Genomic DNA, 229,536 nt, shown 5'->3' on the forward strand with positions numbered 1-229,536 from the left:
ACACACCACAGGGGCGGCACGCCACGGCACTTTCAACCAATAAAAAATTGGTATCAACAAACTTGGCACACTATTGAGTTCTCAAACAACAGGAGCAAACGAATACTTTTCAGAAAGAATTTCTTCCGAGATTCTCTTTGTTTTTCTTCGTTGCGATGTTTCTACTTTATTCCATCCCTTTTCTTTCTGTCAAATCCGCGTTTCCGCTTCATTTACCTAAAGAAAAGGCACGAACCCATCACAAAAAACCAGCTAATTTGCCTGCGCACTCGGGCGCATGACAGTCGCTGTCATTTTATCGAAGGGGCTTGCCGCGTTTCCTGCCGGCTGTTTCACAACCAGCGGCGGCGACTCAGAAAACATTACACGGCACCGGCGCGGCCCGCAAATCGCCGGTGGGTGACACCCGCCACTGATGCCGAAGGGCCCGCGGCCTCCCTTTAACACGGGAGACTGCGGGCCCTTCGACGTGGCCGGGGCTGACGTTTCGAACGCCGGCGAAATCAGGCAGACACTTCGACCATGGCGAGCGTTCGCTTCCCGCGGCGCATCAACAGGTATTTGCCGTGCAGGAGCTGTTCACTCCCGACCGCGGCGTCCGGATCGGTAATTTTTTGGTTATTGACATAGGCGCCGCCCTCGGCGACGGTCCGTCGCGCCGCGGAATTGCTGGCGGCCAGACCCGACCGGACCAACAGGTCGATGATGCCGGTGGTATCGGCACCGGTGACTGCGCTGGGCAGCTCGGCAGTGGCAGCGATAAGAGTCGCTTCGTCCAGCTCGGCCAGGTCGCCCTGCCCGAACAGGGCCGAAGAAGCGGCGATAACCTTGTCGGTGGCTGCGGGGCCGTGCACAATCGATGTCACGTCATAGGCCAAGGCACGCTGTGCCTCGCGGGCATGCGGCCGTTCGGCCACGGCGCGCTCAAGCTCTTCGATTTCTTCGCGGGAGCGAAAGGTAAAGACCTTGAGCCGCTGGACGACGTCCGCGTCGGCCGTATTGAGCCAGAACTGGTACATGGCGTACGGGCTGCACATGTCAGCATCCAGCCAGATGGCATTGCCCTCGCTCTTGCCGAACTTGGTTCCGTCCGAGTTCGTGATCAGCGGCGTGCCGATGGCGTGAACGGACTGGCCTTCCACCTTGCGGATCAGCTCGATACCGCTGGTGAGGTTTCCCCACTGATCCGACCCGCCGGTCTGCAGGATGCAGCCGTACTGCCGGTACAGCTCCAGGTAGTCCATGCCCTGCAGGATCTGGTAGCTGAATTCCGCGTAGCTGATCCCCTCCTCTGAGTTCAACCGGGACGCGACGATGTCCTTCTTGACCATCGTCCCGACGCGGAAGTGCTTTCCGATGTCGCGCAGGAAGTCCAGCACACTCATCGGGGCTGTCCAGTCCAGATTGTTGACCATGCGCGCGGGGTTCGCACCGTCGAAGTCCAGGAAACGCTGCACCTGTCCCTTCAGGCGGTCCACCCACTCGGCGACGGTTTCCTTGGTGTTCATGGTGCGCTCGGCGGTGGGCCGAGGATCGCCGACCAGCCCGGTGGAACCGCCAACAAGGCCCAGCGGCTTGTGCCCCGCCAGCTGCAGCCGCCGCATGGTCAGCAGCTGGACCAGATTGCCCAGGTGGAGGCTTGGAGCGGTGGGGTCGAAGCCGCAGTAGTACGTGATCGGGTCCCCCGCCAGCAGCTTCTCCAGTTCGGCTTCGTCGGTCGAAACATGGATAAGGCCGCGCCACTTCAGTTCCTGCCAAACGTTGGCAAAACCAGGGTCGTTGCGTTGGGAAGCGAGAAACGTATTAGTCACGGTTACCAAATTATCAGCCTTCAATGCCCTCGGGGACGTCGCCTTCGGCCAGCAGCCGGAGCCGCTGGGTCGGACGGGTCATGGCGACATAGAGATCCCCGACGCGGCCGCCGACACGGTGCAAAAGCTCGGCCGGCTCAAGCACTACGACGGAATCGAACTCCAGGCCTTTCGCCTCCTGCGGACCGAGCACGCTGATGTCCTGTTCCATCCCACCGGCACCCCCGCCCACGCGTGCCCCGTAGGCTGCGGTCAGCGCATCCCGGACCTCCGGCAGGCGGTGGTCGGAGGCAATGACAGCCAACAGACCGCCGTCGGCAGCAGCAAGCTCCTCGGGCATGACCTCCAGAAGCCGTTCGACCATGCGGCCCTCCGGCACCCGGTCCACTACCGGTGACCAGCGGCCGTCCCGCACCGCCTTCGGGGCCGACACGACCAGGCCCGCAGCGTTGGCCATCCGGACGGCCGCCTGCGCAATCTGGGAAGGCGTGCGGTAGTTCACCGTCAGTTCTTCAAGCTGCCAACGGTCGCCGGCGAACGGCTCGAGTGCCTGTTGCCACGATTCCGCGCCGGCAGCCGAACTCGTCTGGGCGATATCGCCGACGACGGTGAACGACTTGAGCGGACAGCGGCGCATCAGCAGTCGCCACTGCATGGCCGACAACTCCTGCGCCTCGTCAACCACGATGTGGCCGAAGGCCCAGGTGCGGTCGACGGCGGCCCGTTCGGCAGCCGTGAAGCGGGTCTGCTGCGCCTGGTTGTAACCGGCCAGGTCCTCGGCGCTGACCACGCCGTCGATCCCGATGTCACGCAGCATCTGGTCGACGTTCCGCAGCGACTGTTCGGCATTGGCGACGTCGCGGGCCCGCTCCGCATCCCGCTGGGCCTTGTCACGCCCGCCCGAGGCGTCCATGTCGCCAAGCAGCTCCGCGGCTTCATCGAGCAGCGGCACGTCGGCTTCCGTCCACGGCGCGTCCGCGGGGCGCAGCAGCAGATTGCGTTCGGCTTCCGTCAGGTCGGGGGCGGCTGCCGCGAGGTGGGCCGGCTTGCTGAGCAGTTCTCCGATGAGCTTTTCCGGAGTCAGCGGCATCCACGCCAGGTTCAGTGCCACCCTCACATCGCGTGAAGTGCGCACGTCTTCGACAAGGTAGGCGCGGTCGGCGTTGTTGCCCGGTCCGGACGATTTCTCCAGTGCCTCACCCAACTGGTCCGCCAGTTCGCGCAGCAGGATCTTCACGAACGTGACCCGGGCGGCGTTGTGTGGTTTGCCGGTCGCCCGTGCCCGGTCGCGTGCCCGTGCCACTTGGCGCGGTGTCAGGGTCAGCATGGTCCCTTCGACGTTGAGCTTGCGCGGTTCCGCCGGGAGTCTCTGGCGGTTGGCTACTGCGTTGGCGACGACGTCGGCCATGGCCAGGCGGCCCTTGATCTCGGCCACGGCGGGGTTGCTCTCGGACACGGCCCGGATCCCGGGCATGAGGCCGCCCAGGGTGGACATAACCACGCCGGTCTCGCCCAGCGAGGGAAGCACACGCTCGATGTACTTCATGAAAGAGTTCGACGGTCCCACCAGCAGCACGCCGGCGGACTTCAGCCGTTCGCGGTGCGAATACAGCAGGTACGCCGCCCGGTGCAGGGCGACGGCGGTCTTGCCCGTTCCGGGACCGCCCTGAACCACGAGGATCCCCGACATCGGGGCCCTGATGATGCGGTCCTGTTCGGCCTGAATGGTGCCGACAATGTCGGACATGGCACCGGTCCGCTTCGAATTCAGCGCCGCCAACAGGGCGCCTTCGCCCTGCAGGGTGCCGCCCTCGGCGAGCATGGTCGAATCCAGCACGTCGTCTTCGATGCCCTTGACCTGGTGCCCCTGTAAAATCAGATGGCGGCGCCGTCGAACACCCAGCCGTTCAAAGGCCGTCGCCTGGTAGAACGCCCCGGCTTCCGGCGCCCGCCAGTCGACCATCAACTGCTGCAGATCTGCTGTGCTGAGTCCGATTCGTCCGATGTAGCGACGGTCGCCGTCGTCCAGATCGAGTCGGCCGAACACCAACCGGTCATCCACGGCGTTCAGCTGCGCCAGCCGGTCCTCGTACATCGTCGCGAACGCGTCACGCTCGGAAATGTTCTGCATGCTTCCCACCGCACCGCTGCTGCGGACGCGGGCCAACTGTTCCTGTTTTTCGGCGCGCAATTCTTCCAGCCGGCGGTACAGCCCGGCCACGTAGGCGCGCTCAATTTCAAGCTCGGCATGGGCCGAAGGCGATTCAGGCATACGTGTTTTCCCTCCCCAAAAGGCAGACCGTCCATTCTACTACCGGCGCGGTAAATTTTCTTCCGCCAGGACGGCCCTGGGCGGGCGGGCGCGGGCCCTTTCGCCAAGGGCGCATAAGGGGGTGGCTATTCACGCACCAACGAGCGGATGCGGTGCCCGGTCAGGGCAGACCTGCCCCGCAGGGCCGAGAGTTCGAGGACCACGCCGAATCCGGCAACTTGCACTCCGGCCCGTTCGAAAAGACGGCAGGCCGCACCGAGGGTCCCGCCGGTGGCCAGCACATCGTCCAGAATCAGCACGCGCGAACCCGGCACCAGTTCGTCGGCATGGATTTCGAGCGTGGCCGTGCCGTACTCCAGTGCATAATCTTCCGAGATCGTCCTGCGCGGCAGTTTGCCTTTCTTGCGCACGGTGATGACCCCTGTGCCGGAGGCGTACGCGGCCGCGGCCGACAGCAGGAATCCGCGCGCCTCGACGCCGGCGACGGCGTCGAACTGGCCCTCGAACGGGTCGATCAAGGCGTGCACCAAGGCGTGCAGCGCCTCGCCGTCGGCAAATACAGGAGTCAGGTCCCGGAAGATGATCCCTGGCTTCGGATAGTCCCGAACCGTTTCCGAAAGACGGTTGACCATGGCTTCAACTGATTCGCGGGGGCGTTCATTCACCCGTCTACCCTACCCGCTGCCGGCGCGCCGCCGCGGCTTCGCGGCCCGGTACTGCGAGACCGTCGGGTCCCCTTCGAGCCAGAAACGCCACGGGTAGGCGGCGGTGCCGCCCTCGCCGCTGACGCCCACCCGCGGCCCGGTCCGCACATGCTGATGGGATGCCCGGACCGCCGGTCGTGCCAGTTCCAGTTCCCCCTCGGTGAAGGCCCGGCCGTTGTCCTCCAACGTAAGCCCCAGCGCAGTGGCCAGCCGGGCCGGCCCCCGTGCCAATTCCGCGTCGTTCTTGGCCGAGGCGCGCCGGCTTCTGGCAAGGTCAAGGCCTTGCGTGATCTCACCGGCGCGGAGCAAGGCACCGGTGGCCTGGCCCTCATGGCCGCACACGATATTCACGCAATGGTGCATGCCGTAGGTGAAGTAGACATAGATGTGGCCGGGCGGGCCGAACATCGCCTTGTTGCGGTTCGTCGGACCGCGGAAGCCATGCGATCCCGGGTCGTGCTCGCCCATGTAGGCCTCTACCTCGGTAAGCCGCACGGCTACCGTTCCCTCGGACGTGGTGTGTGTCAGCCGGGCGCCGAGCAGCCCCGGAGCAACATCCACGGCGGACCGGCCGAGCCAGTGAAGTAAGGCTGCGTCCACTAGGCTGGCTGCGCCCGCTGGTAGAAGCGGGTTAAGGCTTCGAGCCGGTGGGCCGAATCATGCACATGACCGCCGGCAAGCACCGTGGCGAGGGCATCCAGCCGCGCATGCCAGCGGGCCATCAGGCTTTCCGGCGAAATCTCCCGCCCAACGTTGTGCACCAGCAGCAAACGGGTCTTGCCGTCGGCCGGTTCCAGCATCCAGTGCACGGTCCCGGTGCCCTCCGGAGCCGTCCAGGTGTAGTCGAGCCGGCTGTCGGCGAGCACATACTCCACGTCCCCGTTAACCGTGCGTTCCGGCAGGTTGAATTCGACGGCACCGCCAACCTGCAGCTCCACGCGACCGGGACCCAGCCACCTGCCGAGCAGATCCGGCTCCGTCAGGGCCGCCCAGACCTGGGTTTGGGCGGCATCAAGCAACCGATCGAAGCGCAGGCTGGTGCGTCCCGAATCCCTTTCGGCGGTGCCCATCGAATGCGATAGCTGGTACTGGCGGGAATAGGCTTCCCGCAGCCGCGTCCATCGGTCGGGCTCCAGATCCGGCGGCCGCCCGGCCGCGACAGCGCCGAGCGCGTCCAGGATTGTTTGCCAGCCCGCGCTGCCTTCGGTGAGGAAGTCCGGCCCCTCGGCGCGGGATCGGAACTGCAGCAGGGTCCCGCCGTCGCTCTCCAGCACCCGCCATTCGATGACCGCCTCCTGCCCCAGCTCGTCCTCCCAGCTGATCTGCAGGCTGAGCGGCGGATTCAGCTGCAAGACCGTGCCGCTGGTGACGCCACCGCCCAGATCCAGCTCGTAGGTATGGCCCAGCTGCCAGTCGGCGTCAAGCGTGCCCAGCCATTTGGCGACCTTGTCCTTTTCCGCCAGCAGGCTCCAGATGTAGCTGCGCGGGTAATCGAGCTGTCGGTCGAAGGCCAGGACGTAGTCTCCGTCAACCCGCTCGATCCGTCCCTCCGGCACCAGCTTTTCCTCGTCCTGGCTCAGCGTCGACATGCCTGCTCCCTCGGCTCAGTGGCTCTTGACCCGTCGCTTCACAAACTACCGCAGCACCATTTGCTACCGGCTGGTAACTTACCCCGCGCCGGCCGTCGGCCGGTTCAGGGGCGGCCGCCGGAGGCGTAGCGCCGCGCGCTTTCCAGCCCTGTTTCAAGCGCCGCGATCTGGGCGGCCACGGCGGCCGGCGCGGTGCCGCCCTGCGAGCTGCGGCTGGCCAGCGAACCTTCAACCGTGAGCACTTCGCGCACCTGCGGAGTCAAGTGCGGGGAGATGGCGGCGAATTCCTCGTCCGTCAGGTCCCAGAGTTCCACTCCGCGGCTTTCGGCCTGTTTGACGGCGGCGCCGGAAAGTTCGTGTGCCTCCCGGAACGGAATGCCTTGCCGGACCAGCCATTCGGCGATGTCGGTGGCCAGCGCGAAACCCTGCGGGGCCAGCGCTTCCAGCCGCTCGGTATTGAAGCCCAGGGTTTCGATCATGCCGGCGACCGCGGGCAGCAGTAGCTCCAGGGTGTCGGCCGCGTCAAAGACCGGTTCCTTGTCTTCCTGCAGATCACGGTTGTAGGCCAGCGGCAGGCCCTTGAGGGTGGCCAAGAGCCCGGTCAGGTCGCCGATCAGCCGGCCGGCCTTTCCGCGGGCCAATTCCGCGACGTCCGGGTTCTTCTTCTGCGGCATGATCGAGGAGCCCGTGGAGTAGGCGTCGTCCAGGGTCACGAAGGAGAATTCCTTGGTGGCCCACAGGATGACTTCTTCCGATATCCGGGACAGGTCCACGCCGATCATGGCTGCCACCCAGCTGAATTCGGCAAAGACGTCCCGCGAGGCAGTCCCGTCGATCGAGTTCCAGGCCGCGGATTCAAAGCCGAGGTCCGCCGCGACGGCGTTGGGGTCCAGGCCGAGCGAGGAACCGGCCAGGGCCCCGGAGCCGTAGGGAGAGACGGCCGCCCGCTTGTCCCAGTCCGCCAGCCGCTGGACGTCCCGCAGCAGCGCCCAGGCGTGGGCCAGCAAATGATGGGACAGCAGCACCGGCTGCGCGTGCTGGAGGTGCGTGCGGCCGGGCATGGCGACATCCGGATGCCGGCGGGCCTGGCTGAGCAGCGCGTCAATGGTTGCCAGCACGCCCCCCGCAATGATCCGCGCATGGTCGCGCAGGTACATGCGGCCCAAGGTGGCAATCTGGTCGTTGCGGGACCGCCCGGCACGAAGCTTGCCGCCCAGCTGCGCGCCCGCCCGTTCGATCAGCCCGCGCTCGAGGGAGCCGTGCACGTCTTCGTCCGACTCGGCCGCCACATACGCGCCCGACCGCACGTCGTCGTCGAGCTGGTCCAGGGCTGCGAGCATGCCTTGCAGTTCGGCGTCGTCCAACAATCCGGCCTTGTGCAGCACCCTGGCGTGGGCGCGGGAACCTGCGATGTCGTACTGTGCCAGGCGCCAGTCGAAATGCGTGGACTTGCTCAGCGCGGCCAGGGCATCGGCCGGGCCACCGGCGAAGCGGCCGCCCCACAGGGCGCCCTCGTTGGTGTGCCCTGCCCCCGTGCTCTTCGGTTCCTGCGTCACGTTATGTCTTCCCTTTCCGCCAGGTTGCCCTGGTGACGGTTCCGCACCCTGCCGTGCCGGCCGCGGAGATGGCTGGTTGCGCCGGCTTCCGCGCCGGCTGCCGCAGTTGCTGCTGCGACTAGGTTATTGGGTCAGGCGTTGCGCGAGGATTCGTCGGCAAACTGCAGGAACCGCGCGGCGAGCGCCGCTCCGCCGGCCGGGTCCCGTGTCACCAGCAGGACGGTGTCGTCGCCCGCGATCGTGCCCAGAACCGACGGCATGACCGAGTGATCGATGGCCAGCGCCAGGAAGTTGGCGGCCCCCGGCGGTGTCCGCAGGACCACCAGGTTTGCGGAGGCCTCGGCGGTGACCAGCAGGTCGGCACAGAGCCGGGCCAGCCGGGCGTCCAGGATCTCCTGGGTCACGCCGCTCTGCGGTGCGCGCTCCCCGCCCTCGCTGGGCACCGCATAGATCAGCCCGCCGTCCTGGCCGCGCACCCGTACCGCGCCCAGTTCCACCAGGTCCCGCGAGAGCGTGGCCTGGGTGACCTGGACCCCCTCGTCCGCCAGCCGTGCGGCCAGTTCCGCCTGCGAGCGCACCGACTCGCCGGTGAGGATCGCGGTGATCTTGGCCTGGCGGGCGGTCTTGGTGGCCGGCATCGTGTTCATCGCCGTCAGCTCCCGGCCAGGGGAGCCAGCGACGACTTGTCCATCAGCCATGCCATGAGCGCCTTCTGGGCGTGCAGCCGGTTCTCCGCCTCGTCCCACACCACCGACTGGGGGCCGTCGATCACCTCGGCGGCGATCTCGTAGCCCCGGTAGGCGGGGAGGCAGTGGAGCACGACGGCGTCGTCAGCCGCCAGTTTCAGGGCCGCCCGGTCCACGGCGTAATCCTTGAACAGTTCCTGCCGCTCCGCCTTCTCGTCTTCCTGCCCCATCGAGACCCACGTGTCCGTGGCGACGACGTCGGCCTCCGCCAGCGCCTGCGCGGGATCCGTAGTGATCTGTACCGATCCGCCGGTTTCGGCGGCGCGTGCTTCGGCTTCGGCCACGACCGATGCGTCCGGGAGGTGTCCGGCGGGTCCGGCGATCCGCACGTGCATCCCCGCCGTCGCGCCCGCGAGCAGGTACGAGTTGGCCATGTTGTTGGCGGCATCGCCCAGGTAGGCCATGGTGAGGCCGGCCAGCTTGCCTTTGTGTTCCTGGACCGTCAGCAGGTCAGCCAGCAGCTGGCAGGGGTGATAGTCGTCGGAAAGCGAGTTGATGACCGGCACACGGGAGATCGCCGCCATCTCCTCCAGCCCGGCATGGGCGTAGGTCCGCCAGACCACCGTAGAGACCATTCGTTCCATTACCTTGATGGTGTCGGAGACGGACTCTTTGTGTCCCAGCTGTGATTCGCCGGGGTTGATGACCAGCGGCACGCCGCCCAGGTCCGCGATCCCGGCGGCGAAGGACACCCGGGTGCGCGTGGAGGTCTTGTCGAAGATCACGGCAACGGTCTGACGGCCGGCCCCGTCTCCGGCGTACGGCTGGTAGCGGTAGGGAAACTGCTTCATCTCAGCGGCCAGCTGCAGCACTTCCGCCTGCTCGGCCGGGCTGAGGTCGGTGTCCTTCAGGAAGTGGCGGGTCATGTTGCGTCCTTGCTGGTTGCGGCGGCCCGGGCAGCCGCGGTGGTCAGGATGTCCGGCAGCGCGGCGGTGAACCGGGCGGCCTCTTCGGCGGTCAGGATCAGCGGCGGAGCCAGCCGCAGCGTGCGCGGACCGGGGTTGTTGATGATGAAGCCGGCCTCCAGCGCGGCAGCCACCGCGGCGGCGGCGATGTCGGCATCCAGGTCGATGCCGATCAGCAGGCCCTCGCCGCGGACCTCGACGACGTGTTCCGTGCCGGCCAGGTCCGCGCGCAGCCGCTCCCCGAGCCCGGTCACATGAGCCAGCAGCCCGCGCGACTCGATGGCGTGCAGCGTCGCCAGGCCGGCCGCCGTCGCCACCGGGTTGCCGCCGAACGTGGTGCCGTGCTGGCCCGCCGTCAGGAGCTGCGAGGTTGCTGCGCCGAAGGTGATCAACGCGCCGACCGGCAGCCCGCTGCCCAGGCCCTTGGCCAGGGTGATGGCGTCCGGGAGGATCTGCTCGCCGCCGGCCACTGCGCCCTGGAACGCGAACCAGTTGCCGGTGCGGCCGACGCCGGTCTGCACCTCGTCCAGGATCAGCAGCGCGCCCGCGGCCTCGGTAAGTTCGCGGGCCGCCTTCAGATAGCCCTGGGGCAGCGGCCGGACGCCCACCTCCCCCTGGATTGGTTCCAGCACCACGGCGGCCACGGACTCGTCGACGGCGGCGCGGAGGGCGTCCTCGTCACCGAAGGGCAGGTGGACCACACCGCCGGGCAGCGGTTCGAACGGTTCGCGGTAGGACTGCTTGGCCGTCAGCGCCAGGGCCCCCATGGTCCGGCCGTGGAACGCCCCCTCGAGGGCAAGGATTTTGGTCCGGGTGGGACTGGAGTTGCGCCGGGCCAGCTTGAACGCCGCTTCGTTGGCTTCGGTGCCGGAGTTGGCAAAGAACACCTTGGAACCGGCCGGAGCGGCGGCGAGCTGCAGCAACCGCTCCGCCAGCGCAATCTGTGCCGGGCTGGTGAAGAAGTTCGAGACATGGCCGAGGGTGGACAGCTGGGCGGCCACGACCCCGGTCAGGAACTCGTCCGCATGGCCCAGGGCGTTCACGGCAATTCCGCCGAGCAGGTCGAGGTATTCCCCGCCGTCCGCGTCCCAGACGGTGCAGCCCTTGCCACGGACCAGGACGCGCTGCGGGGTTCCGAAGACCCCCATCAGCGACTGGCGGTACTTCTCCAACAGCTGCTCATTGTCCAGGCCTTCCAGTCCTTCCAGCCCGGCGAGGCCGGCAGCCGGGGAAACGGTATGTGTGGTGTTCATGCTGCGTCTCCGTCCGGAACGACCTGGGTGCCGATGCCGGCTGCGGTAAAGATTTCCAGCAGGATCGAGTGCGGCATCCTGCCATCGACGACGGCGGCCCGCTCCACTCCCCCGTCGACCGCCTTCAAACAGGCTTCCATCTTGGGAATCATGCCGGACTGCAGCCGCGGCAGCAGCTCGCGCAGCTCCCCCGCCGTCAGCGAAGAAATCAAGGAGGACTTGTCCGGCCAGTTGGCGTACAACCCCTCGACGTCGGTGAGGATGACCAGCCGCGAGGCGTGCAAAGCGTCCGCGACAGCAGCGGCCGCGGTATCGGCGTTGACGTTGAGCACTTGGTTGGTGCCTTCGCCGTCGCCGCCGATTTCCGGTGCCACGGTGGAGATCACCGGGATGCGCCCGGCGTCGAGCAAATCCAGGATGGCGGACGGATTGACGCCCACCACTTCGCCGACCAGGCCCAGGTCGACGTCTTCGCCGTCCACCACGGTGCCGGTGCGCACTGCCTGCAGCAGCCCGCCGTCTTCACCGGAGAGGCCCACGGCGTACGGCCCGTGCGAATTGATCAGGCCCACCAGTTCCCGGCCGACCTGTCCGGTGAGCACCATGCGCACCACGTCCATGGCTTCGGGCGTGGTGACCCGCAAGCCGCCCTTGAACTCTGACTCGATGCCCAGCCGGGAGAGCATGGCGTTGATTTGCGGGCCGCCGCCGTGGACGACCACCGGCTTGATGCCGGCGTGGTGGAGGAAGACGATGTCTTCGGCGAACGCCTGCCGCAGTTCGTCGTTGACCATGGCGTTGCCGCCGTACTTGATCACCATGGTGGTTCCGGCGAACCGCTGGATCCACGGCAGGGCCTCGATCAGCGTGGCCGCCTTGTCCTGGGCCATCAGCATTGTGTTCATCGTCGGTCCTCAGCTGGAGTAGGCGGAGTTCTCATGCACGTACTCGTGCGTGAGGTCATTGGTCCAGATGGTTGCGGTTTCGCTGCCGGCGTTCAAGTCGATCACCACGGCCACGTCGCGGCCGTTCAGGTCCACCAGGTCGCGCGGTTCGCCCACACCGCCGTTTCGGCAGACCTGCACGCCGTTCATGCTAACGTTGAGCTGGTCCGGCTCGAAGGCGGCGTCGGTCGTGCCCACCGCGGACAGCACGCGGCCCCAGTTCGGATCCTTGCCGAAAATGGCGGTCTTGAACAAATTGGAGCGGGCCACGGCGCGGCTCACGGTTTCCGCATCCCGCTCGGAAGCCGCGTTTATGGTCGTGACCGCGATGTCGTGGCTGGCGCCCTCGGCATCGGTGATCAGCTGCCGGGCCAGATCCGCGCAGACGCCGGTCAGCGCAGCCGTGAAGTCTTCCAGTGCGGGAAGTGTCCCGGAGGCGCCCGAAGCCAGCAGCACCACGGTGTCGTTGGTGGACATGCAGCCGTCGGAATCGGTCCGGTCGAAGGTCAACCGCGTGGCCTCGCGCAGCGCCGCCTGGAGCGCCGGCGGCGCCAGTTCGGCATCCGTGGTCATGACCACCAGCATGGTGGCCAGGCCCGGGGCCAGCATGCCGGCGCCCTTGGCCATGCCGCCGATGCTGTACCCGCCGCCGGTGAACAGGGCCTGCTTGGACACGGAATCGGTGGTCATGATGGCTTCGGCCGCGTCGGCGCCGCCGTCGTCGGACAAGGCCGCTGCCGCCGCTTCGACTCCCGGCAGCAGCTTGTCCATCGGCAGCTGCTCGCCGATCAGCCCGGTGGAGCACACCACCACGTCGCCCGATGAAATTCCGAGCAGGTCTGCCGTTTTCTCGGCGGTGGCATGGGTGTTCTGGAAGCCCTCGGCCCCGGTGCAGGCGTTGGCGCCGCCGGAGTTGAGCACGACCGCGTCCGCCCGGCCATCGCCGACGACCTGCCGTGACCAGTGCACCGGTGCGGCCGCCACGCGGTTGGACGTGAAGACGGCCGCCGCCGCGCGCTGCGGTCCGTCGTTGACCACCAGGGCGACATCGGGCTTGCCGGAGGCTTTCAGGCCGGCGGTGGCACCGGCGGCGCGGAATCCCTTGGGTGCGGTAACGCTCACGGTGCAATCCCCTGGTGGGTCAGGCCGGCGGTCTCGTCGAGGCCGAGGGCGATGTTCATGGACTGGATGGCGCCGCCGCCGGTTCCCTTGGTGAGGTTGTCGATGGCGCAGGTGACGACGGCGCGGCCCGCGTGCTCGTCGAAGGCCAACTGCAGCACGGCGTGGTTGCTGCCCTGCACTGACTTGGTATTCGGCCACTGGCCCTCGGGCAGCAGGTGCACAAAGGGCTCGTCCGCGTAGGCGGATTCCCAGGCGCTCCGCAATGCCTGGGCATCCGTACCGGGCTTGACGCGGGCGGTGGCCGTGGTCAGGATGCCGCGGCTCATCGGCGCGAGGGTCGGGGTGAACGAGATCGTGACCGCCTCGCCGGCGGCGGCCGAGAGCCCCTGCTCGATTTCCGGAGTGTGCCGGTGGCCTCCGCCAACCCCGTACGGGCTCATGCCGCCCATGACTTCCGAACCGATCAGGTGCACCTTGGCGGACTTGCCGGCCCCGGAGGTGCCGGAGGCAGCGACAATCACCACGTCGCCGGGCTCCAGCAGCCCGGCCGCAAAGCCCGGAGTCAGCGCCAGCAGCGAACTGGTCGGATAGCAGCCCGGGACGGCGATCCGGCGGGCGCCCCGCAGCTTCTCCCGGTGGCCGGGAAGTTCGGGAAGGCCATAGGGCCAACTGCCGGCGTGGGCGGTGCCGTAGAACTTCTCCCAGGACACCGGGTCGACCAGCCGGTGGTCCGCGCCGGCATCCACCACCAGCGTGTCTGCCGGCAGCGCGGCGGCGATGTCCGCGCTGGCACCGTGCGGCAGCGCCAGGAACACCACGTCGTGCCCGGCCAGGTTCGCGGCGGTTGTGTCGACCAGGATTTTGTCCGCCAGCGAATGCAGGTGCGGCTGCAGTTCCCCCAACCGCGAGCCGGCATTGCTGTGCGCGGTAATGGCTCCGATGGAGACCTCGGGATGGTTCGCCAGCAGGCGGAGGACCTCGCCGCCCGCGTAACCGCTGGCACCGGAGACTGCAACCTTGATTGTCATGGCATCCAGCATACAGCAAAATTATGCAGCAGACAGGATATTTATGCAGGAGCGGCGCCGACGGAGCGGGCTAGCGGGACGCGGCACGGCAGCGCCTACGATGGTTTCAGAGCCGGCCGGCCCGCCGTGGCCGATTCCTGCCGGCACCGACAGCCCCGAGCACGTTTAAGGAGACCCTACATGGCCAAGGCAATCGTGGCCGCCGCTCCCGGCGGTCCGGAAGTACTGCAACTGCGCGAGGTCGACACGCCGCAGCCTGGCCCGGGCCAGCTGCTGGTGAAAGTGGCCGCGGCAGGTGTGAACTTCGTCGAGACCTATGAGCGCAGCGGCGTCTACAACGTCCCATTCCCCTACACACCCGGCTCCGAAGCGGCCGGCACGGTCGAAGCCGTCGGCGCCGGCGTCGACGGCTTCGCCCCCGGCGACCGCGTCGCCTTCGCCGAAGGCGACCGCACCTACGCGGAGTACACCGTGGTCTCCGCAGAGGCCGCGCTCCCGGTGCCGGAGGGCGTCGCCGACGATGTTGCGGCCGCCATCCCGCTGCAGGGCATGACGGCGCATTACCTCATCAACTCCAGCTTCAGGGTCCAGCCCGGCCAGACGGTGCTCACCCATGCGGGTGCCGGCGGCGTAGGCCTGATCCTGACACAGTTGCTCAAAGCCAAGGGCGCCCGGGTGATCACCACGGTTTCCACCGACGAGAAGGAAGAACTGGCCCGCAGCGCGGGGGCGGATGAAGTCCTCCGCTACGACGATTTTGCCCGGAAGGTGCACCAACTGACCGCCGGGACGGGCGTGGACGTGGTCTACGACGGTGTCGGCAAGGACACCTTCGACGGTTCAATGGCCAGCCTGCGTACCCGCGGCATGCTCGTGCTGTTCGGCGGCGCGTCGGGCCAGGTGCCGCCGTTCGACCTGCAGCGGCTCAACCACGCCGGATCGCTGTTCGTCACCCGCCCCAAGCTGGCCGACCATCTGCTGACGCCACAGGAACGGCGCTGGCGTTCCAGCGAATTGTTCGACGCCGTCCTGTCCGGCCGCCTGGACATCCGGATCGGCCGAACATATTCCCTCGCCGAAGCAGCGCAGGCACACGAGGACCTGCAGGCCCGCCGCACCACAGGCAAGCTGCTGCTGGCCCCGTAGCCCCCAGGTGCCGGCAACGCCCGCGGCTCGTCGGCTGCGCGGGCGTTCCCGGCGCTGGTGGGTGTGCGGATACCGCGGCGGGCGGGAGGACGGGCCGAGCGGCTGCCGCCCTGGCCGTTCAGCCGTGGACTGCCACGGTTTCCCGGTAGGTGATTTTCGGGTCGGCCGACCCGCCCACCGCCAGCGCCGCGGCGAGACCGGGGGGCACGTCCCCGCCGGCATCCGCCAGCGTGAGGTCCAGCAGTTGCAGCCCGGGACGGTCCCCTGCTTCCCCGGGCCAGCCGGACAGCTCGGGTTCACCGTCGGCACCGGCGACGCCGATCGTATCCGGTGAGAGCCGCAGGCCATGGCCGGTCGACTTCAGCACGGCCTCTTTCCTGGTCCACAGCCGGGCCCGCAGCAGGCGGGGGTCGGCTGCCCGTTCCACCAGGGTCCGCTCCGATTCGGTGAGCATGACGGCATCGATGTTGTCCTCCGGCCGGAAAGCGTCCGCCCAGGCGTCTTCGATGTCGACTCCGAGCAGCACGGGCCGGAAGGACAGCGCGGCCAGCAGCCAGCGGCCCGAGCGGGCGTAGCTCAGGCGGGCGGGCGCCGGAGCACCGTCCAGCAGCAGCTGCGGCTGGCCATGCCGGCCATCATTGCCCCGCGGGCATTGGCGGCAGTCGAAGGCGAGCCGCATCCGGTCGGCGTCGACGTTCAGTTCCTGCGCCGCCAGCAGGCGGACGGCTTCACGGGTGCGCGCGCGGATGCTGGGACGCCGGTCCGGCTCGCTGGCGGCCGGGAACCCGTTTTGCAGCTGCACCAACTGCAGTATCACCTGGGCCTTCATGCGTTCCTTTTCCCTTTCCCCCACGACGGCGGGGCCCACCTGCGTCGGTGGGCCCCGCCGTCGTCATTCATGGCAGTAACCGGTTACCGCTGAACGGCACCGCAGCGGGCTGCGGCCAGTTCCACGGCCTGCGCCCGTGCCGCGGAGGCCTCGTCGGCGGTCAGCGTGCGGTCATCCGCCCGGAACCTCAGCCCGAACGCCAGCGATTTCTTTCCGTGCTCGATCCCGGTGCCCGAATAAACGTCGAACAGGGCTACATCTTCCAGCAGTTCGCCGGCGCCTTCCCGCAGCGCCTCGCGGACCGCCTCGGCCGGGATCGACGAATCGACGACCAGCGCTACGTCCTGGGTGGACACGGGGTAGGTGGACAGGTGCTTGGCCACGATCACGTCCGCGGCGGCCTCAAACAGCGCCTCCCCGTCCAGTTCCATGACGGCGGTGCGCGCCGGCAGGTCCCAATCCTGGAGCAGCTTCGGATGCAGCTCGCCGGCGTAGCCGACCACCTCGCCGGTGCGCAGCGACAACTGCGCGGTGCGGCCCGGGTGGAAGGCCTGGTGCTGTCCCTGGGCGACGACCAGTTCAACGCCGAGGACGTCGCCGACAGCCAGTGCGGCGTCCAGAGCGTCCGACCATTCCCAGTGGCGGGGTGTGAACCCTGCGCCCGGTGCCGCCTCGTGCCCGATCAGGACCGCGGCCACGTGCCAGGGCTGGTCAGGGATCCCGGCCTGCAGTTCCTCGAGCACCTCGTCCGATGGCTTGGCGCCCAGCGGAGGCAGGATCGAGGACCCGGTCTTGTCGCCGGGCAGGAACACCAGGCCGCCTTCGTACAACGCCAGGTCGCGGAAGCCGCGGGAATGGTTACGGCGTGCGGTCTCCAGCAGGCCCGGCAGCAGGCTGGTGCGCAAGTACCCGAATTCGGCGGAGATCGGATTCGCCAGCTTGACGGCGGCGACCCCGGACCCGGCCTCGGGAGTTCCGAAGGTTTCGTTCTGCCCGGTGGAAACGAACGGGTAGCTGAGCACCTCGGTCAGGCCGGCGTCGGCCAGCGACTGCAGCACGCGGCGGCGCTGCTGCTGGCCACGGGTCAGGCCACGGCCGGGCGGTGCCACCGGCAGGGTGGCCGGAATACGGTCGTAGCCCACCAGCCGGGCGATTTCCTCGACCAGGTCCTCCTTGATGGCCAGGTCGGGACGCCAGCTGGGCGCCGTGACGCGCAGGCCGCCGTCGTACGCTTCGATGGAAGCGCCGACGCCGGTGAGGGCGGATTCAATCTGCCCCGCGGTGTACTCGAAGCCGATGAGGCGGGAGGCGAACCCGTCGGGCAGGTCGATCTCGACCGGCGCCGGACGCGCCCCGGCATCCGTGGCGGTGGTGTCGGCGGTGCCGCCGGCGAGTTCGACCAGCAGGTCCACGGCACGCTGAGCTGCCTCATCCGCGATTTCCCAGTCCACTCCGCGCTCGTTGCGCCGGGAGGCCTCCGACGGCAGCTTGTGCCGGCGGCGGGTGCGGCCCATGGAGACGTCGTCGAAGTGGGCGGACTCAATCAGCACATTGGCGGTTCCGTCCCCGACCTCGGTTTCGGCACCGCCCATCACGCCGGCCAGGCCGATGGCGCCGCGGTCATCGGTGATCAGCAGGTCCTCGGTGGAGAGCCGGCGCTCCTTGCCGTCCAGGGTCACCAGGGTCTCGCCCGGATTGGCCCGGCGCACCACGATGGGGCCCTGAAGCTTGTCCGCATCGTAGAAATGCAGCGGCTGGCCCAGTTCCAGCATCACGTAGTTGGAGATGTCCACGACCAGCGAGATGGAGCGCATGCCGGCCAGGCGCAGCCGGGAGGCCATCCACTGGGGCGTAGGCCGCGACGGGTCGACGCCGCGGACCGTGCGCGCCACGAAGCGGTCGCAGCCGGGCTTGCCGTAGACCGGAGCCTGGTCTACGAGCCGGACGGGGTGGCCCTCGCCGGTTGCTTCGGCGACATCGACCCGGCTGGCCGGATCGATGAATTCGGTGCCGGTGGCGAGCGCGTATTCGCGGGCCACGCCACGAATGGAGAAGCAGTAGCCGCGGTCCGGCGTCACGTTGATCTCGGCCGCCTCGTCGGTCAGGCCGAGCAGTTCCATCGCGTCGGTGCCGATTTCGGGGTCGAGGCCCAGCCTGGAGAGCACGATGATGCCGTCGTGGTCGTCGCCGATGCCGAGTTCCCGGGCGGAGGCGATCATGCCGGCGGAAGTGTGCCCGTAGGTTTTGCGCGGAGTGATCCGGAAATCCCCCGGCAGCACGGCGCCGGGCAGCGTCACCACGACCTTGTCGCCAACCTCGAAATTGTGGGCCCCGCAGACGATGCCCTGCACGCCGGACGGGTCGATGCCGTCGCCGGCGAGCGGCTGTCCGGCGCCTTCGGGCGCTACACGGACGTGGCACCAGTTGATGGTCTTGCCGTTTGACTGCGGCTCCTTGACCAGGTCGAGGACCTGGCCCACCACGATCGGCCCGGAGATCGAATCGGACGGACGGTGGACGTCCTCTTCTTCGAGCCCGACCTTGACGAGGTCGGCCATGACGTCCTCGGCGGTGGCGTCTGCGGGAACCTGCGCGTACTCGCGCAGCCAGGAAAGGGGAATACGCATAGTTCTAGATCTCCATCCCGAAGTGCTGGCTGAAGCGGATGTCGCCTTCGATCATGTCGTGCATGTCCGGGACGTCATTGCGGAACATGAGGGTGCGTTCGATCCCCATGCCGAAGGCGAAACCGGAGTAGACCTCCGGATCGATGCCGGCAGCGCGCAGCACATTGGGGTTGACCATGCCGCAGCCGCCCCACTCGATCCAGCGGGGGCCGCCCTTGGCACCCGGGTGCCAAACGTCCATCTCGGCGGAGGGCTCGGTGAACGGGAAGTAGGCCGGGCGCAGGCGGATCTTGGCCTCGGCACCGAACATCTGGCGCGAGAAGTGCTCCAACGTGCCGCGCAAGTCGGCCATCGTGAGCCCCTTGTCCACGGCCAGGCCTTCAAACTGGTGGAAAACAGGCGTATGTGTCGCGTCCAGCTCATCGGTGCGGAATGTCCGGCCCGGGCACAGCACGTACACGGGCAGGTCCCGTTCCAGCATGGAGCGGACCTGCACCGGCGATGTGTGGGTCCGCAGCACCAGATGGGCTTCCGGTGGCTCCACGAAGAAGGTGTCCTGCATCTCCCGTGCGGGGTGGTCCGGCTTGAAGTTCAAGGCGTCGAAGTTGAACCACTCGGATTCCACCTCGGGCCCCTCGGCGACCTCCCAGCCCATGCCAACGAAGATGTCGCTGACCCGTTCCTGCAGCGTGGAGAGCGGGTGCCGGGCACCGGGACGGCGGCGGCGCGGAGCCGCGGTAACGTCCACGGCCTCCTCGACGAGGATCTGCGCCTCCCGTTCGGCTTCCAGTTCGGCGGTGCGGGCGGCCAGCGCCTGGTTAATGCGCCCGCGGGCCGGACCCACGATCTTGCCGGCGGCCGCTTTGTCCTCTTTGGCCAGCTTGCCGATTTCGCGGTTGGCCAGGCTGAGCGGGGATTTCTCGCCGGTGTGGGCGAGCCGGGCAGTCTTGAGCCCGTCCAGGTCGGAGGCAGCCTTAAAAGCCATCACTGCCTGCTCGACGGCGGCGGCAACCGCGGCTTCGTCGAGGGGGCTCGGCACGGGCGGCTCCTGGGCTGGGGGTGTCACGTCAGACATGTGCTGTGGGGACCTCGGATTAGGTTAAAGGGTTTCTGCCCGCGCACGGGCAACCAGTCCAGTCTAGTTCACGGGCAGGCACCGACCCGAAACGCCTACGATAAGCCCATGACGCCGTCCGAGAAGCTGCGTGCCGCTTGGAACATGCTCAACGGCTCCACCCTGGTGGGGCTGGCCATCGCCGCCGCGGTCCGCTGCAGCCTGCACCCTGGCCCGCACGGCCTGATCCTGGCGCACGGCTTCCGGCCCGGGCTGCCGAAGGCCGCTGCCTTTACCGTGGGCAACGTGGTGCTGTTCCGCGACGCCGCGGCCGGGCTGGCCGGCAATCCGGTGCTGTTGGGCCACGAGTCCCGCCACAGCAGCCAATATGCTTGGTGCCTCGGCCTGCCGTTCCTGCCGTTGTACGCTTGCGCCGTTGCGTGGTCGTGGTGGCGGACCGGCGACCCGGCGTCCCGGAACATCTTCGAGCGGTTGGCCGGGCTGCAGTCGGGCGGCTACGCCGAGCGGCCGGTGCGGCGGGGACCGGGACGGCGCGCTTCGCGGCCCGAACGGGCGGCGGGCTGAGTTTCCTTCCGGCCCCCGGGCCTCGGCTGGATTTCCTGCCGCACTCCCTCGGGCCCTGTCGCCCAGTTCGAAGATGTGTTCTACTTAAAGCATGAGGTGGTCCTCCCAGCAAGCGGAACCCGGCGCCCTGCTTCCGTTGTCCGGACTGGTCCGGAGCATCCAGACCCCCGGTTTCGCCGGCATTACGTTCCATGAGGTCATGGCCAAGTCTGCGCTGAACCGGGTGGGCGCAGGGTCGCGGATGCCGTTCGAATGGACCATCAACCCCTACCGTGGCTGCAGCCATGCCTGCGTGTATTGCTTCGCCCGCAAGACGCACAGCTACCTTGACTTGGACACCGGGCTTGATTTTGACAGCCAGTTGGTCGTCAAGGTGAACGTGGGCGAGGTCCTCCGCCGCGAGCTTGCCAGGCCGTCCTGGAAGCGCGAACACGTGGCCATGGGCACCAACACCGATCCCTACCAGCGGGCCGAGGGGCGCTACAAGCTGATGCCGGAAATCATCAAGGCCCTGGCCGGGTCAGGAACGCCGTTTTCGATCTTGACCAAGGGCACCTTGCTGGCCCGTGACCTGCCGCTGCTGCGCGAGGCGGCCAGGGACGTTGACGTCGGCATGGGGATTTCGCTCGCCATGACCGATGCCGGATTGGCGCGCCGCGTGGAGCCGGGAACACCGGCCCCGCGGGCCCGGCTGGAGCTGATCGCCAAGCTGAGCGACGCCGGCCTGCCCTGTTCGGTGATGGCCATGCCGATCCTGCCCTGGCTGACGGACTCGGAGGACGCGCTCGACGAGCTCTGCGCGGCCGTGGCTGCCGCCGGGGCCACCAGCATGACGGCGGGAGCGCTGCACCTGCGTCCCGGCGCCAGGGAATGGTACCTGCAGTGGCTTGCCAAGGAATACCCGCAACTGGTCGGCAGGTACCGCCGCCTCTACGACGGCGGCACGTATGCCGCCAAGGATTATCGACGTTGGCTGGCCGCCCGGGTCGGGGAAGCCAAGCGCCGGCACGGTTTGGAAAACACAGCCCGGCTGCGCGACGTAGCGGTTCGGCCACCGGCGGATCGCCCGGCGGCGCCGGCCGGCGTGCCGGCCGCAGCGGGACAGGCAACCTTGTTCTGAGTGCCCGCAATGTTTGGCCCGCAGGGGGTCCGGCGGGAGCCGTCAGGCGGGACGGTTGGCGGTGTCGCCTGCAGCGGTGAGCACAGCTTCGAGGATCGGGAAATCGGCGGGGATCCAAGGCAAGGCCGCGGCTTCTGCCGCCTCCAGCCGGACCCAGCGCAATTCGTCGTGGTCTTGCAGCGGCCTCGGCAGCCCGTCGGTGATGTAGGCACACCATACCCGCATGGCCGCCGCTTCATTCAGCGGCCACCCCTGCGGGAGCGGACCGGAGACTTCGGTTCCCAGCTCTATGCCGACCCCCAGTTCTTCGCGGATTTCGCGGCGCAGGGCGTCCTCGCAGCTCTCCCCCGGCTCCACTTTGCCGCCGGGGAACTCCCATAGGCCGGCCAGAGCCTCTGGCGCGGAGCGCCGGGCGGCCAGTAATCTGCTCGGGGCTTCGCGGGCATCGAAGATGGCTGCCCCCACAATCTGTTTCAGGCTCAGTTGCACGCGGATCAGTCTACGGTGCCGGTCGCGCCGACCGCCCGGCCCGAAGTATGCCGCAGCCCACAGCCACACGGGTCCGGAATGGGATGCCGCGCGGTCGCGTTGCCGTACAGTGACAGCCGGTGCCCGCAACTGCCGCCCGTGGCGTATGGCTTGGCACGTCAACCCTTGCGCCGGCGCCCACTTGACCGTTCGACCGAAAGCCGATCATGAAATCCCCCACACTCGCCGCCGCCCGGAGTCAGACCGAAAACCGCCGGACGGCGTGGGCCATCGTTGCGCTGGCCATGGGCGGCTTCGGCATCGGCACCACGGAATTTGCCATCATGGGCCTGCTGCAGAACGTGGCGGCCGGCCTGAACGTCTCCATCCCGGAGAGCGGGCACTTGATTTCCGCCTACGCCCTGGGCGTGGTGGTCGGTGCACCGCTGCTCGCCGCCCTCGGAGCCAAGCTTCCGCACAAGCACATGGTTTTGGGGCTGATGGTCCTGTTCACGCTCGGGAACCTTTCGTCGGTGTTCGCGCCCGACTACGCCACGATGCTGGTCACCCGGTTCATTTCCGGCCTGCCGCACGGCGCCTACTTCGGCGTGGCCGCCGTCTTGGCCGCCTCGCTGGTCTCCCCCACCCGCCGCGCGCAGGCGGTCGCCATGGTCATGCTGGGGCTCTCCGTGGCCAACGTCGTCGGCGTGCCGTTGGTGACGTGGCTGGGCCAGCAATACGGCTGGCGGCTGATGTTCGTGGCCGTGGGCATCGTGGGCGCGGTGACCGTACTGATGATCCAGCGTCTGGTCCCCTTCAGCCCCGCGCATGCAGAGGCCGGCATCCGCCGGGAACTCGGCGCCCTGAAACGGATCCAGGTCTGGCTGGCGCTGTTGATTGGCGTAGTCGGTTTCGGCGGATTCTTCGCCGTATATTCCTACATCAGCCCCACCATGACCGAAGTGACGGGCCTGGCCCCGGCCGCCCTGCCGCTGATTGTCGGTCTCTACGGGCTGGGTATGGTCGTCGGCACCTTCATTGGCGGCCGGTTGGCGGACCACTCCGTGATGGGAACCATCTACCAGGTCATGACGGCGATCATCGTGATCCTGGTGTTCTTCTGGGCGGCCTCGTCCGTTGCTGCCCTGGCGATTCCACTCGTTTTCCTCCTCGGTGCCGCAGGATCGAGCCTGATCCCGGCGTTGCAGACCCGCCTCATGGATGCCTCCCCCAACGCCCAGACGCTGGCCGCCTCGCTGAACCATTCGGCGCTGAACATGGCCAATGCCCTCGGTGCTTTCCTGGGCGGTCTCGTGATCTCCTGGGGCTGGGGTTATGCCGCGCCGGCGTTGGTCGGCGCCGGGCTGGCATCCTTGGGACTGGTCATCGCTGGTCTTAGCGGGGCGCTTGAGAAACGGCGCAGCCCACCTGAGGATCATGCCCCGGCCTGAAGTCCTGGCCTCGCCTGATCCGCAGTGTCAGGATCGTTCGCATGCTGCGTACGGCACGTTCCCGCTTGGGCCGATCTGGAGCAGCTATCCTGCAGGTCCGCGCCGCCGCTGGGACCTTGCGGAGGCATACAGGCAGACCGTGGCGGCCGTGCCGACGTTCAAGCTTTCGGCCTGGCCGTAAACCGGCACGGCCACCCGATGGTCCGCGGCAGCGAGCTCTTCGGACGACAACCCTTGGGCTTCGTTCCCAAAGAACCAGGCGGTAGGCGCCGCCAGATCCGGAAGGCCGGCCCCGCCCTCGTCCCCGGCTGCGGGAGCTTCTCCCAGCCGGGCCAGCGCACTGCGGTCCTGCAAGTCGTCCAGATCGATGGTGCCGTAGCCGTCAGCTGCCAGCACGGTTGCGCCGGCGGCGCGTACGGCGGCGGCCACGTCGCCGAAATCGTGCCCGTTAACCACAGGCAGGTGGAAGAGCGATCCGGCCGTGGAACGCACGGCCTTGGGATTGTAGATGTCCACGCTGAAGTTGGTCAGGATCACCGCATCGGCGCCGGCGGAATCGGCCGCCCGCAGGATGGTGCCGGCGTTGCCCGGGTCCTGCACCCGGACCATGACCGCCAGCAGCAGGGGTTTGCTTTGCAGGACCTCGTTCAGCGGCCGGTCCAGGTAGTGGCAGACGGCCACGATCCCCTGCGGGTTGACGGTGTCTGCCATTGCCGCCAGAACCGCATCGGTGGCCAGACGCAACGGCACGCCGTCGGCGAGGTACGCCAGTTCAGGCGAGCGGTCCAGGCAGGCTTCGGTGGCGAAGACCTCGGACACGATGCCGCTGTTTCCGGCGCCAAGATGCGCGCGGTGGGCGGACAGGGCCTCGCGGACAGCCTGCGGACCTTCGGCCAGGAATTGGCGGCGCTTTAAACGCACCGAGCGCCCGGCAAGCTTTGCCACATCCCTGACCCGATCGGCTCGGGGGTTGGACATGACGGCTTGCGGGCGCCCGGTAGTGCTCATACAGCGACTATAACGTCGCCACATGGGCGTTTATGCATCGGTGCTTATTCGGCAACCTTCTGGCGGGCCTCGCCGCCGGCGGGCTCGAAACCGGCAGCCTTGGCGGCTTCCACGGACTCGAACCAGTACACGGGCGTGGTGTTCTCGTACCAGGTGGAGCCCGGGACGTGGTACTTCTTGGACTGGTTGCCCTTGATGCTGTAGCCGGCGGGAGCGTCCTCGCCGTCAACGGCCTTCACGGCGCCAGCAACTTCGCCGGCTTCAGCGGCAGGCGCGGCGGCCTTGGCGGCCGGAGCGGCCTTGGCGGCGGCAGGCTTGGCGGCGGCGGGCTGACGCTCTGCGGGAGCGGAAGTGTCGGCCGGCAGGGCGTCCTTGGCTACCTGTACCAGCGCGGCGAAGGCGCCGGCGTCGGACACGGCCAGCTCGGCCAGCATGCGGCGGTCGACCTGGACCTCGGCGGCCTTCAGGCCCTGGATGAGGCGGTTGTAGGTCAGGCCGTTGGCGCGGGATGCAGCGTTGATGCGCTGGATCCACAGGCGGCGGAAATCACCCTTGCGCTTGCGGCGGTCGCCGTAGCTGTACACGAACGAGTGCAGCAGCTGTTCCTTGGCCTTGCGGTACAGGCGGGACCGCTGTCCGCGGTATCCGGCAGCCCGGTCCAGGATGACCCGGCGCTTCTTGTGGGCGTTAACCGCCCGCTTCACACGTGCCACGTGCGTACTCCTTTTGATGATTGGTGCCCGGTGTTCGGCCGCCGCAATCGGCGGCCGGGGGCAAAACTAGCTGGATGGTCCTTGCGGCGTCACCGCGCGGACCGGAGGGGAGAAAATCAGATGCCGAGCATCTTCTTGATGTTGCGCACGTCGGCCGGAGCAACGATCTTGTCACTGGCAAGGCGGCGGGTCAGCGTGGAAGGCTTGTGCTCCAGGTAATGGCGGCGGTTGGCCTGCTGGCGCTTGAGCTTGCCGCTGCCGGTGAGCTTGAAGCGCTTCTTGGCGCCGCTGTGGGTCTTCTGCTTCGGCATGGCTGCCGTTCTCCTTACGTCTCCTCGGGTCGCTGCCGACCGTCGGCTCGTGCGGTGCCGCAAACGGGCACCGGCGGTTTACTTGTTTACCGGCGCCGGGCACGGAACCGTGCCCGGCCGGATGCCGGATGCTCTCTGTACGGTCTTAGTTCTTGGAACCGGACCGGCCAGCAGGTTTGGGTGCTGCAGGCCGCGCTGCCGGCTTGGGCCGGGCGGCGGGCTTGGGTGCTGCGGGCTTGGCCTCGGCCGCGGGGGCTGCGGGCTTCGCCGGAACTGCCGGCTTGGCCTCGGCTGCCGGCTTTGCCTGAGCGGCCGGCTTAGCCCCTGCTTCCGGCTTGGCCTGAGCGGCCGGCTTAGCCTCTGCTTCCGGCTCGGCCGCAGGCTCGGCCTCGGCCTCAACCTCGGGCTCCGCCTCGGCTGCAATCGCGGCCTCGGCTTCAGGCTGCTCCGCGGCCTCGACCTCAACTGCGGGCTCAACCTCAACCGCAGGCTCAGCATCAGTCTGCGCAGGTGCTTCGGCGGTTTCCTCCGGCTGGCTTGCCATCGCGGCAAGGCCTTCCGGCATCAAGTCGCCCAGGCTCTGAGTCAGCGGATCCTGGTCGGCGGAGGTGTCCACCTGCTGCTTCTTGGCATCGTTCGTTGCCTTGGCGTCGGCCTTCTGGGCGGCCCGCCGGGCCTCTGCCTTGGCTTCAGCCTTGTTCTTGGTCGGGCCGATCACCATGACCATGTTGCGGCCGTCAATGCGCGGAGTCGATTCGATCACGCCGACCTCGGCGACGTCCTCGGCGAACTTCTGCAGAAGGCGAATGCCCATTTCCGGGCGCTGCTGTTCGCGGCCGCGGAACTGGATCATGGCCTTGACCTTGTCGCCGGCCGCGAGGAACCGCAGCGCGTGGCCGCGCTTGGTCTCGTAGTCGTGCTTGTCGATCTTCAGGCGGAACCGGATTTCCTTGAGCACAGTGTTCGTCTGGTTCTTGCGCGCCTCACGGGCCTTGACCGCAGCCTCATACTTGTACTTGCCAAAATCCATAAGCTTGCACACCGGAGGCTTGGCCTGCGGTGCGACCTCAACCAGGTCAAGATCCGATTCCGTGGCCAGGCGCAGGGCATCCTCAATACGGACGATCCCCACCTGTTCGCCGTTCGGTCCGACTAACCGCACCTCGGGAACGCGGATACGATCATTGATTCTTGGCTCGCTAATGTGTGGCTCCTGTCACTGAAAATCGGCTGCCGCCTGCAATGAAAGAAGGCCTCCCATTGCAAGCGCAATCGAAGGCCTCAAAGTGGCGGCAGGCGGAAACAGCAGACGTTCCACCGGCTGGCCCGGGCGCCCTCAAGTGAAGGTTTCCGGCCTCAGCCTGCCGACCTGGACCCGGCAGCTCTGGCTAGCCATACCGACGGGTGGGAGAGGTCTCCGCTTGCAGATTGAATCCTGCTCCGCACGTGCTTTGAGGCACATAAGTAACGGGATCCAATTGGTCTGTGACAAGCTTACCAGTATGAGCAGCCCAGATAACAATCCGCAGACCGACGGCCACCGCCACAGCTTCGCGCCTGACGCCGGTCCTGCCTCCACCCAGGAACAGGAAGTCCTGGGCCAGATGCGCGACATCGCCGAAGTGCCCGCCGTGGAAGTCATTACTACCGCGGCCGTCCACCTGATGAGCGCCGCCGCCGTTAAATGCGGCCTGGCCGCCGGCGACGATGCGGAAGAGCTCAAGGACCTGGATGAAGCCCGCAAGCTGATCACCGCGCTGGCCGGCTTCGTCACCGCTGCCGCGCCGGAGATCGGCAGCCAGCATGCCGGACCGTTGCGTGATGGCCTCCGCTCCCTGCAACTCGCCTTCCGCGAAGCATCGGTGATCCAGGACGACCCGGGCAAGGGCCCGGGTGAGAAGTTCACGGGTCCGGTCAACTGACCAGGCTTCCAGTACTGACAAGGACGACGCCGGTGCCCCGCACCGGCGTCGTCCTTTTTCTTTGCGCTTCCGGATCAGGCTGCCAGCCGGCCGAACTCAGCGCGTGAACTTCAGCTCCAGCGAATCCACCCGCTCGGCAAACTCCTGCCTGGCTTGGAGCCGCCGTTGGATCCGTCCCGCCAAGGCGCCCAACTCCTCGCGCCCCAGCCCGTCTTGCACCTGCAGGACCAAGCGCAGTTCCGGTCCGTGGCCACCGCCGGCCACTACCGATCCGTCTGCCGCCCGGACCGCGATGCCGGTTCCGGGTTCCACGGACGCGGCCAGGACGGCCTCCTCGCCGCCCGTGGCTTCGGCCACCCATTCCAACAGCGCCGGATCCCGGTACGAGGGCACCCATTCGTGCTGTTTGGCCAACGCCCACACTGCGGGCCGCCGAACCACGAATGTCAGGGCGGCGCCCGGGTCCATAACCATCAGTTCGGCGTCTTCGGACACGGCCGCCAGCGCCGCCCGCGGTGCCTCGACGGCAACAGGCCGGGCCTGGGGATGCCAGGCTTCCAGAGCGGCCGTGTTGCTGAATACCGGCAGTGCCCGGCGCCCATCCGGCGCCTGCAACGTCACCACGGCCATGTCCGCCTGTTTATCCGACGTCAGGCCGTGGCTGCCCTCGGCCTCTTCTCCCAGCGTCGCCACGATGGGCACGAAAACGCGGGCATTCGCCAGGGCAGCCACTACTTCCGCTTCGCCGCCGGTTCCGGCAGCAAGCCATTGCAGCGCCGCCTCGTAGCCGGGATCCGCGCTGCCGTCGTCGTGGTCGAACTGATGGAGCGGATTTCCTTTACCACTCAGGTCCCGTCCGGCCCAGCTTTGGCCGGCAGAGTCCCCCGCGCCGCCGGCTCCCGCCAGCGCAGCGGCAATATGGGCGGGCAGCTCCTTCTTGCCCATGCTGGTCTCTCAGCGCCGTCCGGCAACGTCGAGCGCTTCGGGCAGCGTGAACTTGCCCGCGTACAGGGCCTTGCCCACAATCGCTCCCTCAACTCCGGCCGGAACCAGTGCGCGCAGCGTCCGCAGATCATCCAGGCTGGAGATCCCGCCGGAGGCCACCACCGGCTTGTCGGTCCGCCCGCACATCTGCCGGAGCAGATCCACGTTCGGTCCGCGCAGTGTTCCGTCCTTGGTCACATCGGTCACCACGTACCTGGCGCAGCCGGCGTCTTCGAGGCGGGCCAGCACCTCCCAGAGGTCGCCGCCATCCTGCGTCCAGCCGCGGGCCGCCAGTGTGGTGCCACGGACATCGAGGCCGACGGCGATGGCGTCCCCGTGCCGTGCGATGGCGCGGGCCGTCCACTCCGGGTTTTCCAGGGCGGCGGTTCCCAGGTTGACACGTGCGGCCCCGAACTCAAGCGCACGCTCCAATGAAGCGTCGTCGCGGATGCCGCCGGACAGCTCCACCTTGATTTTCAGTTCGTCGGAGACCCGGCGCAGCACTTCCGTGTTGTTGCCCCTGCCGAACGCCGCGTCGAGGTCCACCAGGTGCACCCATTCCGCGCCGTCGTTTTGCCATGCCAGGGCGGCTTCCAGCGGGTCTCCGTAGCCGGTCTCGCTGCCGGCTTCGCCTTGGACCAGCCGGACGGCTTGGCCGTCGGCAACATCGACTGCGGGCAAGAGTTCGAGGATGGAGGTTTGGTTCGTCATGGTTCTTCCGCTTTCTGCGCGCCGTCAGCTGCGCGGGATGGGTGTGGTTACTCGGCCGGGCCGAGGGTGAGCAGGTAGGCAGCCAGCAGCGACATGCCGGCGAGGATCCAGAAGACGATAACCAACCACTTGGACAGCCGCTGCTGCCGGAACGAGATGGCGCCGCCGGCCAGCAGCCCGGCCAGGGCCATCAGGAGAATGCTGCCCATGGCTACCTCAGCGTCTTCAGCCAGTTGCGCAGCAGCTCGGCGCCGGCGTCTCCCGACTTTTCCGGATGGAACTGGGTAGCACTCAGCGGACCGTTTTCAACGGCCGCTATGAACGGGGCGCCGTGCGTGGACCACGTCACCAGCGGCGGTGTCATCGCGGGTTGGGTCACATCGAAGTTCCAGTGCTGCACACCGTAGGAGTGCACAAAGTAGAAGCGCTCGTCTTCGATTCCGGCAAACAGCCGGCTGCCCTCCGCGGCGTCCACGGTGTTCCACCCCATGTGGGGGACGACCTCCGCCGGCAGCGCTTCCACGGTTCCCGGCCATTCCCCCACACCCTGCGTGCGCACGCCATGTTCAACGCCTTCTTCGAACATGACCTGCAGGCCCACGCAGATGCCCAGCACGGGCCGGCCGCCGGCCACCCGGCGTCCAATCCAGCGAAGCGCGTCCACGGACTTGAGCCCCTTCATGACCGTGGCGAATGCGCCGACCCCGGGAACCAACAGCCCGTCGGCCTCCAGGACGTCGTCGGAGGCATGGCTCAGCGTGACGTCGGCTCCCACATGCTCCAGCGCACGGACTGCCGAGCGCACGTTCCCGGAGCCGTAGTCCAGTACCGTGACCTTGGGCGCAGCGGTCACAAGGCCCCCTTCGTCGAGGGAATGCCCTCGACACGTGGATCGGCTTCGACGGCGGCGCGAAGCGCCCGGGCGAAGGCCTTGAACTGGGCCTCGACGATGTGGTGGGGGTCCCTGCCACCCAGCACGCGCATGTGCAGGCAGATCTGGGCGTGCAGTGTGATCGATTCGAAGACGTGGCGGGTCAGCGACCCGGTGAAGTGCCCGCCGATCAAGTGGTACTCCTGGCCTGCCGGTTCTCCCGCGTGCACCAGGTAGGGCCTGCCGGAGATGTCCACGACGGCGTGGGCCAGCGCTTCGTCCAGGGGCACCGTTGCTTCGCCGAACCGGCGGATTCCGGCCTTGCTGCCCAGTGCCTCCTTCAGGGCCTCCCCGATCGTGATGGCGACGTCTTCGACGGTGTGGTGCGCGTCGATGTGCGTGTCTCCGCTGGCCTTCACGGTCAGGTCGACCAGCGAGTGCTTCGACAGGGCGGTGAGCATGTGGTCGTAGAACGGCACGGTGGTGCTGATCTCGGAGCGGCCGGTGCCGTCGAGGTCCAGTTCAACCAGCACGGACGACTCGCTGGTGATGCGTTCGAGGCGTGCGGTACGTCCGGTGGTGGTTTCCACGGTCATGGGAGTCCTTTGACGAATTGGTCGACCGGCGCAAACCGGTTCGCTCTTACTAGTTTAGGAGACGGGGCTCGCCACGAGGGCCTTGATGCCGTCGAGGAAGGCTGTGGTCTCGGCCTCAGTGCCGGCGGTCACCCGCAAGTGGCCGGGGATCCCGACGTCGCGGATCAGCACACCGGCTTCCAGGAGTCCCTGCCACACGGAGCGGGGGTCCTCCAGCCCGCCGAAAAACACAAAGTTTGAGTCGGACGGCGCCGGTTTAAGCCCCAGTCCGGTCAGGCCGTCGACAATGCGGTCCCGCTGCGCCTTGATGTCCTCAACATTGGCCAGCAGGGCATCGGCATGCTCCAAGGCGGCCAGGGCCGTTGCCTGCGTCACCGCCGAGAGGTGGTAGGGCAAGCGGACCAGCCGCAGCGCGTCGGTTATCTGCGGGGCGGCGGCAAGGTACCCTACCCTGGCGCCTGCCAGCGCGAAGGCCTTGCTCATAGTGCGGGAGACAATGAGTCTCTCCCGCCCCGGCAACAAAGTCAGCGCGCTCGGCGTTCCGGCGTGGGCGAACTCGGCGTAGGCCTCGTCCACGATCACGATGGCCTGGGAGGCCTCGCCTGCTTCATACGCGGCCTCCACGACGTCGAGGCCCAGGGCGGTTCCCGTCGGGTTGTTGGGCGAACAAAGAACGACGACGTTTGCGGCGGAGTCGGCCACGGCAGCGGCGGCAGCGTCCGGCGACAACGTGAAGTCTGCCCCCCGCGGAACAGCCACATAATCCGTGTCCGTCCCGCTGGCCAGCAGCGGGTACATCGAATAGGTGGGCGGGAAGCTCAGCAGGGTACGGCCGGGGCCGCCGAAGGCCTGGAGGATTTGCTGCAGGACTTCATTCGATCCGTTGGCAGCCCAGATGTTCCCTGCGGTGACGCCGTGCCCCAAGTAGCGGGCCAGTGCCGTTCTCAGCTTCGTGAACTCGCGATCCGGATACCGGTTCAGGCCCGCGGCCGCGTCGCTAACGGCCGAGACGATGGCCTGACGGACGGCGTCGGGCAGTCCGTGGGTGTTTTCGTTGACATTCAGGAGGACGGGAACCTCCAACTGGGGCGCACCATAGGGCTCCAAGCCCCGAAGATTGTCCCGCAACGGCAGGCGGTTCAGGCGTTCTAACTGCTCACTCACCGGTCCAGTTTAAGCTTCGGCCCGCCCGGGGCAGGAATCGGGCGGGCCGAAGCAGCTCATGTTACGGCTGCCTCAGCGCGCGGACGGGACCAGCAGCTGCTGGCCGGCATGGACGATGTCTCCCTGGAGGCCGTTCAATTGCGCGATCTCGAGAATGACATCGTGAGGGTTGCGGTCGGGGGCGGACCGTACCGCCACGTCCCACAGCGTCTGGCCGCTGCCAACCGTGACAGTTGACGCCGGCCCCGGCCCCAGCCCCCCGGCGGCGGCCATTGCCGGCGCCGTGAAGAAACCGATCAAGGTCAGGGCGGCGGCCGCGGCCAGCATCAGCGGCAGGCCAATCAGCAACAAACGGCCTCTGCGGGTCAGCCGGAGGTTGGTGCTGGTACGGACGCCGGCGGCCTGCGGTGCGAGCTGGGCGGACATGGTGTCACCTTTCCTATTTTCGATCTATTTCGGCTGGTTTCGATCGTCTGGCTGTCGCGTTCGAATATATCTTCGAACGTATCTCCTACAGTTCTAGCACTGGTGATCGAACATTGTCGAGACTCAGTCGAACAAATGTTTGAAATTCATCACCGCCTCGCCTAGCGTTGGAAGCGTCAAGCGGCGGTAAGAGCAGTGCACCAGCCGCCACCGACAAAACAGCCGAGACAACAATCCATGCGCGGTTCCGCTACCGCAGCAACGGCGCGTGGACCACTACGGGAGACCGGGGCCGGATATGTCCGAAGAGAGCACCACCAAAGCCGGAGCCAGGCGACGCGGCCGACCCGTCAAAGTGGGACGCAGCCTGACGCCGCGGCAGAAGAAGATCCTGGAGACGATCCAGCGATCCGTCATGTCCAACGGATACCCTCCGTCGATGCGCGAGATTGGTGACACCGTCGGCTTGGCGAGCCTGTCCAGCGTCACGCATCAGCTGGCCCAACTCGAGAAGATGGGCTACATCAGGCGCGACCCTAAGCGTCCCCGTGCGATGGAAATCCTGACTCCGCTGACACTCGAGCACGGGGGTGTGGAAATCGTCGGAGTCGATGAACCGCAGCAGCTGCGCAGCTCCAGCGGCGTTGCAGTATCTGAACTCACCACTTCGTCCGACACGGCGATGGTGCCGCTGGTGGGACGGATCGCGGCAGGCGGGCCGATCCTGGCGGATCAGGCGGTCGAGGACGTCATGCCCCTGCCTCGTCAGCTCGTGGGCCACGGCGAGTTGTTCATGCTCAGGGTTTCGGGCGATTCAATGATCGATGCGGCTATCTGTGACGGCGACTGGGTAGTGGTGCGCCAGCAGCACACGGCCGAGAACGGCGACATCGTGGCGGCGCTGCTCGACGACGAAGCCACGGTCAAGACCTTCCGGCAGCGCGACGGACACACCTGGCTGCTGCCGCAGAACACCCAGTACGAACCGATTCTGGGAGACCACGCAACCATCATGGGCAAGGTTGTCTCGGTGATGCGGGCCCTCTGACCCGCCGCAAGCTACTCAGTTCCCCCTCTGCCGGTCACCGGGGGACTTTGCCCGTTCCCGGTTGGCGGGCGGACGACCGCTCCGGCGTGGCTGCTGCCACGGCCCGTTCAGGCAGCGGCAGCAGCCAGCCTCTCCAGGATCTGACGTGCCATGGCGCCGTCCTTGGTGCTCCAGAAGGGCGGCAGGGCGCTGCGCAGGAAGCCCCCGTAGCGTGCTGTCGCCAGCCGTGAGTCCAACACGGCCACAACTCCCCGGTCATTGGAGGCGCGGATCAGCCTGCCTGCCCCCTGCGCCAGCCGCACAGCCGCATGGGTCGCCGAAACGGTCATGAAACCGTTTCCCCCGGCCTGCGCCACGGACCGGGTTCGGGCGGTCGTGAGCGGGTCGTCCGGCCGGGGGAACGGAATCCGGTCGATGACCACGAGCCGGCACGCTGCACCGGGAACGTCGACGCCCTGCCAGAGCGTCATGGTGCCAAACAGACAGGCGTCCGGTTCCTCGGCGAATTGGCGGACCAGCGCCGACATCGATGATTCTCCTTGGCACAGGATGGTCAGGTCGGTGCGCTCGCGCATCTCCGCTGCAGCTTCTTCTGCCGCACGCCGCGAAGAAAACAAGCCCAGGGCGCCGCCGCGCGAGGCCAGCAGGAGCTCCTCCAGTTCATCAAGCTGCTCGGGGCTGGTGCCCCGGCCCGGCTTGGGCAGATGTGACGCCACGTACAGCACGCCCTGCCGGGGGTAATCGAAGGGGCTGCCCACATCAACGCTGGAATAGGCCGGCGCGCCTGCTCCCAGCAGTCCGAGTGACCCGGCTACGGCGTCGAAGGTCCCCCCAACGGACAATGTTGCCGAGGTGAGCACCACCGTGTGTTCGTCGAACAGGCCTTCGCGCAGCCGGGACGCCACGGAGAGCGGCGCTATGTTCAGCGTTGCCGGCTGGTCGTCATTGGCGGCGTAGTCGCCGGTCTCGCCATAAGTACTGGGACGGGTCGCCCAGATGACCTCCCGGGAGTCGGGCGCGGACAGCAGCCGTTCAGCCAGCTCCAGCACGGCAGAGAGCCGTGACCGCGCCATCTGCCGCCCGCCGTCCGCTGCCCCCGCACCGTCCGGCTTGGAATCGGAAAGCGCTGTACGGGCGGCTTCCCGCAGTTGCGTGAGCACCAATTCATGCTCCTCGCGGAGGCCGGCCGCCAACAGCCCGGTCGGCACCGACTGCAGGACGTCCTCCAGGGCGTCGGCCGCGGAGTTCAGCGGTTCCACGCTGATCCCCGTGTGCTTGCGCGCCGTGGAGGCGGCGGTGCGGACCATGGCAGCGGAGAGTTGCCCCGCGACGGCGCTGGTGACGCGGTCCTGCAGCTCATGGGCCTCGTCGATGACCACCACATCGTAGTCCGGGAGCACGGCCACGCCTTCGAAGGCGTTGATGGCCAGCATGGCGTGATTTGTGATCACGATGTCTGCCTCTGCCGCGTGGCCCCGTGCCAGTTCGCTGAAGCACTCGGCCGCCAGGGGACATTTTTGGGCGCCCAGGCATTCCATCGACCCGACGGAGACCTGGCGCCACGCCCGGTCGCTGACACCGGGCACCAGTTCGTCCCGATCGCCGGTTTCGGTCTCCTGTGCCCACTCGCGCAGGCGCACGACCTCCTTGCCCAGTGCGCCCGATGCGCCGGAAGCCGCCGCCGCGCCGGCCGGAGCAGGATGAGGAACGGCGTCCTCGCCCAGGCTGAACAGTGCCGCCGGTGCATCTTCGTCCGGAAAGCCGCCCGCCAGCTTGTGCAGGCAGAGGTAATTGTTCCTGCCTTTGAGTAAAGCGACGTCCAGCGGCCTGGGAAGCTCGTCGGCGACGGCCTCCAGGAGCCGCGGCAGATCACGCTTGACGATCTGCGATTGCAACGCCAGCGTCGCGGTCGAGACGATGGCGGGCTTTTCCCCCTGAAGCGCCTGGACCATGAGCGGCACGAGATAGGCCAGCGACTTGCCGGTGCCTGTGCCCGCCTGCACCAGCAGGTGCTGCCGGCGGTCAAAAGCCTCGGCCACTTTCGCGGCCATCTCATGCTGGCCGGCACGGTGCTGGCCGCCCATCCCCTGCACCGCGACATCAAGCAGCCGCAACGCCTCGCCGGCGGGAACCTGGAGATCAGTCATTCCGGATGAACTGTTCCAGCTCCGATGCCAGGCCCTCGCGCACCATCACGTCGAGGCGCGTACCGTCCTCTCCATGCTCCATGGAGAGGATTTCGGCGTCTTCGTTGTGTAAGCGGCTGATCACTTCGCCCCGGTCGTAGGGCACCAGCAGCTGCAGCTTCACGCTGGGCCGCGGTATCGTCTCGCTGACCAGCCGAAGCAGCTCGTCGATGCCCTGCCCGGTGCGCGCCGAGACCACGACGTGCCGCGGTTCGCGCTGGCGCAGGCGCTCGACCACGAAGGGATCCGCGGCGTCGGCCTTGTTCAGCACCACGATTTCCGGAATGTGCCGCGCTTCAATCTCGGTCAGCACCTCGCGCACGGCGGCGATCTGGCCCTCCGGGTCGGGATGCGAGACATCGACGACGTGCAGGATGACATCGGCGTCGGCGACTTCCTCCAGTGTGGAGCGGAAGGCTTCCACCAGTTGCGTCGGCAACGACCGGACGAAGCCAACGGTGTCGGCGAGCGTGTAACCGATACCATCCGGGGTTTCCGCCCGGCGGACGGTCGGGTCCAAGGTGGCGAAGAGGGCATTCTCCACCAGCACACCCGCATCGGTCAGGCGGTTGAGCAGCGACGATTTCCCGGCATTCGTGTAGCCGGCAATGGCCACCGACGGCACCGCATTCCGGCGCCGGTTGGCACGCTTGGTTTCCCGTGCCGGCTTCATGGCGGTGATCTCGCGGCGCAGCTTCGCCATCCGGGTACGGATGCGCCTGCGGTCCAGCTCGATCTTCGTCTCACCGGGCCCTCGGGAACCGATGCCGCCGCCGGCAGCCCCCACGCGCCCGCCGGCCTGGCGGGACATCGACTCGCCCCAGCCGCGGAGCCTGGGCAGCAGATACTCAAGTTGGGCAAGCTCTACTTGGGCCTTGCCTTCGCGGCTCTTGGCATGCTGCGCGAAGATGTCCAGGATGAGCGCGGTACGGTCAATGACCTTGACCTTCACGATGTCTTCCAAACCGCGGCGCTGCGACGGCGACAGCTCGCCGTCGACAATGACCGTGTCCGCACCGGTGGACATCACAATGTCGCGCAGCTCCTGTGCCTTGCCGGAACCCAGGAAAGTCCCCGGATCCGGCTTCAGCCGGCGCTGAACGATACCGTCCAGCACTTCGGAACCGGCGGTTTCCGCCAGCGCTGCCAGTTCCCGCAGGGAATTGTCCGCGTCGTCGGCCGTTCCTTCGGTCCAGAGGCCGGCGAGGACCACGCGTTCCAAACGCAGCTGCCGGTACTCAACCTCGGTGACATCCTCAAGCTCGGTGGAAAGGCCCGCTACGCGCCGCAGGGCGCGGCGTTCGGCGAGGTCCTGCTGGTCACCGTCGAATTCGGAATGTTCGGCACCAAGTTCGGAGAGAGCCTGTGCTCTGCCGCCGACGCCCGGCTTGCTTCGCGCCGCAGTGTCGCGGGCCAGGATACGGTCGATGACTGCCTGGATCTCATCAGGCGTCATTTCCGGCTCCGGTGTCGGCTGGGGGTGGTTGGTGGTCATGCTCTCCTTCGAAATGTCCGTGGTCCTATCGTAGTCCTCCGGGATGCGCCCGGCAGAGCCCGCAGATGCAGTTTGTGGATGATTTGCCAAAAGTCCTCCTGGCATGGGCCCGGGCGGTGCCGGGCAGGGAAATGCATGGCTGCCGGCGCCTGCGGGTGCGGGGCCGGAGCCACCGGGAGTGCCGGGGCCGTCACGGCTTCTCAAACGGCTGCGCTGGATCATTCAGAAGGGGGAGGCCTTCGGAAACGGTGATTGTCCGGCGGCCGGGGAGGACAGGGCCTCAACCATCGGCACGTTCTGTCCGGTGCGAACGGGGCAGCAGGCTGCGGCGCAATCACTGTTTTTTCATGCGTTCCACGGTATCAGAGCGGACGCTGCTTAGGTGGGCCTTGATACCGATTCCGCTGTATGCGCACTAATCTGGCCGATTATGGGAACAGAGCACTACTTCAGCGCGCAGCCAGGCAATCCCGAGGTTCGCCGCACCCTCGCCGTCGAGCTGGACGGCCGCATGCGGCAGCTGCAGACAGCCGGCGGCATCTTCAGCCCGGACGGCGTAGACAAGGGCACGGCGGTGCTGATGGACGAGGTCCCGCCGCCGGCACCGGAAGGCAACCTGCTGGACGTCGGCTGCGGGTGGGGACCTCTTGCGCTCACGATGGGACTGAAGTCCCCCGGTGCCACGGTGCTGGCTGTGGATGTCAACGAACGCAGCATCGCTTTGACCAATGACAACGCCGCGGCCCTGGGACTGGTCAATGTTCGCGCCTGCCGCCCCGAAGAGGTCGACCCGGGCCTGCAGTTCCAAACCATCTGGTCCAATCCTCCGATTCGGATCGGCAAGAGCGAGCTCCACGAACTGCTGTTGATGTGGCTGCCCCGGCTCGCACCGGGGGGCTCCGCCTGGCTGGTCGTCCAAAAGAACCTGGGGTCGGACTCCCTGCAGCGCTGGCTTTCGGCCGAGCTGCCGTCGGGCTATACCGTGAGCCGTGAAAGCACCGCAAAGGCGTTCCGTGTGCTCTGTGTCCGGCGGGCCGGCTGAGGCGCTTTCCTCAGGCCAGGGTGCCTCGGGACACCAGCACGGCAGGGCCGCTCAGCTCCACATGTTCCCGCCCGTCGGCCGCAGGGATGAACCGGACGCGGACGACGCCGCCCGGCACCCCGACCTGCCAGTCGTCGGGAGCGCCCGCACCCGCCCAGTAGCGGATGGCGGCGGCAGCAGCACAGGCGCCGGTCCCGCAGGACTGCGTCTCCCCCACCCCGCGCTCGTGCACGCGCATGCTGATGTGCCCGGCTCCGTCGGCCACGAGGGGTTCCGCCGGCACGACAAATTCCACGTTCGTGCCGTTCTCCGGAACCGGATCCACGGCCGGCGCGTGGAACAATTCGGTGGCGGCCAGTTCTTCGAGCCCGGCAAGGGCGACCACCGTGTGCGGGTTCCCCAGGCTCACCGACAGTGCGGGCCGCGGCACCTGGAGGCCTCCTGCGCTTACCGTGGAGTCCATCGCCCTGGCGGCAGCCTCCGCTGGATAGATGAACTCCCAAGGCCCCATGTCCACGGCATAGCCGTTGGCGGACCTGCTGACGATTTTGACTCCCGCGCGCGTGCCGATCGTCAGCGATTCCCCCGCCGCCAGCTCAACCAGTCCTTCGGCCAGCAGGAAGTGCACGAAGACGCGGACCCCATTGCCGCACATCTCCGAGGTTGAGCCGTCGGCATTGCGGTAGTCCATGAACCACTCGGCCTCCGGCGCCCTCTCCAGCAGCTCCCGGCCCTCGGGCAGGTGCCGGGACCGGACCGCACGGATGAGCCCGTCTGCGCCGATGCCCAGGTGGCGGTGGCAGAGCCCGGCGACCGCTTCGGCTCCGATGTTCTTGACGCCGTCCGGATCGGCAATCAGCACGAAGTCGTTGCCGGTGCCGTGCCCCTTGGCAAAGGACAGCCCGGCGAGGGCTGACAGATGATCAGGAATGGGGTTGTTCACGGCTCAAGCTTAGCGATGTGCGCGGCCGCCTTGTCCGCCACCAGCGGATCCTCCCAGTCGAGCCAGTGGATCCTGGGATCGGCGCGGAACCACGTCAGCTGGCGCCGCGCGAACTTGCGGGTGGCGGTGATGGTGTCCTCGGCAGCCTCGTCCCGGGTCCATTCGCCGTCGACCACCTTCAGGAACTGCGCGTAGCCGAGCGCCCGCGAGGCTGTTCGGCCCTGGCGCAGACCCTGCCGGTCCAGTGCGGCGACCTCGTCCAGGAGTCCGCGTTCCACCATCGTATGGACGCGACCGGCCAGGCGGTGCTTTAGCTGCTCGCGGTCCACCCGGAGGCCGATCTGCACGGTGGGGCGGACATACTCCCGCTCGGGCATGTAGGAGCTGAACGGACGCCCGGTGAGTTGCCGGACCTCCAGCGCCCGGATGACCCGGCGGGCATCAGCCAGCCGCCCGGCGGAAACCGGGTCGACCTGCCCCAGCCGTTCCCGCATGGCTGCGAGGCCGCGCGCCTCCAGCTCTTCCTCCAGGGCCCGGCGCAGGGCCGGATCGGTGCCGGGAAACTCGATGGCATCGAGGGCAGCCCGTACATACAATCCTGAGCCACCGACGAGGATGGCCCTGCGCCCCCGTCCGTGCACGGCATCGATCGCTTCCCTGGCCTGTTGTTGGTAGGCCGAGACACTCGCCTCTTCCGTCACGTCGAGGATGTCGAGCAGGTGGTGCTCGATCCCTTGCCGCTCGGCGAGGTTTATTTTGGCCGTGCCGATATCCATGCCGCGGTAAAACTGCATGGCGTCGGCGTTGATCACTTCCCCGCCCAGCCGCCGGGCCAGCGCCACGGCGAGGTCAGACTTTCCGGATCCGGTGGGGCCGACGACGGCGATGACCGCCGGGCCGTCCGGCAGCGTTTGCGGGCGGACCGGCATCGCCGTCAGCTGGTTCGGCCGGGCAGCGCCGGCATGCCCAGCGACACCTGGGCAGGCCTGCCTGGCGCCGCGGGCACCGCACAGGAATCTGCCTGGGAGCGGTCCCACGCATCACCGGCCCGTGAGCGGCGCAGTTGGTAGTCCGCTTCGGACAGCGGGTCGGCGATCAGGTGGAAGGGGGCCGCCTCGGTGATTGTCACCGTGACCAGATCGCCGGGCCGCGGCGCCGGCGCGCCCTCGGGCACGGAAAAGTGCACCAGCCGCTGATCGCGGGCCCGCCCGGAGAGCCGGTGGGTTGCTTCCGCTTTGCGTCCCTGCTGGGCTGTCACCATGACCTCGAGCCGTCTGCCCAGTTGTTTGGCGTTCTCTTCAGCGGCAATCCGGTCCTGAAGGGCAGTCAGACGCTCGTAGCGCTCCTGCACCACGGCCTTGGGCAGCTGGTCCGGCAGTTCCGCGGCCGGCGTGCCGGGCCGCTTGGAGTACTGGAAGGTGAAGGCACTGGCGAAGCGGGCCCGTTCCACCACGTCCAGCGTGGCCTGGAAGTCCTCCTCCGTCTCCCCCGGAAAGCCGACGATGATGTCGGTGGAGATGGCCGCGTGCGGAATCCGTTCCCGGACCTTGTCGAGGATACCCAGGAACTTCGTGGACCGGTAGGAGCGGCGCATGTCCTTCAGGACCTTGTCCGAACCGGACTGCAGCGGCATGTGCAGCTGCGGCATCACGTTGGGGGTTTCGGCCATGGCATCGATGACGTCGTCGGTAAATGCCGCCGGGTGCGGGCTGGTGAACCGGACCCGTTCGAGGCCGTCAATGCTGCCGCAGGCGCGCAGCAGCTTCGCGAAGGCGCCGCGGTCGCCGAATTCCACTCCGTAGGAGTTCACGTTCTGCCCCAGCAGGGTGACCTCGATGGCACCGTCATCGACCAGGGCCTGGACCTCCGCCAGAATGTCCCCCGGCCGGCGGTCGCGTTCCTTGCCGCGCAGCGAGGGCACGATGCAGAACGTGCAGGTGTTGTTGCAACCGACCGAGATGGAAACCCACCCGGAGTACACCGCGTCGCGCTTGGTGGGCAGCGTCGAGGGGAAGACATCGAGCGATTCGAGGATTTCCAGCTGCGCTTCGTTATTGTGCCGGGCACGCTCCAGCAGCGCGGGAAGGGAACCCACGTTGTGAGTGCCGAACACGACGTCCACCCAGGGCGCCTTCTGGAGGATCGTCTCGCGGTCCTTCTGCGCCAGGCAACCACCGACGGCGATCTGCATGCCGGGGTTGCGTTCCTTCACGGGGGCGAGCTGGCCAAGGTTGCCGTACAGCTTGTTGTCGGCGTTCTCCCGCACCGCACAGGTGTTGAACACCACGACGTCGGCCTGCGCGCCTTGGGATTCGACCATGCCGGCTGCTTCGAGAAGCCCGGCAAGCCGCTCGGAATCGTGTACGTTCATCTGGCAGCCGAACGTGCGCACTTGGTAGGTGCGGGCTTCGGGCTGCAACTCGATGGTCGGGGCAGGGGCAGTCAAACTCACCTTACAAGGGTACGGCCTGCGGCGGGACGGGCCACAATCTGCGGGCCGAAGATCAGTACCAGTTGTTGTCCAGCTGGAAGTCCAGTGCCAAGCACGGCGAACCGTACCGGGACTCGATGTAGTCCAGGCCCCGGTCGATCCGGGACCGGAAAAAATACCCGCCGCTGGTCGGTTCGGCAGCGCTGGAGCTCCCTTCCGCTTCCTTGTTCCAGAGCGTTTCGAGGCAGCCCAACTCCCCGGCGCCCCAGCCGGCGGAAGACATGGCGCCTCCGGCGTAGGCCTCGGCTGGCCCGGAGTCGCTCCTCGGTGCTTCGGCGGGCGCCCGGGAGCCGTCTTGTTCTGCGGCTGCACCAGCTGCAGCCTGTTCTTCGGCCGCACCAGCTGCAGCGTGTTCTTTGGCCGTGTCCGCAGCAGCCGCCTTCCCGGCCGTGTCCGCCGGCGCGGCCTGCGGTGCCGGATCCGCCTGCGTCCCGGCGGTGCCTTGTTGGCCCGCACTCTTCCGGGCGGCGGCTTCCTGCTCTGTGACCTCCGCGGCAGCGGCTTCCTCCGGCTGTCCGGCGGCAGTTTCCTGTTCCCCCGCGTGGCGTGCTTCCCCCGCCCGGGCGGCATTCTTCGGGGCGGCTGCGTCTGTGGCTGCCCGCTGCTCTTGCTGCCGCTGGGCAGCACGCGCCAACGCCCGCTGTCCCTCGTCCGGGTCGCTCCAACCCATCAGCTGCTCCACCGGGGCTCCGATGGATCCCACGGCTGCGGATGGGCTTTGACCGTTGTGGAGGCCCGTTGCCGCCGTTGCACCGACGGCAGCGACAGAGCCAAGGGCCAGGCCTGCCGCAATCCGGAGGCGCCGCCGCCTGCGGGTGCTCCTGCGTAGCTGGGTGGATTGTCGTCGTTCATTATGCGATGGGCTCACAGTCGCACAATGATACCGACCATTTCAGGAAAAGTCTCAAAGCCATAACGACTGGGCTTAGGACTCCGGGTTGGTGGCGTCGCCGAGTTCCTCATCCGCAACCCGGTAGGCGAGGGAGGGCGGATAGCCCTTGCGGGCCAGCATGGAAACCAACCGCCGCAGATGCTTGTCCCTTTCCGACCGGTCCGTCAGGTGCCAATCGGGACGGATTTTGCGGCGAACCAGTCCCCGCGCGGCTTCAAGCTCGTCGTCGGGCGAAAGCTGGTCAAGCGCCTGCTCGGCGATGTCGCCGGAAATCCCCTTTTCCGCGAGTTCCCGCTTGAGGGCAGCGCGCGCCAACGAACGGGTCTGGGAGCGGCTGCGCACCCACATTTCGGCGAACTCTGCGTCGTCAATGAGCTTGACTTCCTCAAATCGATCGAGGACCGACTCGGCGACGTCGTCCGGGACGCCGCGCTCAGCCAGCTTTGCGGCCAGCTGGGCGCGGCTCTTCGGGGACCGTGTCAGCGCGCCCAGCACAATCGAGCGTGCCACTGCGTGAGGATCCGCCTCGGGCGCCAGATCGGCCGGGCTGCCCGGCGTGGGCCCGGCGGCCGGACCGTGCCTGCGGGCCACCTAGAATCCGTCGACGGCCTTGAGCTTCGGCCCGCCTTCTTCTCCGCTGTCCGGTACGGGGTCGATTCCGAGCTTCTGCCGGATCTTGCGCTCCAGCTCATCTGCCAGGTCCGGGTTATCGATCAGGAACTTGCGGGCGTTTTCCTTGCCTTGGCCAAGCTGGTCACCGTCGTAGGTGAACCATGCGCCTGACTTCTTGACCAGCGAATGCTCCACGCCCATGTCGATCAGGCTGCCCTCGCGGGAAATGCCGTGACCGTAGAGGATGTCGAACTCTGCCTGCTTGAAAGGCGGTGCCATCTTGTTCTTGACGATTTTGGCCCGGGTGCGGTTGCCCACCGGGTTGGCACCGTCTTTCAAGGTTTCGATCCGGCGCACGTCGATGCGCACCGAGGCATAGAACTTCAGCGCCTTACCGCCGGTGGTGGTCTCCGGGCTGCCGAAGAACACGCCGATCTTTTCGCGCAGCTGGTTGATGAAAATCGCCGTGGTCTTCGATTGGCTGAGCCGCCCGGTGATCTTTCGCAGGGCCTGGCTCATCAGGCGCGCCTGGAGACCAACGTGGCTGTCGCCCATTTCGCCCTCGATTTCCGCGCGGGGCACGAGGGCTGCCACGGAGTCGATCACGATGATATCCAGCGAGCCGGAGCCAATCAGCATGTCCATGATTTCCAGGGCCTGCTCACCGGTATCCGGCTGCGATACCAGCAAGGCGTCGGTGTCAACGCCAAGCTTCTTGGCATATTCGGGGTCCAGGGCGTGCTCGGCGTCGATGAAGGCTGCGATGCCGCCGTTCTTCTGCGCGCTGGCCACGGCGTGAAGCGCCACGGTGGTCTTGCCGGAAGATTCCGGACCGTAGATTTCCACCACGCGGCCCCGCGGCAACCCGCCGATGCCCAGTGCCGCGTCCAAGGTGATCGAGCTGGTGGAGATCGTTTCGATGGGGGCGCGCGTGTCGTCACCGAGCCGCATCACCGACCCCTTGCCGAACTGCTTGTCGATCTGCGCCAGCGCAGCTTCCAGTGCCTTCTCGCGGTCAGCTGGTGCGGCCATTGTTCACCTCAGTCTCTTGCGGCCCTCGGGCCTTTTTTGTCTTGACGTCTTCCGACCGTAACCGCCGGTTCGGACAATATGGGATCGGCAGCGGAGCGTGTGGATAATCCGTCCACCCGGGGGTCTGTGTAGAAGCTTAGCGGGGTCCGAACACACTTTCGAACATATCGGCTTTCGTGCGCGGGCGTGTCTGTTTCAGCCGCGCGGCTCGCGGTCCTTGCCCCAGCGCCGTTCCGGGGGAACGTCCTGGACATCGCAGAGGGCCAGCCACACGGATTTGGGCGGGATTCCTGCAGCCAGCGCTTCCGCCGCGGTACGCCCCCCGAGTTGCCCCAGCACCAGATCGGCAGCGAGGACATGCGAGTACGCGGGACCGAATTCATCGTCCATCAACCGCCAGAAGTCACTGGTTCGCACGCGTCCATCTTCTCACGGGTGCGTCCGGTAACAACCGGTCGCGACCCGGATTCAGCGCCAGCCGCCGGCGCATCCGGCGCGTCACGCCGCCCTTGCCCTTCGTCTGCACCCCGCTCATTACAATTAGCCCATGACAGACCATGCCACAGGCGGCGCAGATGCAGGGTTCGATGCGGCCATCGAAGCTCTTGAACGGCAGTTGAGCCTGCTCTGGCGCCGGGCCAGGGCGAACTCGCACCGGGTGGCGCGGAACGTCCACCCGGATATGGAGCCTGCCGCTTACGGGCTGCTGCTGATCCTCCAGCGGGAGCGCTCCATGCGCCTGACCGAACTGGCGGCGGCCATCGGTGTTGGCAAACCCTCTGTCAGCCGCCAGATCGCCATGCTGGAGCAGTTGGGACTGGTGGGCAAGGAGGCGGATCCACTGGACGGGCGGGCCCAATCGATCACCCTGACTGCTGCCGGACTGGAGAAGCTGGCCGAGGCACAGGCCGCCCGCAAAGTCGCCTTCCACGAGCGTCTTGGCGACTGGTCCGTCGAAGACTTGTCCACGCTGGGACAGTTGCTGGACCGGCTCAACGCTTCGTACGCGAACGAGCCGCCGGTCCACTAGCAGCAGTTCCGGTCGACGGGCAGGCGCGGCCCGCGGACACCGGCGGGTACAACAAAACCGGCCGGTTCCGCCACGGAGGCGAAACCGGCCGGTTCAGGTTCTGGGGTCAGTAGCGGGCGGAAGCCAATCCGCGGAGCTCGTCGGGCAGCTCGTCGGGAATGGCCCCGACAAACTCCCGGGACAGTTCCTGCGGAACGGTGTCGGGGATGACAACGCCCTCGGCGTCAGCGACGCGGTCGCTGACTTCCCGGAGCATGTGCGACAGGGGAACGTCCAAGGCCGAGCAGATCGAGGACAAGAGTTCCGACGATGCTTCCTTCTGACCGCGTTCGACTTCGCTCAGGTATCCAAGGGAGACACGGGCGCTGTGCGACACTTCGCGAAGGGTACGTCCCTGACGCTGCCGGACATCGCGGAGGACGTCGCCAATTTCGTGTCGTAGCACCACCATTTTGCGCTCCTTCTGTTCCCTGCGCGGTTCTTCGGCCAATCCCACATCACGCCAACGGACTACACCGTTTACGGACACGGGCTGCTTTACCATCTGTATCGCCTTGCTCCCTCATGAGGTGTGCGGCCTGCGCCGCTGTTTTCCAAGCCTAGGCCAACAACGTAACAGTTGCTGACACCCTTTGATAACTACTGAATCAAAGTTTTTGTTCCCGGGCCCGAATCCGCGTTACCGCCAGGCCCGCGGCCGCGTCGATCGCGCGGCCGAGTTCATCGATGGCGGCTTCACACGCCAGCCGCCGGATGTGGGCGCGGTCCCCCTCGAAGCGGAACTCGACGGCCCGCGTGCCTGCCGGGGACGCGACGCCGATCCACACGGTTCCTGGATCCCGTCCGCCGTGCGGTTCCGGTCCCGCCACTCCGGTGGTGGACACCGCGATGTCCGCCTGCAACACGCGCCTGGCGCCGTCGGCCATCTGGCACGCGACCGCTTCCGTGACCGCGCCCTCGTGCGCCAACAGCCCCGCGTCGACGCCGAGCACCGTCGCCTTGATCCGGCTCTGGTAAGCCACGACGCCGCCCTGGAGCGTACCCGAAGCTCCCGGCACGGTGGCCAGCTCCGCCGCCACCATTCCTGCCGTCAGGGATTCGGCGGTGGCCAACGCCACCTTCCCTGCGATGGCGGCCCCTACGACCTCGGACGCGGGTGTGTGGTTCACTGCCGGCCCTGTGTCTTCGCGAGGGCAGTACGGCGCAGTGCCGCGGCTTTGACCACGTAGTCGACCCCGGTCACCACGGTGACGACGACGGCGACAGCCATGACGGCAAAGGCCGCCCAGACGGCCCAGGCTCCGAGCCATGCCTCCAGCGGCAGGAGGAAAAGGAAGATCGCCAAGGTTTGCAGTACGGTCTTCAGCTTGCCGCCGCGCGAGGCCGGCATGACGCCGTAGCGGATGACGACGAAACGCAGCAAGGTGATGCCCAGCTCCCGGACCAGGATGACGATGGTGATCCACCACGGCAGGTCGCCCAGCACCGACAGCAGGATCAGGGCCGAGCCGATCAGGAGTTTGTCGGCGATCGGGTCGGCGATCTTGCCGAAGTTGGTGATCAGGCCCCGGGACCGTGCCAGATCGCCGTCAAGCTTGTCGGTGTAGATCGCGACGGCAAACACCACCACGGCCAGCCACCGGAACAGCTGCCCCGCTCCGGCGTCAACCAGCAGGAACCAGATGAAAAACGGAACCAGCAGGATCCGCACCGTAGTGAGGACGTTGGCGATATTGAGCAGGGGCACGGGCCGGGACACTGAATCAGTCACGGTTTCAAGGCTACCCGCCTGCCGTGCCCCTTCAGCCGCCGACCGGGCGTGCGGCACGTTCGTCAGCGCCCGGTCAGGCTCCAGGCGTCTTCGGACCCTGAATCGTCGCCGTCGTAATAGTCCTCCGCCTGCGGCCGGGAGTCCAGGTCCTCGGCAACCAAGTCACGCGGGCCGTCGAAACCGTGGTTCGCGTTGGCGTTCTCTGCCAGCGCCTCCGTCAGCGAATCGGCTTCGCTCGCCTCGCCCGGGGCGGCCGCGGGTGGCTCGTCGCCCCGGATAGCGGCGAGCGTGGCGGCCAGGTCGTCCGGCTTGACCAGCACGTCGCGTGCCTTGGAGCCCTCGGAGGGGCCGACCACGCCCCTGGACTCGAGCAGGTCCATCAGGCGGCCGGCCTTGGCAAAGCCCACGCGCAGCTTCCGCTGCAGCATCGACGTCGAGCCGAACTGCGTGGTGACCACGAGTTCGGTCGCCTGCAGCAGCACGTCCAGGTCGTCTCCGATGTCGTCGTCGATCTGCTTCTTCGGCGCCTCGACGGCGACGTCCTCCCGGTACACGGCCTGCAGCTGTCCCTTGACGTGTTCCACCACCCGGTGGATTTCCGATTCGGAGACCCAGGCCCCCTGGACGCGGATGGGCTTGTTGGCGCCCATCGGCAGGAACAGGGCGTCGCCCTGGCCGATCAGTTTCTCGGCGCCGGGCTGGTCGAGCACAACGCGGGAGTCGGTCACCGACGAGGTGGCGAACGCCATCCGCGACGGGACGTTGGCCTTGATCAAGCCGGTCACCACGTCCACCGAGGGCCGCTGGGTGGCCAACACCAGGTGGATGCCGGCGGCGCGGGCAAGCTGGGTGATGCGGACAATGGAGTCCTCAACGTCCCGCGGGGCGACCATCATCAGGTCCGCGAGCTCGTCCACGATCACCAGCAGGTACGGGTAGGGCTTGATCACGCGCTTGGACCCGGCCGGCGGCACAACCTTCCCGTTGCGCACGGCCTTGTTGAAATCATCGATGTGCTTGAAACCGAAGTTGGCGAGGTCGTCGTAGCGGGTGTCCATCTCCCGGACCACCCACTGCAACGCCTCGGCTGCCTTCTTCGGATTGGTGATGATCGGCGTGATCAGATGCGGCACGCCCTCGTACGCGGTCAGTTCCACGCGCTTGGGGTCCACCATGACCATCCGCACCTCGTCCGGCGTCGAGCGCATCAGGATCGAGGTGATCATCGAATTCACGAACGAAGACTTGCCCGCGCCGGTGGCGCCCGCGACGAGCAGGTGCGGCATCTTGGCGAGGTTGGCCAGCACGAAGCCGCCCTCCACGTCCTTGCCCACGCCCATGACCATCGGATGCTCGGTCTTGCGGGCATTGTTCGACCTGAGCACGTCGCCCAGGGAGACCGTCTCGCGGTCCGTGTTCGGGATTTCGATGCCGATGGCCGACTTTCCGGGAATCGGCGACAGGATGCGCACGTCGGAGCTGGCCACGGCGTAGGAGATGTTCTTCGACAGCGCCGTGACCCGTTCGACCTTGGTGCCCGGCGCCAGCTCGATCTCGTAGCGGGTCACCGTCGGGCCGCGGGAGAACCCGGTCACCTTCGCGTCCACCTTGAACTGGTCCAGCGTCTCGGTCAGCGCCTTGACAACGGCGTCGTTCGCCTCCGAGCGTTCCTTCGAGGGCGGACCCGGCGGCAGGAAATCCGAGGGCGGCAGGGTGTAGGCGACGTCCCCGGCCAACTGCAACTGCTCGGTGCGCTGCGGGATCGGGGTGGTCGGCGGCTGCGGCTGCACCGGATTGGACGGGACGGTGGGGGCTGCGGCCGCCGGCGCGGCGGCAGGCAGCACCGGCAACGCCTCGGTGGCGCCCTCGGGTACCAGCCCCTGGTTGCGCTTGATTTTTTCGACGGCGAGCTCGGCCTGGGTGGGCCTGCGCACCCCCGGCGGCACGGCCGGTGCCGCCTGCTCCGTTCCGGCTTCTTCCTCAGGTTCCTCGGCCTCAATCACCGGTGTTTCGAACGCCTCGTCGAAGTAGAAACCCTCGTCGTCGGCGCCCTCGGCCTCTTCGGTCTTGCGCTTGCCGAACAGCTTGCGCCGCGGCTTGCGTTCCTTGGCCGGGGCTGCATCGGCGTAGAGGTAGCTTTGGTCATGCCCGTCGGTGGCCGGCCGGTGCTCGGCTTCTGCCGAGGGGTCCTGGCCCATCAGGTGCTCGTAGAGCATCCGCAGGCGCATGGGGATGTGGCGGAACGGCGTGGCGGTCACGATCAGGATGCTGGTGAAGGCCAGCAGCCCGTAAAAGGCGACCGGCAGCCACAGGTTGACCGCCGCCAGCGGTGCGGCAAGCAGGAAGCCGGCCATGCCGCCGGCCGCCCACAGGGCATCGAAGCCGTCGGCCAGCGCGGGCTGCCCGCCGATGACGTGGGCCAGCCCGGAACCGGACGCCAGCGCCAGGATGAGGCCGATGGAGATGCGGCTGTTGGCGGGCGAGCCCTCCGGGTAGCGCATCAGGCGCACGGCCATGATCAGCAGCAGCACCGGCAACACCAGCGCCATCCAGCCGAAGGTCCCGCCGGCCATGGCATGCACGGCGTCTCCGAACCAGCCGTCAAGCGCCCACCACTCCACCGTGGCCACGCAGGCGGCCAACAGCAGCAGGAAGAAGCCGGTGCCGTCGCGGCGCAGTGCGGGATCGGGCCGCACATCGGGGCCCAGCTTCCGGACGCCCGCCGCCACCGGACGCGCCACGCCCATCCACAGCCCATGGATCAGCCGGGCCAGCAGCGGCAGTTGCTCCTCCTGGGGCTGCACGTCGAGCACCTTGGTCTTGCTGGAACGCCCCGAGGAGGAGCGCGCAGTGGTGCCTGTAGCCTTACCGCGCGACTGCTGGGTGCCTTTTCGGGCAGGGGAAGTACGAGTCGCCATAGTGGCTAGGTTACCGGCTGTCCGGCGTCATCCGCGGGATTTCGCCCCGGCGGATCGGCTGCGCCGGTTGCGGGATCAGGCCTCCAGGACCACGGGAACGATCATCGGCCGGCGGCGGTGCCGCTTGTTGACCCAGGTGCCGATCACCCGGCGGACCACCTGCTGCAGTTGGTACGTCGTGTGGTCCATGTTGTTGACCACGGCTTCTTCCAGGGCGGCGATGATCTTGGGTTTGATGTCGTCGAACACCGAATCGTCCTCGGCGAACCCGCGCGCATGGATTTCGGGGCCGGAGACGATCTGGCCGGTGCTGCGGTTCACCACGGTGATGACGGAGATGAAGCCTTCCTCGCCCAGGATCCGGCGGTCCTTGAGGTCGGCGTCGGTGATTTCGCCGATGCTGGATCCGTCCACATACACGTAGCCGCATTCGATCTGGCCGACAATGCGTGCCGTGCCGTCCTTCAAGTCGACGACCGATCCGTCGTCCGCGAGCAAAACGTTCGCGGCGGGCACGCCGGTCTGCTCGGCCAGCCGGCCGTTGGCGATCAGGTGGCGGGTCTCACCGTGCACCGGCAGGGCGTTCTTGGGCCGCAGGATGTTGTAGCAGTACAGCAGTTCGCCGGCGGCAGCGTGGCCGGACACGTGGACCTTGGCATTGCCCTTGTGGATGACGTCGGCGCCAAGCTTCAGCAGGCCGTTGATCACCCGGAAGACGGCGTTCTCGTTGCCCGGAATCAGCGACGACGCCAAAATCACCGTGTCCCCCGCGCCGACCTGGACGCGGTGGTCGCCGTTGGCCATGCGGGACAGCGCCGCCATCGGCTCGCCTTGCGATCCGGTGGACATCAGCACGATCCGGTCGTCCGGGAAGTCCTCGACGTTTTTCAGGTCCACGAGGATGCCGTCGGGAACGTTCAGGTAGCCCAGTTTGGCCGCGATGCCCATGTTCCGCACCATGGAGCGGCCGACGAACGCCACGTGCCGGCCGTGGGCCGCGGCGGAGTCGAGCACCTGCTGCACGCGGTGCACGTGGGAGGCGAAGGAGGCGACGATGATGCGTTTTTGCACCTGGCCGAACAAGCGCTCCAGCACCGGGCCGATTTCGTTCTCCGCCGTGGTGAAGCCGGGGACGTCGGCGTTCGTGGAGTCGGCCATGAAGAGGTCCACGCCTTCCTCCCCCAGCCGGGCGAACGCGCGCAGGTCGGTGATCCGGCCGTCCAGCGGCAACTGGTCCATCTTGAAGTCGCCGGTGTGCAGCACCGTGCCGGCCGCAGTGCGGATGAAGACCGCCAAGGCGTCCGGGATCGAGTGGTTGACCGCCACGAATTCGCACTCGAAGGGACCGAACTGCTCGATCTGGCCCTCCGTGACGGTGAGGGCATGCGGTTTGATCCGGTGCTCGGCCAGCTTGGCCTCGACCAGGGCCAGGGTGAGCCGGGAACCGATCAGCGGGATGTCCTGCCGCATCCGCAGCAGGTACGGGACCGCGCCGATGTGGTCTTCATGCCCGTGGGTAAGGACCACGCCGACGACGTCGTCGAGCCGGTCCTCGATGTACGAGAAGTCCGGCAGGATCAGGTCCACTCCCGGCTGGTGCTCTTCCGGGAACAGCACGCCGCAGTCGACCACCAGCAGCTTGGAGTCGATCTCGAAGACCGCCATGTTGCGGCCGATTTCCCCGAGTCCGCCGAGCGGAACAATGCGGAGCGTCCCCGGTTCAAGCAGCGGCGGCGTGCGCAGCTGTGTGATGGTGGATTCGCTCATCGGGTGGTCAGACCCCCAGCGCCAGGCCGGCCTCGGCCAGGTCGGCGCGGACCGGCGCGAGCTCGGCCTCCGTCGGTTCCACCAGCGGGAGCCGGACCACCGAATTCGGCAGGACGCCCTGCCACTTCAAGATTTGCTTGGCAGCGACCGCACCCTGGATGTGTGTCATCACCGCCCGGATGATCGGGTCCAGTTCGAAGTGGAGCCGGCGTGCGGTGGCGAAGTCCCCCGCCAGTGCGGCATCGACGAGTTCCCGGAACTGCCGGGTGGCCACGTGCGCGCTCACGCTGACCACGCCGACGGCGCCGGCCGCCATCAGCGGCAGCGTCAGGCCGTCGTCGCCCGCGTAGACGTCGAGGTCCGTGTTGGCCAGGACCCGGGTGGTTGCGGCGTAGTCCGCCTTGGCGTCCTTGAGCGCGACGACGAGCGGGTGCTCCGCCAGCCGGATCAGGGTTTCCGTCTCGATGTTGATGCCGGCGCGGCCGGGGATGTCGTAGACCATGACCGGCAGGCCGATGGCCGAAGCGATGGTTTCGATGTGGGCCTGCACACCGGCCTGGCTTGGCTTGTTGTAATAGGGGGCGGTGATCAGCAGTCCGTCCACGCCGGCGCTGGCGGCGCGCCGGGAGAGGCTGATCGAGTGGCGGGTGTCGTTGGTGGTGGACCCGGCAATCACCTTTGCCCGTCCGCCCACTGCCTCAACGACGGCCCGGAACATTCCCTCGTTCTCATCGTCGGTGAGCGTCGAGGTCTCGCCGGTGGTGCCGGTGACGACGAGCCCGTCGGAACCGTCCTGGACCAACTTGTCCGCCAGTTCGGCTGCCTTCCCGTAATCGACCTCGCCCTCCTCCGTGAAGGGGGTGACCATAGCGGTGACCATGGTGCCGAAAGGATACTCACGAACGTCAGACTCAACCATAGGGAAAACGTTACCGTGTCCGACGGCCCGATCAGCAATGGCGTACAAGGCGCGACACAGAGTTACACGTCACGTGCCGTGGCTCCGCCCCGCGCCCGGGGCGCGCGGCCCGGGGTTCGTCAGCGGGGCGTGTGGACGCGTCCCAGGAAATCGGTCAGCAAGGCGGTCACGTCGTCCTGGGCGGAGAGGCACCCGGCGTGGTCCAGGCCCGGGAGCCCGGCAAAGTGTCCGTCGGGCAGCAAGGCGGCGGCCTGGCGCGATTCCGCGGCGCGGGGGTGGTCCTCGCTGCCGGCAATCAGCAGGACGGGTAACCGGATCCGCTGGACTTGGCGGGGATCGAGGCCGGGCAGCTCTTCGCCCGCGCGGAAGTAGGCGGCGAGCGCTGCCGGGTCGTTGGCCAGGAAGGCCTGCCGGGTGGCCGCGTCAACCGGCACGGCGCGGCGCTCGTTCCAGCGGCGGAGGAACTCTTCCATCCCGCCCGTCTCCAGCGCGTCCAGATAGTCGGGAAAGAAGAGCTTGCCGACCTGGCCGGCCATGCTCCGGTGGGTTCCGCCAAGCATCGTGAGCGAACGCAGGCGCTCCCGCCGGTAAACGGCCATCGCGAGTCCGACCCGTGCGCCGAAGGAATAACCGAAGTAGTCCGCGCTTTCCAGCCCGCAGGCGTCCAGCACCGCTTCGACGTCGCCCATGAAACGCTCCATCGTGTAGGCGCCCTCATCGTGCGGTTTGTCGCTGCGGCCGTGCCCGCGCATGTCCAGGGAGATCACCCGGTGCCGCGGTTTGAGGGCACGCTGGTAGCCCAGCCCCCGCCAGGTGGCCTTGGACAGGGCGGTTCCATGGACCAGCAGCAGCGGCTCCCCGGTGCCGGTGTCCTCGAAAGCCAGCCGCACGCCGTCATCCCCGTTGACTGCGAATCCCATCATGGCCGCTCCGTGAGCGCGGCAGCCGGGTTCTGGAACCTGTTCATTCCCTCACGGTATCGTGCGCCGGCCGCTGGGTTCACAGCCGCCTCCCCGCCGGCTGTGAGAGTATCGGTGCATGCGCCCAGGTTCCACCCGCCCGCGGATTGCCGGGATTGATGCGGCCCGCGGCATCGCCTTGCTGGGCATGATGGCGACCCACATCTTCTCGCCGTGGACCGCCGGCACGGATCCGCAGCCGAACTTCGTGGGCCTGGTGCTCTCCGGGCGCTCGTCGGCGCTGTTCGCGGTCCTGGCCGGGGTCGGGCTGGCGCTGCTCACCGGCGGGAGCCGCGGCCACCGCGGCGGGAACCTGGCCGCGGACCGCGGGGGCATTGCCGTGCGTGCGCTGCTCATTGCCACGGTCGGCATGCTGCTGGGCGCGCTGGAGGTAAACGTCGCGGTGATCCTGGTCCACTACGGCGTCCTGTTCCTGTGTGCGCTGCCGTTCCTTCAGCTGCGCCGCGGGGTGCTGGCGCTGTGGGCGGCCGGCTGGATCGTCTTCTCGCCGGTGCTGGCCCACCTGCTGCGGCCCTTGGCCGAAGCGGCCGTGCATCCGGCCGAGCTGGGCCACAACCCCATGGTCTACGACCTGCTGACGCCGGCTACGCTGCTCAGCGATATTTTCCTCACCGGCTACTATCCCGTGGTGCAGTGGCTCGGGTATTTGCTGGCCGGCCTGCTGATCGGGCGCATGGAACTGCAACGCACGGGCGTGCAGCTCGGGCTGCTGGCGGTGGGCGCGGTGCTGGCCGTGGCCGCCAAGGCCGGTTCCTGGTTCCTGATGGAACGGCTCGGCGGTTATGCGGAGGTAGCGGCAACCGAAGCGGCACGGCGGCCGGACTTCGATCTGGTGTACCAGGTGAACATGAGCTGGATCGAGCAACGCGGCTCGTGGTGGTGGCTGGGCGGCGCGTCGCCGCATTCCGGAACGACCTTTGACCTGCTGCACACGGTGGGCACCTCCGCCGCGGTCCTGGCGGTGTGCCTGCTGCTGACTTCCCGGCTGCCGTGGCTGCTGCTGCCGCTCGCGGGCGCCGGCGCCATGACGCTGACCCTCTACTCTGCCCACGTCTGGGTCGTCAGCGCGTTGCCGCCGGCCGCTCCGGAACTTCCGGCCTACCTGTGGCAGGCGTTGGCGGCGGTGGCGGTGGGCATGGCTTTCCTGGCCTTGGGGTGGCGCGGACCGTTCGAGCTGGTGACCTCCACCGCGGCGCGGCTGACCCGCGAGGCACTCCGGCCGGCCGGCAGCCGGGGCCGCTGAACGGTTTAGGAGCGGCTGAGGGTGATGGCGTGGCGCATGGACTCGCGGGCGCGCTTGCGGTCCCCTGCAGCGTCATAGGCGCACGAGAGGCGGAACCAGCTGCGCCAGTCGTCCGGCGCAGCCTCGGCCTCGGCCTTGTACACCAGGAACTCCCGGTCGGCCGCCTCCCGCACGATGCGCCCGCCGGGCGTGCGCGGCAGGTCGTCCACCGGCAACCCTCCTTCGGCTTCCAGGGTCCGGGCCAGCTTGGACATCCGCGAGCCGAACAGCAGTTCCCGGCTCAGCGCCCAGGCCCCGATGACCGGCAGGACCACCAGCGCGACGCCCAGGCCCTTGGCCACGGGGTCGGGTTCGGTGAGCATCAGCCAGGCCCGCTGCAGCGTGGCTCCCAGGTAGCCCACGAGCAGGACGATGATCACACCGACCCAGATCTTGGCTCCGTGCCGGGCATACCAGCCGATGCTGCCGTTGCCGCCGTCCGCTGCGGGGCCCGTGTGTCCGGTGTTGCTCATGAAAGTTCCAGGTACCCGTCTAGTCCGTAGGTCAGTCCGGGCCGCCCGGTGACGGTCCGCACGCCCAGCAGGACGCCGGGCATGAAGGAGGCGCGGTCGAACGAATCGTGCCGGATGGTCAGTTGTTCGCCTGGCCCGCCGAGCAGCACTTCCTGGTGCGCCACCAGGCCGCGCAGCCTCACGCTGTGCACGCGCACGCCGTCAACGTCGGCGCCGCGGGCTCCGTCGAGCGCCTTGGTGGTGGCGTCAGGGCCGGCGGGGACGTCTGCGTCCTGGCGGGCGGCGGCCACCAGCTGCGCCGTCCGGACGGCGGTGCCGGAGGGTGCATCCACCTTGTCCGGGTGGTGCAGCTCGATGATCTCCACCGATTCGAAGTACTTGGCTGCGGTGGCCGCGAAGGCTGATGCCAGCACGGAACCGAGCGCGAAGTTGGGGGCAATCAGCACGCCCGTTCCGGGGTGCTGTTCCAGCAGCTGCGTCAACGACTCCCGCTTGGCCTGGTCCCAGCCGGTGGTGCCGACCACCGCGTGCATGCCGTGCTCGACGGCGAAGCGGACGTTGGCCTCGGTGTTGTCCGGCGTGGTCAGGTCCACCACGACCTGTGTCCCCGCGGCCACCAGTTCTTCCAGCGCGTCGCCCCGCTTCAGCGCGGCCACCAGGTCCAGGTCCGGGGCGGCCTGGATGGCCCTGACGGCCTCGCTGCCCATCCGTCCGCCGGCGCCCAGCACGGCCACGGCAAGTTGCTCAGTCATGCCCTCCAGCGTATCGCTACTGAATGCGCCGCTGTGCGCCAAATTCAGTTGGGGGTATAGACGTCGCGGGCGATGTCAGCCTGTTCGTACTTGTTGCTCGATGTACTCTCGGATGACGTCCAGCGAGGGTGTCATCGACGGATCCGGCGAAGTATCACCCGGACTGGCGCCGCCCGGAGTTCCGGTAATGCCGTTCCGGTTTCCGGAACTGCGGGCTCTAACTGCGACAGGGATCACGTTTGGGGATCTCTTCAGATCCCCCGCCGCCGCATTTTGGTTAGGTACAAAACGGGGGCTGTCCTCGGAGCACCGGATTTCCTTTGGGGATACACCGTTTTTGTCATAGGCAACAAATATCTTGGAAGCGTGTCGAAGCGTTACCGCTACCGTGCCTACCCGACGCCGGATCAGGAGCAGCATCTGGCCCGGCTGTTCGGTTGCGTACGGGTGGTGTTCAACGATGCCATCGCTGCCCGCCGAGCCGCCCGTGAACAGGGTGAGAGGCTTCCGTCTGCCGCGGAACTGTCCCGGGAGCTGACGGCTGCGAAGCAGACCCCGGCGCGGGCGTGGCTTGCTGAGGTGTCGGCGATTCCGCTGCAGCAAGCGCTGGCCGATGCCGACAGGGCCTACCGGAATTTCTTCAACTCCGTCACCGGCCGCCGCAAGGGTCGTCGGGTGGGTGCCCCGCGGTTCAGGTCCCGGCGGGATGGCACACAGGCGGCCCGGTTTACTGGTAACGCACGGTTCCGAGTCAAGGGCGGCTGGACCAACACGGGTCCCGGCGGGGGCCGGCTGGCGCTGCCCAAGATCGGTGCAGTGAGGGTCGTCTGGTCCCGGCCGCTGCCTTCAGAGCCGACCAGCGTGACCCTCATCCGGGAAGCGGACGGCCGCTATTATGCCTCGTTCGTGGTCGAGGTGGCCTCGGTCCACCGCCCCGGGCCAAAGCACAAAGTGGCCGGCATCGATCTTGGCCTGGAGCACCTTGCCGCGATTGCGTACATCGACGGCACCAGTGAAAAGATTGAGAACCCGCGGCACCTGAAGAACAAGCTTGCCAAGCTGGCCAAGGCCCAAAAAGAGCTGGCCCGCCGACAGAAGGACTCGGCGAACCGAAAGAAGTCGCGCCGCAAGGTCGCCGTCCTCCACCGCAAGGTCCGGGAGACCCGGGCCGACCACCATCACAAACTTGCCCGCAGGATCGTTGATGAAAACCAAGTCATCGGTGCCGAAACCCTGGGCATTACGGGCTTGGCCAGGACCCGGCTGGCCAAATCCGTCCACGACGCCGGCTGGGGTATGCTCCTGCGGCTGATCGCGGAAAAAGCCACTGAGGCCGGACGCACCCTGATCAAGGCGGAACGGTCATTCCCATCCACCCGACTCTGCTCGGCGTGCGGGATCATCGGCGAAACCAAACCACTGAAGGTCAGGTCTTGGACCTGCCGATGCGGGGCAGTGCACGACCGAGACAACAACGCCGCAGTAAACCTGATGCGAGTCGCCGCAGGACATGCGGAGACCCTAAACGCCTGTGGAGGGAAGGTAAGCCCGGCGTCAGCGCCGGCCCACCCCAACGAAGCAGGAACCACCCTGCGAGCGGTCGCACATGCGCCTGCCTGAGGAATCCCCGTCACCTAGTACGGGGGAGGATGTCAATGGCCGATGCCCACCCATTCGGTGCTGCCGTCGGCGAAGTGCTGTTCTTTCCAGACCGGGACCTCTTCCTTGATCCTGTCCACCAGCTCTGAACAGGCGGCAAAGGCTTCGGCGCGGTGCGCCGAGGCGACGGCGGCGACCAGGGCCGGATCCCCGATCGCCAACGGTCCGGTGCGGTGTGCCACCCAGATCCGCACGCCGTGGTGCTCGGCGGCGATCTGCCCCGCGACCTCGGCGATCACGCGCTGGGCGCTGGGGTGGGCGGAGTAGGAAAGCGCGGTCACGGCCTGGCCGCCGTCGTGGTTGCGGACCACGCCGCTGAAGCTGACCACGGCACCGCAGTCGGCTGAATCCACCGCTGCGGCCGCCTCCCCCACGTCGATTGCTTCACCGGTCACCGCGGCATACAGCACCGTGCTGGTCATCGTCGTCCTCTCATCAGCTGCATGGTTCCAGTATCCCCTGACCGGCAGGGGCGGCGCCTAGCCGGAGTGGCCGGCGTCGGTATCGCCTTCCAGCTGCGCGCAGATGTGCCCGATCAGCGGATCCAGGGCGGCCAGCCCGTCGCGCACTCCCCCGGGAGATCCGGGCAGATTGACCACGAAGGTGGACCCGGCGGTTCCGGCCACGCCCCTGCTCAGCGCAGCCAGCGGGGTCATGGTCCGCCCGTAGCTGCGGATGGCTTCCATCACGCCCGGCAGTTCCCGTTCCAGCGCGACGGCGGTGATTTCCGGGGTGCGGTCGTCGGCGGCCAGTCCGGTGCCTCCGCTGGTGACGATGACCCGGGGCCCGGCAGCGAGCATCTTCCGCAGCGCCTGCCGGACGGGTTCGCCGTCGGCGACGATCTGCGGGACGCCGGCGGCCAGGCCGTGTCCGGCCAGCCACTCGGAAATCAACGGCGCGCATTCGTCCTCGTAGGCGCCGGCCGCGGCGCGGGTGGAGGCAACGATGATGCCTGCGGTCCTGGCGCTCACAGCGCCCAGTCCCCGCTCTTGCCCCCGGATTTGGCCAGCACCTTGATGTCGGAGATGACCGCGTGCTTGTCCACGGCCTTGATCATGTCGTACAGGCTCAGCGCTGCCACCGAGGCGGAGGTCAGTGCCTCCATTTCCACGCCGGTGACCGATCGCGTCTTCACCGTCGCCTCGATCCGCACGGACTCCGCGGCCGGGAAAAAGTCGACGGTGACCTTGCTGATCGGCAGCGGATGGCACAGCGGGATCAGCTGCGGCGTCTGCTTGGCCGCCATGATCCCGGCCACCCGGCTGACGGCCAACGCGTCGCCCTTGGGCAGCGATCCGGCGGCCAGGAGTTCGACCACGTCGGGGCGGGTGGTGAGCACGGCCTGCGCGGTCGCCTCCCGGGTGGTTTCGTCCTTGCCGCTGACATCGACCATGTGCGCCGTGCCGTCCTCGCGGACGTGGGTCAGGCGTTCTGCTTCGCTCATAGCAGCCATATTTCCACGTCTTGGCCGGCTTCGGCGCGCTCCATCCCCACGGGCAGGTGGACCAGCGCATTGGACTGCGCCAGCGCGTGCACCAAATGGGACCCTGCCCCGCCCACCAACTGCACCCGTTCGCCGTCGTAACGGCCGCGCCGCACCTGGTGTTTGGCGGCGGGCGACTCCGCGGCTTCCGCCAGCGGGGCGCGCAGCACCGTCCGCGGTGCGGGGGCTCCCAGCACGGCCGTCAGCGCGGGCCGCAGGAACATCTCGAACGAGACCAGGCAACTGACCGGGTTGCCCGGGAAGGCCAGGAAGACCGCGTCACCGATCCGGCCGGCGCCCTGCGGTCCGCCCGGCTGCATCGCCACCGAGCCGAAAGCCACCCCTTCGGGCTCGAGCGCCTGCCGGACCACTTCGAAGGCGCCCTTGGAGATTCCGCCGGAGGTCAGCACGAGGTCGGCGCCGTGGCGGCGCAGGTCGTCGTCGAGCCGGCGGCGGAACTCCGGCGCCGAGTCGGCCAGGATCCGGCTCAACACCACCTCGCAGCCGGCCTCCCGCAGCGCTGCCGCCAGCATGGTGTTGTTGGCATCGTAGATCTGCCCGGCCTCCAACCGTGTGCCGGCGGCCACCACCTCGTCGCCCGTGCTCAGCAGCAGCACCCGCAGCCGCGGCCGCACCTCGGCGGAGGCCAGGCCGAGCGCGGCGAGCAGGCCCAGTTGCGGCGCCTTCAGCACCGTCCCGGCCGCCAGCGCGACGTCGCCGGCGGCAATATCGCTGCCGGCCGGGCGGACAAACCGGCCGGCCGGAGTTTCCGGCAGCGTGACCGTGCGCCCCTCGCCCTCAGCAAGGAAGGCGTCCGGCACGGCTTCCTCGATCGGCACGACGGCGTCGGCCCCCTCGGGCAGCATGGCCCCCGTCATGATCGGTGCGGCCGCGTTCGGCGGCAGCGCCGGGGCGGCATGTCCGGCGGGAATCGCCGCCGCCACGGCGAGCTCGGCGCCGCCGGCGGTCTCCGCGCTGCGGACCGCGTAGCCGTCCATCTGCGAGTTCGCGAAGGGCGGCAGGCTCATCGGCGCGGCTACATCGGCGGCCAGCACCCGCCCGAGGGCCGACGCCAGTGCCACCGTCTCGCTCCCGGCGAGGCAGCCGCGTGCCGCGTGACGGAGCAGTTCCTCGACGTCGGCGCAATGCCCGGCAACGCTCTGTGCCACTGGCCCTCCTTGTCGCAGGCGGAACTGCGGCCGGTTATGCCGGGGGTTTGTGCCGCCGCTGGTACATGTTCTGGTGCCATCCTAGGGGACGCCCGCGGACGGCCCCGCCCGTGCCCCCGGACGGGACTGTCAGCGCCGGTAGATCGCAACCTCGGCCGCCTTGACCACAAAGTGCACGCGTTCCCCCGGCGCCAGCGTGAGGTCGGATACCGCGGCGGGCGTGACCTCGGCCGCCAGCCAGCCGGCCCTGACCGTGACCAGGCCGCCGTGCGGCACCAGTTCGGTCACGGTGGCCGCCACGGAGTTGCGCGGGCTTCCGGCCGGCGGGTCCGGGAACAGCGCCACCGAGGCAGGGCGGAACACCGCCGCCGCCGGCTCCCCGGGACGCAGCCCGGCTTCGGCCTCGCCGCTCCAGTGCGTCCCGTCGGCGCCGACCAGCCCGGTCTCCGTGGCGGTGCCGGTGACGAAATTCAGGCCGGTCATGCCGGCGGCGAAGGCACTGCGCGGCCGGGCAAACACCTCGCGGACCGGCCCCTGCTCGACGATCCGCCCGCCGTCCATGACCACCACCCGGTCGGCCAGCAGCAGGGCATCCAGCGCGTCATGGGTGACGATGACGGCGCTGCGCCCTGCCAGGACCCTGCGGAGCAGCCTGCGCAGGGCCGGCGCCGCCGTGATATCGAGGGCGGACATCGGCTCGTCAAACAGCAGCAGCGAGGGGTCGGCCGCCAGCGCACGGGCCACCGCGACGCGCTGCGCCTGGCCCCCGGAAAGCTCGGCCGGCCGGCGGTCCGCCAGCCCGGAGGCGTCCAGTTCCGCCAGCCAATGCCGGGCGGCCTCGCGGGCTTCGGCCCGGGAGGCTCCCCGGCTGCGCAGTCCGTAGGCGACATTGGCCTCGACGCCCAGATGCGGAAACAACAGCGGTTCCTGCGCCAGCAGGCCGACGCCGCGGGCATGGGCAGGCACCCAGCGGTCCGGCTGCGTCTGCCCGACGCTGAACAGCACCTTGCCGTCCAGTTCCGCCCGGCCCCAGGCGGGACGCAGCAGCCCGGACACCACACCCAGCAGGGTGGACTTTCCGGCACCGTTCGGGCCGAGCACGGCGACGGTTTCTGCGTCCACAACGCTGAAGTCCGCCTCGAAGCCCCGGGACGGCAGCCGCGCGGTCAGTTCCAGGCTCACCCGACACCCGCCGCCCAGGCCGGGCCGGTCCTGCGGTGGACCAGCATCACCACGGCCACGGCGACCACCACCAGCACGAGCGACAGCGCCACCGCAGCATCGGCATCGGTTTCCCGCTGCAGGTAGATCTCCAGCGGGAGCGTGCGCGTGACTCCCTCCAGGCTTCCGGCAAAAGTCAGCGTGGCTCCGAACTCGCCCAGGCACCGGGCAAAGGACAGCACCGCCCCGGAGAGCAGCCCCGGCAGCACCAGCGGCAGTGTCACCGTGCGCAGGACCCGGGACGGCCGGGCGCCCAGCGTTGCCGCGACCGCTTCATACCTGGTGCCCGCCGTGCGCAGCGCACCTTCGAGGCTGAGCACCAGGAATGGCAGCGCCACGAATGACTGCGCGAGCACCACGGCGGTGGTGGAGAAGGCGATCTCGACGCCGACCATTTCGAAGCTGCCGCCGAGCAGGCCGCGGCGCCCGAACGTATACAGCAGCGCCAGACCGCCGACGACGGGCGGCAGCACCAGGGGCAACAGCACCAGCGACCGGACCACCTGCTGGCCCGGGAACCTGCTGCGCGCCAACACCAGCGCCATCGGGACGCCCAGCACGACGCATAAGGCCGTGCTGGCCGCGGCAGTCCGCAGGCTCAGGCCCAGCGCGGCCAGCGACGACTCGGAGGTGACGAGCCGGGGAAACTCCAGCCAGTTCACCCGCGCCGCCATCCCGGCCAACGGCAGCAGGACGAAGGCAGCGCCGGCTGCAGCCAGCGGATACACCCAGTAAGGCACCGGGGCGCGCACCGCCGTCGTCGTATTCATAGTTTCCCGTTCGTTCCGAAGTTGTCCGCAATCCCGGCCGGCACCCTCGTCATGCCCGGGTGCGGGGCAGCGGCTACGGCGGGCCGAATCCCGCGGCGGCCAGGGCCCGTTGGCCGGTGCTCCCGGTGACGAGGTCGATGAAGGCGTCGGCTGCCGCAGGGTTGTCCGCCCCCTTCAGGCTGACGATCGGGTAGGCGTTGACCGCCTGCCCGGCTTCCGGGAGGGGAATGCCGCGGACTTTGCCCCCGGCGCCCTGCACGTCCGTCGCATATACCAGGCCGGCATCGGCTTGGCCGGAGAGCACCTTGCCCAGGACGTCGGTAACCGACTGCTCTTCGCTGACCGCCGGAATATCCACGCCGGCGGCGCGCTGGACGGTGGCGGCCGCGGCGCCGCAGGGAACCCGGGGTGCGCACAGGACGGTTTTCACCCCGGGATCGGCCAGATCGTCCAGCGAAGCGACGCCGGCAGGGTTCCGGGCCGGCACCGCGATCTGCAGCACGTTGGTGGCGAAGGCCGCCGGCGGGCCGTCGTTCAATCCCTGCCCGGCAACCAGGTCCATGGTTGCCCGGTCGGCCGACGCGAAGATATCCGCCGGGGCGCCCGCGAGGATCTGGGCGGCGAGGTCGGAAGAACCGGCGCTGTTCAGGCGCACGTCCACCCCGGGGTGGTCGGCCTCGAACTCGTTGGCCAGGCCGGAAAAGACGGAGTGCAGCGACGCCGCCGCGAAGACGGTGACCGTGCCGTCCAGCCCGGAACCGTCCGCCGCCCCCGGTCCTGACGGCGCCGGCGCCGCGCACGCGCTGCCGGCGAGGACGCAGGCGACGGCCGCCGCCGGGCCGGCCAGGCGCTGCCGGTACGCCACCTCAGCTCGTCCCCGACGGGGTCTCGACCACGACCATGGTCGCCTTGACCGAAGCCACCGCCACAGAGCCCGGTTCGATTCCGAGGTCATGGACGGCTTCGGCGCTCATCAAAGAGACCACCCGGTGCGGGCCGCACTGCAGCTCCACCTGGGCCATCACCGCGTCCCGCCGGACATCCGTCACGATCCCCACGAAGCGGTTGCGGGCCGAGCTGCCGATCCCGGTGGGATCCTGCGGCAGGGCCGATTGCTCCCGGGCCAGGGCGGCCAGCTCCGCGCCGTCCACCGTCGCCCGGCCGGAGGCGTCCCGGTGCTTGGCCAGGATGCCCGCGTCAATCCAACGGCGGAGGGTATCGTCGCTGACCCCCAGGAAGCGCGCAGCATCCGAGATGCGTATCTGCGTCATGTGAAGCAGTATAGTTCCGCAGATGCGGAACGCGACACGCGCCGGTCGCGCCCGCTTGCGCACCGCCCGGGGCTATCCCGCAACGTTCGGCTTCCTCCGGGTACCCTCGAGGTATGAGCGTTGATCTGGGAATGCCGCAGGTTCCGGGCGGGGCCGCGTCCGCCGCGGCTCCGGCGCGCCCGGCAGGGACCGGCCCGGCGCTGGTGGACCGCTTTGGCCGGGTGGCCACCGACCTGCGGATCTCGCTGACCGACAAGTGCAATCTCCGCTGCACCTATTGCATGCCGGCCGAAGGCCTGGACTGGCTGGCCAAGGAACAGGTCCTCAGCGACGACGAGGTGGTCCGGCTGGTCCGGATCGCCGTCGGGCAGCTGGGGGTGCGCGAGCTGCGCCTGACCGGCGGCGAACCCCTGGTCCGTGCGGGACTGGTGGACATCATCGCTGCCGTCCGGAACAACCACCCCGACCTGCCGGTGTCGCTGACCACCAACGCCCTCGGACTGGAGAAGAAGGCCGCCGCCCTGAAGGCGGCCGGCCTGACGCGGATCAACGTCTCGCTGGACTCGCTGCATCCTGAGACGTTCGCGCAGCTGACCCGCCGCCCGTTTTTGGACCGGGTGCTCGCCGGCATCGAAGCCGCCGACGCGGCCGGCCTGGGTTTGCTGAAGATCAACGCGGTGCTGATGCGCGGCATCAACGACGCCGAGGCGCCCGCGCTGCTGGACTGGGCGGTGGAACGGGGCTACGAGCTGAGGTTCATCGAGCAGATGCCGCTGGACGCCGACCACGGCTGGACCCGGCAGAACATGCTGTCGGCGGCCGAGATCCGTGACCTGCTGGAGCCGGCCTTCCTGCTCTCCCCGGATCCGCGCGAACGCGACGGCGCCCCGGCGGAACGGTGGGAAGTCCGACGGCGGAACCGCCCCGACGTCGTCGCCGGCACCGTGGGGATCATCGCCTCCGTGACGGAACCGTTCTGTGCCGATTGCCGCCGCACCCGGGTCACGGCCGAGGGCAAGGTACGCTCCTGCCTGTTCTCGCACGAGGAAACGGACCTGCTGGCCCTCCTGCGCTCCGGTTCGGACGACGACGCGGTGGCGGAGCGGTGGCGGAATGCGATGTGGGCCAAACCCAAAGCCCACGGTATGGATCATGCAGGTCTGGGCGGCACGGACTTCGTCCAGCCGGACCGGACCATGAGTGCGATAGGCGGATAGATGATCATCCGGTATTTCGGTGCGGCGCAGGCTGCCGCCGGCGTCGAGGAGGAATTCCTGCAGCTGCCCGATGGCAGCACGCTGGACACGGTGCTGCGCGAAGTCCTTGCCCGCCACAGCCCGGTGGCGTCGCACGAAACCGTGCCGGCCGGTGCCGGGGCCGGCCCGTCGGCCGGCGGTGCGCTTCCGACGGCTGCCGCACCGGGCAGATCGTCCGCTCCGTCGATGGAGTCGGTCCTCGCCCGGAGCAGTTTCCTGCGCAACGAGGTGGCGTGGAAGGACCGGCAGGCACCGCTGGCGGCAGACGACGTGATTGACATCCTGCCCCCGTTTGCCGGCGGCTGACCGCCGCCTCCCCTATCCACGGGGTTGGGCTATCCCCGGGCCGGCGCGGGCCTCCTACCGGCCGAAATCCGCCGCCGAGTCGAAGGGTCCGACTACGGTAACAACGCGCGGCGCCGCGGCCAGTTCGCCGGCGAGCTCCCGGACCTGCCCGGCGGTGACGGCCTCGATCCGGGCGAGCGACTCATCGATGTCCAAAAACTCCCCGGACACCAGTTCGGCGCGGCCCAACCGCGACATCCGCGAACCGCTGTCTTCCAGGGCCATCACGATGCCGCCCGAAAGCTGGCCGACGGCCCGGCGCAGCTCGTCGGCGGAGATGCCGTCGGCCGCCAGACGGTCGAGTTCGGCACCGAGCAGGTCGATGACCTGGCCGGTTTTGGCAGGCGAACAACCGGCATACATGCCGAAGTAGCCCGCATCGGCGTATGCGCCGGAGAACGAATAGGTGGCGTAGGCCAGGCCCCGTTTCTCCCGGATTTCCTGGAAGAGCCGGGAGGACATGCCGCCGCCCAGCACGGCGTTGAGCACGCTCATGACAAAGCGGCGCTCGTCGGTGGCGTTGATCGACGGGCAGCCCATGACGATGTTCGCCTGCTCGACCGGACGGCGGTGCACGTAGGTGCCGGCGACGGGGGCGATGGCCGCAGCCGCTGTCTCCCGCCGGGGCACCGGAACCGCGCCGGCCTCGAGGTGCCAGCCGGCCGACTCCAGGGCGGCGAGCACGTGGGCGCACACGGCGTCGTGGTCCAGGCCGCCGGCAGCGGTGACCACCAGCTCGTCCGGCCGGTAGTAGCGCTGGTAGTGGGCCCAGACCGAGTCGCGGGCGACCGCTTTGATCGCCTCCGGCGTCCCGCCGATCGGCCTGCCCAGTGGGTGTCCGCCGAGCACCGCCTCAACGAATTTTTCATGGCACACGTCCGCGGGATCGTCATTGTCCATGGCGATCTCTTCGAGGATGACCCCGCGTTCCTGTTCAAGCTCCTGCGGGTCAAGGACCGCGGAAGTGATCATGTCCGCGATCACGTCGATGGCCATCGGCAGGTCCGAATCCAGGACGCGGGCGTAGTAGCAGGTGCTTTCCTTGGCCGTGGCCGCATTGGATTCACCGCCGACCTCGTCGAAGGCGGAGGCGATGTCCAGCGCCGTCCGGCGTCTGGTGCCTTTGAAGAGCAGGTGCTCCAAAAAGTGGGTCGAGCCGTGTTGGCCCGCGGCTTCATCCCGCGAGCCAACACCAACCCAGAATCCGATCGTCGCCGACCGCTGGCCCGGCATTGCTTCGGTCAGCACCCGCACTCCCCCGGGCAGCACCGAGCGGCGCACGATGGCGCCGCCCGGTTCGCCGTGGACCAGCGTGGGGTCCGACCCGCCGAGCTCGGTGGCGTCGGCATGCTGCATGCTGCCGACCAGCGGCAGGGCGACGACGGTCATACTTACTCGGCCACGGCCTCTTCGGCCGATGCCTCGTCGGCTGCGGCCTCCTCGGCCACGACCGGTGCGAGCGACAGCTTGCCGCGGTCGTCGATCTTGGTGATCTCGACCTGGACCTTCTGGCCCACCGAGACGACGTCGTCGACGTTGTCCACGCGCTTGCCGCCGGCCAGCTTGCGCAGCTCGGAGATGTGCAGCAGGCCGTCCTTGCCCGGGGTCAGCGACACGAAGGCACCGAAGGTGGTGGTCTTCACGACCGTGCCCAGGTACCGCTCGCCCACCTCGGGGATCTGCGGGTTGGCGATCGCGTTGACGGCCGCGCGGGCGGCTTCGGCGGCAGCACCGTCGGTCGCGCCGATCAGCACGGTGCCGTCGTCCTCGATGGAGATGTCCGCGCCGGTGTCTTCCTGGATCTGGTTGATCATCTTGCCCTTGGGGCCGATGACCTCGCCGATCTTGTCCACCGGGATCTTGACCGAAATGATCCGCGGGGCGTATTCGCTCATCTCGTCCGGCTGGTCGATTGCGGCATTGATCACGCCGAGGATGTGCAGCCGTGCCTCACGGGCCTGCTTCAGTGCGGCGGCCAGGACGGACGCCGGGATGCCGTCGAGCTTGGTGTCGAGCTGGATGGCGGTGACGAACTCCGAGGTACCGGCGACCTTGAAGTCCATGTCGCCCATCGCGTCCTCGGCGCCCAGGATGTCGGTGAGCGCCGCGTAGCGGGTTTCGCCGTCGACCTGGTCGGAGACGAGTCCCATGGCGATGCCGGCCACCGGAGCCTTCAGCGGCACACCGGCGTTGAGCAGGGACAGCGTGGAGGCGCAGACCGAGCCCATGGAGGTGGAGCCGTTGGAGCTCAGCGCCTCGGAGACCTGGCGGATGGCGTACGGGAACTCTTCACGCGACGGCAGCACCGGCACCAGGGCGCGCTCGGCCAGCGCGCCGTGGCCGATTTCACGGCGCTTGGGCGAGCCCACGCGGCCGGTCTCACCGGTGGAGTAAGGCGGGAAGTTGTAGTTGTGCATGTAGCGCTTGCGCGTTACCGGCGACAGCGAATCGATCTGCTGCTCCATCTTCAGCATGTTCAGCGTGGTGACGCCCAGGATCTGGGTTTCGCCGCGCTCGAAGATGGCCGAGCCGTGCACGCGGGGCAGGACCTCGACCTCGGCGGTCAGCTTGCGGATGTCGCTCAGCCCGCGGCCGTCGATGCGCACCTGCTCGGTGAGGATGCGCTGGCGGACAACCTTCTTGGTCACGGCGTTGAAGGCTGCGGAGATTTCCTTCTCCCGACCGGCGAATTCCGCCGTTTCGGTGCCGGCCAGCTGCGCCAGGACCTCGGCCTTGAAGGCGTCTGCGGCATCGTTGCGCTGCTGCTTGTCGCCGATCGAGAAGATTTCCGTCAGCTTGGCGGCTGCGGCGGACTCCACGGCGGCGAAGGCATCGTCCTCGTAGTCCTTGAAGATCGGGAATTCGACGGTCGGCTTGGCGGCGCGCGCGGCCAGATCGGACTGGGCCTCGCACAGCGCCCGGATGAACGGCTTGGCGGCCTCGAGGCCCTCGGCCACGACCTCTTCGGTGGGGGCGGTGGCGCCCTCTTCCTTGATCAGGTTCCAGGCGTTATCGGTCGCCTCAGCCTCGACCATCATGATGGCGATGTCGTTGCCGGCGGCAATGCGGCCGGCCACCACCATGCTGAACACGGCGCGCTCCAGTTCGGAGTGCTTGGGGAAGGCCACCCACTGGCCGTCCACCAGTGCCACGCGGACGCCGCCGATCGGGCCGGAGAACGGCAGGCCGCTCAGCTGGGTGGACATGGAAGAGGCGTTGATCGCGACGACGTCGTACATGACGTCCGGGTTGATTGCCAACACGGTCACCACAACCTGGACCTCGTTGCGCAGCCCCTTGACGAAGGCTGGGCGCAGCGGGCGGTCCATCAGGCGGCAGGCCAGGATCGCTTCGGTGGACGGGCGGCCTTCGCGGCGGAAGAACGAGCCCGGGATGCGGCCGGCGGCGTACATCCGCTCTTCCACGTCGACGGTCAGCGGGAAGAAGTCAAAGCCTTCACGCGGGGACTTGCCCGCCGTGGTGGCGGAGAGCAGTGCGGTGTCTTCGTCGATGTAGACCATCGCCGAGCCGGCCGCCTGCTGGGCCACGCGGCCGGTTTCGAACCGGACTACGCGCTGGCCGAACCGGCCGTTGTCAATGACGGCTTCTGAGTACTGGATTTCGGGACCCTCCAAGAGAGCCACCTCCGTTTCTTCGAGTGTGCGGAGGCTGCCGGTATCTGCCCAAACCTGCCAGGCCGCTTCACGGCCAGCCTGCCTGTACGCCACCCGGTCTTCGATCGAGACCTACGGGCTGCCCTAGGGGGCGTCCCGGAAGCCACTACCGAGGACCGCGAATGCCGCGATACCGAAAGTCTCCAGTTGATGTAATTATCGGCCGCCGGTCTCCCGCCGGCCGTGGTCCTGCCGCGCCGGAAACCGGCGCGGTAGGAAAAAGGCGGCTCTCCTGTCCCCTTGTCGCAGTGGACGAAAAGAGCCGCCTCGTTCACTTACCTAGCGGCGCAGGCCGAGGCGCTCGATGAGCGAACGGTAGCGCGTGATGTCGGTGTCACGCAGGTAGGTGAGCATGCGACGACGGCGGCCGACCAGGGCCATGAGGCCGCGGCGGGTGTGGTGGTCGTGCTTGTGCATCTTCAGGTGTTCCGTCAGGTCGGAGATGCGACGGGACAGAACAGCGATCTGTACCTCGGGAGAACCCGTGTCGCCCTCGTGCGTGGCGTATTCCTTGATGATTTCCTGCTTGAGCGCGGCGTCTAATGCCACAGTAACTCCTAGAAGTTGTGCCGTGAGGCCCGAGTCAGCACTTCGCTGCCGGGGGCTCCGTATTTTGCACCGGCCGCCAGAGGCTTGCCGGGAGCAGAGCACGGAGGGATACAGCCGCCACGGACCGCAGCCGAATCCACCGGCAAGTTTACCTGTTGCGGGCTCAGTCTGTCGAAAGCAGGCCTCGGGTACGCACGACGTCGTCGCGCATTTGGGCGATCAGCGCCTCCGGGCCGATGTAGGCCACCATGCCGCGCAAGCGTTCCACGAACTCGACCACCACCTGCTGGCCGTAGAGATCGAAGTCGTCCGTGTCCTCCTGCGGCCGGTCGATGACGTGCGCCTCGACCCGGCGGCTGGCCCCCTCGAACGTCGGATTCGAGCCAACCGAGATGGCGGCCGGCCACCTGGTCCCGTGCTGGTCCACCAGCCAGCCGGCGTAAACGCCGTCGCCGGGGATCATGCCCGTAGCATGCTTGGACAGGTTCGCGGTGGGAAAACCCAGTTCGCGGCCGCGGGCGTCGCCGTGCACCACTTCGCCGCGCATCCGGTGGTTGCGTCCGAGCACCTCCGCCGCCGTGGCGACATCCCCGGCGGCGAGGGCTTCGCGGACCCAGGACGACGAGTAACGCCGGCCGCTGCCGGCGGCATCGTGTTCCGCATCGGTTTCATATTCGTCGACGACCTCGACCGTGAAGCCGAACTGGCGCCCCAGTTCCTGCATGGTGTTCAGGTCACCGGCGTTGTTCTTCCCGAACCGGGTGTCGTGGCCGATCACCACGGCGGTGGCGCCGAGGGCCTCCACGAAGACCTTGCGGACGAACTCCTCCGGGGTTTCTCCGGCCAGTTCCAGCGTGTAGGTCATCATCAGCAGCCCGTCCAGGCCGCTGGCCTCCAACGCCTCGACCCGGTCCTGAAGTCCCATGATCAGCTGCGGGGCGGCGTCCGGTCGATGGACCTGGGAAGGATGCGGGTCGAAAGAAATCGCCACCGCCCGTGTCCCCCGGGCGGATGCGGTCTCCACCAGGCGGCGCAGCACCTGCTGGTGTCCGCGGTGGACGCCGTCGAAGTTTCCCAGTGTCACCACTGACGGACCATAGCCGCGGGGTACGTCGGCCAGGTCTTTCCAGTAGTGCACAGTAAACTCCTCGTCGATCGGGCCTTCAGCGGGTGCGGCCCCGTTGCCGGGACCCCTTCCATTATGGACGATCTTCGGAGGGCTTCAGGCCCGCCGCCGGCCGGTGCCGCCACAGCCACCACAGTCCGATGATCGGCAGCAGCAGGGGAATGTATCCGTACCCCTTGCCGAAGCCTGACCACACCGTGTCCTGCGGAAGCAACTGAGGATCCAGCACGCTCAGCAGCCCGACGGCCAGCACACCCACGAGTTCGATGCTCACGGCGGCCACGGACAGCCAGTAGGAACGGGTGCCGGACTTGGCCAGCGTGATGGTCGCCAGGATATACACGACGGCGGCGAAGGCGGAAAGCAGGTACGCCACCGGCGCTTCTGCGAACTTGGTTGCTATCTGGTAGCCCGCCCGGGCGCTGGCGGAGAGCGCGAAGACCCCGTAGACCGCTACCAGGAGCCGACCGGGACCGGTGGCGCGGCCGGCGGCGGCGTTCACGTCCCGGGTCTGCCTGGCGCGTTGTTGTTCCTGGCCGGATTTCATACGGCGATTGCTCCGTCCCAAATTTGTTCCATTCTCACCAGCATGACGAATACCGTGATTCCTGCGGCCCCCAGCACCAGGTTGCTCCACCGGCTGCGGTCCATGATGGACCACCAGAAGGCAGCGACCGGAACCAGCAGTGCGGTAATCAGGTAGCCCCAGAATTCCCAGGTTTCCCCGGTGACAGCCTCACCGGAAGCCTGTCTGATGATACCGGCCACCCCGTAGACCAGCAGAAACAGCTCCACCGCCGCGACCGAGAGGATCGTGACGTCGTTGGGCCCGTACTTCAGGATGGCGGCCACCACGCAGACGACCGCAGCAAGCAGGGTGACCACCGCGCCGGCAATGAAGAAACCGTCAATGATCACTGTGCTTCTGCCTCGTTTCCCGGTGCGAACACCAGCAGGGGTTTGGCTTGCGAACCGTTGTCTTCCAGCAGCGCTACCAGCGAACCGCCCGGCGCGAACGCCGCCGTCGCACCAGGCTCTCCCCCGGCGGAAATGCGTCGGCCGTGCGAGACGTCGTCGGCTTCCGTGGCGCTGAGTTCCCGGACCGGAAACAACACCCTGGCGGCCTCGTCCAAAGCCGTCATCTTCAGGTCTTCGGCCAGTTCATCCAGCGTGGCGGCGTCCTCGATCCGGAACGGACCTACACGGGTCCGGCGCAGGGCCGTCAGATGTCCGCCGACGCCCAGCCGCTGTCCGAGGTCGCGGGCCAGGGCCCGGATGTAGGTTCCCGACGAACATTCGACGGTGACGTCGACGTCCTGCACTTTGCCGCCCCGGCCGCGCCGTATGCCGTGGACCTCGAACCTGTGGATCGTCACCGGGCGGGCCGCCAACACCACTTCCTGTCCGGAGCGGACGCGGGCATAGGACCGCTGACCGTTGACCTTGATGGCGGAGACACTGCTCGGGACCTGCTGGATGTCCCCGGTCAGCCCGGCGATCCCGTCCCTGATCTGCTGTTCCGTCACGGCCGCGGCGATGGTTTCCCCGGTGACATCGCCCTCGGCGTCGTCGGTCACCGTCGACTGGCCCAGCCGGATGGTCGCGTCATACGTCTTGGGGGCGCCGACGATGTAGGTCAGCAGCCGGGTGGCTTTGTTGACGCCGACCACCAGCACGCCCGTGGCCATGGGATCCAGGGTGCCGGCGTGACCGACCTTCCGCGTTCCGGCCAGGCGGCGCATGCGGCCGACGACGTCGTGGCTGGTCCACCCCTGCGGCTTGTCGACGAGTATCAATCCGGAACGGAGCAGGCCAGAAGTCACGCTTTTCAGTATATGGCGTCCCGGTGCGCGGCCGGTCGGGGATTAAAGCGTGCATCGTTGACAGCCTCCGCGGGCTGCAATATTTTGAGCTAATCGCGTGCCGTCGATGCGGCCTTACGAGGGATTTCAGCAGGCCACCGGCACAGTCGCCTATTCGGCATCACTAGCCCTTGTTCCTTCGGTCACTCCATCGACCTGCGGGTCATCCGGGGTGCCCTGCGGCTCTCTTCAGGAGCTCAATCGTGAAAAAACCACCGCTGTATCTTGCCCTTCCCCTGGCGCTCGGCCTTGCGTTCGGCACTGGCCTGGCACCGGCATCGGCCCACCGGGAGAGCCCGGAGGCGCCGTCGGCGACCGTGCTTGCCGAAGGGTTGCAATCGCCGCTGAGTCTTGCCGCCGGCCGGCACGGCCTGTTTGTGACACAGAACTTCGCCGGCATCCTGAACAGGATCCCGCGCCATGACGATCCCGAAGTCTTGTACAGCTCCGGCGGCCCCCAGGTCCAAGCCGTCTCCCTCTACAAGCACACGGTCTACTTCTCCGAAGGCACCGGTGCCGGCGGCATGGACGGCCTGCCGAACGTGCAGTGGATCAAGTCCCTGGACCGGCACGACCACAAGGCCACGCCGAAGAAGATCGCGGACGTGGCAGCCTATGAGGCGAAGCGCAACCCGGACGGCCGCGTCACCTATGGCTTCCGCCATGTGGAGGACCAGCAGTGCCTGGATAAGATTCCGGAGGGGATCCCGGCCAAGTACAAGGGCAACGTTGACTCCAACGCCTATGCCACTGCCGCCAACAGGCACAGCATCTACGTCGCCGACGCCGGCGGCAACGCCATCCTGAAGGTCGACAAGCACAGCAAGCGGGTCAGCACCGTCGCGGTGCTGCCTCCGGTTTCCTTCCGGGTGACCGCTGAGCTGGCGGCAGGCATGGGCCTGCCGGACTGCGTGGTCGGCCAGAAGTACTATCTGGAGCCGGTGCCCACGGATGTGGAGTTTGGCCGGCACGGCTGGCTGCACGTCACCTCGCTGCCGGGCGGACCCGAAGACGGGAGCATCGGTGCGCTCGGGCGCGTCTACAAGGTCCATGCCCACACCGGCGAGGTCGTGCAGCTGGCCGATGGCCTGTCCGGCGCCACCAACCTGGCTGTCAGCTCACGCGGTGACATCTATATTGCCGAGATGTTCGGCAACGAGATCTCCGTGCTGAAGAGGGGACACCACGAAGTGGAAACGTTCTTTGAGACCACTGCCCCCGGTGCGCTGGAGATCCGCGGCGACCGGCTCTACGCGACGACGAATGCGCTGCCTGACTTCACCGGGAAGACACCGCCCGCCGGCAAGGTCATCAAGATCCACCTGCGCTGATCCCCGACTGCCGGCACAAAGAAACGGTGGGCCGCCTGCGCACAGCAGGTGGCCCACCGTCTTGGTGCAGCGGTCGTTACGCCGCGCAGCAGCCGTTATTCCGGACGCGCTCCGCGGCCGGATTCGTCCTCGTCCTCGTCTTCGGGCTTGCGGTACGGATCCTCTTCCCCGGCGAAGGCGGCGCCTTCGGCCAATGCCGCCACCTCGGCGTCCTTGGCCTTCGCGGCCCGCAAGAGCTCCTCCAGGTGGCTGGCGTTCACCGGAATCTCATCCGGAACGAATTCCAGCGTGGGCGTAAGCCGGGCGGTGATGTTCCGACCCACTTCTGCCCGCAGGACGCCCTTGGCGGACTCGAGTGCCTTGCGCGTGCCGTCCTGCTCTTCGGCGTCGCCGAACACCGTGTAATAGACGGTGGCGTGCTGCAGGTCGTTGGTCACCCGGGCGTCGGTGATGGTCACGAATCCCAAGCGGGGATCCTTGACCCGGCGCTCGAGCGCCTGGGCCACCACAACTTTGATCCGGTCGGCCATCTTGGCGGCGCGTGCTGGGTCTGCCATGACCCCTCCTCAATTCTCGTGTTGATGGCGGAACAGCGGGCGCCCGGCGGCGATGCCACCGGACGCCCGCTGCAAGCCGACTGCTAGACGCGCGGCTTTTCGCGCATTTCGAAGGTCTCGATGATGTCGCCTTCCTTGAGGTCGTTGAACGACCCAAGTCCGATACCACATTCGAATCCTTCGCGGACCTCGGTCGCGTCGTCCTTGAACCGCTTGAGCGAGTCAACGGTGAGGTTCTCGCCGATGACCTTGCCGTCGCGGGTGACACGTGCCTTGGTATTGCGGCGGATCGTGCCCGAGCGGACGATGGAGCCGGCGATATTTCCGAACTTGGACGAACGAAAAATTTCGCGGATTTCGGCGGTGCCCAGCTGTGCCTCTTCGTACTCCGGCTTCAGCATGCCCTTCAGCGCGAGCTCGATGTCATCGATCGCCGCGTAGATGACCGAGTAGAAGCGCATGTCCACGCCCTCGCGGTCGGCCAGTTCGGCCACACGCTCGGCCGGCTTGACGTTGAAGCCGATGATGATGGCGTTGTCCACGGTGGCCAGGTTGACGTCGTTCTGCGTGATGGCACCGACACCCCGGTGGATAACGCGCAGCTGGACATCCTCGCCCACATCGATCTTGAGCAGCGAGTCTTCCAGCGCCTCCACGGCACCGGACACGTCGCCCTTGAGGATGAGGTTGAGGGTGTCGACCTTGCCCTCGGCCACGGCCTTGTCGAAGTCCTCGAGGCTGATGCGCTTGCGGCGCTTGGCCAGCGCAGCGTTGCGGTCCGCGGCTTCGCGCTTCTCGGCGATCTGGCGGGCGGTTCGCTCGTCGTCGGTCACCAGGAAGGTGTCGCCGGCGCGCGGGACGGTGGACAGACCCAGCACCTGGACCGGACGCGACGGTTCGGCCTCGGTGACGGATGCGCCGTCCTCATCGAACATGGCACGCACGCGGCCGTGGGCGCTGCCGGTGACGATGGCGTCGCCCACCCGCAGCGTTCCGGACTGGACCAGTACGGTCGCCACGGCGCCGCGGCCCTTGTCCAGGTTTGCCTCGATTGCGATGCCGCGGGCGTCCTTGTTCGGGTTGGCCCGCAGGTCCAGGGCAGCGTCGGCCGTCAGCAGCACGGCCGCGAGGAGATCCTCGATGTGCAGGCCCTCGCGTGCCGATACGTCCACGAACATGGTGTCGCCGCCGTATTCCTCCGGAACCAGGCCGTACTCGGTCAGCTGGCCGCGGATCTTCTCCGGGTTGGCGCCTTCCTTGTCGATCTTGTTCACGGCGACGACGATCGGCACGCCGGCCGCCTGTGCGTGGTTCAGTGCTTCCACGGTCTGCGGCATGACGCCGTCGTCCGCGGCCACCACCAGGATGGCGATGTCGGTGACCTTCGCGCCACGGGCACGCATGGCGGTGAACGCCTCGTGGCCCGGGGTGTCGATGAAGGTGATCTTCCGGTCCCGGTCATCGTGCTCGAAGTCGATCTGGTAGGCGCCGATGTGCTGGGTAATGCCGCCGTGTTCGCCTTCGCCCACGCGGGTGTTGCGGATGGCATCCAGCAGGCGGGTCTTACCGTGGTCCACGTGGCCCATGACCGTCACGACGGCCGGGCGCCGCTCCAGGTCGTCTTCGCCCTCGGCCTCGAGTTCTGCGTCAAGGTCGATGTCGAACGAGTCGAGCAGTTCGCGCTCTTCGTCCTCGGGGGAGACAACCTGGATCTTGTAGCCCAGTTCAACGCCCAGCAGCTCGAAGGTGTCTTCGTCCAGCGACTGCGTGGCAGTGGCCATCTCACCGAGGTGGAACAGCACGGTCACCAGCGCGGCCGGGTTCGCCTCGATCTTGTCGGCGAAGTCAGTGATGGAGGAGCCGCGGCGCAGCCGGACAACGGTGCTGCCGTCGCCGCGGGGTACCGAGACACCGCCCAGCGACGGTGCGCTCATCTGCTCCAGTTCCTGGCGCTTGGCGCGCTTGGACTTGCGCTGCTTGCCGCGGCCGGCGCCTCCCTTGCCGAAGGCACCCTGGGTGCCGCCGCGTCCGCGGCCGCCCTTGCCGAAACCACCGCCGGCCGCCGGCGGTCCGCCGGCCCCTGGGCGGGCCGGAGCGCCCGGACGTCCGGGAGCGCCGCCGCCGCGGCCGGCCGGAGCCGGTCGCTCAGTGCGGTTGGGCATCATGCCCGGAGTAGGCCGGGCAGCGCCGGGACGCGGTGCACCGGGACGAGGTGCGCCTGGCCGGGCGGGAGCACCCGGACGCGGTGCAGCTCCGGGACGCGGTGCGGCAGGACGGGGACCGCCCTGGCCGGCTGCCGGAGGACGCGGGCCGCCCGGACGCGGCATTCCCTGCGAGGTTGCAAACGGGTTGTTGCCCGGACGCGGTGCACGCTCGGTGTCGCGGTCGCCGCGGCCACGGGGCATGCCCTGCGAAGTAGCGAAGGGGTTGTTGCCAGGGCGCGGGCCACCGGGGCGCGGAGCACCCGGCCGTGCGGCGGCGGGACCGCCGGGCCTCGGAGCTGCAGATCCCGGCTTGGCAGCCGGTGCTTCTGCACGCTTCGGGGCTTCGGTCGCCTCCGCAGCCGGAGCCGCCGGAGCCGCCGGGGCAGCCGGGGCGGCAGGCGACGGCTTGGCGGCTTCCGCGGCCGGAGCCGGTTCTGCCGTCGGGGCGGCCGGCGCTGCGCTCGGAGCGGGCTTCGCTCCCGGCTTGGGCGCTGCCTTGGGCGCTGTCTTGGGGGCCGCCTGCTCGCCCTTGGGGGCGGCGGCGGGGAACGCGTCGCGAAGCTTCTTCACGACGGGTGCCTCAATGGTCGATGACGCTGAGCGGACGAATTCGCCCAACTCCTGCAGTTTGGATACTGCATCTTTCGAGGTAATACCGAGCTCTTTTGCCAGCTCGTGTACGCGGACCTTGGCCACATTTCTCCTGTCTCGGTCCGCACGAGGCAGGTCTGCCGGGCACGAACCGTCTATTTCTTGCTGCGGCTTTCAGCAGAAAGGGCTGAAACGCCGCGGGCGGAGCACAATGAAGTACTCATCACTTGGCACTCATCGGGTTTCCATCAGTTTTCTGACCCGCTTTCAGGTTGGACGGTTGGGGTGACGGGGCCGGCCGCGGTGGCCGCCTCGTCGTCAGCACGGAACAGGTGTGCAACAGCGCTGCTGTCGACAGTGGCCCGGAAGGCCCTGCCGAAGGCACGCCGTTTCAGTGCCAGCTCCATACATTCCGGTTCGCGGTGCATCCAGGCACCGCGTCCGGGCCTGCGGCGGGCCGGATCGACGACGACGGTGGGAACACCGCCGACCTCTTCGACTGCCAGCCGCAGCAGAACGGCCTGGTCTTCCCGGCGCCGGCAGCCTATGCAGGTCCGCTGGGGCGGCGTGGCCGCCTGGGCGCGCGCCTGCATGGGCTTTTGACTGTCGGGAAACCCGGCCATGGATATTCTACCGCTTCCAGTGCCCAGCCAACGAACCGGGCGTGTTGCAGGCTCGCAGCCTGGCATGGTCTTCGCTTCTGCAGGCGCTATCCCGCCATGGCCGCGTCGGACACGATGTCGATCCGCCAGCCCGTCAGTTTTGCCGCCAGCCGGGCGTTTTGCCCTTCCTTGCCGATCGCCAGCGAGAGCTGGTAATCCGGCACCACGACCCGGGCGGAACGGGTTTCCGCGTCGGTAATGGTCACGGAGCTGACCCGCGACGGCGACAGCGCACTGGCGATGAACGTCGCCGGATCCTCGCTGAAGTCGACGATGTCGATCTTCTCGTCGTGCAGCTCGGTCATGACGGCCCGCACGCGGGAACCCATCTCGCCGATGCAGGCACCCTTGGCATTCAGTCCGGGTACGTTGGCCTTGACGGCGATCTTCGTCCGGTGGCCGGCCTCCCGCGCAAGGGCAACAATCTCCACGCTCTTGTCCGCGATTTCGGGTACTTCCAGTTCGAAGAGCTTGCGCACCAACCCCGGATGGGAACGGGACAGCGTGATCGAGGGGCCCTTCATGCCGCGGTGGACATCCACCACATAGGCGCGCAGGCGCGTGCCGTGGACGTAGCTCTCCCCCGGCACCTGTTCGGGCGGCGGCAGCAGTGCCTCCACCGTGCCAAGGTCCACCTGGACCATATGGGGGTTGTGGCCCTGCTGGATCAAGCCGGAGACCAGCTCGCCCTCCTTGCCGCGGAACGCGCCCAGGACGTTGTCGTCCTCGGCGTCGCGCAGCCGCTGCAGGATGATCTGGCGTGCCGTGCTGGCGGCAATCCGGCCAAACCCGGTGGGCGTGTCGTCGAACTCGCCGATCACGGTGCCGTCGTCGTCCACCTCGGCTGCCCAGATGGTGACGTGGCCGCTCTTGCGGTCCAGCTCGGCCCGGGCCTGGTCGATCGAGCCGGGGGACTTGTGATAGGCCACCAGCAGGGCCTGCTCGATGGTGGGGATCAGCAGGTCCAGCGGAATTTCGCGTTCGCGCTCAAGCAGCCGCAGGGCGCTCATATCGATATCCATCTCAGGCCTCCTCCTCGTTCTCCAGCTCGCCGTCGGCGTCGGCTGCAGTCATGTCTTCGTCCGCCGGGGCAAATTCCACTTCGACCTTGCCGGAGCGGATGTTCGCAAAGTCCAGCTGGACCGGTTCGCCCGGGCGGGGCTTCATGCCCTTCTTCGGCGCTTCTTCCGGCCGCACCGTCACGCCGCCCTCGCGGACCTGAAGCAGGCGGCCGAAAATGTCTTCCCCCGCCACCAGCTTGACCTTGACCAGCCTGCCCACGTTCCGGCGCCAGTGGCGCAGCTGGGTCAGCGGCCGGCTGAGCCCCGGCGAGGATACCTCCAGGCTGTAGGCCCGGCCGTCGTCCCGCGGATCCTCATCCAGCGTCTTGGAGAGGGCCTGCGACACTTCGGCGATGGCATCGAGCCCCACGCCGCCGGTCTGGTCCTCGGGGAGATCCACGATGACATGGACCGTGCGCTGTGATCCGGCGTAGCGGATTTCCACATCCTCAAGGAACAACTCGTGCGCGGCCACGGACGGTTCCAGCAGCTCTTTCAGGCGTGCGGCCTCCGCGGACGTGTCGGTACCGGATGTCCCTCCGGTAGTGGGCACGCCGCTGTGATCGCGCCGCTGGGCCATGCTGCCTCCCTGTTTGGTAAGTCTGTCTTCTAGACTAGCGACTTTACCGTGGCAGGTGGCCTCCCCGCCGCCAGTACCGGCTGCCGCCGGTGCAGCGGAGGCCGAACCCGTGACATCATCTTCAGTTGTGGGATCTACTTCGAGGCGCCGCGGCGGCAAGCAGGCCGCGCCATCCCGGGCGTGGCGCCGGGCGCCGCTGCTGTTGCTCACCGCGGCGATCGTAGTCAGCACCGGCACCGTGGTGGCGAGCATCACCGAGTCGGTCCCGCCCCCGAGCACCACCGAGCAGGCCCGCCTTGACGCCGTGGCGGGTCTGGAGGGCCTGGCGTCGGCCTTCGAGGAGCACGACGACGACGACGCCTCCCCCACCGCCGACCTGCTCCGGACCCAAGCGGACCTGCTGAAGCTGACCACGTCCTGGCCATCCGGATCCCCTGCCGCGCCTGGCACCGCCGCGCCGTCCTCCGCCGCCGCCTCCGCCAGCGGCTCACCGCAAGCCGTGCCGCCACCCGGTCCCGGGGACCTGGCCGCGCTGGCCGGCGACCTGCTCGCCGACGCCCAGGAGACGGACCCCGGGCTCGCCCGGCTGCTGGCCTCGATCGGCTCCGCCGTCTTCGCCCAGGCGCAGGCGTTGGCCGGCGGGACGGAAGTAGCTGCGCCGTGGGACGCTCCGGAGAAGCCGCTGGCGGCCGCTAGTTGCCCCGGTACGTCCGCTCCGGCGAAAGGCGGGCGCGAGTCGGCAACGGCCGGCGCGCCGACGACTGCGGAGGCCATGGCCGCCGTCGTCCGCAGCCACGAACGCCTCGCGTATGCCTATGAGACGGTGCTGCCGCGCCTCGCCGGCGCCGAACGCGGGGCTGCTGCCGAACGCCTGGCGGCGCATTCCGACGCCGCCGGGAACTGGCGGGCGGTGGCGGCCGCCGAATGCCTGGACCTGCCGTTGCCGGAGCCGGCGTATGCCCTGGGCAGCGATTTCGCGGCCGATCCTCTGCCCGCGCTGCAGGACGCCGAGAAGGCCGCCCTCAGCCCGCTGGCCGACCTGGTCGCGCTCAGCAGCGGCAGCGTGCGGCAGCATGCGGTGTCCGGCCTTGCCGCCGCCACAGCGGAGTTGGCGGCCTCCACCGGCGTCGTGCCGCCGGCCCCGGGACTGGACGACGAACTGCCGGCCGCGCCTGCCACCGCCTCGTGAGGGCGTGCATCGGCGCTCGATGTGGGATCAGCGGCCCAGCACGTTCTCCTGCAGCACGTCGTAGCCAAGCTTGAGGATCAGGGCCGCGACCACGACCAGGAAGACCACCCGGATGAACTTGCTTCCTTGGGAGACGGCCATCCGCGCACCGACATAACCGCCGGCCATGTTTGCGACGCCCAGCACCAGCCCGAGCCCCCACAGCAGCGCTCCGCTGGGCAGGAAAAAGGCCAGGGCACCCAGGTTGGTGGCCATGTTGACGATCTTGGCCTTCGCGCTGGCGGCCAGGAAGTTGTAGCCGAGCAGCGCCACCATCGCGATGATCAGGAACGACCCGGTACCCGGACCGATCAAGCCGTCGTAGAAGCCGATGACCAGACCGATTCCGGCCGCCGTGCCCAGGTGCCGCGCGCCCTTGTACCTCAGCTTGGTCAAGGAACCTGCCGTCGGGCGGAGCGCGGTAAAGACGGCTACCGCGATCAGCGCGACGACGATGATCGGTTTGAACACCTCGGCGGGCAGTACGGTGGCCACGATGGCCCCGCCGAAGCTTCCGGCCAGCGCGATGCCGGCCATCGGCAGGGCGGTTTTCAGGTCGGGGTGCGCCCTGCGGTAATAGGTGACCGCGCTGGTGGTGGTGCCGAAGATGGAACCCATCTTGTTGGTAGCCAGTGCCTGCACGGGGCTGATCCCGGGGATCAGCAGCAGCACCGGCAACTGGAGCAGTCCGCCGCCGCCCACCACGGCGTCCACCCAGCCGGCGGCGAAGCCACCCACCACCACGAGGGCGAGGGTGGCCAGCTGCAGTTCCTCGAGTCCGGAGCTCACCTCCCGGCCAGTGCCGCCAACTGCGCCGCCGCCTCGACCAGGGGCACGTTTTCGGCCTGGCCGGTGGCCCTGTCCTTGATTTCGACGACGCCGTCGGCCAGCCCGCGGCCGACCACCACTATGGTGGGCACGCCGATGAGTTCGGCGTCCGAGAACTTCACGCCCGGGGAGACCTTGGGCCGGTCGTCGTAGATGACATCGACCCCGGCGCCGGACAGTTCCTCGGCCAGCTTGTTGGCCGCCTCAAAAATCTCCGTGCCCTTCCCGGTGGCCACAATGTGGACATCGGCCGGTGCCACGTTGCGCGGCCAGGTTAGGCCCTTGTCGTCGTGGTAGGCCTCGGCCAGCGCGGCCACCGCGCGCGTGACGCCCACGCCGTAGGAACCCATGGTCACCGTGGCCAGTTTGCCGTTGCGGTCCAGCACCTGCAGCCCCAGCGCCTCGGCGTATTTGCGGCCAAGCTGGAAGATGTGGCCCATTTCGATGCCGCGGGCCGCCTCCAGCGGACCGGAGCCGTCGGGAGCGGGGTCGCCTTCACGGACCTCGACGGACTCGACGACACCGTCCCAGCCGAAGTCGCGGCCGGCCACCAAGCCGAACACGTGCTTGCCGTCCTCGTTCGCGCCGGTGATCCAGCGCGTGCCGGGCACCACCCGGGGATCCACGAGGTAGAGCAGGCCGGTGGCTGACTCGGTCCCGAGGACCGCGGCATCCAGGCTCTCGCCGGGACCGATGTAGCCCCTGACCAGGCCCGGATGCTTCTTCAGGTCTTCCTCGGTGGCTGCCTCGACCTCGACTTCGCCGCCGATCGGGAGGAAGGCACCGATGTTCGCCTCGACGCGCTTGAGGTCGACGGCACGGTCGCCCGGTACGCCAATGACCACCAGGTTCCGCTCTCCGGTGGGCAGCTTGATGGCCAGGACGACGTTCTTCAGCGTGTCTGCGGCGGTCCACTCACCGTCCGCGCGCGGTGCCAGCTGGTTGGCCGCGGCCACCAGGGTATCGATGGTCGGGGTGTCCGGGGTGTCCTTGACCTCGGCAGCCGGGGCGTCGGCGTAGTCCACCGGCTCCGGAGCTACGGTGGTGACGGCCTCCACGTTGGCGGCGTAGCCGCCGGGCGAACGCACGAAGGTGTCCTCGCCGACCTCGGTGGGATGCAGGAACTCCTCGCTCTTTGACCCGCCCATGGCGCCCGAGGTGGCCTTGACGGTCACGACTTCCAAACCGAGGCGCTTGAAGATCCGCAGGTAGGCGCGGCGGTGCGCGTCATAGCTGACGTCCAGGCCCTCGTCGTCGATGTCGAAGGAGTAGGAGTCCTTCATGATGAACTCGCGGCCGCGCAGCAACCCGGCGCGCGGGCGGGCCTCGTCACGGTACTTGTTCTGGATTTGGTACAGCGTCACCGGCAGGTCCTTGTACGAGGAGTACAGATCCTTGACCAGCAGGGTGAACATTTCCTCGTGCGTGGGGGCCAGCAGGTAGTCGGCACCCTTGCGGTCCTGCAGGCGGAACAATCCGTTGCCGTACTCGGTCCAGCGATTGGTCGCCTCGTACGGCTCGCGCGGCAGCAGCGCCGGGAAATGGACTTCCTGGGCGCCGATGGCGTTCATCTCCTCGCGGACAACTGCCTCCACCTTGGCCAGCACCTTCAAGCCCAGCGGCAGCCAGGAATAGATGCCGGGGGCGGCGCGGCGGATGTAACCGGCGCGCACCAGCAGCTTGTGGCTGGCAACTTCGGCATCGACCGGGTCATCGCGCAGGGTGCGCAGGAACATGCTGGACAGGCGAAGAACCACTGCAGGAATCCGTTTCTCAAGGGTTGGGCCGGCAGCGGCCCGCGAAATCAACTGCCTTCTAATCTACTGGCTTCGCGCGCGTGCCAGCGACAGGCCGGGGGGCGGTGCGGCAGCGGCCAACGTGGACGCGCCGGCCCGCCCTAGAACAAGACGGTGGCGAAGGTGCCGACCTGCCGGAAGCCGACCGCGGCGTAGGCGGCAATGGCCCGATGGTTGTAGTCGTTGACGTACAGGCTGGCTACCGGCGCGTACTTTCGGGACAGCTCGACGACGGCGGCCATGCAGCCGGCCGCCAGCCCCCGGCCACGGTAGGCGGGGTTCACCCACACGCCCTGGATCTGCACCGCGTCGGCGCTGACGTTGCCCAGCTCTGCCTTGAAGACGACCTCCCCCTGGTCGTCCCGGCGGACCAGCGAGTGTCCCTTCCCAATCAGGGTTGCCACGCGCTGTCGGTAGTGCTGGCCGCCGCCGATCAGCGGCGAGTACCCGACCTCCTCCTCGAACATCGCCACGCAGGCGGGCACCAGCACGTCAAAGTCGTCGTCCGTGGAGAACCGCACCTGCGGGTCGGCGGCCACGGCGGGGGTTCCGCGCAGCTCCATCAGCGGCTGGTTGGGCCGGACGTCGAAGGCCCGCGGATGGGCGTGCCGGAACGAAGACCAGATGCCGAGCACGCCTTCTGCCGGCCCGAAAATCGAGGACATGCGCCGCCCGCCGGCGGCCAGATGGGCGCCCAACCGTGCGCCCTGTTCGGCATCGAGCCCGGACGGGACCACATTCACGCCGGCCCAGCAGGCTCCGGTGAGGACGCCGTCGTCGTACATTCCCAGGATCTGGGCACCGGACGGGGTGGGGCCGGCGGTGCCGGCGGACTCCAGATGCGCGGCGAGGAAGACGTTGGCTACCGGATCGGCGCGCACCAGCTCCCACAGCTCGCCGGTATCCGCATGCTCCAGCGGCCGTATTCCGGCATGCTGATCGGCGGGCACGGCAGCTGCCGCACCCGCCGTGTCACGGCTAGCTGACGTTAACCACGGGGCTACCCTTGACAGCATTCTCGCCATCGGAGTCACCCATTTCCTCGGCAATCCTTAGTGCTTCTTCAATCAGCGTTTCCACGATCTGGTCTTCCGGAACGGTCTTGATGACCTGGCCCTTCACGAAGATCTGGCCCTTTCCGTTTCCGGAGGCCACACCGAGGTCGGCTTCGCGGGCTTCGCCCGGTCCGTTGACCACGCAGCCCATCACGGCGACCCGCAGCGGCACCTCCATGCCTTCGAGCCCGGCGGTGACTTCGTCCGCCAGCTTGTACACGTCGACCTGCGCGCGCCCACAGGAGGGGCAGGAAACGATTTCGAGTTTGCGTTCCCGCAGGTTCAGCGACTGCAGAATCTGCAGGCCGACCTTGATCTCTTCCACCGGCGGGGCGGACAGGGAGACGCGGATGGTATCCCCGATCCCCCGCGAGAGCAGCGCCCCGAAGGCGGTGGCGGACTTGATGGTGCCCTGGAAAGCGGGACCGGCCTCGGTAACACCGAGGTGCAGCGGCCAGTCGCCGCGTTCGGCCAGCAGCTCGTAGGCGCGGACCATGACCACCGGGTCGTTGTGCTTGACCGAGATCTTGAAGTCGTGGAAGTCGTGTTCTTCGAACAGCGACGCCTCCCAGACGGCGGATTCCACCAGCGCCTCCGGGGTCGCCTTGCCGTACTTCTGCATCAGCCGCGGGTCCAGGGAACCGGCGTTGACGCCGATCCGGATGGAGGTGCCGGCGGCCTTCGCGGCCTCGGCGATCTCCTTGACCTGGTCGTCGAATTTACGGATGTTGCCCGGATTGACGCGGACGGCTGCGCATCCGGCATCGATGGCGGCAAAGACGTACTTGGGCTGGAAGTGGATGTCCGCGATTACCGGAATCTGGGACTTCTTGGCGATGATGGGCAGGGCCTCGGCGTCGTCGGCGCTGGGGCAGGCCACCCGGACAATGTCGCAACCGGAGGCCGTCAGTTCGGCAATCTGCTGCAGCGTGGCGTTGATATCCGTGGTGGGCGTGGTGGTCATCGACTGCACGCTGATGGGCGATTCCGACCCGACCCCGACGGACCCGACCTTGATCTGCCGGGTCTTGCGGCGCGGCGCCAGGACTGGCGGTGGTGAAGCTGGCATTCCAAGATTGACCGAGGTCAAAACGTCCTCCATGTGCCGGTAGGCAGTTGCTGATCAGGTTTCATTATCCCCTTCCCGCACGGCCTTGGCACATGCTGCGGGAGTGGGATGGATCATGCGTGGTCGGCGAACGCCCCGGTGACCGGCTTCCAGTCGGTGACTTTCAGGCCGGAAACAAAGTTGTTGACGTTGAACGGATCCTGCTTCAGCTCCTCCAGCAGGCTGGCTTCGTCCTCGGCGGTGAAGATCAGCAGCGCACCGGTGCCGTCGGCATAGGGGCCGGAGGCCAGCAGGCGGCCCCGGTCCACGAAGCCACCCAGCCAGGCGCGGTGGGCGGGACGGTACTCGTCCCGGCCGGACTCGGAATCGGCGGCGTAGACGTATTCGACGGCAAAGACACTCATGGTCTTCACCTTACCCGCCGGCGGATGCGGGCGGGCTATCGGGATCCCGCCTGTGGATGGGGCGGGGCATAGGTAGCCAGCCGGTGGATACGGGCGGGCTATCGGCAGGAGGCGGGGCTATTGGTAGGAAACGAACCACGGGGCCGGCTTCACGCCGGTGTAGGTGCGCTCCGGGCTGAAGGTCGGGGTGTCTTCGTCGTAGAAGTTCTTCCAGCCCATCCAGATGTTCTTCGGTAGGTCCTCCCGGAGGACGCGCCAGGTGTCCAGTTTCTGGTCGGGCCCGCCGTGGCCGTCGGCATGCAGCACCAGGGCGAGCTCCTCGTGGCCGGTGTCCAGCTTCTGGCGGTCCGAAATCATTTGGTACTGGAACTGATGCAGGATCAGCACCTTCTGGGGCAGGGAGTTCTTCCGGGTGAGTTTCGCCAGCCAGTCGCTGACCTGGTTGATCTCGGCAGCGGACACCGAGCCGATCTGCTCCATGTGCCGCTGCCCCTTGCCCAGCCGCCATTCCGGGTCCAGGGCCAGGCCCACATGCGGTTCCTTCAGCAGGTCCTCATAGATTTTGGCCTGGGTGAGGAAGTCCGACCGCCCCGGCTGCAGGTCCAGCACCACGTACACCCCCGCCTCGCCGGCGGCGTCAATCCAAGGGCGCAACTCGTCCGGATCGGTCTCCTCCGAATAGTCGCCGTCCTTTCCGGCCGAGGCACTGGCAACCGTGGCGATAATCTCGAACGCCGGGACCACCGGTTCCTTGCTGTGCGGTTGGTACTGCTTGGCGAGTTTCTTCACGCGCTTCACCGACGCCTTGGCATCCTGCTCGCCGAGTGCGCCGAGGGCGGGCCCGGAGGGGTGCCCGTACAGTGCCACCATCCGCCGGGACGGGAAGGCGAGCTGGCCTCCGCCGGGCAGTTCCGGCACGGTCAGCGCTGCCGTGGTCCGGCGGGCGAAGGTGTCGCCGTTGCCAAAAGCTTCGCCGACGGCGAGCACGCGGTTGTCTGGCTCCTGGCGCAGGAAATCGATGGTGTCGCCGCTCCGCCGCGGGTCGGCGTGCGGGTCCTGGAAGATCCGGGCACCGGCCGCCTCCACGACGGCCAGGGTTGCTGGATAGTCCTGCCCGCCGTCCTTGCCCGTCAACACCGACACGGCCGCGGGCTCCTCCGAAGGCTCGGGCGCCTCAATGTCCCCGTCCGGGGGGAGGATTTCCGCGTCCGCCAGCAGCGGGGCCCACGCCTCGATGCCACCGCCCGGTTCGGTGTCCGACACGGTCGAGGCGGCGTTCCGGGTGGCGGAGCCGGCAGCGTTCGAGCCGGAGGGCTCAGCCACGGAGCCGGCAGCGTTCGAGCCGGAGGGCTCAGCCGCGGAGCCGGCATCCGGCGCGGCGCTCGGGGAGCCGGCCGGCTCGGCGGGCGGCTGGCCGAAAGCCTTGACCCGGCGGACGCCGAGCCGCTGAAGCTCTTCGGCCAGCCCGTCTCCGGCCAGCAGCAGCGGCACGCCCATCGGCACCGACTCGGCAGCCGCGGCAGCGATGGCCTTGGCATCGTCCGGCGGTGCGACAAACGCCACGGGACTGGAATCAAACAACGCGTGGCTGGCGGCCAGCGACGCTTCGGCGTCGGAGCCGGCGAGGACCTGCGGATCCGCGGCTCCAGCCCTCAGCTGAACGCGGTCCGGGGCAGCCTCTGCCGAGGCTTCCGATGATTGCGGACCCTGCGCTTCGCCCGGCGCGGTGCAACCGGCAAGCGCCACAGCGGCCGCCATGACAGCGGCGGCGCCGGTCCTGAACCAGGTCCTGCGGCGCATCGTCTCCGCCCGGGCAGTGCCCCTAAGGCTCGCTGCGGTACGGACTGTCCGCGGTGCCGTGCTCACGGGTTGTGGCTCCCTTCGCCGGTTCCGGCCAGTCTAACCACGGGGACCGACGGGGTTCCAACCTTCGCACGGCGTGCCGCGCACGCGGGCATGCATCGCCGTCGTGCCGGGTCAGGGAGGCGGCGGTTCGCCGGGGTTCCACCGTTCGGACGGCGTGCCGCGCACGCAGGTGCGCACCGCCGTCGTGCCGGATCAGGGAGGCGGCGGTTCGCCGGGGCGCCGCCATGGCGCCGAGTCAGCCGAAAATGTTGACCGGTTTGACGATGTCCGCGTAGATCAGCAGCGCGCCCATGCCCATCAGCACCACGGCCACCACGTAGGTCAGCGGGAGCAGTTTGGCGATGTCCACCGGTCCCGGATCCGGGCGGCGGAACAGCTTGGCGACGCCGCGGCGGATGGCTTCCCAGAGCGCACCGGCCACGTGCCCGCCGTCCAAGGGCAGCAGCGGGATCAGGTTGAACACGAACAGCGCCAGGTTGACCGAGCCGACCAACCCGATCAGCGATGCCGCCCGCGCCTCGAAGGGAATCTCGTCCATCGCGCTGATCTCGCCGGCGATCCGGCCCACGCCCACCACGCTCATCGGCCCGTTCGGGTCGCGCGGAGCATCGCTGAAGGCGGCTTCGGCCACATCGGCCAGCCGCTGCGGCAGATGGAGCACCACGCCGGTGATCGCCTGCAGGTTCTCCCCCACGGCCGGGAGCACGTCGCCGGCCGACTGCGGCACCAGGGCGGTGGTGGCGCCCATCCCCACGAAACCTGCCTGCTCCGTCACCGGCTCGCCGTTGGCGTCCAGCAGCGGTTGCCCGACGTCGTCGTACACCGGACGTTCGGTGAGGATCGGGGTGATGGTGGTGGTGATTTCCCTGCCGTCGCGCAGCAGCGTGATCGGCGTCTCCTCCCCCGCTGCGTCCCGGATCCAGGCAGTCAGCTGGTACCAGTCGGTGACCGGTTTCCCGGCGAAGGCGACGACGGTATCCCCCGGCCGGATCCCGGCCGCCGTGGCCGGAGCTTCGGGATCGCTGGGCAGGCAGTCGGTCTGGCCGGTTTCGGCGGCCTGCGACGCCGGGACCACGCATTTATTGACTTGGGCAATGGTGGTGGTGGCCTGGGCGGAGCCGAAGCCGACCAGCACGATGCCGATCAGCACCGTGCCGATGACCAGGTTTACGAACGGTCCGCCGAGCATGATGATGATCCGCTTCCAGACCGGCAGTTTGTAGAACATCCGGTTCCCGTCGCCGGGCTGCAGCCGCTCGGCTTCGGCCTGCCGGGCGTCGTCGGCCAGTTGCTGGAACATGCCGGTGCTGGACCGGCGGACCGCGCCGCCGCCGCTGCTGTCCTTGACCGGCGGGTACATGCCGATCATAGAGACGTAGCCGCCGAGCGGGATGGCCTTGACACCGTATTCGGTCTCGCCTCGCCGGCGGGAAAAGAGGGTCTTGCCGAAGCCGACCATGTACTGGGTGACCCGTACCTTGAACAGCTTGGCGGGCAGCAGATGGCCCACCTCGTGCAGGGCGATGGACACGGCGATGCCGACGGCCACGAACAGGACGCCGAGAATGAAAAGCAAGATGGTCACAACATAGCCAAACGTTCGTGGGCCCGCGAGCGTGCCCAGTCCTCTGCGGCCAGCACGGCGGCAACGGTCAGTTCGCCGGAGGGCGCGTGTTCGTCCACCACGGCAGCCACCGTTTCCACGATCTCGTCGAAGCGGATCCGGCCGTCGTGGAAGGCGTCGACGGCTTCTTCGTTGGCCGCGTTGTAGACGGCCATGAAGGTCCCGCCGCGGCCGGCCGCCTCCTTGGCCAGCCGCACCGCGCCGAAGACCTCCTCGTCCAGCGGCTCGAAGGTCCAGCTGGTGGCCCGGCTCCAGTCACACGGCTGTGCGGCGCCCGGCACCCGCTCCGGCCAGCCCATGCCGAGGGCGATCGGCAGGCGCATGTCCGGCGGCGAGGCCTGCGCGATGGTGGACCCGTCGGTGAACTGCACCATCGAGTGCACCACCGACTGCGGGTGCACCACCACGTCGATCCGCTCCAGCGGGACGTCGAAGAGCAGATGGGCTTCGACGACTTCCAGCGCCTTGTTGACCATGGTGGCCGAATTGGTGGTGACCATCTGGCCCATGTCCCAGGTGGGATGGGCCAGCGCCTGCGCCGGGGTGACGTCGCGCAACTCATCTCGGCTGAAGCCGCGGAACGGGCCGCCGGAGGCGGTGACGATCAGCCGTTCCACTTCGGCGGCCGTGCCCGCCCGGAGCGCCTGGGCCAGCGCCGAGTGTTCCGAATCCACCGGCACGATCTGCCCGGGCCGCGCGGCTTGTTTGACCAGCGGCCCGCCGGCGATCAGGGACTCCTTGTTGGCCAGGGCCAGCAAATGTCCGGCCCCCAGCGCGGCCAGCGTGGGGGCCAAACCGATGGACCCGGTGATGCCGTTAAGCACGACGTCGGCGTCCGGCCACGCGGCGATCTGTGCGGCTGCGTCGGGGCCTGCGAAGAGCTCGGGCGAGTAGCCGGAAATGCCGGCGTCCGCCGCGGCGGCCTTGACCGCAGTCGCCAGGTCATCCACCGTTCCGGCGGCGATTCCGACGGCCTGGGCCCGGGTGTGCACGGCCTGCCGGGCCGCCAGTTCCACGTTGCCGCCAGCGGCGAGCGCCGTGACCTCGAAGCGTTCCGGGGCGGCGTCCACGACGTCGATCGCCTGGGTGCCGATCGAACCGGTGGAACCCAGCAGCACTACCTTGCGCCGGTCGGGAAGCGGGACGGCGGGGGGCGGATCTCGGAACTCCATGCGCTCAATTATCCAGCACCGGCGGTCCGCCCGCCGAGCACGGGCTGTGTGGCGTCCAAGTTACCCCCTGGCTTCGAGATCACCGGTTACATAGGGTGATCTCGAAGCCACCCCCCGACCTGGTGGCGAGATCACCCTCCACGGCGGGTTATTTCGACGACAACCCCTGGCCGCGCTCCCCGGTCGCGCGGGCTGCTCCCAACCGCGCGGGCTGCTCCCGGCCGCGCGGGACATCGCACCGGGTACAGGGAAAAACCGCCGGGACAGGGTTCGTGCGCCCTGCCCCGGCAGCGGAACCCTGCCCCGGTGTATCCGGTCCTCAACGATTGCGGCTCCCGGCGGGCGTGGGATAGACGCAGGCGATAGGGGCTGCCCTGCGGCGCTCCGCCCGGTGAGCTCGGCGCTGCCGGCTGTGGCGGGTCCAGACGCCGGCACCGGCTACCCCTGCTTCACCGCCAGCACGTTGCAGGACGCGCCCAGCAGGATGGTTTGCGCCGTGGACCCCATGACCAGCTTGCCCACCGGCGTGCGGTTGCGCACCCCGATGACAATCAGGTCCGCCCCGGACTCTTCGGCGGCGTCGAGCACGTCGTCGGCGGCCAGTCCGTCCGAGATGCCGTGCCTGATGCTGAAGGTAACGCCGGCCCCGGACAGGACCGATTCCAGCCGGGAGACGTCGGCGGCGTCCGCATAGGTTGGGTCCACCAGCCGGTCTGCCCGGGTGGTGTTGACCACCAGCAGCTCCGCCGAACGGCGGCCGGCCTCGTCGATCGCGGCGGCCAGTGCGGCGTCGCCCAAGGCATTGGGAACATACCCCACCACTATCGTGGTCATGCGCTGACCTCCTTGCCTTGCGGATTGTCGTCGTCGAGCAGCGCCGATTCCATCAGGCGCTGGCGCTTCTTCAGCCAGAAGGACAGCACGAAGATGACCACCAGGGCGATGTAGATACCGGCGGAGATCGGGGTGGACACCAACGCCATCGGGTCGCCCTGGGAGATGGCCAGCGAACGCCGCAGCTGGCTCTCGAAGATCGGCCCCAGGATCATGCCCACCACGAGCGGGGCAATCGGGTAGCCGTACCGGCGCATGAAGAAGCCCAGCACGCCCACCACCAGCAGCACGAACACGTCCACTGGGGTGAAGTTCACAGAGAACGCGCCCATGGCCGCGAAGACCAGGATGCCGGCGTAGAGGTACGGCCGCGGGATCTGCAGGATCTTCACCCAGATGCCCACCAGCGGCAGGTTCAGCACCAGCAGCATCAGGTTGCCCACGTAGAGGCTGGCGATCAGCGCCCAGACCAGGGCGCCCTCGACCTCGAACAGCAGCGGACCGGGCTGGATGTTGTAGCGCTGGAACGCCACCAGCATCATCGCCGCCGTCGCCGTCGTCGGAATGCCCAGCGTCAGCAGCGGGACCAGCACGCCGGCCGCGGCCGCGTTGTTGGCCGACTCGGGCCCGGCCACGCCTTCGATGGCCCCGCGCCCGAATTGCTTCTTGCGCGCGCCCCTGGCCAGTTTCTTCTCGGACGCGTAGGACAGGAAGGTGGCCACGTCGGCGCCGCCGGCCGGCATGGTGCCGATCGGGAAGCCGATGAAGGTCCCCCGCAGCCACGGCTTCCAGGAACGTTTCCAGTCCTCCTTCTTCATCCACGACGTCCAGCCCCCGGTCACCGGGATGACCTTGACGGGCCCGTGCCGCAGCCGGGACGCCACATACAGCGCCTCGCCCAGTGCGAACAGCCCCACGGCCACCAGCACCACGTCGATCCCGTCCGCCAGGAACGGGCTGCCGAAGGTGTAGCGCTGCTGGCCGGTCATCAGGTCCACGCCCATGAACGCCATGAACAGGCCCAGCCCCAGCGAGGCCAGGCCGCGCAGCACCGAGGCGCCCAGCAGCGCCCCGACGGTCAGGAACGCCACGACCATCAGGGCGACGTACTCCACCGGACCGATCTGCACGGCGAACGCGGCCACATAGGGCGCCACGAAACTCAGCAGCACCGTGGCGACCGTGCCGGCAATGAAGGAGCCGAGCGCCGCCGTCGCCAGCGCCGCGGCACCGCGGCCGGCTTTGGCCATCCGGTTGCCCTCGAGCGCGGTGACGATGGAGGCCGATTCACCCGGCGTATTCAGCAGGATCGAGGTGGTCGAACCGCCGTACATGCCGCCGTAGTAGATGCCGGCGAAAACGATGATCGCCGCCGTCGGCTCGAGGCTGTACGTGATCGGCATCAGCAGGGCAACGGTCATCGCCGGCCCGATACCCGGCAGCACGCCCACCGCCGTTCCGACCAGCACGCCGCCCAGGGCGTACAGCAGGTAGATCGGCTGCATCGCCACGGAAAAGCCCTCCAGGAGGGCGTAGAAGTTATCCATTCAGGAATGGCACCCCTTCGAGCACGCCGGCAGGCAGCGAGACGCCGAGGAGCCCGGCGAACGCGAACTGCAGCAGCAGCGCCATGACTACCCCGACCACGGCCGCACGCCACAGCGGCTTGGCGCCGAGCGCCCATGCGGCGCCGACGAACAGCACCGCCGCGGCAACCGGCCAGCCCAGCGGCACGATCAAGAAAATATGGACGACGACGGCGCCCGCCATCTTGGCGACGGTCAGCCAGTCCGTCTTGACATTTGGATCGATGTCTTCGCCCTCTTCGGCCTCGCCGGTGACGCCGCGAAGCAACTGCACGATCAGCCCGGCACCGACGGCCACCAGCAGTCCGGAGACGATGTAGGGCAGCGCCCGGGGCCCGATGTCGCTGGCCGCGTCGGGCGTCTGGATCCCTGCCCCGGCCACGAAGCCGACGATCCCGATGCTCAGGATCACGGCCGCGAAGATTATTTCTCCGAGCGGCTTGCCCGGGGCGGCAGTGCCGCCCCGGACCGCTCCAGTAGTGGAAGAGGCCATGATTACTTCACGAGACCGATATCCGTCAGGGTTGCGGTGACGGTCTTGATGTCCTCCGTCAGGAAGCTGGCGAATTCGTCGCCGGCCAGGAAGGCGTCCCCCCAGTTGTTGGTGGACAGGGTCTCCTTCCACGCATCGGTGCCGTGCAGTTCGGTCATCAGCGCCGTGAGCTTCTCCGCCTGGGCATCGTCGATGGACCCGGGAGCCACGACGCCGCGCCAGTTGGTGAGCACCACGTCCACGCCCTGTTCCTTCAGCGGCTTGACCTCGGGCAGCTGCGGCGCGGCCTCCGGACCGGAGACCGCCAAGGCACGCAGCTTGCCGGCCTTGACCTGCTCCGCGTACTCGCCCACCCCGGAAATGCCGGCCGAGACCTTGTTGCCCAGCAGCGCCGCCAGCGATTCCCCGCCACCGGAGTACGGGATGTAGTTCAGGCTGTCGGCGCCGATTCCGGCTTCCTTCAGCATCAGGCCGGCCAGGATGTGGTCCGCGCCGCCGGCGGAACCGCCGGTGATGGAGACGCCCTTGCCCTTGGCCTTGACGTCGGCGATCAGGTCGTCGATCGTCTGGTACGGCGAGTCGGCGGGAACAACGACGACGAGCGGCTCTTCGGTGAGCCGGGCGATCGGCGTGGTGTCTTCGATCCGGTTTTTCGACTTGTTGGTTTCCACGGCTCCGACCATGACGTACCCCATCACCATCAGGGTGTCCGGGTTCTGTTCGGTGGCCAGCTTCGCCAGCCCGTTGGTACCGCCGGCGCCGCCGATGTTGACCACCGAGGCGCTGGAAACCAGGTCGTTCTCCTGCAGGTCCTTCTGGATGGCGCGGCCGGTCTGGTCCCAGCCTCCGCCCGGGTCTGCCGGGACAATGATGTTGAGCTTGTCGATGCCGGCTTCTTCGGCACCGCCACCGCCGCCACCAGTGGAGCCGCAGGCGGCCAGGACCAGGGCGGATGCTGCCGCGGCGGCCACCAGGGCCGAACGGCGTCTCATCGTACGGTCGAGCTTCATGTGGGTTCTTCCTCCTCCAGCCGGCGTGATGGGCATCACCATGCCGTGCGCCCCAGCGTAGAGACCCGTTCGGCGCGCGGGAAGAATGCGGTCATTGTGGCCGTATTGGTCATTGTGGTCACAGCCATGCCCCGCGCCGGGGCGCAGCCCACAGCATCAAAAAGTGGGGCAGCTCACAGCATGCGAAAATGGTGGTGTGTTCCAATCCCTGTCGCTGCGGACCCAGCTGTTTGTGCTGCAGCTGTCCATCCTGCTCGCCGTCGTCCTGGTGGCCGGCTCGGTCGCCATTTCGATGCAGGAGCAGCAGATCCGCGATGCCTACGAGGGACGGATGATCGGCGTGGCACGCTCGGTGGCTCAACTGCCGTCCATCGTGGAGGCCTTCGACGACGAAGACCCCAGCAAGACCATCCAGCCGATCGCCGAGCTCATAGCGCAGTCCACGGGCGTGACGTACGTGGTGGTCACGGACGACCGCGGGATCCGCTACTCCCACCCCAACGAGGCGCTGATCGGACAGATGGTTTCCACCGACCCATCGATCCCCTTGTCCGGCGAGACGTTCGTTGGCAGGCAGACCGGCACGCTGGGCGAGTCGTGGCGGGTGAAGGTGCCCGTCTATGACCGGTCGGGAAGCACAGTGATCGGCACGGCGTCTGTCGGCACGTTGGAATCCACGCTGCGCGACGACCTCAACGACGACCTGCCCGTTCTGCTGGCCTGGCTCATCGCGGCGGCACTGGTCGGTTCGGCCGGTGCCATCTACATCTCGCGGCTGGTCTGGCGGCGGATCTACCAGCTCGAGCCGGAGGAGATCGCCGCCCTGCTCGAAACCCGCGACGCCATGCTTCACGGCATCGGCGAAGGCGTGGTCGCCGTGGACGACCGCGGGCGCATCGCGTTGCTCAACGATGAGGCCAAACGCCTCCTGGAGGTCTCCGACGCCGCCTTGGGCCAGGCAGCCGGCAAGATCCTGGACCCGGCGCTGGCGGCCATGCTGGCGGCCACCGGCGGCGCCGACGAAACGGTCCTCGCCGGCGAACGCGTGCTGCTGGCCCGGGCCAACTCGGCCACCGTCGACTCGCGCCGCGTGGGCAGCGTCCTCATCCTGCGCGACCGCACCGAACTGCACCAACTGCTGCAGGATCTGGACGGCGCCCGCGATGTCACCCAGGCGCTGCGGGCCCAGGCACACGAATTCTCCAACAAGATGCATGTGATCTCCGGCCTGCTGGAACTGGGCCGCGCGCAACAGGCAGTGGACTTCATTTCGCGCGCCGGCCACGGCGGTTCGGTGGTGGCGGGCGAACTGGCCCCGGGCATCACCGACCCGGACGCGGCCAGCCTGCTGATGGCCAAGACCACGATCTGCGACGAAAAGGGCATCAGGTTGCTCATCGACCCGGCGTCCAAGCTCGCCCCGGACGGCACGACGGACCCGGTCACCGTGCTCGGGAACCTGATCGACAACGCCATCGAAGCCGTGGGGGTGCAGGGAACCATCACGGTCGCCATCACCAGCGGCCCGGACGGTTGCACCATCACGGTCGCCGACGACGGTCCCGGCGTCCCGCCGGAGGAATACCAGCGCATCTTCGAGCCCGGCGTCTCCGGCAAGGAGGCCGCGCTGCCGGGCAGCCGCGGTTTCGGCCTCGCGCTGGTCAGCCGCGTGGCGGCGCGGCGCGGCGGCAGCGCCCGGGTGGCGGCCTCGGCATCCGGCGGCGCCGAGTTCACGGTAAAGTTCTCGCCGACCCCGCCGAACGCCCGACCGCAAGGAGTTCCGGTTCCATGAGCCTGATCCGCACCGTCGTCATCGACGACGACAAAGAGGTCGCGGGGGTGCACACCGGCTTCCTGCTGGCCCACGGTGCCTTCGATGCCGTGGGCACCGCGTACACGGGGGCCGAGGGGCTGGCCATGGTCGCGGAGCTTCGCCCCGAGCTGGTGCTGCTGGACATTCACCTGCCGGACATGAGCGGCATCGAAGTACTGCGCGCGGTCCGGAACCTTCCCGGCGAACCCGTTGACGTCATCGCGATTACCGCGGCACGCGAACTGGACACGGTGCGGGCCGCGATGGCCGGCGGGGTGCTCCACTACCTGGTCAAGCCGTTCAACGCGCAGGTTCTCATGGAGCGGCTGGACGCGTATGTGGAGCACCGCCGGCAGATCAGCGGCGACGACTCCGCCGTGCTGGACCAGGACGGCATCGACCGGCTGCTCGCGCCGCAGCTCGATGCCGGCAGGGAGCCCGCGCGGGCGGATGCGGACAGCACCGCCGAAGGGCCGGCGGCCCGCCGCGCCTCCGGCCAACCGACGCTGCGGGCGCGCGCTGCTGCGCCGGGAAGGGACGCCGGCCGCGCCGCGCTTTCCGCCGCCACGCTGCCCGGCCCGGGGGCTGCGGTTCCGCTGCCCAAGGGCCTGTCCCTGCCCACCCTGGAGGCCGTTATCGCCGACCTGAATGCGGCCGGCGCGGCCTCCTCTGCGTCCGAGGTCGCCGGGCGGCTGGGCCTGGCCCGGGTCAGCGCACGGCGCTATCTGGAGTACCTGGTGTCGCGCGGCGAGGCCCGGATCACCCCGCGGTACGGGGCGGCCGGCCGGCCGGAGAAGTTCTACGTCCCGCTCACCCGTTAGGACTGAACTGCCGGGCCCGCCGCAGGATCTGCTCCGCGTGCTTGAGGACCGGTCCGTCGACCATTTGGCCCCGGAACCGGAAGGCGCCGGATTCGTTGGCGGCGGCGGCCAGCAGCGCGGCCGCATGGTCGGTTTCTTCCTCGCCCGGGCGGTAGGCGGCCCGCACCACGTCGGCCTGGCTCGGGTGGATGATGGCCTTTGCTGCGAAACCCGAGGCGACCGCATCCTCGGCCTCGGCCGCGAGCCCGCCGAGATCCGGTATGTCGATGTAGACCGAGTCGATGGCGGCCTTGCCGTAGGCGCCGGCGGCAAGCAGGACCTGCGAACGCGCCTGCCGGGCGACGTCCCGGTAGGTTCCGGACGCGAACCGGCTGGAACTGCCGCCCAGTGAGGCGACCAGGTCCTCCGCTCCCCACATCAGCGCGGTGACGTTCGCGCAGCGTGCCAGTTCCGCGGCGTGCAGCACGCCGAGGGCCGTCTCGCACAGGGCCACCACCGAGTACTCCCCCAGCCCGCCGACCGCCGCCGCGTCCTCCGCCTTGGCCAGCATGACGGTGCGGTAGCCGGACCGGCGGACGGCGTCCAGGTCCGGGCCGTGGTCGGCGGTGCCGGCCGCGTTGACCCGGACGATGGTCCGTTCGGGGCCCAGCGGGGTGTCGATGATGGCGGCGCGCGCCGCCGCGCGGTCCGCCGGGGCGACCGCGTCCTCCAGGTCCAGGATCACCGCGTCGGCGCGTTCGGCCGCCTTGCCGTACCGGTCGGGCCGGTCCGCCGGACAAAACAGGATGGCCGGTCCCATGCCGAATCCGGTCATCGGACGCCCCCGGGCCGGCCGTCCCACAGTTCGGCGTCGCCGGTTTCCGAGCCTGCGATGGCGGCCGCGTGGCCGTCCTTGGTCCACATCAGGCAACTGCGCGTGACGGTGGCGACCACATCCCCGTGCTGGTTCCGGCCGGTGTGGTGCATGGTCACCACGCCGGTTCCGGGCCGGGATCTGGAGAGCCGCTTGTCGGTGACCACCGTCTCCGTATACAGGGTGTCCCCGTGATAGAGCGGGTGCGGGAAGGTCACGTCCGTCATGCCCAGTTGAGCCACAATCGTGGACTGGGTGAGTTGGCCGACGGACTGGCCCACCACCGTGGCGAGGGTGAACATGGAATTCATCAGCCGCTGGCCGAACGGCTGCCCTGCTGCCCACGCCGCGTCCAGGTGCAGGGCCTGGTTGTTCATGGTGGCAGTGGTGAAGAAGACGTTGTCCGCCTCGGTGACCGTCCGGCCCGGCCGGTGCGCGTAGATGACGTCCGCTTCGATCTCCTCGAAGTAGAGCCCGCGCTGGATGATCACTTTCTGCGCCCCCGCGGCTTCGGAGGGCGTCGCCGCTGCCCCGGCGTCGGTGTTCACCGGGCACCCGCCTGGTACTGGTCGATCCGGAGCTCGGCTCCGGTGGCGGCCACGACGTCCTGCACGTCGACGCCCGGGGCCGTCTCGCGCAGCACCAGTCCTTGCTCCGCGACGTCGATGACCGCCAGGTCGGTGATGATGGTGTCCACGCAGCCCCTGCCGGTGAGCGGCAGCGTGCATTCGGTGAGGATCTTGGGGTTCCCGCCGCGGTCCACGTGCTCCATCATGACGATCAGCCGTTTGGCACCGAAGACCAGGTCCATGGCACCGCCCATGCCCTTGACCATCTTGCCCGGGATCATCCAGTTGGCCAGGTCTCCGGTCCGGGACACCTGCATGGCGCCGAGAACGGCCACGTCGACGTGCCCGCCGCGGACCATGCCGAAGGAAGCGGAGGAGTCGAAGATCGCCGCTCCGCGGTTGAGCGTCACGGTCTCTTTGCCCGCGTTGATCAAGTCCGGGTCGATGTTGTCCTCGGTCGGATACGGGCCGACGCCGAGGATCCCGTTTTCGGAATGCAGGATGACCTCCACGCCGTCGGGAATGTAGTTGGGAATCAGGGTGGGCATGCCGATCCCCAGGTTCACGTACTGCCCGTTTTCCAATTCCCGGGCCACCCGTGCGGCCAGTTCGTTGCGCGTCAGCGCCATGGCGTGCTCCTTTACTTCCCGGTCGCGCCGGTGTCTTGGCCGGCCAGCCGCACCGTGCGTTTTTCGATGCGCTTTTCCACCTCCGGTGCCACCACCACCCGCTGGACGAAAATGCCGGGGGTGTGGATCTGCTGGGGGTCCAGTTCGCCCGGCTCCACGAGTTCTTCGACTTCGGCGATGGTGATCTTGCCGGCCATGGCACACAGCGGATTGAAGTTCATGGCGGTCACGTGGAACACCAGGTTGCCCAGCCGGTCGCCCTTCCAGGCGTGCACCAGGCCGAAGTCGGGCCGCAGCGACTCCTCCAGCACGTAGTCGGCCCCGCCGAAGCTGCGGACTTCCTTCGGTTCCGATGCCTTGGCGACCGCGCCGTCGGCGTCGTATTTGCGCGGCAGCCCGCCCTCGCTGACCTGGGTGCCGACACCGGCGGCCGTGTAGAACGCGGGAATCCCGGCGCCGCCGGCCCGCAGCTTCTCCGCCAGCGTCCCCTGCGGGGTCAGCTCCACTTCCAGCTCGCCGGCCAGGAACTGCCGGGCGAATTCCTTGTTCTCGCCCACATAGGAGCTGATGGTGCGCCGGATCCGCCCGTCGGCCAGCAGCACGCCCAGCCCCCAGTCGTCCACGCCGCAGTTGTTGCTGATGGTCTCCAGGTCGGTGGTGCCGGCGTCGTGCAGGGCCTGGATCAGCGCCACCGGAATGCCGCACAGGCCGAAGCCGCCCACGGCCAGCGAGGCGCCGTCCGGAATATCCGCCACGGCCTCCGCGGCGGAAGCCATTACCTTGTTGATCACTGCGTCCTCCTTTGCCTGTGCGCTACGTCAAAGCCCCAGTTCGCGGGCGATGAGCATCAGCTGCACTTCGGTGGTCCCTTCGCCGACCTCCAGGATCTTCGAGTCGCGGTAGTGGCGCGCCACCCGGAATTCGTTGATGAAGCCGAAGCCGCCGAAAATCTGCGTGGCATCGCGGGCGTTGTCCATGGCGGCTTCGCCTGCCACCATCTTGGCAATCGCCGACTGCGTTTTGAAGTGCCGGCCGGCGAGCATCCTGGCCGCAGCGTCGTAATACGCCAGCCGCGCCGTGTGCGCGCGGGCCTGCATCCGGGCGATCTTGAACTGGATGGCCTGGAAGGAGCCGATGTTGGTGCCGAAGGCCTGGCGCTCCTTCGCGTAGCGCACCGCCTCGTCCACGCAGCCCTGCGCCGCGCCGGTGGCCAGCGCGGCGATGGCGATCCGGCCCTCGTCCAAAATTTGCAGGAAGTTGGCATAGCCCCTGCCGCGGGCGCCCAGCAGGTTTTCCTCCGGGACGCGGACGTTGTCCAGGGTGAGCGGATGCGTGTCGGACGCGTTCCAGCCCACCTTGTTGTACGCCTTCTCGGCGGTGAAGCCCGGGGTGTCCGTGGGAACCAGGATGGTGGAAATTTCCTTCTTCACCGAGCCGTCTTCGCGCTCGGAGGTGCCGGTGACCGCGGTGACGGTGACCAGCCGGGAGATCTCGGTGCCGGAGTTGGTGATGAACTCCTTGTGCCCGTTGACCACCCATTGCCCGTCCACGAGCTCGGCCCGGGTCTTCGTGCCGCCGGCGTCCGAGCCAGCTTCGGGTTCGGTCAGGCCGAAGCCGGCGAGCGCCTCGCCGCTGGCCAGCATGGGCAGCCACTGCTGCTTCTGGTCCTCGCTGCCGAAGCGGTAAATGGGCATCGCCCCCAGCGAGACCCCGGCCTCCAGGGTGATCGCCACCGATTGGTCCACCGCCCCGAGTTGTTCCAGCGCCAGGGCGAGCGCGAAGTAGTCGCCGCCCATGCCGCCGTATTCCTCGGGGAACGGGAGGCCGAACAGGCCCATCTCGCCCATCTGTTCCACCACTTTGTACGGGAAGCTGTGCTCCTCGTCGTGCCTGGCGGACACCGGGGCGACCACTTCGCGGGCAAATTCCCGCACGGTCTCCACCAGGTCCTGGTAGTCCTCGCTCAGTGAGAAGTCAGGCATGGTCATGCCCCTTTCTGTTCAGGTTCTTCGGGGACAGGATCCGCTGCCCGCACGACGGCGACGATCTGGCCGGCCTTGACCAGGTCGCCGGGTTTGAGGTTGATGCTGGCTTCGCCGTCGATCCCGGCGCTCAGCTGGTGTTCCATCTTCATCGCTTCCACCGTCAGCAGCGGCTGGCCGGCCACCACCCGGTCGCCGTTGGCCACCGCCACGGACGTCACCGTCCCCGGCATCGGCGAGCGCACTTCGGGTGATGCCTCGCCCCCGGACTGGCGAACCCCTGCCAGGGCGTCGGCGAGCCTGCGCTCCCGGCCGCGGACGGTCACCCGGGCCGACCAGCCGGCGTCGCCGAGCCAAATCGTGCTGTCCTCGCCGAACGCGTGGCGCAGCGGCCGGCGGACTCCGTCGACCTCCGCCGCCTGCCCGGCCCGGTCCAGCACGACGGCGTAGCTGCCGCCGCCGGCCGTCACCAGGGCACCGGAGGGCGGGCCGGCCGCGTCCCCCGTCCAGGCCACGGTCATGTCACGGTGTTCTCCGCCGCCGAGGTCGAAGCTGACGGTGCCCGGGCGCGGCCCGCTCAACCGCCAGCCCTCGCTCCGCCAGGCGGACCCCGGCCGGCCTGCCGCGCCCGTCCGGATCCGCGCGTCCCGTTGCCGGAGCAGCCAGTCCACGGCGGCCACGGACAGTTCGGCGTCACCGGGCCGGCGGAACTGCTGGTGTTCGATCTTCCGGTCGATCAACGTGGTGTCGAGCCGCCCGGCCCGCACGTCGTCGTCGGCCAGCAGGCTGCGCAGGTGCTCGATGTTGGTGTGGACGCCCAGCACCATGGTGTCGGCCAGCGCACCGTCCAGCCGCGCCAGGGCCTGCTGCCGGTCCTCGCCCCAGGCGATCACCTTGGACAGCAACGGGTCGTAGTCGGAGGGGATGACCAGGCCCGGCAGCAGCGAACTGTCCACCCGGATGCCCTCCCCGGCGGCTTCGGCCAATTCCAGCACCGTGCCGGCCGAGGGCAGGAACTGCTGCGAGGGATCTTCCGCGTAGACGCGGGCCTCCACCGCATGCCCGGTGAGCACGACGTCGGACTGCGCCAGCGTGAGTACCTCACCCGCCGCGATGCGCACCTGCCACTCCACCAGGTCCAGGCCGGTCACCAGTTCGGTGACCGGATGTTCCACCTGCAGCCGGGTGTTCATCTCCATGAAGAAGAACTCGTCGGGCGCGTCGTCGGAGACCAGGAACTCCACAGTTCCGGCCCCGGTGTAGTCCACCGAGCGCGCCGCGTTGCAGGCCGCCTCGCCGATCCTGGCGCGGGTCGCCGCGTCAAGGAGCGACGACGGCGCCTCCTCGATGACTTTCTGGTGCCGGCGCTGCAACGAGCACTCGCGCTCCCCCAGGTGGATGGCGTTGCCGTGCCGGTCGCACAGCACCTGCACTTCGATGTGCCGCGGCCGGGCGATCAGCCGCTCCAGGAAGAGCGTGTCGTCGCCGAAGGCGGAGGCGGCCACCCGGCGTCCGGCGGCGAGCGCCGCGCGCAGTTCCTCGGGCCGCTGCACGGCCATCATCCCCTTGCCGCCGCCGCCGGCCGACGGCTTGATCAGCAGCGGGTAGCCGACCTCTTCGGCGGCCCGGACCAGCCCGTCGTCGTCCAGCCCCGGTTCCGCGATCCCGGGGACCACCGGGACCGAATGCGATGCCACGTGGTTCTTGGAGCGGATCTTGTCCCCCATGATCCCGATCGCCCCCACGTTGGGCCCGATGAACACGATGCCGGCCGCCTCCAGCGCCTGGGCAAACGCCACGTTCTCGCTGAGGAAGCCATAGCCGGGGTGGACGGCCTCGGCGCCCGTGGCCTTGCAGGCTTCGATCACGGAGTCGATGCGCAGGTAGCTCTCGGCCGCGGGCGCGGGACCGATCCGCACCGCGACGTCGGCCTCGCGCACGTGGCGGGCCCCGGCGTCGGCATCCGAATAGACGGCCGCGGCGCGGATGCCCATGGCGCGCAGCGTGCGGATGACCCGGCAGGCGATTTCGCCGCGGTTGGCAACCAGGACGGTTTCGAACACGCTGATCACATCCTGAACAGGCCGAAAGAGGTATCGGGCAAGGGACTGTTGGCGCAGACGTCGAGGGCGAGGCCGAGCACGGTGCGGGTCTGCGCCGGGTCGATGATCCCGTCGTCCCAGAGCCGCGCGGTGGAATAATACGGGTTGCCCTGGGCTTCGTACTGCTCCCGGATGGGGGCCTTGAACGCTTCCTCGGCCTCGGGGCTCCACTCCTCCCCGCGGGCTTCCAACTGGTCCCGTTTGACGGTGGCCAGGACCGAGGAAGCCTGGTTGCCGCCCATCACGGAGATGCGCGCGGCCGGCCACATCCAGAGGAAGCGCGGCGAGTAGGCGCGTCCGCACATCGAATAGTTGCCGGCACCGAAGGACCCGCCGATCACCACGGTCAGCTTCGGCACCCGGGCGGTGGCGACGGCGGTCACCATCTTCGCCCCGTGCTTGGCGATGCCGCCGGCCTCGTAGTCGCGGCCCACCATGAAGCCGGAGAGGTTCTGCAGGAAAACCAGCGGGATGCCGCGCTGGTCGCAAAGTTCGATGAAGTGCGCGCCCTTGAGGGCGGATTCGGAAAAGAGCACGCCGTTGTTCGCCACAATGCCCACCTGATGCCCGTGGAGCCGGGCGAAGCCGGTGACCAGCGTGGTGCCGTACTCCCGCTTGAACTCGTGGAAGCGGCTGCCGTCCGCCAGCCGGGCGATGACCTCGCGGACGTCGTAGCCGGCGTTGACGTCCACCGGGACGGCTCCGTAGATTTCCTGCGGGTCGGCCGCCGGCTCCTCGACCGGCGGCGTCTCCCAGGCCGGCGTCCGGCACGGGAGCGTGGCGACGATGTCGCGGACAATTTCCAGCGCGTGCACATCGTTCTCGGCCAGGTGGTCGGTCACCCCCGAGGTCCGTGCATGCAGCTCGCCGCCGCCCAGTTCCTCCGCGGTGACAACTTCGCCGATGGCCGCCTTCACCAACGGCGGCCCGCCCAGGAAGATGGTGCCCTGGTCGCGCACGATCACGGTCTCGTCGCTCATGGCCGGAACGTAGGCGCCGCCGGCCGTGCAGGAACCGAGCACCGCGGCGATCTGCGGGATTTTCGCCGCCGACATCCGCGCCTGGTTGTAGAAGATGCGGCCGAAGTGCTCGCGGTCCGGGAACACGTCGTCCTGCTTGGGCAGGAACGCGCCGCCGGAGTCCACCAGGTAGATGCACGGCAGGTTGTTCTCCAGCGCCACTTCCTGGGCGCGCAGGTGCTTCTTGACCGTCATCGGGTAGTAGGTCCCGCCCTTGACGGTCGCATCGTTGCAGACCACCAGCACGTGGCGGCCGTGCACCAGGCCGATGCCGGCGATCATCCCCGCCCCCGGCGAATCGCCGTCGTACATTCCCTCGGCGGCCAGCGGCGCGATCTCCAGGAACGGGCTGCCTTCGTCCAGCAGGGTGTCGACCCTGTCCCGGGGCAACAGCTTGCCCCGCTCCAAGTGGCGCCGGCGCGAGCTCTCCGGCCCGCCCGCCGCCACCGAGGCCAGGCGGCCGTGCAGCTCGTCGGCCAGCCGGCGCTGCGCCGCGTCGTTGGTCCGGAAGCCGTCACTGGTAGTGTCCACCCGGGAAGCCAGTGTCTCCATCGACACCTTCCTGGCCGAAGCCGTCGCGCGTCCCCACCCGCCGCCCACTGCCTGGGAGCAACTGGCCTGCAGGACGCATTTTGGTTAGTCTGTACTAACTGAAATCAGGCTAGTGGCCGCTAACTGTCTTGTCCAGCACTTATTCAGCATCTGCGCGAGGGAACCGATCCATGTCAGCACCGCATGCCGCCGCCGCGACGCGCCAGACCGGCCGCAGCCTGGCCAAGGCGACCCGCAGGGCCGCACTGCTGGACGCCGCCGCCCGCCTCTTTGCTGAGCGCGGCTTCAACGGCGTTTCCATTGAAGACCTCGGCTCGGCGGCCGGCGTCAGCGGCCCGGCCGTCTACCGGCACTTCGAGAGCAAGCATGCGGTGCTGGCGGCGCTGCTCACGGGCGTCAGCCAGGACCTGCTCGACGGCGGCCAGGACGTGGCGGCCGGCACGCAGGACGCCGAGGAGGCGCTCCGCGGATTGGTCGCCTTCCACGTGGACTTCGCCCTGAAGCATCCCGACGTCATCCGCGTCCACGACAGGGACCTGGACAGCCTGCCCGCCGAGGACTCGGCGATGGTCCGGACGCTGCAGCGCACCTACGTGGAGGTGTGGGTTTCCGTGCTGGCGCGGCTGCTGCCCGAGGCCGATGCTGCGCAGTTGCGGGTCCGCGCGCACGCCGTCTTCGGACTGATCAACTCCACGCCGCATTCGACCCACCGGAGCAGGCAGCCGCGGGAAGCCTGGCGCCGCAACCTGCTGGAACAAATGGCTTGGGCCGCATTGAAAGCCGAGTAGGGTGTATCAGACACCAACTAGCCGAAAGGTCTGCTGTGATTGAGCTTCGTCCTGTAGAACCTGCCGACCTCGACGAGTTCTTCGAGTACCAGCAGGATCCCGACGCCAACCATATGGCGGCATTCGCCGCCCGGAATCCGTCTGACCGCGGCGTGTTCGATCTTCACTGGCAGAGCCTGCTCGACGACGAGACCATCACCGTGCGCACCGTCACCGTCGACGGCGAGGTGGTGGGCAGCGTACTGGCCTACCCGAACGAGGGGTACCCGGAACTGAGCTACTGGACCGCGAAGTCGCAGTGGGGCAAGGGCGTCACCACCGCGGCCGTCGAGGCCTTCTTGCGGGAATTCACCGCGCGTCCCATCCGCGCGCGGGTGGTCAAGGACAACCTTGGCTCGGTCAAGGTCCTGCACAAGCTCGGCTTCCGGACCGTCGGTGAGGCCCAGGGCTTCGCCAACGCCCGCGGCGCCGTGGTCACCGAGGAGATCCTCGAACTGGCCTGAGGCGCCTCCCCGCCGGCATCACACCATGGCCAGCACCATGGCCGGGTCCGACAAGATGGTGCCGATGTCGGCGAGGAAGCGTCCCGCCTGCTCTCCGTCCACCACGCGGTGATCGAAGGACAGGCTGAGCGTCACCACATCGCGCAGCGCCACGTCCCCCCGGTATTCCCACGGCTGCCGCCGCACCGCGCCGAGGGCCAGGATGGCCGACTCCCCAGGGTTCAGGATCGGCGTTCCGGCGTCGATGCCGAACACCCCGATGTTGGTGATGGAGATGGTTCCCCCGCGCAGTTCGGACGGGGCGGTCCGGCCGGCGCGTGCCGTCTCGGCCAGCTCCCCCAGGGCCTCGGCCAGCCGGCGCAGGTCCATCCGGTGTGCGTCCTTGATGTTCGGCACCGTCAGTCCGCGCGGGGTCGCCGCGGCGATGCCCAGATTCACGTAGTTCTGCTGCACGATCTCGCCGGCGTCCCCGTCCCAACGGGAGTTCAGCTCGGGGCGGCGGTCCAGCGCCAGGCACAGCGCTTTGGCGGTGATGGTCAGGGGCGTGAGTTTCAGCCCGGCGAACGCCTTGCCCGCCTTGAGCCGCCGGATCAGTTCCATGCTCTCCGTGGCGTCGACGGTGAGGAACGACGACGCATGCGGGGCGGTGAAAGCACTGGCCACCATGGCGGCGGCGGTGTGCTTCCGGACGCCCTTGACCGGGATCCTAGTCTCTGCCCCGGCGGCGCCACCGAGCCAGCCGCCGGCCGTTCCGGGCACGGCACCCCGGGCCGCCACGGCCGGGGCCGCTGCCGCTGCCTCGTGGAAGGCCCGGACGTCGTCGCGGGTGATCAGGCCCCGTTCGCCGGTCCCGGCCACCTGTGCCAGATCGACGCCGAGGTCCTTGGCCAGCTTCCGGACCGGCGGGGTGGTGCGCGGCCGCTCCAGGATCTTCCCGGACGGTTCGGCCGGGCCCTCGTCGGGCGCGCCGGCCGGCCAGCCGGCGGCGTGAACCTCCGCGGTTCCGGCGCGCTCCGCGTCCGCTGCGCGTTGCGCCAGGGTCGCCGGGGATGCGGCCGGCACCGCCGTGGCGGCCGCCGCCCCGCCGGTCTTGCGCCGGCGCCGGGCCGGCCGTCCGTTCCCTTCGGCCGCCGCGCCGTACCCCACCAGGTTCGCCTCGCGGCGCGGCTCCGGCGGTTTTGCGGCCGCCTTCACGCCGTCCTCTCCCGCGTCTTCCACCTCGATGGAGACGATTGGCTCGCCCACGCTGACGGTGGTGCCGGGAACTTCATGCAAGGTGCGGACCACCCCGGAGAACGGCGAGGGCAGCTCGACCACGGCCTTGGCAGTTTCCACCTCGCCCAGGATCTGGTTGAGCTGGACCGCATCACCCTCGGCCACGTTCCAGCTGACGATTTCCGACTCGGTGAGCCCCTCGCCCAGGTCCGGCAATTTGAATACCTTGATCCCCACGGATTCAGTCCTCCAGTCCGGTCAGCGAGTTGGGCCTGCCGAGCACCCGGTCCACACCGTCCAGGATGCGGTCCAGGTCCGGCAGGTGATGCCGCTCCAACTTGGCCGGAGGGTACGGGATGTCCATCCCGGTAATCCGCACGGGAGCGTGTTCCAGATGATAGAAGCAGCGTTCGGTCAGGCTGGCCGCGATCTCCGAGCCGAGCCCGCCGGTCCGGGCCGCCTCGTGCGTGATCACCAGGCGGCCGGTCTTGCGCACCGAGGCCTCCACGGTGGGAAAGTCCAGCGGCGACAGCGAGCGCAGGTCAATGACTTCCACCGACACGCCGTCGTCCTCGGCGGCCTGGGCCGCTTCCCGCGCCGTCTGGACCAGCGCACCGTAGGTCACCAGGGTCACATCGGACCCGGGCACCTCCACCCGGGCGCTGCCCATCGGCAGCGCGGACTCCAGCGCATTCTCGTCCACCTCGCCCTTGGTGTGGTAGCGCCGTTTGGGTTCGAAGTAGACCACCGGATCGTCGGCGGCGATGGCCTGCTGGATCATCGTGCAGGCGTCCTGCGGGTTGGACACTGCCACCACCCGCAAGCCGGAGGTATGGGTGAAATACGCCTCCGGCGATTCGGAGTGGTGTTCGGCCGCGCCGATGCCGCCGCCGAAGGGCACCCGAATGGTCAGCGGCATCTTTACCCGGCCGCGGGTGCGGTAGTGCAGCTTGGCCACCTGGCTGACGATCTGGTCGAACGCCGGGTAGATGAACCCGTCGAACTGGATCTCGCAGACCGGCCGGTAGCCCCGGTAGGCCATGCCGACGGCGGTGCCCAGGATCGCTGACTCGGCCAGCGGGGCGTCGATCACCCGGTGGGCGCCGAAGTCTTTTTGCAGTTCGTCGGTAATGCGGAACACCCCGCCCAACGCTCCGATATCCTCGCCGATGATCACCACCCTGGGGTCGTTTTCCAGGGCCTTGCGCAGCCCGGTGTTGATGGCGCGTCCAAACGTCATGGTGGTCATCAGCGGCCTCCCTCGGCAGCGTCGAACGAATCAAGATAGCGCTCGTAGTGCGCGCGCTGTTCTGCCAGCACGGGGTGCGGCGCCGCGTAGACGTTCTCGAACAGTTCCAAGTCGGCAGGTTCGGCCATCGTCGTGCAACCGGCGCGCATCTCGGCTGCTGCCTGGTCGGCCGCGTCGCGGACCCGCTTTTGCAGCCCCTCGTCCAACAGGCCCTCGGCGGCCAGGAGGGCGGCCAGCCGGTCGATCGGATCCCGGCTCTTCCAGTCCTCCAGCTCGTTGGCATCGCGATAGCGGGTGGGATCGTCTGCGGTCGTATGCGGTCCCATTCGGTAGGTGACCGCTTCAATGAAGGACGGGCCGCCGCCGCTGCGCGCATGCTCCAACGCCCTGCGGGTCACGGCCAGGCAGGCCAGAACATCGTTGCCGTCCACCCGGTAACTGGGAATGCCGAATCCGGGTGCGCGCTCGGACAGTTTGCCTTGCGCCTGCAGGGTCACCGGTTCGGAGATCGCCCATTGGTTGTTCTGGCAGAAGAAGATCACCGGTGCCTGGAAGCTGGCGGCAAACACCATGGCCTCGTTCACGTCGCCCTGGCTGGTGGCGCCGTCGCCGAAATACGTCACCGCCACGGCATCGTCGCCGTCGAACTTCACCGCCATGGCGTAGCCGGTGGCGTGCAGCGTTTGTGCCCCGATGATGACCTGCGGGGTGGCCATGTTGATTTCGTAGGGGTCCCAACCGGAGGGCCTGTTGCCGCGCCAGACGCGGATCATGTCGGTCAGGTCCACGCCGCGGCAGTACGCGACGCCGTTTTCCCGGTAGCTGGAAAAGACGAAGTCGTCCTTGCGCAGGGCGCGGCCGGAACCGATCTGGGCCGCCTCCTGCCCCAGCAGCGGCGGCCACAAGGCGAGCTCTCCCTGCCGCTGCAAAGCGGTGGCTTCCTGGTCCAGGCGGCGGACCACCACCATGTCCTGGTAGAGACCGGCGAGACGGGCGCCGTCGATATCCTCCAGCCAGGGGTCGAACTCCCCGTTGGGGGCCCGCGTTCCGTCCGGCGCGAGCAGTTGGATGTAGCTTTCCTGGTTGAGCGGACCGGCCGGGTCCGTGCCTGGTAAGGACACTTGCGACACTCCCTTTGCGTCTTCAGGGCCGGGAAGGTCTTGTGGACCTCTCGGCGCCGGACAGCCCCGCCTGCACCTTTGCCCGCGGTTGATTGTGACACTACTCACATCCCACAAGTAGCGCAATGATCCGGAAAAAAGTTGAGCAGAAGGCCCTGTCGGGGCGGTGTAGGACGTGTTAGTCTGCGCACTATGCGGAATTTGGACGGCACCGACCTGCGGTTGCTGGGAGCCCTGGCGCAGGATCCGCGGCGGACCGTGGTGGCCCTGGCGCAGATTTTGGGCCTGTCGCGCAACACGGTGCAGGCGCGCATGGCCCGCCTGGAAAAGGACCACGTGTTCCTCTCCTTTGACCGGCGGATCAATCCTGCCGCCGTGGGCTATCCGCTGGCGGCCTTCATCCACATCCACGTGCACCAGCCGAAACTGCAACAAATCACCGACGAGTTGGCCCGCATCCCGGAGGTACTCGAAGCCATTGGCATCACCGGCCAGGCGGACATCCTGGCCCGCGTCGTCGCCGAGGGCGCCGAGGACCTGTTCCGCGTCAACGGCAAGATCCTGGCGATCGACGGCGTGGAGCGGACCGACACGTCACTGGCCATGCACGAACTGATCCCGTTCCGGATCGAACCGCTGCTCTCCCGCGGGGTCCGGGCAGCCGGCTAGCTGTAAGCTCGGGTGCATCGGGCAGGCCCCGTACCGCTAGCCGGGTTTGGGGACCGGAACCCCGGCCGCGTCCGACCAGAAGGGACGGCGTCCATGCGCATTGGAGTGCCACGCGAGGTCAAGAACAACGAGTCCCGGGTGGCCATCACGCCGCCCGGCGTCCATGAATTGAGCGCCGCCGGCCATCAGGTACTGGTGGAGGCCGGCGCCGGCCTCGGCTCCTCCATCACCGACGACGACTACTCGGCGGCCGGCGCGAGGATCATGGATTCGGCCGACGCCGTCTGGGAGCAAGCGGAGCTGGTCCTGAAGGTGAAAGAACCGGTGGCAGAGGAATACCACCGGCTGCGCAGCGACCTGACGCTCTTCACTTACCTGCACCTGGCCGCCGACGCCACCCTCACCCAGGAACTGTGCTCCCGCGGCACCACGGCGATCGCCTATGAAACCGTGCAACTGCCGGACAGGTCGCTGCCCTTGCTGGCCCCGATGTCCGAAGTCGCCGGCCGGCTCGCCGCCCAGGTTGGCGCGTACTCCCTGATGCAGCCGCTGGGCGGGCGCGGCGTCCTGATGGGCGGCGTCCCCGGCACCCGGCACGCCGACGTCGTCGTGATCGGCGCGGGAGTGGCAGGGGCCAACGCAGTGTCCATGGCGGTGGGCATGCGGGCCAACGTCACCGTGCTGGACACCGACGTGCGCCGGCTGCAGCGGCTCGACGACCAATATCAGGGCCGGGTGGCCACGTTGGCCAGCAACGCGCTGGAACTGCGCCAGGCGGTCCTGGCGGCAGACCTGGTGATCGGGGCGGTGCTGATTCCCGGTGCCAGGGCGCCGAAACTGGTCACGAATGAGATGGTCAGCCGGATGCGGCCGGGGGCCGTCCTGGTGGACATCTCCATTGACCAGGGCGGCTGCTTCGAAGATTCCCGGCCGACCACCCACGCCGACCCCACGTTCAAGGTCCACGACACGGTGTTCTACTGTGTGGCCAATATGCCCGGAGCGGTGCCTCGCACCTCGACCTACGCGCTGACCAACGCCACGCTCCCCTACGCCAAACTCATTGCCGGCGAGGGGTTCGATGCCGCGGCCAAACGACGGCCGGAACTGTTGCCCGGGCTCAGCACCCGGGACGGGAAGATCGTTTCCGAACCCGTGCGCCTGGCTCACGCCGCCCGCTGATCCCCGCGCGCAGCATGGCTGCGGGCCCGGCATCCATCCGCCGGGCCCGCAGTGTTATCTGTGGCGGCGCGTTGCAGCAGGCGCGCGCCGCCGTCGTCGCGTCAGTGGTCCGTCGCCTTCTCCGCGCCGACGCCGGTGAGCGAGCGGACCTCCATTTCGGCCTGCTTGGACGCGTCCTCGCGGTTCTTGTCCAGCACGGTACCCAGCCAGCCCAGGAAGAACGCCAGCGGGATGGAGACGATGCCCGGGTTGTTCAGTCCGAAGATGGCGAAGTCCGCGCTGGGGATCATCGACGTCTCCTTTCCGGAGACCACCGGCGAGAACACGATCAGGACGATGGCCGCGCCGAGGCCGCCGTACATGCTCCACACGGCCCCCTGGGTGGTGAAGCGCTTCCAGAACAGGGAGTAGACAATGGTGGGCAGGTTGGCCGAGGCGGCCACCGCGAAGGCCAGCGCCACCAGGAAGGCCACGTTCTGGCCCTGCGCGCCGATGCCACCGAGGATGGAGACGACGCCGATGACCACCACGGTGCGCCGGGCTACTTTGACCTCGCCGGCGGAGTCGACCTGTCCCTTGCGCACCACGTTGGCGTAGATATCGTGGGCGAAGGAGGCGGCAGCGGTGATGGTCAGGCCGGCCACCACGGCCAGGATGGTGGCGAATGCCACCGCGGAGATCAGTCCGAGCAGCACCGGGCCGCCCAGCGCGAAGGCCAGCAGCGGCGCGGCGGAGTTGACCCCGCCCGGAGCGCTCTTGATGGCTTCCGGACCAATCAGCGCCGCGGCGCCGTAGCCCAGCACCAGGGTGAACAGGTAGAACGCGCCGATCAGCCAGATGGCCCAGACGACGGACCGGCGGGCCTCCTTGGCCGTGGGCACGGTGTAAAAGCGCATCAGCACGTGCGGCAGGGCCGCGGTGCCCAGCACCAAGGCCAGCGCCAGCGAGATGAAGTCCAGCTTGGACGCCTCCGAGACACCGTACTGCAGGCCCGGGTTGAGCAGCTCGGGGTTGCCGGCGGTTTCCACCGCGGCGCCCAGCAGCTCGGAAAGGTTAAAGCCGTGCAGTGCCAGCACCCACACGGTCATGATGAACGCACCGGCGATCAGCAGGCAGGCCTTGATGATCTGGACCCAGGTGGTGCCCTTCATGCCGCCGACGAGGACGTAGAGGATCATCAGTGCGCCGACGACGGTGATCACCAGGGACTGTCCCAGCCTGGAGTCAATGCCGATCAGCAGCGAGACCAGGGCGCCGGCTCCGGCCATCTGCGCCAGCAGGTAGAAGAAGCACACGGCCAGCGTGGTGATGGCCGCGGCGATCCGCACCGGGCGCTGCCGCAGCCGGAAGGACAGTACATCGGCCATGGTGAACTTGCCGGTGTTGCGCAGCAGCTCGGCCACCAGCAGCAGGGCCACCAGCCAGGCCACCAGGAAGCCGATCGAGTACAGGAAGCCGTCGTAGCCGTTGATCGCGATCGCGCCGCAGATGCCCAGGAAGGATGCCGCCGAGAGGTAGTCGCCGGCAATGGCGGTGCCGTTCTGGCCGCCGCTGAAGGACCGGCCCGCCGCGTAGTAGTCGGCCGCGGTCTTGTTGTTCCGGCTGGCCCGCAGCACCACCACCAGCGTCACGCCGACGAACAGCGCGAAGATCAGGATGTTGACCCAGGTTGAATCCTTGATGTCGTCCGCCGTGACGGCCAGCGGAATGTTCACGGCGTGGCTCATTTGGTGTCCTCCGGTAGGCCGACGCCCTCGTTTTCGAGGCTGTGGCGGATGTCAGTGGCGATCGGGTCCAGCTTCTTGTTCGCGTAGCGGACGTACCAGGTGGTGATGGCGAAGGTGCTCACGAATTGCAGCAGGCCCAGGACCAGGCCGACGTTGATGTTGCCCCAGAGCTTGGTGGACATGAAGTCGTGCGCATAGTCGGCCAGGAGCACGTAGGCGAAGTACCACAGCAGGAACGCCGCGGCCATCGGGAAAACGAACGAGCGGTGGCGTTTGCGCAGTTCGGTGAATTCCGGACTGCGTTGGACCTCCCGGAAGTCCACGGCCGCGGCCGCGCCGGCGTCCGGATGTGGGTTGTTGCCCATCTTTTCCTCCTCTTCGGGCACACGCTTCGGTGTGTGACTGCGATCACTCTGCTAGGTGGCGCTCCCGGTGGCCAGCAGCCCGGCGGCGCGCATCGCCCAACGGTCCACCGGCTGCGGTGAACGGCACTCCCCTGCGCCGAGCTGCAATCGGCCGGGTGGCCCTGCGGCTAGGCTTGAGGGCATGCTCAGCCCGGCCGTGGACATCGCGCTCATCGCCGCCCTGGCCGTGGTGGTGGTGGCGGTGATCGCGCTGGTGGGCTTCAAACTGACCCGTTCCTACCGGGACCTGGGCTCCGAGGCCGACCGCGCAACCTACGCCACGCTGCACACCGCGGGGCTCGCCGGCCAGTACCTGCGCTCCGGGCTGACGCCGGCCGGCGCGGGCAAGGCGAGCAAGCACTTGCGCGGCCTGTTGGGCTCCGAGGTGTTGGTGTTGACCGGGCTGGACGATGTGCTCGGCTGGGACGGATCCGGCCAGCCGCCGGAGTCTGCCCTGCGCCTGGCCGGCAAGACCATCGGATCGGGCCGCACCCAGGTCTTCCGCGGCAACCAGTTGCTGCCGGACGGGCTGGTCCCGCAGGTGGCCGCCGCCCGGGACGGCGGCCTGACGGAAGCGGTCTTCGCCCCGATCCGGGTCCAGGACCGGGTGGTCGGCACCGTCGGCGCCTACACCGGACACGTAGCGGCTTCGCTCGTGCGGGCCACCAACGAGGTCGCGGCCTGGGTGGCCACGCAGATCGAACTGGCCGAGCTGGACACCTCGCGGACGTTGCTGATGGAAGCCGAAGTGCGGGCGCTTCGGGCACAGATCAGCCCGCACTTCATTTACAACGCCTTGAACGCCATCGCCTCCTACATCCTCACCGACCCGGTGCGGGCACGGGAACTGGTGATCGAGTTCGCCGACTTCACCCGCTACTCCTTCCGGCGGCACGGAGACTTCACCACCCTGGCGGAGGAACTGAAGTCGATCGACCGCTACCTGCTGCTGGAGCGTGCCCGGTTCGGCGACCGGCTCAAGGTCAGCCTGCAGATCGGCCCTGAAGTCCTCAGCACTGTCATCCCGTTCCTCTCCCTGCAACCGTTGGTGGAGAACGCGGTGCGCCACGGGCTGGAAGCCAAGGAAGGCCCGGGGCAGATCACCCTCACCGCCCAGGACGCCGGTGCCTACGCCGTGGTGACCATTGAAGACGACGGCGTGGGCATGGATCCGGAGCGGCTGCGCACCGTCCTGGCCGGCCGCACCGAAGGCGATCATGTGGGATTGCGCAATGTGGACGTGAGGCTGCGGCAGGTCTACGGCGAAGAACACGGCCTGGTGGTGGACACGGCGCCCGGTGCCGGCACGCTGGTCACGCTGCGGGTGCCCAAGTTCCAGCCCGGCAACCGCGTGGACTAAAGTGGCCGGCGCGGAGCTTCATCCCGGGTACCGAATAGACTGTGGGCCATGGTCAATGTGGTTGTCGCCGATGACGAAGCCCCCGCCGTCGAGGCCCTGGCGTACCTGCTCGCCCGGGATTCCCGGATTGGGGAGGTCCACAAAGCCACCAGCGGCGCCGAAGCCCTGCGTGCCTTGGAACGCCACGACGTGGACGCGCTCTTCCTGGACATCCACATGCCGGCTTTGACCGGGCTGGACATCGCCAAGGTCATTTCCCGTTTCAGCCGCCCGCCCGCGGTCGTCTTCGTCACCGCCGATGAAGACAAGGCACTGCAGGCCTTCGAGCTGGCCGCCGTGGACTACCTGCTCAAGCCGGTACGGGCAGACCGGTTGGCGGAATCGGTGCGCCGGATTTGCGAACTGATGGAAGACGGCGGTGCGGCCAAGCCGGAAGTCGTCACCGTTGACCAGGGCGGCATTACCAAGATGATCCGGCGCGACGAGATTCAGTACGTGCAGGCCCAGGGCGATTACGCCCGGCTGCACACGGCCGACGCGAGCTACCTGATCCGGGTGCCGCTCAATGACTTGGAGCGCCAGTGGGCGGACGCCGGCTACCTCCGGATCCACCGTTCCTACCTTGTGGCGATGGACCAGGTCCAGCAGATGCGGACCAGCGCCGGCAAGGCCAGCCTCCTGGTCGGCGGCGCCGAACTGCCCGTCAGCCGGCGCCATCTGCCCGGCGTCCGCGACAGGCTGGAGGCCACGCGGGTGAGGCCGCGCGGATGAGCAGTGGTCCGGGCCGCCGCGAGGTTCCCCGCTTTTCCGAGGACGGCGCACCGCTTCCCGACGGCGATGCGCAGGTTCCGTCGGCCGGCTTCCGGGAGCGGGTCCGCGTCACCGCGCCGCGTTCGGCTGCGCCCCGGCCATCGGGGGGCTACACCTTCTCACGCGAAGTCGCCGAGCAGTCCGAGGTCGGCGAACTCTTCGTCCGGTCCCTGGTCCGCTCCCAGTTGCGCCTGGCCCTCGTGGTGGCGGCCGGCTTCGGGCTGATCCTGCTGGGCATGGCAGTACTGATCGCGCTGGTACCGGTCACCGGCACGCTGACCGTTTTCACCGTCCCGCTCCCCTGGCTGCTGCTGGGCATCGGGATCTACCCGATCATCCTGGCGTGCGCCGCGCTGTACAACCGCGCGGCGGCCCGCAACGAGCGCCGCTTCCGCGAGTTGACAGCCGACTGGATTGATCCGGGGACGAAGCAGTGAACGCGGCCGCCGGGCTGGCGGCGGTGGCCGCCGTCTGTACCGCCACCGTACTGATCGGAATTTACGGGCTGCGGATTTCCCGCACCACCGGTGATTTCTACGTGGCCTCGCGGACGGTCAAGCCGTGGTGGAATGCCTCGGCCATCGGCGGCGAATACCTCTCCGCCGCAAGCTTCCTGGGCGTGGCAGGGCTGATCCTGATCTCGGGCATCGACGCGCTCTGGTTTCCCGTCGGCTATACCGCCGGCTATCTGATGCTGCTGCTGTTCGTGGCGGCCCCGCTGCGCCGCTCCGGCGCCTACACGATTCCCGACTTCGCCGCGGCCCGGCTCGATTCCGCCGCCGCCCGCCGCGTCACCAGCCTGTTGGTGATAGCGGTCGGCTGGCTGTACATTGTCCCGCAGCTGCACGGGGCCGCCCTGACCGTTCGCATCGCCACGGGCTTGCCGGGCTGGGCGGGCGCCCTCACCGTCGTCGTCGTGGTGGTGCTGTCCGTGGTCACCGGCGGCATGCGCTCCATCACCTTTGTGCAGGCCTTCCAGTACTGGCTCAAGCTCACGGCCCTGGCCATCCCGGTGGTGTTCATCCTGCTGGTCCTCGCCGGGTCGGGCCAATCCGCCACCGGCGGCGGCGCGGCCTTCGACCCGTCGCTGGACGTCGTCGGCGATGCATCGCTGTACCGAAATATCTCGCTGATCATCGCCCTGCTTTTCGGAACCCTGGGGCTGCCGCACGTGCTGGTCCGTTTCTACACCAATCCCGACGGTGCCGCCGCCCGCCGCACCACACAGCTGGTGCTGGGGCTGCTGGCGTTGTTCTACCTCTTCCCCACCCTCTACGGCGTCCTCGGGAGGCTGCACACGCCGCGGCTGGCCGACGGCGGCCAGTCCGACGCCACGGTGCTGCTGCTGCCGGGGCGGATTGTGGAGGGTTTGGCCGGCGACCTCCTGAGCGCGTGCGTGGTGGCCGGCGCCTTCGCCGCGTTCCTCTCCACCACCTCCGGGTTGGTGGTTTCCCTGGCCGGCGTGGTCAGCCAGGACCTCTTCCGCGGCAGCGTCAGGGGCTTCCGGGTGGCCGCGGTGCTGTCGGCCATCGTGCCGCTGGGCATCGCCCTGGGAACCGAATCGCTGGCCTTGGCCGGCAGTGTGGGCACGGTCTTCGCGTTCACCGCCTCGACCATTTGCCCGCTCTTGCTGCTGGGCATTTGGTGGCGCGGGCTCACCGATGCCGGCGCCATTGCCGGGATGGTGTCGGGGGCCGTGCTCTGCGGCGGTTCGCTGCTGGCGGCTGCTGTGGCGGGCCCGAAGCTGGGCGCCTGGGCCGAGCCGCTGGGACAGCCGGCGGCGTGGACCGTTCCGGCGGCGTTCCTGGTGACCGTGGCCGTGTCCCGGGCTACCGCTTCGCGCAGGCCGGCCACCACTGCCCGGGTCATGGCACGGCTGCACACCCCGGAGCGCGCGGACACGCTGGATTCGGCCGGCTGGTCCGGTCACGCTGACTGAACGAGGTCCAGCCCGTCAGTCGATCGCGGCCATCAACTCGACGACGCGGTCCAGGAACGCGTCCACCTGGTTTTCTTCGTAGCCGTCTTTGCCCTTGGCTTCACGGAACACGGCCCTGCGGACCACGTCGACGCTCATCGGCTGGTCGTGCTCAAAATATCCCAGCAGCTCCACGCACAGCGCGTCGACATCCTCGACGTTGTAGCTGACGGCGTTCCGCTTCGTCGGCCGGCGGAAGCGTTCGCCCGGGGCGCGGTGGAGGCGGGCACGCAGCATCGCCGACACGCGGCCGATCTGCGTCAGCCAGGCTTGTTCGCCGTCGCGCCTGATCAACGCGTCGCGCTCCCGCTGGGCGAAAACATCCTCCAGCCGGTCCAGCGCGGCGTCGACGGCCCGCGGGTCGTAGCCGCCCTTGGCCGGATCGAACGTCATGGCGCGGACATCGCGGCTGGTGATGGGAGCGTCGCCGGGCTCGGGGTTGTTGTAATACTCCCGGGCCCGGCCGAGGAAGTCGTCCACCTGGCGTGCGTTGTAGCCGAAGTTCCGCCGGTCCACGTGGTCGAACGGGGCACTGCCCTTGCCGGCATCAATGGTTCGTCGCGCCATGGTGTCCTGTGGTTCCTGTTCCTTCAATACGTTCCGCTTGTCTACGCTGCCAGTCTATGCGGGCCGTCGCACGTCACCGCGTCAAACACGGCCCGCGCGCCTACACTGCCCCGGGTGCCAGCAGCGATGCGAACACGTAAGCCACCGGTGCCGCAAACACGATGGAATCCAGCCGGTCCATCACGCCGCCGTGGCCCGGCAGGAAGTTGCTCATGTCCTTGATGCCAAGTTCCCTCTTGACCATCGATTCGGCCAGGTCGCCCACGGTGGATGCGGCCACGGTGGCCACGGCCAGGACGAGCCCGAACCACCACTGCAGGTCCAGCAACAGCACCGAACACAGGACGCCGACCAGGATGGCTCCGCCGACCGAACCGGCGAACCCTTCCCACGACTTTTTGGGGCTGATCTTCGGCGCCATCGGGTGCTTCCCGAACAGCACCCCGATGAGGTAGCCGAAGGTGTCGTTGGAGACCACCAGCAGCAGCATGGTGGCAACCTTTAGGGCACCCGACTCCTCCAACAGCAACAGCAGCGAGAAGCTGATGAAAAAGGGGACCCAGCAGAGGATGAAGGTGCCGCTGAGCACACTGCCGACCGCGCCTTCGGTGCTGTCCAGGCACTTCCAGACCATCAGGGCGACGCAGGAGACCACCAGGGCAAAGGCCAGCCCTTCAGGCCCGCCGTAGTATGCAGCCACAGGCATGGCGAAGGCACCCGCGAACAGCGGCGGCAGCGGCACCTTGATGTTCTTGACCGTCAGGGCGCGGGACACCTCCCACACGCCGACGGCCGAGAAAACGGCCACCAGCAGCACGAAGGCATCCGGCAGGAGGAAAAGCCCCACCAGGACAACAATGAGCAACGAGAGTCCGACGACGATGGCTGCCGGCAGATTGCGCCCGGCACGGGACGGCTTGGCGGCGGCACGCAACGCCCGCCGTCCGGGTTCGGCCGGCCGTTGTCCCGGACCAGCCGCCGGAGCCGGCGTATCGCCAGCCATGGGTTGAGGCTGGTCCGTACTCATCAGACCTCGAGCAGCTCGGCTTCCTTGCGCTTGAGGAGCTCGTCCACGTTGTCCGTGTGCGACTTGGTCTTGGCGTCCAGTTCCTTTTCGGCCCGGTTGCCCTCGTCTTCGCCGACGTCGCCGTCCTTGACCATCTTGCCGATGGTGTCCATCGCCTTGCGGCGGATGTTGCGGATGGAGACCTTGGCGTCTTCGGCCTTGCCGCGGACCACCTTGACGTACTCCTTGCGGCGTTCCTGGGTCAATTCCGGGAGGACCACGCGGATCACCACGCCGTCATTCGCCGGGTTCGCGCCCACATCCGAGTCGCGCAGGGCCTTCTCGATATCGTTCAGGGCCGACTTGTCGTAAGGAGTGATCAGCAGGGTGCGCGCTTCCGGGTTCTGGAAGGACGCCAACTGCTGCAGCGGGGTCGGCGTGCCGTAGTAGTCGACCGTGACCTTGGAGAACAGTGCCGGATTGGCGCGGCCGGTGCGGATGGTGGCGAAGTCTTCCTTGGCCACTTCGACTGCCTTGTCCATCTTCTCGGCAGCTTCGCGCAGCGTCTCGTCTATCACGGTCTCTCCTTCACGTCCTTCATTCATTCCGCGGTGCCCGCGGTCCTGGCTCTTTTCCATCCTAGGCTATCGGGCGGATGGCCCGGCGCCAGTCAGGCGGTGACGTAGGTGCCGATCTGCTCGCCCAGAATCGCACGGGTCACGTTGCCTTCACCCTCCATCCCGAAGACCACCATGGACAGCTTGTTGTCTCGGCACAGGCTGAAGGCGGTCTGGTCCATCACCCGGATATTCCGGCGCATGGCTTCGTCGTAGGTCAGGGTGTCGAGCTTCTCCGCAGCCGGGTCTTTCTTCGGGTCGGCCGTGTAGACGCCGTCCACGCCGTTCTTCGCCATGAGGACGACGTCGGCGTGCACCTCGAGTGCACGCTGGGCAGCCACCGTGTCGGTGGAGAAATAGGGCAGGCCGGCGCCGGCGCCGAAAATGACCACGCGGCCCTTCTCCATGTGCCGGATGGCCCGCCGCGGAATGTAGGCCTCGGCTATCTGCCCCATGGTGATCGCGCTTTGCACGCGGGTGTCCACCCCGGCCTGTTCGAGGAAGTCCTGGAGGGCCAGGCAGTTCATGACGGTGCCGAGCATGCCCATGTAATCGGCACGGGAGCGGTCCATGCCCGACGTCGACAGTTCGGCGCCGCGGAAGAAGTTGCCGCCGCCCACGACGATGGCCACTTCGACCTGGCCGACGGTGGCGGCGATCTGCTTGGCGACGCCCCGGACGGTGTCCGGGTCCACGCCCAGCTTCCCTCCGCCGAAGACTTCGCCCGAAAGTTTCAGCAGGACGCGGCGGCGTTTGGCCCCGGTGTCAGCGGTGGTCTGGGTGTTCTGGGATTCCATGGTGCCTCCCGGCGTGCGTGGTTCTGGGGAAAGAGTATGTGAGTGGCCGCGCGGCCGCCCGACGGCTGAAGCCGCGCGGCCGATCCGGACATGAAAAAGGAGTGGTCACCGGTTGGTGACCACCCCCTTGTCATCTGAATCAGCCAGTTCGCCTAAGCGTTGCGACCGAGATTACGCTCCGACGCGGAAGCGGGCAATGGCGGTGGCGTTGACGCCGGCCGCTTCCAGCACCTTGCCGACGGACTGCTTCGGGTCCTTGGCAAACGGCTGGTCCAGCAGCACGATCTCCTTGAAGAAACCGTTCAGCCGGCCTTCGACGATCTTTGCCAGTGCGGCCTCGGGCTTGCCTTCGGCGCGGGCGGTCTCGTCGGCGATGCGGCGTTCGTTCTCCACCGTCTCGGCCGGAACCTCGTCGCGGGTCAGGTAGGTCGGTGCGTAGGCGGCGCTGTGCACGGCGACGTCGTGTGCTGCCTCGGTGGCTGCAGCCCCCTCGCCGTCAACGGCGAAGAGGACGCCAACCTGTGCCGGCAGGTCCTTGGAGGTCTTGTGCAGGTAGGCATCGACGGTCTTGCCTTCGACCCTGGCAACCCGGCGGACGACAATCTTTTCGCCCAGCACGGCGCCTTCCTCGACGACGAAGTCGCCCAGCGGCTTGCCGTCGACGTCGGCGGCCAGCAGCGCGTCGAGCTCGGCAGCGCCGGACTCAACCGCTACGGCCAGTACCTTGTCAGCGAGTTCGATGAACTTGGCGGACTTGGCGACGAAGTCGGTCTCGCAGTTGACCTCGATCATGACGCCGACCGTTCCATCGATGACCTTGGCGGCAACCAGGCCTTCGGCAGTGGAACGGCCCTCACGCTTGGTGGCGCCCTTCAGGCCCTTGATGCGGATCAGCTCAATGGCCTTCTCGGCATCTCCATTGGCCTCGTCCAAAGCCTTCTTGACATCCATCATGCCGGCGCCGGTGCGCTCGCGCAGGGCCTTGATATCAGCAGCGGTGTAGTTCGCCATTTGGACTCCAGTCCTCCCGTATTAAGTAGTGTTCGGTGCCGCTGGCGGCGGGCCCACAGCAGGCCCGGCCGCCAGCGGAAGTCCGGCGGCGCACAAGGCGCCGCCGGTGAGTCGGATTTACTTCTCGGTGTCCGCGGCGGGTGCTTCGGCGGCCGGGGCTTCGGCGGCGGGAGCGTCAGCAGCAGCTTCGGCGGCCGGTGCTTCGGCGGCGGGAGCGTCAGCAGCAGCTTCGGCGGCCGGGGCCTCGGTCGAGCCCTCGAGCAGTTCGCGCTCCCACTCGGCCATCGGCTCGGCCGGAGCTTCGGTGTTGCCTGCGGCGCGGTTGTTGCGGGCGATGAGGCCCTCGGCAACGGCGTCGGCGATCACGCGGGTCAGCAGGTTGACGGAGCGGATGGCGTCGTCGTTGCCCGGGATCGGGAAGTCGACTTCGTCCGGATCGCAGTTGGTATCCAGGATGGCCACAACGGGGATGCCGAGCTTCTGGGCCTCGTCGATGGCGAGGTGTTCCTTCTTGGTGTCGACGATCCACATGACCGAAGGGGTCTTGGTCAGGTTGCGGATGCCGCCCAGCGTGGTTTCCAGCTTGGTCTTCTCCCGCTGCAGCAGCAGCAGTTCCTTCTTGGTGCGGCCGGAAGCCGCAACGTCTTCGAAGTTGATCTCTTCGAGTTCCTTCAGGCGCGAGATGCGCTTGGAGACGGTCTGGAAGTTGGTCATCATGCCGCCGAGCCAGCGCTGGTTGACGTACGGCTGTCCAACGCGGGTGGCCTGCTCGGCAATTGCTTCCTGGGCCTGCTTCTTGGTGCCGACGAACAGCACGGTGCCGCCGTGGGCAACGGTGGCCTTGACGAACTCGTAGGCGCGGTCGATGTAGGACAGCGACTGCTGCAGGTCGATGATGTAGATGCCGTTGCGCTCGGTGAAGATGAAGCGCTTCATCTTCGGGTTCCAACGGCGGGTCTGGTGACCGAAATGTACGCCGCTGTCGAGCAGCTGGCGCATGGTAACGACTGGCATGTCGTCACTCCTTCCGGCAGCATCGGGCTGGGCCTGGGCTGCTGCCTGTAGACGGTTGTTAGCTTTTCGCCCGGCGGGCTAAGCTCCTGGCGTCTGTCGGCGCCGCCGGCACGGCGGCGCAGGTGTCCGGACCGGTTTCCCGGACCGCCTGGACACACTTCCATCGCTAACATCGAGCCGATGGATTTCAGACACGCGTAGTCAGCCTCCGCCCGGACATGGGTCATGGACGGAAAACTGCTTCGTCCAGTGTACTACAGGCAGCACCGGCGTTCCTGCGCGTTCCCGCCCTCCACAACGGCCGGAGCCAAGGGGTTGCGCACACCGTCCTTCGCCGCCGTGGCACGCACCGGAGGCAGCGGCAAGGATCGGCTGCATGACGCCGTTTTTGTTCCGCTGCGCAGCCGCCGCGGCCTCTGCCGTGCTGCTTGCCGCGGCCGGTTCGCCCGAGCCGGCCGGGCCGCCCTCTTATTCGCCCCCGTGGGGCTGGCCCGCCAGCCCGCAACCCGTCGTCGTGCGCGGCTTTGACCCGCCGCCCGAGCCCTGGCTGGGCGGACATCGCGGCGTCGATTTGGCCGTTCCGGCCGGGACGACCGTCCTCTCCCCCGCCGCTGGCCGGGTAAGTTTCTCAGGCCGGGTCGTCGACAGGCCGGTGATTACCATCGATCATGGCAACGGCCTGCGCAGCAGCCTGCTGGCCGTGGCGTCCGGGCTGCGGGCCGGAGATACCGTTTCGGCGGGCGATCCGGTGGGAACGGTGGCCGCGAGCAGCCATTGTGCCTGCCTGCATTGGGGCGTCCGCCGCGGTGACGCCTACATCAACCCCCTGCAGTTCGTCATGGACCTGCGACCTTCGGTACTGCTGCCGGTGCCGGATGGCTAAACGAACGCCGCCAGCCCGGTGATCGCCCGGCCGGCCACCAGGGAGTTGATTTCGTGGGTTCCTTCGTAGGAGTAGATGGCCTCGGCGTCGGCAAAGATCTTGGCCATTTCGTAGTCGGCGACAATGCCGTTGCCGCCCAGGATGTTGCGGCCCAGTGCAACGCTTTCACGCATCCGGGCAGTGGTGAACGCCTTGGCGAGTGCGGACTGCTCGTCCTTGGCCTGGCCGGCGTCTTCCAGCTGCGCAAGGCGGACCATCATGCCCATCGACGCCACCGTGTTGCCGAGAATCTGCACCAATTGGTCCTGCACCAGCTGGAAGGAGGCCAACGGCCTTCCAAACTGGTGCCGCTCGACCGCATAGCGCCGTGCCAGATCGAAGGCAGCCATCTGCTGCCCCACCGCCTGCCACGCTACGGCAAGCCGCGTCACCTTCAGCACCTTGTTGGTGTCCCGGAAGCTGTTGGCGCCCTTGAGGTGGAAATCATCGGGGACCACCACATTCTCCAAGATGATGTCCGCGTTCTGCACGGTGCGGAGGCTGATCTTGTTCTCGATCTTCGTCGCGCCGTAGCCGGGGGTGGCCGTGTCCACCAGGAAGCCCTTGACCTGGTTGTCGGCCAGGTCGCGCGCGTAAATCACGACCCAGTCCGAGAATGTCGCGTTGCCTATCCAGCGCTTGGCCCCGTTCAGCACCCAGTTGGACCCGTCGCGCCGGGCCGTGGTGCGCGTGCCGCCGGCGACGTCGGAGCCACCGAGCGGTTCCGTCAGCCCGAAGGCGCCGATCTTCTTGAGGGCGTAGATGTCCGGCAGCCAGGCCTCCTGCTGCTCCTTCGACGCGAGGACTTCGATCGATCCGGCGAACAGGCCGTCGTGGACCCCCAGGAAAGTGGCAATGGAAGTGTCTGCGCGGGTGAACTCCGCGTGCACGAGGCCGGCGAACAAGTTGGAATATCCCTGCCGCCTGACCGGGCTGACCACATCCAGGTCCGCCAGTTTCGGGATGATCTCCAGGGGGAACTCCGCCCGGTTCCAGCAGTCGACGGCGATGGGGCGGACTTCCTTGGCCAACCAGTCGCGGATGTCATGCAGCCGCGAGCGCTCGTTTTCCGAGAGCATCTCCTCGAAGGCGTAGAAGTCGCCATCGGCGTAGGGGAGGTCGTTCGGATCGATGACGCGCTGGCCCATAGTGGCTTCCTTTTCTGTGAACAGGTCGCGGTCCCGGGCAGGAGGCCACGGGGAACCGTCAAGTTACTGAGCAGTAACTTAGCCCAAGACCGGCAATCGGGCAACGGCCGAAGGGGTTGACGCCTGCTCCGGGTCTGCGACCTCGTGCGGGTTTGGCCGGCGGCACGACAAAGGCCCCGAACCATCTGGTCCGGGGCCTGCGCTAAACGTAGGGCGGGTGGGGCTTGAACCCACGACCAAAGGATTATGAGTCCTCTGCTCTGACCGGCTGAGCTACCGCCCCTCGTTGCCGGACAGTGCCCCGCAAAGCGGGGACCGTTACCGGCACCTTAGACATACTAAGTCCTCCCGACCGGCAGGCGCACGTTGGCCTAGTCGAGGTAGTCGTCCGCCGAGGCGCCGCGGTAGAGCTGCTCAAAGGTGTCCATGGTCTTGTCGATACCGTGCCGCATCGCCTTCGCGTGGCTGGCTTCGCCCATGGCCTCCAGCCGCTCGGGACTCTGGCCGAGTACGGCGTTGAGCTTTGCCGCCAGATCGGAGGGATCGCGCGGGGCAAACAAGTAGCCATTGACCCCGTCGTCCACCAAGTGCGGCAAGGCCATCGCATTGGCCAACACCACGGGCTTGCTGGCGGACATTGCTTCCAAGGACACCAGCGATTGCAGTTCGGCGGTTCCGGGCTGGCAAAACACAGCCGAGCGCAGGTACGCCTTGCGCAGTTCGGCGTCGTCCACATGGCCCAGGAATGCGACCCTGCGGCCGAGCCCCATAGCCGCAACCCTCGCTTGGAGGTTCTTCCGCTCGTCGCCGTCGCCGATGATCTCCAGATGGACATTCAGCGCGGGATCCGTCATGGCCAGCGCCTCGATCAGCGTGTCCACGTTCTTTTCCACCGCCAGCCGGCCCACAAACAACACCGTGGGGTGTTCCGGCCTCTCGATCGTTTCCCCGGGGGCCAACTCATAGGCAGCCGCGTCGATGCCGTTGGACAGGGGCATCACCTTGTGCAGGAACGCGTGATCACGCATCGCCTTGGCGGCCAGCGGCGTCGGCGTCGTCACTACGGCGGCCTTGCCCATGATCTTGCCCATGTCACGCCAGGAATTCTTCGCCACAATGTCTAGGAACCACTGCGGGAACGGCAGGAACGGCTCCAGGTTCTCCGGCATGAAGTGGTTGGTCGCGATGGTGCGGATGCCCCGTCGCACTGCTTCGGCAATGGTGGCCTGTCCGATCATGTAGTGGCACTGGATGTGCACTACGTCCGGCTGGACCTCATCGAATATCCGCTTGATGTCCCGCTTGATCTCCCAGGGAAAGCAGATGCGCCAGGTCTCATGCGTCGGCACCGAGTGGGAGCGGAGCCGGTGCACCTTGGCCTCCGGACGGTGCTCCACGAAGGTCGGGCCCTTGTCGTACCGCCCCGCGATGATGTCAACGCCGTGTCCGCGCTTGGTCATCGCCGTGGCCAGCCGGAACCCGAAGACGGCCGCTCCGTTGACATCCGGCGGGTAGGTATCGGCTGCAATCAGGATCTTTAGGGGTTTCGGTCCGATGTCGTCGCTCACCTGCGGCAGGACTCCTTGGTTCGTTGTCACGGTATTCTTCATCGGTGTCGGGGCCCTATGGTTTCTTTCCCGAGGCTTGGGCCCGGCGCCGGGCTTCTTCCTTTTTCTGCAAGACGTCCGGATGGTGCCTCGAGAGGGCAATGACCCCAACAATAGCAACCAAACCTGCCCCCACCATGCCAATCGCAAACACCGGTTCGACGTCGGGCCTGAGCTCTCCGAGGATGAAAATGCCGATCGCGATGCCCACCAGCGGATCGATCACTGTCAGCCCCGCGATGACCAGATCGGGAGGGCCACTGGAGTAGGCACTCTGGACAAACCAAGCCCCCAGGCCGCCCGCTGCGGCGACGGCGATGACCGTGTAGATCGGCACGTTCGCGATGAAACCGCCGCCGGGCTCCAGGAGTCGCAGACCAATAATCCTTACCAGCACGGCGACGAAGCCGAACAGCATGCCGGCTCCCAGGATGTAAGCGAAGGCGTTCAGCCTGCGCCGGAACATCAGTTCCAGCGAGAGGAAGACTGCAACGACCACGGCCAGCAGCAGGACCGCTGAGAGTTCCTCCTCTGCCCGTACCCGATGGCTGGCGCCGGTGACGTTGACGGCCAGCAGCACGAAAACGGCGCTTCCTGCCACACAGGCCGAGATCGCTACCACCGTCACGCGGTTTAGCCGGATCCCCTGGTCTTTGGAATTGATGATCGTGGTGATGACCAGGGCGATGGCGCCGATTGGCTGGACGACGGTCAGCGGCGCGCTCACTAAGGCAACCACGTTCAGTCCCATTCCGACGACCAACAACAGCAGTCCCAGGACCCAGCGGGGGTTGCGGAGCATCCGCAGCAAACCGGAGACGCTCATCGCCAGGCCGCCGGTATTGGCTTGGACGGCACTGGCTTGGCGCTGGGTGCCGAGGGCGAGGAAGAAGGCGCCGAGCAAGGCACAGAAGATTGCTAACCAGACCATGGGGTCCCGTCAGGAGATGTCCGCTTCCGCCCGGATTCCGGATCAACCACGGTGTGGATCGTCCTGGCCGACCGCGCGCTGGCGCTTGTACTTGCCCCATGCCGCCCGCATATAGCCCAGCCAGGCGAGGACGTGCCCAACACAGCCCGCGGCCAGGATGACGTAGGCCAAAATCAGCAGCCAGTCGTGGCCGAAGCCCTCCACCCGATGGAGCAGCAGCAGCGGAGTTCCCACCAGCAGCAAGGCCGTCCGGATCTTGCCAATGTCCGTGACGGGAAGGTCGGGGCTGCCATGGAACAGGAGCAGCGAGAACACGAGCAGGATCGCGTCCGGGATGATGATGGACAGCAGCAGCCACCACGGGGCAATGCCGGCAGCGACGAACGTCGTGGCCACGATGATGAGGGCCAGCCGGTCGGCAACCGGATCGAGCCATTTGCCGACCGAGGAGACTTGGTCGAGGCGACGGGCAATGTAGCCGTCGACCCAGTCCGTGGACCCCAGCACCACCAGCGTGATGGTGGCTGCCCCGTAGGACTGTCGGGCGATCAACCAGACAAACAGCGGAACCGCGAGAAAACGCAGCACGGTGATGAGGTTCGGGATGGTCCAGAACGTGTGCAGCTCACGGTACTCGAAGTCGCGCCGCGTCCCGGCACCGATGATCCTCAAACGCTGTCCCTCCCCTCAGTCGTCGTTCCACGCCGGGCAGCCGACTGCGCTGCAGCCGGCTCCCGTGCCGCCGTGCGGCGGTCAGGAATCCTTATTTTTGCAGCAGCCGCCGGAGCATGACGCCCATCGCGGTCAGCGAGACCGCCAGCGTCGCCAACGGCTTCCAACGCTCCCGCAACTCCGGGCCGGCCTCGCTCACGGCCTCGCTCACGACCTCGGCACCTGCCACCAGGCGCTCGGTGGCAGCATCTGCCACATGCTTCGCCCGGCGCTTGGCCTGCTCCGCACGGGGCCGGGGGTCGACGCGGCGGCCGAGATCGTCCCTGACGGCCGCCAAATGGTCGCGGCGCTCGGCCGTACGGGCACGGAGTTCGTCCATCGTCGGTGCCGGCGCCTTGGCTTCCTTGCGCTCTGCCTTTTCCGCCTTGGTCTCCTTCTCGGGCTTTTCGTCCAGTGTGGCCGGATCGAAGCTGCTGCCCTCTCGCAACACCCCGACGTCGTACTTGACGCCGCGGATGGCCTCGGCGGGCAGGAGCGGCATGGCCTTCTTGCCCCTCGAGATTCCAATGAGCGCCAGGATACCGCCCAGGATCAGGAACACGGCTGCGACGATCAGCGCCGCCAGCCACGCCGGCATGATGAGCGCCAGTCCCATGATTGCCGCTATCAGAAGGGAAATGACCATGAAGACCAGGAACACCAGCGCGGCCGCCAGGATCCCGGCCGCGATACCTGCCTTGACGCCCTTCCCCTTGAGCTCGAGCAGGGCCAGCGAGAACTCGTCCTGAATCTGGCGGGGGGTCAATTGGCCGGCGAGCCGCGCAAGTCCCGCCGTCGACAAATTCGCACCGGCAGGCGTGGCCCCGGGCTGCCCGACACGGGCACCCGTTGTTCCGGGCGGCCGTAACCCGGTGACGGTGCTTCCGGGAGTCCTCGCACCGGTTGCGGTGCTCCCGGACATCGTGGCACCGGTGGCAGTGCTTCCGGGATTCCTCGCACCGGTGGCGGTGCTTCCGGAATTGCTCGCACCCGTGGCGGCGCTCCCGGACATCCTCGCACCGGTTGCGGTGCTTCCGTGGCTTTCCGGACCGGTCATGGGCTCTGCCTCCATCATTGTCGGTAGTGCGCGAGTGTCCACACCTTCAAATTATCATTCTGCCCCAGTCTGCCCCCTCAGCCGTAGGGAGGACATTCACCTGAGGGCTGTGGAACAAAAAATAAGAGTAAACGCTTACGTTCGTCTCCCCGCCGAACTAGGCTGGCAGGCAGTCCGTGTCGATGCTGCGATTGCGTAAGGGATGGGATGAACATGGTCCTGCAATTTCCGAAGCAATTCCTGTGGGGCGCCGCGACGGCCGCCTACCAAATCGAAGGCGCGTCCCACGACGACGGACGCACCGATTCCATCTGGGATGCCTTCTGCAGGCTGCCCGGAGCCATCGTGGGCGGCGAGACCGGCGAACGAGCCTGCGACCACTACCACCGTTTCCGCGAGGACGTCGCCCTGATGTCCTCCCTGAACCTGGGTGCTTACCGGTTTTCCACGTCGTGGCCGCGGGTCAAACCGGACGACGCGGCAGTGAATCCCGCCGGCCTGGATTTCTATTCGCGCCTGGTGGACGAGCTGTGCGCGGCGGGCATCAAGCCCTGGCTCACGCTGTACCACTGGGATCTGCCGCAGGCACTGCAGGAGAACGGCGGTTGGGCCAACCGGGACACCGCCTACCGCTTTGCGGAATATGCCCTGGCGGTCCATGAGGCGCTCGGCGACCGGGTACGCGTCTGGACCACGCTGAACGAGCCATGGTGCTCGGCTTTCCTCGGCTATGGTTCGGGCGTCCATGCCCCGGGGATGCAGTCGCGGCCACAGGCCTTGGCCGCCATGCACCACCTGCTGCTGGGACACGGGCTGGCCACCGACGAACTGCGCCGCCGTGATCCGGCCGCCGAGCTCGGCCTCACCCTGAATTTCACGGTGGCGGATCCCCTGAACCCGGAGGACCCCGTCGATGTCGACGCCGCCCGCCGTATCGATGGCCAGTTCAACCGCGCTTTTCTGGACCCCGTCTTCGGCGGTTCCTACCCGGCGGATTTTCTGGTGGACGTGGGGCCGTACGGACTGGACGCCAGGATCCGGGACGGGGACCTGGAACTGATCGGGAGCAGGATCGACGCCCTGGGGGTCAACTACTACCACGGAGAGGCAGTGACCGGGCGTCCCCGCCCGGACGCGGAAAACACGCATGCCGCCCCGGTCGAGCGGCCGGTTGCGCCACCCTACCCCGCGGCCGACCATGTCAGTTCCGTTTCCCGCGGGCTGCCCACGACGGCGATGGGTTGGGAAATCCAGCCGGAAGGACTGCACCGGCTGCTCGTCCGATTGCAGGACGAGTACAGCGGGCCGGCCGGGACGGGGCTCTTCGTCACCGAGAACGGGGCTGCCTTCGACGACGAGGTCTCTGCCGACGGCGCCGTGCATGACCGGCAGCGGCTGGAGTTCCTGCGCGCGCACATCATCCAGTGCCACCGTGCGATCCAGGACGGCGTGGACCTGCGGGGCTACTTCGGCTGGTCGCTGATGGATAACTTCGAGTGGGCCTGGGGCTACCGCAAACGCTTCGGCCTGACCCGGGTGGACTACGACACACTGGAGCGCACCGTCAAGGACAGCGGCCGCTGGTTTGCGCAAGTCGCGGCCGGCAACCGGGTCGCCTCGGCGTAGCCAAAGAAAAATCCCGCAACCGGCGTGCGGTGCGGGATTTTGCCTTGCAGCTCCCCCGACTGGACTCGAACCAGTAACCCTTCGATTAACAGTCGAATGCTCTGCCAATTGAGCTACGGGGGATTGAAGCGAGTAAAACTCTAGCAGGACGGCCGCGCGGAGACGAAATCGGCCTGCCACCGGGGGCCCGGACGCACAGGATCCCCGCCCTCGGACGAAGACGGGGATCCTGGTTTGTCCGCTCCCCCGACTGGACTCGAACCAGTAACCCTTCGATTAACAGTCGAATGCTCTGCCAATTGAGCTACGGGGGAAGGCTGCCATCCGCCATCGGCGGTTTGACCTCCAACAGCATACTCAATACAGGCCGGAACTTGCCAATTGGAGGCCGGGCCTACTCCTCGCGAAGGGCCCGCCGCTGCATCTCGAGTTCCATCAGTTCACGGTTGATCTGCTGGAAGCTTTCGGGATCTGAAGCCGGATCCATCCGTTGCAACTGGCCCAGCTTGTCGGCCTTCAGGTGGGTGATCTGCAGGTCCTGCAGCCGGTTCAGGATGCCCCGGCAATACAGCCGCAGGGCGTCGTCGTTCTGCGCCGGCAGCGGGGTCACCGCAAGTTCCGAGACGAAGGTGCCCAGCTCCTCCGGGACTTCCTGGCGGATCGTCTCCACCCACTGCGACGGTGTGGCACCGGAAACGCCGGCCGCCCGGACGGCGCCGTGGATGGCCACGTGCACGGGCGCCAGGAAGCGGGCCTGCATGAACTGTTCCCACTGGTTGGCATCAAGGAGGCCGGGCTGCTGGATCGCCACTTCCAGTGCCTGGTGTTCCAGGCGGACCACGGGATCACGCAGGTCCGGGCGCGGAAAGGCCGGGGGCGCCGCATACTGGCCGGATTCCCGGGAGTAGGCCGCTTCACCGCCGGCATCGGTGTCCCGGCCGTAGCCGTGCTGCGCAGCCTGCCCGTAGGCAGGCTGGCCCTGGCCGTTCGGTTGCCGGCGGGAAGCATTTCCCGGATTCCACGCGTCCTCCCGACCCTGCGGACCGCCGTTGCCTCGCCGGTCCCGTGCAGACGGCTGCTGCGTGCCGCGGTTCGGTTCCTGCCCGCGGTCCTGCTGGCCCCGCTCGCGGCCTGCCGACCGGGCCCCGGAGTCCTGTCCCCGTTTCGCGGCTCCGGCCACGGCCCGGGTGACATCGTCAATGTCCATGCCCAGCCAGCCCGCAAGTTCACGCGAGTAGCCCGGCCGCATGGCCGGGTCCCTGATCTCGGCAACCACCGGGGCGGCGGCCCGCAGGGCCTGGACCCTTCCTTCGACCGTGTCCAGGTTGAACTTCTTCAAGGTGGCCTTGATCGCGAACTCGAACAGCGGGCGGCGGGAGCTGATCAGCTCGCGCACCGCACCTTCGCCGTGGCTCAGGCGCAGGTCGCATGGATCCGCGCCGCTCGGCTCGACGGCTACGTAGGTCTGGGCAACGAAGCGCTGGTCTTCCTCGAAGGCCCGCAGCGCGGCCTTTTGGCCCGCCTCGTCGCCGTCGAAGGTGAAGATGACCTCGCCCCCGGTCCCGTCGTCGGAGAGCAGGCGCCGGGCAATCTTGATGTGGTCGGTGCCGAAGTTGGTGCCACAGGTCGCCACGGCCGTCCGGATGCCCGAAAGGTGGCAGGCCATCACGTCCGTGTAGCCCTCCACGACCACCAGTTGGCGGCTGCGGGCGATGTCCCGTTTGGCCAGGTCGATTCCGTACAGGACCTGTGACTTCTTGTAGAGCACCGTCTCCGGCGTATTGAGGTATTTGGGCCCCTGGTCGTCCTCGAAGAGCTTGCGGGCACCAAACCCTATGGTTGCCCCCGTCAGGTCGCGGATGGGCCAGATCAGCCGGCCGCGGAAACGGTCATAGATCCGGCTGTTCCGGCCATCGGATCCGTCCGATCCGCCGGAAAACATGCCGGTCATCCGCAATTCGTCCTGGGTGAAGCCGCGGCCGGTCAGGTGCTTGAGCAGGCCGTCCCAGCCCTGCGGGGCATAGCCCACGGCGAACTGCTCTGCGGCAGCCTGGTCGAAGCCACGCCCAGAGAGGAACTCCCGTGCCGTCGCGGCACCCGGGCCCTGGAGCTGCTCCCGGAAGAACTCCGCGGCAACCTTGTGTGCGTCCAGCAGCCGCTGCCGCTTGCCGACGTCCTCCCGGCGGGGGCCGGTGCCGCCGTCTTCGTACCGGAGCGTGTAGTTGATCCGGTGGGCGAGTTTCTCCACGGTCTCGGTGAACGTGGTGTGATCCATCTTCTGCACGAAGGAGATGACGTCGCCGCCCTCGCCGCAGCCGAAGCAATGGTACGTGCCCACCTGCGGACGGACGTGGAACGACGGCGATCGCTCGTCATGGAAGGGACACAGGCCCTTGAACGAACCGATGCCGGCCGACTTCAGCGTGACGTAGCCGTCGACGACTTCCTTGATGTCGGTACGCTGGCGGACTTCATCGATGTCTTCGCGTTTTATGAGTCCGGCCATAGTCCCATGGTATGCAGCCGCGCCAAATCGGCGGCCGAACCGCCTGCTGCCGGTGACGGTGGCGCCGCCGCAGCCGCCTGTGGAGGGAGGCTGCGGCGGCCCGCGCCCCTCACAGCAGGGTGCGGTGGGCCCCCATCAGGCGTTCGTGCAGCGCCAGGGCCGAGACATCGGTGAGCGAGGCGATCTGGTCAATGACCACGCGCAGGCGGCCGCCGTCGTCGTCCGCATCCCGCCAATCCGAGGCGAAGGGTTCCTCCAGGTGCTTCTCCCCCGTGGCGTGCAGCTCGCTGACCAGGTCGTGCAGGATCTGCTGCTGGTGTTCGTAGACCGGCTGGCGCAGGTCCGCGGTCATCACGAACGTGGTGGCCAGCCCCTTCATCACCGCGATCTCGGTGGCGGTCTCCTGCGGCACCACCAGCTCCGCTCCGTAGCGGGTCAGCTGCTGCGGGCCATAGATGGAGCGGGTGGCTTCCATGGCGCTGGAACAGAAGCGGCCGATCAACTGGCTGGTCATGTCTTTCAGCGCGGCCATGGCCTTGCGGCTGCCGTCGGCCTCGCGCACCCACACGCCGGAGCGCTCCAGCCGGATGAGCGCCTCGTCCACTTCCCGGGCGTCGCTGCTGGGCAGGTACCACTGCTGGGTGTAACCAATGACCCGGCTGCGGGTGTCGGCGCTGTCCAGCCACTTGAGCTGGATGCGTCCGGCCACGATGGCGTCTTCGACGTCGTGCACGGAGTAGGAGATGTCGTCGGCGAGGTCCATCACCTGGGCCTCCAGGCAGGAACGGCGCTCCGCGGCGCCTTCGCGCAGCCAGTTGAACACGGGAAGGTCGTCTTCGTAGGCGCCGAACTTGCTGGTGCGCTTGCCGTGGATGACCGGCGCGTCGTCGGCGGACCACGGGTACTTGCACGCCGCGTCCAGGCTGGCCCGGGTCAGGTTCAGTCCGGCCGGCGATCCGTCCGGGCGCAGGATCTTGGGCTCCAGCCGGGTCAGCAGCCGAAGCGTCTGGGCGTTGCCTTCGAAACCGCCGATGGCATGGGCCGCGGCGTTCAGCGCGGTCTCCCCGTTGTGTCCGAAGGGAGGATGGCCAAGGTCGTGGGACAGGCAGGCTGCGTCCACCACGTCGGGATCGCAGCCCAGGGTGCGTCCCAGTTCGCGGCCCACCTGGGCCACTTCCAGGCTGTGGGTCAGCCGCGTCCGCACGAAGTCGTCCGTGTCCGGGGACACCACCTGCGTCTTGGCGCCCAGCCGGCGCAGCGCCGACGAGTGCAGTACCCGGGCCCGGTCGCGTTCGAACTGCGTCCGGTAGGTGCTCTTCGGCTCCTCCGTGTACCAGCGTTCCTGGTCGAAATCCGAGTATCCCGGCGTGGGCGGGGCCGGGCGCCCGGTGCGTACCTCAGCCACCGGAGACGTCCAATTCGGCGGCGGCGATCATGGCCTTGTGGTCGGCGTTCAGCTCCCGGCTGGACAGCCAGCCGTCGGGCAGCGCCGGGCGTTTGGGGGAACCGGCACGGCCCCGCGGGCCCTCGGCGTCCGCCCCCGGGTAGGGAGCGTCGGCATCCAGTTCGGCCAGCAGTTCGCGCAGCACCTCGAGGGTGGGCACCTGTGCCAGCGCGGCCCGCAGCTCCCCGCCCACCGAGTATCCCTTGAAGTACCAGGCCACGTGCTTGCGGATATCCCGCAGCGCCTTGCCCTCGTCCTCGAAGTAATCCACCAGCAGCTCGGCATGCCGGTAGAAGCTGTCCGCGACGTCCTTCAACCCTGGGCGGAAGCGCCTGTCGGTCCCTTCGAAGGCGGCCTGCAGGTCACCAAACAGCCATGGGCGGCCTTGGCATCCGCGGCCGACGACGACCCCGTCCACGCCCGTCTGTTCCACCATCCGCACCGCATCCTCGGCGCTCCAGATGTCGCCGTTGCCCAGCACCGGGATATCCGGCAGGGCTTCCCGCAGTTCGGCGATCGCGTTCCAGTCGGCCTTGCCGGAGTAGAACTGGCTGGCGGTACGGCCGTGCAGTGCCACGGCGGCAACCCCGGCGTCGCGGGCAATCTTGCCGGCCTCGATGAACGTCAGATGCTCGTCGTCGATCCCCTTGCGCATCTTGATGGTCAGCGGCACGTTGCCCTTGGCCGCCTCGCGCGTCGCGGCCTGGATGATCGCGGTAAACAGTTCGGTTTTCCAAGGCAGCGCCGAGCCGCCGCCGCGGCGGGTGACCTTCGGCACCGGGCAGCCAAAGTTCAGGTCGATGTGGTCGGCGCGGTCTTCCTCCACCAGCAGCCGGACGGCAGCACCGACGGTTTTGGGATCCACGCCGTAGAGCTGGACGGACCGCACGTCCTCGTCCTCGTCGTGCGAGATGATCCGCATGGATTCCCTGTTGCGCTCGACCAGCGCGCGGGACGTGACCATTTCCGCCACGTACAGGCCGCCGCCGTACTGGCGGCAGAGCCGGCGGAACGCCTTGTTGGTGATGCCGGCCATGGGTGCCAGCACCACCGGGGTGTCGACGGTTATCGGTCCGAGTTTGAGCGGCGGGAGCTCAAGCTTGGCGGCCGATTCGGGTGCAGCGGTAAGTGTCACCCGTCTATTCTCTCAAAACCCGGCAAATCCGTCCGCCGGCACCCGCGCCTGTGGACCGGCCCGGTCCGCTTCTCGCGGTTCGGTCCGCTTGATCGCGGTTCGTCCGCGCCGCCGGGGTACGTCCACGTCGACGTGACATCGGGCCCGCGCGCTGCCCTCAGCCGCGCAGGAGGCCGCCGAGGGCGCTGTCCATGAAGTGTTCCAGCAGGTCCTGCGGGTCGCGGTACACCTCTGCCGCACCGGCCCGGAGCAAGGTCTCCGCGGGGGTCCCGCCGCATTCGAGGCCGATGACCGGGATTCCGAGGTCTCCCGCCGCCTGGACATCCCACACAGCGTCTCCCACAAAAACGGTGTCTTCGGGCTGCAGGCCCGCCGCGTCCAGGGCCGCCTGCAGGATGTCCGGCGCCGGTTTGCTGTTCTCCGCGTCCGCGGAGCTGGTGGCGGCGGTGATGGACCCATCGGCGTCGATCACGCGGCGCAGCACTTCCAACTCCCTTTCCTCGGCGGAAGAGGCCAGCACGACGGCGAACCCCTCCGCGGCGGACCGGAGCACCAGCTCACGGGCACCGTCAAAGCGGCGCAGCGCCGGCCAAAAGGTGGAGAAGACGGTTCCGTGGGCGGCCTTGAGCTCCTCGTCCCGGGACTGGTCGCGGTCCTCGTCGAGCAGCTCTGCGATGAGCCTGCCGCCGCCCATTCCCACGCAACGGTGGATGTCCGCCATCGGGACATCGACTCCCGCCTGCCGGAAGGCCTGCCACCAAGCCAGCACGTGCAGGTAGTTCGAGTCCACCAGCGTCCCGTCCACGTCAAACAGCACGCCTTTCATAAGCACTCCTCCCGACGACGGCGATGGTTCAAGCGGCACCGGCCGACCCGGCGCAGCGCCAATGTGTGAAGTCTAGCCGCTGGGGTCGGCCGGCTTGCCGTGGCCGGCCGCAGCGGCCTCGCCGGGGTCCCGGACCCCGCCGTCGGCATCCGCCGCGGCGTCGGCAAGGAGGTGCCGGGGGCCGGACCGCTCCCTTGCCGCCACCGGCCCACGGATGCCGGTGGCCTTGACCACCAGCACCGCGATCAGCGTGGTGATCGGGATAGCCAGCACCAGGCCGATCGAACCGACCAGGGTGCGCACTATCTCCTCGGCCAGTTCCCCGCTCGTCAGGGTGGCGAGCAGCGGCCGGTCGTGGAGCGACACCAGGATCAGCACCGGAAGGGAGGCACCGGCGTAGGCAAAGGCAATGGTGTAGACGGTGGAGGCGATGTGGTCCCGTCCCACACGCATCGCCCCGGAGAACAGGCGCTTGGCAGAGGCACCGGGAGCCAGTTCGTACATCTCCCACACCGCCGAGGACTGGGTGATGGTGACATCGTTGAGCACGCCCAGGCCGGAGATGATCAGCCCGCACAAAATCAACCCCGAGACGGAGAGGCTTCCGCCCATGTTGATCAGCTGGTAGGTGTAGTCGTCATCCACCCCGGTCAGGTACGCGGCATCGGTGGCCCAGGCCGCCAGCAGGGCGGTCACGCCCAGGCCGAACAGGGTGCCCAGCAAAGCGGTGGACGTGCGCGCGGAAAAGCCGTGCGCAAAGTAGAGCACCCCGACCATGATGACCACCGAGCCGATCAGCGCCAGCAGCAGCGGCGGCTTGCCTTCCATGAGGCCCGGCAGGATGAACTGCGCCAGGACCAGGAAACCGCCCGCCAGGCCCAGCATCGCGCGGAAGCCCCGCCAGCGGGCCACGGCCACCACTACCAGGGCGTAGAGCACGGCCAGCAGCACCATGGGGACGCTGCGCACGAAGTCCACGAAGACGTAGGCCCCCTCCTGCCCGCCCATCACGCCCGAAAGATTCAGGTAGCGGATGGTGTCGCCGGCCTCGACGCCGCGCGACGCCGCGATCTCCGGGGTGATCTCCACGGGCAGCGGCGAGCCGCCGGCGTCGGGCTGGGTATAGGCGACCAGGCACTCTTGGGCTTCCATGCCGGCGTCCACCGCGGCCTGCGAGGTGGGGCAATCTTCGAGCTCCACCCTCTGCACGGTGCCGACGTCGAAGGTCACCCCCGGTGCCGCGGCATAGGGATCGGGGACCTCGGCTCCGGTTCCGGCTCCGGAGGGCCAGAGCAGGATCATGCCCACCAGGGTCAGGACGGTGACCGGCAGCAGGATGGCCGCCAGGAGCAGGTTGGCCCGGCGCCGGGCGGCCAGGGCGGCGGCGCCGGGGTTGGAGGTCCCGTGGGAGTGGCTGTGCCCCATCTGTCAGTCGCTGACGATGGAGGTTTCCGGACCCAACTGGCGCGCGAGGCCGGCGTCGAGCAGCGGCTGCAGCACGGCCACCACCGCGGTCATCGAGTCATCCACCTCCAGCTGCACCGGGTACTGCGCTACCAGCATGGCCAGCAGCGCCCGCACCGCAGCCTCGGCGTCTTCGGCCGGCAGCGCCGTGTCGTATCCCAGCAGCACGTCCGCCGGGGCGTCCGTACGCTCGTGCGTGTAGCTGACGGCGAAAGCCTGGATGGTGCCGCCGTCGGACTTGGGCGCGCTGCGCAGCACCACCGCTCCGCCGGCCCCCGCGCTCTCGCTCAGCAGCATCTGCTGGGCACGTCCCACGGTCATGTCCGCCCGGTCCCACACGTGGACGGAGTTGTAGAAGTCTGCCACGGCCCGGGTCAGTTCCACCGACCCGGTGGCTGCCTCCTCCAGTTGCGGACCGGTTTCCCCGAGGTCGGGCAACGGCAGCGCCCCGGGCGAGACCAGCACCACGCGCGAGCTCTGGATCTGGGTCAGGCCCGATGCCCGGGCGAAGGCGGCGCCGGAGGTGTCCGGCTCCACCTTGGCCCGCAGCTTCCGCACGCCCGACGGCGCGTGCTCGGCCTCCGCGCGGAGCCTGGCCAGCAGGTCACGCGCGACGCCGGCGCCGCGGTGGTCGCGGGCAACCTCGACGTACACCCACAGCCGGTCCGGATGCAGGCTGGTCTCGTACACGGCACCGGCGGCAACGGCTATCCCCTGGTCCTCGGCCACGATGCACCGCGACCACGGCTGGTCGGCGGACGGGCGGAGCATGGCCCGAAAATGACCGGCCTGGCCGGTTTCCGGGTCGCCCCAGATCTCCAGCAAGGCCAGGTCATCGTCCTCGCGCCAGTCGCGGTAGGTCAGCTGGGCCATGGTTCTCCTTTGTGGGTGCGCTGCCCTGATCGGGCGGACGGTTGCCGAAGCTGCTACGGACGGCCTGCCCGTAGCTGGTTCAGGCTCCGATCAGGCGGGCTGCGAGATATCCTTCGACCTTGTCCAGGGAGACCCGTTCCTGGGCCATCGAGTCGCGTTCACGGATGGTCACCGCCTGGTCCTCGAGGGTGTCGAAATCCACCGTGATGCAGAACGGCGTGCCGATCTCATCCTGGCGGCGGTAGCGGCGGCCGATGGCACCGGCGTCATCGAAGTCGATGTTCCAGTTCTTGCGCAGCGCCTCCCCCAGTTCCTTGGCCTTGGGCGAGAGGTCCTCGTTGCGGGACAGCGGCAGCACGGCGGCCTTGACCGGGGCCAGCCGCGGGTCCAGCCGCAGCACGGTGCGCTTGTCCACGCCGCCCTTGGCGTTCGGTGCCTCGTCTTCGGTGTAGGCATCCACCAAAAAGGCCATGAAGGACCGTGTCAGCCCGGCGGCAGGCTCGATCACGTACGGGGTGTAGCGCTCGTTGGTGGCCTGGTTGAAGTAGCTCAGGTCGGTGCCGGAGTGCTTGGTGTGGGTGGACAGGTCAAAGTCCGTCCGGTTGGCGATGCCTTCCAGCTCGCCCCATTCCGAGCCCTGGAAACCGAAGCGGTATTCGACGTCGGTGGTGCCCTTGGAGTAATGGCTCAGCTTCTCCAGCGGGTGCTCGAAGAGGCGCAGGTTGTCGCGCTTGATCCCCAGGTCCACGTACCACTGCAGCCGGGCGTCGATCCAGTACCGGTGCCACTCCTCGTCGGTCCCGGGCTCCACGAAGAACTCCATCTCCATCTGCTCGAACTCGCGGGTGCGGAAGATGAAGTTGCCCGGGGTGATCTCGTTGCGGAAGCTCTTGCCGATCTGGCCGATGCCGAAGGGCGGCTTCTTCCGCGACGTGGTCAGGACGTTGTTGAAGTTCACGAAGATGCCCTGCGCGGTCTCCGGGCGCAGGTAGTGCATGCCTTCTTCATGGGCGACCGGGCCCAGGAAGGTCTTGAGCAGGCCGGAGAATTCCTGGGGTTCGGTCCACTCGCCCTTGGTGCCGCAGTTGACGCAGGCGATGTCCTTCAGCCCGTTTTCCGGGGCGCGGCCCTTTTTCTCCTCGTACTCTTCTTCGAGGTGGTCGGCGCGGTAGCGCTTGTGGCAGTTGAGGCACTCCACCAGCGGGTCGGAAAAGACGTCCACGTGGCCGGAGGCTTCCCAGACCTGGCGCGGCAGGATGACCGACGAATCCAGTCCGACCACGTCGTCGCGGCCGCGGACCATCGTCTGCCACCACTGGCGCTTGATGTTTTCCTTCAGCTCGACGCCGAGCGGCCCGTAGTCCCATGCGGAGCGGGATCCACCGTAAATCTCACCAGCCTGGAACACGAAGCCGCGGCGCTTGGCCAGCGAAGTGATCGAATCGAGGGCTGATTTGGCTGCTGCCATGAGGTGGTTCTCCGTATCTCTCCAGGGCCGCTGGGTGCGGTCCGAGGGTTGTCATGGCACAGATCCGTCCGGCGGCTGCAGGCACGGATCGGCGCATAGCGAAGCTACAACGTTAGCCTACCGAAAACGGGAACCCGAACCCGAACGGCGCGGGCGCATCCGGCTCCCGCGTCGGCGGCCAAGGGCCGTGAAGCGGCGCGTGCCGCATCGGACGCCGCATGCCCCGCGGCATCGGGCATGATGGTTCCATGGCTTCCGACGAAATGTATGACGTGCCGATCCGCGACGAGATGATCCGGCTGGGCCAGCTGCTGAAGCTGGCCAACCTGGCCGACGACGGGATCCAGGCCAAGGAATTCGTCGAGAACGGGCTGGTCCAGGTGAACGGCGAGATCGAAACCCGCCGCGGCCGGCAGCTGCACGCCGGGGATACCGTCAGCTGCAACGGGCAAACGGTGCGCGTCAGCCGCAGCTGAGCGGCGCGGCCGCTTGCTCCTGCGCTTGCGGTACCTTTACTTCGCCTTAAGCACCTTGTAGGTCAGGAACTCCTTCACGTGTGCCAGTTCCTGGGCGTTGATGCCGTGTCCGATGCCGGCATAGAGGACCTTGGTCAGGTCCACATGCTCGTTCGCCCAGGCGTGGGTGAACTCGATCTTGTCCTGGGTAATGACCTGGTCTGCCTGGTCCCGGCCCCAGAAGAGCGGGGGCTTGATCGCCTTGACCGCATCGTCGCGGAAGAAATCGTTACCCGCGGCAGGCACGGCGAATCCGGACAGGCCGACCACCGCGGCAATCTCCTCCGGGCGGTGGCGCAGCACCGAGGTGGCCACCGCCATGCCCATGGAAAAGCCCAGCACGGAGACGCTGCTGTGCTGATCCTTGACTCCATCCAGCCAGGACACCACGTCGCTGACGGCCTTCGTGACCTTGTCCACGGAAAAGTCCGGCTCGTGCATGAGCGGGAACCAGGTGAAGCCAGGTCCCATCGCCACCGGTGCGCGCACGGCCGCCACGGTGAATTCCTCGGGCAGCCCGGGCACCAGACCCATCAGGTCCTGCTCGTGGGATCCGTAGCCATGGAAGAGCACGAGCAGTGGCGTCCCCGCCCGTTCCTGTTCTGATTTGGACCAGGCAACCACGGGCTGATAAGCAGTTTCAGTCATGCGGTCCATGATCGCACAGAAAGCCCATTGCTTGAAACTTAAAGCTTCTTCGGGTGCCGGATCTCCCGGGCTTCGGGCACCGAACCGGTGCCCGCCCGCCCCCGCCGGCCTACCCGGCCTACCCGGCCTTGCCGCTCCGTTCGATGTGCGCCGTCAGCTCGGCGACGAACCGCGCCGGATACTCCACATGCGGCGAATGTCCGCAGTCTTCCAGCAACACTTCGGTAAAGCGCCCGCCGTTGGCCGCATACTTTTCCAGCACCGCCCGGGTCTGCGAGACCATCGGCTGCAGCGGGGCCGCCTCCTCCCCCGGCCAGCCCGGCACCACGCCGGCGCTGCCGAGGAAGTTCAGGTCGAAGAAGGAAGCATCGGAGACGATCGCGTCGCTGTCGCCGTGGATCCAGAGGATGTCCGGCTTGTCCGCCAGTTCGACAATGCCGCTGGTGTTGAAGACCCCCGGTGCCATCGTGTTCAGCACCCCCCTGCGCCCGGGAGCGAAGCCGGGCCAGTTCGACGAGGGGACGGAATCACCCGGATAGTTGTCGGGTCCCGTCTTGGTGCTGAGCATCGATTCGACCCAGATCCGTTCGTGGGGCGATACGAATCCGGCGTGCACATAGGTCGAGCGGTACACCGACAGCGGCGAGGCAGCCGCGTCGCCGCTGGTGTCGCCGGCTTCCAGCCGCGCCACGAAGTCGGGGTTGGCGCCCCCGCCGCCGGTGCCGGCGTCGTCCTCGGTGAGCCTCCGCCCCTCCGGTCCCGCCGTCCCGCCGAAACCGTACGGCGAGACCGGAGCCTGCAGCGTGAGGCTGCGGACCGGATGCTCCAGGGCGTATTGCATCACCACGCCGCCGCCCATGCTCCAACCGGCCAGGTGCACGGGTGCCAGTTGCAGGGTTTCCAGTGTGGCGTGGAGGTCGTCGGAGAAGTCCCGCAGCCCGCGGCCGGCGTCCACCGGCGCTGTGTCAGTCTGGCCGAAACCCCGCAGGTCCACCGCGAGCACGCGGTAGCCTGCCGGCAACGCCTGCATGGTCTCCTGCCAGAACAGCGAGGAGGAAACATTCCCATGCACCAGGACCACCGGGATGCCGTCGGGCCGGTCTCCGTCGCGCTCGAGGATGTTCACCGTCAGACGCTCCGTCGGCACCCGCCGCGCCACGATTCCCGCCAGTAATTCCATCTCAGCTCCTCGAGGTCGAGGCGGCCGCCGTTGGCCGCTTCAAGCACACAGTAGCCGGGAATTCCCCCGCTGACCATGACTTTCTGAAAGGTGATTCAGGTTCTGGGTTTGCGTCCCTGTGCATCCGCCGCGGCTTCTTGGGAGAATGTACCTGTGAGTAACTTGTCACTTCCTGAAGCACAAGCGTCCATCGCCGCGGCCCGCCACCCCTGGAGCCGTTACGTTGCCCTTGGTGATTCCTTCACTGAAGGGATCGGTGATCCGGACCCCGGGAGCCCGGGCGGACACCGCGGATGGGCCGACCGCGTGGCCGAGGAACTCGCCCGCGGCCACCACGACTTCGCCTACGCCAACCTCGCGATCCGCGGCCGCCTGCTGCAGCAGATCATCGATGAACAGGTCGAACCGGCCCTGGCCCTGCAGCCGGACCTTATTTCGATCTGCGCGGGCGGCAATGATGTGATCCGGCCCGGCGGCGACCCGGACGCCCTCGCCGAGAAGTTCGATCGCGCCGTCACCCGGTTGGCAGCGTCGGGAGCCACTATCGTCCTGTTTACCGCGCCCGACATCGGCGATACGCCCGTGATCGGCAGTGTCCGCGGCAAGGCCGCCATCTACAACGAGAACCTGCGCACGGTGGCGGCCCGCCATAATGCCGTCGTGGCCGACATGTGGGCGCTGCGCCAGCTGAAGGCACCGCAAATGTGGGCACCTGACCGGCTGCATTTCTCCCCGCTGGGGCACCACACCATCGCCGCCATGGTCCTGGACGCCCTCAACGTGGAGCATTCGCTGCAGCCCGAGACGCCCAAACCGCTGCCTACCAAGGGCTGGCGCACCGCCCGTACCGAAGACCTGGAGTGGGCCCGCCAGCATTTGGTCCCGTGGGTGCTGCGCCGGGTCCGGCAGCAATCCTCGGGCGACGGGATCCTGCCCAAACGTCCGACTGCCGGCCCCTTCTTCGGCCCGGGCATGCCTCCCGGCGCGGCAGGGTAGCGGGAGCAGCGGTGCAGCAGCCGAGTGCCCAGGAAGTCCGCCGTCACCGGCTGCGGGCACAGCGGCTGTGGGACAGTCCCGGGGACGACGCCGTCGCCGCCTTGCGCTGGCTGCTCGCCTTCCAGTCCCAGGAATATGCCTACGCCCGCTGGTCGCTGGCCCAGCGCTGCGGCGGGGCGGCCCGGGACAACGCCGCGGGCGTGGACGCGGCCATCGCCGACGGCCGCATTCTGCGCACGCATGTGCTGCGGCCCACCTGGCACTTCGTGTCCGCCGAGGACCTGCGCTGGCTGATGCTGCTCTCCGGCCCCCGCCTCAAGGCGGGGAACAAGGGCCGGGACCGGCAGCTGGGCCTGGACGAGGCGACGGTGGCGCGCAGCAACGAGGTGCTGGCCGCGGCCGTCGCCGGTGGCCGGCACCTCACCCGGGACGAGCTCGCGGCCCGGCTCGCCGATGCGGCGCTGCTCAAGGACGACGGCGCGAGGCTGAACGGCGCGACGCTGCGCGGACAGCGGCTGGGGCATCTGGTGTTCCATGCGGAAATGGATCGGGTGCTGGTGAGCGGGGCTCCGCGGACGGCCGGTTCGGGCGCCGTGCAGCAGACGTACGCGGCCTTCGACGAGCGGGTGCCGCCGCTGGCCGGGGACTTCGACCGCGACGCCGCGCTGGCGCAACTGACCGGGCGTTACTTCGCCAGCCGCGGACCGGCGACCTTGAAGGACTGCTCCGACTGGTCCAAACTGCCCCAGGCGGACCTGAAGCGCGGCCTCGAAGCCGGCGGTCGGGAGGGACTGGAGCGGACCGAAACCGAGGGCGAACAACTCTGGTACTCCCCCGCCGCCGGCGGGACGATCGGCGGCGCTGCTGCCGCGGGCGACGGACACCCGCGGGCGGACCTGATCCAGTGTTACGACGAATATGTCATGGGCTATTCCAAGACCCGCGGCTATCTGGGCGGCAGCGCCCCGGCGGCGTTGGGCAGCGACGTGCCGCTGCACGTGCTGCTGCTGGACGGGCGGATGGCCGGCAACTGGAGACACGTCCTCCGGCCCGGCTCGGCCGACCTGCGGCTCAAACCGCTGCGGGTCTTCACCGAGCCGGAGCGGCAGGCCGTGGACGCCGCCGTGCAACGCTACTCGGCCTTTCTGCGGCGGCCGGTCACGCAGGTCTTGGCCTGACCCGCTCTTGTCAGGCGCCCGTTACGCTGCGGAAGCGGAGGGTCAACAACTGGAACGGCCGAAGCTCGAACGCGGTTACGCGCTCCGCAGGCTGCTCCAGCCGCAGACCGTCCATGTCCAGCTCCAGCAAATCGGTGGCCGTTACCCGCGCGTAGTCAAAGCCGGCGCTGACCGTGGCCTTCGCACGGCTGCCGAAGGCCTCGTAGCAGCGCAGGATCACGTCGCCGCTGCGGTCTTCGGCCAGCTTGACCGCTTCGATGACTACTGCCCGATTGTCCACGGTAAACAGGGGTTCCACCGGGCCAGCGCCGACTCCGTGCATGTGGCGCAGAGGCAGGTTCAGCCGGTAGCCCGCCTCCACGGCCTCCGGGATACCGGCACCGATCACCAACGCCGTCCGGAAGGTGTGCCCGCCTTGGTCGGCCTGCGGATCAGGGTACAGCGGCGCCCGCAGCAGCGACTGCCGCACCACGGTGGCGGGCGAAGCGGTCGGATCGGTCCGCCGGATGTCGTGCCCGTACGTGCAGTCGTTGGCGACGGCGACCCCGAAGCCGGACTCGCCCACATGCACCCAGCGGTGCGCGCAGGTTTCGAACCGCGCTGCGTCCCAGGACGTATTGCTGTGCGTGGGCCGGAAGACGTGGCCGAACTGGATCTCCGACGCTGCCCGCTCTGCGTGGAGGTCGAGCGGGAAGGCCAGCTTCAGCAGTTTCTGGCGCTCGTGCCAATCGACCGTCGTCTCGATCTCCAGCGAGCGGGAGCCGGCGGCCAGCGAGACCGTCTGCTCAACCAGCGAGGCGCCAAACCGGCGGCTGACCCGGAGCCCGGCGACCGGCACACGGTCCGAAGGCGTGCCTGAAGGAGTCGCAGCGGAGTCACCTGGCTCCGGAAGGGCGGCGTCGGAGCCCACCGTGCTGGAAAACACCTCGATGGCATGGACATCCCGCAGCTCCCGGCCAACGGACTTGTAGTGCTCCTCCAGGTCCCAGGCATCCCACATGGTTGGGGCGTCGCGGAAGAGCTGCAGGACATTCGCCTGCATGCCGGTGGGAATGACTTCCCGCCCGGTGTCCAGATCCAAGAGCGAGGAAATCAGCCCCTCGGAGTCGATCACCACCCGGAGCAGGTCGTTGGCCAGCAGCCAGCCGTCGCCGCTGGGCTCAACGCCGACCCTTAACGAGGCGCCCGGGCCGGGCTGCGGCGCCGCGCCGATGGCACCCATCGCGGACACGCCGTCCACCGGATACGGGCCGGCGTTGGCCACGGTGCTCCCGGTGCCCCGGCCGAGGAGGGCGCGCAGCGAGCCATCGATCATGCCAGCCAGTTCCGCCGCCAACAGTGCGTAGTTGGCCTCGGCTTCGCGGTGCACCCAGGCGATCGAGGATCCCGGCAGGATGTCGTGGAACTGCTGCAGCAGCACGGTCTGCCAGGCCCGCTCCAGCGCATCGTACGGATAGGGCGCGGCGCCGCGCACCGCCGCCGTCGCTGCCCAGAGCTCGGCCTCGCGCAGCAGATGCTCGCTGCGGCGGTTGCCCCGCTTGGTGCGCGCCTGCGAGGTGTACGTGCCGCGGTGGTATTCCAAATACAGCTCCCCGGACCACACCGGCGGCCTGGCATATTCTTCCTCGGCGGCCCGGAAAAACTGCTCCGGGCTGGAGAGCTGCACCCGCGGCGAGCCTTCCAGATCGGCGGTGCGGTGCGCGGCGGCGAGCATCTCGCGCGTCGGTCCGCCGCCGCCGTCGCCGTAGCCGAAGGGCAGCAGCGATGTGTTTGCCGCTCCCTTCTCCGCGAAGCGCCGTTCCGCCCGGGCAAGCTCGGCCGCGGTCAGCTCGGCGTTGTAGGTATCCGCCGGTGGGAAGTGCGTGAAGATGCGGGTGCCGTCGATGCCCTCCCACCAAAAAGTGTGGTGGGGAAAGGTGTTGGTTTCGTTCCAGGAGAGTTTTTGGGTCAGGAACCAGCGGGATCCGGCAGCGCGGGCAATCTGCGGCATCGCGGCGGAATAGCCGAAGGAGTCCGGTAGCCAGACTTCCTGCGGATTGACGCCGAACTCGGCCAGGAAGAATTTCTTTCCGGCAATGAACTGGCGGGCCAGCGCCTCGCCGCCAGGCATATTCGTGTCCGATTCGACCCACATCCCGCCGACCGGGACGAAGCGGCCGGCCCTGACTTGCTCCGCCACCCGTGCGAACAGGTCGGGGTACGACTCCTTCAGCCAGGCGTACTGCTGCGCGGAGGAGGCGGCGAAGACAAATTCCGGGTCCGACTCCAGCAGTGCCAGGACGTTCGCGAAGGTTCGGGCGACCTTGCGCTTGGTCTCCCGGACGGGCCAGAGCCAGGCGGTGTCAATGTGGGCGTGGCCCACTGCGTGGATCCGGTGCGCGCTGCCGGCCGCCGGGGCAGCGAGCACAGGCTCCAGCACGGCCCGGCCGGCCGCCGCTGTGCCGGCGACGTCCACTGGGTTTAGCGCGTTCAGCGCGTGCTCCAGCGCGCGCAGGATCCGGGCACGGCGCGGCTGCCCCGGGTCAAGCTGGAGCATGAGCTGCTCCAGCACCGTGAAGTCCTGCAGCAGCTCCCATGCGGCCACATCGCACAGCGCGATGTCGGCACGGTGGAAGGTGTAGCACGGACTGCGCCCGGACGTGGCGGGGTCCCCGAACGGCGTGGGCCGGAAGGTGAAGCCGTCGATCATGTCCGGGTTGGCCGCCGCCTCCACGAAGAACTCGACGCCGCCGCCGGACGTGACGTCCAGCGGAACGTAGGCGTTCCGCGGCTCGATGGCCTTGATGATCCGTCCCTGCGGAGTGTAGATCAGCCCTTCGGCCTGGAAGCCCGGGATGCCGGGCGTGAACCCCGGGTCCAGGAGCAGTTCCGGCCGGTGGCCGGCGTCCACGGCCCACTCCGCGGGGATCTGTCCAGTGATCCGAAACCAGGTCGTGGACCAGGCCGACCCCCACATGCTGCCCGCCGCGAAGTCCGTAAAGGTTTCCGCAGCCGCCTCCGCGAAGGGGACCGGCTCGCCGGGACCCTGCCAGGCCTGGAGCCGGACTGGCACCGCCGCGGCGTAAACGGCCGGTTGCAGCCGTTCGACAATGAACCGGCGGATCCGCGCCTGGACCTGCGCCCCGTCGTCGTGCATGGCACCGTCCTTTCGGTCAGAGCGGTTGTTCAACCCTTGACGGCGCCGGCCATGGCAAAAGAACCGCCGATCCCGCGTGACACCAGGACGTAGAGCAGCACCACCGGCACCGAGTACAGCACCGAGAACGCCGCCAGTTGCCCATAGGCTATGGCACCATGCTGGCCGAAGAAGCTGAAGATGCTCACCGCTGCGGGCTGCTTGGCGGAAGAGAGCAGCAGGATGAAGGGAACAAAGAAGTTCCCCCACGCTTGGATGAAGACGAAGATGAAAACCACCGCCAGCCCCGGGCGCATGAGCGGAACCACGATCCTGGCGAGGGCGTTCATCGCCGAGGCACCGTCCACCCAGGCCGCTTCTTCCAGGCTGACCGGGACCGAATCCATGAAATTCTTCGTCATCCAGATCGCCATCGGCAGTGATGATGCAGCCATGAAGAACGTGGTGGCCGCCAGCGAGTCCAGGAAGTTCAATTGCACGAACAGGCTGTAGACCGGAACCATGATCGCCGTGACCGGCAGGCAGGTTCCGAAGAGCACGACGTACAGGAACGGCTTGTTGAACCGCATCTGGTAGCGCGAGAGCGGGTAAGCGGCCAGCACGGCCGCCAGGACTGTGACCACGGCCGTACCGCCGGCAAGCATGAAGCTGTTGAGCAGCGGAACGAAGGTCAGGTCTGCGGTAAGCACCGCGGCGTAATTGGCAATCGAGAAAGCGGACGGAAGCTGGGTCTGGTAACTGGCCTGCGCATCGAGCGAGGCCAGGAGCAGCCAGCTCAACGGCAGCAGGAAGCAGGCGGCGACGACCAGCAGCGAGATGTTCGCCAGCACGGCAACGGTAGTTCCCCGGCCGGAGGCCACGGACAACGGTCCGGAGCGATTCATCTGCTCAGCCCTTCCTTTCGCGCAGCGCGCGGATGTAGATGACGGAGAAGACCGCCCCGATCAACAGCATGACGACGGCGATGGCGGTCCCGTAGCCCACGTCGCTGTAGCGGAAGGCCTCTTCGTAGGCCATCAGCGGCAGCGTGGTGCTGGCTCCTGCCGGACCGCCCGCGGTCATCACGTAGATGAGCGTGAAAACCGACAGCGTCTGCAAGGTGATGAGCATCAGGTTGGTGGCAATGCTGCGCCGGATCATCGGCAGCGTGATGTACCACAACCGCTTCGACCCGCCGGCGCCGTCGATCATCGCCGCTTCCGTGATTTCCTCCGGCACATCGTTGAGCGCCGCCTGATACACCATCATGGAAAACGCCGTTCCCCGCCAGATATTGGCCAGGATCACTGCCAGCATCGGAAACGTAAACAGCCAGTCGGTGGCATCGAGGCCGAAGACGGCCGAGAGTTGGTTCAATGTTCCGTCCCGGTTGAAAAAGGCATAGGCGACGAAGCCGGCCACGATTTCCGGCAGCACCCAGGCCGCGACCACGCAGACACCCACGACTGCGGAAACCGCCTTGCTTGCTTTCGTCATCAGCAACGCGATCGCCAGGCCCAGCAGGTTCTGCCCGATCACGGCCGAGACAAGCACGAAAATGACGGTCAGCCAGACCGACTGCAGGAAGTCGGGGTCGCTGAGCAGCTCCGTATAATTTTCCAACCCGACCCACTGCGGGTCCTTGGCCGCGACGCCGGTCAGCGAAGCATTGGTCAAGGATCCATAGAAGGACCAGAGGATCGGTCCGGCCAGGAACACGCCCAGCAATGCCACGGCCGGGCCAAGCGGCAGCAGCCGCAGGGCAGTCCTCCCCGGCGTACGGCGAGGGCGGCGCAGCTCAGTGCCACGCTGCCTTGCAGCGGCGCGGGCCACCACATCGGCGGTCAAGGCTGCTACTTCTGTACTACGTTTTCTTCGCCGACAAGGTCGGTGACGGCGGCGTCGTAGTCGGCCGCGGCCTCCTCAGGTGTCTTCTTCCCCATCATCACCGCTTCGGTGGCTTCCTGGACAGCGGTTGATATCTGCGGATAGTCCGCCGTGGCGGGCCGGTAGTGCGTCACCGAGACCAGTTCCGAGACCTCGCCCACAAACGGGTTGGCGTCCAGGTAGGCGGGGTCCTCGGCGACATCGGTACGCACTGCGATCTGGGAATTGGCCACGGTGTACTCCAGCGAGTTCTCCTGGCTCATCACCTCCGTCAGGAACTCAAACGCGAGATCCGGATTCGCCGAATTGGCCCCGACCGCGAGCGTCCAACCGCCGGACATACTGACCGCGCCCGGCTCCTGGCCGTTCTGAGTCGGGAACGGGGCCACGCCCATCACCTCGGTATATTCGGGCCAGTCCACCAGACCTCCCTCTTGCCAGAACGACGGCGAGTAGGAACCTTCCACGGTTCCGCCGAGTTTGTCCTCGGGGAAAAGCTGCCCGAAGACCATTTGCCACACGTTTGGATCCAGCGCCTCGGCCGGGGTTACTGCGAGTTCTTCCTGATAAAGAGTCTCCAGGAAGGCCAGGGAGTCGACGAAGCCTTGAGAGCCCACCACCCACTTGCCCTCATCGGCGTCGTAGAGCGTGTCGCCGGTGCCATAGAGCAGTTCATAGAAGCTCTGCATGACGGTACCTTCGCCGGTGCCCGTGCCGGCGTACATATTGAACGGAACCACCTCCGGTTGGGAGGATTTGATGGCCCGGGCAGCCTCCAGAATGGCGTTCCAGTCCTTGGGTGCCCAGGGGACGTCGACGCCGGCTGCTTCCAAGACGTTCTTGTTGTACCAGATGGCGCGTGTATCGGTGCCCAGTGGCACTGCATAGATACTGCCGTCGTCTGCACGCCCGGCTTCCTTGGCCCCTTCGTTAAAGTTCGCCCAGTCGTCCCACTCGGCCAGATAAGGATCCAGGTTCAACAGGTAGCCGGCGTCTACATCCGAACGGATCTTGAAAGTGTCCTCATAGAAGACGTCCGGGGCGGTGTCCGGGGAGCGCTGGGACAGGGCGAGCTTAGTGGCGTAATCTTCGTCGCTGCCAGTAATGGGCTCCAAATTGACCGTCACGCCTTCGTGGGCGGCCTCAAAGTCTGTTTTCGCCTTCTTCATCAAGCCGTCCATCGTGGCGTTGGCTTCGGTCGTCTGGTAGACGATCCGCAATGCGGCGGCGCCTTGGTCCGTTCCGCCCTCGCCGCCGCCGCCCCCACCGGCGCAGCCAGCCAGTGCCAGAGTGCCTATCGCCAGCAGGGACACTTTCACAGTGGAGTCGCGCAGCATAGTTCCCCCTTGTAGTGGAGGCTTCCGGGCCAGACGTCGGATGGCGCGGCCGCGGGCCTATCGGCATGCTACCGACGGGCTCCATCGAATGGATTTATTCGTACCAACCGTGATCAAACTGCAATGGTCACTCGTTCAGCAACCGGTCTCCGCCCTCGACGGAGCCAGCGCTGTTGCCGTTGGCGACGTCAGCCCTGCGTGAAGAACGCCTCGGTGAGGGCCTCGTGCAGCTGGTGGATATCGGTGAGGAAACCGTCGTGGCCCAGCGGCGTTTCGATGGTGTGGACCTTGACTGCCCCGGGCAGCGCCTCGGCCAGCTGCCGCGACTGTTCCGGGAAGTACAGGCGATCGGAATCCACCGCGGCGACGAAGAACTGCGTGTCGGTGAGGCCGCCCAGCGACTGCTCCAGCGAGCCCCGGCCCCGGGCGACGTCGTGGCTGATGAGGGCCTCGGTGAGCAGGATGTAGCTGTTGGCGTCAAAGCGCGCGACGAGCTTGTCCGCCTGGTAGTCGAGGTAGCTTTCCACTGCATAGCGGCCGCGGGCGGACGGCGTGATGCCGCCGTACGGCTGCTCCTCCGCCTGTGGCTTGCGGCCGAACCTGTACTCCAGCTCCGGCTCTGAGCGGTAGTTGATGTGTGCGATGCGCCGGGCAATGCCGAGCCCGGCCTCGGGAGCGGGACCATCGTAATAGTCGCCGCCGGCGAAGTGCGGGTCCAGCCGGATGGCCGCGACCTGCGCCTGCGCGAAGGCAATCTGCTCGGCGGTGCTCGCGGCACCGCACGCCAGGACGGCGCACCGGGCGGTGCGCTCCGGGAACGTCGCCGCCCATTCAAGCGCGCGGGCGCCGCCCATCGACCCGCCGAGCACCGTGTGCCAGCGCCGGATGCCCAGTGCGTCGGCCAGGCGCGCCTCGGTCCGGACGGAATCGCGGATCGTGACGAATGGGAAGCGTGAACCCCACGGCGTCCCGTCCGGTGCCGGCGACGAGGGACCGGTGGAGCCGTAGCAGCCGCCAACCATGTTGGCGGCCACTACGAAATAGCGCTCCGTGTCGATCGTGGCGCCGGGACCTACCAGATCATCCCACCAGCCGTCCTCGTCCGAGTAGCCGCGTGCGACGTGCGTGCTGCCGGTCAGGGCGTGCTGTATCAGGACGGCGTTGGACGCGTCCGCGTTCAAGGTGCCCCAGGTTTCAAAGCCCAAAATCACCTCGGGCAGATAGCCGCCGGCTTCCAACTCCAGCGCGCCAACCGGCATCCGGCGCAGGATGCCGTCGGTCGCCTGTTCCACCAGTTCCTGCCGTTGCACTATCGTCACGCTGCGCTCTACCTGCTTGCCTAGTCGTCCGCGCCCTTGGCGGCGCGGAAACCGGCCTCCAGATCGGCGATGATGTCGTTGACGTTCTCGATGCCCACCGACAGCCGGACCAGCCCGTCGGTCACCCCGGCCGCGAGCCGCTCCGGGGCGGAGAGCTGGGCATGCGTGGTCGACGCCGGGTGGATCACCAGCGAGCGGACATCGCCCAGGTTGGCCACGTGCGAGTGCAGTTCAAGGCCGTCCACAAAGCGCTTGCCGGCCTCGATGCCGCCCTTGATCTCGAACGAGACGATGGCGCCGGTGCCTTTCGGGCCGTACTTGCGGCCGCGGTCGTACCACGGGCTGGAGGGCAGGCCGAGGTACGCGACGGAGGCAACGTCGTCGTGCTCTTCCAGGAATTCCGCCACCTTCTGCGCGTTGGCCACGTGCCGCTCCACACGCAGGCTCAGCGTCTCCAGCCCCTGGGCAATCAGGAACGCATTGAACGGCGAAATGGCGGACCCCAGGTCGCGCAGCAACTGCACCCGGGCCTTGAGGATGTAGGCCAGGTTGGCGCCCAAAGCGCCGTTGACGCCGAGGTCGCGGGCAAAGACCAGCCCGTTGTAGGTCTCGTCCGGCGTGTTGAATCCGGGGAACTTCCCGGGGTCGGCGGCGAAATCGAACCTTCCGGCGTCAACGATCACGCCGCCGATGGCCGTCCCGTGGCCGCCGAGGTACTTGGTGGCCGAGTGGAGCACGATGTCGGCCCCCCACTCGATCGGTCGGATCAGGTACGGGGTGGACAAGGTGTTGTCCACGATCAGCGGCACACCGTTCTCATGGGCGATGGAGCTGACCGACTCCAGGTCCAGCACGTCCTGGCGCGGGTTGGAGACCACCTCGCCGAAGAACGCCTTGGTGTTCGGCTTCACGGCATCGCGCCACTGCTGCAGGTTGTCCGGATCCTCGACGAATGTGACGTCGATGCCGAACTTGGGCAGCGTGGTGCGGAGCAGGTTGTAGGTGCCGCCGTACAGGCTGGGGCTGGCCACGATATGGTCGCCGGCCTCGGCGAGGTTCAGGATGGAGAACGTGGATGCTGCCTGTCCCGAGGCCAGCAGCAGGGCGCCCACGCCGCCCTCCAGGTTGGCGATCCGGGTCTCGACAGCCTCGGTGGTGGGGTTGCCGATCCTGGTGTAAATCGGCGCCAGTTCGGACAGGGCAAAACGGTCCGCGGCGCTCTGCGTGCTGGGGAAGACGAACGAGGTGGTCTGGTAGATCGGCAGGGCGCGGGCGCCTGTTGCGGCATCCGGCTCCTGGCCTACGTGGATCTGACGGGTCTCAAAGGACCAATCTGCAGTGGACATGGTGCAACTCCTTCAGTGGAAGGGGCCATCCGGGATCCGGCCGTGCCGGCATGTCTATCCCGGGTGTGACCCGCGCTTGCGCACCGCCTTATGGCGGCTGCCTGGTCTTCACCCGGGGCACCCCACCGCGGCTGGAGGGTTGCCGGCCAGCAAACCGGGGTTTCGCGCTGGCACTCATGACCTGCCTCCAGTCTCCGCAGACAAACCGGCGGCCGCAACAATATGACACCTTATGACTGGCCGTTCACCGCCCGCCCGCCTATCCGCCTGCCCGCCGCCACTTTCCCCTGGGAGGTATGCCGGTCAGGGGAAATCACTGTCAGGAACGCCGCGCCCCGCACGTGCCGCAAGCTGAGTGACTTAGGTCACCCTAAGTCGAGAGCGGGTTCACAAAGTGCCAAGATAATGCCATGCGCTTCGACCATGTTTCTTATGCTGCTGAACCCGACGGTCTGGCTGCCACCTCAGAGCGGATCTCCCAAGCCCTGGGCATCGACGCAGTCAAGGGCGGGGTCCACCCCCGCTTCGGCACCCGCAATATGATCTTCCCCCTCACCGACCACCACTACCTGGAAGTGGTGGAGGTTCTCGACCACCCCGCTTCCGACAAGGCCCCCTTCGGCCAGGCCGTGCGTGCGCGGTCCGAAGCCGGCGGCGGCTGGATGGGCTGGTGCGTGGCCGTCGACGACTTGACCCCCTTCGAAGAACGGCTGGGCCGCCACGCGGTTCCCGGCAACCGCAAGTTCCCGGACGGGCAGGAACTGAGCTGGCGGCAGATCGGGATCAAGGGCCTGATCGCCGACCCGCAGGTGCCCTACATGTTGCGCTGGGATGACGGCACGGAGCCGCTGCATCCGTCCAACGCCCGCCCCGCAACAGTCAAGCTGATCGGCTTGACCATTGCAGGCTCCTCCGAGCGGGTGGCGGACTGGCTGGGCACCCCGGTCGACGGCCTGCTGGACGACGTCAAGGTGGCTTGGGCGGCACCGAACGGCACGCCCGGCATCCTGTCCGTTCGCTTCGAGACCGCCAACGGGATCGTCGAACTCTGAGTTCTCGCGGCATCGCTCCGTTTCGGGCTTCCGCTCCACTTTATAGAAGGAGCAGACGCCCGAAACGGAGCTTTTGAGTGGTCAAGCCCTCCAGATCGTCCTGCAGGCCAAGGTTTTCCACCTTGCTCGTCCCCGCGTGCCTGACCGAGACCAGGTCGCCGAGGCTGTTCCGCATGGACGTGAAACTGATCTATGTGAGGGACCTGGAGACGGCAGGTTCAGGACGCCGGGACGTCGCGCGACAAGCTGCGGAAGGGCGATTGGTCCGAGTGCGGCGCGGCGTGTATGCGGCCGCCGGGGAATACGCCCGGTTGCCATGGTGGGAGCAGCAGCGCCTGCACATAGAGGCCGCTGTCGGCAGCGGACGCACCGCAAGAGTCCTTATCCAACGCTCTGCGGCGGCGATGTGGGGGCTTCCGGTAATGGGCCGCTCTCTTGACGTGGACTTGCTGGCTTACAACGGCACGCATGGTCGATCTCGTGGCGGAATCCGGTGGCATCGCAGGGAACTCTTGGAACCCCTTGTTAACCGCGACGGCTACCTGATGACTTCCCGGGCACAAACCGTTGTCGATTTGGCGGCGCACTGTTCCTTCGCTGAGGCGGTTCCGGCAATGGACCATGCGCTTCGCGTGGACCGCCACCTCGGCCTTCCCGCCCTGAAGGCCAGTCATATTCTTGATCTGGCCGATTCTCTGCAACCAGGAATGTCAAACCGGGTGAAACGGGTTCTCGCCTTCGCCAATCCTGCCTCGCAGTCGCCAGGCGAATCCTACTCCCGGGCTCTGATGTACCTGAACCACTTCCCAGAGCCGTTGCTGCAGTACCCTGTCTTCGATTCGCAGGGAGTACGTGTCGGCATCGTCGACTTCTACTGGGAACAATTCCGTCTTGCCGGCGAATTCGATGGTGCAGGGAAATACTCCCGAAACGAGTACCTTCGGAGCCGTAGTCCCGCCGACGCAGTGGAGGCGGAAAAAAGGCGGGAGGACCGCATTCGGGCCACCGGGGCGGGAATGGTTCGCTGGATGTGGGACGCGCTCCAGCCCATCAGTACCAATACTTCACAGGGCATCGTCCGGTCCCTTTCCATGGCGGGCCTTCCCCAGGATAGGTGGAACAACTCGTGGACGGGCATGTAGCGGTCAATTCTCCCCCGCGCCACTCCTGATTGCGGGGCGAGCCGTTGCTCCGGTCTGGGCAGCGGCTCCAGGAAATAACCGGAGCACGCGCACCAGGCGGAGCAATGGATGTCCGGCAACTCCCTTGTGCCCGCTACGTGCCGATGCCGATGGCCGGCCCCACCAGCGCGTAGCCGACGAAGCCGGCGATATCCAGCAGCGCGTGCGCCACCACCAGCGGCATCACCCGCTTCACCTTGGTGTAGGCGTAGCCGAACATGAGGCCCATAAGGAAGTTCCCGATGCCCGGCCCGATGCCCTGGTAGAGGTGGTAGGTGCCGCGCAGCGCGGCGCTGACGAAGATCGCGGACCAGATCCCCCAGCCGAACTTCGCGAAGCGGTTGAAGAGGTAGCCCACCATGACTACCTCTTCGAGGATCGCATGCCGCAGTGCGGACAGGATCAACACCGGAACGGTCCACCAGTATTCGTCCAGGGCGGCCGGGACAATGGCGGTGGTGATTCCCAGGGCACGGCCGGCAGCATAGACGCCCAGCGTTCCGACGCCGATCACCAGCGCCAGCAGGAAGCCCAGGCCGAAGTCCAGCCGCGGCCGGGAAAACGTGAACCCGATCGTGCGGAAGGCCGACCGGCCGGGAGCGGTCATCAAAAACAGCACCAGGACCACCGGCACCAGCGCGAAGACGATGCCGAGCATTTGGTACACAAAATCGAAGAGTTCCCGCTCGTTCAGCACCGGGTTCAGCGTGGTCGTCTGCGAGGCCAGCGGCGCCCGGGTCATCTTTTCCAGCAGGTTCACCACGGCGTAGACCGCCGACTGGCCCAGCGACAGTCCGAGCACGATGAGCACTTCGGCCCGGTAGTACCTGAGCGTGCGCGGTGTGCTCGCGGTGGCGACCTTCTGGTTGTCCATAGCCTCCATCTTGCCAAGATAACCGCGGGCGGAGATACAAGGCGTGGAGTGCATCCATGCTTTCCGCGGCTCGTTCCGTAAGTCGCTTCGACGCCGGGAACTTGCCCGCTACAAGTCCAGCAGCAGGCGCTGGCCCTTGCAGCGGGAGACGCAGATCATCATGGTGTCTCCGGCCTCGCGTTCATCGTCGGAGAGCAGCGAGTCACGGTGGTCGATCTCGCCACCCAATACGGGGGTTTCGCAGGTTCCGCAGATTCCCTCCCGGCAGGAGCTCGGCGGGTTGATTCCGACCGCTTCGAGCGCCTGCAGGATGGACTCGTTCGAGCCCACCGGAACCTCGGTTCCGTCGGCCAGTTCGACCATGAAGGCCGAATTCCCCCCTTCCGGCGGCGCCGGGGTCTCCCCGGTGGCCGTGAAGCGCTCACAATGAAAGCGCCCAGGGGCGTCCCAGCCGTCGGCGATCGACTGGATGACATTGAGCAACGGCCCGGGGCCGCAGGCGTAAACGTGTGTTCCCGCCTGCAAATCCCCCAGCAGTTCGGCCAGCGGGTAGAAGCCGCTTTCGTCGTCGGCGTGGATATGCACGTCGCCCGCAAGCGCCTGGATCTCATCGAGGAACGCCATCGATGAGCGGCTTCGCCCCAGATACAGCAGACGCCACGGCACTCCGGCTTCGGCAGCCGCGCGGATCATCGGCAGGATCGGGGTAATACCGATGCCTCCGGCGATAAAGAGATAGCCGGCGGCAGGAGCCAGGATGAAGTTATTGCGCGGTCCCCGGACCTGGATCTTGGTACCCGGCCTGAGCATGTCGTGGACGTAGGCCGAGCCACCGCGCCCCTCGGGCTCCCGCAGTATCCCCAGGCGCCAAGAGGAACGGTCCGTCCGCTCGGAGCACAGCGAGTATTGGCGCAGGATCCCATTGGGCAGCAGGACATCGACATGGGATCCTGCGTCCCACTCCGGCAGCTCCTCACCCAGCGGATGTTCCAGCTGCAGGGAGACCACGCAGTTGGACTCCTGGCGGATCGACCGGACTTCGACGTCGAAAAAATCTTCATTCATGATTGCGCTCACAGTGGGTATCAGGCTGCTGCCGGTTCGGCGAGAACAGAGGCCAGGAAGGCCTTGGTACGTTCGTTCTGAGGGTTGGTGATGACGTCCCGGGCCGGCCCCTCTTCCACAACGTGGCCATCGTCCATGAAGACCACGCGGTCAGCGACGTCGCGGGCGAAATTCATTTCGTGCGTGACAACCACCATGGTCATGCCGGACATGGCCAGGTCCTTCATCACCTTCAGGACCTCGCCGACCAATTCGGGATCCAGTGCGGACGTGGGCTCGTCGAACAGCATCAGTTTCGGTTCCATGCACAAGGCGCGGGCGATCGCCACCCGCTGCTGCTGCCCGCCGGAGAGCTGGCGCGGGTACGCGTCCGCCTTTTCGCTCAGGCCGACTTTTTCCAGCAGCGCCTTGGCCCGCGCCACAGCCGTGGCTTTCCGCTCCTTCCGGACCAGCCGCGGGGCCTCGATGAGGTTCTGCATCACGGTCATGTGCGGAAACAGGTTGAACTGCTGGAACACCATGCCGACGTCGGAGCGGCTGTGGCAGATATCGTTGTGGCTTTGCTCGTAGAGCCTGCCGCCCTTGAGGTCGTAGCCCACGATCTTCCCGTTGACCCACATCCTTCCGCCGTCGATGACTTCCAAGTGGTTGATGCATCGCAGAAACGTGCTCTTTCCGGATCCGGAGGGGCCGATGAGGCAGACCACCTCGCCCTGCTGGACATGCAGGTCAATCCCCTTCAGGACAAGGTTGGAGCCGTAGTTCTTGCAGACCGCGTTCGCCTTGACCATCGGCTCGGCACCGTTTGCTGCTGTCATTTCTTGCCGCCTTTCAGGGAGAGTGCATCATGCGTTGCGAAGAACCGCTTGAGCTGCTGCATCGGCGTCGGCGGCAGGTTTCGCTGGTTGCCGCGGGCGAAGCGCCGCTCCAGGTAGTACTGGCCGATCGTGAGGATGGACGTGATCAGCAGGTACCAGAGGCTGGCGACGATGAGCAGCGGGATGGTCTCGAAAGTGCGCGCGTAGATGATCTGCGCCGAGTACAGCAGCTCCGGCACCGAGATCACGCTGACCAGAGCGGTGGTTTTGAGCATTCCGATGGTTTCGTTGCCGGTGGGCGGGATAATCACGCGCATTGCCTGCGGCAGCACGATCCGGCGCATCGTCTGCAGCTTGGTGATGCCCAGCGCCCCGGCGGCCTCGGTCTGGCCGTGGTCAACGGAGAGGATGCCGGCCCGGACAATTTCGGACATGTAGGCACCCTGGTTCAGACCGAGGCCGAGGATCGCGGCCGTCATCGGCGTGATGAATTGATTCGCGTCCAGGTGGACCCCCGGGATACCGAGGGTAATGACGGGGTACAGCGCCGCCAGGTTGAACCAGAACAGCAGCTGGACCAGCACCGGGGTGCCGCGGAAGAAGTGCACGTAGGCGAAGGCAGCGACGCGCACTACCGGATTGACCGACAGCCGCATGACGGCCAAGACCACCCCGAGCACGATGCCGATGGCCATGCTGACCGCCGTGAGCCCCAGCGTGACGAGAATGCCTCGGCCGATGGAGATATCGCGCAGGTACATTCCCACCACGTCCCAACCGAAGTTTGGATTGGTGAAAACGGAGTGCAGCAGCAGTCCGCCGATCAGGAAGATCACGGCTGCGGCCAGCCAGCGGCCGGGGTGCTTGGCCTTGACGATGGTGTAGTCATCGACCGGTTTGGCGACCGGCTCGCTTCGGGCAGTCACGGCAGTCATCAGTTGGTTCCCTCTTTCGCTACTTCGCCTCGAGCGCGTCGGCCGGGATCAGCACCGACGTCGGGAAGTCCCACTTGTCGCCGAGTTCCTCGTAGTAGCCATCGGCAATAATGCCCTTCACCGCCGCAGTTACGGCTTCCTTCATCCCGGTGTCCTTGGCCAGGGCGATACCGAACGGTGCCGGATCGTGATCCTCGCCCTCGGCCAGTTCGAACTGGCCCTTGGCTTCCTTCCCTTGGAAGGCCAGCGGCATGCTGTCGGCGATGACCCCGTCAACGCGGCCGGACGTCAGCGCGAGGTTGGCGTCGGTCTGCCCGGGAAAGTTCTGGATCTTGATCGCTTCCTTGCCGGCGGCCGTGCATTTCTTGGAGAACTCGGGCAGGTACTCCATCGACTGGATGGACCCCTTCTGGCCGGCGATCTTCTTTCCGCACATAGTCATGGGGTCCATGGAGATGCCCAGGGGATTTCCGGGAGCGACGGCGATGCCCGTGCCGGTGTTAAGGTACGGCACGAAATCGACGATCTTCTCGCGTTCGGGCGTGACCGAGAAGGCCGACATGGCCATGTCGTACTTTCCGGAGGCCAAGCCCGCCAGGATCGTGTCGAACGTTGCGGGCACGTGCTCCACCTCCAGTCCCAACGCCGCGCCGACGGCATCGGAGAAGTCAACGTCGAAGCCGATCATCGTTTGGTTGTCGGTGTCGTAGTACTCGAACGGGGCGTAGGTCGGGTCGGAGGCGACCTTCAACTTACCGGCGGCCAGGATTTCCTCCGGCAGCAGGTCCCGCGCTGCTTCGTTGATCTCCACGGAACCCGCCGCAGCGCCGGACGCGGCCGGAGCAGCTGTGTTTCCGGAGTCGGTAGCCGCACCCGAGGCGTTCGTGCAGGCAGCCAGGGACAGCGCGGCCAGCAGCACTGTTCCGGTGAGGAGATTGGCACGGATGGCACGTTGACGTGAATGACGCATGGACTTTCCTTTCATGGTCCGGACGGCGTTGTCCGGTTATGGATATCCGCACTGATCGGGAGACGATCAGTGCCTCGGTGCTTCAGTTTCAGGTGCAGGGTGCAGCTTGCAGCGGCGGGAAAACCAGGTGGGCGCCGCAGCGCGACGGTCACCACCGGATCCGGCCAAATCGCGCAATTGACCGGCGGGTCGCAATTGCGCGGTGGGTATTGCGCGGTGCAGATGCTCAGCGAATAGCGGTCAGGGGACCCACCGCAGCACCTTGGCCTTCCGCGGGGCGAGGGTGATGACTTGGACGGCGGAATCTCCCCCGGCCAGCGAAAGCCGGATTTCCTCGCCGTCCTCGCCTTCAACAATGAAGATGTCGCCGGCGCGCAGCCAGCGCTGCCATGGGCCGCCCTGCGCGGCAACCAGCGCCTCGCCGGCCAGCCCGGCCACGATCAGCTGCTCGCCGGGCACGCGCCGCAACGTGCCGGTGTAGTTGCCGGTGTAGCGCCGGCTTTCGGAGGCAATGTAGCTCTCGTCGGCCTCGAGTGCGACGGCGGGCTCCGGGCCGGATTCATCCAGCGCCACCGTCCAGCGCCACGGGTCGCCGCGCTCGGCTGAATCCGGACACGCCGCAAGGATCCTGGCGCCCGACTCGGCCGAGGTCTCCGCGCCGAGCGCGTTGGCTCTAATCAGCATCCACATGCGGGCACCTAGGCCGTCCTGGGAGCAACCGGCTCCCGGCGGGCGGCAGAATCGAGGGCGGACTTGGCCTGCTGTTCCTTTTTCAGCAGCGCGGCCAGGATGCGCCGCGCCTTCGCGACTCCGCCGTCCTGAGCGATCAGGACATCGAACTCGCCCTGGGGCCGGGTCTGCATCCCGATTTCCTGGGCCTCCAGCGCCGATGCGTCCTCGTCCAGGACCGTCGCCAGACCTACGCGGAGGTCCTCGGTCGCCTGCTGATTGTCGACGGCGAAGTTGCGGCTGAAGGCGTAGTAGTACCAGGAATTGTGCTGATCGATCGGCGTGATGCCGTTCAGCACCTTGATCAGGAAGCCCTCTTCGCGCGGCTTGCCCTCTCCGGTGATGCCGGAGTGCAAAACATGCAGGTTCGGCACGAAGAACTCCGTGCAGTGGAAGCGGTCGAACAGTCCGCGGGCGTCCATGGTTTCGGCGTAAAGCGGCGGAGCTTCCACCGAGGGCATCAGGCGGTCGACGCTGACCACGTTGCCCTCCACTTCCACCGTGATGCCGTGCTCGTAGATGTAGTCATCACCCACGGTGGTCTTGTGCAGGAAGGACTCATGGGTCAGGTCCAGCAGGTTGTCGTGAATCAGGTCGGCCCGGCACTTGAAGTGGTACGAGTGGGTGACGGTCGCCCACTCCGGATCCACCATCCAGTGGGTATCCGGGACATCGGCCGGGTTGGCCAGTTCCGGATCGCCGGTCCAGACCCAGATCCACCCGTCCTGCTCCACCACCGGGTATTTGCGCACCTTTGCGCGCTCGGGGATTGTCGACTGGGCCGGCACTTTGGTGCACATGCCGTCCGGGCCGTAGGTGAAACCGTGGTATCCGCACTCCACCGAATTACCGATGGTCCGGCCTTCGGAGAGCGGAAAGGCGCGGTGCGCGCAGCGGTCCGCAAGGGCAATGGCTTCGTTGTCCTGGGTCCGGAACAGAGCGATCGGCTGCTCGCAAATGACCCGCCGCACCGGCTTGCGCGTGACCTCCGTTGACCACGCCGCCACGTACCAAGTGTTCAGCACATACATTTTAGGTTCTCCTCCATCACGTGTGTATACACTGTATTCAGAGGCTGAGTGTGACGTCAAGCACTTTCGGCGAAAGAGCGGCAGGTTACGCATTTCGCCGCTTTTAGCCTCGTTGTCCATGTGCCGCCCGTGGCTGGACTATAAAGTGCACTCATGAGACACAGAAGGAGGCCATCATGGCTGCGATACCGAATGACGTGAGGCCGCTGTCGGTCCGCGTCCACGAGCAGTTGAGCGCCGACATCGTCAGCGGATCCATCAAACCGGGTTCAGCCCTGGCCCAGGAGTCGGTGGCGGCACAATACGGTGTCTCCCGCACGCCTGTCCGCGACGCACTCACCCAGCTGACGCTGGAAGGACTGACCACCCTGGTCCCGGGCAAGGGTTATATCGTCAACCAGCTCGACGAGCGTGAGATCGAGAACGTCTTCAAGGTGCGCTACGCCCTGGAATCACTCGCGGTCCGGGACGCCATTGGCTCCTACACCCCGCAGCAGCTCGTGCGGCTCAGCAGCCTCGTGGACGAGACGGAAACCGTCGACCCCCAGGACAGCGGCGAACTCTTCCGGCTGGGCCGGGCCTTCCATCTGGCCCTCATCGAACCGTCGGACAACGACTACCTGCGCGGCGTGATCTCCTCCATCTGGAACCACCCCATCCAGCACCGCATTACCTTGACCTACCGGCAGGGACCGGACCACCAGGCCAAGGTCATCCACGATCACCGCAGCATCCTCCAGGCGCTCAAGGACCACGACGCCGAGCGTGCCGTCGACGTCCTAGCCCACTGCCACGACGTCAAAGACCCCAACCGCTACGAACACATCGGCTGAGGGCCGCTCCCGGCCTTCAGGAGCCCGGGGGTCTCCCGGCCTTCGGGAGCCCGGGGGTCTCCCGGCCTTCAGGAGCCGGCGGGCCACGCGCCCCTAGGCGCCCACGGCCGAGCGCACACCCGCCCGCCAGACGGCGGCCGTCAGGGGCATGCCCGGGCGGTAGGCGAGGTGGGTGGCCGACGGGGCGTTGAGCAGGTGCAGGTCGGCGCGATGCCCGACGGCGAGGGAGCCCACGGCACGCTGGCCTTCCGCGTCCACACCGGTGTGCCGCCCGAGCGCCAGCGCCCCGCCGTAGGTGGCGGCCCGGACCGCCTCGTGGACGCTGAGTCCCATCTGCAGGACGGCGGTGGTGACGCAGAAGTTCATGGAGCTCGTGAATGAGGTTCCCGGGTTGCAGTTGGACGCCAGGGCAATTTCCACGCCGGCATCGAGCAGTTGCCGGCCGGGCGCCAGTGGCTGCCGGGTGGACAGGTCGCAGGCCGGCAGGCAGGTGGCCACCGTGCCGCGCTCCCCCGTGCCGCTGGCCCGGTCCCAGCCCGCCCAGGTGCCGGCGAGCGCGGCGACGTCGTCGTCGGACAGGTAGTTCACGTGGTCCACGCTGGCCGCCCCGAATTCCACGGCGAGCCGCACGCCGGGACCTTCGCCCAGCTGGTTGCCGTGCACGCGCAGGCCCAGGCCGGCGTCGCGGCAGGCAGCCAGCACCCGGCGCGACTGGGCCTCGGTGAAGGCGCCGCGTTCGCAGAACACGTCGGCCCACTGCACGTAGGGCCTGACGGCTGCGAGCATGTCCCCGCAGACCAGGTCGGTGTATTCGTCGGCGCCCATGCCGTCCGGCACCAGGTGCGCCCCGAGATACGTGACTTCATCCGCCACGGTGGACGCGATGCGGGCGCTGCGGGCCTCCTGCTCCACGTCCAGGCCATAGCCGGTCTTGGTCTCCAGGTAGGTGGTGCCGCCGGCAGCCGCCTCCGCCACCCGGGCCAGCAGCAGGCGGGTGAGATCGTAGTCGCTGGCTTCGCGGGTTGCGCCGGTGGTGACGGCGATCCCGCCGGCCTGGTAGGACTGGCCCGCCATCCGGGCTTCGAACTCGGCGGTGCGGTCTCCGGCAAAGACCAGGTGAGTGTGCGAATCCACCCAGCCCGGCAGCACGGCCCGGCCGCCGGCGTCGAACTGCTCGTCGGCATCGGGTGCCTGGGCCGAGGGGCCGAGCCACGCGATGCGCTCCTCCTCGATGATCACCGCGGCATCGTGCAGCACAGAGTCCGCGCCGCGGGCCGGGTCCTGCGTGTGCAGTTCGCCGATGTTGGTGACGACAGTGCTCATTCAAACTCCTTCAGGGCGTCGGCCAGCAGCTCGGCCGGCCAACCCAGGCGCCGGTGGCGGCCGTTGACGGCCAGCAAGTCACCGGCAACGACGACGGCGGAAACGTCCGCTGCGCTGGCGCTCAGCGGCAATTGCCCGGGCTCTGAGCCTACCGTGCGGACAGTGCCGGGGTTCACGGCCACCAGGTCGCAGGCCATTCCGACGGCGATGCCGGCCACCGGGGTGCCCATCGCGGCCGCGGCTCCGGCGGACGCCGACTCCAGCAGCTCGGCCGGCGCAAACCGGCCGCGCTGGCCGCTGGCCAGCCGTTCGCCGTGTTCCAGCGCCCGCATCTCCAGCCACGGATCGATGACGGCGTGCTGGTCCGTGCCAACGGCGATCCGGGCGCCGGCGTCTGCCAGCTCCCGGGCCGGCCCGATTCCGTCGGCCAGGTCCGCTTCCGTCGTCGGGCACATCACCACCGTGGCACCGGCCTCCCCGAGCAGCGCGATGTCTTCGGCGGTCAGGTGGGTGGCGTGGACGGCGCTCAGGCGCGGCGACAGCAACCCGTGCCGGGCCAGCAGGCCGGCCGGTGTCACGCCGTAGGCGGCCAGGCAGGCCTCGTTCTCGGCCGGCTGCTCGGAGAGGTGGATGTGCAGCGGCAACCCCGCGGGCAGGTGCTCGGCGATGAACGGCAGCGCCGACTCGGGCACGCCGCGGACCGAGTGCAGGGCGGCGCCGACCGTGATGCGGGCCGGGTTGAACCGCGCCGCAACGACGCGGCGCAGCGAGTCCAGCCGGGCGAGCCAGGCCTGCACGTCGCGGTCGCCGAAGCGCTGCTGCTCCGGGGCCAGCGGGGTCCCGATGCCCCCGGACAGGTAGCAGGTGTCCAGCAGCGTCAACCGGATGCCGGCCGCCTCGGCGGCCCGGCACAGCGCCAGTTCCATCGCGTGCCCGCCATACCCGGCGCTGTTGGGGTCGTCGCCGGCGGGAAGGTGTCCTGCGCCGCTCCCGTGGTCCGGCGATGTGACTCCGTACGGGGTTCCGTCCGGGCGGTGGTGGACGTAGTGGAACTCCGCCACGCTGCTGAAGCCGGCGGCGACCATCTCCGCGAACACGGCCGTGGCCAGGCGCTCGTAGTTCTCCGGCGTCAGCGCCCCGGCCGCGCGGTACATCTGCTCCCGCCAGGTCCAGAAGTCGCCCCCGCCGGTGTGCGTGCGGCCCCGCAGCACCCGGTGGAACGCGTGCGAGTGCGCGTTGGCGGCGGCGGGAAAGACCACGCCGTCGAGCACCAGCGCACCGTCGGCCGGATCGGGCCGGGGCGCCGCAGCCACCCGCGTCACGGTTCCGCCGGCGTCGCATTCAACCAGGATTCCGTCCGACACGCCGTCCGGGCCCAGCCAGGCGCGTTCGCACCAGATACTGCTCACAGCAGGGCCTCGAGCACATCCGCCAAGGCTTCCGCGCCGGCGTCCGCGTCCCAGGGCTCCACGTATTCTTCCGGGGAGTGGGAGATGCCGGACGGGTTTTTCACGAACAACATGCCGGACGGCACCCGCGAGGCCAGTACTCCGGCGTCGTGTCCTGCGCCGGTGGCCAGCACCGGCGCGCCGGGCAGGGCGTTTTCCAGTTGGCGCTGCAGCGCGGAGTCGAAGTGCACGGTTCCGCTGTAGGACTCTTCCGTCAGCGACACGGAGCAGCCCTCGAACGCGGCGATCTTCTGGGCCTTCCCGTGAATCGTTTCGACAAGCTGCGCGGTGACGGCGTCGTCCGGGTGGCGGGCGTCCAGCCACAGATCCACGCGCGAGGCGATCACGTTGGTGCCCCCGGGCACCGGCTGGATTCGCCCGACGGTGGCGCGGGCGTCGGGCTGCCTGGCGGCGGCCTGCTGCACGGCCAGGATGATCTGCGCGGCGGCAACCATCGGGTCGGCGCGGTCGGCCATCAGGGTGGTGCCGGCGTGGTTGCCTTGGCCGGCGACACTGATGCGCCACCGCCCGTGGCCCAGGATGGAACTGCCGACGGCGATGGCCGGACCGTCCTCGCCCAGGCCGCGGCCCTGCTCCACGTGCAGCTCGACGAAGTCACCGATCCGCGCCAACGCCTCGTCGTCGCGCCCGAGGTGCGCGGGATCCAGCCCGTTGGCCCGGGCTATGTCGGCGAAGGTGTTGCCGCTCTCGTCGCGAAGGTTCCGGGCCTTGTCCGGATCGATCGCACCGGCCAGCAGCCGCGAGCCCAGGCACGCCACACCGAACCGCGAGCCTTCTTCTTCGGGGAAGACGGTGACGGCCAGCGGCCTGTTCGGCTGGATGCCTCGCTCCATGAGGACGTCGACGGCGGCGAGCGCGGACGCGACGCCCAGCGGCCCGTCGAAGGCGCCGCCGCCGGGAACCGAATCCAGATGGCTGCCGGTGACCAGGGCGCCGGGCTGCGGCTCGCCCCACCATGCCCAGATGATGCCGTTGCGGTCCGTCTCCACGCCCATGCCGCGGCGTTGGGCCTGGTCGATGAACCACTCCCGCAGGCCCAGTTCCGCGGTGGAGTAGACCGGCCGCGAATATCCGCCGCGCTGTGCGTCGCGGCCGACGTCGGCAATGGATTCCAGCAGCGAGGTGACAGTTTGCATCTGCCGGCCGCCTATTTGCTCATCGGGATGTGGACGCCCCGTTCGGCCGCGACTTCGACGGCGCGGTCGTAGCCGGCGTCCACGTGCCGGATCACTCCCATGCCGGGGTCGTTGGTCAGCAGCCGCTCCAGCTTCTGCGCGGCCAGCTCGGTGCCGTCCGCCACGGACACCTGGCCGGCGTGGATGGAACGGCCGATGCCGACGCCGCCGCCGTGGTGAATGGACACCCAGGTGGCCCCCGAGCTCGCGGCGGTCAGGGCGTTCAGCAGCGGCCAGTCCGCGATGGCGTCCGAGCCGTCCGCCATCGCCTCGGTCTCCCGGTACGGGGAGGCGACGGAGCCGGAGTCCAGGTGGTCGCGGCCGATCACGATCGGCGCCGAGACCTTGCCCTCGGCCACCAGCCGGTTGAAGAGCAGCCCGGCCTGGTGCCGCTCGCCGTAGCCGAGCCAGCAAATCCGCGCCGGCAGCCCCTCGAACTCCACCCGCTCGGCGGCGGCGTCCAGCCACCGGTGCAAGTGCTCGTTCTCCGGAAACAGTTCCTTCAGCGCGGCGTCGGTCACGGCGATGTCCTGCGGGTCGCCGGAGAGCGCCACCCAGCGGAACGGGCCCAGTCCCTCGCAGAACAGCGGCCGGATGTAGGCCGGGACGAAGCCCGGGAACTCGAACGCGCGCTCGTAGCCGCCCTTGCGTGCCTCGTCGCGGATCGAGTTGCCGTAGTCGAACACCTCGGCGCCGGCGTCCTGGAACTCCACCATGGCCTGCACGTGCCGGGCCATCGAGGCCTGCGCCTTCTTGGTGAAGCCGTCCGGATCGGCCTGGGCCTCGCGCTGCCAGTCCGCCACGGAAATGCCTTCCGGCAGGTAAGACAGCGGGTCGTGCGCGGAGGTCTGGTCGGTGACCACGTCCACGGTGATCTCGCCGGCCCGATGCCGGCGCAGGATCTCCGGGAACACCTCCGCGGCATTGCCCACGTAGCCCACCGACCAGCCGCGGCCTTCTTCCTTGGCCTGCATGACCTTCGCGACGGCGGTGTCCAGGTCGGTCTCCACCTCGTCCAGGTAGCGCTTGCCCACCCGGCGGCGCAGCCTGGCCTCGTCCACGTCAACGATCAGGCAGGCGCCGTCGTTGAGCGTGACCGCCAGCGGCTGGGCCCCGCCCATGCCGCCGCAGCCACCGGTCAGCGTCACCGTTCCGGCCAGGGAGGGCGCGGCGGTCCTGCCGGCCTCGTGCAGCTTGGCCCCGACGGCGGCGAAGGTCTCGAACGTGCCCTGCAGAATTCCCTGGGTGCCGATGTAGATCCAGGACCCGGCCGTCATCTGGCCGTACATCATCAGCCCTTCGGCCTCCAGGCGGCGGAATTCCGGCCAGTTGGCCCAGTCGCCCACCAGGTTCGAGTTGGCGATGAGCACGCGCGGCGCCCAGGGATTCGTCCGCAGCACGCCCACGGGCTTGCCGGACTGGACCAGCAGCGTCTCGTCGTCCTCGAGTTCCGCCAGCGTCTTGACGATCGCGTCGTAGGCTTCCCAGGAGCGTGCCGCGCGGCCGGTGCCGCCGTAGACCACCAGGTCCTCGGGACGCTCCGCCACTTCCGGATCCAGGTTGTTCATGAGCATCCGAAGCGGGGCCTCGGTCTGCCAGCTCTTGGCGGTCAGTTCGGTGCCCCTGGGGGCCCGAATGCTGCGGGAAGGATCGTGCTGGGTGAACGTCATTGTTATGCCCTTTCCGGCGTGGAAGTACGTGCCTGATCTTGTTCTTCGGTCCTGTGTGCCGCCGCCAATTCCGGCGCGGTGAAGAGCGTGCCCGCCTGTTCGGCCAGCAGCAGCCCGAATTTCTCGGCCGCTTCGGCGGTGGTGCGGTAGCTGGGCGCGACGATGCTCAGCGCGGCGATGACTTTGTCCCCGGCGATGACCGGAGCCGCGACCGCGGTAACGTCGGCCTCCACGCTGTCCGCCTGGACGGTGAACCCGCCCCGGTCCACCTGCCCGCTGAGCGCCGCCCCGGCCGCGCTGCCCTCGATCGGGAAGGTCCTGCCCACCCAATTCACGTGGCGCACGGTGTGGGTGCCCTCTTCGATGGATATGTACAGCCCGTGGTCGTTGCCGGCGGTCACGCTGAGGTACGCCGATTCCCCCGTCTGGTCGACCAACGTGCGCAGGACGTCCCGGCCCGCATCGACCAGCGACTCGTGGCTGAGGGCCTGCACGCCCAACTGCACCATCCGGAAGCCGGGCCGGTAGAGCGCGTTGTCCCGTTTGGCGGCGAACCCGTTGGCTTCCAGCGTGCGCAGCAGGCGCAGCGCGGTCGATGCCGACAGGCCCACCGCCTTGGCCGCATCGGCGAGCTTGACGCCGTCGTTCTCGCAGACGATGCGCAGCAGCGCCAGGGTGCGGTCCGCCGCCCTGGTCGTGGGATCCGCTGTGGTCGCCATGCCTGACCTCCGTTGACTGTGCAATATTGCAGTCAGTAAAACATCAATTTCATTGGGCGGCAAGAATTTTACCGAAAACCCTTGACCGGGGCATCGCTGGATGGGTAGCTTCGGGTATCAGCCCGGTCGTTTTATTGCTCGAAACAGGTATGCCGCGTACCGGCAGAACAAGGAGATCCTGATGCGCCCACAGTTGTTCGTGGCCCCCACGGCCCGCCGCTCCCTGCTTGCCACCGCCTCGGCAGCGGCGCTGGCCGGCGCGCTCATGCTGACGGGCTGCGGCTCCGGCAGCCCGTCGTCAACCGGCGGCGGAACGGAAACCGCGGGAGCGCCGGCGGACGCCAGCCTGGACCAGGTGAATCTTGGCCTGATCCCGATCACGGACGTGGCCCCGGTCTATCTGGGCATGCAGGAGGGGTACTTCGAGGACGAAGGCATCCAGTTGTCCGTCCAGCTGGCACAAGGCGGCGCGGCCATCGTACCGGCGGTCATGACCGGCGAATACCAGTTCGGCTACTCCAACGTTGTCTCGCTGCTGATCGCGCGGGACAAGGGGCTGCCGATCACGGTGGTCTCCAACGGCTCGAGCTCCACCAATGTCCCCGGCGAAGACGTCACCGAGGTGGCGGCCATGCCGGACAGCGGCATCGAGAGCGCCGCCGACCTGGTGGGCAAGACGGTGGCCGTCAACGCGCTGAACAACTTCGCCGACGTCACCATCCGGAACTCCGTGGAGCAGGCCGGCGGCGACCCGGACGCCGTCGACTTCGTCGAAATGCCGTACCCCAACATGCCCGCGGCGCTGGAGCGCGGCGACGTCGACGCCGCCTGGACCACGGAGCCGTTCCGCACCCAAATCCTGGACGCCGGCGGAAAGATCGTGGCCAGCCCGATGACCGACCTCACCGACAACTTCGATTCCGCCTTCTACTTCGCCTCCGAGCAAACCCTGCAGGAGGACCCCGAGCTCGTGGAGCGCTTCCGCCGGGCGCTGGAGAAGTCTTTCCAGTTCGCCTCCGAGAACGACGACGAGGTGCGCGCGATCATCCAGGATTATGCCAAGGTCACGCCCGAGTTGGCCGAAACGGTAGTGATGTCCCGCTGGTATCCGGAGGTCAACATGGAGGGCCTGCAGAAGCTGGGGTCGGCGGCCACCAAGTACGGCGTGCTGGAGAACGAGCCCGACTATGATGCACTGATCGCGGACTGATCCCCGCCCCCGCCACGCACTCCCACTACTTTCGAAAGGCACCATGTCCCAGCTCCAGACCACCCCCGTCTCCGTCTCCGTCGGACCGCTCTCCCCCGCCGAGGTCGTCGCCGTCGCCCGCCACGGCGCCGCCGTCGAACTCAGCGAGGAGTCGCTGCAGGCCATGGCCGAATCACGCAAGGTGATCGAGGCCTTGGTGGACGACGACGTGCCGCACTACGGGGTGAGCACCGGATTCGGTGCCCTGGCCACCAAGCAGATCCCGGTCCAGCTGCGCACCCAGCTGCAGCGCAGCCTGATCCGCAGCCACGCGGCCTCCTCCGGCACCGAGGTGGACCGGGAGGTGGTGCGCGGGCTGATGCTTAACCGGCTCGCCACGATGGCCACGGGCCGCACCGGCGTCCGCCCGCTGGTGGCGCAGGCCTACGCGGGCATCCTCAACGCCGGCATCACCCCGGTGGTCGGCGAATACGGCTCCCTGGGCTGCTCCGGGGACCTCGCGCCGCTGGCCCACTGCGCGCTCGCCCTCATGGGTGAAGGCCAGGTCCGCACCAGGGACGGTGAACTGGTGGCGGCCGCCGAGGCCCTCGCGGCCGCGGGCCTCGAGCCGGTGGAACTGCGGGAGAAGGAAGGCCTGGCGCTGATCAACGGCACCGACGGCATGCTGGGCATGCTGATCATGGCGTCGGCCGACCTGCACCGGCTGCTGAAAACGGCCGACCTCGCGGCCGCCATGAGCATCGAAGGCCTGCTCGGCACCGACTCGGTGCTGGCCGAGGACCTGCACGCGCTCCGGCCGCACCCCGGCCAAATCGCCGCCGCGGCCAACATGCGCACCATCCTGTCCGGTTCCGTCCTGATCGAAGAGCAAAAGTCCGCAGGAGCCGATGCCCAGCACCGGTTCACCCGGGTTCAGGATGCGTACTCCCTGCGCTGCGCGCCCCAGGTGCACGGCGCGGCGCGCGCCACGCTGGCCCACGTGGAATCGGTGGCCGGCTACGAACTGGCTTCCGCCGTCGACAATCCCGTGGTCACCCCCGACGGCCGGGTGGAGTCCAACGGCAACTTCCACGGCGCCCCGGTGGGCTACGCGCTGGATTTCCTGGCCATCGCCGTGGCGGACCTGGCCTCGATGAGCGAACGCCGCACCGACCGGTTCCTGGACACCGCCCGCAACCATGGCCTGAACGCGTTCCTGGCCGATGATCCGGGGGTGGACTCCGGGCACATGATCGCCCAGTACACCCAGGCGGGCATTGTCAGCGAGCTCAAGCGCCTGGCCAACCCGGCGTCGGTGGATTCCATCCCGTCCTCCGCCATGCAGGAAGACCATGTCTCCATGGGGTGGTCCGCGGGGCTGAAGCTGCGCCGCGCCCTGGACGGGCTGACCCGGGTGCTGGCCATCGAACTGCTCACGAGTGCCCGCGCCCTGGACATGCGTGACGGCGGCGTGGAGACCTCCCGCAGCGCCCCGGCCGTCACGGCGGTGCGCCGGGAAATCCGCAAAACGGTCGCCGGCCCGGACACCGACCGTTATCTCTCCCCGGAGATCGAGGCAGTCCGCCTGTTGGTGGACAGTGGCGTGCTGGTGGACGCCGTCGAAAAGGCAGCAGGCACAGCACTGAACTGATGCGTTCGGCATAGACTGGTGCCGGACAACCGTCGCGTCCGGCAGGCCGGACCGGACGCGGCGCAGCAACTTTGGGGGCCGGCACCAGAAGGACCCGCTGCATGGTCGCCAACACACCCGAGGGACAGCCGAGCCGGCGCAAGCTGCTGCAGCGGACGGTTCCCGTGCTGGCGGCCGGCATCGGTGCCGGCGCCCTGGGCACGGCAGGAGCTGCCGCGGCCCGGCCGGATTCCCCGGCGGATGACGAACAGATTGCGCGGTTGGTGGCGGACCCGGCGTCGGCCACCCACCGGGCGCTGCTCCGGATCCTCGCCCCGGCAGCCGCAGCCGCCGCGCAGACCGCTCCCAACGGTCGCGTCGATCCCCGGCAGGCCGGTTATGACATCGTCCTGCTGCTGGGCCAGTCGAACATGCAGGGCTGCGGCCTCCCCTTCGACCCCGCCATCGATGTGGAGCTGGACGGCATCGACCAGCTGGCGGGGTCCGGCCGGTTCGCCGGCCACGTCATCATGGCCAGCGAACCGCTCTGCCATGTCTCCAGTGTGTGGGTGGACGGACGGCCCGCGGTGGGCCCGGGTCTCGAATTCGCGCGGCAGCTGTGGCTGGCGCAACCGGCCGGGCGCAAGGTGCTGTTGGTGCCCGCGGCCCTGGGCGGGACCTCGATCACCGGCAACGCCGATTACTCCTGGGATCCGGACAACACAGCTGCCCGAACGAACCTGTGCCGCCGCGCGCTGGATGCCGCCCGGCAGGCGCTCTCGTTGAATCCGCGCAACCGTCTGGTGGCGGTCTTGTGGCACCAGGGCGAGTCCGACGCGGTGCTGGGTGCCTCGGAGGCCTGGTACCGCCGCAAGTTGCTGCAGATTATCGATCTGGTCCGCGACGAGCTGGGGCCGGTGCCGTTCCTGATCGGCGGCATGGTGCCCGAATGGCTGCCCGACGACCCGCGGCGACGCGGCATCGAGGCCGCCCACCGCTCCGTGGCGGCGCAGCGGTTGCAGACGGCGTTCGTCGAGGGCCCGTCCGGCGCCAGCCAGGACGCCGGCCAGATCCATTACAGTGCCGCCGGCGCCCGCGAACTCGGCCTGCGCTTCTACCGCGCCTTCGAAGCGGAAACCACCGCCGGCTGGGCCGAGTAGCCGGGTCCGCGGGCCGGGCCGGTCAACAGCGGTCGCGTCGCCGCGCGGGTCCAGTGGCCTGCAGCGTCCGCGCGGGCCACATCGCGCCGCGCGGAGTCAGGCCTGCTGGACCGCATGCCGGGAGGCGACGAACGCCGCGACGCAGGCCTCGACGTCGTCGGCGCTGTGGGCGGCCGAGAGCTGCACGCGGATACGCGCTGCGCCCTTGGGCACCACCGGATAGCTGAAGGCGGTGACGTACACGCCGTGGGCGAGCATGGCCTCGGCCACATGCCCGGCGAGGACCGCGTCGTGGAACATCACCGGGACGATCGGATGCCCGCCTTCCAGCACGTCGAACCCTTCCTCGGCCATCCGCCGGCGGAACAACGCCGTGTTGTCCTGCAGCCTGGACCGAAGGTCGGCCGAACCGCCCACCAGCTCCAGCGCCTTCAAGGTGGCGGCCACGATGGCCGGCGCGACCGAGTTGGAGAACAGATAGGGCCGGGCCTTTTGCCGCAGCACGGTAACGATTTCGCGGCGGCCGGACACGTAACCGCCGGAGGCACCGCCCAGCGCCTTGCCGAAGGTGCCGGTGTAGATGTCCACCCTGTCAGCCACCCCGGCATGCTCCGGGGTGCCGGCACCGTTGGCCCCCATGAAGCCGACGGCGTGCGAGTCGTCGACCATCACCAGCGCGCCGTATTCTTCGGCCAGTTCGCAGATCCGTTCCAGCGGGGCCAGGTAACCGTCCATGGAGAACACGCCGTCGGTAACGATGACGGTCCGCCGGGCGCCGGCGCCGTCGTTCATGGCCGCAGCCTGTTGCAGCCGCTCCTGAAGTTCGGCCATGTCCCGATTGGCGTAGCGGAACCGCCCGGCCTTGGACAGCCGGATGCCGTCGATGATCGAGGCATGATTCAGCGCGTCCGAGATGATGGCGTCCTCGGGCCCGAACAACGATTCGAAGACCCCGCCGTTGGCGTCGAAACAGGACGAGAACAGGATGGTGTCCTCGGTGCCCAGGAAGCGCGATACTTCCCGCTCCAGCTGCAGGTGGAGGTCCTGCGTGCCGCAGATAAAGCGCACGCTGGCCATGCCGAATCCGCGTTCGTCCATGGCAGCCTTCGCGGCGGCGATGATGTCCGGATGGTCGGCCAACCCCAAGTAGTTGTTCGCGCAGAAGTTCAGCACCTCGCGGGTTGATCCATCCGGGCCGGCGGAGATGTGGCTGGACTGCGGGGTGGTGATGCGCCGTTCGGCCTTGAACAGTCCGGCGGCGCGGATCTCCTCCAGCTCCGAGGCCAGCTGGTCCTTGAGCGTTCCGTACATGCTTCCCTTCCTAAATCCGGGTCCAGTCCAGGACCACTTTGCCGCTTGTCCCCCGCCGGGCCGTCTCGAACCCGCGCTCCCATTCGGCGGCCGGCAGCACATCGGTGATCACGGAGGAAATCGCCGCGTGCAGGGCCGGGCTGGAGGAGAGCATGGCGCTCATCGCGTACCAGGTTTCGAACATCTCGCGCCCGTAGATGCCCTTGAGCGTGAGCATGTGGGTGACCACCTTGGTCCAGTCGATGGTGATGTCTTCGGCCGGCAGCCCCAGCAGCGCAATCCGGCCGCCGTGGGTCATGTTGTCGATCATGGCGCGCAGGGCCGAGCCGCGGCCGGACATCTCCAGCCCGATGTCAAAGCCTTCGACCAGTTCGAGCTGCCGTTGCGCGTCCGCCACCCGGGCGTGGCTGACGTCCACCACCATGTCGGCGCCCATCTGTTTGGCCAGCTCCAACCGCTCGGCCGACACGTCGGTGACGGCGATCTTGCGGGCACCGGCGTGGCGGACCACCGCTATGGCCATCAGCCCGATGGGCCCGGCGCCGGTGATCAGGACGTCTTCGCCGACCAGCGGAAAGCTCAGCGCCGTGTGCACGGCGTTGCCGAACGGATCGAAGACCGCGCCCAGTTCGGGCGTGACGGCCGGGTCGGTGTGCACCCACACATTGGTTTCGGGAATCACCACGAACTCGGCGAAGGCACCGTCCCGCTGCACGCCGACGCTGACCGTGCGGATGCACATCTGCCGCCGGCCGGCGCGGCAGTTCCGGCAGGTCCCGCAGACGATGTGGCCCTCCCCCGAGACCCGGTCGCCGATCTGCACGTCCTGCACGGCACTTCCGGCGGCCACGACCTCGCCGTAGAACTCGTGGCCGGGGATCAGCGGCGCCCGGACCGCACCCGCCGCCCAGTCGTCCCAGGCCTGGATATGCAGGTCGGTGCCGCAGATGCCCGTGGTGTGGACCTTGATCTTGACCTCGCCGGCGCCGGGTTCCGGTTCCGGCCGGTCGACCAGCTCGAAGCCGGCCTGTGGGCCGGACTTGTAGAGCGCCTTCACGCGGTGTCCTTTCGCTAAAGCGGCCGGCGCGCCCGGCCGCCCGGGCTGTGGCCCGGATCACTAGGCCAACTCTACGTAACTGTTCTGGTGAAGTGGAGCGCGTCACAGTATCCGTCGGGTCCCGGGCACGGTAGCTTTGCTCGCAAGCACTTCTTCCCTACTACACAAGCGAGGCCAACGCGTGGCAACCATGACCCATCACAGCATCCCGGTAATCGCCGATGACCCGTATTCGGATGCGGTGCTGGCCGATCCGTACGGGCTGTTCGACCGCATGCGCGCAGCCGGGCCGGCCGTTTGGCTGGAAAAGTACCAGGTGCCGGCCTTCGCCCGGTACCGCGAGTGCCGGGACATCCTGGCGGACCATGAAACGTTCATTTCGGGAGCGGGTGTGGGCCCGAAGGACCTGCTGAAGGAACCGAACTGGCGGCCGCAGGGCATCCTCGAGTCGGATCCGCCGCGGCACACCGTGATGCGGGACGCCATGGCCGGGGTCATCTCGCCCAAGGGGACCCGCGCCCTGCGGGCAGGATTCGAGGCCTTCGCCGACCAGCTGCTGCCCGAACTGCTCGAGCGCGGTTCCATCGACGGCGTCAAGGATCTGGCCGAAGTGTTCCCCCTCCGGGCGTTTGGCGACGCCGTCGGCATTCCCCGTGACGGGCGCGAGGAGAACCTGCTGACGCATGGGGCGATGAACTTCAGCCACTTCGGCCCCGAAAACGAACGCCACCGCTTCTACTTTGAACAAGGTGCCGGGACGCCGGAGTGGGTGATGGACCGGACGCGGCGGGAAAACCTCAGTCCCGGCGGGATGGGTGAACAGCTGTGGCAGTACGTCGACCGTGGTGAACTGCCGGAGGACATGGCCCCGCTGGTGGTACGCGCGCTGCTGTCGGCCGGCCTGGACACCACGGTGATCGGCATTGGGAACGCCCTCAAGCTATTTGCCGAACATCCGGAGCAGTGGCGCATCCTGCGGAAGAACCCGCAGATGGTTTCGCTGGCCATCAACGAGGTGCTGCGCTTCGAGAGCCCGTTCCAGTCGTTCTACCGGACCACGTCGGCAGACACGGAAATTTCCGGCGTCAGCCTGACGGCCGGCAGCAAGCTCGCCTTGTTCCTCGGGTCGGCCAACCGGGACGAAGCCCAGTTCGGGCCCGATGCGGACGTCTTCCGGATTGAACGCGACGCAGCCAGCATGATCGCCTTCGGCAACGGCATCCACCGCTGCGTCGGCCAGCCGATCACCCGGCTGGAAATGCATGTTGTCCTGACCTGGCTGGCACGGAATGTGGAGCGGATTGAGCCCACCGGCGCGCCGGTCCCGTACCTGCACAACACGCTGAAGGGCTACTCCTCGCTGCCCTTGCGCCTGGTGGCCGCCTGAGCCCTCCGAGCACCAGGCCGGCCGGACCCATGGGAGCAGTCAACCCGCCCGGGAACCGCGTGCCGTGGAAGCCGGTGGAAAGGCCGCGGAAACGCAGGCTAGACTGTGACCCCGGCCACAGGTCCGTGGCTGCGATCCGGTACAAAGGGGTTCTCCAGTGCCGCACCCAGCCCAGCCAGCGTCCCGGTCCGTGCAGGACCAGGCCTACGCCGCGCACGAACGACTTGATCCGAGTCGACTGTCCGGTGGGACCGGGAGCATCAGGGGGCTGCGCGCAGTGGTGCGCGACTCCTGGCAGCGGTCCTTGCAACACGCGGCGGATCCGGATCGTGCGCTGGCTCCACTGGTCATGGCCGCCGACGCGCTGGACGTGTTCCGGCGGAACCATTCCTTGGCCGCCATCATGCCGGTCTTCGGCCGACTGCTGGTGGAGCCCAGCCACGACGCGGGAATGCTGGTGGCCGTGGGCGACCAGCACGGGCGGCTGCTCTGGGTGGACGGAGATGTCCGTTTGAAAGACCGCGCCGAGAACATGATGTTCATGCCCGGCACCGATTGGTCGGAAGCAACCGTGGGCACCAGCGCGCCCGGCACGGCGCTGGCGTTGGGCCGCGGGGTCCAAATCGCCGGTGCCGAGCACTTCAGCCGGGCGGTCCACTCGTGGAGCTGCACTGCCGTCCCCATCAGCGACCCGGATACCGGTGCTGTTCTCGGCGTCGTGGATCTGACCGGCGGGGAGGAAGCGGCCGCTCCCCACACGCTGTCCTTGGTCCGGGCGGCGGTAGCGGCGGCCGAGGCGGAACTGCGCATTCTGCGCCTCCAAACCGCCGCCCGGCACACCCCGAGGACACGCACCCGCACGGTGCCCGCCGGCCCGACCACACAGCGCCGCGGTACGCCGGCTCGTCCGGACAGCGAACCCGGCCCCCATGCCAAGGCCAGACTCCACATCACGGGCCGGGACCAGGGACTGTTGGAACTTGCCGGCCAGCGGATCGAGTTGTCGCAGCGCCACACGGAGATCCTCACCCTGCTGGCCCTGCACCCTGCCGGCCTGACTGCCGAGGAACTGGCGGACCAGCTCAACCCGCAGGCCCAAGGCGCCACCTTGCGGGCCGAGATGGTGCGGCTGCGCAAACTGCTGGCCGGTATCAGCCCTGCCGCCGTCCCCGCATCCCGGCCCTACCGCCTCCCCCAGGAAGTGACGGTCGATGCGCGGCAAGTCCTCCGATGCCTCGCCCGCGGGGCACACCGGCAGGCGCTTGACGTGTACCGGGGGCAGGTCGTTCCACGGTCGGAGGCGCCCGGCATCGTCGTTTTTCGCCGGCACGTCAGTGCCACCCTGCGTGAGGCTGTGCTTAGCAGCGCCTCGCCGGAAGAAGTGGTGCGGTACCTGCAACTTTCTGAAGCAAAGTACGACGCCGAGGCCTGGCGCGCGGCGCTACGCCTCCTGCCGCCGCGCTCACCGAAGCGGGCCGGGGTCGTCGCGGTGCTGGAACAGTTGGAAACCGGGGATTGACGGTTCCTTCGAAAACGGTGCCAGGGCAGCTGGAACCGGAGACTGGCGGCCCCTCCGGATGGGTCCCGCGGCGGTGCCGGCCGCAAGGACGCACGCTGCAACCTGATTGCAACGTTGCCCTCCGTAGGCTCTGGGGACACAGACAGTGCCGTCTGCCGGACCGTGGGGGTCCGGACACCGAAGCCAAAGGAGTCGACCATGACTGTTTACGCCCAGCCCGGAACCGAGGGATCACCAGTGCGCTTCAAGCCGCGCTACGAGAACTGGATCGGCGGCGAATGGGTCGCCCCGGTGAAGAACCAATATTTCGAGAACCCCTCCCCCGTGACCGGCAAACCGTTCTGCGAAGTAGCACGCGGTACCGCCGAGGACATCGAACTCGCCTTGGATGCCGCCCACAAGGCGGCACCGTCGTGGGGCAAGACCTCGGTGGCGGACCGGGCCGCAGTGCTGAACCGGATCGCAGACCGGATCGAGGAGAACCTGGAACTGCTGGCCGTGGCCGAGACCTGGGACAACGGCAAGGCGGTCCGCGAGACCCTGGCCGCCGACATCCCGCTGGCCGCTGACCACTTCCGCTACTTCGCCTCGGCCGTCCGGGCGCAGGAGGGCAGGCTGTCCCAGCTGGACGACGACACCACCGCCTACCATTACCACGAGCCGCTGGGCGTGGTCGGGCAGATCATCCCCTGGAACTTCCCCATCCTGATGGCCACCTGGAAGCTGGCGCCTGCGCTGGCGGCGGGCAACGCCGTCGTTCTTAAGCCTGCGGAGCAGACACCGGCGTCCATCCTGGTGCTGATGGAGCTGATCGCGGACATCCTGCCGGCGGGCGTGGTCAACGTGGTCAACGGTTTCGGCGTGGAAGCCGGCAAGCCGCTGGCCTCCAGTCCGCGGATCCGCAAGATCGCGTTCACCGGCGAGACCACCACCGGCCGGCTGATCAGCCAGTACGCCTCGCAGAACCTGATTCCGGTCACGCTGGAGTTGGGCGGAAAGAGCCCGAACATCTTCTTCTCCGATGTGGCCGCCGAAAAGGACGCGTTCTACGACAAGGCGCTGGAGGGCTTTACCCTATTCGCGTTCAACCAGGGCGAAGTCTGCACCTGCCCGTCGAGGGCTCTGGTGCAGGAGCCGATCTACGACTCGTTCATGGCCGACGCACTGGCGCGGACCGAGGCGATCATCCAGGGCAACCCGCTGGACACGGACACCCAGCTCGGCGCCCAGGCCTCCAACGACCAGCTGGAGAAGATCCTGTCCTACATGGACATCGGCCAGCAGGAGGGCGCGAAAATCCTGACCGGCGGCGGCCGGAACATCCTGGACGGTGACCTCGCCGACGGCTACTACGTGAAGCCCACCATCTTCGAGGGCGACAACAGCATGCGGATCTTCCAGGAAGAGATCTTCGGACCGGTTGTCTCGGTTACCCGGTTCGGGAATTATCAGGAAGCCCTGGAGATTGCGAACGACACGCTCTACGGGCTGGGGGCCGGAGTGTGGAGCCGCAACGGAAACGTGGCCTACCGGGCAGGGCGCGAAATCCAGGCCGGCCGGGTGTGGGTGAACAACTACCACGCCTACCCGGCGGGAGCGGCGTTCGGCGGCTACAAGTCCTCGGGCATCGGCCGGGAAAACCACGCGATGATGCTGGACCACTACCAGCAGACCAAGAACCTGCTGGTCAGCTACAACGAAAACAAGCTCGGCTTCTTCTAAAGACAGGTCACGTCATGGCGTCTGCTTCACCGCAGGGGCAGGGTGCACCCACCCCGGCCGCTGTGAAACACGAGGCGGCGCTCGAGGCCGCGGTGGCGCTGCCCGGGGAGGACTTTTCCCGGGTGGCGCTCACCGGACCGGCCGTCGGGCTGCTGCAAAAACTGTGGGAGATCCACGGGCCGCTGATGTTCCATCAGTCCGGCGGCTGCTGCGACGGTTCTTCCCCCATGTGCTATCCGGCCGGTGAATTCCTCACCGGCGATGCGGACGTGCTGCTGGGCACGTTCGACCTTCCCGACCGCGGGAGCCTGGACTTCTGGATGTCGCGGGAGCAGTTCGCGTACTGGAAACACACGCATCTGACCGTGGACGTGGTGGAGGGGCGCGGCAGCGGGTTCTCGGTGGAGGCGCCGGAGGGCAAACGCTTCCTGATCCGCTCCCGGCTGTTCGACGGCACGGCACAGCCGGCCTGAGGCGTGGCTCCGAGCCGGAGCGGTGGCCGGGGCTGCGCTCCATGTTGGGCTCCTGCTCCGCTTGTCAGGTGGAGCGGGGGCCCAAACCGGGGCAGGGGCGGAAAACCGTAACTGTCCGCGCGCCTAGTGTTCGAAGAGGCAGAACGGATGCCCCGCCGGGTCGAAGTACACCCGGACGTCGTCCTGCGGCTGGAATCCGGCCAGTTCGGCTCCGGCCGCTTCGGCGTGAAGGCAGGCGGCGGCCAGGTTGTCTACCAAGATGTCCAGGTGCATCAGCATCTGCTGTTCGCCGGGTTCTTCCGGCCAGACCGGCCGGCGGTAGTCCTCCTCCAGTTGGAAGGACAGCCCCGGCCCACCGTCCGGATTGGCCAGTGTTACCCAGTCGGGCTCGTTGGTGCGGATGCCCCAGCCCAGCAGCCGACCGTAGAACTCCGCCAAGGCCAACGGATTCGGTGCCCCCAGAACCGTTGCATGCAGTTGCAGGCCTGTAGAACCGGGCATCGCCACTCCTTACGTGGACGCAATTCTGTTGAGCAATCCGGTCATGCTACTGCGGCTCCGGCGCGGCGGCTAGCTCTCGGACAGGACTTCGGCCAGCGCCCGCTCCCCCACGCCGCGCAACAACCGGTTGTCGTTGGAGGAGGTCAGCAGCACCGTCGCGATGTTCAAGGCCCAGCCGTGGCCGCGCTGCCAGGTCTCCGGGGAAACGTCGGTGCGCGCTTCGACGGCCGCGATAAACTCCCGACGCCCCGGGGCGTCGAACACCAGCCAGGCGGCGGCCAGGTCGGTCGCCGGATCGCCAGCGGTGATGTCTCCGAAGTCGATGACGGCCGCCAACCGGTTGCCGTCCACCACCAGGTTTCCCGGGTGGAGGTCGCCGTGCAGCCACAGCGCCGGTCCCTCCCACGCGGGCGCGGCGGACAGCTGGCGCCACAGCGCCGTGACACGCTCTGCCTCCGGAATGGCCCCCGAAGCCAGGCGCTGCTGCACGGCCGCGTTGCGGGAGGCCAGCGGCACTCCGCGCACCGGGTTTACCGGGGCCCCGGACGGGGCCGCCAGGTGCAGCGCGGCCACGAACGCCGCCAACCCCCGGGCCAGCGAACGCCGTTCCTCCGGGCGGAGGCGCCAGGCAGCCCGGCCCTCCAGCCACGGCACCACGGACCAGGACCACGGATAGTACGACGTCGGGCTGCCGCAGCGCGTCGGGGCAGGCACGGCGACGGGCAGCTCAGGGGCCAGGGACGGCAGCCATCGTTGTTCGTGCAGCACCAGATCGGCGGCCGCGCCGCGCCGCGGCAGCCGGATGGCAAGATCGGACCCGAGCTTGAAGGTCACGTTGTCCCACCCGTTGGCCACCCGCACCAGGGGCAGCCGGGCGAGGTCCGGGAACTGGTCCGAGAGCAACCGCTGCACCAGGTCGTTGGTGATGGCGATTTCGGCAGCGGGCATCGAAGCCATCTGTTTCCGTACTTCCTACAATCGGCGGGCATGGCCCCGCCGGCGGCGAAGGCGTTCGCCTGTCGGGTCTGTCTGTTGTGGGGGCGGGACTTCCATCAGATCATCTGCGGGCGCCGCGGGCCAACGGACACGCCCTGCTCAGCCGATGACTACCTGCTCCAGCGCATGGCAGCCGACGGGGTGCAGCGGGTCCGCCGGCGGCCGCAGCGCCATCATCAATCCGTACCCGACAGCCCACCCTTTGGCCCGGTCCCAGGTGCCGGCGTCGCAGACCAGCCCGGACCGGAACTCTGCGCGGCCGGCGGGACTGAAGTGCAGCCACGCCACGGCGAGGTCGCTGGCGGGATCGCCCTGCGACACATCGCCGAAGTCGGCGATGGCCGTCAGTGTCCCGGCTTCGTCGACAATAACGTTGTGCGGATGCGGGTCGCCGTGTAGCCACAGCCGCGGTCCCGAATAGTCCGGTGCAGCCAGCGCCGCATCCCATACCTCCTGCAATCGGGAGGCGTCGGGCAGGCAGCCGACCGCGAGGCCGGCGCGGGCGTCGTCCCAGCGGGCGAGTCGTTCGTGGAAGGCGGCGGCGCATGCCGCCAACGGCACTCCGCGAATCGGGTTGTGCGGGGCTTCCGCGGGCGCCGGAACCTGCAGCGCCCGCAGGAAACCGGCCAGCACGGGCGCGTAGCGGTCCCGGGCTTCGGGCGGCAGGGCCGCAGCGCTCCGGCCCTCAAACCACGGAACGATCGACCAGTGGAACGGGAAGTGGTCCGTGGGCCGGCCGTGGTGGACCACCGCGGGGACTGGCAGGGGCAGGCCTGTTGCAAGGAGCGGCAGCCAGCGGATTTCGTTGAGCAAGAGGCGGTTTCCCGCCGCATGCTGGGGAAGCCGGACCGCGAGCCCGCTGCCGAGGCGGAAGAGGACGTTGTCCCAGCCGTTGGCGGCCCGCCTTAACGGAAGGCGGGCCAAGGCCGGGAACTGGCCGGCCAGCAGGCGGCGCACCAAGGGTTCGGTGATCGAGACCTCGGCCGGCATCCCGCCATCCTGCCATGCGGCTCCGGTGGCGACAACGCCCCCACCGGTAACGGCAGGGGCGTCGGCTACAAGCGGGCTGTCGGCCCCGGGGCCGCTAGGCCAGCGGAACCGGCCCGATGTCGGTGCCGGTGGACGCGCGCGCACTCGGGCCGGCCGCGCGCCGCGAAACCGGGCCGATGTCGGCGCGGGTGCGGCGCCACGCGTTGCCATTCATCGTCTGCTCCACCGGCTAACCCTGAACGCCGAGACGTTCAAAGATCAGTTCGCGGACCCGACCGGCGTCGGCCTGCCCGCGGGTGGACTTCATGACCCCGCCCACGATGGCGCCGGCGGCCTGGACCTTGCCGCCGCGGATCTTCTCGGCCACGTCAGGCTGGGCCGCCAGCGCAGCGTCGATTGCTTCCAGCAGGGCCGAATCGTCCGACACCACTGCCAGGCCGCGCTTCTCCACGACCTCCTCGGGTGTGCCCTCACCGGCGAGCACGCCGTCGAGCACCTGGCGGGCCAGCTTGTCGTTGATCTTGCCGGCCTGCACCAGGCGGTCCAGCTCGACCACGGTCAGCGGGGTCACGCCCAGCTCCGAAGGTTCGATTTCGGCCTCCTTGGCGCGGCGGGAGATTTCGCCCATCCACCACTTGCGGGCCACAGCAGCGGAGGCACCGGCGGCAATGGTTTCCTCGATCGACTCCATCACGCCGGCGTTGACCACGTCGCGGAATTCGGCGTCGGAATAGCCCCATTCGGTTTTCAACCGCTTGTGCCGCTCGGCCAGCGGCTCGGGCAGCCGGGCACGCAGTTCTTCGATCCACTCTTCGGTGGTGACCACGGGGACCAGGTCCGGTTCCGGGAAGTAGCGGTAGTCATCGGCGTCGGACTTGGGCCGGCCCGCGGTCGTGGAGCGGGTGTCCTCGTGCCAATGGCGGGTCTCCTGGACCACTTTCTGGCCGGCGTCCAGGACCCCGGCGTGGCGCTGGATCTCGAAGCGGACGGCACGTTCCACCGCACGCAGCGAGTTCACGTTCTTGGTCTCGGACCGGGTGCCGAACTGCTCCGCGCCCTTGGGCATCAGGGACACGTTCGCGTCGCAGCGGACGTTGCCGCGTTCCATCCGTGCGTCGGAGACGCCCAGGTTCTTGACGATCTCGCGGACGGCGGCCACGTAGGCACGGGCCAGTTCCGGAGCACGGGAGCCGGCTCCGACAATCGGCTTGGTGACGATCTCCACGAGCGGAACGCCGGCGCGGTTGTAGTCCACCAGCGAGTACTCGGCGCCTTGAATCCGGCCGGTGGCGCCTCCCATGTGGGTGAGCTTGCCCGCGTCCTCCTCCATGTGCGCGCGTTCGATCTCCACACGGAACACTTCGCCGTCTTCCAGCTCGATGTCCAGGTAGCCGTCGTAGCAGATCGGGTCTTCGTACTGGGAGGTCTGGAAATTCTTCGGGTTGTCCGGGTAGAAGTAATTCTTCCGGGCGAAGAAGCAGGATTCGGCGATCTTGCAGTTGAGCGCGAGCCCAATCATGATCGAGTACTCCACCGCTGACTTGTTGACCACCGGCAGGACGCCGGGCAGGCCCAGGTCCACCGGCGACACGTTGGTATTCGGCACATCGCCGAACGCGTTCGGAGCGGCGGAGAACATTTTGGTCTTCGTGTTCAGCTCGACGTGGACCTCAAACCCGAGGACCGGGTCGTACTTCGCCATCGCCTCTTCGAAGGAGACCAACTCTTGTGTTGCAGTCATTTACTTCACACCTCCGAGGACAGGAGCCTGGGCCAGCAGCGGGCCGCCCCACTGGGCTTCCAGCAGGTTTTCAAGACCGGCGCCGGCGCGGTACAAGCGGGCATCTTCACGGGCGGGGGCCAGGAACTGGATACCCACCGGCAGTCCGTCGGCCAAGCCGCCCGGCACCGAGATGCCGGGCACTCCGGCAAGGTTCGCCGGAATGGTGGCCACGTCGTTGAGGTACATGGCCATCGGGTCGTCCAGCTTCTCGCCCAGCTTGAACGCGGCCGTCGGCGCCGTGGGAGAGACCAGCACGTCGACGGTTTCAAACGCAGCGGCAAAGTCGCGCTGAACCAGCGTGCGGACCTTCTGCGCCGAACCGTAGTAGGCGTCGTAGTAGCCTGCGGACAGGGCGTAGGTGCCCAGGATGATGCGGCGCTTGACCTCGTCGCCGAAGCCGGCGGCACGTGTCGCACCCATCACGCGTTCGATCGTCATCGGGCCCTCGGCCGGCAGCACGCGATGCCCGTAGCGGACGCCGTCGAACTTGGCCAGGTTGGAGGAAACCTCCGAGGGCATGATCAGGTAGTAGGCGCCCAGCGCGTACTTGAAGTTCGGGCAGGAGACCTCCAGCACCTCGGCACCGGCCCCGCGCAGCAGTTCCAGGGCCTCGTCGAAACGGGCCTGCACGCCGGCCGCGTAGCCTTCGCCCTGCAGTTCCTTGATCACGCCGATGCGCATGCCCCGCACGTCGCCGTTCCGGGCGGCCTCGACCAGCGCACCCACCGGGTCGGTCAGCGAGGTGGAGTCGGCCGGGTCGTGTCCGCCGATGACCTCGTGCAGCAGCGCGGCGTCCAGCACCGTGCGCGTCACCGGACCGATCTGGTCCAACGAAGACGCCATCGCAATCGCGCCGTAGCGGGAAACTCCGCCATAGGTCGGCTTAACGCCCACCGAACCGGTCACTGCAGCCGGCTGGCGGATGGAACCGCCGGTGTCGGTGCCCAGCGCCAGCGGTGCCTCGAAAGCGGACACGGCAGCCGCAGAGCCGCCGCCGGAGCCACCGGGGATCCGGTCCAGGTCCCACGGGTTGCGGGTGGGACCGTAGGCGGAGTGCTCGCTGGAGGAACCCATGGCGAATTCGTCCAGGTTGGTCTTGCCCAGCATCGGCATGCGGGCCGCCCGGATTTTCTTGATCACGGTGGCGTCGTACGGGCTCATCCAGCCCTCGAGGATCTTCGAGCCGGCGGTGGTGGGCTGGCCCACGGTGACGATCAGGTCCTTGATCGCAATCGGTACGCCCGCCAGCGCATGCAGCTCTTCGCCGGCGGCACGGGCTTTGTCCACGTCCGCCGCCACCGCGAGCGCCTCGTCAGTATTCACGTGCAGGAACGCGTTGAGGTCGCCGTCGACCTCGGCGATGCGGTCCAAATGCGCCTGGGTAACCTCGACCGAGGACACCTCCGAGGCGGCCAGCATCTCGGCCATTTTGGCCGCGCTATGGGTAATCAGTTCGCTCATGGCTGCGTCTTACTCCTCGTCCAGGATCGCCGGAACTTTGAACCGGCCGTCGGCCTGGTCCGGTGCGTTCGCCAGGGCAAGTTCCTGGCTCAGCGTCTCGCCCACTACGTCCTCGCGGAACACATTGTTCAGCGGGATCGGGTGCGAGGTCGCCGGAACATCGGGGCTGGCAACTTCCTGGACGGACTTGATCGAATCGACAATGACGTCGAGTTCGCCGGCCATCTTGTCCAGTTCTTCGGCGGTCATCTCAATGTGGGCCAGCCGCGCCAAATGCGCCACCGCCGCACGATTGATCTCAGACATGAGTCTCCTACGCGGGTGGAATGCTTTTCCTTCTCAGTCTACCGGCGCAGAAGGGTCGGGATTCGCCAGGGAACGCCGAGGGACTATCCCACGGCGACAGCCTCGGCTTCCCTGCGTTCGGCCTTGGGCTTGGCGAACCGCAGGTACAGCGAAGGGACCACGAAGAGGTTCAACAGCGTGGAAGTGACCAGCCCGCCGAGGATAACCAACGCCATCGGATGCTCGATCTCGTGCCCCGGGATGCTGCCCATCACCACCAGGGGCACGAGCGCCAATCCGGTAGCGAGCGTGGTCATCAAAATCGGCGAGAGCCGTTCGCCCGCGCCGCGCAGCACCAGCGCCGGACCAAAGGTTTCGCCCTCGAACTTCTCCAGGTGCTGGCAATGGTTGATCAGCAGGATGCTGTTGCGCGCGGCTATGCCCATCACGGTCAGGAACCCGACGATGGACCCGAGGGAGAGCACGCCGCCGCCCAGGAAAGCCGCAAACACGCCGCCCACCAGCGCGATCGGCAGGGTCAGCATGATCATCGTCGCCAGGCGCCAGCTGCCGAAGGACACCTGCAGCAGCAAATAGATGACGGCGAGCGCCACAACCGCGAGGGTCAGCAGCAGCTGCGTGGCTTCCTGCCGTTCTTCGTACTCGCCGAGGATTTCGGCATGGAACCCGGGCGGCAGCTCGATCTCTGCCAGCCCGGCCTCCATCGCCGCGACCACTGAGGCCAACGCCCCGTCTTCGACGTTGGCCTCGATGTCGATGCGCCGGGAGTTGTCGTCACGTTCAATGACATTCGGCGTGGGCCGCAGGCTGACATCGGCGACGTCCGCCAGCCGGATGCGCTCGCCGCTCGGTGTGTCGATGGGCAGGTTTCTGATGCTGGTCACGTCGGATCGGATTTCCTCCGGACTCCAGACCTGGACGTCGTAGGCTTTCCCGCCCCGGTAGACGTCGCCCACTTCTTCTCCGGCCACCAGCGTTGCCGCGGCGCGCCGGACGTCGCCGGGTTTCAGCCCGTACCGCTGTGCCGTCTCCAAGTCGACGGTCACTTCAAGTTGCGGCACGTCCACCTGCAATGACACGTGCTCGTCGATGGCGCCGTCGGTTGCCTGGAATATCTCGTTGATTTCCTCGGCTTTCTCCCGCAACATGTCCAGGTCATCGCCGTAGAGCCGCACCACCACCGCGTTGCTCGATCCGGTCAGCACCTCGCGGATCCGTTCCTTCAGGTAGGTCTGCACGTCGCGGTATATACCGGGGTAGCCTTCCACGACTTCCTGGACCGCGGCCAGGGTCTTGTCGTAGTCCACCGCCGGGTCGATGCTGATCCAGTTCTCGCCGAAGTTGACCCCGACCACCTCGTCGGCGGCAAACGCCTGTCCGATGTGGGCGCCGCAGTTGCGCACGCCCTCGATTTGCAGCAGTTCCGCGCAGGCTCGCTGGCTGATGCGGTACTCCTCCCCCACCGAGGTGCCGGGCTGCGTGACCCAGTGCATCAGGAAGTCCCGCTCTTTGAAGTCCGGCAGCAGCGACTGCCCGAGGAATGGCGCCATCACGGCCCCGGCTGCCGCGATGGCGCCGAAGACCACGTAACTCGGACGCGGGCGCCGCACGAAGCGCTTGAGGATGGCGTGGTAGCCGCGTTTGAGGACCCGTACCAGCGGAGGCTCGCGCGACTCCAACGGCACGTTGCGCATGAGGATCAGGGCCAGCGCCGGGGTGACCGTCAGGGCGACCAGCATCGAGGCGAGCACGGCCAGGGTGTAGGAGATGGCCAGCGGCCGGAAGAACGCCCCGGTGAGTCCTTCGAGGAAGAAGATGGGGATCGCCGCCACGATGATGATCAAAGTGGCATAAACGATCGGCCCGCGGACCTCAAGGGAAGCGTCCAGCACCACCCGCATGGTGGACCTGCTGCCGCCTTCGGCGCGGTGCTGGCGCAGCCGCCGGATGATGTTCTCGATGTCGATGATGGCATCGTCTACGACCACGCCCACGGCAATGACCAACCCCGCCAAAACCATCGTGTTGACCGAACTGCCGCTGAGGTAGAGCACCAGCGCGGCGGTCACGAGCGAGAGCGGAATCGCGATGATGCTGATCAGCGCGGTGCGCCATTGGAACAGGAACGCGCCGAGGACCATCATCACCAGGACGGTTCCGAGCAGCAGCGCCACGGTCAGGTTGTTCAGCGATTCTTCGATGAAGCTGGCGGGCCGGAAGATTTCAGTGTCGATCTCGATGCCGCTCAGGCCCGGCTCCATCGTCTTCAGCGCCGCTTCCACCCCTTTGGTGACTTCCAGGGTGTTGCCCCAGGGAAGTTTCTCCACGATGAGCATGAGCCCCTCGCCCTGGTTGATCACGGCGTCCCCGATGAGTGGCTGGTGGTCCTCAACCACGCGCGCAACATCGCCCAGGCGCAGCGGATCGCCGTCGCGCTCGTCGATGGTCACCTTGGCCAGGGCCTCCGGCGTCGTAATGGGCAGCACGTGTTGGATGCCCAGCCGCTGGTTGGGTGTCCCGATGTAGCCGCCGGTGCCGATCACCGCGCCGGGGGAATATTGCAGCAGCCCTGCATCCAGGGCGTCGGCGGTGACCGTCATCACCTGGTTCAGCGACACGCCCTCGGCGCGCATCTTCTCGGGTTCGGCCTGCACCTGCAGCATCTGCAGTCGCTCGCCCCAGATGGCCACGTTCGCGACGCCGGGCACGCGGAGCAGGTGGGCGCGGATCTTCCAGTAGCTGATCATCGACATCTCGATCAGCGAGCGCTCGTCGGAGGTCAGGCCAATCTTCATGACGCGGCTGGTCGACGACAACGGCTGCAGCATGACCGGCGGCGATGCCCAGGTGGGCAGGGTCGGAGTGGTGTTGGCGATCCGCTCCGATACCAGTTGCCGGGCGGTCAACAGGTCCGTGTCCGGTTCGAAGATCAGCACGATGGAGGACAGTTGGGAGACGGATTTCGAGCGCAGGTCGTCCAGGCCCTCGACGCCGTTCAGGGCCTCTTCCAGCGGGACGGTGACCAGCTCTTCCACCTCGGAGGCGGTCAGGCCGATGCAGATCGTCTGGATTTCGACTTTCGGCGGCGCGAACTCAGGGAAAACGTCCACCGATGCGGTACTCAGGCTGACGCCGCCGAACAGCATGATTCCGACGGCGATGGCCACCACCACGGACCGGAATTTGAGGCTGAAAGCGACGATCCGGCGCATGTCAGTGGGCCGTATCGAACTCGGCGCCGAAGAGTTCGGCGGCACCGAGGGTGACGATGTCGGTGCCGGGCTCCGGGCCGTCGCTGAGGTGCACGACGTCGCCCTCGATCCGGCCCACTTCGACGGGGGCCCGGACGAAGACCAGGGGTTCGGGGTTGGTGTAGACCCAGGTGTCGCCGGCAGCATCGTAGATCAGCGAGCTGTAGGGAATCTCCAGCCCGCTCCCGGTTCCGGCGGCCACCGGCTCCGTGGTCAGGTCCAGCCGTTCCGCCGCTTGCTCGGTGAGGGTGAGCCGGTTCAGCTCGGAGCCGGGAATCGTCTCCTTGACGGCGGCCTCGATGCCCTGGGGTTCCATTTCCGGGCCGGCTGCCGCGCAGCCGGACAACACAATGGTTGCCGCGGCCGTCGCTGCGACCAGCGCACTGTGGCGTCCATGACGTTGGCCAGTCATGACATTTCCTGCCTCCGTTGCAGTACAGACTCGTGCATATTGACCAGTGAGTTCGACCAGTCGGGTTGGCCGGAAGGGCCGAGCGTGAGGACCAAGACCGGCAGGACCCACAGCACCAGCAGTGCGGTGGTGATCAGGCCGCCCCAAACCACCACGGCCAGGGGCAGGATGGTGACGGCTCCGACGGTTCCGCCCAAGGCGACCAAGGGCACCAGTGCCAGGGCAGCGACCGCAGCCGCCAGGAGCATCGGCGGCAACCGGTCGCCGCCGGCCCTGCGCATCAGTTCGACCGGACGACGGGACGGGTCGTCGCTCTGCAACGTCTGGAAATGCCCCACCAGCTGCAACGCTTCCCGGATGGCAAAGCCGAGCACCGCCGCGAGCCCCACCAACGCATACAGCGATCCATCGCCACCGGTGAGCAGGATCGCGAGCACTCCTCCGGACAGCGCGACCGGCAGTGCCAGCAGCACCAGGGCGGCGAGCCGCCAACTACCGAGCACGGTTTGCAGCAGGATCAGGATGCCGATGGCAGCCGCGGCCGCGAGCCACCAAATCAGCTGGGTTGAAACCTGCTGTTCTTCGTACTGGGGCGGGATTTCCGCGTGGTACTCGACCGGAAATTCCATCTCGGCGATCGCTGCGCGGATTTCCGACTGAACCTCGCCCAGGCTGCGCCCCTCGATATCGGCGAGCACGTCGATGCGGCGCGAGGTGTTGTCATGATGAATGACCGTCTGGTTTGGACTAATGCGCACGTCGGCTACGTCGCCGAGCCGGACGCTGCCGCCATCAGGAGTATCGATGGACAGCTCGCGGACACTGGTGAGGCTGCCCCGGGTAGCTTCGTCGCCCTTGACGATCACCTGAAAAACCTTTTGCTGCTCGAAGATGAACCCGACTTCGATGCCCTGCAGGATGGCGGCAGCGGCGCGGCGCACGTCACCCGGTTTGATGCCCACCCGTTCGGCGGCGTCCAAGTCCACCTCGATCTCCGCGATCGGCTGGTCCACCGCAATGTCCAGCCGCGGATTGGCTACACCGTCGATCCCGGCCATGACCTGTTGGAGCTCTTCGGCCTTCTCCCGCAGGATGGGCAGCTCGATTCCGTAGACGCGTACTTGGAAGCCCTGCTCGTTGGCCTGCCGAACCCGGTCGACTTGGCCTTCCGGATAGGTCAGCACCCGGTTCGCCAGGCCGGGGTAGCCGTCGACGATTCCCTGCACGTCGGCTTTGACCCGGTCGAAGCTCGCGCCGTCCTCGAGCGTCACCCAGATCTCGCTGGAACTGACGTTCGCCTCGGTATCCGACGTGATGGCCCTCCCGACGTGGCCGCCGACGGCCGCGACGCCGTCGACCGTCCTGAGTTCATCGCTGGCCCTGGCAGTGATGCGGTTCATCTCGGTATTGGCGGTGCCGGGAGCTGCGTCCCACTGAATCAGCAGGGTGCGGTCCGGCACGGAAGCCACCACGGGGTTTCCGGCAGCGACGAGCGGGACCGCAGCCAGGGCGGCGATCCCGAGGATTGCGACTGCGCCGGCTGCCAGCCAACGCCGCCCCTCGGCGGCGGAGGCGAGCAGGTGGTCCAGCCGGCGCCGGACCTTCTGCACGGCCGCGGGGGCCGGCCTCGTTTTCTCCCGGGCGGGCACCAGAATGCTGGCCAGGGCGGGGGTGACGGTGTGGGCCACGATGAACCCCACGGCGACGGCCAGCAGGTAGGAGAGTATCAGCGGCCTCAGCAAGGCGCCGTCGACTCCCCGGATGAACAAGGCCGGGGCCAGCGCGAGCAACGTTGCCAGGGCCGCGAATATCATCGGCATTCTCGACCGCCGCAGGGCCCGGGCCAGCAGGCTTTCCCGGCCGTCGGTCGCCGTTGCCTCCGCCGGATGCTGATTCCCGCCGAAGCCGGCCGGGTTGTCTGCCGCCGTTTCCTGCCCAGCATGGTGCGCGGGGGCCGGCGCGAAGGTTCGCGCAGGCTGGCCGGTGTGCTTGTGCCGGACGCTGTGCAGGTCGGCGATGACGTCGCCCACGCCGACGATCAGCGCCAGCACGATGCCGGCGAAAGCCATGGTGTTCAGCACAGCTCCCTGCCACTGCAGTATCAGCGCCGCAGCCACGGCCGACAGGACGATGGCTGCGAGCCCAATGAGGGCATACCGCCAGGATCGGAAGGCAAGGCCGATCCCAACGGTCACCACGAGCAGGCCGATGAGCAGCGCCAGCCCCAACTGGTTCGCGGCGGACTCCAAAAAGCTTGCCGGGCGGAAGATCGTGGAATCCACCTCGATGCCGGGCAATCCGGGGCGAAGCTCGTCCAGTGCCTCCTCGAGGTGTTTGGTGACCTCGACGACGTTGGCATCGGGGAATTTTTCGATGACCAGGATGAGCCCCGGGGCGTCTCCGGTTACGGCGTCGCCGATCAACGGCTGGTGGTCCTCCCTCAACTCCGCCACATCGGCGAGCTGGAGCGGTTTGTCGCCGGTCCCCTCGACGCTGACCTTGCCCAGGTCCTCGGCGTTCTGGATCGGCAGCACGTGCTGGATGCCGATGCGTTGGTTGGCCGACTCCAAGAATCCGCCGGTGCCCGGGGTCGAGGCTTCCAGGAAGCTCAGCGGGGACACCCAGACGGCATTTCCCGTGGTTTCAATCACTTGGTTCAGCGTCACGTCCTGTGCGCGGAGGCGCTCGGGGTCCACATGGACCTGGAGCTGTTGTTCACGCTGGCCCCAGATCGACACGTTGGCCACCCCGGGGACGCCCATCAGCACGGGCTTGATGTTCCAGCGCGCCAGCACCGACATGTCGATCACCGACTGCTCTGCAGAGCTCAGCTGGACCATCATGACCCGGCTGTTCGACGACAGCGGCTGCATCAGCACCGGGGCCGTAGAGACGTTCGGCAGCGCGAAGGCCTGCGTCAACCGCTCCGCCACCAGCTGCCTGGCCCGCAGGATATCGGTGCCGGGTTCGAAGACCATCTCGATGGAGGACAAACCCGGGACGGAGACCGATCGGATTTCATCCAGCCATGCCACGCCGTTGAGCAGGTCGGCCTCCATCGGAGACGTGATCAGCTGCTCGACCTCTACGGCCGACAGACCCAGCGCCTCGGTCTGGATTTCGACATGGGGCGGGGCGAATTCGGGGAGGTTGTCCACCGGCATCGACGGCAGGGTCACCAGTCCCAACCCGAGAATGCCCGCCGCGGCAGCCAAGACCAGCAACCGGAATTTGAGGGTCCAGCGAACCAACAAGCCAGACATAAAAACGCCCCCAACGGCGCAGAGCGATTCGGGTCACTACCCGTCCCCGCTCACCCATGAAGCTTGTGCGGACGCCCGGTCCGCACGGTAGGAGTTCAGCCTGTCCTGGCGTAGCTCCGGTCCCCATCGAGGCGTTGGCCGACCGGCGTGTTCCCCAACGGATCACTCAAAATGCTGTCCCCAGTGTGGCACAAACGGCCAGCGGGCGACAAGAAAATTCGCGAAGCAGTTTGACCGCCTTAGGCCGGGCACCTAGAATGTGGCCCCCGCGAACGGCCGGTAGGGGTGTCGGGCTTCCGACCGGACGCCCGAGTCCGTCGCGGCGAGGAGGCCCCATGCGTCCGGCTCGACTGGCTGCCATAGCCCTGACCGCCCTCCTGCTGCCGTGCTGCAGCAGCCCAGGGCAAGGCTCTCCCGCCCCGGCGCCACAAGCCTCGGCGGGCCCCACTTCCTCGACCTCCCGCGCGCCGGCCGCCCCGCCGGTTACGTCACCACCTGCCTCAGACCCGGCCGGCACGGCGGCCCCCGCGCCCCGGACAGGCGGCAACTCCGCGGAACGCGTGAGATTCGCGGCGGCCGGGGACTTCGGCTTCGACGAAGGTGCCGCGCAGGTGCTGGAAGCGATGGCGGGAAGCGGTGCACGGTTCGGCCTGGCGCTCGGCGACCTGTCCTACGGGCTTCCCGGCACAGAATCGGGGTGGTGCAGTTTCGTCACCGACCACCTGGGGCCGGATATCCCCCTGCAGTTGGTTTCCGGAAACCACGAAAGCGATGGCCGGAACGGTTCGATCGATGAATTCGCCCGCTGCCTTCCTCCCCGCTTACCCGGCGTCCAAGGCACCTATGGGCGCCAATGGTTCGTGGACATCCCGCAGCGGGATCCCCTGCTGCGGCTGATACTGATTTCGCCGGGCCTGGAGTTTCCCGACTCCGGCCGATGGGACTACCTTCCCGGGACCGAGCAGTACCGGTGGACGACCGCTGCCATAGACTCGGCCCGCACGGCGGACATCCCGTGGATTGTGGTTGGCTCCCACAAGCCCTGCCACTCGGTGGGCCGCTACGAGTGCGATCCCGGTCCCGCCGTGACGGATCTGCTGCTGGACAAAAAGGTGGACCTGGTGCTGCACGGCCACGAACACCTCTACCAGCGGACACACCAACTCGCCCTGGGCCCGAACTGTCCGTCGCTGCTGCCCGCGCAAAGCAATAATGCCTGCATCTCCGACACCGACGCCGACTTCGAGTCCGGTGCCGGCACGGTCTTCGCGACGGTCGGCACCGGCGGGCAACCGCTGCGCGACGTCAACGGCTCCGATGCCGAGGCGCCCTACTTCGCCGCCAACTCCGGCGCAAACGCCGACCCCACGCACGGGTTTATGGAGATCGAGGTGACCGAGGACTCCCTGACGGCTACGTTTGTCGGCGCCGGCGGCGGGAACTTCACCGATTCGTTCACACTGGGCAAACCCTGAGTGCCGCCGCTGTACTCCTGCCGTCCGTGGGCCGCCTAGAGGCGCTTGACGAAGACCAGCAGCCGGATGTCCGTTCCGGGCACCGGCCAATCCCGTTCCGGCACACGGTCGAATCCCAGCGATTCATACAGCCGGTGTGCCGCCGTCCAGTCGCTGCCGGTGGTCAGGCTCACGGCGTTGATGCCCTGCAGCGTGCGCGCGTACTCCACGATGGCGTCCACGAGCGCGCGGCCGACGCCGGAGCGCTGCAGCCCCGGATCCACGGCCAGCATCCGGAACTCCAGTTCACCCTCCCGGGCAATGTCGGCATACTTCCCGCCAGCCTGCGCCAGCGTGACCGCGCCGGCCACCTTCCCGCCCCGCTCGGCCACCCAGATCTCGGCATGCTGTGCCCGGTGCGCCACGTCGGAAACGTGCACCAGATACGGGTGGTCGGCTGCCGGGAAGTGTCCCGCGGCCAGGTACGCCTCGCGCGTCAGGCGCTCCACGTCGTCAAAATCGGTGGCGGTGGCAGGGCGGATGGTGATCTGCATGTGCTTGGGCGGTGTCCTTGCGGGTATGGAAAGTACGACGTCGGGGCTTGCCTGACCAGTTTCCCGCACCGCGGGCGGTGCGCGCCAATGGGGGTTCAGGCCTCGCCGCCGTATTGCCGTCCCGCCGGCGGTCCAGCCGCCGGACCGGGCAGGGGCGGGAGCAACTCCGGATGGACCCGCCGCTGCAGGGCGGCGACGGCCTCGGCCGGCAGCGCCAAGAGACCGTCGAGCTCCTTGCGGGCCCGTGCGTAGGCCAACTGCCGCTCGGCGGGGGTGGCCGCCCGGTCCACCGCGATGGTCAGCAGCCGGCGTGCGGTGTTCAGCCGCAGCCGTTCGGGGCCGCTGAAGTGCTGGTCCTGAATGCGGCGGGCCTCGCGTTCGGCGATGTCGAAGGCCACCTCATAGGCCCGCACCGCCTCGCGGTATTCGCGCAGCCGCTCGTCGGTGGCAACTTCCGCGGCGGTGACCGGCCGCAGCCCGTCCGCGGTCCGTTTGGCGCGCAGGAACGCCACCGTGAGCGGCTCGCGGACATCGGACATCATGGGGAAATCGATCAGCTTGGCCACGTCCAGCTCGTAGTCCAGCCAGCGCGCGTTCACCGCGTCATGGTCGGCCATCACCGCCGCGGTGTCGCGGAGCCGCTGCTGCTCTGCGGCGGCGGCGGCACGTATCCGGTCGGCCTCGCGCCGGGCCGCCTCCGACCGTGCGCTTTCGCGGCGGCGGCCACCGGTCCGGTTCCAGCCCTGACCGCGCCGGGTGCGCTTGGCACGCTGTCCCAGACCGGAGACCACGGCGAAACCGACCCAGATGAACCACCAGGGAAAACCGTTGGCAAAGAACTCGTTCATGGCTCACCTCGCACATCCATCGTCCCATGGCCGGTGATGCCAGTCACGATAGTTTCGCGAGGCCGCCGGGATGTCCGCGCGTTTCGCGACGTGGCTGCCGCTGCTTTCGGCGCAGCTCGCCGCTGCTACTGCTGGCCGGGGCCGTCGCCGCGGCGGTTGGCGATCCGGTACGCGGTGCCGTCAGGCTCGCGGTCCAGGAAGCCGTAATCCACCAGGGCACGGCGGAGCATCGGCACATCGGGTGTGAAGGCGGCCAGTCTGGCGTTCAGTTCCTTTTCGGCCAGGACCTCGCTGCCGGCAATGATGCGGTCGCGGATATGGCCCAGCAGTTCCAGCCGGTCGGAGGCACGGGATGGCAGCACCACCAGCTCGCCGGCGAGGAACCTTTCCGGCCCGGTCGGCTGGGGTTTCCGTGCCGCGGCCAGCGCTGCCTTGAAGACACCGGGCTCAACGGCGAGGGCACCGCCGTCGTGCGTCACCAGGCCGGAGGCGAGGAGCTTCTGCCGTTCCTTGGGGGTCATCTCCGGCTGTTGGCCCAGCACCAGGGCAGCATAGAGCCCCCGCAGGCGGTGGCTGGCCAGAGCGGAGAGCAACTGCTGCCAGCTGGCGCCGGGCCCTGGCCGCTCCCCCGTCACGCCGAGCCGGTTTCCAGCAGCCGGCGGAAACCGTCCTCGTCCAGCACGGGCAAGTTAAGGGACTCGGCCTTGTCCAGTTTGGTCCCCGCGTTCTCGCCAGCCACCACATAGCTGGTGTTCTTCGAGACGGAGCCGGAGGCCTTGCCGCCGCGGATGATGATCGCTTCCTTGGCCTCGTCGCGGCTGAAGTTCGGCAGCGTACCCGTCACCACCACGGTCAGCCCCTCCAGCGTGCGGGGCATGCTCTCGTCCACGTCGTCGGCCATCCGCACGCCGGCGGCGGCCCAGGCGTCGACAATCCCCGCATGCCAGTCCTCGGCGAACCACTCTTTCAGCGCGGCCGCGATGGTGGGGCCCACCCCGTCCACGTGCGCCAACTGGTCCTCGCTGGCGGCCCGGATGGCGTCCATCGACCCGAACGCAGTGGCCAGGGCGCGGGAAGCGGTGGGACCAACGTGCCGGATGGACAACGCCACCAGGACGCGCCAGAGCGGCTGGGTCTTGGCCTTCTCCAACTCCTCGAAGAGCTTCCTGGTGTTGGCCGTGGGCACAGAGGGCTTCTTGGCGGTGCCCTTGGTGTAGAAGTAGGGCACGAGTTCCGTCTCGCCAGTGGGCACGCCCTTCGCCTTCTTCTCGCGCCGGATCCGCACGTCGGCCAGGTCCTCGGGTTTGAGACTGAAAATCCCGGCCTCGTTGGTGAGCGGAGGCTGTTCGGGTTCGGCCGGCCGGGTCAGCGCGAACGCGGCCTCGTAGCCCAGCGCTTCGATGTCGAAGGCGCCGCGGCCGGCCAGATGGGCCACCCGCTCGGTCAGCTGCGCCGGGCAGGACTTGGCATTCGGGCAGCGCAGGTCGACGTCGCCTTCCTTGCCGGGAGCCAGCGGGGTGCCGCACGAGGGGCAGTCGGTGGGCATCACGAAATCGCGCACCGGCGGATCCTGCGCATCCCGCAGCGCCAGCACCGGGCCCACGATCTCCGGGATGACGTCGCCGGCCTTGCGCAGCACCACGATGTCGCCGATCTTCACGCCCTTGGCCTTGACCACGTCCTGGTTGTGCAGCGTGGCCATCTCCACGGTGGAACCGGCCACCTTCACCGGCTCCATCACGCCGTACGGCGTGACCCGGCCGGTGCGGCCCACATTCACCCGGATGTCCAGGAGCTTGGTGTGGACCTCTTCCGGCGGATACTTATAGGCCACCGACCAGCGGGGCACCCTGGAGGTGTGGCCGAGCGCGCGCTGCAGGCCGAAGTCGTCCACCTTGACCACGATGCCGTCGATTTCGTGCAGCAGGTCGTGGCGGTGTTCGCCGTAGTGTTCGATGAACTCCAGCACCTCGTCGTAGCTGTCCACGACCTTGTAATAGGGGCTGGTGGGCAGCCCCCATTCCTGCAGCAACCTGTAGGTGTCCGACTGGCTCTCGGCGGCGAGCCCTTCGCGGGCGCCGATCCCGTGGACGAACATGTGCAGCGGCCGCTCGGCCGTCACCTTCGGGTCCTTCTGCCGCAGCGAGCCGGCCGCCGAGTTCCGCGGGTTGGCGAACGGCGCCTTGCCTGCCTCCACCATCCGCTCGTTCAGCGCCAGGAAGTCCTTGGTGGGGATGAAGATCTCGCCGCGGATCTCCACCTCGGAGGGGATGTTGCCGCCGGAGAGCCGGCGCGGGATGTCGGCGATGGTCAGGGCGTTGTGGGTAATGTCCTCGCCGGTCGTGCCGTCTCCCCGGGTCGCGGCCCGGACCAGTTCGCCATCGCGGTAGAGCAGGTTGACGGCCAGTCCGTCGATTTTCACTTCGCTGAGCCAGCGCAGTTTCCTGCCGCTGCCCAGGTTGGCCACCGACGCCGCGGCGCGGTCCACCCAGGCCTTCAGCTCGTCCAGCGAAAAGACGTCCTCCAGCGAGTACATCCGCTGCAGGTGTTCCACCGGAGCGAAGGCGGCGGAAACCTCGCCGCCGACTTCCTGCGTGGGCGAGTCGTTGGCCACCAACTCCGGGTGCAGTGCCTCGATCTCCTCCAGCCGCCGGTACAGCAGGTCAAACTCGGCGTCCGAGACCAGCGGGGCGTCCTCGTTGTAGTACGCGTAGCGGTACTTGCGGACGTCCTCGGTCAGCTGCTCGTACTCGTGGCGGATCTCGTCGCCGGGAATCCCGCTGGCAGGTGTTTCGACTGTGCTCACCTGACTATCTTGCCCGAGAAGCGCGGTTCAGGCGACGACGGCGGAGCCCGCAAGTCCTCGCTGGACCGGCCGCCGCTCAGTCTTCCGCGTCCGGCCGTTCGTCAAGCAGCGGCAGGTCGGCCGCGGTGACCAAGTGCGAGGTCACCGCGTGTTCGACCAGCCGCGCGCGCCGGTTGGTGGCAAGCTTTCCGCCGCCGCCGCGCAGTCCGGCGACGCCCACGCGGTCCAGTTTGTCGCAGACGTTGTCCAGCTTGCGGTTGAACTTGGTCAGGGGCCAGCCCAGCCTGGCCGCCGCCTGCGAGGACGACGGGATCGAGCTAAGCCCGGTCCCGTCGCGCTTGAGCATCGGTTCAGCCAGGGCCAGGATCAGGGCCTTCTGCGACGCGGTGAAGACCACCGGGCCGATGGTGGTTTCGCCCACCGCATCCGTGTCCCGGTGTTCCTGCCGGAACGACGGCGTCTTCACATGGACCGACAGCTCATAGGTCGTGGGGCCGGCCGTGAAAACGATGTTCGTCTGGCTGAAGACCATCGGGATCCGCGCTCCCGGCGCCAGCCATGCCTGCATCCCCCCGGTTGAATCGGCAATGGTCGCGGAGATGAGGGAGCCGACGTTGGCCAGCCACCAGATGCCGTCATAGTGGGCGATCTGCAGGAACCTGCGGTGCAGATAGGGATTGTCGTCGATCTCCAGGTCGCCTTCGCGCCCAATGGTGAACACGTCGTTGTTCGTGGCTTCGTACCATTCGCCGCAGAACTCAATGCTCACATCCGCCACCGCTATCCCCCTTGTCTGCACCGCCCGCAGGGGCCAATGCGTGATTCAACGTTTCAAACCTACCCGCAAAAGCCCCGCAGGCCGGGCAGCTACTTGTCCGCGCAGCCGCGGACCGGATCCGAGGCCCGGCCATTGGCCCGCACCACCACCACTTCAATGCAGGTGCGGTCATTCTGTGCCAGGGGCATGGTTGCCTCGGGTTCACGGGTGCGCTCGGCCTCGCCCTTGCCCAACGCGGTCACCGGCGTCCAGACGTACAGGTCGCCGTCCCGCGGGTCCGGATTGGTCCAACTGAAGACTGCCTCGCCGCCCCGCACCCGGCCGGCCAGGTCCTCCGGCGGCACCACATTGCCGGACAGGCCTTCCAAGGCGTTTGCCGGCGCCCGGCTGACGGAGGCCTCGGGCACTGCAGCCTCGGAGGCCGGCCGGTTGAGCACGACGACGGCACCGGCGAGCACCGCTGCCGCGGCGACGGCCCCGGCCACCCAGGCCCAGGGACGGCGCCGCGCCTCGCCGTCGGGGTCCGTCCCTTGGTCCTGTTCCGAGTCCCGCAGCACTGTGGCGCCGTCCGGGTCCGGCTCCAGGAGCCGCCCCTGGGGGCCCCCGGGCAGCCACGGCCCGGAATCGGCGCCTGCTGCCGGCTGCGCCGGCTCGGCGGGCAGCCTCCCGGTGCGTTCGGGGAAGGCGAAGCCGGGTGCCGTCGGTGCCGTGCCGGCGGACGGGTCGATGGAGACAATCCCGCGGACGCGCGTCGCCTCGCCGTCGTCGCCGCCGTCTGCCTGAGCCGACCGCGCTTCCTCCAGCACCTCGAACGGGGTCACCGAGAGGTTCAATTCCGCCTGGACCCGCTGCAGGGACAGCGCGAAGGCATAGGCCGATGTGAACCGCGAGCCCGGCGACTTGGCCATCGCGGTCGCCAGGGCCAGTTCCAGGGATGCGGGCACGTCGGCACGGCGCAGCGGCGGCAGCGGCGCATGCGCAATGCGGTCCATCAGGTCCCGCTGGGAGTTGTTGCCGCCGGGCTGGATGAACGGGGACCGCCCGGCCAGCAGCGTGTAGACGGTGGCACCCAGGGACCAGATGTCGCTGCGGGTGCCGTTGCCGGCAGCACCCTGGAATGCTTCCGGCGGCGACCATGGGATGGACATGCCGGCGTCGCCGTCCCCGCCGTCAGCGCTGGAGGAGGAGATGCCGAAGTCGGTCAGGGCCGGCCGGTTGTAGTCGGTGACCAGGATGTTGGCGGGTTTGATGTCGCGGTGCGCGATTCCCGCCCGGTGCGCGGTTTCCACGGCCGAGGCCACCTGGATTCCGAGGGCCAGCACTTCGTGCACCGCCAGCGGCCCCTTGCGGTACCGCACGTCCAGACTGGGACGCGAGCAGTACTCCATGGCCAGGTAGGAATGTCCTTCGGCGGTGAGATTGGCCTCGTAGATCGTGACGATGAACGGATGCGTGGACAGCTGCGCCATGAGGTTCGCTTCGGATTCGAAGCGGCGGCGGGCGTCGTCGGTCTTCAGCCCGGACAGCAGTACCTTGACCGCGACCCGGCGCTTGGGTCGATCCTGTTCGTAAAGATAGACATCGGAGAAACCGCCGGAGCCGAGCAGCCTGACGTAGCGGTAGCCGTCGATGGCGGGCGGCGGTGCGGGCGGGCGCTTCACGCTCACGGCAGGTCCTCAAAGCGCAAGGAGATGCCGTCGCCCAGGTCCGCGATGTCGCCGTCCAGCAGCATGACCGCCTCGCCGTGGCCCAGCCGCCGGGGCGCCTGCTGGCCGCGCAAGAGCAAGGTCCCGTTGGTGGAGTCCAAGTCGGCAAGCATGACGTGCCAGCCTTCCAGCCGGACTTCCACGTGTGAGCGCGAAATATCCCCGCTGGCGCTGTGCACCGGAACCAGCCGCGGCATCACGCTGCCCTGGACCCGGTTCGCGGAGGGTTGCCGTCCAATAATCACGGGCCTGTCCAGTTCCACCACTTCCCCGGTGGACAACCGCAGGTGCCCCAGCGCCGGCCGCTGCACCTCCTGGGCCTCGTCGTCCAGCTGCCCGCCGCACGCAGAGCACGCTGAACTGGTCGGTGGATTGGCGTGGCCGTGACCGCACATCCGGGCCAGCACCATGGGCGCGGTGCTCGGCACCGACGACGGCGCCGAGGCGGCAGCGGCGGGTGCGGCCGGGACCTCGGGCAGGTCGCTGCGCATCAGCGTCTGCCCGTCGTGGTCACCGTCGGCGTGGTCTCCACGGACGAATCCGGCCGGTGGGTCCCCAGTGGCAGGGCCGCGGTCGGCCGGCTCGGCCGGCTGGGAATCCCTGGCCGCTTCCGCGGCGGCCGATGCCGCGGAAGCGGCGCGGGCGGACGCAGACGGCGTCAGCCAGGGAACGGCGTCGATCAGGTCCACAGGCTGGCCGGGCTGCCCGGCGGTCCGGCCTGCTGCCGCGGGACGGGGTGCGACGGCGGCTCCCGCCTGGCCATCGCCGGCCGCGGCATGGGGCGGCCGTGCCTGCAGGTTGGCACGCTGCGCCTCGGCGTGGACCACCGTCTGCTCCAGGCCATCATCTTCCGCCCCGGTGTCCGGCACCGCTTGGGCGCCGGCGGCTTGCCCGGCGTCCGGCACCGGTTCGCCGCCCGGCACCATGTCATCGGCGGCAGCGGCGGCGTCGGACTCATCTTCCGGCACATAGAGACTGGTCATTTCCAGGCTTTCGGACCATCCGGCCTCCGGCCCGCCGGACTCCGGCCCTGCCGCTTCGGTCCGCGCCGCCGGAGCCGGTACACGTGCGGGTTCAGGTGCCGAAATGCCGGCCGTCCGGCCCGTCCTTGTCGAATCCGCTGGGCCGCCCCCCGGTCGCGGCTCCCGTCCGGCGGCGACAGCCGCGCCCACGCGAAGGGCACCCAGCTGTACCGCGCCGGCGCGCAGCGGCAGCCACGGGCCCGGCCTGCCTGCCGGGTGAGGTCCGCCGGCCCCGGCCGCAATGACCACGCTGTCGGCCGCCAGCCGTCCTTCGGTCCAGCTCGAGACACCGCGTCCGCTCAGTTCCTGCCCGTCCGAATCCGCGGATACCACTACGTCGCCGCGGAGCACCGCGTGGATGCCGCCGGCACGGGAGATGATGCCGAACTGCGGCATGGCCGACAGGTTGGCGCCGTAGCCGGAGACGACGGTTCCCAGCAGCGCTTCGAGCGTGGCGCCGGACTCCAGCGCCTGCCACAACTGCTGCACCATGTCATCGGGGGCGCCCGGTTCGAGGAGTACCGCTGTGTCGCCGCTGACCAACCCAAGCCAATGCCCGCGGCTGTACGCCATGACCGCCATCAGTCATCCTCCACGGCGGCTGCCTGTTCGGGAGCTTCCAGCCGGGGCAGCGTCGTCGTCTCCTCCTGCCGCGGCGCGGTCGAGGCGTCCTCGCCCTGGCCCGCGGGGCCGTCGGCATCAACGACAACCACGGTGATGTTGTCCCGTCCGCCCGAGCGCAGCGCGGCCTGGATCAGCGCATCGACCGCGTCCTGGGGATGGGCCAGGGAGGTGAGGATGCTGTAGATGTGGTCGTCGCTGACCTCCGAGGTCAGCCCGTCGGAGCAGATCATGATCCGGTCCCCCGGTTCCACGGGCACCATCCAAAAATCCGGCTGGTTGTCTTCGCCGGTGCCCAGCGCCCGGGTGATGACGTGCCGGCGCGGGTGCACCAGGGCCTCCTGGGCAGTGATCTGTCCCGCCTCGAGCAGTTCCTGCACCTCGGAGTGGTCAACACTGACCTGTACGAGTTTGCCGTGGTTGAGCCGGTAAGTGCGGGAATCGCCGACGTTGAACACCAGCCAGTAGGGCACGCCGCGTTCGGAGACCAGCGCGGCCCCGGACACCGTCGTGCCCGCCCGCGATGCCGCCGCCACCCTGATCCGTGCGTCCGCCCGGGCGATTAGCTGTTCCAGCTCGTGCGCGCCGAGTTCGTGGCTGGCAACGTAGTCCCGCATCGTCTCCACGCAAATGCGGCTGGCCACTTCGCCGGCCTCGTGTCCGCCCATGCCGTCGGCCACCGCGAACAGCGTCCCGTCGGCCAGGTACGCGTCCTCGTTCAGCTGACGCCGCAACCCGCGGTCTGACCCGGAGCCGACATTGAGCCGGATGGGCTCCGCTCCCGACGCCGTGCTCATGCCCGTCCGATGGTAAAGCCGCGGTCGCCGAACTCGACGGTCGCTCCCGGTTGCGCAGCCACCGCTTCCCCGGGGGCCAGCTGGCGGCGGGTACCGTCGCCGCCGGTCACCGCGGTCCCGTTGGTGGAGTTTCGGTCGGTCACCCAGACGGTGCCGCCGTCGACCCGCAGCAGCAGGTGGGTCTTGGATACGGAGCGTCCCATGTCCGCGAAATCGATCAGCTGGTCGATCTCCTCGCCGGCGCCTGCGGCCGGGTTGCGCCCGATCAGGGCCGTCGTTTCAAGTACCACGTTGCGCCCGTCGTCGAAGGTGATGGTGAGGGGGCCGGCCGGCGGGGCCGCCGTGCGGACCCGGGTTGCCGCGAATTCTTCGTCCGGATGGTTGTCCCGGCCCGCCTCCGCAGCTTGGCCCGCCGCTGCCGGAACGTACGGCGGCGGCACCTCCGGGGTGCCCCGGCTGACGGCCGCCGGCGCAGGCGGCGCGGCGGGGACGGCGCCGGCTGCCGGGACCGTGGGCGCCGGTGTTAACGGTGCGGGGCCGAATCCCGGGATCGCGGAAATGACGCCGGAAGCCTGCGGAGCACGCTCGGCGACGGCCCGCTGCGGGTCTTGTCCTTCCGAGGCCGCGCCGGCAAAGCCGACGTGGGCGTCGGTACCGTCCGGCGCAAAAGCCGCCGGCCCGTACAGGCCGCCGGTGGTCAGCGGATCGCGGCCCTGTGCCACGTCGAGCACCAGGGTCTTGGCCACCTTGTCGTGCCAGCCCTGGCGCTTGTGGTTGCGGTCCCAGACGTTGGAGACCACCACCACGACGGCGCCCACGGCCAACACCAGTGAGCCGACGGCGATGATGAGCCCGCGCAGGAAAATGGCTCCCCAGCCGGCCGCATGTCCGTCCTCGTTGGCCGTCCGCAGGCCCAGCAGCAGGTTGCCGGGAGTCTTGCCGCTGGTCGCTTCCCAGCCCCAGAGCCAGATGGTGTAGGCCAGCGACGGCAGCGATGCCAGCCCGATCCACAGGAACATGCCGCCCAGCGCTTCCGCGGCCGCGGAGGCGCTGCCGGAGGCCGCGGCCTCCATCACGGCCGGGACGCTGGCAGCATAGGCGGCCAGCATCAGCACGGCAGGCGGAATCTTGTCGATCAGCCACGCCGCCAGCCGTTTGCCGACCGGGGCGCTGACCAGATTCAGTCTTGCTGCCACGTGCTGCTCCCGCCCTGTTCCGGCCGTCCGGCCTGTGAGTCTACTGTACGGATTCTAGTGGCGGCCGTTGTCCGCCGCTGCGCCAGCCGCCTCTTGGCGTCCGCAACCAGCGAGCGGGGTGTGAACTTGGCCCGCTGCCGCTGCCAGAAACCCAGCGAGTCCTTCATTTTGGCCAGCGAGTCATCCACCTGGTCCCAATACTGCTGCACCTGGACTTCCGTCGGCTCGGCTGCCCCGAAGATGGCCGCGTCGGCCCGGTGTGCCAGTAGCGTGGTGCCGTCCGCCGTGGTCGGGAACTGCCCTGCCAGCATGGCGGCATGTTCGCGCCGGGTGGCGTTCGCGGGGGCTCTCGCTCCCATATCGGTGGCCAGCGACATCACCTCGCGCCAGCCGCCGCCCACGCGGTGGCTCGGCAGGCCTTCGCTGGACCGCCGCTTGCGCCGGCGCAGCTTCAGCCAGGCGATCAGCAACAGCGGCAGCAGCAATACCGCCAGCGGGACGGCCGCCATGCCCACGGCTGCGAAGAGCCAGCCCCACAGTTCCCAGAACGACTTCTCCTGCTGCTCGGCGTCCTGCGGCTCCGGGGCGGTGTCCGGCGGCAGCTCGGCCGGTTCCTGCGGCGGAGGCGGCGGCTGCAGGACCTGCGGCTTGGGCGTCGACTTCGGTTCCTGCTGCGGCGGAGTCGGCTCGTTGTCCTCGTCCGGCGTCGGGTCAAAGGCGACCCAGCCGGCATGTTCGAACGCCACCTCCACCCAGGCGTGCACGTCTTCGCCCTTGATCTGAACTGCTTCCCCGGCGGAATGGCCTTCCTTCGGATCCGGGTAGAACCCCATCACCACCCGGGCCGGGATGCCCAGGTGCCGGGCCATCAGCGCCATCGCCACCGCGTACTGCTCGTCGTCGCCAATCATCTGCTCGGCATCGAGGAGCTGGATCATCCGCCCCGCGTGGTGGCCGGACAGGCTGCGCGCTTCGTCTTCCTTGCCGTTGCTGAAGAAGCCGTTCTCGTGCAGGTTCCGTTCCAGTTGGCGCACCTGTTCGATCGGCACCGTCGCTTCGCCGACAAACTCGTTCGCCTTGGCCGCGACGATGTCCGGCACCCTCGCCGGTTTCGGCAGGCGGACGGAGGCGAAGTCGTACTGTGCCAGCTGGGCGTCCTCCGGCCGGCCGGGGAACGTGGTCTCCACCGAGTAGCTGTCTCCGGCCACCAGGTACCGCGTGGTCAGCGCTGTCTTCGAGTCGTCGTTGTAGAACAGCGAGCCGCCCAGCTCGGTCGCCCGCTCCCCCTCGAACGCCATGCCGCCGATGTGCCCGCCCCCGGGAAGCCAGACGCCGCTGTAGTCACCGATCCGGATGTCGAGCCGCGCGGTGCCGCCGGACGCCCGACCGAGCGAGCCGGCGTCGCCCACGGGCGTGAAATTGCCCCCGCTTTCGGGGTTGACGTTGTAGACCGTGCCGTCGAATGTGTCCAGCGCCGCCAACCGCACCCGCTGGCCCTCGGGCAGCCCTGTGACGGTGAACAGCGTCTCCTCGGCCCGGTCCTTCACGTAGCTCCGGAAATCCATCAGCGGGCTCGGATAGTCGTAGAGATTGACCGGAGGAACGACGACGTCGCGCAGCACCTCGCGATCGCCGCGCGCCGTGAGTGCCGGGCCGGCCAGCGCCGTGAGCGCCACCGCCGACGCCAGCATTCCGGCGCCCAGGCCGAGCCTGCGCCGCAGCCTGGCCCGGTGTGCGGCGGGGTCGGCCAGTGCCGGAGTGGCCACACCGGCGGCGGCATCTCCCCGGGCCAGGTGGCGGTGCCACGCCAGCCAGGCGGCGGACACCGCCACCAGCAGCACGCCCCGCAGCACCGGCAGCGCCGGGACATCGGTGCCGAACGCGATGCCCAGCAGGAAGAACCCCAGTACCGGCAGCAGCGGCCAGTACGGCCCGCGGACGCGCCACGCCAACGTGCCGGCCAGCAGGGCGGCCGCCAGGGCGCCCAGGAACGGCACCACCAGCATCCCGCCGGAGATCCCTACCGGCGGGGCGACGGTGAGGATGTCCTTCCACGCGAAAACAAAGCCGGTCAGCACGGTGCGCAGCGAGTCCAGCGACGGCAGGACGCCGCCGATGGCTTCGGTGGGCGCGGCGAAGGTGCTGCCGAGCAGCAGGTAGGACCCCAGCCCGGCGGTGGCCGTGGACAACAGACCCATCCGGTAGCGGGCGCCGATCAGGGAGAGCAGGAGCCCGACGGCGATACCGCCGAAGCCTGCGGTCAGGTAGCGGCCGTTGCCGCCGAAAACGTGGTGGAATCCGGCCAGCCCCAGTCCCAGCAGCACCACCAGGACAGCCGCGTCGAGTGCCACCTGTCGTGCGGGCCGTGGCAGCCAGGCCGCCAGTCCGCCGGCAGCCGGCAGGCGCCGCTTCCGCGGGGCGGTAAGGCCGGCGTCGTTCTGTGCTTCGGCGGCACGACGGCGGACCCGGCCGGGTTGTTGCTCCGGAAGCGGAGCTTTGGCGGTGCTCATGCAGCTGCCTTCCGCAACACGATGGCCAGGTCGTCCAGGCTGGACAGTGACAGCACGGACAGGTCGCCGATGGTCGCCCGGGCGACCTGGAGACCGCCGCCGCAGCGTATGGCGAAGGCACGGATGCCGGCCGGCACGGCCGATGATGCCTGGCGGAGCTGCGTAACCGACACGTGATCGCCGACGATCAGGAACATGACGGACGCATTCGGAACCGCGTCGGCGGTACTGCGGGCCAGTTCCACCGCGGTGGAGCTCTGCGGTTTGCCCTCGATCCGGGTCATTTCATCCAGCAGGATGCGGCCGGTTTCGCTGCGCAGCGGGCCCCGCTGGGTCAGGACGCTCAGGTTGCGCTCCTCGCGGATCGCCTGCAGCCCGATCGATGCGCCCACGGAGACAGCCAGTTCGAAGTCCTCCTCCGAGCCGTACTCCTCGGTGTTCGTCGAGACCGCGACGGCGAGATGCGCGCGGCGGGTTTCCTCGAACTGGCGCACCATCAGCGTGTTGGTGCGCGCCGTGGTTTTCCAGTGGATGTAGCGGCGGTCGTCGCCGGGGACGTAATCGCGCAGCGCGTGGAAGGAGACGTCGGCGCTGGCCAGTTCCTTGGTGGGCAGGCCCTCGAGGTCGCGGATGAAGCCGGCTGCCGAACTGCCCAGCGCGGTGGTGCGCGGATGGACGAACAGGTCGGTCGGTTCCGTCCACATCATCTGGCGGCGGAGCAGGCCCAGCGGATCCTGGCGCACCGAACGGACCGGGCCAACCACGATGACGGCGCGGCGCTGCGTCGGGATGGTGAACAGGTCCTCGTGCACTTGGCCGGCCGTCATGCGCGGCAACTGGAACACGGCGGTGGCCGCTCCGACCGGCAGCTCCAGCGCCGCCGGCAGCAGGGGTTTGTCCGCGGTGTTCGTCACGGCTACGCTCCCGACGGCCTGGTCACCGACGGCGACCCGGGTGCGTGCCAGGTCCAGTTCCACGCCGTACGAGGAACGGCCCAACACAAAACCTATGGCCAGCGCCAGCAGGAACAGTCCCATCAGCGCCGCGATCTTGGCTTCCTGCCAGCCGAAGGCGGTCCCGGGCACCAACAAGAGGACCGTGCCGCCGGCCACCACCCAGCCAAGCGGGCTCACGGTATCCAGCACAGGCCGCAGGTAGCGCTCCGCGGCACCCCGGACCCGCTGCCAGCGCGGCGACACGTACTGCCCGGCCAGCGAACCAGCCTGGGTGGCCAGCGAGGCCGGATGCAGCCTGCTGCCTTTGTCCGTGGCTACCCGCCGAATCGTTTCACTGAGGCCGCCGAGCCGGTTCGTTTGCTCCGTGGCCTGCTTGGTCGTGGTCTCGGTCATGGAGCCGCTTTCGGCCGGAAGTGTTCCGTCGGCACGGCCCTAGACCGTCACCCGCTGCTGGGGCGCCGGCACGTCGGCCAGCACGCGCGACATCACGGCCTCCGGGGTGGCGCCGGCGAACTCCGCTTCGGGGTCCATCACGAACCGGTGGTTCCAGACCACGGGAGCCAGTTCCTTGATGTCGTCCGGCAACACGAAGTTGCGGCCCTGGGACGCGGCCCAGACCTTGGCCGCGCGGACCATGGCCAAGGCGCCGCGTACGCTCACGCCGAGGCGCGACTCGGCCGCGTTGCGGGTTTCCTCGCACAGGGCCGAGACGTATTCCAGTATCGACATGTCCACGTGATTGCTGGCCCCGAGGTCTGCCATGTCCCTGACGGCCTGCGGGGTGATGATCGGCGTCAGGGCGGCCGACCGGTCGCGCGTGCTGGCTCCGCCCAGCAGTTCCACCGTCGACGCGCGGTCGGGGTAGCCGATCGACGTCTTGATCAGGAAGCGGTCCAGCTGGGCTTCCGGGAGGCGGTACGTACCGGCCTGCTCGATCGGGTTCTGCGTGGCGATCACCATGAAGGGGCGCCCGGCGTCATAGGTCACGCCGTCGACCGTCACCCGGCCTTCTTCCATGACTTCCAGCAGCGCCGACTGCGTCTTCGGCGAGGCCCGGTTGATCTCGTCCGCCAGCACCACGGTGGCGAAGATCGGGCCCTTGTGGAACTCGAACTTTTGCGTCTTCTGGTCGTAGATCGTGATGCCGGTGACGTCGGAGGGCAGCAGGTCCGGGGTGAACTGGATGCGCGAGTTCGAGCCCTGCACGGTGGCGGCCAGTGACCGGGCCAGCATCGTCTTGCCGGTTCCCGGGGCGTCCTCCAGCAGCACGTGGCCCTCGGCCAACATGGCTGTGAGCACCAACCGCACCACCTGGTTCTTGCCCAGCACCGCCTGGCCGACGTTGGCGGCCAGCTTCCCGAACGTCTCGGCGAACCACTCGGCCTGCTCGGAAGTCATCGTCATGCTGTTCCCGGTCTCTCTTCGTGTTGCATCGGTGTCAATCTGTTAGTTGCTTAAGAAGCGTGCAGGCGCCCTGATTCGAATCCCGGCCTGCCCGGTTTCATCCGCATGGAGGCATCCCGCTCGGCGGGGCGCTGCCCAGGTCGGAGCCCCTGCCCTCCAGCGTTACGTGAATGCCCTTCACGTACAGCCCGTTATTGATCGACTTGCCGCCGCCGTTTTGCTGGTACCAGTAGATTCCGCCGGAGCGCAGGATCCAGCACTTCGACAGCAATGTGGGATTCGGATTGCTCCTGTCATTCGCCCAATGACCTCCGGCGCATGAAGCGGGCGGGCCCGGGCTGAAGTTTGTCCCCGACCGCGGATCCATGCAAGTTCTATGACCAGCGGGCAACTGGCCGCCGACCACCAGGTGCCATTCCGTTTTCGGCGGCGGCGGTGGCGGCGGAGCGTCGCCGGAGCTTGCCGAAGCGGACGCTATCGCACCAGCCGTGCCGCGGGAATTGATCGACTGCGCTTCGAACGTCACGCGCTTGTTGTACGCACGGGTGTTGACCGTCTCGCTGCCGGAGTTGGCCACGTTCCGCCAGGCGCCCCCGTCGATCCGGATCCGGATTTGGGCCACGTCGTGGCTGTTCGCTGCCGGTGCGCTCCAGTTGAACGTCACGGACTGCTGTTCCCTGGCGCCGTCCTGTCCGGAGACACTAGGCTTCCCGGGAGCTCCATACGGCGTCGCGTTGTTGGACTCGGCGCCTGGCGCACTGGAGTAGCTCGCGCCGTCGCTGTTGGCTACGGAGGTGATGCGCACGTTCACGGCCTTGCCGTTGGTGAAGCCTCCCACCTGCTGCCCGTTCGTGATGGCCATGGTCCGGCCGTCGCTGAAGGTCGCCCGGAAGCTGACTTCGCCGGCCTGGGCGCCGTTGCGCTGCGCGGCGGTCAGTTCGTTAAAGGACACCGTCACCGCGCGTCCCGCCCCGCCGGTCTGCGCTTCGCTCAGCGAGGCGCCGGTCGGGGCATCGGGAGCGCCGACCGCCCGCCGAGCGTTGGACTGCGGGCTGGCTCCGCCGGACCCGGCCTTGTTCCGTGCCGTGACGGTGTAGGTGTAGGCGGTCTCCGAGTTGGGTGCCGTCACGGTCTGCGAGGTGGCATTCACCGCCGGGAAGGTCCGGGTCAGCCCTCCGCCCTGGTATTCGCGCACGGTGTAGTCGAGAATCTCGCCGCCATTGTTGGACGGCGCGGCCCAGCTCACCTTCAGCTGGCTCTGGTCCCCCACGGACTTCACCCGTTCGGTAGCCGGAGCGGTGGGAGCCGCGGGCGGACCGGCCGGCACCTCTGCGGCGGAGTAGGCACTGAAGTCGCTCGGTTCCGGGGCGCGGTTGTGCGCCTGCACCCGGACCTCGTACGCCTGCCCGTTTTCCAGCCCCTCCCACTTGTAGCTGGTGCCGGTCAGGCCGTTCTTCTGCAGCTGGCCGCTCGGCGGGGCCGGCGAGATCTCCAGGGTGTAGCTCTCGATGGCCGAGCCTTCGTTGGCCGGTGCGGTCCAGCTGACGTCCAGTGACTTGTCGCCGAACTTCAGCTGCGGAGCGGCCGGGGTTGCGGGCCGGACATCCGGCCTGGCCACCGCCGACTCCGCCGACGGGTCGGACGTTCCCACGGCGTTCTCCGCCGTCACGGTGAAGGTGTATTCGACGTCGTTCTGCAGGCCGGTCAGGGTGCAGGTAGTGGTCGCGCACTGCTGGCTGAATCCCCCGCCGACTGCGTTCACGGTGTAGCCGGTGATCGGGGCGCCGTTGTCGCTGGGCGCCGTCCAGGACAGCACCACGCTCTGGTTGCGGACCGCGTCGACCAGCGGCGTGCTGGGCGTCTCCGGCCGGCCCTTGACCACGAGCGAGACGTTCGCCGTCGCCTGCCGGCTCCCCTCGCGGGTCTTGTCCTCCACCGTGTATTCGACGGTCATGGTGCCGGAGAAGTCGGCGCCGGGCGTCACGATAATCCGCTCGCCGTCGATCTCCGCGGTGCCCCCGTTGCCGGCAACGGCGCTGACGATCGTCAACGGGGTTTCCGGGAACGGATTCACGTCGTTGGCGAGCACGTCCACCGGCAGCGCTTCGCCCTGCACGGCGTCCGGCACCTCGTCGTCGTTGGCGACCGGGAGCGGGCGGGTGGAGGCGGTCGCCTGCACGCTCACCCGGCTGGTCACCTTATCCGAACGGCCGTCGGTGACGGAGAAGTTGACCACGCCGGTGGCACCGGTTTGGAGCTCGGCATCCGCCGCCACACGCAGCACGCTGCCCTCCAGGCTGACGTCGAATCCTTCCGGCGTCCCGCCTTCGACGGCGAACTGCAGCTTCTCCAGGTCTTCCGGGTTCGGGTCGCTGGCCAGCGGGCGCAGGTCGTAGCTCACGGCGTCTTCGCCCTTGGCCACGTCGAGCGTGCCCGTGGTCAGTTCGGGCGGGAGATTCCGGTCGGCGGCCGGAATGACCTTGGTCATGATGGTGAGCGTGGACTTGAGCCCCTCGGGGTCGTCGGGGCCCGAACCGTCGGTCACTTCGAACGTGATGGAGCCGCGGCCGGCATAATCGAGGTCCGCCTTGTAGCTCAGCGTGCTCGCGTCGGCCATCCACTGGTCGTCGCTGGTGCCGATCGCGCGGATGCTCTCCGCCACCGTGATCCGCGGGGTGCGGCCGGGCCGCACTTCGACCAGTTCCGTCAGGTCCAGCTGCAGTTCGTCGCCGGCCGTCACGTCCAGCGGGGTGTTGTCCCGCAGCACCGGATACTGCTCGCCGAGTGGCGGTACCCAGATGACCGCGGTGGCCTGCAGCCCGTCCTCGTCCCGCACGGTGTACGGGATCAGCTGCACCGCCTCGGTCAGTTCGACGTTGACCTGTCCGCCGGCCACAGCCCTGGCGGTCGGATAGTCGCCGCCCACCAGCACTTCAAGATCCTTGGCCACGCCGTCCGGATCCTCGTCGTTCTCCAGCACCGGAACATCGACGGCGGTGCGCCCCTTGATGTCGGCCGACGCTACCCTGTCATCGCGGGCCAGCGGCGCCCGCAGCGGAGCGTCCCCGCTCACCTGGGCGGTCACGGTCCCGACGGCGGAGCCGCCGCGGCCGTCGCCCACGGTGTAGCGCACGTTGACCGTGCCTTCCTCGGCCGGGGTCGTCAGGTAAACGCGCCCGTCTTCCGCCTTGGCGCCGATCGCCGCCGGCTCGCCGACGATCTTGCCGGCATCGAGCCGGAGCGCGTCGCCGTCCGGATCCGAATCGTTCTTGAGCACATCGACGGCCACCGTCTTGCCCGGCCGGATCTCGATTCCGTCGTCGATCGCCACCGGGTTCTGGTTGCTCTCCTGTGCCGGGGCAATGCCGACCAGGACCGTGGCCGTATTGACGGCACCCAGCCTGTCCTTGACCCGGTAGGTGAAGGTGTCGGTGCCGGCGCCCTGCGCGGATGCCGTGTAGTCGATGTAGTTCGGCCCGGCCACGGCCGCGCCCTGTTTGGGGGCCTTGTCGATGCCCGTCAAGTACACCGAGTCGCCGTCGGGATCGATGCCGTTGAGCGGGATGGGTATCCGGACCGTCGACCCCGCGATGGCACGGGCTTCCTGGCTCTTGGGAGCGGGCTGGGAATTCGATTCGTCGTCGCGCGGGAGGATGTTGATCCGTACCTGGGCGGAATCCTTTTGGCCCGCCGTGTCCGTCACCTCATAGACCGCGTAGACCGTCTTCGCCTGCTGCCCGGCGATGAAGCGCATGGAGTTCTCGGCCGTGAAGATTCGGCCGTCGGCAGGATCCGGAACCTCCGCAAGCTCATTTACCAGCGTCAGCGTGTCGCCGTTTGGATCCGTGTCGTTCGCCAGCACATCAACGGTGACCACGTCGCCGACCCGCACGGTGGCGGTGTCGGCTTCGGCCTGCGGCGGCAGCAGCTTGTCTTGGCCGGCCACGGAGATCACGCTGACCTCGCCCGTGGCGGCGGCGAAGCCGTTGGAAACGGTGTATCCGATGGTGGTCTGCTGGTGCAGTCCCTTCACATCGGAGATGCGCAGGATGTTGTGGTCCAGCACTTCGACGGCGACGGGCGCACCGTTCGCGTCCACCGAGGTGACGACCAGGACGCCGCCGGAGGGGTCGGTGTCATTGGCCAGCACATCCACCAGCACCTGCCCGCTCTCCGGCAGCAGGGCCACGTCCCGCACGGCCACCGGCGCGCCGTCGCCGTCGTCCTCGGCGGCATCGATCCGGATCAGGCCGGTGGTGCTCGACGGCCCGTTGGTGACCAGGTAGGTGAAGTAGTGGGTGCCGGGGGCGTCGGCCGTGAACTTGACCGTGCCCGCGTCGTAGTCGGGCACGATCGAGGTGTTCGCCGCCGAGCCGGTCTTGGCCAGCCGGAGTTCCCCGCCGTTCGGGTCCTGGTCGTTCTTCAGCGGCGCAATCTGGATTTCCTGGCCCACGGTGGCGGAAAAGTGGTCGGCGTTGGCCAGCGGCGGCAGCGCGCCGGGCGGGCGGACGTCGAACACCACCACGTCCTCGGTGGTGTCGGAACCATCGGACACCCGCACCGTGACGTCCTTCTTGCCGAACGTCTTCCCGACGTCCTGGAAGGTCAGCAGCCCGTCGGGCCGGGTCCGCACCAAGTCGCCGTCGGCGGTGTTGTCCGCGCCGACCAGGAACATGTCGTCCCCGTCCGGATCGATCCAGTCACTGAGGATGTTCTGGCTGATTTCGCGGCCCTGTTCCACCAGGATGGTGGTTTTCCGCTTCGTTTCCGGCGGCAGGTTGCTGCCCTCGGCGCGCACGTCAATCGCTACCCGAGCCGTGTCCGTACCGCCCCGGCCGTCGTCCACTTCGTAGTTGAAGGTGTGCCGGCCGGGTGCCGCATCTCCGTTGACCACAATCTGCAGTCCGGTGCTGTCATAGATGCCCTGTACCTCGCCGATGCCCGGGCCGTCGCCGGTCAGGCGGGCGGTGAGCACATCGCCGTCGGGATCGGAGTCGTTATCCAGGATGGTCAGCGTGGTGGTGCGGCCGGCGCGGACGCCGAAGGTGTCGTCCTGGGCGACCGGCGGCTGGTTTTCCTCGGTGCGGTCGGGCAGCGTGTTGACCGGGTTCTCGTCCGCCGAGTCCTCTTCGTCCTCTTCGTTCTCCTGCTCCGGCGGGATCAGGTCGCTCCAGTTGTCTACCAACTGCATGTTCTCGAGCACCAGCCAGACGTTTCCGGCATTCACATCATTGAGGACCACAATGTCCCGGTTCACCCGGAAGACGAGCGACGCGTTCGACCCGATGCCCTGGATCGGCTGCGCGAGATCATCGGCGTCGTCGCCGCAGTCCCGCAGGTAGTGGTTGACGCCGGCCCAGGCCGCGTGCAGGCAACCCGCGAGCTGGACCGGTGCGGCCGGTGTTCCGGTGCCTGCCAGCGGCACGATGTCTGCGTCGGATCCATTCAGCGGCTGCTTGATCACGGCCGATTGGGTCGCCACCGCCACGAACGGGCTCTTGTCTCCGCTGAGCTGCAGCGCCCCGCCGAGGGCGTCCGGCAAGGTGACCTCGCGGCCGCCGGGGAGGACCAGCAGGCCGGAGTCGGCGTCGAAGACCACCGCTTCTTCCCCCACGGCGGCTATCTGGAGATCCCCGGCTTCCGCCAGCGATTCCACCCGGTGCCCGCCGGTGCGTTCGGCCACGCCTTCATCGTTGACTTCGAAGCGGGCTACCTCGCCGGCATCCGGATCGGCGACGAAGATGGTGTCCTGCTTCGATACCGTGGCCACGCTGCCCTCGGCATCGGTGAGCAGCGGCTCGGCCGTTTCCTCATTGAACGACCCGAGCTCGTCCGCCGGGCTGATCCAGACCTGGCCCTTGACCGTGTCGGTGATGGACAGCAGCGTGTTGCCGAAGGCCACGTCGGCGGTGCCGGGCAACTGCTGTTCCGACCCTCGCTCCATCTGGGCCACGTCCACCGGGCTGAGCATCGACTGGTCCTGGTTCTCCATGAACACCGTGCCGGCGTTCTGCATGACGTCGAAGCCGTCGCTGTTGGCCCTGAAGCCGCCGTCGAGCACCTGGGACTGGTAGTTGAGGTGGCCAACCATCCCCTGGCTGTTGTTGGTGACCCACACGCCGCCGTCGTTCAGGTCCACGTCAGCGGTGGGGAAACCCTGGTAGTAGATGGCACCGCCGACCACCAGCGCCGTCGCCACAGAGAAGGTAGTCGTCGATGCCAGCGTCTTGCGCCGCCGCGTCCGCCCGAACATTCTTCCCCGCAATGCCCTGATTCCTTTGTGATCCCGCGCCGATCCCCGCCGGCGCGGCGCGGAATTCCTCGCAGACACGCCGATAAGGCACCCAAAGACGGCCCTTGGTGCGCCAAGGGCCCTTACCGACTATTGCACGTATAACCACCGAGCGTAAACCCGAGCGCATGGGGAGCACTCCCCTGCCGGGCAAAGTCTCGGGAACGACGACGGCGGCGCTCGGTTTGGTCCGTCGGGTCCCCTCGGCGGGCACCGCCGCCGTCCCCGCCTCAGCGGGCACCGCCCTCGTCCACGCCCGCGGTGCGCGCCCGCCAGCACCGCGGGCGCCGCCCGCCGTCCGGCGACCGGATCTAGTCGACGACCAACCCTTGGCCGGTGCCGTGGGCAACGGTGACCGGGTTGACCTCGCCGAATCCGCGGACCGTGCGCACCTTCTGCGGGATCAGCACGAACCTCTCATCCCCGGCGAGCGTGGACGCGGTGGACGCGTCGACCAGCACGGTGCCGGGCTCCGCGAGCGTGGTCAACCGGGCGGCGAGATTCACCGTGGGGCCGTAGATGTCGCCGAGCCGGGAAAGGACCCTGCCCCAAACCATGGCAACCCGCGCCGACGGCAGCAGATCGTCGTCACCGATGGCCTTCGCCAACGCCAGCGAGATTTCAGCCCCGGCCTGCGGCGAGGACGCGATGTAGAGGACTTCATCGCCGATCGTCTTCACCAAGCGCCCGCCGCCCACGGAGATAATCTCGGCACAACGGTTTTCGAACCGCTGGACCAGTTGGGCGAGGGTCTTCTCGTTCATCTGGCGGGACAGGCTCGTATAGGAAACCAGGTCTGCGAAACCCACGGCCCGCAACAGGGGCAGCGAATCGACGTCGCCACCTGCCCCGGCGCCGGCACCCAGGGCGGCCTCGGCCCGCACGGTCAGGCGGGCAACCCCGGCGTTGAGCTGTCGGCGGTAGGAGTAGAGCAACAGCTTTTCCAGGGAATCGATCAGGTTCGGCAGCTCATGGACCAGCCGCTGGCGGGCCTGGGCATCGGTGAGCCCCCGCTGGTGCACCATTTCCTCCACCAACGCCTCCACCTGCCAGACCACCATGCGGTCCGTCATCTGGCCGACCGACCGGGTGATCGAAATGGCCGCTTCTTCGGTCAACCGTTCCTCGCGGACCAGATCGATGATGGTGGTCAAGGCATCCAGGTCGGCCTGGGTGAAGGCGAGGTCCTCGTCCCCGAGGTTGGCGAACCCCAAGGCCCGCCAGATCTTGCGGGCCGACAACAGCGAGACTCCTGCACCGGCGGCCACTTCACGGCGCTTCATGGTCCGTTCAGAGCCCAGCAACCGGATCTCGAGATCCTTGATCGCTTGCCGGTCCACTTTTCCGTCGGACTCGGCGGCGGGTGCTGATTGGGCGGGCAACGGCACGCGCGGCATGGACAAGGTCAACGTCTCGGGCTCCCCGGCCGGGTGGCCTCCGGTGGCCCGCAGCCCTTCGGGTGCCGGCTCTGCCTCCAGCACAGGTTCCGGATCCTCCGGGCGGGTTTCCTCCAGCTCTTCGTCCGGCTCGTCCGCGGCCGACGGCGGAACTTCGCGGCGCAGCAGGTGGGGCAGCTCGGGATCACGCGGGACCGGTGCCCGGCGCGGTTCATCCTGTCCGCTGCTGATGTCCATCCTGTGCTTTCCTCCCTGTCAGCTGTCCCAGCTGTTCCACTCGGTTTCCGTTTCCATGTCTACACCATCAAACATGGCGGTGCGTGGCAGCTCCTCGATGGCCTCCACCACCAACGATCTGAACCGGTGGACCTCCGGTACGTCAACCAACGTGCTGGTGCGTCCGTGCCCCAGCTCGATCGTGAGATTGCCGCTGCGCAGTGTGCGCTGGATGATGGACTGTTCGCTGTGGACTTCGGCAATTGCCACCAGCAGCAGCTGGCGTTCATGCCGCCGCCCGACGCCCTGGCGGATGATGAGGCGCCTGCTGGTCAGCAGATACCGCGTACTCATCCAGCGCAGCAGCGGCAACAGGAACAGCCGTGACAGCAGCGCCGCCACCGTCACGGCCAGTCCGGCGAGCAGCAACGGGCGCCACTCGACCACCCAGTCCGGCGGGCTGGGGCGGCTGAGGTTGCCCAACACGTAGGAGCCGGCGCCAAGCACCAACAGCGCTGCCACCACCGGCCAGGAAAGCTTCCGGGCCTGCGGCCGTGTCGCCACGATCACGCGCTCCCCCGGATCCAGTTTCAACCGCAACGGCGCTCCCGGATCCGGCAGGGCGTCCAGAGCAACTCAGGGACCTTCGTGCGGCCGGAGGTGCACGACGTCGCCGGCTGTCACGACGTGCTCCGTGCCTTCCGCATCACGGATCTTCACGGCGCCGTAAGCGTCCAGGCCGAAGGCCTCGCCGATGATCTGCTTCCCGTCCGGAAGCTCGGCGCGCACCTGCTGTCCCAGGGTGACCATGACGTCGCGCATGCGCCCGATCAGGCTGGATCCGTCGTCCCATTCGGCCGCGGGGTCGCCGCTGACATCACAGAACTGCCGGTAGCGCTGAGAGAACACCCGCAGATAGGACATCAGCAGGATATTCCGGTCGGTCGTCCGGCCCTTTTCCAGCGCGACGCTGGTGGCCGTGGGAACGGGCAGCTCATCCTTGGAAAGGGTCACGTTGAGGCCGGTGCCGAGAACGATGGCGGGGGGCGAGCCGTCGGGGTAGTTGACGATTTGGGCCAGGATGCCGGCGATCTTTCGCCCGGAGACCAGGACGTCGTTGGGCCATTTGACCTCGGCCTTGAGCTGCGCATACTCGCCGAGCGCCTCTGCCAGCGCGGCGGCCGCCAGCAGTGAGAACCAGGCGTAGCTCTGGGTCGGCACGGGCCGGCCGGCGTGGTTGAAGGGGCGCAGCAGGATGCTCACGATCACCGACGAGCGTGCCGGGGCGCTCCACTGCCGTTCCAGCCGGCCGCGGCCTGCTGTTTGCACTTCTGCGGCCAGGACGCTCAGGTCCGACCAGCCCACTTTGTCGGCGACCGCCTTGGCCGCCAGGTCGGTATTGGTGGAGCCCGTGGATTCCACCAGTTCGAGCCTCCGGTACGGGCCCAAGGGTGCGCAGAGAGCGTCGCTGAGGCCGTCGAAATCCAGGGCCGGTCGGTCAACGTCGGAAAAACTCGGGCTCATGTATCCCATCCTACTGACCGCGGGCTACGGAGGGGCTGCCGCCGGGCCGCCGTCGTCGGCCTCGACCGGGCAAAAGCAGTTGCGGCGAAATTGTAGGGTTCCTACAGCGGGCGCGAGGCCGATGCTCACTAGACTTGGTTCAGCGGCGTGCCTGTGCCTTGCTGTTTTGTGCGAAACCTACTTAAACAGCCTGCAGAGCGCCGGCATCCGACACCCTCGGCAGAATCCGGAGAATCCATGAGCCTCGACCAAGACCTTGATCTGCAGACCACTGCAGGCAAGATTGCGGACTTCCGCCGCCGCCAGGCGCAGTCCATGCAGCCTTCCGGCGCCGAGGCGATCGAGAAGCAGCATGCCCGCGGCAAGAACACCGCTCGGGAACGGATCGAAATGCTGGTGGACGAAGGCTCCTTCGTCGAGTTCGACGCCTTTGCCACGCACCGGTCGACGGCCTTTGGCATGGAGAAGAAGAAGCCGCTCGGCGACGGCGTCGTCTCCGGTTACGGCACCGTCGACGGGCGCCTGGTCGCGTTGTACAGCCAGGACTTCTCCGTCTACGGCGGCTCGCTGTCCCAAGTCAACGGCGAGAAAATCGTGAAGGTGCAGGAATTCGCCCTGCGCAACGGATGCCCCGTCATCGGCATAAACGACGGCGGCGGGGCGCGCATCCAGGAGGGTGTGGCATCGCTGGCGATGTTCGCCGACATCTTCCGCAACAACGTCGCCGCCTCCGGCGTGGTGCCCCAGATCTCGCTGATCATGGGTCCGTGCGCCGGCGGGGCCGCCTACTCCCCCGCCCTGACGGACTTCGTGGTGATGGTCGACAAGACCAGCCACATGTTCATCACCGGACCGGACGTCATCAAGACGGTCACCGGCGAAGAAGTGGACATGGAGACGCTGGGCGGAGCACGCCAGCACAACGCCACGACGGGCACCGCCACCTATCTGGCCGCCGATGAGTCGGACGCTGTCGAGTTTGTCCGCGAGCTGCTCGAGTTCCTCCCCTCGAACAATTTGGCCGAGGCTCCTCCGCTGGACTTCGAGGAGGAACTCGAAATCACCGCCGACGACCTAACCCTTGACGAGCTGATTCCGGATTCGGCCAACCAGCCGTACGACATGCGGACCGTGATCGAGCACGTCGTCGACGACGGCAATTTCCTGGAAATGCAGTCGCTGTATGCGCCGAACGTGATCATCGGCTACGGCCGCGTCGAGGGGCACACCGTGGGCGTCGTCGCCAACCAGCCCATGCAGTTCGCCGGCACCTTGGACATCAACGCCTCGGAAAAGGCCGCCCGCTTCGTCCGTCACTGCGACGCCTTCAACATCCCCATCCTCACCCTGGTGGACGTGCCCGGCTTCCTGCCGGGCAAGGACCAGGAATTCAACGGCATCATCCGCCGCGGAGCCAAACTGCTCTATGCGTACGCCGAGGCCACGGTGCCGAAGCTGACGGTCATCACGCGCAAAGCCTACGGCGGTGCCTACATCGTGATGGGCTCCAAGAAGCTCGGTGCCGACCTGAACCTCGCCTGGCCCACGGCCCAGATCGGCGTGATGGGCGCCCAAGGCGCGGTCAACATCCTGTACCGCCGCGACCTGGCGGCCGTGGCTGCCGAAGGCGGGGACGTCGAGGCCCGCCGGCAGGAGATCATTTCACAGTACGAAGAAGAGCTGCTCAACCCGTACCAGGCTGCCGAGCTCGGTTACGTCGACGCCGTGATCGCACCGTCCGACACCCGCCTCCAAGTGGTCCGCGGCCTGCGGGCGCTGCGCGACAAGCGGGCGACCATGCCGCACAAGAAACACGGGAACATTCCGCTATGAGCCGTTGGTCAGACATGAACACAGCACAGTCTTCAGACCCGGCCGCGGTGCGGCGCGACGATGCCGCCGTGCGGCCGCAACCGCTGCTGACCGTTGCCAAGGGCAATCCGAACGCCGAGGAACTCGCCGCCCTGACCGCCGTCGTCGCCGCCCTGCAGTCCGCCGGGCCGGCCGGTTCGCCCAAGAGCAGGCCCCGGCGAAACCGCCGGCCGCTGCTGCGGCCGTTCGTCTCTCACGGACCCGGCGCCTGGCGGCACACCTTCCGGTAGCCGGCCCCGGGCACCGGGTACCACTTTCCGGGCGCTCAGCGAGGGTCCAACACCGTGCCGAGGAACAGCGGGAGTCCCGTCGGCAGGTGGACGATCTGGTACAGGAAGGGCCGGTCGAACGAGAGCTCGACGTCGGGCCGCGGTGGCAGCGAACCGGCCATTATGTCAAGCTCCGTCACGGCCGCTGCGACTGTCCCCTTTTCCCCTACGGTGATGTTGGCTTGCTGGGCCGCGCCGGTCACCGAGGCGTCCTGCTGTATGGCCTCCAAATCGGGATTCGGGCCGAAGGTCTCGGCGAGTCCGAGTCGGCGCAGGATCGGCAGCAGGTCTTGGTGGTGGGTGTGGTTCCAGCTGGGCAGCTGCAGAAGGACCATGGCGTCGGCGGCACTGTCCATGACCGTAGCCACGTCCCCCAGGCCTTCCTCGTCCAAAACCGGCGCGCCGCCGTCGGGCAGGACAAGGCGCATCACGAATCCGTCGCTGTACGGCAGGTCGATGCCCTGCCAGCCGTTCCCGCGCCCGTACGCCGCCTGCACGAGATTGCCCATCATGGGTACCTTGACCGTCCCGCCCGAAGCCGTGGTGAAGGCGCCGTCCTCCGTTGCCGACGGGTCGAACGGCTGTTCCCATGCAGCCGCGAAATAGACGGCGTTGAGGAGGGTCAGCGTGTTCCCCGGGTCGAAGGTGCCGGGGGCCTCGGTGATGCGGCCGCCGGTGTGGTGGTCCACCCACGCATCCATGGCGTGTTTGGTCGCTGGATCGGAATAGTCCACCGGATATACGCCGGAGCCGTAATGCCGGGCCAGGGTGTGCAGGTAGTCCTCGCCGGTGGGCGTCCCCTCGTCCACGAAGATGCCGTTCGCCAGGTGCAGCAGCGGCCGGACCGGCGGCTCCTCCTCGTCGACCGAGCCGGGATCGCCGTCGAAACCTTCCCACCCGGCCAACAGCCCGTTCATGGCGTCGTCAAGATTCCCGTCCGGCAGCCCCAAAACGGCATCCATCTCGCGGGCGGTAGTACTGCCGGCGCCGGCGCGGAGCATGGCAACGGCATAGAGCAGGCTCACCGGACTGGTGACCTGGTTTTTCTCCGGCGCCGCCGCGAGCATGGCTGCTCCCAGCTTGTAGGCCGAACGCCGCAGCGCGTCGACCTCGGCGGGATAATCCCCCGCTGCCGCGTCCACCCGGGCCACACCGTCCGCGGTCAGCAGTTCCGGAGGCGCCGCACAGCCGCCGAGCACCATGGCGGGCGCCACCCCCAAAGCCGCCAACGCCGCCGTCGTCCTCTTGCGCACCATGCTCTCCTCACCGTTGATCCCCCAACCTATGGGGCGGCAGGCCCAGAGGGCCAGAGGCGGCACACTACGATTCCGTGACAATCGCCGCGTGCCCGACCGGCCTCAGGGTGCCGGACAGCAGCCACGCACGCCGGCGTGGCCGGGGTCAGCGGGTTGCCGGTAGGCTCTCCCTGTGACTGAGCAGACATCTGAACTGACCAAGACCCCGGAAACCGGGCGCACTCCGTCCGCCATCGATGCCGTCGCAGACGCCTACACGGCGGCCCTGCTGGAGTTGGACCCTTCGCTGGCGACCTCCCTTGGCATCCCCGGACACGAGACCGAGTACCCGGACTACTCCCCTGCCGGCGCCGAGGCCTTCGCCGAGGTTACCCGAGAGGCGCTGCGGCGGCTCGAGGACCTGGAACCGACCGACGACGTGGACCGCGTCACCCTCGATGCGATGCACGAGCGGCTGGGCCTTGAACTCGAAATCCACGAGACCGGCTGGGACCTGGCGGACCTGAACAACATCGCCTCGCCGGCGCAGGACATCCGTGCCATCTTCGACCTGATGCCCACCGACACCGTCGAGGACTGGAACAACATCGCCGGCCGCATGGCGCACGTTCCGGACGCGATTGCCGGCTACGTGACGTCGCTGCGCGAGGCCAAGGACCGCGGTCTGGTCGCCGCCAAGCGGCAGGTGCGGATCGTGATCGAGCAGACCCGTGCGTACGCGGCCGAGGACGGTTTCTTCCGCACGCTGGCCGGGCACGCTGCATTGGAAGAGGGCGAGCTGTCCCGGGACCTGCGCGACCGGCTGGCCGATGCCGCGGGCACCGCGGCGACCGCCTACGGCCGGCTGGCCTCGTTCCTCGAGGCCGAGCTGCTCCCGGCAGCCCCGGAGCAGGACGCGGTGGGCCGGGAACGCTATGCCCTGATGTCGCGCCGTTTCCTGGGGTCTGCGGTGGATCTGGAAGCCACCTATGCCTGGGGCGTGGCGGAACTGGACCGCATCATCGCGGAGCAGGAAGCCGTGGCGGAACAAATCCGGCCCGGGGCCAGCATCGAGGAAGCGATGGCGCTGCTGGATTCGGATCCCCAGCGGCAGCTGCACGGCACCGAAGAGCTGCAGGCGTGGATGCAGGGCCTCTCGGACAAGGCCGTGGAGGAGCTGGCCGACCACTTCGACATTCCCGAACCCATGCGCCGGCTGGAGTGCATGATTGCCCCGACGCATGAGGGAGGCATCTACTACACCGGGCCCAGCGACGACTTCGCCCGACCGGGCCGGATGTGGTGGTCGGTGCCCGAAGGCGAAGACAGCTTCACCACGTGGAAGGAAACCACCACGGTCTACCACGAGGGCGTTCCGGGCCACCATCTCCAGGTCGCGACGGCCACCTACCGCCGCGAGCTGCTGAACAACTGGCGGCGGAACATCTGCTGGGTTTCCGGCCACGGCGAAGGCTGGGCGCTGTATGCCGAACGCCTGATGGATGACTTGGGCTACTTGGCCGATCCGGGCGACCGGATGGGCATGCTCGACGCGCAGCGCATGCGGGCAGCCCGCGTGGTGTTCGACATCGGCGTCCACCTGGAGCTGGAGATCCCCGCGCGCTGGGGCTCGGGAACCTGGACCCCGGAGAAGGGTTACGAGTTCCTGCGCAAGAACATTGCCATCAGCAAGGGCCAGCTGGACTTTGAGTTCACCCGGTACCTTGGGTGGCCGGGACAGGCCCCGTCCTACAAGCTCGGCCAGAAGCTCTGGGAGGAAATCCGCGACGAGCGGCGGCGTCGGGAGGGCGATGCCTTCGACATCAAGGCCTTCCACAGCCAGGCGCTGAATATCGGCTCGGTGGGACTGGACACCCTGCGGCGCGCGCTGCTGGGCGAGGACCCGGTGGCCGCCGCCGGCTGACCCGGGACCCGTCCGGCCGGGCGGGGACAGACAGGAGGGCCGATGCATCCCCCAACGGTGCACCGGCCCTCATCTGTGCCGGGTCCCTTCGGCCCGGTCAAGGGCGTACTCTCCGGCGGGAGAAGCTCCCGCCGAAATCGTACGGTCAGGCAACCGGTCCACGGGACAACGGCGGTGATTCTTTACGCTCAGGTCACGGGCCGGAAACACCCTAAGCAGGGTTCGCTTTGCGGCGCCGGATAAGCTTGGTCGGATGACCGACCTTCGCCTGATTCTGGCCTCAGCATCCCCCGCCCGCACCAAGCTCCTGACCGAAGCCGGCATCGCGCACGAGGTCCTGGTGTCGGACGTGGACGAAGAAGCAGTCACGGCGGGCTACGGCATCACCGACCCCCACGACACTGCGCTGTTGTTGGCACGGGCCAAGGCCGAGGCTGTCGCGGCGCTCCCCGCGGCCGAAGGCGCCTTGGTGCTTGGCTGCGACTCGGTGTTCGAACTCGACGGTGCGCCGTACGGCAAGCCGCACGAGCCGGACGTCGCCCGTGAACGCCTGCACCGGATGAGCGGGCGGCACGGCGTGCTGCACACCGGTCATTGGCTGGTGGACTGCCGCCCCACCGCCTTCGAAGCCGGCGCGCAGGAAACCCCCGACGCCGGATCGGGGGCCACCGTGGGCGCGGTCGCCTCCGCCGCGGTGCATTTCGCCCAGCTCACCGACACGGAAATCGACGCCTACGTGGCCAGCGGCGAACCGCTCCACGTTGCCGGTTCGTTCACCATCGACTCGCTGGGCGGCGCCTTCATCGAGCGGGTGGACGGCGACCCCCACGCCGTCGTCGGCCTTTCCGTCTCCACCTTGCGCCGACTGCTGGCCAGCGCCAACGTGCAGATCACCGACCTCTGGAACTGACCGCTCGGACGTTTTGTAGGACCTCTACAAAGAACCGCCCCTTCACACGCAGAAAAGGGATGGTTCATGAGCGAATCCCGCAAAAGCAGGCTAGGCTCCTCAAGGATAGAAGGAGCTTTGAATGACCCAGCGCATCACCAAGGTACTGATCGCCAACCGTGGTGAAATTGCCGTCCGCGTAGTTCGTGCAGCACGGGACGAAGGCATTGCCTCGGTCGCCGTCTATGCCGATCCGGACCGTGATGCCCTGCACGTCCGTCTGGCAGACGAGGCCTATGCACTCGGCGGGAGCACCGCGGCCGAATCCTATCTCGTGATGGACAAGCTCCTGCAGGTGGCCGAGGCCGCCGGTGCCGATGCCGTCCACCCCGGCTACGGTTTCCTGTCCGAAAACGCAGAGTTCGCCCAGCGGGTCATCGACGCCGGCCTGACCTGGATCGGCCCATCTCCCGACGCCATTTCCCAACTGGGCGACAAGGTCCAGGCCCGGCACATCGCCGAACGGGTCGGCGCCCCCTTGGTGCCCGGAACGCCCGATCCGGTGGGCAGCGTGCAGGAAGTCCTGGACTTCGCCGACACGCACGGCCTGCCGCTGGCCATTAAGGCGGCCTACGGCGGCGGCGGCCGCGGCATCAAGGTGGTCCGCGACCGAGAGGCCATCGCCGAGTCCTACGAGTCGGCGGTGCGCGAGGCCACGGCGGCATTCGGACGCGGCGAATGCTTCGTGGAGCGTTTCCTGGACTCTCCGCGGCACGTGGAAACCCAGTGCCTGGCCGACGCGCACGGCAACGTGGTGGTCATCTCTACCCGCGACTGTTCGCTGCAGCGCCGCAACCAGAAACTCGTGGAGGAGGCCCCGGCCCCGTTCCTGTCCCCCGAGCAGAACGAGCGCCTTTACGCAGCGTCCAAGGCGATCATGCGCGAGGCCAGGTACCAGGGCGCCGGCACCTGCGAATTCCTCGTCGGCCAGGACGGCACGATTTCCTTCCTCGAGGTCAACACCCGCCTGCAGGTGGAGCATCCCGTGTCCGAGGAAGTCACCGGCATCGACCTGGTCCGCGAACAGTTCCGCCTGGCCCGCGGCGAAGAGCTCGGCTATGACGACCCCGACGTGCGCGGCCACTCGTTCGAGTTTCGCATCAACGGCGAGGATGCCGGGCGCAATTTCATGCCGGCCCCCGGGACCGTCGAGACCCTGCGCCTGCCCACCGGCCCCGGCGTCCGCGTGGATTCGGGCATCGAGGCGGGCGAAGTCATCGGCGGCAACTTCGATTCCATGCTGGCCAAGCTGATCGTCACCGGCAGCACCCGCGCCCAGGCATTGGAGCGCGCCCGCCGCGCGCTGGACGAGATGGAAATCGGAGGCATGCCCACCGTGCTGCCGTTCCACCGCGCCGTGGTGGCCGACCCTGCCTTCGCCCCCGCGGATGGGCCTTTCAGCATCCACACCCGCTGGATTGAAACCGAGTTCGTCAACGACATCCCGGCGTTCCAGTCGGTCCCGGCCGCCGGACCCGACGACGACGGCGAACGCCAGCGTGTGACCGTCGAGGTCGGGGGCAAGCGGCTCGAGGTCGTGCTGCCGGCGGGTCTGGGCAGCGGTTCCGGCGCGCAGGCGAAGTCCAATGGCAAGCCCAAACGCGCCGGCCGGGGCCGTTCCGGCTCCACAGCCGGTGCCGTGACCGCTGGCGACGGATTGGCCTCGCCAATGCAGGGCACGATCGTGAAGGTAGCCGTCACCGAAGGCGACACGGTTGCGGAAGGCGATCTCGTCGTCGTCCTGGAGGCGATGAAGATGGAGCAGCCGCTCACCGCGCACAAGTCCGGGACCATCCTGGGGCTGGCAGCCAAGCCCGGGGACACCGTTTCAGCCGGTGCCGTGCTGGCCACCATCGCGGATTAAGGCGCCATTTTCCGGGCGAACTGTATCACCGCTTGTAGTCTTGTCACGTTTTAGTACCAAGTGGGCGCGGCAACTTACTAAGCACGCTGTCCATGCGGTAGCGTGATGCTTACCAAGGAGCAGAACCCGGCCTGACCGGGAGAATTGACGCAGCACCTAACAAAGGAGATGCACCACATGAACTTCCTAGCATTCCTCTTACTCGGACTTATTGCCGGAGCCATCGCCAAGCTGATCCTTCCCGGACGGCAGGGCGGCGGCTGGATTGCCACGCTCGTCCTCGGTGTCATCGGTGCCCTCCTGGGCGGATGGATCGGCGGTGCTGTGATGGGCGCCGACATGAACGAATTCTTCAGCCTCGAATCGTGGATCTGGGCCATTATTGGCGCCCTGATCGTGCTGGTGATCTGGGGCTTCATCACCAAGAGGAGGAGCACAACCGCTTAACCTTGGCCGATTGAACTGCTCCTTCAGCGGCACAAAGGCCCGCCGTCCACCGGAGACGGCGGGCCTTTGCCATGCCCGCAACTGCGGCGGCACCTGAACCACGGCAAAGAAAGACCCGCGGCCCCGGCCGCGGGTCTTTCTTTTAGTCCTACGAACAGGTCAGCTCGACTGGTTCTCGTAGTCCATGTCCTTGGTTTCCTTGGTCAGCAGCAGGGCGACCAGGGTCAGGACGGCAGCGCCACTGAGGTAGAGGCCCACCAGGACCGTGCTGCCCCCGGCCGCCTGCCACAGGGCGACGGCGATGAATGGGGCCACCGAAGCGCCCAGGATCGAGGAGAAGTTGTAGGCCACGGCCGACCCGGTGTAGCGCACGTTGGTCGGGAACAGTTCGGGCAGGATTGCGCCCATCGGTCCGAAGGTCAGGCCCATCAGCGTGAAGCCGATGATCAGGTGCGCCATGGTGCCGGCGAAGCCGCCGTCGAAAAGCGGCACCCAGAGGAAGCCGAATGCCATGATGCCCAGGGACACCGCGATCAGCGTCTTCTTGCGGCCATACTTTTCGGCCAGGGGTCCCGACACCAGGGTGAAGATGCCGAAGAACACGACGCCGATGATCAGCATCAGCAGGAAGTCGTTGCGGGCGTAGCCCAGCCCGGCGGCGAAGGTGTCCGGATCGAACGGCTTTCCGGCCGCCTCGGCCGCGGCGGCGGCGTCCTCGGCGTTGGTCGCTGCCGTGCCGTACGAGAGCGTGAAGGTGGTCATCAGGTAGAACAGCACGTAGGTCGCCAGCATGATGAACGTACCCCGGATCAGCTGGCGCCAGCTGGTCTTGAACACCCGGCCCAGCGGCAGCTTGGTCACCTCGCCCTTGTCCACGACCTTCTGGAAGGCAGGGGTTTCCACCAGCTTCAGGCGCACCCACAGGCCGATGATGACCATCACGGCGCTGGCCAGGAACGGAATGCGCCAACCCCAGGCCATGAACTCGTCATTGGCAAGGTTGATGCTCAGCACCAGGAACAGCGAGTTGGCGATGATGAAGCCGATCGGGGCACCCAACTGCGGGAAGGTGCCGTAGATGGCCCGCTTGTTGGCCGGCGCATTCTCAGTAGCCAGGAGGGCCGCGCCGCTCCATTCGCCGCCAAGGGCCAAGCCCTG

Annotated in this window: 202 protein-coding genes, 3 tRNA genes, 1 pseudogene and 1 riboswitch (1 of these 207 only partly in view); of the genes and pseudogenes, 46 read left to right on the forward strand and 160 right to left on the reverse strand. The window is 68.0% G+C overall.

Annotation, left to right across the window (positions count from 1 at the left end):
* Positions 1 to 503: 503 nt before the first annotated feature.
* The 12 genes from tyrS to argC all read right to left on the reverse strand — a co-directional run bounded on the left by tyrS (position 504) and on the right by argC (position 13,930).
* Positions 504 to 1,811 carry a tyrosine--tRNA ligase gene (tyrS, locus tag AC5RVS_RS08925; protein ID WP_493988225.1) on the reverse strand — a complete coding sequence of 436 codons (1,308 nt, stop codon included), beginning with the start codon at positions 1,809 to 1,811 and terminating at the stop codon, positions 504 to 506.
* Between the two features lie 13 nt (positions 1,812 to 1,824).
* Complete coding sequence (locus AC5RVS_RS08930; protein WP_494107883.1) at positions 1,825 to 4,083, reverse strand: HelD family protein; 2,259 nt, start codon at positions 4,081 to 4,083, stop codon at positions 1,825 to 1,827.
* A 125-nt stretch (positions 4,084 to 4,208) separates the two neighbouring features.
* A complete protein-coding gene (locus tag AC5RVS_RS08935) occupies positions 4,209 to 4,715 on the reverse strand; it encodes an adenine phosphoribosyltransferase (protein WP_493977814.1) in 507 nt (168 codons plus the stop codon).
* Between the two features lie 42 nt (positions 4,716 to 4,757).
* Positions 4,758 to 5,387, reverse strand: coding sequence for a DNA-3-methyladenine glycosylase (locus tag AC5RVS_RS08940; RefSeq protein ID WP_493988223.1), 630 nt, complete (start codon positions 5,385 to 5,387; stop codon positions 4,758 to 4,760).
* A complete protein-coding gene (locus tag AC5RVS_RS08945) occupies positions 5,387 to 6,376 on the reverse strand; it encodes an SRPBCC domain-containing protein (protein WP_493988222.1) in 990 nt (329 codons plus the stop codon). Before AC5RVS_RS08945 ends, AC5RVS_RS08940 begins: the two co-directional genes overlap by 1 nt.
* Before the next feature lie 104 nt (positions 6,377 to 6,480).
* Positions 6,481 to 7,932 carry an argininosuccinate lyase gene (gene argH / locus AC5RVS_RS08950; RefSeq protein ID WP_494107884.1) on the reverse strand — a complete coding sequence of 484 codons (1,452 nt, stop codon included), beginning with the start codon at positions 7,930 to 7,932 and terminating at the stop codon, positions 6,481 to 6,483.
* A gap of 131 nt (positions 7,933 to 8,063) precedes the next feature.
* Positions 8,064 to 8,579 (reverse strand): arginine repressor, encoded by a 516-nt coding sequence (locus AC5RVS_RS08955; protein WP_493988252.1) that lies wholly within the window; start codon positions 8,577 to 8,579, stop codon positions 8,064 to 8,066.
* Positions 8,580 to 8,584: 5 nt separating this feature from the next.
* A complete protein-coding gene (gene argF, locus AC5RVS_RS08960) occupies positions 8,585 to 9,544 on the reverse strand; it encodes an ornithine carbamoyltransferase (RefSeq protein ID WP_494107885.1) in 960 nt (319 codons plus the stop codon).
* On the reverse strand, positions 9,541 to 10,836 hold the full coding sequence (locus AC5RVS_RS08965) for an acetylornithine transaminase (RefSeq protein WP_494107886.1): 1,296 nt from the start codon (positions 10,834 to 10,836) through the stop codon (positions 9,541 to 9,543). Before AC5RVS_RS08965 ends, argF begins: the two co-directional genes overlap by 4 nt.
* Positions 10,833 to 11,741, reverse strand: coding sequence for an acetylglutamate kinase (gene argB / locus AC5RVS_RS08970; RefSeq protein WP_493988218.1), 909 nt, complete (start codon positions 11,739 to 11,741; stop codon positions 10,833 to 10,835). The genes AC5RVS_RS08965 and argB overlap by 4 nt, the downstream gene beginning before the upstream one ends.
* A 9-nt stretch (positions 11,742 to 11,750) precedes the next feature.
* Positions 11,751 to 12,902 (reverse strand): bifunctional glutamate N-acetyltransferase/amino-acid acetyltransferase ArgJ, encoded by a 1,152-nt coding sequence (gene argJ / locus AC5RVS_RS08975; RefSeq protein WP_494107887.1) that lies wholly within the window; start codon positions 12,900 to 12,902, stop codon positions 11,751 to 11,753.
* On the reverse strand, positions 12,899 to 13,930 hold the full coding sequence (gene argC / locus AC5RVS_RS08980; protein WP_493988216.1) for an N-acetyl-gamma-glutamyl-phosphate reductase: 1,032 nt from the start codon (positions 13,928 to 13,930) through the stop codon (positions 12,899 to 12,901). Before argC ends, argJ begins: the two co-directional genes overlap by 4 nt.
* 180 nt (positions 13,931 to 14,110) lie before the next feature.
* On the opposite strand from argC, the gene AC5RVS_RS08985 reads away from it, so the two are divergent.
* The gene (locus tag AC5RVS_RS08985) at positions 14,111 to 15,076 is read left to right on the forward strand and encodes a quinone oxidoreductase family protein (RefSeq protein WP_494107888.1); all 966 of its coding nucleotides are present in this window, start codon (positions 14,111 to 14,113) and stop codon (positions 15,074 to 15,076) included.
* A 118-nt stretch (positions 15,077 to 15,194) separates the two neighbouring features.
* Here the strand turns inward: AC5RVS_RS08985 and AC5RVS_RS08990 are convergent, their stop codons facing one another.
* From AC5RVS_RS08990 to pheS, 3 genes are all read right to left on the reverse strand, one after another.
* Positions 15,195 to 15,905 carry a 4'-phosphopantetheinyl transferase family protein gene (locus AC5RVS_RS08990; protein WP_493988214.1) on the reverse strand — a complete coding sequence of 237 codons (711 nt, stop codon included), beginning with the start codon at positions 15,903 to 15,905 and terminating at the stop codon, positions 15,195 to 15,197.
* An 83-nt stretch (positions 15,906 to 15,988) separates the two neighbouring features.
* Positions 15,989 to 18,532 (reverse strand): phenylalanine--tRNA ligase subunit beta, encoded by a 2,544-nt coding sequence (gene pheT, locus AC5RVS_RS08995; RefSeq protein WP_494107889.1) that lies wholly within the window; start codon positions 18,530 to 18,532, stop codon positions 15,989 to 15,991.
* Positions 18,533 to 18,536: 4 nt separating this feature from the next.
* On the reverse strand, positions 18,537 to 19,607 hold the full coding sequence (gene pheS / locus AC5RVS_RS09000) for a phenylalanine--tRNA ligase subunit alpha (RefSeq protein WP_494107890.1): 1,071 nt from the start codon (positions 19,605 to 19,607) through the stop codon (positions 18,537 to 18,539).
* A 108-nt stretch (positions 19,608 to 19,715) separates the two neighbouring features.
* Between pheS and AC5RVS_RS09005 the strand changes: the two genes are divergently transcribed.
* Entirely contained in the window at positions 19,716 to 20,171 is a 456-nt protein-coding gene (locus AC5RVS_RS09005; RefSeq protein WP_494107891.1) for a hypothetical protein, read from the forward strand.
* 91 nt (positions 20,172 to 20,262) lie between these two features.
* Complete coding sequence (locus AC5RVS_RS09010; protein ID WP_494107892.1) at positions 20,263 to 21,291, forward strand: Rv2578c family radical SAM protein; 1,029 nt, start codon at positions 20,263 to 20,265, stop codon at positions 21,289 to 21,291.
* Positions 21,292 to 21,333: 42 nt separating this feature from the next.
* Here AC5RVS_RS09010 and AC5RVS_RS09015 read toward each other — a convergent pair whose 3' ends face one another.
* Positions 21,334 to 21,774, reverse strand: a complete 441-nt coding sequence (locus AC5RVS_RS09015; protein ID WP_494108382.1) for a (deoxy)nucleoside triphosphate pyrophosphohydrolase — start codon at positions 21,772 to 21,774, stop codon at positions 21,334 to 21,336.
* A 212-nt stretch (positions 21,775 to 21,986) separates the two neighbouring features.
* On the opposite strand from AC5RVS_RS09015, the gene AC5RVS_RS09020 reads away from it, so the two are divergent.
* Positions 21,987 to 23,210: an MFS transporter gene (locus tag AC5RVS_RS09020; protein ID WP_494107893.1), complete on the forward strand. Its 1,224-nt coding sequence runs from the start codon at positions 21,987 to 21,989 to the stop codon at positions 23,208 to 23,210.
* Between the two features lie 84 nt (positions 23,211 to 23,294).
* Here AC5RVS_RS09020 and AC5RVS_RS09025 read toward each other — a convergent pair whose 3' ends face one another.
* The 4 genes from AC5RVS_RS09025 to infC all read right to left on the reverse strand — a co-directional run bounded on the left by AC5RVS_RS09025 (position 23,295) and on the right by infC (position 26,404).
* A complete protein-coding gene (locus AC5RVS_RS09025; RefSeq protein ID WP_494107894.1) occupies positions 23,295 to 24,218 on the reverse strand; it encodes a TrmH family RNA methyltransferase in 924 nt (307 codons plus the stop codon).
* Positions 24,219 to 24,262: 44 nt separating this feature from the next.
* Complete coding sequence (rplT, locus tag AC5RVS_RS09030; RefSeq protein ID WP_493988207.1) at positions 24,263 to 24,931, reverse strand: 50S ribosomal protein L20, sunset domain variant; 669 nt, start codon at positions 24,929 to 24,931, stop codon at positions 24,263 to 24,265.
* A gap of 116 nt (positions 24,932 to 25,047) precedes the next feature.
* Positions 25,048 to 25,242, reverse strand: coding sequence for a 50S ribosomal protein L35 (rpmI, locus tag AC5RVS_RS09035; RefSeq protein WP_493977772.1), 195 nt, complete (start codon positions 25,240 to 25,242; stop codon positions 25,048 to 25,050).
* A 145-nt stretch (positions 25,243 to 25,387) separates the two neighbouring features.
* Positions 25,388 to 26,404, reverse strand: a complete 1,017-nt coding sequence (gene infC / locus AC5RVS_RS09040; RefSeq protein ID WP_494107895.1) for a translation initiation factor IF-3 — start codon at positions 26,402 to 26,404, stop codon at positions 25,388 to 25,390.
* 340 nt (positions 26,405 to 26,744) lie between these two features.
* Between infC and AC5RVS_RS09045 the strand changes: the two genes are divergently transcribed.
* Positions 26,745 to 27,164, forward strand: a complete 420-nt coding sequence (locus AC5RVS_RS09045) for a DUF1844 domain-containing protein (protein ID WP_493988205.1) — start codon at positions 26,745 to 26,747, stop codon at positions 27,162 to 27,164.
* Positions 27,165 to 27,260: 96 nt separating this feature from the next.
* Here the strand turns inward: AC5RVS_RS09045 and AC5RVS_RS09050 are convergent, their stop codons facing one another.
* The 7 genes from AC5RVS_RS09050 to AC5RVS_RS09080 form a co-directional block, all read right to left on the reverse strand.
* Positions 27,261 to 28,109 (reverse strand): SseB family protein, encoded by an 849-nt coding sequence (locus AC5RVS_RS09050; RefSeq protein WP_494107896.1) that lies wholly within the window; start codon positions 28,107 to 28,109, stop codon positions 27,261 to 27,263.
* A 9-nt stretch (positions 28,110 to 28,118) separates the two neighbouring features.
* Entirely contained in the window at positions 28,119 to 28,859 is a 741-nt protein-coding gene (priA, locus tag AC5RVS_RS09055; protein WP_494107897.1) for a bifunctional 1-(5-phosphoribosyl)-5-((5-phosphoribosylamino)methylideneamino)imidazole-4-carboxamide isomerase/phosphoribosylanthranilate isomerase PriA, read from the reverse strand.
* A gap of 47 nt (positions 28,860 to 28,906) precedes the next feature.
* Complete coding sequence (locus tag AC5RVS_RS09060) at positions 28,907 to 29,068, reverse strand: hypothetical protein (RefSeq protein WP_493988203.1); 162 nt, start codon at positions 29,066 to 29,068, stop codon at positions 28,907 to 28,909.
* A gap of 2 nt (positions 29,069 to 29,070) precedes the next feature.
* Positions 29,071 to 29,712 (reverse strand): imidazole glycerol phosphate synthase subunit HisH, encoded by a 642-nt coding sequence (hisH, locus tag AC5RVS_RS09065; RefSeq protein ID WP_494107898.1) that lies wholly within the window; start codon positions 29,710 to 29,712, stop codon positions 29,071 to 29,073.
* On the reverse strand, positions 29,709 to 30,326 hold the full coding sequence (gene hisB, locus AC5RVS_RS09070) for an imidazoleglycerol-phosphate dehydratase HisB (protein WP_493988201.1): 618 nt from the start codon (positions 30,324 to 30,326) through the stop codon (positions 29,709 to 29,711). Before hisB ends, hisH begins: the two co-directional genes overlap by 4 nt.
* A 54-nt stretch (positions 30,327 to 30,380) precedes the next feature.
* Entirely contained in the window at positions 30,381 to 31,490 is a 1,110-nt protein-coding gene (locus AC5RVS_RS09075; protein WP_494107899.1) for a histidinol-phosphate transaminase, read from the reverse strand.
* 72 nt (positions 31,491 to 31,562) lie between these two features.
* Positions 31,563 to 31,916, reverse strand: coding sequence for a LysM peptidoglycan-binding domain-containing protein (locus tag AC5RVS_RS09080; RefSeq protein ID WP_494107900.1), 354 nt, complete (start codon positions 31,914 to 31,916; stop codon positions 31,563 to 31,565).
* A gap of 298 nt (positions 31,917 to 32,214) precedes the next feature.
* On the opposite strand from AC5RVS_RS09080, the gene lexA reads away from it, so the two are divergent.
* Positions 32,215 to 32,964, forward strand: a complete 750-nt coding sequence (gene lexA / locus AC5RVS_RS09085) for a transcriptional repressor LexA (RefSeq protein ID WP_493988198.1) — start codon at positions 32,215 to 32,217, stop codon at positions 32,962 to 32,964.
* A 107-nt stretch (positions 32,965 to 33,071) separates the two neighbouring features.
* Here the strand turns inward: lexA and AC5RVS_RS09090 are convergent, their stop codons facing one another.
* On the reverse strand, positions 33,072 to 35,111 hold the full coding sequence (locus AC5RVS_RS09090) for an ATP-dependent DNA helicase (RefSeq protein WP_494107901.1): 2,040 nt from the start codon (positions 35,109 to 35,111) through the stop codon (positions 33,072 to 33,074).
* Complete coding sequence (gene hflX / locus AC5RVS_RS09095; protein WP_494107902.1) at positions 35,104 to 36,645, reverse strand: GTPase HflX; 1,542 nt, start codon at positions 36,643 to 36,645, stop codon at positions 35,104 to 35,106. Before hflX ends, AC5RVS_RS09090 begins: the two co-directional genes overlap by 8 nt.
* 430 nt (positions 36,646 to 37,075) lie before the next feature.
* On the opposite strand from hflX, the gene AC5RVS_RS09100 reads away from it, so the two are divergent.
* Positions 37,076 to 37,687: a class I SAM-dependent methyltransferase gene (locus AC5RVS_RS09100; RefSeq protein ID WP_494107903.1), complete on the forward strand. Its 612-nt coding sequence runs from the start codon at positions 37,076 to 37,078 to the stop codon at positions 37,685 to 37,687.
* A 10-nt stretch (positions 37,688 to 37,697) separates the two neighbouring features.
* On the opposite strand, the gene dapF is transcribed toward AC5RVS_RS09100, so the two are convergent.
* The 7 genes from dapF to AC5RVS_RS09135 form a co-directional block, all read right to left on the reverse strand.
* A complete protein-coding gene (dapF, locus tag AC5RVS_RS09105) occupies positions 37,698 to 38,630 on the reverse strand; it encodes a diaminopimelate epimerase (RefSeq protein WP_494107904.1) in 933 nt (310 codons plus the stop codon).
* Complete coding sequence (gene miaA / locus AC5RVS_RS09110) at positions 38,627 to 39,559, reverse strand: tRNA (adenosine(37)-N6)-dimethylallyltransferase MiaA (protein WP_493988193.1); 933 nt, start codon at positions 39,557 to 39,559, stop codon at positions 38,627 to 38,629. The genes dapF and miaA overlap by 4 nt, the downstream gene beginning before the upstream one ends.
* A gap of 5 nt (positions 39,560 to 39,564) precedes the next feature.
* Complete coding sequence (gene miaB / locus AC5RVS_RS09115) at positions 39,565 to 41,082, reverse strand: tRNA (N6-isopentenyl adenosine(37)-C2)-methylthiotransferase MiaB (protein WP_494107905.1); 1,518 nt, start codon at positions 41,080 to 41,082, stop codon at positions 39,565 to 39,567.
* A 52-nt stretch (positions 41,083 to 41,134) separates the two neighbouring features.
* A complete protein-coding gene (locus AC5RVS_RS09120) occupies positions 41,135 to 41,824 on the reverse strand; it encodes a hypothetical protein (protein ID WP_494107906.1) in 690 nt (229 codons plus the stop codon).
* Between the two features lie 222 nt (positions 41,825 to 42,046).
* Positions 42,047 to 42,523 (reverse strand): regulatory protein RecX, encoded by a 477-nt coding sequence (locus AC5RVS_RS09125; protein ID WP_494107907.1) that lies wholly within the window; start codon positions 42,521 to 42,523, stop codon positions 42,047 to 42,049.
* A gap of 81 nt (positions 42,524 to 42,604) precedes the next feature.
* Positions 42,605 to 43,657, reverse strand: coding sequence for a recombinase RecA (gene recA, locus AC5RVS_RS09130; protein ID WP_493988189.1), 1,053 nt, complete (start codon positions 43,655 to 43,657; stop codon positions 42,605 to 42,607).
* A 195-nt stretch (positions 43,658 to 43,852) separates the two neighbouring features.
* On the reverse strand, positions 43,853 to 44,074 hold the full coding sequence (locus AC5RVS_RS09135) for a DUF3046 domain-containing protein (protein WP_493988188.1): 222 nt from the start codon (positions 44,072 to 44,074) through the stop codon (positions 43,853 to 43,855).
* Between the two features lie 130 nt (positions 44,075 to 44,204).
* On the opposite strand from AC5RVS_RS09135, the gene AC5RVS_RS09140 reads away from it, so the two are divergent.
* Positions 44,205 to 44,687, forward strand: a complete 483-nt coding sequence (locus AC5RVS_RS09140; protein ID WP_494107908.1) for a MarR family winged helix-turn-helix transcriptional regulator — start codon at positions 44,205 to 44,207, stop codon at positions 44,685 to 44,687.
* Positions 44,688 to 44,793: 106 nt separating this feature from the next.
* Here AC5RVS_RS09140 and AC5RVS_RS09145 read toward each other — a convergent pair whose 3' ends face one another.
* The 7 genes from AC5RVS_RS09145 to AC5RVS_RS09175 form a co-directional block, all read right to left on the reverse strand.
* Positions 44,794 to 45,231: a helix-turn-helix domain-containing protein gene (locus tag AC5RVS_RS09145; RefSeq protein ID WP_493988187.1), complete on the reverse strand. Its 438-nt coding sequence runs from the start codon at positions 45,229 to 45,231 to the stop codon at positions 44,794 to 44,796.
* Between the two features lie 103 nt (positions 45,232 to 45,334).
* Positions 45,335 to 45,856: a CinA family protein gene (locus AC5RVS_RS09150; RefSeq protein ID WP_494107909.1), complete on the reverse strand. Its 522-nt coding sequence runs from the start codon at positions 45,854 to 45,856 to the stop codon at positions 45,335 to 45,337.
* Positions 45,853 to 46,458 (reverse strand): CDP-diacylglycerol--glycerol-3-phosphate 3-phosphatidyltransferase, encoded by a 606-nt coding sequence (gene pgsA / locus AC5RVS_RS09155; RefSeq protein WP_494107910.1) that lies wholly within the window; start codon positions 46,456 to 46,458, stop codon positions 45,853 to 45,855. The genes AC5RVS_RS09150 and pgsA overlap by 4 nt, the downstream gene beginning before the upstream one ends.
* Before the next feature lie 62 nt (positions 46,459 to 46,520).
* Entirely contained in the window at positions 46,521 to 49,376 is a 2,856-nt protein-coding gene (locus tag AC5RVS_RS09160) for an FtsK/SpoIIIE family DNA translocase (protein WP_494107911.1), read from the reverse strand.
* Positions 49,377 to 49,451: 75 nt separating this feature from the next.
* The gene (locus AC5RVS_RS09165; RefSeq protein WP_494107912.1) at positions 49,452 to 51,143 is read right to left on the reverse strand and encodes a ribonuclease J; all 1,692 of its coding nucleotides are present in this window, start codon (positions 51,141 to 51,143) and stop codon (positions 49,452 to 49,454) included.
* 7 nt (positions 51,144 to 51,150) lie between these two features.
* The gene (gene dapA, locus AC5RVS_RS09170; protein WP_493988182.1) at positions 51,151 to 52,062 is read right to left on the reverse strand and encodes a 4-hydroxy-tetrahydrodipicolinate synthase; all 912 of its coding nucleotides are present in this window, start codon (positions 52,060 to 52,062) and stop codon (positions 51,151 to 51,153) included.
* A gap of 119 nt (positions 52,063 to 52,181) precedes the next feature.
* The gene (locus AC5RVS_RS09175; protein WP_494107913.1) at positions 52,182 to 52,985 is read right to left on the reverse strand and encodes an alpha/beta fold hydrolase; all 804 of its coding nucleotides are present in this window, start codon (positions 52,983 to 52,985) and stop codon (positions 52,182 to 52,184) included.
* A 115-nt stretch (positions 52,986 to 53,100) separates the two neighbouring features.
* Here AC5RVS_RS09175 and AC5RVS_RS09180 point away from each other — a divergent pair, with 115 nt between their 5' ends.
* A complete protein-coding gene (locus AC5RVS_RS09180) occupies positions 53,101 to 54,285 on the forward strand; it encodes a heparan-alpha-glucosaminide N-acetyltransferase domain-containing protein (protein WP_494107914.1) in 1,185 nt (394 codons plus the stop codon).
* Between the two features lie 5 nt (positions 54,286 to 54,290).
* Here AC5RVS_RS09180 and AC5RVS_RS09185 read toward each other — a convergent pair whose 3' ends face one another.
* Entirely contained in the window at positions 54,291 to 54,797 is a 507-nt protein-coding gene (locus tag AC5RVS_RS09185; RefSeq protein ID WP_493988179.1) for a tetratricopeptide repeat protein, read from the reverse strand.
* Complete coding sequence (dapB, locus tag AC5RVS_RS09190) at positions 54,794 to 55,549, reverse strand: 4-hydroxy-tetrahydrodipicolinate reductase (protein ID WP_494107915.1); 756 nt, start codon at positions 55,547 to 55,549, stop codon at positions 54,794 to 54,796. The genes AC5RVS_RS09185 and dapB overlap by 4 nt, the downstream gene beginning before the upstream one ends.
* Before the next feature lie 366 nt (positions 55,550 to 55,915).
* On the opposite strand from dapB, the gene AC5RVS_RS09195 reads away from it, so the two are divergent.
* A complete protein-coding gene (locus tag AC5RVS_RS09195; protein ID WP_494107916.1) occupies positions 55,916 to 57,169 on the forward strand; it encodes an RNA-guided endonuclease InsQ/TnpB family protein in 1,254 nt (417 codons plus the stop codon).
* Between the two features lie 32 nt (positions 57,170 to 57,201).
* Here AC5RVS_RS09195 and AC5RVS_RS09200 read toward each other — a convergent pair whose 3' ends face one another.
* From AC5RVS_RS09200 to AC5RVS_RS09235, 8 genes are all read right to left on the reverse strand, one after another.
* Positions 57,202 to 57,630 carry a molybdenum cofactor biosynthesis protein MoaE gene (locus AC5RVS_RS09200; RefSeq protein WP_494107917.1) on the reverse strand — a complete coding sequence of 143 codons (429 nt, stop codon included), beginning with the start codon at positions 57,628 to 57,630 and terminating at the stop codon, positions 57,202 to 57,204.
* Between the two features lie 57 nt (positions 57,631 to 57,687).
* Positions 57,688 to 58,179, reverse strand: a complete 492-nt coding sequence (locus AC5RVS_RS09205; RefSeq protein ID WP_494107918.1) for a MogA/MoaB family molybdenum cofactor biosynthesis protein — start codon at positions 58,177 to 58,179, stop codon at positions 57,688 to 57,690.
* The gene (moaC, locus tag AC5RVS_RS09210; RefSeq protein ID WP_494107919.1) at positions 58,176 to 58,652 is read right to left on the reverse strand and encodes a cyclic pyranopterin monophosphate synthase MoaC; all 477 of its coding nucleotides are present in this window, start codon (positions 58,650 to 58,652) and stop codon (positions 58,176 to 58,178) included. Before moaC ends, AC5RVS_RS09205 begins: the two co-directional genes overlap by 4 nt.
* Entirely contained in the window at positions 58,649 to 59,860 is a 1,212-nt protein-coding gene (locus AC5RVS_RS09215; protein ID WP_494107920.1) for a molybdopterin molybdotransferase MoeA, read from the reverse strand. The genes moaC and AC5RVS_RS09215 overlap by 4 nt, the downstream gene beginning before the upstream one ends.
* A 129-nt stretch (positions 59,861 to 59,989) precedes the next feature.
* On the reverse strand, positions 59,990 to 61,042 hold the full coding sequence (locus AC5RVS_RS09220; RefSeq protein ID WP_494107921.1) for a sulfate/molybdate ABC transporter ATP-binding protein: 1,053 nt from the start codon (positions 61,040 to 61,042) through the stop codon (positions 59,990 to 59,992).
* The gene (locus AC5RVS_RS09225; protein WP_494107922.1) at positions 61,039 to 61,851 is read right to left on the reverse strand and encodes an ABC transporter permease; all 813 of its coding nucleotides are present in this window, start codon (positions 61,849 to 61,851) and stop codon (positions 61,039 to 61,041) included. Before AC5RVS_RS09225 ends, AC5RVS_RS09220 begins: the two co-directional genes overlap by 4 nt.
* A gap of 73 nt (positions 61,852 to 61,924) precedes the next feature.
* Positions 61,925 to 62,716 (reverse strand): molybdate ABC transporter substrate-binding protein, encoded by a 792-nt coding sequence (modA, locus tag AC5RVS_RS09230; protein WP_494107923.1) that lies wholly within the window; start codon positions 62,714 to 62,716, stop codon positions 61,925 to 61,927.
* Between the two features lies 1 nt (position 62,717).
* The gene (locus AC5RVS_RS09235) at positions 62,718 to 63,122 is read right to left on the reverse strand and encodes a TOBE domain-containing protein (protein WP_494107924.1); all 405 of its coding nucleotides are present in this window, start codon (positions 63,120 to 63,122) and stop codon (positions 62,718 to 62,720) included.
* Between the two features lie 113 nt (positions 63,123 to 63,235).
* On the opposite strand from AC5RVS_RS09235, the gene moaA reads away from it, so the two are divergent.
* On the forward strand, positions 63,236 to 64,339 hold the full coding sequence (moaA, locus tag AC5RVS_RS09240) for a GTP 3',8-cyclase MoaA (RefSeq protein WP_494107925.1): 1,104 nt from the start codon (positions 63,236 to 63,238) through the stop codon (positions 64,337 to 64,339).
* Complete coding sequence (locus AC5RVS_RS09245; RefSeq protein ID WP_494107926.1) at positions 64,340 to 64,684, forward strand: MoaD/ThiS family protein; 345 nt, start codon at positions 64,340 to 64,342, stop codon at positions 64,682 to 64,684.
* 54 nt (positions 64,685 to 64,738) lie between these two features.
* On the opposite strand, the gene AC5RVS_RS09250 is transcribed toward AC5RVS_RS09245, so the two are convergent.
* The 7 genes from AC5RVS_RS09250 to truB form a co-directional block, all read right to left on the reverse strand.
* The gene (locus AC5RVS_RS09250) at positions 64,739 to 66,112 is read right to left on the reverse strand and encodes a M16 family metallopeptidase (protein WP_494107927.1); all 1,374 of its coding nucleotides are present in this window, start codon (positions 66,110 to 66,112) and stop codon (positions 64,739 to 64,741) included.
* Positions 66,113 to 66,114: 2 nt separating this feature from the next.
* Positions 66,115 to 68,358: a polyribonucleotide nucleotidyltransferase gene (locus AC5RVS_RS09255; RefSeq protein WP_493988250.1), complete on the reverse strand. Its 2,244-nt coding sequence runs from the start codon at positions 68,356 to 68,358 to the stop codon at positions 66,115 to 66,117.
* 318 nt (positions 68,359 to 68,676) lie between these two features.
* Entirely contained in the window at positions 68,677 to 68,946 is a 270-nt protein-coding gene (gene rpsO / locus AC5RVS_RS09260) for a 30S ribosomal protein S15 (protein WP_493968104.1), read from the reverse strand.
* Between the two features lie 163 nt (positions 68,947 to 69,109).
* The gene (locus AC5RVS_RS09265; RefSeq protein WP_493988165.1) at positions 69,110 to 70,084 is read right to left on the reverse strand and encodes a bifunctional riboflavin kinase/FAD synthetase; all 975 of its coding nucleotides are present in this window, start codon (positions 70,082 to 70,084) and stop codon (positions 69,110 to 69,112) included.
* Between the two features lie 61 nt (positions 70,085 to 70,145).
* Entirely contained in the window at positions 70,146 to 70,619 is a 474-nt protein-coding gene (locus tag AC5RVS_RS09270) for a hypothetical protein (protein ID WP_493988164.1), read from the reverse strand.
* Positions 70,616 to 70,984, reverse strand: coding sequence for a hypothetical protein (locus AC5RVS_RS09275; RefSeq protein WP_493988249.1), 369 nt, complete (start codon positions 70,982 to 70,984; stop codon positions 70,616 to 70,618). Before AC5RVS_RS09275 ends, AC5RVS_RS09270 begins: the two co-directional genes overlap by 4 nt.
* 2 nt (positions 70,985 to 70,986) lie before the next feature.
* The gene (gene truB, locus AC5RVS_RS09280; RefSeq protein WP_494107928.1) at positions 70,987 to 71,895 is read right to left on the reverse strand and encodes a tRNA pseudouridine(55) synthase TruB; all 909 of its coding nucleotides are present in this window, start codon (positions 71,893 to 71,895) and stop codon (positions 70,987 to 70,989) included.
* A 242-nt stretch (positions 71,896 to 72,137) separates the two neighbouring features.
* Between truB and AC5RVS_RS09285 the strand changes: the two genes are divergently transcribed.
* Positions 72,138 to 73,265, forward strand: a complete 1,128-nt coding sequence (locus tag AC5RVS_RS09285) for a ScyD/ScyE family protein (protein ID WP_494107929.1) — start codon at positions 72,138 to 72,140, stop codon at positions 73,263 to 73,265.
* 95 nt (positions 73,266 to 73,360) lie between these two features.
* Here the strand turns inward: AC5RVS_RS09285 and rbfA are convergent, their stop codons facing one another.
* From rbfA to rimP, 5 genes are all read right to left on the reverse strand, one after another.
* Entirely contained in the window at positions 73,361 to 73,822 is a 462-nt protein-coding gene (gene rbfA, locus AC5RVS_RS09290; protein WP_493988161.1) for a 30S ribosome-binding factor RbfA, read from the reverse strand.
* Positions 73,823 to 73,905: 83 nt separating this feature from the next.
* Positions 73,906 to 76,722 (reverse strand): translation initiation factor IF-2, encoded by a 2,817-nt coding sequence (gene infB / locus AC5RVS_RS09295; RefSeq protein WP_494107930.1) that lies wholly within the window; start codon positions 76,720 to 76,722, stop codon positions 73,906 to 73,908.
* 143 nt (positions 76,723 to 76,865) lie between these two features.
* Positions 76,866 to 77,240: a YlxR family protein gene (locus AC5RVS_RS09300; RefSeq protein WP_493988159.1), complete on the reverse strand. Its 375-nt coding sequence runs from the start codon at positions 77,238 to 77,240 to the stop codon at positions 76,866 to 76,868.
* A gap of 86 nt (positions 77,241 to 77,326) precedes the next feature.
* Complete coding sequence (gene nusA, locus AC5RVS_RS09305; RefSeq protein ID WP_493988158.1) at positions 77,327 to 78,301, reverse strand: transcription termination factor NusA; 975 nt, start codon at positions 78,299 to 78,301, stop codon at positions 77,327 to 77,329.
* A gap of 1 nt (position 78,302) precedes the next feature.
* Entirely contained in the window at positions 78,303 to 78,920 is a 618-nt protein-coding gene (rimP, locus tag AC5RVS_RS09310; protein WP_493988157.1) for a ribosome maturation factor RimP, read from the reverse strand.
* 127 nt (positions 78,921 to 79,047) lie between these two features.
* Between rimP and AC5RVS_RS09315 the strand changes: the two genes are divergently transcribed.
* Positions 79,048 to 80,109, forward strand: coding sequence for a DUF4439 domain-containing protein (locus AC5RVS_RS09315; RefSeq protein WP_494107931.1), 1,062 nt, complete (start codon positions 79,048 to 79,050; stop codon positions 80,107 to 80,109).
* A 27-nt stretch (positions 80,110 to 80,136) separates the two neighbouring features.
* Here AC5RVS_RS09315 and AC5RVS_RS09320 read toward each other — a convergent pair whose 3' ends face one another.
* The 12 genes from AC5RVS_RS09320 to AC5RVS_RS09375 form a co-directional block, all read right to left on the reverse strand.
* Positions 80,137 to 80,937 carry a sulfite exporter TauE/SafE family protein gene (locus AC5RVS_RS09320; RefSeq protein ID WP_493988155.1) on the reverse strand — a complete coding sequence of 267 codons (801 nt, stop codon included), beginning with the start codon at positions 80,935 to 80,937 and terminating at the stop codon, positions 80,137 to 80,139.
* Positions 80,934 to 82,733: a proline--tRNA ligase gene (locus AC5RVS_RS09325; protein ID WP_494107932.1), complete on the reverse strand. Its 1,800-nt coding sequence runs from the start codon at positions 82,731 to 82,733 to the stop codon at positions 80,934 to 80,936. Before AC5RVS_RS09325 ends, AC5RVS_RS09320 begins: the two co-directional genes overlap by 4 nt.
* Positions 82,734 to 82,873: 140 nt before the next feature.
* Positions 82,874 to 83,722, reverse strand: a complete 849-nt coding sequence (locus tag AC5RVS_RS09330) for a GNAT family N-acetyltransferase (protein WP_494107933.1) — start codon at positions 83,720 to 83,722, stop codon at positions 82,874 to 82,876.
* A 28-nt stretch (positions 83,723 to 83,750) separates the two neighbouring features.
* On the reverse strand, positions 83,751 to 84,917 hold the full coding sequence (gene ispG, locus AC5RVS_RS09335) for a flavodoxin-dependent (E)-4-hydroxy-3-methylbut-2-enyl-diphosphate synthase (protein WP_493988248.1): 1,167 nt from the start codon (positions 84,915 to 84,917) through the stop codon (positions 83,751 to 83,753).
* Between the two features lie 92 nt (positions 84,918 to 85,009).
* The gene (locus tag AC5RVS_RS09340; protein WP_494107934.1) at positions 85,010 to 85,300 is read right to left on the reverse strand and encodes a YciI family protein; all 291 of its coding nucleotides are present in this window, start codon (positions 85,298 to 85,300) and stop codon (positions 85,010 to 85,012) included.
* Positions 85,301 to 85,417: 117 nt separating this feature from the next.
* Positions 85,418 to 87,046, reverse strand: coding sequence for an RAD23 family protein (locus tag AC5RVS_RS09345; RefSeq protein ID WP_494107935.1), 1,629 nt, complete (start codon positions 87,044 to 87,046; stop codon positions 85,418 to 85,420).
* 355 nt (positions 87,047 to 87,401) lie between these two features.
* A complete protein-coding gene (locus AC5RVS_RS09350) occupies positions 87,402 to 88,751 on the reverse strand; it encodes a M50 family metallopeptidase (protein ID WP_494107936.1) in 1,350 nt (449 codons plus the stop codon).
* Positions 88,748 to 89,962, reverse strand: a complete 1,215-nt coding sequence (gene dxr, locus AC5RVS_RS09355) for a 1-deoxy-D-xylulose-5-phosphate reductoisomerase (protein ID WP_494107937.1) — start codon at positions 89,960 to 89,962, stop codon at positions 88,748 to 88,750. Before dxr ends, AC5RVS_RS09350 begins: the two co-directional genes overlap by 4 nt.
* 438 nt (positions 89,963 to 90,400) lie before the next feature.
* Positions 90,401 to 90,796 (reverse strand): universal stress protein, encoded by a 396-nt coding sequence (locus AC5RVS_RS09360; RefSeq protein WP_493988148.1) that lies wholly within the window; start codon positions 90,794 to 90,796, stop codon positions 90,401 to 90,403.
* Positions 90,793 to 92,343: a tripartite tricarboxylate transporter permease gene (locus tag AC5RVS_RS09365; RefSeq protein ID WP_493988147.1), complete on the reverse strand. Its 1,551-nt coding sequence runs from the start codon at positions 92,341 to 92,343 to the stop codon at positions 90,793 to 90,795. The genes AC5RVS_RS09360 and AC5RVS_RS09365 overlap by 4 nt, the downstream gene beginning before the upstream one ends.
* A complete protein-coding gene (locus AC5RVS_RS09370) occupies positions 92,336 to 92,875 on the reverse strand; it encodes a tripartite tricarboxylate transporter TctB family protein (protein WP_494107938.1) in 540 nt (179 codons plus the stop codon). Before AC5RVS_RS09370 ends, AC5RVS_RS09365 begins: the two co-directional genes overlap by 8 nt.
* 2 nt (positions 92,876 to 92,877) lie before the next feature.
* Positions 92,878 to 93,885, reverse strand: coding sequence for a Bug family tripartite tricarboxylate transporter substrate binding protein (locus AC5RVS_RS09375; protein ID WP_494107939.1), 1,008 nt, complete (start codon positions 93,883 to 93,885; stop codon positions 92,878 to 92,880).
* Positions 93,886 to 94,081: 196 nt separating this feature from the next.
* Between AC5RVS_RS09375 and AC5RVS_RS09380 the strand changes: the two genes are divergently transcribed.
* Together AC5RVS_RS09380 and AC5RVS_RS09385 are read left to right on the forward strand one after the other, a co-directional pair.
* Complete coding sequence (locus AC5RVS_RS09380; RefSeq protein WP_494107940.1) at positions 94,082 to 95,677, forward strand: ATP-binding protein; 1,596 nt, start codon at positions 94,082 to 94,084, stop codon at positions 95,675 to 95,677.
* Positions 95,674 to 96,519 (forward strand): response regulator, encoded by an 846-nt coding sequence (locus AC5RVS_RS09385; RefSeq protein ID WP_494107941.1) that lies wholly within the window; start codon positions 95,674 to 95,676, stop codon positions 96,517 to 96,519. Before AC5RVS_RS09380 ends, AC5RVS_RS09385 begins: the two co-directional genes overlap by 4 nt.
* Here AC5RVS_RS09385 and AC5RVS_RS09390 read toward each other — a convergent pair.
* The 7 genes from AC5RVS_RS09390 to AC5RVS_RS09420 are packed head-to-tail and all read right to left on the reverse strand — an operon-like array spanning position 96,509 to position 104,225.
* Positions 96,509 to 97,333, reverse strand: coding sequence for an HpcH/HpaI aldolase/citrate lyase family protein (locus AC5RVS_RS09390; RefSeq protein ID WP_494107942.1), 825 nt, complete (start codon positions 97,331 to 97,333; stop codon positions 96,509 to 96,511). The genes AC5RVS_RS09385 and AC5RVS_RS09390 overlap by 11 nt on opposite strands.
* A complete protein-coding gene (locus AC5RVS_RS09395; protein WP_493988141.1) occupies positions 97,330 to 97,920 on the reverse strand; it encodes a MaoC family dehydratase in 591 nt (196 codons plus the stop codon). The genes AC5RVS_RS09390 and AC5RVS_RS09395 overlap by 4 nt, the downstream gene beginning before the upstream one ends.
* Complete coding sequence (locus tag AC5RVS_RS09400; protein WP_493988140.1) at positions 97,917 to 98,570, reverse strand: CoA transferase subunit B; 654 nt, start codon at positions 98,568 to 98,570, stop codon at positions 97,917 to 97,919. Before AC5RVS_RS09400 ends, AC5RVS_RS09395 begins: the two co-directional genes overlap by 4 nt.
* Before the next feature lie 11 nt (positions 98,571 to 98,581).
* A complete protein-coding gene (locus tag AC5RVS_RS09405) occupies positions 98,582 to 99,361 on the reverse strand; it encodes a CoA transferase subunit A (RefSeq protein ID WP_494107943.1) in 780 nt (259 codons plus the stop codon).
* Positions 99,362 to 99,388: 27 nt separating this feature from the next.
* On the reverse strand, positions 99,389 to 100,552 hold the full coding sequence (locus AC5RVS_RS09410) for an acyl-CoA dehydrogenase family protein (protein WP_494107944.1): 1,164 nt from the start codon (positions 100,550 to 100,552) through the stop codon (positions 99,389 to 99,391).
* A gap of 2 nt (positions 100,553 to 100,554) precedes the next feature.
* Positions 100,555 to 102,615 (reverse strand): acetyl/propionyl/methylcrotonyl-CoA carboxylase subunit alpha, encoded by a 2,061-nt coding sequence (locus tag AC5RVS_RS09415; protein ID WP_494107945.1) that lies wholly within the window; start codon positions 102,613 to 102,615, stop codon positions 100,555 to 100,557.
* Between the two features lie 5 nt (positions 102,616 to 102,620).
* Positions 102,621 to 104,225, reverse strand: coding sequence for a carboxyl transferase domain-containing protein (locus tag AC5RVS_RS09420; RefSeq protein ID WP_494107946.1), 1,605 nt, complete (start codon positions 104,223 to 104,225; stop codon positions 102,621 to 102,623).
* 170 nt (positions 104,226 to 104,395) lie between these two features.
* On the opposite strand from AC5RVS_RS09420, the gene AC5RVS_RS09425 reads away from it, so the two are divergent.
* Positions 104,396 to 105,013 (forward strand): SACE_7040 family transcriptional regulator, encoded by a 618-nt coding sequence (locus AC5RVS_RS09425; RefSeq protein WP_493988135.1) that lies wholly within the window; start codon positions 104,396 to 104,398, stop codon positions 105,011 to 105,013.
* A 35-nt stretch (positions 105,014 to 105,048) separates the two neighbouring features.
* Positions 105,049 to 105,516, forward strand: coding sequence for a GNAT family N-acetyltransferase (locus AC5RVS_RS09430; protein WP_494107947.1), 468 nt, complete (start codon positions 105,049 to 105,051; stop codon positions 105,514 to 105,516).
* 18 nt (positions 105,517 to 105,534) lie between these two features.
* Here AC5RVS_RS09430 and AC5RVS_RS09435 read toward each other — a convergent pair whose 3' ends face one another.
* Genes AC5RVS_RS09435 through pdhA form a run of 3 tightly spaced genes read right to left on the reverse strand, consistent with a single transcriptional unit; the run spans position 105,535 to position 109,101 of the window.
* Entirely contained in the window at positions 105,535 to 106,968 is a 1,434-nt protein-coding gene (locus AC5RVS_RS09435) for a dihydrolipoamide acetyltransferase family protein (protein WP_494107948.1), read from the reverse strand.
* A gap of 4 nt (positions 106,969 to 106,972) precedes the next feature.
* The gene (locus AC5RVS_RS09440; protein ID WP_494107949.1) at positions 106,973 to 107,980 is read right to left on the reverse strand and encodes an alpha-ketoacid dehydrogenase subunit beta; all 1,008 of its coding nucleotides are present in this window, start codon (positions 107,978 to 107,980) and stop codon (positions 106,973 to 106,975) included.
* Positions 107,980 to 109,101 (reverse strand): pyruvate dehydrogenase (acetyl-transferring) E1 component subunit alpha, encoded by a 1,122-nt coding sequence (gene pdhA, locus AC5RVS_RS09445; RefSeq protein WP_494107950.1) that lies wholly within the window; start codon positions 109,099 to 109,101, stop codon positions 107,980 to 107,982. Before pdhA ends, AC5RVS_RS09440 begins: the two co-directional genes overlap by 1 nt.
* 192 nt (positions 109,102 to 109,293) lie before the next feature.
* On the opposite strand from pdhA, the gene AC5RVS_RS09450 reads away from it, so the two are divergent.
* Together AC5RVS_RS09450 and ald are read left to right on the forward strand one after the other, a co-directional pair.
* Positions 109,294 to 109,770 (forward strand): Lrp/AsnC family transcriptional regulator, encoded by a 477-nt coding sequence (locus AC5RVS_RS09450; protein ID WP_493988130.1) that lies wholly within the window; start codon positions 109,294 to 109,296, stop codon positions 109,768 to 109,770.
* Positions 109,771 to 109,863: 93 nt separating this feature from the next.
* Positions 109,864 to 110,952 (forward strand): alanine dehydrogenase, encoded by a 1,089-nt coding sequence (gene ald / locus AC5RVS_RS09455; RefSeq protein WP_494107951.1) that lies wholly within the window; start codon positions 109,864 to 109,866, stop codon positions 110,950 to 110,952.
* Between the two features lie 101 nt (positions 110,953 to 111,053).
* Here ald and AC5RVS_RS09460 read toward each other — a convergent pair whose 3' ends face one another.
* Positions 111,054 to 112,679, reverse strand: a complete 1,626-nt coding sequence (locus AC5RVS_RS09460) for a monocarboxylic acid transporter (RefSeq protein ID WP_494107952.1) — start codon at positions 112,677 to 112,679, stop codon at positions 111,054 to 111,056.
* Positions 112,676 to 113,044, reverse strand: coding sequence for a DUF485 domain-containing protein (locus tag AC5RVS_RS09465; RefSeq protein WP_494107953.1), 369 nt, complete (start codon positions 113,042 to 113,044; stop codon positions 112,676 to 112,678). The genes AC5RVS_RS09460 and AC5RVS_RS09465 overlap by 4 nt, the downstream gene beginning before the upstream one ends.
* A gap of 181 nt (positions 113,045 to 113,225) precedes the next feature.
* Between AC5RVS_RS09465 and AC5RVS_RS09470 the strand changes: the two genes are divergently transcribed.
* The 4 genes from AC5RVS_RS09470 to AC5RVS_RS09485 are packed head-to-tail and all read left to right on the forward strand — an operon-like array spanning position 113,226 to position 117,192.
* Positions 113,226 to 114,443: a sensor histidine kinase gene (locus tag AC5RVS_RS09470; RefSeq protein ID WP_494107954.1), complete on the forward strand. Its 1,218-nt coding sequence runs from the start codon at positions 113,226 to 113,228 to the stop codon at positions 114,441 to 114,443.
* A gap of 48 nt (positions 114,444 to 114,491) precedes the next feature.
* Entirely contained in the window at positions 114,492 to 115,214 is a 723-nt protein-coding gene (locus tag AC5RVS_RS09475) for a LytR/AlgR family response regulator transcription factor (RefSeq protein ID WP_494107955.1), read from the forward strand.
* On the forward strand, positions 115,211 to 115,690 hold the full coding sequence (locus AC5RVS_RS09480; protein ID WP_494107956.1) for a DUF485 domain-containing protein: 480 nt from the start codon (positions 115,211 to 115,213) through the stop codon (positions 115,688 to 115,690). The genes AC5RVS_RS09475 and AC5RVS_RS09480 overlap by 4 nt, the downstream gene beginning before the upstream one ends.
* A complete protein-coding gene (locus tag AC5RVS_RS09485; protein ID WP_493988123.1) occupies positions 115,687 to 117,192 on the forward strand; it encodes a sodium/solute symporter in 1,506 nt (501 codons plus the stop codon). The genes AC5RVS_RS09480 and AC5RVS_RS09485 overlap by 4 nt, the downstream gene beginning before the upstream one ends.
* A 15-nt stretch (positions 117,193 to 117,207) precedes the next feature.
* Here AC5RVS_RS09485 and AC5RVS_RS09490 read toward each other — a convergent pair whose 3' ends face one another.
* From AC5RVS_RS09490 to rpsB, 6 genes are all read right to left on the reverse strand, one after another.
* Positions 117,208 to 117,798 (reverse strand): DivIVA domain-containing protein, encoded by a 591-nt coding sequence (locus tag AC5RVS_RS09490; RefSeq protein ID WP_493988122.1) that lies wholly within the window; start codon positions 117,796 to 117,798, stop codon positions 117,208 to 117,210.
* 100 nt (positions 117,799 to 117,898) lie between these two features.
* Entirely contained in the window at positions 117,899 to 118,801 is a 903-nt protein-coding gene (locus AC5RVS_RS09495; protein WP_494107957.1) for a phosphatidate cytidylyltransferase, read from the reverse strand.
* Positions 118,802 to 118,824: 23 nt separating this feature from the next.
* On the reverse strand, positions 118,825 to 119,382 hold the full coding sequence (gene frr / locus AC5RVS_RS09500; RefSeq protein WP_493988120.1) for a ribosome recycling factor: 558 nt from the start codon (positions 119,380 to 119,382) through the stop codon (positions 118,825 to 118,827).
* 92 nt (positions 119,383 to 119,474) lie between these two features.
* On the reverse strand, positions 119,475 to 120,218 hold the full coding sequence (gene pyrH / locus AC5RVS_RS09505; RefSeq protein ID WP_493988119.1) for a UMP kinase: 744 nt from the start codon (positions 120,216 to 120,218) through the stop codon (positions 119,475 to 119,477).
* Between the two features lie 171 nt (positions 120,219 to 120,389).
* Positions 120,390 to 121,229 (reverse strand): translation elongation factor Ts, encoded by an 840-nt coding sequence (tsf, locus tag AC5RVS_RS09510; RefSeq protein WP_494107958.1) that lies wholly within the window; start codon positions 121,227 to 121,229, stop codon positions 120,390 to 120,392.
* Positions 121,230 to 121,346: 117 nt separating this feature from the next.
* Positions 121,347 to 122,243: a 30S ribosomal protein S2 gene (gene rpsB / locus AC5RVS_RS09515; RefSeq protein ID WP_494107959.1), complete on the reverse strand. Its 897-nt coding sequence runs from the start codon at positions 122,241 to 122,243 to the stop codon at positions 121,347 to 121,349.
* Between the two features lie 376 nt (positions 122,244 to 122,619).
* Between rpsB and AC5RVS_RS09520 the strand changes: the two genes are divergently transcribed.
* Positions 122,620 to 123,126 (forward strand): M23 family metallopeptidase, encoded by a 507-nt coding sequence (locus AC5RVS_RS09520; RefSeq protein WP_493988116.1) that lies wholly within the window; start codon positions 122,620 to 122,622, stop codon positions 123,124 to 123,126.
* Here the strand turns inward: AC5RVS_RS09520 and AC5RVS_RS09525 are convergent.
* The 6 genes from AC5RVS_RS09525 to AC5RVS_RS09550 all read right to left on the reverse strand — a co-directional run bounded on the left by AC5RVS_RS09525 (position 123,123) and on the right by AC5RVS_RS09550 (position 128,328).
* Positions 123,123 to 124,313, reverse strand: coding sequence for an acyl-CoA dehydrogenase family protein (locus tag AC5RVS_RS09525; protein ID WP_494107960.1), 1,191 nt, complete (start codon positions 124,311 to 124,313; stop codon positions 123,123 to 123,125). The genes AC5RVS_RS09520 and AC5RVS_RS09525 overlap by 4 nt on opposite strands.
* Positions 124,314 to 124,522: 209 nt before the next feature.
* Positions 124,523 to 124,596: transfer RNA gene (locus AC5RVS_RS09530), tRNA-Ile, on the reverse strand.
* Positions 124,597 to 124,684: 88 nt separating this feature from the next.
* A complete protein-coding gene (locus AC5RVS_RS09535) occupies positions 124,685 to 125,881 on the reverse strand; it encodes a glycosyltransferase (RefSeq protein ID WP_493988114.1) in 1,197 nt (398 codons plus the stop codon).
* Between the two features lie 55 nt (positions 125,882 to 125,936).
* Positions 125,937 to 126,851, reverse strand: coding sequence for a DMT family transporter (locus tag AC5RVS_RS09540; protein WP_493988113.1), 915 nt, complete (start codon positions 126,849 to 126,851; stop codon positions 125,937 to 125,939).
* A 42-nt stretch (positions 126,852 to 126,893) separates the two neighbouring features.
* On the reverse strand, positions 126,894 to 127,523 hold the full coding sequence (locus AC5RVS_RS09545; RefSeq protein ID WP_493988112.1) for a CDP-alcohol phosphatidyltransferase family protein: 630 nt from the start codon (positions 127,521 to 127,523) through the stop codon (positions 126,894 to 126,896).
* 91 nt (positions 127,524 to 127,614) lie between these two features.
* Complete coding sequence (locus AC5RVS_RS09550; RefSeq protein WP_494107961.1) at positions 127,615 to 128,328, reverse strand: phage holin family protein; 714 nt, start codon at positions 128,326 to 128,328, stop codon at positions 127,615 to 127,617.
* Between the two features lie 498 nt (positions 128,329 to 128,826).
* Between AC5RVS_RS09550 and AC5RVS_RS09555 the strand changes: the two genes are divergently transcribed.
* Positions 128,827 to 130,245, forward strand: coding sequence for a GH1 family beta-glucosidase (locus tag AC5RVS_RS09555; protein WP_494107962.1), 1,419 nt, complete (start codon positions 128,827 to 128,829; stop codon positions 130,243 to 130,245).
* A 50-nt stretch (positions 130,246 to 130,295) separates the two neighbouring features.
* Here AC5RVS_RS09555 and AC5RVS_RS09560 read toward each other — a convergent pair.
* The 9 genes from AC5RVS_RS09560 to AC5RVS_RS09600 all read right to left on the reverse strand — a co-directional run bounded on the left by AC5RVS_RS09560 (position 130,296) and on the right by AC5RVS_RS09600 (position 139,961).
* Positions 130,296 to 130,368: transfer RNA gene (locus tag AC5RVS_RS09560), tRNA-Asn, on the reverse strand.
* A 118-nt stretch (positions 130,369 to 130,486) separates the two neighbouring features.
* A tRNA-Asn gene (locus AC5RVS_RS09565) sits at positions 130,487 to 130,559 on the reverse strand.
* Between the two features lie 80 nt (positions 130,560 to 130,639).
* Entirely contained in the window at positions 130,640 to 132,751 is a 2,112-nt protein-coding gene (gene dnaG, locus AC5RVS_RS09570; protein ID WP_494107963.1) for a DNA primase, read from the reverse strand.
* A gap of 109 nt (positions 132,752 to 132,860) precedes the next feature.
* Positions 132,861 to 134,156, reverse strand: a complete 1,296-nt coding sequence (locus AC5RVS_RS09575) for a deoxyguanosinetriphosphate triphosphohydrolase (RefSeq protein ID WP_494107964.1) — start codon at positions 134,154 to 134,156, stop codon at positions 132,861 to 132,863.
* A complete protein-coding gene (gene dusB, locus AC5RVS_RS09580) occupies positions 134,149 to 135,330 on the reverse strand; it encodes a tRNA dihydrouridine synthase DusB (protein WP_493988107.1) in 1,182 nt (393 codons plus the stop codon). The genes AC5RVS_RS09575 and dusB overlap by 8 nt, the downstream gene beginning before the upstream one ends.
* Before the next feature lie 157 nt (positions 135,331 to 135,487).
* The gene (locus tag AC5RVS_RS09585) at positions 135,488 to 136,156 is read right to left on the reverse strand and encodes an HAD family hydrolase (RefSeq protein ID WP_494107965.1); all 669 of its coding nucleotides are present in this window, start codon (positions 136,154 to 136,156) and stop codon (positions 135,488 to 135,490) included.
* Positions 136,157 to 136,228: 72 nt separating this feature from the next.
* Entirely contained in the window at positions 136,229 to 137,581 is a 1,353-nt protein-coding gene (locus AC5RVS_RS09590) for a YibE/F family protein (protein ID WP_493988105.1), read from the reverse strand.
* Positions 137,582 to 137,584: 3 nt separating this feature from the next.
* Positions 137,585 to 138,493 (reverse strand): GNAT family N-acetyltransferase, encoded by a 909-nt coding sequence (locus AC5RVS_RS09595; RefSeq protein ID WP_493988104.1) that lies wholly within the window; start codon positions 138,491 to 138,493, stop codon positions 137,585 to 137,587.
* A 79-nt stretch (positions 138,494 to 138,572) separates the two neighbouring features.
* The gene (locus AC5RVS_RS09600) at positions 138,573 to 139,961 is read right to left on the reverse strand and encodes a glycine--tRNA ligase (RefSeq protein ID WP_493988103.1); all 1,389 of its coding nucleotides are present in this window, start codon (positions 139,959 to 139,961) and stop codon (positions 138,573 to 138,575) included.
* A 248-nt stretch (positions 139,962 to 140,209) separates the two neighbouring features.
* Between AC5RVS_RS09600 and AC5RVS_RS09605 the strand changes: the two genes are divergently transcribed.
* The gene (locus AC5RVS_RS09605; protein ID WP_493988102.1) at positions 140,210 to 140,437 is read left to right on the forward strand and encodes an RNA-binding S4 domain-containing protein; all 228 of its coding nucleotides are present in this window, start codon (positions 140,210 to 140,212) and stop codon (positions 140,435 to 140,437) included.
* A 36-nt stretch (positions 140,438 to 140,473) separates the two neighbouring features.
* Here AC5RVS_RS09605 and AC5RVS_RS09610 read toward each other — a convergent pair whose 3' ends face one another.
* Together AC5RVS_RS09610 and AC5RVS_RS09615 are read right to left on the reverse strand one after the other, a co-directional pair.
* Entirely contained in the window at positions 140,474 to 141,124 is a 651-nt protein-coding gene (locus AC5RVS_RS09610) for an alpha/beta hydrolase (RefSeq protein WP_493988101.1), read from the reverse strand.
* A 118-nt stretch (positions 141,125 to 141,242) separates the two neighbouring features.
* Positions 141,243 to 142,304 carry an alpha/beta fold hydrolase gene (locus AC5RVS_RS09615; protein ID WP_493988100.1) on the reverse strand — a complete coding sequence of 354 codons (1,062 nt, stop codon included), beginning with the start codon at positions 142,302 to 142,304 and terminating at the stop codon, positions 141,243 to 141,245.
* Positions 142,305 to 142,457: 153 nt separating this feature from the next.
* On the opposite strand from AC5RVS_RS09615, the gene AC5RVS_RS09620 reads away from it, so the two are divergent.
* Positions 142,458 to 143,300: an SGNH/GDSL hydrolase family protein gene (locus AC5RVS_RS09620; RefSeq protein ID WP_493988099.1), complete on the forward strand. Its 843-nt coding sequence runs from the start codon at positions 142,458 to 142,460 to the stop codon at positions 143,298 to 143,300.
* Between the two features lie 11 nt (positions 143,301 to 143,311).
* Positions 143,312 to 144,478, forward strand: coding sequence for a winged helix DNA-binding domain-containing protein (locus tag AC5RVS_RS09625; protein ID WP_494107966.1), 1,167 nt, complete (start codon positions 143,312 to 143,314; stop codon positions 144,476 to 144,478).
* Positions 144,479 to 144,488: 10 nt separating this feature from the next.
* Here the strand turns inward: AC5RVS_RS09625 and AC5RVS_RS09630 are convergent, their stop codons facing one another.
* From AC5RVS_RS09630 to AC5RVS_RS09655, 6 genes are all read right to left on the reverse strand, one after another.
* Positions 144,489 to 147,614, reverse strand: coding sequence for an alpha-mannosidase (locus tag AC5RVS_RS09630; RefSeq protein WP_494107967.1), 3,126 nt, complete (start codon positions 147,612 to 147,614; stop codon positions 144,489 to 144,491).
* 29 nt (positions 147,615 to 147,643) lie between these two features.
* On the reverse strand, positions 147,644 to 148,498 hold the full coding sequence (locus AC5RVS_RS09635) for a carbohydrate ABC transporter permease (RefSeq protein ID WP_493988096.1): 855 nt from the start codon (positions 148,496 to 148,498) through the stop codon (positions 147,644 to 147,646).
* 4 nt (positions 148,499 to 148,502) lie between these two features.
* A complete protein-coding gene (locus tag AC5RVS_RS09640; protein WP_494107968.1) occupies positions 148,503 to 149,441 on the reverse strand; it encodes a carbohydrate ABC transporter permease in 939 nt (312 codons plus the stop codon).
* A 5-nt stretch (positions 149,442 to 149,446) separates the two neighbouring features.
* Positions 149,447 to 150,817, reverse strand: a complete 1,371-nt coding sequence (locus tag AC5RVS_RS09645) for an extracellular solute-binding protein (protein ID WP_493988094.1) — start codon at positions 150,815 to 150,817, stop codon at positions 149,447 to 149,449.
* Positions 150,818 to 151,005: 188 nt separating this feature from the next.
* Positions 151,006 to 152,076, reverse strand: a complete 1,071-nt coding sequence (gene metX / locus AC5RVS_RS09650) for a homoserine O-acetyltransferase MetX (RefSeq protein WP_493988247.1) — start codon at positions 152,074 to 152,076, stop codon at positions 151,006 to 151,008.
* Positions 152,077 to 152,156: 80 nt separating this feature from the next.
* Positions 152,157 to 153,482: a bifunctional o-acetylhomoserine/o-acetylserine sulfhydrylase gene (locus AC5RVS_RS09655; protein WP_493988093.1), complete on the reverse strand. Its 1,326-nt coding sequence runs from the start codon at positions 153,480 to 153,482 to the stop codon at positions 152,157 to 152,159.
* Positions 153,483 to 153,549: 67 nt separating this feature from the next.
* Positions 153,550 to 153,664: riboswitch (SAM riboswitch) on the reverse strand.
* A gap of 228 nt (positions 153,665 to 153,892) precedes the next feature.
* On the opposite strand from AC5RVS_RS09655, the gene AC5RVS_RS09660 reads away from it, so the two are divergent.
* Positions 153,893 to 154,534, forward strand: coding sequence for a VOC family protein (locus AC5RVS_RS09660; protein WP_493988092.1), 642 nt, complete (start codon positions 153,893 to 153,895; stop codon positions 154,532 to 154,534).
* A gap of 173 nt (positions 154,535 to 154,707) precedes the next feature.
* Positions 154,708 to 155,676 (forward strand): type IV toxin-antitoxin system AbiEi family antitoxin domain-containing protein, encoded by a 969-nt coding sequence (locus tag AC5RVS_RS09665; RefSeq protein WP_494107969.1) that lies wholly within the window; start codon positions 154,708 to 154,710, stop codon positions 155,674 to 155,676.
* A 133-nt stretch (positions 155,677 to 155,809) separates the two neighbouring features.
* Here the strand turns inward: AC5RVS_RS09665 and AC5RVS_RS09670 are convergent, their stop codons facing one another.
* The 7 genes from AC5RVS_RS09670 to AC5RVS_RS09700 all read right to left on the reverse strand — a co-directional run bounded on the left by AC5RVS_RS09670 (position 155,810) and on the right by AC5RVS_RS09700 (position 162,137).
* On the reverse strand, positions 155,810 to 156,589 hold the full coding sequence (locus tag AC5RVS_RS09670; RefSeq protein WP_493988090.1) for a CPBP family intramembrane glutamic endopeptidase: 780 nt from the start codon (positions 156,587 to 156,589) through the stop codon (positions 155,810 to 155,812).
* 108 nt (positions 156,590 to 156,697) lie between these two features.
* On the reverse strand, positions 156,698 to 157,654 hold the full coding sequence (locus AC5RVS_RS09675; RefSeq protein WP_493988089.1) for a PDR/VanB family oxidoreductase: 957 nt from the start codon (positions 157,652 to 157,654) through the stop codon (positions 156,698 to 156,700).
* A 20-nt stretch (positions 157,655 to 157,674) separates the two neighbouring features.
* Positions 157,675 to 158,472: an amino acid ABC transporter ATP-binding protein gene (locus AC5RVS_RS09680; RefSeq protein WP_493988088.1), complete on the reverse strand. Its 798-nt coding sequence runs from the start codon at positions 158,470 to 158,472 to the stop codon at positions 157,675 to 157,677.
* Positions 158,469 to 159,407: an amino acid ABC transporter permease gene (locus AC5RVS_RS09685; protein ID WP_493988087.1), complete on the reverse strand. Its 939-nt coding sequence runs from the start codon at positions 159,405 to 159,407 to the stop codon at positions 158,469 to 158,471. The genes AC5RVS_RS09680 and AC5RVS_RS09685 overlap by 4 nt, the downstream gene beginning before the upstream one ends.
* Positions 159,408 to 159,426: 19 nt before the next feature.
* Complete coding sequence (locus AC5RVS_RS09690) at positions 159,427 to 160,377, reverse strand: ABC transporter substrate-binding protein (RefSeq protein ID WP_493988086.1); 951 nt, start codon at positions 160,375 to 160,377, stop codon at positions 159,427 to 159,429.
* Positions 160,378 to 160,617: 240 nt separating this feature from the next.
* A complete protein-coding gene (locus AC5RVS_RS09695) occupies positions 160,618 to 161,067 on the reverse strand; it encodes a hypothetical protein (protein WP_494107970.1) in 450 nt (149 codons plus the stop codon).
* Positions 161,068 to 161,075: 8 nt separating this feature from the next.
* Positions 161,076 to 162,137 carry an aromatic ring-hydroxylating dioxygenase subunit alpha gene (locus AC5RVS_RS09700; protein ID WP_494107971.1) on the reverse strand — a complete coding sequence of 354 codons (1,062 nt, stop codon included), beginning with the start codon at positions 162,135 to 162,137 and terminating at the stop codon, positions 161,076 to 161,078.
* A 176-nt stretch (positions 162,138 to 162,313) separates the two neighbouring features.
* Between AC5RVS_RS09700 and AC5RVS_RS09705 the strand changes: the two genes are divergently transcribed.
* Positions 162,314 to 162,970 (forward strand): GntR family transcriptional regulator, encoded by a 657-nt coding sequence (locus AC5RVS_RS09705; RefSeq protein WP_494107972.1) that lies wholly within the window; start codon positions 162,314 to 162,316, stop codon positions 162,968 to 162,970.
* 93 nt (positions 162,971 to 163,063) lie between these two features.
* On the opposite strand, the gene hutI is transcribed toward AC5RVS_RS09705, so the two are convergent.
* The 5 genes from hutI to AC5RVS_RS09730 are packed head-to-tail and all read right to left on the reverse strand — an operon-like array spanning position 163,064 to position 169,326.
* Positions 163,064 to 164,293, reverse strand: coding sequence for an imidazolonepropionase (gene hutI / locus AC5RVS_RS09710; RefSeq protein WP_494107973.1), 1,230 nt, complete (start codon positions 164,291 to 164,293; stop codon positions 163,064 to 163,066).
* Positions 164,290 to 165,702: an amidohydrolase family protein gene (locus AC5RVS_RS09715; RefSeq protein WP_494107974.1), complete on the reverse strand. Its 1,413-nt coding sequence runs from the start codon at positions 165,700 to 165,702 to the stop codon at positions 164,290 to 164,292. Before AC5RVS_RS09715 ends, hutI begins: the two co-directional genes overlap by 4 nt.
* The gene (locus AC5RVS_RS09720) at positions 165,699 to 166,898 is read right to left on the reverse strand and encodes an allantoate amidohydrolase (RefSeq protein WP_493988080.1); all 1,200 of its coding nucleotides are present in this window, start codon (positions 166,896 to 166,898) and stop codon (positions 165,699 to 165,701) included. Before AC5RVS_RS09720 ends, AC5RVS_RS09715 begins: the two co-directional genes overlap by 4 nt.
* Before the next feature lie 11 nt (positions 166,899 to 166,909).
* Positions 166,910 to 168,607, reverse strand: a complete 1,698-nt coding sequence (gene hutU, locus AC5RVS_RS09725; protein ID WP_494107975.1) for a urocanate hydratase — start codon at positions 168,605 to 168,607, stop codon at positions 166,910 to 166,912.
* 2 nt (positions 168,608 to 168,609) lie between these two features.
* Positions 168,610 to 169,326: an IclR family transcriptional regulator gene (locus AC5RVS_RS09730; RefSeq protein WP_493988078.1), complete on the reverse strand. Its 717-nt coding sequence runs from the start codon at positions 169,324 to 169,326 to the stop codon at positions 168,610 to 168,612.
* Between the two features lie 181 nt (positions 169,327 to 169,507).
* On the opposite strand from AC5RVS_RS09730, the gene AC5RVS_RS09735 reads away from it, so the two are divergent.
* The 3 genes from AC5RVS_RS09735 (at position 169,508) to AC5RVS_RS09745 (ending at position 173,305) form a co-directional block, all read left to right on the forward strand.
* Positions 169,508 to 170,536: an ABC transporter substrate-binding protein gene (locus AC5RVS_RS09735; protein ID WP_493988077.1), complete on the forward strand. Its 1,029-nt coding sequence runs from the start codon at positions 169,508 to 169,510 to the stop codon at positions 170,534 to 170,536.
* Positions 170,537 to 170,579: 43 nt separating this feature from the next.
* Positions 170,580 to 172,166, forward strand: a complete 1,587-nt coding sequence (hutH, locus tag AC5RVS_RS09740) for a histidine ammonia-lyase (protein ID WP_494107976.1) — start codon at positions 170,580 to 170,582, stop codon at positions 172,164 to 172,166.
* A gap of 101 nt (positions 172,167 to 172,267) precedes the next feature.
* Positions 172,268 to 173,305, forward strand: a complete 1,038-nt coding sequence (locus tag AC5RVS_RS09745) for a sialate O-acetylesterase (RefSeq protein ID WP_494107977.1) — start codon at positions 172,268 to 172,270, stop codon at positions 173,303 to 173,305.
* A 96-nt stretch (positions 173,306 to 173,401) separates the two neighbouring features.
* Here the strand turns inward: AC5RVS_RS09745 and AC5RVS_RS09750 are convergent, their stop codons facing one another.
* Both AC5RVS_RS09750 and tdh read right to left on the reverse strand, forming a co-directional pair.
* Positions 173,402 to 174,616, reverse strand: coding sequence for a glycine C-acetyltransferase (locus tag AC5RVS_RS09750; RefSeq protein WP_494107978.1), 1,215 nt, complete (start codon positions 174,614 to 174,616; stop codon positions 173,402 to 173,404).
* 10 nt (positions 174,617 to 174,626) lie between these two features.
* Entirely contained in the window at positions 174,627 to 175,673 is a 1,047-nt protein-coding gene (gene tdh / locus AC5RVS_RS09755) for an L-threonine 3-dehydrogenase (protein ID WP_494107979.1), read from the reverse strand.
* 190 nt (positions 175,674 to 175,863) lie between these two features.
* Here tdh and AC5RVS_RS09760 point away from each other — a divergent pair, with 190 nt between their 5' ends.
* From AC5RVS_RS09760 to AC5RVS_RS09775, 4 genes are all read left to right on the forward strand, one after another.
* Positions 175,864 to 177,060, forward strand: a complete 1,197-nt coding sequence (locus AC5RVS_RS09760) for a cytochrome P450 (RefSeq protein ID WP_494108383.1) — start codon at positions 175,864 to 175,866, stop codon at positions 177,058 to 177,060.
* Between the two features lie 157 nt (positions 177,061 to 177,217).
* Positions 177,218 to 178,579, forward strand: coding sequence for a GAF domain-containing protein (locus tag AC5RVS_RS09765; protein ID WP_494107980.1), 1,362 nt, complete (start codon positions 177,218 to 177,220; stop codon positions 178,577 to 178,579).
* A 198-nt stretch (positions 178,580 to 178,777) separates the two neighbouring features.
* A complete protein-coding gene (exaC, locus tag AC5RVS_RS09770; protein WP_494107981.1) occupies positions 178,778 to 180,301 on the forward strand; it encodes an acetaldehyde dehydrogenase ExaC in 1,524 nt (507 codons plus the stop codon).
* A 14-nt stretch (positions 180,302 to 180,315) separates the two neighbouring features.
* Positions 180,316 to 180,774, forward strand: a complete 459-nt coding sequence (locus tag AC5RVS_RS09775; protein ID WP_494107982.1) for a DUF779 domain-containing protein — start codon at positions 180,316 to 180,318, stop codon at positions 180,772 to 180,774.
* A gap of 123 nt (positions 180,775 to 180,897) precedes the next feature.
* Here AC5RVS_RS09775 and AC5RVS_RS09780 read toward each other — a convergent pair whose 3' ends face one another.
* The 10 genes from AC5RVS_RS09780 to AC5RVS_RS09825 form a co-directional block, all read right to left on the reverse strand.
* Positions 180,898 to 181,275 carry a VOC family protein gene (locus AC5RVS_RS09780; protein WP_493988069.1) on the reverse strand — a complete coding sequence of 126 codons (378 nt, stop codon included), beginning with the start codon at positions 181,273 to 181,275 and terminating at the stop codon, positions 180,898 to 180,900.
* A gap of 69 nt (positions 181,276 to 181,344) precedes the next feature.
* A complete protein-coding gene (locus tag AC5RVS_RS09785) occupies positions 181,345 to 182,232 on the reverse strand; it encodes an aminoglycoside phosphotransferase family protein (RefSeq protein ID WP_494107983.1) in 888 nt (295 codons plus the stop codon).
* Between the two features lie 138 nt (positions 182,233 to 182,370).
* Entirely contained in the window at positions 182,371 to 183,261 is an 891-nt protein-coding gene (locus tag AC5RVS_RS09790; RefSeq protein WP_494107984.1) for an aminoglycoside phosphotransferase family protein, read from the reverse strand.
* Positions 183,262 to 183,355: 94 nt separating this feature from the next.
* Positions 183,356 to 183,487 carry a hypothetical protein gene (locus AC5RVS_RS09795; protein ID WP_493988066.1) on the reverse strand — a complete coding sequence of 44 codons (132 nt, stop codon included), beginning with the start codon at positions 183,485 to 183,487 and terminating at the stop codon, positions 183,356 to 183,358.
* A 3-nt stretch (positions 183,488 to 183,490) separates the two neighbouring features.
* Positions 183,491 to 185,002: an Asp-tRNA(Asn)/Glu-tRNA(Gln) amidotransferase subunit GatB gene (gene gatB / locus AC5RVS_RS09800; protein ID WP_494107985.1), complete on the reverse strand. Its 1,512-nt coding sequence runs from the start codon at positions 185,000 to 185,002 to the stop codon at positions 183,491 to 183,493.
* Positions 185,003 to 186,505: an Asp-tRNA(Asn)/Glu-tRNA(Gln) amidotransferase subunit GatA gene (gatA, locus tag AC5RVS_RS09805; protein WP_493988064.1), complete on the reverse strand. Its 1,503-nt coding sequence runs from the start codon at positions 186,503 to 186,505 to the stop codon at positions 185,003 to 185,005. It lies immediately after the preceding gene.
* Between the two features lie 9 nt (positions 186,506 to 186,514).
* Positions 186,515 to 186,811 (reverse strand): Asp-tRNA(Asn)/Glu-tRNA(Gln) amidotransferase subunit GatC, encoded by a 297-nt coding sequence (gene gatC / locus AC5RVS_RS09810; RefSeq protein ID WP_493977642.1) that lies wholly within the window; start codon positions 186,809 to 186,811, stop codon positions 186,515 to 186,517.
* A gap of 83 nt (positions 186,812 to 186,894) precedes the next feature.
* Entirely contained in the window at positions 186,895 to 190,023 is a 3,129-nt protein-coding gene (locus AC5RVS_RS09815; protein ID WP_494107986.1) for an efflux RND transporter permease subunit, read from the reverse strand.
* Position 190,024: 1 nt separating this feature from the next.
* On the reverse strand, positions 190,025 to 190,474 hold the full coding sequence (locus tag AC5RVS_RS09820; protein ID WP_494107987.1) for a hypothetical protein: 450 nt from the start codon (positions 190,472 to 190,474) through the stop codon (positions 190,025 to 190,027).
* Complete coding sequence (locus tag AC5RVS_RS09825) at positions 190,471 to 193,737, reverse strand: efflux RND transporter permease subunit (RefSeq protein WP_494107988.1); 3,267 nt, start codon at positions 193,735 to 193,737, stop codon at positions 190,471 to 190,473. Before AC5RVS_RS09825 ends, AC5RVS_RS09820 begins: the two co-directional genes overlap by 4 nt.
* Positions 193,738 to 194,297: 560 nt before the next feature.
* Here AC5RVS_RS09825 and AC5RVS_RS09830 point away from each other — a divergent pair.
* Positions 194,298 to 195,212 carry a metallophosphoesterase gene (locus tag AC5RVS_RS09830; RefSeq protein ID WP_494107989.1) on the forward strand — a complete coding sequence of 305 codons (915 nt, stop codon included), beginning with the start codon at positions 194,298 to 194,300 and terminating at the stop codon, positions 195,210 to 195,212.
* Between the two features lie 35 nt (positions 195,213 to 195,247).
* Here AC5RVS_RS09830 and AC5RVS_RS09835 read toward each other — a convergent pair whose 3' ends face one another.
* The 16 genes and pseudogenes from AC5RVS_RS09835 to AC5RVS_RS09910 all read right to left on the reverse strand — a co-directional run bounded on the left by AC5RVS_RS09835 (position 195,248) and on the right by AC5RVS_RS09910 (position 219,818).
* On the reverse strand, positions 195,248 to 195,745 hold the full coding sequence (locus AC5RVS_RS09835) for a GNAT family N-acetyltransferase (protein ID WP_494107990.1): 498 nt from the start codon (positions 195,743 to 195,745) through the stop codon (positions 195,248 to 195,250).
* Between the two features lie 95 nt (positions 195,746 to 195,840).
* Complete coding sequence (locus AC5RVS_RS09840; protein WP_494107991.1) at positions 195,841 to 196,593, reverse strand: hypothetical protein; 753 nt, start codon at positions 196,591 to 196,593, stop codon at positions 195,841 to 195,843.
* A gap of 125 nt (positions 196,594 to 196,718) precedes the next feature.
* Positions 196,719 to 197,228 carry a DUF2087 domain-containing protein gene (locus AC5RVS_RS09845; protein ID WP_493988060.1) on the reverse strand — a complete coding sequence of 170 codons (510 nt, stop codon included), beginning with the start codon at positions 197,226 to 197,228 and terminating at the stop codon, positions 196,719 to 196,721.
* Positions 197,228 to 199,399 (reverse strand): annotated as a pseudogene (gene ligA, locus AC5RVS_RS09850) (NAD-dependent DNA ligase LigA); the annotation flags it as partial. The gene AC5RVS_RS09845 and the pseudogene ligA, both read right to left, overlap by 1 nt.
* Before the next feature lie 76 nt (positions 199,400 to 199,475).
* Positions 199,476 to 200,177, reverse strand: a complete 702-nt coding sequence (locus AC5RVS_RS09855; protein ID WP_493988059.1) for a hypothetical protein — start codon at positions 200,175 to 200,177, stop codon at positions 199,476 to 199,478.
* Between the two features lie 89 nt (positions 200,178 to 200,266).
* On the reverse strand, positions 200,267 to 201,844 hold the full coding sequence (locus AC5RVS_RS09860) for a serine/threonine-protein kinase (protein WP_494107992.1): 1,578 nt from the start codon (positions 201,842 to 201,844) through the stop codon (positions 200,267 to 200,269).
* Positions 201,841 to 203,487, reverse strand: coding sequence for an FHA domain-containing protein (locus AC5RVS_RS09865; protein WP_494107993.1), 1,647 nt, complete (start codon positions 203,485 to 203,487; stop codon positions 201,841 to 201,843). Before AC5RVS_RS09865 ends, AC5RVS_RS09860 begins: the two co-directional genes overlap by 4 nt.
* Complete coding sequence (locus AC5RVS_RS09870; protein WP_494107994.1) at positions 203,487 to 204,323, reverse strand: PP2C family protein-serine/threonine phosphatase; 837 nt, start codon at positions 204,321 to 204,323, stop codon at positions 203,487 to 203,489. The genes AC5RVS_RS09865 and AC5RVS_RS09870 overlap by 1 nt, the downstream gene beginning before the upstream one ends.
* Positions 204,320 to 205,519: an RDD family protein gene (locus AC5RVS_RS09875; RefSeq protein ID WP_494107995.1), complete on the reverse strand. Its 1,200-nt coding sequence runs from the start codon at positions 205,517 to 205,519 to the stop codon at positions 204,320 to 204,322. Before AC5RVS_RS09875 ends, AC5RVS_RS09870 begins: the two co-directional genes overlap by 4 nt.
* A complete protein-coding gene (locus AC5RVS_RS09880; RefSeq protein ID WP_494107996.1) occupies positions 205,504 to 208,029 on the reverse strand; it encodes a transglutaminase TgpA family protein in 2,526 nt (841 codons plus the stop codon). The genes AC5RVS_RS09875 and AC5RVS_RS09880 overlap by 16 nt, the downstream gene beginning before the upstream one ends.
* Positions 208,026 to 209,378, reverse strand: a complete 1,353-nt coding sequence (locus AC5RVS_RS09885; RefSeq protein ID WP_494107997.1) for a DUF58 domain-containing protein — start codon at positions 209,376 to 209,378, stop codon at positions 208,026 to 208,028. Before AC5RVS_RS09885 ends, AC5RVS_RS09880 begins: the two co-directional genes overlap by 4 nt.
* Positions 209,379 to 209,417: 39 nt before the next feature.
* Complete coding sequence (locus AC5RVS_RS09890; protein WP_493988052.1) at positions 209,418 to 210,389, reverse strand: AAA family ATPase; 972 nt, start codon at positions 210,387 to 210,389, stop codon at positions 209,418 to 209,420.
* 97 nt (positions 210,390 to 210,486) lie between these two features.
* Positions 210,487 to 216,642 carry an Ig-like domain-containing protein gene (locus AC5RVS_RS09895; RefSeq protein WP_494107998.1) on the reverse strand — a complete coding sequence of 2,052 codons (6,156 nt, stop codon included), beginning with the start codon at positions 216,640 to 216,642 and terminating at the stop codon, positions 210,487 to 210,489.
* Between the two features lie 350 nt (positions 216,643 to 216,992).
* Positions 216,993 to 218,315 (reverse strand): adenylate/guanylate cyclase domain-containing protein, encoded by a 1,323-nt coding sequence (locus tag AC5RVS_RS09900; protein WP_494107999.1) that lies wholly within the window; start codon positions 218,313 to 218,315, stop codon positions 216,993 to 216,995.
* Positions 218,316 to 218,333: 18 nt separating this feature from the next.
* Positions 218,334 to 218,894: a PH domain-containing protein gene (locus AC5RVS_RS09905; protein WP_494108000.1), complete on the reverse strand. Its 561-nt coding sequence runs from the start codon at positions 218,892 to 218,894 to the stop codon at positions 218,334 to 218,336.
* 36 nt (positions 218,895 to 218,930) lie between these two features.
* Positions 218,931 to 219,818 carry a biotin--[acetyl-CoA-carboxylase] ligase gene (locus tag AC5RVS_RS09910; RefSeq protein WP_494108001.1) on the reverse strand — a complete coding sequence of 296 codons (888 nt, stop codon included), beginning with the start codon at positions 219,816 to 219,818 and terminating at the stop codon, positions 218,931 to 218,933.
* Between the two features lie 237 nt (positions 219,819 to 220,055).
* Here AC5RVS_RS09910 and AC5RVS_RS09915 point away from each other — a divergent pair, with 237 nt between their 5' ends.
* Both AC5RVS_RS09915 and AC5RVS_RS09920 read left to right on the forward strand, forming a co-directional pair.
* Entirely contained in the window at positions 220,056 to 221,651 is a 1,596-nt protein-coding gene (locus AC5RVS_RS09915) for an acyl-CoA carboxylase subunit beta (protein ID WP_494108002.1), read from the forward strand.
* Positions 221,648 to 221,920, forward strand: a complete 273-nt coding sequence (locus tag AC5RVS_RS09920; RefSeq protein WP_494108003.1) for an acyl-CoA carboxylase epsilon subunit — start codon at positions 221,648 to 221,650, stop codon at positions 221,918 to 221,920. Before AC5RVS_RS09915 ends, AC5RVS_RS09920 begins: the two co-directional genes overlap by 4 nt.
* 35 nt (positions 221,921 to 221,955) lie before the next feature.
* On the opposite strand, the gene AC5RVS_RS09925 is transcribed toward AC5RVS_RS09920, so the two are convergent.
* Complete coding sequence (locus AC5RVS_RS09925) at positions 221,956 to 223,215, reverse strand: serpin family protein (RefSeq protein WP_494108004.1); 1,260 nt, start codon at positions 223,213 to 223,215, stop codon at positions 221,956 to 221,958.
* Between the two features lie 172 nt (positions 223,216 to 223,387).
* Between AC5RVS_RS09925 and AC5RVS_RS09930 the strand changes: the two genes are divergently transcribed.
* The 4 genes from AC5RVS_RS09930 to AC5RVS_RS09945 all read left to right on the forward strand — a co-directional run bounded on the left by AC5RVS_RS09930 (position 223,388) and on the right by AC5RVS_RS09945 (position 228,378).
* Positions 223,388 to 225,118, forward strand: a complete 1,731-nt coding sequence (locus tag AC5RVS_RS09930; protein WP_494108005.1) for a DUF885 domain-containing protein — start codon at positions 223,388 to 223,390, stop codon at positions 225,116 to 225,118.
* 253 nt (positions 225,119 to 225,371) lie between these two features.
* On the forward strand, positions 225,372 to 226,028 hold the full coding sequence (locus AC5RVS_RS09935) for a Maf family protein (protein WP_493988043.1): 657 nt from the start codon (positions 225,372 to 225,374) through the stop codon (positions 226,026 to 226,028).
* Positions 226,029 to 226,149: 121 nt separating this feature from the next.
* On the forward strand, positions 226,150 to 227,931 hold the full coding sequence (locus AC5RVS_RS09940; RefSeq protein ID WP_494108006.1) for an acetyl/propionyl/methylcrotonyl-CoA carboxylase subunit alpha: 1,782 nt from the start codon (positions 226,150 to 226,152) through the stop codon (positions 227,929 to 227,931).
* Between the two features lie 177 nt (positions 227,932 to 228,108).
* Positions 228,109 to 228,378, forward strand: a complete 270-nt coding sequence (locus AC5RVS_RS09945) for a GlsB/YeaQ/YmgE family stress response membrane protein (protein WP_493977616.1) — start codon at positions 228,109 to 228,111, stop codon at positions 228,376 to 228,378.
* A 159-nt stretch (positions 228,379 to 228,537) separates the two neighbouring features.
* On the opposite strand, the gene AC5RVS_RS09950 is transcribed toward AC5RVS_RS09945, so the two are convergent.
* A protein-coding gene (locus AC5RVS_RS09950; RefSeq protein WP_494108007.1) for an MFS transporter crosses the window boundary here: on the reverse strand, positions 228,538 to 229,536 show its 3' portion. It continues 405 nt past the right edge of the window; the window shows 999 of its 1,404 coding nt (coding positions 406–1,404); its start codon lies off the right edge, out of view; the stop codon is at positions 228,538 to 228,540.

The organism is Arthrobacter sp. Y3221048 (genome assembly GCF_059092685.1).

Coding starts and splice junctions, on each gene's coding strand:
- AC5RVS_RS09910 (WP_494108001.1), bottom strand. CDS start 219,818: ATGAGCCCGAGTTTTTCCGACGTTGACCGACCGGCCCTGGATTTCGAC.
- AC5RVS_RS09590 (WP_493988105.1), bottom strand. CDS start 137,581: ATGGGGCACAGCCACTCCCACGGGACCTCCAACCCCGGCGCCGCCGCC.
- AC5RVS_RS09245 (WP_494107926.1), top strand. CDS start 64,340: ATGATCATCCGGTATTTCGGTGCGGCGCAGGCTGCCGCCGGCGTCGAG.
- AC5RVS_RS09300 (WP_493988159.1), bottom strand. CDS start 77,240: ATGGCCGGGTTTCCCGACAGTCAAAAGCCCATGCAGGCGCGCGCCCAG.
- AC5RVS_RS09525 (WP_494107960.1), bottom strand. CDS start 124,313: ATGGGCCAGCGCGTCATCGATCCGAACGACCTCCCCTACGCCGATGGC.
- AC5RVS_RS08985 (WP_494107888.1), top strand. CDS start 14,111: ATGGCCAAGGCAATCGTGGCCGCCGCTCCCGGCGGTCCGGAAGTACTG.
- gatC (WP_493977642.1), bottom strand. CDS start 186,811: ATGTCTGAGATCAATCGTGCGGCGGTGGCGCATTTGGCGCGGCTGGCC.
- AC5RVS_RS09900 (WP_494107999.1), bottom strand. CDS start 218,315: ATGGACATCAGCAGCGGACAGGATGAACCGCGCCGGGCACCGGTCCCG.
- AC5RVS_RS09835 (WP_494107990.1), bottom strand. CDS start 195,745: ATGCAGATCACCATCCGCCCTGCCACCGCCACCGATTTTGACGACGTG.
- AC5RVS_RS09660 (WP_493988092.1), top strand. CDS start 153,893: ATGCGCTTCGACCATGTTTCTTATGCTGCTGAACCCGACGGTCTGGCT.
- AC5RVS_RS09705 (WP_494107972.1), top strand. CDS start 162,314: ATGGCTGCGATACCGAATGACGTGAGGCCGCTGTCGGTCCGCGTCCAC.
- AC5RVS_RS09945 (WP_493977616.1), top strand. CDS start 228,109: ATGAACTTCCTAGCATTCCTCTTACTCGGACTTATTGCCGGAGCCATC.
- AC5RVS_RS09400 (WP_493988140.1), bottom strand. CDS start 98,570: ATGGCGCTGACGCGCAACGAACTGGCCGCACGGGTGGCCCGGGAATTG.
- AC5RVS_RS09185 (WP_493988179.1), bottom strand. CDS start 54,797: ATGAGCAACACCGGACACACGGGCCCCGCAGCGGACGGCGGCAACGGC.
- pyrH (WP_493988119.1), bottom strand. CDS start 120,218: ATGGAATCCCAGAACACCCAGACCACCGCTGACACCGGGGCCAAACGC.
- AC5RVS_RS08965 (WP_494107886.1), bottom strand. CDS start 10,836: ATGAACACCACACATACCGTTTCCCCGGCTGCCGGCCTCGCCGGGCTG.
- dapB (WP_494107915.1), bottom strand. CDS start 55,549: ATGACTGAGCAACTTGCCGTGGCCGTGCTGGGCGCCGGCGGACGGATG.
- AC5RVS_RS09865 (WP_494107993.1), bottom strand. CDS start 203,487: ATGGCGGTCATGGCGTACAGCCGCGGGCATTGGCTTGGGTTGGTCAGC.
- AC5RVS_RS09060 (WP_493988203.1), bottom strand. CDS start 29,068: ATGGGCAGCATTCTCCTGATGGCCCTGGCCGGGCTGCTGGCCGGCGGC.
- AC5RVS_RS09235 (WP_494107924.1), bottom strand. CDS start 63,122: ATGACGCAGATACGCATCTCGGATGCTGCGCGCTTCCTGGGGGTCAGC.
- hisB (WP_493988201.1), bottom strand. CDS start 30,326: ATGACCGTGGAAACCACCACCGGACGTACCGCACGCCTCGAACGCATC.
- AC5RVS_RS09655 (WP_493988093.1), bottom strand. CDS start 153,482: ATGTCCACTGCAGATTGGTCCTTTGAGACCCGTCAGATCCACGTAGGC.
- hutU (WP_494107975.1), bottom strand. CDS start 168,607: ATGACGTTCACCCAGCACGATCCTTCCCGCAGCATTCGGGCCCCCAGG.
- AC5RVS_RS09700 (WP_494107971.1), bottom strand. CDS start 162,137: ATGTATGTGCTGAACACTTGGTACGTGGCGGCGTGGTCAACGGAGGTC.
- AC5RVS_RS09595 (WP_493988104.1), bottom strand. CDS start 138,493: ATGGCCCAGCTGACCTACCGCGACTGGCGCGAGGACGATGACCTGGCC.
- AC5RVS_RS09775 (WP_494107982.1), top strand. CDS start 180,316: ATGGCGTCTGCTTCACCGCAGGGGCAGGGTGCACCCACCCCGGCCGCT.
- pheS (WP_494107890.1), bottom strand. CDS start 19,607: ATGTCTGACGTGACACCCCCAGCCCAGGAGCCGCCCGTGCCGAGCCCC.
- AC5RVS_RS08935 (WP_493977814.1), bottom strand. CDS start 4,715: ATGGTCAACCGTCTTTCGGAAACGGTTCGGGACTATCCGAAGCCAGGG.
- AC5RVS_RS09675 (WP_493988089.1), bottom strand. CDS start 157,654: ATGAATGAAGATTTTTTCGACGTCGAAGTCCGGTCGATCCGCCAGGAG.
- AC5RVS_RS09915 (WP_494108002.1), top strand. CDS start 220,056: ATGAGCCTCGACCAAGACCTTGATCTGCAGACCACTGCAGGCAAGATT.
- AC5RVS_RS09540 (WP_493988113.1), bottom strand. CDS start 126,851: ATGGTCTGGTTAGCAATCTTCTGTGCCTTGCTCGGCGCCTTCTTCCTC.
- AC5RVS_RS09090 (WP_494107901.1), bottom strand. CDS start 35,111: ATGACTGATCTCCAGGTTCCCGCCGGCGAGGCGTTGCGGCTGCTTGAT.
- AC5RVS_RS09025 (WP_494107894.1), bottom strand. CDS start 24,218: ATGAGCACTACCGGGCGCCCGCAAGCCGTCATGTCCAACCCCCGAGCC.
- AC5RVS_RS09745 (WP_494107977.1), top strand. CDS start 172,268: ATGGTCGCCAACACACCCGAGGGACAGCCGAGCCGGCGCAAGCTGCTG.
- AC5RVS_RS09520 (WP_493988116.1), top strand. CDS start 122,620: ATGACGCCGTTTTTGTTCCGCTGCGCAGCCGCCGCGGCCTCTGCCGTG.
- AC5RVS_RS09600 (WP_493988103.1), bottom strand. CDS start 139,961: ATGGCAGCAGCCAAATCAGCCCTCGATTCGATCACTTCGCTGGCCAAG.
- AC5RVS_RS09385 (WP_494107941.1), top strand. CDS start 95,674: ATGAGCCTGATCCGCACCGTCGTCATCGACGACGACAAAGAGGTCGCG.
- AC5RVS_RS09425 (WP_493988135.1), top strand. CDS start 104,396: ATGTCAGCACCGCATGCCGCCGCCGCGACGCGCCAGACCGGCCGCAGC.
- AC5RVS_RS09880 (WP_494107996.1), bottom strand. CDS start 208,029: ATGAGCACCGCCAAAGCTCCGCTTCCGGAGCAACAACCCGGCCGGGTC.
- AC5RVS_RS09870 (WP_494107994.1), bottom strand. CDS start 204,323: ATGAGCACGGCGTCGGGAGCGGAGCCCATCCGGCTCAATGTCGGCTCC.
- AC5RVS_RS09410 (WP_494107944.1), bottom strand. CDS start 100,552: ATGCCTGACTTCTCACTGAGCGAGGACTACCAGGACCTGGTGGAGACC.
- AC5RVS_RS09730 (WP_493988078.1), bottom strand. CDS start 169,326: ATGGCGACCACAGCGGATCCCACGACCAGGGCGGCGGACCGCACCCTG.
- AC5RVS_RS09165 (WP_494107912.1), bottom strand. CDS start 51,143: ATGAGCGAATCCACCATCACACAGCTGCGCACGCCGCCGCTGCTTGAA.
- AC5RVS_RS08955 (WP_493988252.1), bottom strand. CDS start 8,579: ATGAACACGATGCCGGCCACCAAGACCGCCCGCCAGGCCAAGATCACC.
- nusA (WP_493988158.1), bottom strand. CDS start 78,301: ATGGATATCGATATGAGCGCCCTGCGGCTGCTTGAGCGCGAACGCGAA.
- AC5RVS_RS09720 (WP_493988080.1), bottom strand. CDS start 166,898: ATGCAAACTGTCACCTCGCTGCTGGAATCCATTGCCGACGTCGGCCGC.
- AC5RVS_RS09450 (WP_493988130.1), top strand. CDS start 109,294: ATGCGGAATTTGGACGGCACCGACCTGCGGTTGCTGGGAGCCCTGGCG.
- lexA (WP_493988198.1), top strand. CDS start 32,215: ATGTCCGAAGAGAGCACCACCAAAGCCGGAGCCAGGCGACGCGGCCGA.
- rpsB (WP_494107959.1), bottom strand. CDS start 122,243: ATGCCAGTCGTTACCATGCGCCAGCTGCTCGACAGCGGCGTACATTTC.
- AC5RVS_RS08930 (WP_494107883.1), bottom strand. CDS start 4,083: ATGCCTGAATCGCCTTCGGCCCATGCCGAGCTTGAAATTGAGCGCGCC.
- AC5RVS_RS09670 (WP_493988090.1), bottom strand. CDS start 156,589: ATGGACAACCAGAAGGTCGCCACCGCGAGCACACCGCGCACGCTCAGG.
- AC5RVS_RS09180 (WP_494107914.1), top strand. CDS start 53,101: ATGCGCCCAGGTTCCACCCGCCCGCGGATTGCCGGGATTGATGCGGCC.
- AC5RVS_RS09100 (WP_494107903.1), top strand. CDS start 37,076: ATGGGAACAGAGCACTACTTCAGCGCGCAGCCAGGCAATCCCGAGGTT.
- AC5RVS_RS09050 (WP_494107896.1), bottom strand. CDS start 28,109: ATGGGCAAGAAGGAGCTGCCCGCCCATATTGCCGCTGCGCTGGCGGGA.
- moaA (WP_494107925.1), top strand. CDS start 63,236: ATGAGCGTTGATCTGGGAATGCCGCAGGTTCCGGGCGGGGCCGCGTCC.
- AC5RVS_RS09370 (WP_494107938.1), bottom strand. CDS start 92,875: ATGGCCTCTTCCACTACTGGAGCGGTCCGGGGCGGCACTGCCGCCCCG.
- AC5RVS_RS09250 (WP_494107927.1), bottom strand. CDS start 66,112: ATGACCGTCGTCGCCCTGCCGCTGGTCGGCAGCATGCAGCATGCCGAC.
- AC5RVS_RS09465 (WP_494107953.1), bottom strand. CDS start 113,044: ATGGGCAACAACCCACATCCGGACGCCGGCGCGGCCGCGGCCGTGGAC.
- AC5RVS_RS09940 (WP_494108006.1), top strand. CDS start 226,150: ATGACCCAGCGCATCACCAAGGTACTGATCGCCAACCGTGGTGAAATT.
- AC5RVS_RS09665 (WP_494107969.1), top strand. CDS start 154,708: ATGGACGTGAAACTGATCTATGTGAGGGACCTGGAGACGGCAGGTTCA.
- AC5RVS_RS09145 (WP_493988187.1), bottom strand. CDS start 45,231: ATGGTAAAGCAGCCCGTGTCCGTAAACGGTGTAGTCCGTTGGCGTGAT.
- moaC (WP_494107919.1), bottom strand. CDS start 58,652: ATGAGCGAAGCAGAACGCCTGACCCACGTCCGCGAGGACGGCACGGCG.
- AC5RVS_RS09555 (WP_494107962.1), top strand. CDS start 128,827: ATGAACATGGTCCTGCAATTTCCGAAGCAATTCCTGTGGGGCGCCGCG.
- exaC (WP_494107981.1), top strand. CDS start 178,778: ATGACTGTTTACGCCCAGCCCGGAACCGAGGGATCACCAGTGCGCTTC.
- AC5RVS_RS09585 (WP_494107965.1), bottom strand. CDS start 136,156: ATGAAAGGCGTGCTGTTTGACGTGGACGGGACGCTGGTGGACTCGAAC.
- AC5RVS_RS09840 (WP_494107991.1), bottom strand. CDS start 196,593: ATGAACGAGTTCTTTGCCAACGGTTTTCCCTGGTGGTTCATCTGGGTC.
- ald (WP_494107951.1), top strand. CDS start 109,864: ATGCGCATTGGAGTGCCACGCGAGGTCAAGAACAACGAGTCCCGGGTG.
- hutI (WP_494107973.1), bottom strand. CDS start 164,293: ATGAGCACTGTCGTCACCAACATCGGCGAACTGCACACGCAGGACCCG.
- AC5RVS_RS09020 (WP_494107893.1), top strand. CDS start 21,987: ATGAAATCCCCCACACTCGCCGCCGCCCGGAGTCAGACCGAAAACCGC.
- pheT (WP_494107889.1), bottom strand. CDS start 18,532: ATGCGTATTCCCCTTTCCTGGCTGCGCGAGTACGCGCAGGTTCCCGCA.
- AC5RVS_RS09420 (WP_494107946.1), bottom strand. CDS start 104,225: ATGGAGACACTGGCTTCCCGGGTGGACACTACCAGTGACGGCTTCCGG.
- AC5RVS_RS09440 (WP_494107949.1), bottom strand. CDS start 107,980: ATGACCACCATGACGTTTGGACGCGCCATCAACACCGGGCTGCGCAAG.
- AC5RVS_RS09890 (WP_493988052.1), bottom strand. CDS start 210,389: ATGACGATGACTTCCGAGCAGGCCGAGTGGTTCGCCGAGACGTTCGGG.
- AC5RVS_RS09045 (WP_493988205.1), top strand. CDS start 26,745: ATGAGCAGCCCAGATAACAATCCGCAGACCGACGGCCACCGCCACAGC.
- AC5RVS_RS09340 (WP_494107934.1), bottom strand. CDS start 85,300: ATGAGTGTCTTTGCCGTCGAATACGTCTACGCCGCCGATTCCGAGTCC.
- rpmI (WP_493977772.1), bottom strand. CDS start 25,242: ATGCCGAAGCAGAAGACCCACAGCGGCGCCAAGAAGCGCTTCAAGCTC.
- AC5RVS_RS09760 (WP_494108383.1), top strand. CDS start 175,864: ATGACCCATCACAGCATCCCGGTAATCGCCGATGACCCGTATTCGGAT.
- AC5RVS_RS09680 (WP_493988088.1), bottom strand. CDS start 158,472: ATGACAGCAGCAAACGGTGCCGAGCCGATGGTCAAGGCGAACGCGGTC.
- dnaG (WP_494107963.1), bottom strand. CDS start 132,751: ATGGCCGGACTCATAAAACGCGAAGACATCGATGAAGTCCGCCAGCGT.
- AC5RVS_RS09895 (WP_494107998.1), bottom strand. CDS start 216,642: ATGTTCGGGCGGACGCGGCGGCGCAAGACGCTGGCATCGACGACTACC.
- AC5RVS_RS09470 (WP_494107954.1), top strand. CDS start 113,226: ATGCTCAGCCCGGCCGTGGACATCGCGCTCATCGCCGCCCTGGCCGTG.
- AC5RVS_RS09480 (WP_494107956.1), top strand. CDS start 115,211: ATGAGCAGTGGTCCGGGCCGCCGCGAGGTTCCCCGCTTTTCCGAGGAC.
- AC5RVS_RS09360 (WP_493988148.1), bottom strand. CDS start 90,796: ATGACCACGATAGTGGTGGGGTATGTTCCCAATGCCTTGGGCGACGCC.
- AC5RVS_RS09750 (WP_494107978.1), bottom strand. CDS start 174,616: ATGTACGGAACGCTCAAGGACCAGCTGGCCTCGGAGCTGGAGGAGATC.
- AC5RVS_RS09365 (WP_493988147.1), bottom strand. CDS start 92,343: ATGGATAACTTCTACGCCCTCCTGGAGGGCTTTTCCGTGGCGATGCAG.
- AC5RVS_RS09375 (WP_494107939.1), bottom strand. CDS start 93,885: ATGAAGCTCGACCGTACGATGAGACGCCGTTCGGCCCTGGTGGCCGCC.
- priA (WP_494107897.1), bottom strand. CDS start 28,859: ATGACGAACCAAACCTCCATCCTCGAACTCTTGCCCGCAGTCGATGTT.
- dapA (WP_493988182.1), bottom strand. CDS start 52,062: ATGGTTGAGTCTGACGTTCGTGAGTATCCTTTCGGCACCATGGTCACC.
- argB (WP_493988218.1), bottom strand. CDS start 11,741: ATGAACACAATGCTGATGGCCCAGGACAAGGCGGCCACGCTGATCGAG.
- AC5RVS_RS09645 (WP_493988094.1), bottom strand. CDS start 150,817: ATGCTGCGCGACTCCACTGTGAAAGTGTCCCTGCTGGCGATAGGCACT.
- AC5RVS_RS09390 (WP_494107942.1), bottom strand. CDS start 97,333: ATGACCGGATTCGGCATGGGACCGGCCATCCTGTTTTGTCCGGCGGAC.
- rimP (WP_493988157.1), bottom strand. CDS start 78,920: ATGGCCCAGCGGCGCGATCACAGCGGCGTGCCCACTACCGGAGGGACA.
- AC5RVS_RS09010 (WP_494107892.1), top strand. CDS start 20,263: ATGAGGTGGTCCTCCCAGCAAGCGGAACCCGGCGCCCTGCTTCCGTTG.
- AC5RVS_RS09735 (WP_493988077.1), top strand. CDS start 169,508: ATGCGCCCACAGTTGTTCGTGGCCCCCACGGCCCGCCGCTCCCTGCTT.
- hflX (WP_494107902.1), bottom strand. CDS start 36,645: ATGACCACCAACCACCCCCAGCCGACACCGGAGCCGGAAATGACGCCT.
- AC5RVS_RS09780 (WP_493988069.1), bottom strand. CDS start 181,275: ATGCCCGGTTCTACAGGCCTGCAACTGCATGCAACGGTTCTGGGGGCA.
- hutH (WP_494107976.1), top strand. CDS start 170,580: ATGTCCCAGCTCCAGACCACCCCCGTCTCCGTCTCCGTCGGACCGCTC.
- AC5RVS_RS09920 (WP_494108003.1), top strand. CDS start 221,648: ATGAGCCGTTGGTCAGACATGAACACAGCACAGTCTTCAGACCCGGCC.
- AC5RVS_RS09935 (WP_493988043.1), top strand. CDS start 225,372: ATGACCGACCTTCGCCTGATTCTGGCCTCAGCATCCCCCGCCCGCACC.
- AC5RVS_RS09695 (WP_494107970.1), bottom strand. CDS start 161,067: ATGTGGATGCTGATTAGAGCCAACGCGCTCGGCGCGGAGACCTCGGCC.
- AC5RVS_RS09605 (WP_493988102.1), top strand. CDS start 140,210: ATGGCTTCCGACGAAATGTATGACGTGCCGATCCGCGACGAGATGATC.
- AC5RVS_RS09225 (WP_494107922.1), bottom strand. CDS start 61,851: ATGAATACGACGACGGCGGTGCGCGCCCCGGTGCCTTACTGGGTGTAT.
- AC5RVS_RS08990 (WP_493988214.1), bottom strand. CDS start 15,905: ATGAAGGCCCAGGTGATACTGCAGTTGGTGCAGCTGCAAAACGGGTTC.
- argF (WP_494107885.1), bottom strand. CDS start 9,544: ATGACCCGCCACTTCCTGAAGGACACCGACCTCAGCCCGGCCGAGCAG.
- AC5RVS_RS09200 (WP_494107917.1), bottom strand. CDS start 57,630: ATGACCAGCACGGTGCTGTATGCCGCGGTGACCGGTGAAGCAATCGAC.
- miaA (WP_493988193.1), bottom strand. CDS start 39,559: ATGCCGGTCCGCCCGCAAACGCTGCCGGACGGCCCGGCGGTCATCGCC.
- AC5RVS_RS09885 (WP_494107997.1), bottom strand. CDS start 209,378: ATGACCGAGACCACGACCAAGCAGGCCACGGAGCAAACGAACCGGCTC.
- recA (WP_493988189.1), bottom strand. CDS start 43,657: ATGGCCGCACCAGCTGACCGCGAGAAGGCACTGGAAGCTGCGCTGGCG.
- argC (WP_493988216.1), bottom strand. CDS start 13,930: ATGACAATCAAGGTTGCAGTCTCCGGTGCCAGCGGTTACGCGGGCGGC.
- AC5RVS_RS09610 (WP_493988101.1), bottom strand. CDS start 141,124: ATGACTGAAACTGCTTATCAGCCCGTGGTTGCCTGGTCCAAATCAGAA.
- AC5RVS_RS09790 (WP_494107984.1), bottom strand. CDS start 183,261: ATGCCGGCCGAGGTCTCGATCACCGAACCCTTGGTGCGCCGCCTGCTG.
- AC5RVS_RS09820 (WP_494107987.1), bottom strand. CDS start 190,474: ATGACTGGCCAACGTCATGGACGCCACAGTGCGCTGGTCGCAGCGACG.
- AC5RVS_RS09490 (WP_493988122.1), bottom strand. CDS start 117,798: ATGGCGCGACGAACCATTGATGCCGGCAAGGGCAGTGCCCCGTTCGAC.
- AC5RVS_RS09270 (WP_493988164.1), bottom strand. CDS start 70,619: ATGAAATCCGGCCAGGAACAACAACGCGCCAGGCAGACCCGGGACGTG.
- AC5RVS_RS09925 (WP_494108004.1), bottom strand. CDS start 223,215: ATGGTGCGCAAGAGGACGACGGCGGCGTTGGCGGCTTTGGGGGTGGCG.
- gatB (WP_494107985.1), bottom strand. CDS start 185,002: ATGACTGCAACACAAGAGTTGGTCTCCTTCGAAGAGGCGATGGCGAAG.
- AC5RVS_RS09460 (WP_494107952.1), bottom strand. CDS start 112,679: ATGAGCCACGCCGTGAACATTCCGCTGGCCGTCACGGCGGACGACATC.
- AC5RVS_RS09005 (WP_494107891.1), top strand. CDS start 19,716: ATGACGCCGTCCGAGAAGCTGCGTGCCGCTTGGAACATGCTCAACGGC.
- gatA (WP_493988064.1), bottom strand. CDS start 186,505: ATGAGCGAACTGATTACCCATAGCGCGGCCAAAATGGCCGAGATGCTG.
- AC5RVS_RS09175 (WP_494107913.1), bottom strand. CDS start 52,985: ATGATGGGATTCGCAGTCAACGGGGATGACGGCGTGCGGCTGGCTTTC.
- AC5RVS_RS09475 (WP_494107955.1), top strand. CDS start 114,492: ATGGTCAATGTGGTTGTCGCCGATGACGAAGCCCCCGCCGTCGAGGCC.
- tsf (WP_494107958.1), bottom strand. CDS start 121,229: ATGGCGAACTACACCGCTGCTGATATCAAGGCCCTGCGCGAGCGCACC.
- AC5RVS_RS09140 (WP_494107908.1), top strand. CDS start 44,205: ATGACAGACCATGCCACAGGCGGCGCAGATGCAGGGTTCGATGCGGCC.
- AC5RVS_RS09615 (WP_493988100.1), bottom strand. CDS start 142,304: ATGGAATTACTGGCGGGAATCGTGGCGCGGCGGGTGCCGACGGAGCGT.
- AC5RVS_RS09080 (WP_494107900.1), bottom strand. CDS start 31,916: ATGTCCGCCCAGCTCGCACCGCAGGCCGCCGGCGTCCGTACCAGCACC.
- metX (WP_493988247.1), bottom strand. CDS start 152,076: ATGCCGGTTGGCGCGCTGGAGTTGGAAGCCGGCGGCTATCTGCCCGAG.
- AC5RVS_RS09815 (WP_494107986.1), bottom strand. CDS start 190,023: ATGCGCCGGATCGTCGCTTTCAGCCTCAAATTCCGGTCCGTGGTGGTG.
- AC5RVS_RS09495 (WP_494107957.1), bottom strand. CDS start 118,801: ATGGCTGGCGATACGCCGGCTCCGGCGGCTGGTCCGGGACAACGGCCG.
- AC5RVS_RS09785 (WP_494107983.1), bottom strand. CDS start 182,232: ATGGCTTCGATGCCCGCTGCCGAAATCGCCATCACCAACGACCTGGTG.
- AC5RVS_RS09825 (WP_494107988.1), bottom strand. CDS start 193,737: ATGTCTGGCTTGTTGGTTCGCTGGACCCTCAAATTCCGGTTGCTGGTC.
- AC5RVS_RS09635 (WP_493988096.1), bottom strand. CDS start 148,498: ATGAATCGCTCCGGACCGTTGTCCGTGGCCTCCGGCCGGGGAACTACC.
- AC5RVS_RS08945 (WP_493988222.1), bottom strand. CDS start 6,376: ATGTCGACGCTGAGCCAGGACGAGGAAAAGCTGGTGCCGGAGGGACGG.
- rbfA (WP_493988161.1), bottom strand. CDS start 73,822: ATGGCAGACCCAGCACGCGCCGCCAAGATGGCCGACCGGATCAAAGTT.
- AC5RVS_RS09160 (WP_494107911.1), bottom strand. CDS start 49,376: ATGGCGACTCGTACTTCCCCTGCCCGAAAAGGCACCCAGCAGTCGCGC.
- dxr (WP_494107937.1), bottom strand. CDS start 89,962: ATGGAGTTCCGAGATCCGCCCCCCGCCGTCCCGCTTCCCGACCGGCGC.
- AC5RVS_RS09685 (WP_493988087.1), bottom strand. CDS start 159,407: ATGACTGCCGTGACTGCCCGAAGCGAGCCGGTCGCCAAACCGGTCGAT.
- AC5RVS_RS09630 (WP_494107967.1), bottom strand. CDS start 147,614: ATGCACGACGACGGGGCGCAGGTCCAGGCGCGGATCCGCCGGTTCATT.
- AC5RVS_RS09690 (WP_493988086.1), bottom strand. CDS start 160,377: ATGCGTCATTCACGTCAACGTGCCATCCGTGCCAATCTCCTCACCGGA.